Annotated in this window: 199 protein-coding genes, 1 tRNA gene, 1 pseudogene and 1 riboswitch (2 of these 202 only partly in view); of the genes and pseudogenes, 101 read left to right on the forward strand and 100 right to left on the reverse strand. The window is 56.6% G+C overall.

Features of this window, described 5'->3' with window-relative positions:
• Together ugpA and ugpB are read right to left on the reverse strand one after the other, a co-directional pair.
• Positions 1-633 carry the 5' portion of a sn-glycerol-3-phosphate ABC transporter permease UgpA gene (gene ugpA / locus CPH17_RS13880; protein WP_027337571.1) on the reverse strand. Its footprint begins 252 nt before the window's first position, so only the first 633 of its 885 coding nucleotides appear in the window; the start codon lies at positions 631-633; its stop codon lies beyond the left edge, outside the window.
• 67 nt (positions 634-700) lie between these two features.
• Entirely contained in the window at positions 701-2026 is a 1326-nt protein-coding gene (gene ugpB, locus CPH17_RS13885; RefSeq protein WP_096299928.1) for a sn-glycerol-3-phosphate ABC transporter substrate-binding protein UgpB, read from the reverse strand.
• A 202-nt stretch (positions 2027-2228) separates the two neighbouring features.
• On the opposite strand from ugpB, the gene argE reads away from it, so the two are divergent.
• Positions 2229-3407 (forward strand): acetylornithine deacetylase, encoded by a 1179-nt coding sequence (gene argE, locus CPH17_RS13890; RefSeq protein ID WP_096299930.1) that lies wholly within the window; start codon positions 2229-2231, stop codon positions 3405-3407.
• Between the two features lie 46 nt (positions 3408-3453).
• On the opposite strand, the gene CPH17_RS13895 is transcribed toward argE, so the two are convergent.
• The gene (locus CPH17_RS13895; RefSeq protein WP_027337574.1) at positions 3454-3765 is read right to left on the reverse strand and encodes a hypothetical protein; all 312 of its coding nucleotides are present in this window, start codon (positions 3763-3765) and stop codon (positions 3454-3456) included.
• Between the two features lie 451 nt (positions 3766-4216).
• On the opposite strand from CPH17_RS13895, the gene CPH17_RS13900 reads away from it, so the two are divergent.
• The 9 genes from CPH17_RS13900 to CPH17_RS13940 all read left to right on the forward strand — a co-directional run bounded on the left by CPH17_RS13900 (position 4217) and on the right by CPH17_RS13940 (position 16694).
• Positions 4217-4711 carry a PAS domain-containing protein gene (locus CPH17_RS13900; RefSeq protein WP_096299932.1) on the forward strand — a complete coding sequence of 165 codons (495 nt, stop codon included), beginning with the start codon at positions 4217-4219 and terminating at the stop codon, positions 4709-4711.
• 250 nt (positions 4712-4961) lie between these two features.
• Positions 4962-8993 carry a sensor domain-containing phosphodiesterase gene (locus CPH17_RS13905; protein ID WP_231898033.1) on the forward strand — a complete coding sequence of 1344 codons (4032 nt, stop codon included), beginning with the start codon at positions 4962-4964 and terminating at the stop codon, positions 8991-8993.
• A gap of 1 nt (position 8994) precedes the next feature.
• The gene (locus tag CPH17_RS13910; protein ID WP_074397772.1) at positions 8995-9285 is read left to right on the forward strand and encodes a GIY-YIG nuclease family protein; all 291 of its coding nucleotides are present in this window, start codon (positions 8995-8997) and stop codon (positions 9283-9285) included.
• A gap of 58 nt (positions 9286-9343) precedes the next feature.
• Entirely contained in the window at positions 9344-10381 is a 1038-nt protein-coding gene (locus tag CPH17_RS13915; RefSeq protein ID WP_074397771.1) for a histone deacetylase family protein, read from the forward strand.
• 72 nt (positions 10382-10453) lie between these two features.
• The gene (locus CPH17_RS13920) at positions 10454-10789 is read left to right on the forward strand and encodes a hypothetical protein (RefSeq protein ID WP_074397770.1); all 336 of its coding nucleotides are present in this window, start codon (positions 10454-10456) and stop codon (positions 10787-10789) included.
• Between the two features lie 54 nt (positions 10790-10843).
• Positions 10844-12535 carry a VRR-NUC domain-containing protein gene (locus CPH17_RS13925; RefSeq protein WP_096299934.1) on the forward strand — a complete coding sequence of 564 codons (1692 nt, stop codon included), beginning with the start codon at positions 10844-10846 and terminating at the stop codon, positions 12533-12535.
• Complete coding sequence (locus tag CPH17_RS13930) at positions 12532-14826, forward strand: ATP-dependent DNA helicase (RefSeq protein WP_096299936.1); 2295 nt, start codon at positions 12532-12534, stop codon at positions 14824-14826. Before CPH17_RS13925 ends, CPH17_RS13930 begins: the two co-directional genes overlap by 4 nt.
• 21 nt (positions 14827-14847) lie before the next feature.
• The gene (locus CPH17_RS13935; RefSeq protein WP_096299938.1) at positions 14848-15630 is read left to right on the forward strand and encodes a sulfite exporter TauE/SafE family protein; all 783 of its coding nucleotides are present in this window, start codon (positions 14848-14850) and stop codon (positions 15628-15630) included.
• Between the two features lie 119 nt (positions 15631-15749).
• Positions 15750-16694, forward strand: coding sequence for a GGDEF domain-containing protein (locus CPH17_RS13940; RefSeq protein WP_096299940.1), 945 nt, complete (start codon positions 15750-15752; stop codon positions 16692-16694).
• Positions 16695-16833: 139 nt separating this feature from the next.
• Here CPH17_RS13940 and CPH17_RS13945 read toward each other — a convergent pair.
• Both CPH17_RS13945 and ispB read right to left on the reverse strand, forming a co-directional pair.
• Positions 16834-16910: transfer RNA gene (locus CPH17_RS13945), tRNA-Pro, on the reverse strand.
• An 86-nt stretch (positions 16911-16996) separates the two neighbouring features.
• Entirely contained in the window at positions 16997-18001 is a 1005-nt protein-coding gene (gene ispB, locus CPH17_RS13950) for an octaprenyl diphosphate synthase (RefSeq protein ID WP_096299942.1), read from the reverse strand.
• Positions 18002-18314: 313 nt separating this feature from the next.
• Between ispB and rplU the strand changes: the two genes are divergently transcribed.
• The 4 genes from rplU (at position 18315) to proB (ending at position 21488) form a co-directional block, all read left to right on the forward strand.
• Positions 18315-18626: a 50S ribosomal protein L21 gene (gene rplU, locus CPH17_RS13955; RefSeq protein WP_074397739.1), complete on the forward strand. Its 312-nt coding sequence runs from the start codon at positions 18315-18317 to the stop codon at positions 18624-18626.
• A 31-nt stretch (positions 18627-18657) separates the two neighbouring features.
• Complete coding sequence (rpmA, locus tag CPH17_RS13960) at positions 18658-18915, forward strand: 50S ribosomal protein L27 (RefSeq protein ID WP_074397738.1); 258 nt, start codon at positions 18658-18660, stop codon at positions 18913-18915.
• A gap of 189 nt (positions 18916-19104) precedes the next feature.
• Positions 19105-20292 (forward strand): Obg family GTPase CgtA, encoded by a 1188-nt coding sequence (cgtA, locus tag CPH17_RS13965; protein WP_074397737.1) that lies wholly within the window; start codon positions 19105-19107, stop codon positions 20290-20292.
• 56 nt (positions 20293-20348) lie between these two features.
• A complete protein-coding gene (proB, locus tag CPH17_RS13970; protein ID WP_096299944.1) occupies positions 20349-21488 on the forward strand; it encodes a glutamate 5-kinase in 1140 nt (379 codons plus the stop codon).
• On the opposite strand, the gene CPH17_RS13975 is transcribed toward proB, so the two are convergent.
• Complete coding sequence (locus CPH17_RS13975; RefSeq protein WP_096299946.1) at positions 21485-22471, reverse strand: DUF1853 family protein; 987 nt, start codon at positions 22469-22471, stop codon at positions 21485-21487. The genes proB and CPH17_RS13975 overlap by 4 nt on opposite strands.
• Before the next feature lie 226 nt (positions 22472-22697).
• Here CPH17_RS13975 and CPH17_RS13980 point away from each other — a divergent pair, with 226 nt between their 5' ends.
• From CPH17_RS13980 to CPH17_RS14010, 7 genes are all read left to right on the forward strand, one after another.
• Entirely contained in the window at positions 22698-24455 is a 1758-nt protein-coding gene (locus tag CPH17_RS13980) for a bifunctional diguanylate cyclase/phosphodiesterase (RefSeq protein WP_096299948.1), read from the forward strand.
• 111 nt (positions 24456-24566) lie between these two features.
• Entirely contained in the window at positions 24567-25532 is a 966-nt protein-coding gene (gene phnD / locus CPH17_RS13985; protein ID WP_096299950.1) for a phosphate/phosphite/phosphonate ABC transporter substrate-binding protein, read from the forward strand.
• 77 nt (positions 25533-25609) lie between these two features.
• The gene (gene phnC / locus CPH17_RS13990; protein WP_096299952.1) at positions 25610-26455 is read left to right on the forward strand and encodes a phosphonate ABC transporter ATP-binding protein; all 846 of its coding nucleotides are present in this window, start codon (positions 25610-25612) and stop codon (positions 26453-26455) included.
• Positions 26452-27288: a phosphonate ABC transporter, permease protein PhnE gene (gene phnE / locus CPH17_RS13995; protein WP_096299954.1), complete on the forward strand. Its 837-nt coding sequence runs from the start codon at positions 26452-26454 to the stop codon at positions 27286-27288. Before phnC ends, phnE (CPH17_RS13995) begins: the two co-directional genes overlap by 4 nt.
• Positions 27289-27304: 16 nt before the next feature.
• The gene (gene phnE / locus CPH17_RS14000; RefSeq protein ID WP_096299956.1) at positions 27305-28120 is read left to right on the forward strand and encodes a phosphonate ABC transporter, permease protein PhnE; all 816 of its coding nucleotides are present in this window, start codon (positions 27305-27307) and stop codon (positions 28118-28120) included.
• A 67-nt stretch (positions 28121-28187) separates the two neighbouring features.
• Positions 28188-28667, forward strand: a complete 480-nt coding sequence (locus CPH17_RS14005) for a C40 family peptidase (protein ID WP_096299958.1) — start codon at positions 28188-28190, stop codon at positions 28665-28667.
• Between the two features lie 433 nt (positions 28668-29100).
• Complete coding sequence (locus CPH17_RS14010; protein WP_441316753.1) at positions 29101-30882, forward strand: putative bifunctional diguanylate cyclase/phosphodiesterase; 1782 nt, start codon at positions 29101-29103, stop codon at positions 30880-30882.
• Positions 30883-30919: 37 nt separating this feature from the next.
• On the opposite strand, the gene CPH17_RS14015 is transcribed toward CPH17_RS14010, so the two are convergent.
• Positions 30920-31555, reverse strand: a complete 636-nt coding sequence (locus tag CPH17_RS14015) for a putative metalloprotease CJM1_0395 family protein (RefSeq protein ID WP_074397727.1) — start codon at positions 31553-31555, stop codon at positions 30920-30922.
• A gap of 110 nt (positions 31556-31665) precedes the next feature.
• Here CPH17_RS14015 and CPH17_RS14020 point away from each other — a divergent pair, with 110 nt between their 5' ends.
• The 5 genes from CPH17_RS14020 (at position 31666) to CPH17_RS14040 (ending at position 36415) form a co-directional block, all read left to right on the forward strand.
• Positions 31666-31893: a DUF2835 family protein gene (locus tag CPH17_RS14020; protein ID WP_074397726.1), complete on the forward strand. Its 228-nt coding sequence runs from the start codon at positions 31666-31668 to the stop codon at positions 31891-31893.
• A gap of 6 nt (positions 31894-31899) precedes the next feature.
• A complete protein-coding gene (locus tag CPH17_RS14025; RefSeq protein ID WP_074397725.1) occupies positions 31900-32283 on the forward strand; it encodes a hypothetical protein in 384 nt (127 codons plus the stop codon).
• 152 nt (positions 32284-32435) lie between these two features.
• Entirely contained in the window at positions 32436-33011 is a 576-nt protein-coding gene (locus CPH17_RS14030; RefSeq protein ID WP_074397724.1) for an antibiotic biosynthesis monooxygenase, read from the forward strand.
• A gap of 138 nt (positions 33012-33149) precedes the next feature.
• Positions 33150-33821 (forward strand): glutathione S-transferase, encoded by a 672-nt coding sequence (locus CPH17_RS14035; RefSeq protein WP_096299962.1) that lies wholly within the window; start codon positions 33150-33152, stop codon positions 33819-33821.
• A 23-nt stretch (positions 33822-33844) separates the two neighbouring features.
• Positions 33845-36415 carry an EAL domain-containing protein gene (locus CPH17_RS14040; protein WP_231898034.1) on the forward strand — a complete coding sequence of 857 codons (2571 nt, stop codon included), beginning with the start codon at positions 33845-33847 and terminating at the stop codon, positions 36413-36415.
• 71 nt (positions 36416-36486) lie between these two features.
• Here CPH17_RS14040 and nhaD read toward each other — a convergent pair whose 3' ends face one another.
• Positions 36487-37962 carry a sodium:proton antiporter NhaD gene (nhaD, locus tag CPH17_RS14045; protein ID WP_074397722.1) on the reverse strand — a complete coding sequence of 492 codons (1476 nt, stop codon included), beginning with the start codon at positions 37960-37962 and terminating at the stop codon, positions 36487-36489.
• Between the two features lie 180 nt (positions 37963-38142).
• Entirely contained in the window at positions 38143-39108 is a 966-nt protein-coding gene (locus CPH17_RS14050; RefSeq protein ID WP_096299964.1) for a calcium/sodium antiporter, read from the reverse strand.
• 289 nt (positions 39109-39397) lie between these two features.
• Here CPH17_RS14050 and CPH17_RS14055 point away from each other — a divergent pair, with 289 nt between their 5' ends.
• The 5 genes from CPH17_RS14055 (at position 39398) to CPH17_RS14075 (ending at position 43148) form a co-directional block, all read left to right on the forward strand.
• The gene (locus tag CPH17_RS14055) at positions 39398-40096 is read left to right on the forward strand and encodes a metal-binding protein ZinT (RefSeq protein WP_074397720.1); all 699 of its coding nucleotides are present in this window, start codon (positions 39398-39400) and stop codon (positions 40094-40096) included.
• Between the two features lie 118 nt (positions 40097-40214).
• Positions 40215-40658, forward strand: coding sequence for a lysozyme inhibitor LprI family protein (locus CPH17_RS14060; protein ID WP_231898035.1), 444 nt, complete (start codon positions 40215-40217; stop codon positions 40656-40658).
• A gap of 252 nt (positions 40659-40910) precedes the next feature.
• Entirely contained in the window at positions 40911-42203 is a 1293-nt protein-coding gene (locus CPH17_RS14065; protein WP_096299966.1) for a tyrosine-type recombinase/integrase, read from the forward strand.
• Positions 42204-42304: 101 nt separating this feature from the next.
• The gene (locus tag CPH17_RS14070; protein WP_096299969.1) at positions 42305-42799 is read left to right on the forward strand and encodes an exonuclease domain-containing protein; all 495 of its coding nucleotides are present in this window, start codon (positions 42305-42307) and stop codon (positions 42797-42799) included.
• 124 nt (positions 42800-42923) lie between these two features.
• Positions 42924-43148, forward strand: a complete 225-nt coding sequence (locus CPH17_RS14075) for a hypothetical protein (RefSeq protein WP_096299971.1) — start codon at positions 42924-42926, stop codon at positions 43146-43148.
• A 49-nt stretch (positions 43149-43197) separates the two neighbouring features.
• Here the strand turns inward: CPH17_RS14075 and CPH17_RS14080 are convergent, their stop codons facing one another.
• Both CPH17_RS14080 and CPH17_RS14085 read right to left on the reverse strand, forming a co-directional pair.
• Entirely contained in the window at positions 43198-43554 is a 357-nt protein-coding gene (locus tag CPH17_RS14080; protein WP_157742962.1) for a hypothetical protein, read from the reverse strand.
• A 4-nt stretch (positions 43555-43558) separates the two neighbouring features.
• Entirely contained in the window at positions 43559-44521 is a 963-nt protein-coding gene (locus CPH17_RS14085) for an integrase domain-containing protein (RefSeq protein WP_096299975.1), read from the reverse strand.
• Between the two features lie 221 nt (positions 44522-44742).
• Between CPH17_RS14085 and CPH17_RS14090 the strand changes: the two genes are divergently transcribed.
• Genes CPH17_RS14090 through tnpC form a run of 3 tightly spaced genes read left to right on the forward strand, consistent with a single transcriptional unit; the run spans position 44743 to position 46950 of the window.
• Positions 44743-44955 (forward strand): hypothetical protein, encoded by a 213-nt coding sequence (locus tag CPH17_RS14090; protein WP_074394775.1) that lies wholly within the window; start codon positions 44743-44745, stop codon positions 44953-44955.
• Positions 44952-45308, forward strand: coding sequence for an IS66 family insertion sequence element accessory protein TnpB (gene tnpB, locus CPH17_RS14095; protein WP_074394776.1), 357 nt, complete (start codon positions 44952-44954; stop codon positions 45306-45308). The genes CPH17_RS14090 and tnpB overlap by 4 nt, the downstream gene beginning before the upstream one ends.
• Before the next feature lie 43 nt (positions 45309-45351).
• Entirely contained in the window at positions 45352-46950 is a 1599-nt protein-coding gene (gene tnpC, locus CPH17_RS14100; protein WP_074394777.1) for an IS66 family transposase, read from the forward strand.
• A 288-nt stretch (positions 46951-47238) separates the two neighbouring features.
• Here tnpC and CPH17_RS14110 read toward each other — a convergent pair whose 3' ends face one another.
• The 3 genes and pseudogenes from CPH17_RS14110 to CPH17_RS14120 all read right to left on the reverse strand — a co-directional run bounded on the left by CPH17_RS14110 (position 47239) and on the right by CPH17_RS14120 (position 49422).
• On the reverse strand, positions 47239-48282 hold the full coding sequence (locus CPH17_RS14110) for an IS3 family transposase (protein WP_074394834.1): 1044 nt from the start codon (positions 48280-48282) through the stop codon (positions 47239-47241).
• A pseudogene (locus CPH17_RS20295) lies at positions 48210-48359 on the reverse strand (transposase); the annotation flags it as partial. The pseudogene CPH17_RS20295 and the gene CPH17_RS14110, both read right to left, overlap by 73 nt.
• Positions 48360-48675: 316 nt before the next feature.
• Entirely contained in the window at positions 48676-49422 is a 747-nt protein-coding gene (locus CPH17_RS14120) for a DUF2971 domain-containing protein (protein WP_096299980.1), read from the reverse strand.
• Positions 49423-50180: 758 nt separating this feature from the next.
• Between CPH17_RS14120 and CPH17_RS14125 the strand changes: the two genes are divergently transcribed.
• Positions 50181-51737 (forward strand): Na+/H+ antiporter NhaC family protein, encoded by a 1557-nt coding sequence (locus CPH17_RS14125; protein ID WP_096299982.1) that lies wholly within the window; start codon positions 50181-50183, stop codon positions 51735-51737.
• 99 nt (positions 51738-51836) lie between these two features.
• On the opposite strand, the gene CPH17_RS14130 is transcribed toward CPH17_RS14125, so the two are convergent.
• Complete coding sequence (locus CPH17_RS14130; protein ID WP_096299984.1) at positions 51837-52313, reverse strand: LabA-like NYN domain-containing protein; 477 nt, start codon at positions 52311-52313, stop codon at positions 51837-51839.
• Between the two features lie 226 nt (positions 52314-52539).
• Complete coding sequence (locus CPH17_RS14135; RefSeq protein ID WP_096299986.1) at positions 52540-54162, reverse strand: BCCT family transporter; 1623 nt, start codon at positions 54160-54162, stop codon at positions 52540-52542.
• A 305-nt stretch (positions 54163-54467) separates the two neighbouring features.
• On the opposite strand from CPH17_RS14135, the gene CPH17_RS14140 reads away from it, so the two are divergent.
• Positions 54468-55439, forward strand: coding sequence for an AraC family transcriptional regulator (locus CPH17_RS14140; RefSeq protein WP_231898036.1), 972 nt, complete (start codon positions 54468-54470; stop codon positions 55437-55439).
• 107 nt (positions 55440-55546) lie between these two features.
• Here the strand turns inward: CPH17_RS14140 and CPH17_RS14145 are convergent, their stop codons facing one another.
• The 4 genes from CPH17_RS14145 to CPH17_RS14160 form a co-directional block, all read right to left on the reverse strand.
• Positions 55547-55894, reverse strand: coding sequence for a hypothetical protein (locus CPH17_RS14145; protein ID WP_074394885.1), 348 nt, complete (start codon positions 55892-55894; stop codon positions 55547-55549).
• Positions 55895-56229: 335 nt separating this feature from the next.
• Positions 56230-57723, reverse strand: coding sequence for a tripartite tricarboxylate transporter permease (locus tag CPH17_RS14150; RefSeq protein ID WP_074394886.1), 1494 nt, complete (start codon positions 57721-57723; stop codon positions 56230-56232).
• 12 nt (positions 57724-57735) lie between these two features.
• A complete protein-coding gene (locus tag CPH17_RS14155) occupies positions 57736-58185 on the reverse strand; it encodes a tripartite tricarboxylate transporter TctB family protein (RefSeq protein WP_074394887.1) in 450 nt (149 codons plus the stop codon).
• Positions 58182-59174 carry a Bug family tripartite tricarboxylate transporter substrate binding protein gene (locus tag CPH17_RS14160; protein WP_096299988.1) on the reverse strand — a complete coding sequence of 331 codons (993 nt, stop codon included), beginning with the start codon at positions 59172-59174 and terminating at the stop codon, positions 58182-58184. The genes CPH17_RS14155 and CPH17_RS14160 overlap by 4 nt, the downstream gene beginning before the upstream one ends.
• Before the next feature lie 138 nt (positions 59175-59312).
• Between CPH17_RS14160 and CPH17_RS14165 the strand changes: the two genes are divergently transcribed.
• From CPH17_RS14165 to CPH17_RS14175, 3 genes are read left to right on the forward strand one after another with little or no spacing between them, the layout of a single operon-like run.
• Entirely contained in the window at positions 59313-59981 is a 669-nt protein-coding gene (locus tag CPH17_RS14165; RefSeq protein ID WP_096299990.1) for a response regulator, read from the forward strand.
• Positions 59978-61375: a sensor histidine kinase gene (locus CPH17_RS14170; protein WP_096299992.1), complete on the forward strand. Its 1398-nt coding sequence runs from the start codon at positions 59978-59980 to the stop codon at positions 61373-61375. The genes CPH17_RS14165 and CPH17_RS14170 overlap by 4 nt, the downstream gene beginning before the upstream one ends.
• Positions 61375-62418 (forward strand): ABC transporter substrate-binding protein, encoded by a 1044-nt coding sequence (locus CPH17_RS14175; RefSeq protein WP_096299994.1) that lies wholly within the window; start codon positions 61375-61377, stop codon positions 62416-62418. The genes CPH17_RS14170 and CPH17_RS14175 overlap by 1 nt, the downstream gene beginning before the upstream one ends.
• A 429-nt stretch (positions 62419-62847) precedes the next feature.
• Here CPH17_RS14175 and CPH17_RS14180 read toward each other — a convergent pair whose 3' ends face one another.
• From CPH17_RS14180 to CPH17_RS14200, 5 genes are all read right to left on the reverse strand, one after another.
• Positions 62848-63567: an LrgB family protein gene (locus CPH17_RS14180; RefSeq protein WP_074394891.1), complete on the reverse strand. Its 720-nt coding sequence runs from the start codon at positions 63565-63567 to the stop codon at positions 62848-62850.
• 3 nt (positions 63568-63570) lie between these two features.
• Positions 63571-63924, reverse strand: coding sequence for a CidA/LrgA family protein (locus CPH17_RS14185; RefSeq protein WP_074394892.1), 354 nt, complete (start codon positions 63922-63924; stop codon positions 63571-63573).
• 203 nt (positions 63925-64127) lie between these two features.
• Positions 64128-65435 carry an ATP-grasp domain-containing protein gene (locus tag CPH17_RS14190; RefSeq protein ID WP_096299996.1) on the reverse strand — a complete coding sequence of 436 codons (1308 nt, stop codon included), beginning with the start codon at positions 65433-65435 and terminating at the stop codon, positions 64128-64130.
• A 507-nt stretch (positions 65436-65942) separates the two neighbouring features.
• Positions 65943-67283 carry an HlyD family type I secretion periplasmic adaptor subunit gene (locus CPH17_RS14195; protein ID WP_096299998.1) on the reverse strand — a complete coding sequence of 447 codons (1341 nt, stop codon included), beginning with the start codon at positions 67281-67283 and terminating at the stop codon, positions 65943-65945.
• Complete coding sequence (locus tag CPH17_RS14200; protein ID WP_096300000.1) at positions 67280-69049, reverse strand: type I secretion system permease/ATPase; 1770 nt, start codon at positions 69047-69049, stop codon at positions 67280-67282. Before CPH17_RS14200 ends, CPH17_RS14195 begins: the two co-directional genes overlap by 4 nt.
• Positions 69050-69692: 643 nt before the next feature.
• On the opposite strand from CPH17_RS14200, the gene CPH17_RS14205 reads away from it, so the two are divergent.
• Positions 69693-84713, forward strand: coding sequence for a carbohydrate-binding protein (locus tag CPH17_RS14205; RefSeq protein WP_157742963.1), 15021 nt, complete (start codon positions 69693-69695; stop codon positions 84711-84713).
• 303 nt (positions 84714-85016) lie between these two features.
• Here the strand turns inward: CPH17_RS14205 and CPH17_RS14210 are convergent, their stop codons facing one another.
• The gene (locus CPH17_RS14210; RefSeq protein ID WP_074394897.1) at positions 85017-85400 is read right to left on the reverse strand and encodes a histone-like nucleoid-structuring protein, MvaT/MvaU family; all 384 of its coding nucleotides are present in this window, start codon (positions 85398-85400) and stop codon (positions 85017-85019) included.
• A gap of 479 nt (positions 85401-85879) precedes the next feature.
• On the opposite strand from CPH17_RS14210, the gene CPH17_RS14215 reads away from it, so the two are divergent.
• Together CPH17_RS14215 and CPH17_RS14220 are read left to right on the forward strand one after the other, a co-directional pair.
• On the forward strand, positions 85880-86821 hold the full coding sequence (locus CPH17_RS14215) for a cobyrinic acid a,c-diamide synthase (RefSeq protein WP_096300004.1): 942 nt from the start codon (positions 85880-85882) through the stop codon (positions 86819-86821).
• Between the two features lie 48 nt (positions 86822-86869).
• Positions 86870-88114: a toxic anion resistance protein gene (locus CPH17_RS14220; RefSeq protein WP_096300006.1), complete on the forward strand. Its 1245-nt coding sequence runs from the start codon at positions 86870-86872 to the stop codon at positions 88112-88114.
• Positions 88115-88123: 9 nt separating this feature from the next.
• Here CPH17_RS14220 and CPH17_RS14225 read toward each other — a convergent pair whose 3' ends face one another.
• The 21 genes from CPH17_RS14225 to CPH17_RS14325 all read right to left on the reverse strand — a co-directional run bounded on the left by CPH17_RS14225 (position 88124) and on the right by CPH17_RS14325 (position 105861).
• Positions 88124-88411: a conserved coiled coil protein gene (locus CPH17_RS14225; protein ID WP_074394900.1), complete on the reverse strand. Its 288-nt coding sequence runs from the start codon at positions 88409-88411 to the stop codon at positions 88124-88126.
• Positions 88412-88492: 81 nt separating this feature from the next.
• Complete coding sequence (arfB, locus tag CPH17_RS14230) at positions 88493-88906, reverse strand: alternative ribosome rescue aminoacyl-tRNA hydrolase ArfB (RefSeq protein ID WP_096300008.1); 414 nt, start codon at positions 88904-88906, stop codon at positions 88493-88495.
• A gap of 99 nt (positions 88907-89005) precedes the next feature.
• On the reverse strand, positions 89006-89605 hold the full coding sequence (locus tag CPH17_RS14235; RefSeq protein WP_096300011.1) for a 4'-phosphopantetheinyl transferase superfamily protein: 600 nt from the start codon (positions 89603-89605) through the stop codon (positions 89006-89008).
• The gene (locus tag CPH17_RS14240; RefSeq protein WP_096300013.1) at positions 89605-90864 is read right to left on the reverse strand and encodes a beta-ketoacyl-ACP synthase; all 1260 of its coding nucleotides are present in this window, start codon (positions 90862-90864) and stop codon (positions 89605-89607) included. The genes CPH17_RS14235 and CPH17_RS14240 overlap by 1 nt, the downstream gene beginning before the upstream one ends.
• Positions 90864-91589 carry a 3-oxoacyl-ACP reductase FabG gene (fabG, locus tag CPH17_RS14245; RefSeq protein WP_096300015.1) on the reverse strand — a complete coding sequence of 242 codons (726 nt, stop codon included), beginning with the start codon at positions 91587-91589 and terminating at the stop codon, positions 90864-90866. The genes CPH17_RS14240 and fabG overlap by 1 nt, the downstream gene beginning before the upstream one ends.
• Complete coding sequence (locus CPH17_RS14250; RefSeq protein ID WP_096300017.1) at positions 91586-92080, reverse strand: ApeP family dehydratase; 495 nt, start codon at positions 92078-92080, stop codon at positions 91586-91588. Before CPH17_RS14250 ends, fabG begins: the two co-directional genes overlap by 4 nt.
• Entirely contained in the window at positions 92073-93266 is a 1194-nt protein-coding gene (locus tag CPH17_RS14255; RefSeq protein ID WP_096300019.1) for a beta-ketoacyl-[acyl-carrier-protein] synthase family protein, read from the reverse strand. The genes CPH17_RS14250 and CPH17_RS14255 overlap by 8 nt, the downstream gene beginning before the upstream one ends.
• Entirely contained in the window at positions 93251-93817 is a 567-nt protein-coding gene (locus CPH17_RS14260) for a DUF3261 domain-containing protein (protein ID WP_096300021.1), read from the reverse strand. The genes CPH17_RS14255 and CPH17_RS14260 overlap by 16 nt, the downstream gene beginning before the upstream one ends.
• A 3-nt stretch (positions 93818-93820) precedes the next feature.
• Entirely contained in the window at positions 93821-95080 is a 1260-nt protein-coding gene (locus tag CPH17_RS14265; protein ID WP_172898700.1) for an NAD(P)/FAD-dependent oxidoreductase, read from the reverse strand.
• 23 nt (positions 95081-95103) lie between these two features.
• On the reverse strand, positions 95104-97413 hold the full coding sequence (locus CPH17_RS14270) for an MMPL family transporter (protein ID WP_231898037.1): 2310 nt from the start codon (positions 97411-97413) through the stop codon (positions 95104-95106).
• Positions 97410-97985: a LolA family protein gene (locus CPH17_RS14275; RefSeq protein ID WP_231898038.1), complete on the reverse strand. Its 576-nt coding sequence runs from the start codon at positions 97983-97985 to the stop codon at positions 97410-97412. The genes CPH17_RS14270 and CPH17_RS14275 overlap by 4 nt, the downstream gene beginning before the upstream one ends.
• Positions 97982-98422: an acyl-CoA thioesterase gene (locus CPH17_RS14280; RefSeq protein ID WP_074394910.1), complete on the reverse strand. Its 441-nt coding sequence runs from the start codon at positions 98420-98422 to the stop codon at positions 97982-97984. Before CPH17_RS14280 ends, CPH17_RS14275 begins: the two co-directional genes overlap by 4 nt.
• Positions 98412-99983 (reverse strand): HAL/PAL/TAL family ammonia-lyase, encoded by a 1572-nt coding sequence (locus tag CPH17_RS14285; RefSeq protein ID WP_096300025.1) that lies wholly within the window; start codon positions 99981-99983, stop codon positions 98412-98414. The genes CPH17_RS14280 and CPH17_RS14285 overlap by 11 nt, the downstream gene beginning before the upstream one ends.
• Complete coding sequence (locus CPH17_RS14290) at positions 99967-100908, reverse strand: LpxL/LpxP family acyltransferase (RefSeq protein WP_096300027.1); 942 nt, start codon at positions 100906-100908, stop codon at positions 99967-99969. The genes CPH17_RS14285 and CPH17_RS14290 overlap by 17 nt, the downstream gene beginning before the upstream one ends.
• Positions 100905-101675 (reverse strand): glycosyltransferase family 2 protein, encoded by a 771-nt coding sequence (locus CPH17_RS14295; protein ID WP_096300029.1) that lies wholly within the window; start codon positions 101673-101675, stop codon positions 100905-100907. The genes CPH17_RS14290 and CPH17_RS14295 overlap by 4 nt, the downstream gene beginning before the upstream one ends.
• Complete coding sequence (locus CPH17_RS14300) at positions 101668-103371, reverse strand: AMP-binding protein (RefSeq protein ID WP_096300031.1); 1704 nt, start codon at positions 103369-103371, stop codon at positions 101668-101670. The genes CPH17_RS14295 and CPH17_RS14300 overlap by 8 nt, the downstream gene beginning before the upstream one ends.
• Complete coding sequence (locus tag CPH17_RS14305) at positions 103368-103904, reverse strand: hypothetical protein (RefSeq protein WP_096300033.1); 537 nt, start codon at positions 103902-103904, stop codon at positions 103368-103370. Before CPH17_RS14305 ends, CPH17_RS14300 begins: the two co-directional genes overlap by 4 nt.
• A gap of 3 nt (positions 103905-103907) precedes the next feature.
• Entirely contained in the window at positions 103908-104174 is a 267-nt protein-coding gene (locus CPH17_RS14310) for an acyl carrier protein (protein ID WP_231896493.1), read from the reverse strand.
• Entirely contained in the window at positions 104164-104433 is a 270-nt protein-coding gene (locus CPH17_RS14315) for a phosphopantetheine-binding protein (protein WP_074398372.1), read from the reverse strand. Before CPH17_RS14315 ends, CPH17_RS14310 begins: the two co-directional genes overlap by 11 nt.
• A complete protein-coding gene (locus tag CPH17_RS14320) occupies positions 104405-105193 on the reverse strand; it encodes a lysophospholipid acyltransferase family protein (protein ID WP_096300036.1) in 789 nt (262 codons plus the stop codon). The genes CPH17_RS14315 and CPH17_RS14320 overlap by 29 nt, the downstream gene beginning before the upstream one ends.
• On the reverse strand, positions 105190-105861 hold the full coding sequence (locus tag CPH17_RS14325; protein WP_096300038.1) for a beta-ketoacyl synthase chain length factor: 672 nt from the start codon (positions 105859-105861) through the stop codon (positions 105190-105192). The genes CPH17_RS14320 and CPH17_RS14325 overlap by 4 nt, the downstream gene beginning before the upstream one ends.
• A gap of 225 nt (positions 105862-106086) precedes the next feature.
• Between CPH17_RS14325 and CPH17_RS14330 the strand changes: the two genes are divergently transcribed.
• The gene (locus CPH17_RS14330) at positions 106087-106608 is read left to right on the forward strand and encodes a DUF4410 domain-containing protein (protein WP_074394918.1); all 522 of its coding nucleotides are present in this window, start codon (positions 106087-106089) and stop codon (positions 106606-106608) included.
• Positions 106609-106878: 270 nt separating this feature from the next.
• On the opposite strand, the gene CPH17_RS14335 is transcribed toward CPH17_RS14330, so the two are convergent.
• Entirely contained in the window at positions 106879-107787 is a 909-nt protein-coding gene (locus tag CPH17_RS14335) for a LysR substrate-binding domain-containing protein (RefSeq protein ID WP_096300040.1), read from the reverse strand.
• A gap of 177 nt (positions 107788-107964) precedes the next feature.
• On the opposite strand from CPH17_RS14335, the gene CPH17_RS14340 reads away from it, so the two are divergent.
• From CPH17_RS14340 to CPH17_RS14370, 7 genes are all read left to right on the forward strand, one after another.
• Complete coding sequence (locus tag CPH17_RS14340) at positions 107965-108765, forward strand: citryl-CoA lyase (RefSeq protein WP_096300042.1); 801 nt, start codon at positions 107965-107967, stop codon at positions 108763-108765.
• Between the two features lie 11 nt (positions 108766-108776).
• Positions 108777-109919: a CaiB/BaiF CoA transferase family protein gene (locus CPH17_RS14345; RefSeq protein ID WP_074394921.1), complete on the forward strand. Its 1143-nt coding sequence runs from the start codon at positions 108777-108779 to the stop codon at positions 109917-109919.
• A gap of 93 nt (positions 109920-110012) precedes the next feature.
• The gene (locus CPH17_RS14350; RefSeq protein WP_074394922.1) at positions 110013-110954 is read left to right on the forward strand and encodes a dioxygenase family protein; all 942 of its coding nucleotides are present in this window, start codon (positions 110013-110015) and stop codon (positions 110952-110954) included.
• Positions 110955-111018: 64 nt separating this feature from the next.
• Positions 111019-112128: a C4-dicarboxylate TRAP transporter substrate-binding protein gene (locus tag CPH17_RS14355; RefSeq protein WP_096300044.1), complete on the forward strand. Its 1110-nt coding sequence runs from the start codon at positions 111019-111021 to the stop codon at positions 112126-112128.
• Between the two features lie 81 nt (positions 112129-112209).
• Positions 112210-112788 carry a TRAP transporter small permease subunit gene (locus CPH17_RS14360; RefSeq protein WP_096300046.1) on the forward strand — a complete coding sequence of 193 codons (579 nt, stop codon included), beginning with the start codon at positions 112210-112212 and terminating at the stop codon, positions 112786-112788.
• Positions 112788-114110, forward strand: coding sequence for a TRAP transporter large permease (locus CPH17_RS14365; RefSeq protein WP_074394924.1), 1323 nt, complete (start codon positions 112788-112790; stop codon positions 114108-114110). Before CPH17_RS14360 ends, CPH17_RS14365 begins: the two co-directional genes overlap by 1 nt.
• Before the next feature lie 36 nt (positions 114111-114146).
• Entirely contained in the window at positions 114147-114746 is a 600-nt protein-coding gene (locus CPH17_RS14370) for a malonic semialdehyde reductase (protein WP_074394925.1), read from the forward strand.
• Between the two features lie 135 nt (positions 114747-114881).
• Here CPH17_RS14370 and CPH17_RS14375 read toward each other — a convergent pair whose 3' ends face one another.
• Positions 114882-115403 (reverse strand): DUF805 domain-containing protein, encoded by a 522-nt coding sequence (locus tag CPH17_RS14375; RefSeq protein WP_074394926.1) that lies wholly within the window; start codon positions 115401-115403, stop codon positions 114882-114884.
• Positions 115404-115879: 476 nt separating this feature from the next.
• Between CPH17_RS14375 and nfsA the strand changes: the two genes are divergently transcribed.
• On the forward strand, positions 115880-116611 hold the full coding sequence (gene nfsA, locus CPH17_RS14380) for an oxygen-insensitive NADPH nitroreductase (RefSeq protein WP_096300048.1): 732 nt from the start codon (positions 115880-115882) through the stop codon (positions 116609-116611).
• A 145-nt stretch (positions 116612-116756) separates the two neighbouring features.
• Here the strand turns inward: nfsA and CPH17_RS14385 are convergent, their stop codons facing one another.
• Positions 116757-117320 carry a flavin reductase family protein gene (locus CPH17_RS14385; RefSeq protein ID WP_096300050.1) on the reverse strand — a complete coding sequence of 188 codons (564 nt, stop codon included), beginning with the start codon at positions 117318-117320 and terminating at the stop codon, positions 116757-116759.
• Positions 117321-117343: 23 nt separating this feature from the next.
• Positions 117344-117964: a LysE family translocator gene (locus CPH17_RS14390; protein WP_096300052.1), complete on the reverse strand. Its 621-nt coding sequence runs from the start codon at positions 117962-117964 to the stop codon at positions 117344-117346.
• Between the two features lie 215 nt (positions 117965-118179).
• Here CPH17_RS14390 and dksA point away from each other — a divergent pair, with 215 nt between their 5' ends.
• The 4 genes from dksA (at position 118180) to CPH17_RS14410 (ending at position 120449) form a co-directional block, all read left to right on the forward strand.
• On the forward strand, positions 118180-118644 hold the full coding sequence (gene dksA / locus CPH17_RS14395) for an RNA polymerase-binding protein DksA (RefSeq protein ID WP_096300054.1): 465 nt from the start codon (positions 118180-118182) through the stop codon (positions 118642-118644).
• Positions 118645-118649: 5 nt separating this feature from the next.
• Entirely contained in the window at positions 118650-118937 is a 288-nt protein-coding gene (locus tag CPH17_RS20300) for a hypothetical protein (protein WP_231898124.1), read from the forward strand.
• A 211-nt stretch (positions 118938-119148) separates the two neighbouring features.
• Positions 119149-119613, forward strand: coding sequence for a DUF2243 domain-containing protein (locus CPH17_RS14405; RefSeq protein WP_074394945.1), 465 nt, complete (start codon positions 119149-119151; stop codon positions 119611-119613).
• The gene (locus CPH17_RS14410) at positions 119610-120449 is read left to right on the forward strand and encodes a cytochrome c oxidase assembly protein (protein ID WP_231896494.1); all 840 of its coding nucleotides are present in this window, start codon (positions 119610-119612) and stop codon (positions 120447-120449) included. The genes CPH17_RS14405 and CPH17_RS14410 overlap by 4 nt, the downstream gene beginning before the upstream one ends.
• On the opposite strand, the gene speB is transcribed toward CPH17_RS14410, so the two are convergent.
• The gene (gene speB, locus CPH17_RS14415; protein ID WP_096300056.1) at positions 120393-121304 is read right to left on the reverse strand and encodes an agmatinase; all 912 of its coding nucleotides are present in this window, start codon (positions 121302-121304) and stop codon (positions 120393-120395) included. The genes CPH17_RS14410 and speB overlap by 57 nt on opposite strands.
• 135 nt (positions 121305-121439) lie before the next feature.
• Here speB and CPH17_RS14420 point away from each other — a divergent pair, with 135 nt between their 5' ends.
• From CPH17_RS14420 to katG, 6 genes are all read left to right on the forward strand, one after another.
• Positions 121440-122384 carry a LysR family transcriptional regulator gene (locus CPH17_RS14420; RefSeq protein ID WP_074394947.1) on the forward strand — a complete coding sequence of 315 codons (945 nt, stop codon included), beginning with the start codon at positions 121440-121442 and terminating at the stop codon, positions 122382-122384.
• Between the two features lie 138 nt (positions 122385-122522).
• A complete protein-coding gene (locus CPH17_RS14425; RefSeq protein WP_096300058.1) occupies positions 122523-124094 on the forward strand; it encodes a Re/Si-specific NAD(P)(+) transhydrogenase subunit alpha in 1572 nt (523 codons plus the stop codon).
• Positions 124095-124110: 16 nt separating this feature from the next.
• Entirely contained in the window at positions 124111-125553 is a 1443-nt protein-coding gene (locus tag CPH17_RS14430) for an NAD(P)(+) transhydrogenase (Re/Si-specific) subunit beta (RefSeq protein WP_096300060.1), read from the forward strand.
• A gap of 152 nt (positions 125554-125705) precedes the next feature.
• Entirely contained in the window at positions 125706-127463 is a 1758-nt protein-coding gene (locus CPH17_RS14435) for an ABC transporter transmembrane domain-containing protein (protein ID WP_096300062.1), read from the forward strand.
• A gap of 78 nt (positions 127464-127541) precedes the next feature.
• Positions 127542-128552, forward strand: a complete 1011-nt coding sequence (locus tag CPH17_RS14440) for an aldo/keto reductase (RefSeq protein WP_096300064.1) — start codon at positions 127542-127544, stop codon at positions 128550-128552.
• A 316-nt stretch (positions 128553-128868) separates the two neighbouring features.
• The gene (gene katG / locus CPH17_RS14445; RefSeq protein WP_096300066.1) at positions 128869-131025 is read left to right on the forward strand and encodes a catalase/peroxidase HPI; all 2157 of its coding nucleotides are present in this window, start codon (positions 128869-128871) and stop codon (positions 131023-131025) included.
• 77 nt (positions 131026-131102) lie between these two features.
• Here katG and CPH17_RS14450 read toward each other — a convergent pair whose 3' ends face one another.
• Positions 131103-131555, reverse strand: a complete 453-nt coding sequence (locus tag CPH17_RS14450) for an Rrf2 family transcriptional regulator (RefSeq protein ID WP_074394953.1) — start codon at positions 131553-131555, stop codon at positions 131103-131105.
• Positions 131556-131763: 208 nt separating this feature from the next.
• On the opposite strand from CPH17_RS14450, the gene hmpA reads away from it, so the two are divergent.
• On the forward strand, positions 131764-132942 hold the full coding sequence (hmpA, locus tag CPH17_RS14455) for an NO-inducible flavohemoprotein (protein ID WP_074394954.1): 1179 nt from the start codon (positions 131764-131766) through the stop codon (positions 132940-132942).
• Here the strand turns inward: hmpA and CPH17_RS14460 are convergent.
• From CPH17_RS14460 to CPH17_RS14470, 3 genes are read right to left on the reverse strand one after another with little or no spacing between them, the layout of a single operon-like run.
• Entirely contained in the window at positions 132939-133874 is a 936-nt protein-coding gene (locus tag CPH17_RS14460; protein WP_231898039.1) for a biotin-dependent carboxyltransferase family protein, read from the reverse strand. The genes hmpA and CPH17_RS14460 overlap by 4 nt on opposite strands.
• Entirely contained in the window at positions 133871-134548 is a 678-nt protein-coding gene (gene pxpB / locus CPH17_RS14465) for a 5-oxoprolinase subunit PxpB (RefSeq protein WP_074398378.1), read from the reverse strand. Before pxpB ends, CPH17_RS14460 begins: the two co-directional genes overlap by 4 nt.
• A 38-nt stretch (positions 134549-134586) precedes the next feature.
• Positions 134587-135339 (reverse strand): 5-oxoprolinase subunit PxpA, encoded by a 753-nt coding sequence (locus CPH17_RS14470; protein ID WP_074394955.1) that lies wholly within the window; start codon positions 135337-135339, stop codon positions 134587-134589.
• 278 nt (positions 135340-135617) lie between these two features.
• On the opposite strand from CPH17_RS14470, the gene CPH17_RS14475 reads away from it, so the two are divergent.
• From CPH17_RS14475 to CPH17_RS14485, 3 genes are all read left to right on the forward strand, one after another.
• Complete coding sequence (locus tag CPH17_RS14475; protein ID WP_096300069.1) at positions 135618-136601, forward strand: TRAP transporter substrate-binding protein; 984 nt, start codon at positions 135618-135620, stop codon at positions 136599-136601.
• 63 nt (positions 136602-136664) lie between these two features.
• Positions 136665-137228, forward strand: coding sequence for a TRAP transporter small permease (locus CPH17_RS14480; RefSeq protein WP_074394956.1), 564 nt, complete (start codon positions 136665-136667; stop codon positions 137226-137228).
• Positions 137229-137252: 24 nt separating this feature from the next.
• Positions 137253-138557: a TRAP transporter large permease gene (locus CPH17_RS14485; protein ID WP_074394957.1), complete on the forward strand. Its 1305-nt coding sequence runs from the start codon at positions 137253-137255 to the stop codon at positions 138555-138557.
• Positions 138558-138571: 14 nt separating this feature from the next.
• Here CPH17_RS14485 and CPH17_RS14490 read toward each other — a convergent pair whose 3' ends face one another.
• Positions 138572-140104, reverse strand: coding sequence for a sensor domain-containing diguanylate cyclase (locus CPH17_RS14490; protein ID WP_074394958.1), 1533 nt, complete (start codon positions 140102-140104; stop codon positions 138572-138574).
• Between the two features lie 180 nt (positions 140105-140284).
• On the opposite strand from CPH17_RS14490, the gene CPH17_RS14495 reads away from it, so the two are divergent.
• Positions 140285-142963, forward strand: coding sequence for an EAL domain-containing protein (locus CPH17_RS14495; protein WP_096300071.1), 2679 nt, complete (start codon positions 140285-140287; stop codon positions 142961-142963).
• Here the strand turns inward: CPH17_RS14495 and CPH17_RS14500 are convergent.
• The 4 genes from CPH17_RS14500 to CPH17_RS14515 all read right to left on the reverse strand — a co-directional run bounded on the left by CPH17_RS14500 (position 142960) and on the right by CPH17_RS14515 (position 146519).
• Entirely contained in the window at positions 142960-143706 is a 747-nt protein-coding gene (locus CPH17_RS14500) for a sulfite exporter TauE/SafE family protein (RefSeq protein ID WP_074394960.1), read from the reverse strand. The genes CPH17_RS14495 and CPH17_RS14500 overlap by 4 nt on opposite strands.
• 100 nt (positions 143707-143806) lie before the next feature.
• Positions 143807-144610 carry a 5-deoxy-glucuronate isomerase gene (gene iolB, locus CPH17_RS14505; protein WP_074394961.1) on the reverse strand — a complete coding sequence of 268 codons (804 nt, stop codon included), beginning with the start codon at positions 144608-144610 and terminating at the stop codon, positions 143807-143809.
• 11 nt (positions 144611-144621) lie between these two features.
• Positions 144622-145629 carry an inositol 2-dehydrogenase gene (gene iolG / locus CPH17_RS14510; protein ID WP_074394962.1) on the reverse strand — a complete coding sequence of 336 codons (1008 nt, stop codon included), beginning with the start codon at positions 145627-145629 and terminating at the stop codon, positions 144622-144624.
• Between the two features lie 32 nt (positions 145630-145661).
• Positions 145662-146519: a MurR/RpiR family transcriptional regulator gene (locus CPH17_RS14515; protein WP_074394963.1), complete on the reverse strand. Its 858-nt coding sequence runs from the start codon at positions 146517-146519 to the stop codon at positions 145662-145664.
• A gap of 208 nt (positions 146520-146727) precedes the next feature.
• On the opposite strand from CPH17_RS14515, the gene CPH17_RS14520 reads away from it, so the two are divergent.
• From CPH17_RS14520 to CPH17_RS14550, 7 genes are all read left to right on the forward strand, one after another.
• Positions 146728-147657 (forward strand): sugar ABC transporter substrate-binding protein, encoded by a 930-nt coding sequence (locus tag CPH17_RS14520; RefSeq protein ID WP_074394964.1) that lies wholly within the window; start codon positions 146728-146730, stop codon positions 147655-147657.
• A gap of 49 nt (positions 147658-147706) precedes the next feature.
• Positions 147707-148843 (forward strand): ABC transporter permease, encoded by a 1137-nt coding sequence (locus CPH17_RS14525; protein ID WP_074394965.1) that lies wholly within the window; start codon positions 147707-147709, stop codon positions 148841-148843.
• Between the two features lies 1 nt (position 148844).
• On the forward strand, positions 148845-149741 hold the full coding sequence (locus CPH17_RS14530) for an ATP-binding cassette domain-containing protein (protein WP_074394966.1): 897 nt from the start codon (positions 148845-148847) through the stop codon (positions 149739-149741).
• Positions 149742-149770: 29 nt separating this feature from the next.
• Positions 149771-151729, forward strand: a complete 1959-nt coding sequence (locus CPH17_RS14535) for a bifunctional 5-dehydro-2-deoxygluconokinase/5-dehydro-2-deoxyphosphogluconate aldolase (protein ID WP_096300073.1) — start codon at positions 149771-149773, stop codon at positions 151727-151729.
• Between the two features lies 1 nt (position 151730).
• Positions 151731-153578, forward strand: coding sequence for a 3D-(3,5/4)-trihydroxycyclohexane-1,2-dione acylhydrolase (decyclizing) (gene iolD / locus CPH17_RS14540; protein WP_096300075.1), 1848 nt, complete (start codon positions 151731-151733; stop codon positions 153576-153578).
• 31 nt (positions 153579-153609) lie between these two features.
• Positions 153610-154512 (forward strand): myo-inosose-2 dehydratase, encoded by a 903-nt coding sequence (iolE, locus tag CPH17_RS14545; protein ID WP_096300077.1) that lies wholly within the window; start codon positions 153610-153612, stop codon positions 154510-154512.
• Positions 154513-154664: 152 nt separating this feature from the next.
• Positions 154665-155786 carry a Gfo/Idh/MocA family protein gene (locus CPH17_RS14550; protein ID WP_096300079.1) on the forward strand — a complete coding sequence of 374 codons (1122 nt, stop codon included), beginning with the start codon at positions 154665-154667 and terminating at the stop codon, positions 155784-155786.
• A 67-nt stretch (positions 155787-155853) separates the two neighbouring features.
• On the opposite strand, the gene mgtE is transcribed toward CPH17_RS14550, so the two are convergent.
• The 3 genes from mgtE to CPH17_RS14565 all read right to left on the reverse strand — a co-directional run bounded on the left by mgtE (position 155854) and on the right by CPH17_RS14565 (position 158851).
• Positions 155854-157209 (reverse strand): magnesium transporter, encoded by a 1356-nt coding sequence (gene mgtE / locus CPH17_RS14555; RefSeq protein WP_096300081.1) that lies wholly within the window; start codon positions 157207-157209, stop codon positions 155854-155856.
• Positions 157210-157366: 157 nt separating this feature from the next.
• On the reverse strand, positions 157367-157705 hold the full coding sequence (locus CPH17_RS14560; RefSeq protein ID WP_096300083.1) for a DUF6482 family protein: 339 nt from the start codon (positions 157703-157705) through the stop codon (positions 157367-157369).
• Positions 157706-157834: 129 nt separating this feature from the next.
• The gene (locus CPH17_RS14565) at positions 157835-158851 is read right to left on the reverse strand and encodes a 1-aminocyclopropane-1-carboxylate deaminase (RefSeq protein ID WP_096300085.1); all 1017 of its coding nucleotides are present in this window, start codon (positions 158849-158851) and stop codon (positions 157835-157837) included.
• Positions 158852-159084: 233 nt separating this feature from the next.
• Here CPH17_RS14565 and CPH17_RS14570 point away from each other — a divergent pair, with 233 nt between their 5' ends.
• The gene (locus tag CPH17_RS14570) at positions 159085-159594 is read left to right on the forward strand and encodes an Lrp/AsnC family transcriptional regulator (RefSeq protein WP_096300087.1); all 510 of its coding nucleotides are present in this window, start codon (positions 159085-159087) and stop codon (positions 159592-159594) included.
• A gap of 43 nt (positions 159595-159637) precedes the next feature.
• On the opposite strand, the gene CPH17_RS14575 is transcribed toward CPH17_RS14570, so the two are convergent.
• A complete protein-coding gene (locus CPH17_RS14575; protein ID WP_096300089.1) occupies positions 159638-161023 on the reverse strand; it encodes an aminotransferase-like domain-containing protein in 1386 nt (461 codons plus the stop codon).
• A gap of 398 nt (positions 161024-161421) precedes the next feature.
• Between CPH17_RS14575 and CPH17_RS14585 the strand changes: the two genes are divergently transcribed.
• Positions 161422-162783, forward strand: a complete 1362-nt coding sequence (locus tag CPH17_RS14585; protein ID WP_096300093.1) for a tripartite tricarboxylate transporter permease — start codon at positions 161422-161424, stop codon at positions 162781-162783.
• 56 nt (positions 162784-162839) lie between these two features.
• Positions 162840-164105 (forward strand): hydroxymethylglutaryl-CoA reductase, degradative, encoded by a 1266-nt coding sequence (locus CPH17_RS14590; protein ID WP_096300095.1) that lies wholly within the window; start codon positions 162840-162842, stop codon positions 164103-164105.
• Positions 164106-164141: 36 nt separating this feature from the next.
• Here the strand turns inward: CPH17_RS14590 and CPH17_RS14595 are convergent, their stop codons facing one another.
• The gene (locus CPH17_RS14595) at positions 164142-164522 is read right to left on the reverse strand and encodes a YbaN family protein (protein WP_035581196.1); all 381 of its coding nucleotides are present in this window, start codon (positions 164520-164522) and stop codon (positions 164142-164144) included.
• Positions 164523-164715: 193 nt separating this feature from the next.
• On the opposite strand from CPH17_RS14595, the gene CPH17_RS14600 reads away from it, so the two are divergent.
• Positions 164716-166851 (forward strand): PhoX family protein, encoded by a 2136-nt coding sequence (locus tag CPH17_RS14600; protein WP_096300097.1) that lies wholly within the window; start codon positions 164716-164718, stop codon positions 166849-166851.
• A 76-nt stretch (positions 166852-166927) separates the two neighbouring features.
• On the opposite strand, the gene CPH17_RS14605 is transcribed toward CPH17_RS14600, so the two are convergent.
• On the reverse strand, positions 166928-167263 hold the full coding sequence (locus CPH17_RS14605; RefSeq protein WP_074394976.1) for a hypothetical protein: 336 nt from the start codon (positions 167261-167263) through the stop codon (positions 166928-166930).
• Positions 167264-167436: 173 nt separating this feature from the next.
• Here CPH17_RS14605 and CPH17_RS14610 point away from each other — a divergent pair, with 173 nt between their 5' ends.
• Positions 167437-168330, forward strand: coding sequence for a LysR substrate-binding domain-containing protein (locus CPH17_RS14610; protein ID WP_074394977.1), 894 nt, complete (start codon positions 167437-167439; stop codon positions 168328-168330).
• 16 nt (positions 168331-168346) lie between these two features.
• Here CPH17_RS14610 and CPH17_RS14615 read toward each other — a convergent pair whose 3' ends face one another.
• The 3 genes from CPH17_RS14615 to gabT form a co-directional block, all read right to left on the reverse strand.
• Complete coding sequence (locus tag CPH17_RS14615; protein WP_074394978.1) at positions 168347-168835, reverse strand: Lrp/AsnC family transcriptional regulator; 489 nt, start codon at positions 168833-168835, stop codon at positions 168347-168349.
• A gap of 75 nt (positions 168836-168910) precedes the next feature.
• Positions 168911-169555 carry a hypothetical protein gene (locus CPH17_RS14620; protein WP_074394979.1) on the reverse strand — a complete coding sequence of 215 codons (645 nt, stop codon included), beginning with the start codon at positions 169553-169555 and terminating at the stop codon, positions 168911-168913.
• Between the two features lie 31 nt (positions 169556-169586).
• Positions 169587-170879 carry a 4-aminobutyrate--2-oxoglutarate transaminase gene (gabT, locus tag CPH17_RS14625; protein ID WP_074394980.1) on the reverse strand — a complete coding sequence of 431 codons (1293 nt, stop codon included), beginning with the start codon at positions 170877-170879 and terminating at the stop codon, positions 169587-169589.
• 340 nt (positions 170880-171219) lie between these two features.
• On the opposite strand from gabT, the gene CPH17_RS14630 reads away from it, so the two are divergent.
• Positions 171220-172146, forward strand: coding sequence for a 2-hydroxyacid dehydrogenase (locus CPH17_RS14630; RefSeq protein ID WP_074394981.1), 927 nt, complete (start codon positions 171220-171222; stop codon positions 172144-172146).
• 72 nt (positions 172147-172218) lie between these two features.
• On the opposite strand, the gene CPH17_RS14635 is transcribed toward CPH17_RS14630, so the two are convergent.
• The 9 genes from CPH17_RS14635 to CPH17_RS14675 all read right to left on the reverse strand — a co-directional run bounded on the left by CPH17_RS14635 (position 172219) and on the right by CPH17_RS14675 (position 184142).
• Positions 172219-173679, reverse strand: a complete 1461-nt coding sequence (locus CPH17_RS14635) for an NAD-dependent succinate-semialdehyde dehydrogenase (protein WP_096300963.1) — start codon at positions 173677-173679, stop codon at positions 172219-172221.
• A gap of 32 nt (positions 173680-173711) precedes the next feature.
• Complete coding sequence (locus CPH17_RS14640) at positions 173712-175370, reverse strand: ABC transporter ATP-binding protein (protein WP_074394982.1); 1659 nt, start codon at positions 175368-175370, stop codon at positions 173712-173714.
• A gap of 4 nt (positions 175371-175374) precedes the next feature.
• The gene (locus CPH17_RS14645; protein ID WP_082934171.1) at positions 175375-176283 is read right to left on the reverse strand and encodes an ABC transporter permease; all 909 of its coding nucleotides are present in this window, start codon (positions 176281-176283) and stop codon (positions 175375-175377) included.
• Entirely contained in the window at positions 176280-177236 is a 957-nt protein-coding gene (locus CPH17_RS14650; RefSeq protein WP_074394983.1) for an ABC transporter permease, read from the reverse strand. The genes CPH17_RS14645 and CPH17_RS14650 overlap by 4 nt, the downstream gene beginning before the upstream one ends.
• Positions 177237-177338: 102 nt before the next feature.
• The gene (locus CPH17_RS14655; RefSeq protein WP_074394984.1) at positions 177339-178979 is read right to left on the reverse strand and encodes an ABC transporter substrate-binding protein; all 1641 of its coding nucleotides are present in this window, start codon (positions 178977-178979) and stop codon (positions 177339-177341) included.
• Between the two features lie 160 nt (positions 178980-179139).
• The gene (locus tag CPH17_RS14660; RefSeq protein WP_096300099.1) at positions 179140-180414 is read right to left on the reverse strand and encodes an NAD(P)/FAD-dependent oxidoreductase; all 1275 of its coding nucleotides are present in this window, start codon (positions 180412-180414) and stop codon (positions 179140-179142) included.
• 34 nt (positions 180415-180448) lie between these two features.
• Positions 180449-181123, reverse strand: a complete 675-nt coding sequence (locus CPH17_RS14665; RefSeq protein WP_096300101.1) for a haloacid dehalogenase type II — start codon at positions 181121-181123, stop codon at positions 180449-180451.
• A gap of 159 nt (positions 181124-181282) precedes the next feature.
• Positions 181283-182614, reverse strand: a complete 1332-nt coding sequence (locus CPH17_RS14670) for an NAD(P)/FAD-dependent oxidoreductase (RefSeq protein ID WP_096300104.1) — start codon at positions 182612-182614, stop codon at positions 181283-181285.
• Positions 182615-182666: 52 nt separating this feature from the next.
• Complete coding sequence (locus CPH17_RS14675) at positions 182667-184142, reverse strand: aldehyde dehydrogenase family protein (protein ID WP_096300106.1); 1476 nt, start codon at positions 184140-184142, stop codon at positions 182667-182669.
• A gap of 265 nt (positions 184143-184407) precedes the next feature.
• On the opposite strand from CPH17_RS14675, the gene CPH17_RS14680 reads away from it, so the two are divergent.
• The 5 genes from CPH17_RS14680 to CPH17_RS14700 all read left to right on the forward strand — a co-directional run bounded on the left by CPH17_RS14680 (position 184408) and on the right by CPH17_RS14700 (position 189884).
• On the forward strand, positions 184408-185277 hold the full coding sequence (locus CPH17_RS14680; RefSeq protein WP_082934172.1) for a GNAT family N-acetyltransferase: 870 nt from the start codon (positions 184408-184410) through the stop codon (positions 185275-185277).
• Between the two features lie 14 nt (positions 185278-185291).
• Entirely contained in the window at positions 185292-186587 is a 1296-nt protein-coding gene (locus CPH17_RS14685) for an amidohydrolase (RefSeq protein ID WP_074394990.1), read from the forward strand.
• 199 nt (positions 186588-186786) lie between these two features.
• A complete protein-coding gene (locus CPH17_RS14690) occupies positions 186787-187758 on the forward strand; it encodes an aldehyde dehydrogenase family protein (protein WP_231898040.1) in 972 nt (323 codons plus the stop codon).
• A gap of 31 nt (positions 187759-187789) precedes the next feature.
• Positions 187790-188665, forward strand: a complete 876-nt coding sequence (locus tag CPH17_RS14695) for an NAD(P)-dependent oxidoreductase (protein ID WP_074394991.1) — start codon at positions 187790-187792, stop codon at positions 188663-188665.
• 280 nt (positions 188666-188945) lie between these two features.
• Complete coding sequence (locus CPH17_RS14700; RefSeq protein ID WP_074394992.1) at positions 188946-189884, forward strand: GGDEF domain-containing protein; 939 nt, start codon at positions 188946-188948, stop codon at positions 189882-189884.
• On the opposite strand, the gene CPH17_RS14705 is transcribed toward CPH17_RS14700, so the two are convergent.
• Positions 189881-190642 (reverse strand): SDR family NAD(P)-dependent oxidoreductase, encoded by a 762-nt coding sequence (locus CPH17_RS14705; RefSeq protein WP_096300108.1) that lies wholly within the window; start codon positions 190640-190642, stop codon positions 189881-189883. The genes CPH17_RS14700 and CPH17_RS14705 overlap by 4 nt on opposite strands.
• Positions 190643-190840: 198 nt before the next feature.
• Here CPH17_RS14705 and CPH17_RS14710 point away from each other — a divergent pair, with 198 nt between their 5' ends.
• Entirely contained in the window at positions 190841-192187 is a 1347-nt protein-coding gene (locus CPH17_RS14710; protein WP_074394994.1) for an aspartate aminotransferase family protein, read from the forward strand.
• On the opposite strand, the gene pdxR is transcribed toward CPH17_RS14710, so the two are convergent.
• The gene (pdxR, locus tag CPH17_RS14715; protein WP_096300110.1) at positions 192184-193665 is read right to left on the reverse strand and encodes a MocR-like pyridoxine biosynthesis transcription factor PdxR; all 1482 of its coding nucleotides are present in this window, start codon (positions 193663-193665) and stop codon (positions 192184-192186) included. The two genes, CPH17_RS14710 and pdxR, sit on opposite strands and share 4 nt — an antisense overlap.
• A gap of 248 nt (positions 193666-193913) precedes the next feature.
• Here pdxR and CPH17_RS14720 point away from each other — a divergent pair, with 248 nt between their 5' ends.
• The 4 genes from CPH17_RS14720 (at position 193914) to CPH17_RS14735 (ending at position 196928) form a co-directional block, all read left to right on the forward strand.
• Positions 193914-194771 carry a transporter substrate-binding domain-containing protein gene (locus CPH17_RS14720; protein ID WP_074394996.1) on the forward strand — a complete coding sequence of 286 codons (858 nt, stop codon included), beginning with the start codon at positions 193914-193916 and terminating at the stop codon, positions 194769-194771.
• A 76-nt stretch (positions 194772-194847) separates the two neighbouring features.
• A complete protein-coding gene (locus tag CPH17_RS14725; RefSeq protein ID WP_074394997.1) occupies positions 194848-195489 on the forward strand; it encodes an amino acid ABC transporter permease in 642 nt (213 codons plus the stop codon).
• Positions 195490-195502: 13 nt separating this feature from the next.
• On the forward strand, positions 195503-196168 hold the full coding sequence (locus CPH17_RS14730) for an amino acid ABC transporter permease (protein WP_074394998.1): 666 nt from the start codon (positions 195503-195505) through the stop codon (positions 196166-196168).
• On the forward strand, positions 196161-196928 hold the full coding sequence (locus CPH17_RS14735; protein WP_074394999.1) for an amino acid ABC transporter ATP-binding protein: 768 nt from the start codon (positions 196161-196163) through the stop codon (positions 196926-196928). Before CPH17_RS14730 ends, CPH17_RS14735 begins: the two co-directional genes overlap by 8 nt.
• A 24-nt stretch (positions 196929-196952) precedes the next feature.
• On the opposite strand, the gene CPH17_RS14740 is transcribed toward CPH17_RS14735, so the two are convergent.
• From CPH17_RS14740 to CPH17_RS14770, 7 genes are all read right to left on the reverse strand, one after another.
• Positions 196953-197714 carry a M15 family metallopeptidase gene (locus CPH17_RS14740; RefSeq protein WP_197668822.1) on the reverse strand — a complete coding sequence of 254 codons (762 nt, stop codon included), beginning with the start codon at positions 197712-197714 and terminating at the stop codon, positions 196953-196955.
• Between the two features lie 4 nt (positions 197715-197718).
• Positions 197719-198996, reverse strand: coding sequence for a TRAP transporter large permease (locus CPH17_RS14745; RefSeq protein ID WP_074395000.1), 1278 nt, complete (start codon positions 198994-198996; stop codon positions 197719-197721).
• A gap of 42 nt (positions 198997-199038) precedes the next feature.
• Positions 199039-199530 carry a TRAP transporter small permease gene (locus CPH17_RS14750; protein WP_074398383.1) on the reverse strand — a complete coding sequence of 164 codons (492 nt, stop codon included), beginning with the start codon at positions 199528-199530 and terminating at the stop codon, positions 199039-199041.
• A gap of 80 nt (positions 199531-199610) precedes the next feature.
• On the reverse strand, positions 199611-200660 hold the full coding sequence (gene dctP, locus CPH17_RS14755) for a TRAP transporter substrate-binding protein DctP (protein ID WP_096300112.1): 1050 nt from the start codon (positions 200658-200660) through the stop codon (positions 199611-199613).
• A 126-nt stretch (positions 200661-200786) separates the two neighbouring features.
• Positions 200787-201713 carry a LysR family transcriptional regulator gene (locus tag CPH17_RS14760; protein WP_096300114.1) on the reverse strand — a complete coding sequence of 309 codons (927 nt, stop codon included), beginning with the start codon at positions 201711-201713 and terminating at the stop codon, positions 200787-200789.
• 73 nt (positions 201714-201786) lie between these two features.
• Positions 201787-203046 (reverse strand): D-amino acid dehydrogenase, encoded by a 1260-nt coding sequence (locus tag CPH17_RS14765; RefSeq protein ID WP_074395003.1) that lies wholly within the window; start codon positions 203044-203046, stop codon positions 201787-201789.
• A 167-nt stretch (positions 203047-203213) separates the two neighbouring features.
• Positions 203214-203315: riboswitch (glycine riboswitch) on the reverse strand.
• 90 nt (positions 203316-203405) lie between these two features.
• The gene (locus CPH17_RS14770) at positions 203406-205076 is read right to left on the reverse strand and encodes an isovaleryl-CoA dehydrogenase (protein WP_074395004.1); all 1671 of its coding nucleotides are present in this window, start codon (positions 205074-205076) and stop codon (positions 203406-203408) included.
• Between the two features lie 176 nt (positions 205077-205252).
• Here CPH17_RS14770 and CPH17_RS14775 point away from each other — a divergent pair, with 176 nt between their 5' ends.
• On the forward strand, positions 205253-205546 hold the full coding sequence (locus tag CPH17_RS14775) for a hypothetical protein (protein WP_074395005.1): 294 nt from the start codon (positions 205253-205255) through the stop codon (positions 205544-205546).
• Positions 205547-205681: 135 nt separating this feature from the next.
• Positions 205682-206209, forward strand: coding sequence for an HPP family protein (locus tag CPH17_RS14780; protein WP_074395006.1), 528 nt, complete (start codon positions 205682-205684; stop codon positions 206207-206209).
• Here the strand turns inward: CPH17_RS14780 and CPH17_RS14785 are convergent.
• The gene (locus CPH17_RS14785; RefSeq protein WP_074395007.1) at positions 206200-206784 is read right to left on the reverse strand and encodes a gamma-glutamylcyclotransferase; all 585 of its coding nucleotides are present in this window, start codon (positions 206782-206784) and stop codon (positions 206200-206202) included. The genes CPH17_RS14780 and CPH17_RS14785 overlap by 10 nt on opposite strands.
• 136 nt (positions 206785-206920) lie before the next feature.
• On the opposite strand from CPH17_RS14785, the gene CPH17_RS14790 reads away from it, so the two are divergent.
• Positions 206921-207775 carry a sirohydrochlorin chelatase gene (locus CPH17_RS14790; protein WP_074395008.1) on the forward strand — a complete coding sequence of 285 codons (855 nt, stop codon included), beginning with the start codon at positions 206921-206923 and terminating at the stop codon, positions 207773-207775.
• Between the two features lie 96 nt (positions 207776-207871).
• Positions 207872-209458, forward strand: a complete 1587-nt coding sequence (locus CPH17_RS14795; RefSeq protein ID WP_096300116.1) for an ABC-F family ATPase — start codon at positions 207872-207874, stop codon at positions 209456-209458.
• 15 nt (positions 209459-209473) lie between these two features.
• Here the strand turns inward: CPH17_RS14795 and CPH17_RS14800 are convergent, their stop codons facing one another.
• Together CPH17_RS14800 and CPH17_RS14805 are read right to left on the reverse strand one after the other, a co-directional pair.
• Positions 209474-210076, reverse strand: a complete 603-nt coding sequence (locus tag CPH17_RS14800; protein ID WP_074395010.1) for a cell division protein ZipA C-terminal FtsZ-binding domain-containing protein — start codon at positions 210074-210076, stop codon at positions 209474-209476.
• A gap of 38 nt (positions 210077-210114) precedes the next feature.
• Complete coding sequence (locus CPH17_RS14805; protein ID WP_074395011.1) at positions 210115-210576, reverse strand: TspO/MBR family protein; 462 nt, start codon at positions 210574-210576, stop codon at positions 210115-210117.
• A 167-nt stretch (positions 210577-210743) separates the two neighbouring features.
• On the opposite strand from CPH17_RS14805, the gene CPH17_RS14810 reads away from it, so the two are divergent.
• Positions 210744-211604 carry a helix-turn-helix transcriptional regulator gene (locus CPH17_RS14810; protein ID WP_074398384.1) on the forward strand — a complete coding sequence of 287 codons (861 nt, stop codon included), beginning with the start codon at positions 210744-210746 and terminating at the stop codon, positions 211602-211604.
• 274 nt (positions 211605-211878) lie between these two features.
• On the forward strand, positions 211879-212853 hold the full coding sequence (locus CPH17_RS14815) for a Bug family tripartite tricarboxylate transporter substrate binding protein (protein WP_074395012.1): 975 nt from the start codon (positions 211879-211881) through the stop codon (positions 212851-212853).
• A gap of 80 nt (positions 212854-212933) precedes the next feature.
• Here CPH17_RS14815 and CPH17_RS14820 read toward each other — a convergent pair whose 3' ends face one another.
• Positions 212934-214433: an aldehyde dehydrogenase gene (locus tag CPH17_RS14820; protein ID WP_074395013.1), complete on the reverse strand. Its 1500-nt coding sequence runs from the start codon at positions 214431-214433 to the stop codon at positions 212934-212936.
• Positions 214430-215677, reverse strand: a complete 1248-nt coding sequence (locus tag CPH17_RS14825) for a M20 family metallo-hydrolase (RefSeq protein ID WP_074395014.1) — start codon at positions 215675-215677, stop codon at positions 214430-214432. Before CPH17_RS14825 ends, CPH17_RS14820 begins: the two co-directional genes overlap by 4 nt.
• A gap of 160 nt (positions 215678-215837) precedes the next feature.
• Here CPH17_RS14825 and CPH17_RS14830 point away from each other — a divergent pair, with 160 nt between their 5' ends.
• The 3 genes from CPH17_RS14830 (at position 215838) to aguA (ending at position 219785) form a co-directional block, all read left to right on the forward strand.
• Positions 215838-217238 carry an aminotransferase gene (locus CPH17_RS14830; RefSeq protein WP_074398385.1) on the forward strand — a complete coding sequence of 467 codons (1401 nt, stop codon included), beginning with the start codon at positions 215838-215840 and terminating at the stop codon, positions 217236-217238.
• 73 nt (positions 217239-217311) lie between these two features.
• Positions 217312-218658, forward strand: a complete 1347-nt coding sequence (locus CPH17_RS14835) for a Na+/H+ antiporter NhaC family protein (protein ID WP_074395015.1) — start codon at positions 217312-217314, stop codon at positions 218656-218658.
• Positions 218655-219785 carry an agmatine deiminase gene (gene aguA, locus CPH17_RS14840; protein WP_074395016.1) on the forward strand — a complete coding sequence of 377 codons (1131 nt, stop codon included), beginning with the start codon at positions 218655-218657 and terminating at the stop codon, positions 219783-219785. Before CPH17_RS14835 ends, aguA begins: the two co-directional genes overlap by 4 nt.
• 70 nt (positions 219786-219855) lie before the next feature.
• On the opposite strand, the gene CPH17_RS14845 is transcribed toward aguA, so the two are convergent.
• Positions 219856-220974 carry an alkene reductase gene (locus CPH17_RS14845; RefSeq protein ID WP_074395017.1) on the reverse strand — a complete coding sequence of 373 codons (1119 nt, stop codon included), beginning with the start codon at positions 220972-220974 and terminating at the stop codon, positions 219856-219858.
• 155 nt (positions 220975-221129) lie between these two features.
• On the opposite strand from CPH17_RS14845, the gene CPH17_RS14850 reads away from it, so the two are divergent.
• The gene (locus CPH17_RS14850; RefSeq protein ID WP_074395018.1) at positions 221130-221885 is read left to right on the forward strand and encodes a FadR/GntR family transcriptional regulator; all 756 of its coding nucleotides are present in this window, start codon (positions 221130-221132) and stop codon (positions 221883-221885) included.
• Here CPH17_RS14850 and CPH17_RS14855 read toward each other — a convergent pair.
• The 5 genes from CPH17_RS14855 to CPH17_RS14875 form a co-directional block, all read right to left on the reverse strand.
• Positions 221882-223150 carry an allantoate amidohydrolase gene (locus CPH17_RS14855; RefSeq protein ID WP_096300118.1) on the reverse strand — a complete coding sequence of 423 codons (1269 nt, stop codon included), beginning with the start codon at positions 223148-223150 and terminating at the stop codon, positions 221882-221884. The two genes, CPH17_RS14850 and CPH17_RS14855, sit on opposite strands and share 4 nt — an antisense overlap.
• A 21-nt stretch (positions 223151-223171) precedes the next feature.
• Positions 223172-223873, reverse strand: coding sequence for a DUF1028 domain-containing protein (locus CPH17_RS14860; RefSeq protein WP_096300120.1), 702 nt, complete (start codon positions 223871-223873; stop codon positions 223172-223174).
• Between the two features lie 11 nt (positions 223874-223884).
• Positions 223885-225279 carry a YfcC family protein gene (locus CPH17_RS14865; RefSeq protein WP_096300122.1) on the reverse strand — a complete coding sequence of 465 codons (1395 nt, stop codon included), beginning with the start codon at positions 225277-225279 and terminating at the stop codon, positions 223885-223887.
• Positions 225280-225454: 175 nt separating this feature from the next.
• Positions 225455-225826 carry a hypothetical protein gene (locus CPH17_RS14870; protein ID WP_074395022.1) on the reverse strand — a complete coding sequence of 124 codons (372 nt, stop codon included), beginning with the start codon at positions 225824-225826 and terminating at the stop codon, positions 225455-225457.
• 118 nt (positions 225827-225944) lie between these two features.
• Positions 225945-227141 carry a M24 family metallopeptidase gene (locus tag CPH17_RS14875; protein WP_074395023.1) on the reverse strand — a complete coding sequence of 399 codons (1197 nt, stop codon included), beginning with the start codon at positions 227139-227141 and terminating at the stop codon, positions 225945-225947.
• Between the two features lie 454 nt (positions 227142-227595).
• Between CPH17_RS14875 and CPH17_RS14880 the strand changes: the two genes are divergently transcribed.
• Complete coding sequence (locus CPH17_RS14880; RefSeq protein ID WP_074395024.1) at positions 227596-228888, forward strand: NAD(P)/FAD-dependent oxidoreductase; 1293 nt, start codon at positions 227596-227598, stop codon at positions 228886-228888.
• Between the two features lie 138 nt (positions 228889-229026).
• Here CPH17_RS14880 and CPH17_RS14885 read toward each other — a convergent pair whose 3' ends face one another.
• A complete protein-coding gene (locus CPH17_RS14885) occupies positions 229027-230415 on the reverse strand; it encodes a glutamine synthetase family protein (protein WP_074395025.1) in 1389 nt (462 codons plus the stop codon).
• 265 nt (positions 230416-230680) lie between these two features.
• Here CPH17_RS14885 and CPH17_RS14890 point away from each other — a divergent pair, with 265 nt between their 5' ends.
• Positions 230681-230686 carry the start of a gamma-glutamyl-gamma-aminobutyrate hydrolase family protein gene (locus CPH17_RS14890; RefSeq protein WP_074395026.1) on the forward strand. It continues 801 nt past the right edge of the window, so 6 of the gene's 807 nt are visible here — the first part of the coding sequence; its start codon is at positions 230681-230683; its stop codon lies off the right edge, out of view.

A 230686-nucleotide genomic window follows, 5' to 3' on the forward strand; every position in this document is an offset into this window, starting at 1 on the left:
CAGCAGCGGGAATACCACGGTCCAGAAACGCTTCAAGGGACTGGCCCCGTCAATCGCCGCCGCTTCAATCAGCGACTGTGGAATCGACTGCAGACCGGCGAGGAAAAACAGGAAGTTATAGGAAATTTGCTTCCAGGCGGCGGCGAAGATAACCAGCATCATGGCGTCGTTGCCTGACGTGCGGTGGTTCCAGCGGTAGCCGACCATATCCAGCAGGTAGGGCACGATGCCTATCGAGGGGTTAAAGATAAACCACCACAACACCCCGGCAATCGCGGGGGCGATCGCATAGGGCCATACCAGCAGTGTGGTGTAGGTGCTTCGCGAGCGAATCATGCGGTTGACCGTCGTGGCCATCAGCAGCGCCAGCCCCATCGATATCAGCGTGGTGCCCACCGCAAAGACGGCGGTCACTGAGAGCGAATTAAGGTAATCGCCATCGCGGAACAGCCGGGCAAAATTTTCAAGGCCTACAAACGTGGTCTTGATGCCAAAGGCATCTTCGCGAAGTAGCGACTGATAAAGCGCTTGACCCGCTGGCCAGATAAAAAAGATCAGCGTGATAATGACCTGGGGGGCGAGCAGGGCGTAAGGCAACCAATGGCCCGGAAAAGTCATGCGTTTGGTTTGCATGGGCAGCTCACATCAAACAACGCATCGCCGCCCGCAGTTTCTGCAGGCGGCGATGTTGGCGTTGGCGTTACTGGTTGGAAGACTCGAAGTCGCGCAGTAAATCGTTACCCCGGCGAACGGCGTCATCAACAGCTTCTTGCCCATCTTTGTCGCCGGACAGCACCGCTTCAAGCTCTTCTGATACCCGGTCACGGATCTGCACAAAGTTGCCAAAGCGCAGGCCTTTGGAATTTTCCGTGGGCTCGTTGAGGGTCATCTGCTTAAGCGAAATATCGCTGCCGGGGTTTTCCTCGTAATAGCCCTCATCTTTGCTCAAGTCCCAGGCGGCCTGGGTAATCGGCAGATACCCGGTGCGCTGGTGCCAATCGGCCTGGACCTCGGGCTGCGAGAGGTATTCGAAGAACGCGGCAATCGCGGCGTATTCTTCATCGCTGTGGCCTTGCAGTGCCCACAGGGTGGCCCCGCCGATAATCGAGTTCTGTGGCGCGCCGTCAACATCATCGTAGTAGAGCTGCATACCATAACCGACGTCGAATTCGGCGTTGGCCATTACATCCGCACGCGAGGATGACGAGCCAAAGAACACGGCGCACTCGCCGGAATAGAACAGCGGTTCGGCGTCATCGCCAGCGCCTGGTCCACCCCAGCGGAAGATATTGTCATCTTCCCAGGTTTTAAGGTTGTCCCAGTGGCGGGCGACGGTTTCATTGTTGAAGTTGAGCTCGGTGTCGAGCCCGCCAAAACCGTTTTCCTTGGTGCCAAGCGGCAGGTTGTGCATGGCCGAGAAGTTTTCAAGCATCACCCAGCTAGGCCAGGAAGTGGTAAACCCACATTCGGCCGCATCGGATTCAAGAATCTGTTCCGCTGCCGTTTCCATTTCCTGCCAGGTTTCCGGTGGCTGGTCGGGGTCTAGGCCTGCTTCCTCGAACACCTCACGGTTGTAGTACATGATGGGCGTTGAGGAATTAAACGGGAACGACAGCATGTTGCCGTTGGTGTCGGTGTAGTAGCCGACCACGGCGGGTAAGAACGCTTCGCGGTCGAAGGGACGCCCATGCTCTTCCATCAACTCGTGAACCGGGTAGATAGCTCCTTCCGCGCTCATCATGGTGCCGGTACCCACTTCGAATACCTGCAAAATATGCGGTTGTTCGTTGGCGCGGAATGCGGCGATGGCACCCGTCATGGTTTCCGAGTAGTTACCGCGATAGCTGGGGTTAATGCGGTACTCGTCCTGGGATTCGTTAAAGTCCTCGGTAATCTCTTCGAGAATTTCACCGAGCTGGCCGCCCATCGCGTGCCACCAGCTAATTTCAGTAGCGGCGTTGGCAGACAAACTTAGGCTAGCAGTGGCTACACCCACGGCGAGGCTTTGCAGCGTAAAGCGTGGCATGACATCTCCTTGTGGGCCTGAATGCAATCAGGCAGGGCAATGCATTGTTGAAATTTTTGGTCACATTGACTGTAGAAAGTGTAGATGACGTTTGCGTGAACGCCACATGAACGCTTGATGACGGTGAGTAGAGGGTGAGTAGGCGGCTCAGGGCGAGGGTGATAGGCTGGAGGACAAGCTAAATAATCACAGGAAGAGCGCGATGAGCGACGCAGAGCGACTGTTAGCAAAGCTGGTAGCGTTTGATACCACCTCGAGTGAATCCAACCTGGCGTTGGTCGGCTACGTGGAAGACTATCTGGCGACGTACGGGGTCGAGGCCGAGCGGGTGATGAGTCCGTGTGGCCAAAAAGCCAACCTGATCGCCCGCATCGGCCCCGAGGCGCCGGGCGGCGTCATGCTATCGGGGCACACCGACGTGGTGCCGGTGGCGGGGCAGCCGTGGTCGAGCGATCCTTTCACCCTGCGCGATGGCGGTGATGGGCGGCTTTATGGACGCGGCACCTGCGACATGAAAGGTTTTTTGGCCTGCGTCCTGGCCAAAGTGCCCGAATGGGTCAAGGCGCCGCTCAAGCAGCCGATTTATCTGGGGTTTTCCTACGATGAAGAAATCGGCTGTGTGGGGGCGCCGAGCCTGATCGAGCGCTTCTACACGCATTACTCCACCACGGCCCACGTGATTGTCGGCGAGCCGACCAGCATGCAGCCGGTCGTCGCGCAAAAGGGCGCCACCAACCTGCGCACCACAGTGATTGGCCGCGAAGCCCACAGCAGTCAGGTCAATCAGGGAACGTCGGCAATTCATGTGGCCGCGCGTCTGGTGACCTTTATCGAAGACACCATGGCGGCGCTGGTCGAGGAAGGCCGGGTCGATGAAGCGTTCAACGTGCCGCATACCAGCCTGCACGTGGGCAAGATCAAGGGCGGTACTGCGATCAATATCATGGCGCGAGAATGCCAGTTCGAGTGGGAGATCCGCCATTTGCCCACCGACACTTTCGATGAGATCTACGCCCGCTTTGATGCCTTTTGCAAGCAGCTAAGCGCTGAGCTGCAGGCCAAGGGCAAGACCGTCGAGATGACCACCGAGCCGTTGAACGTCACGGTGCCCGGGCTGGCAGATCGGGATAATGATCGGGTGCTGCGCCTGGCCAAAGACCATTTGCCAGCAGGGTGCTGCGACCACGCTGTGGCCTATGCGACCGAGGCAGGGCAGTTTCAGGGGCAGGGCTTGCAGACGCTGATCCTGGGGCCGGGCAGCATTGCCCAGGCGCATCAGCCGGATGAGTACGTTGAACGCCGCCAGCTCGAGGATTGCCTGGCGTTTTTAACTGACATGAGCGTTGCGTTGGAACAGCCCGCAGAACGTCATGGCGAGTAATGAGGGTCCCACCCCGCATAGCGCCGGGTGGGACGAGGTTACCCTGTCAATGCTGATGATCTTCTACATAGAGCTCAGCCTTGGCATGGCGCATTACATCTTCACAGGCTTGCTGCTGCGCAAGTTGCGTCAGCAAGCGCTGGGTCACTTCAAAGCCTTTACCTAAGCAGGTATCAACTTCATGCGAACTAATCGTTGGCGTCACGCGATAATCGATTTTTATCGTGCGACCGCCGCCTTCTAGCCGATCCGCGAACCCCCTGAGACGCCACGCGATTCTCTCTTTCCAGCTAGCTGATTCTTCCGCGCCTTCGTTTACGCTAAACGTGCACTGCCATTCCGGTTTGTAGACCTTCATAGGGAGAACCTCCACTGCAATTTGGAAAGAATGATCGATCGTGATTCGTACTCCGTCTGTCTGATGTTGTTGCAAGACCACTATACCGAACTTGTGGTGTAACTCGAAACAAAACCGCAATAAGCGTCGAGACGCAACGGCCTGTATAGCGTAGGCTGTTACCAAGCGCGGCTTAGTGCCGCCATTCTTTAGTATGGCTGGCTTCTCATTATATTTAATTAAAACAACTGACTTAGTGCCTCAAGAGGTACCAAATGGGAACATCATCGACCATCATCGACCATCATTGAGCGATTTAACATTACGCAGCGCGGGCATCACAATGCATCGACGACGCTGCTCCGGGGCATTACCCGCCTGACTCACCCAGAACTTCTGGGGCGCACACTGAGTAATATTGCCGCTGTTACCCATTCAATAATTAAGGCACCTCAATGAGCCGTGTTGATTTATGCCCGCCACTAACCCACCAGGCTTAACCGCTCGCGAAAGCTGGTGGGAACACTCGCCCACCGGTCAGCTAGTGGTCGATGCCCAGGGGCTTATCTATGCCTGTAACACCCAGTTAGCCGAATGGATGGGGCAGCCTGCCTCCGAACTTATAGGCCATCCGGCCAGCACTCTTCTTGACCCTGCCTCGCGTGCCGTTTACCTGGGGCTGTTTGCGTTTCGCATGGCCACTATGGGACGCGTTGATGAAGTACATTTAGTTCTGCGTTCATCCCGCCATGAGGATATTCCGGTGCTGTGTTGCGCTGTAAGACTAATCGTTGATGACGAGCGCCTCACGCAAATCTCGCTGCTGCCGATAAAACGTAAGAACCGTCTGGAAAGCGAACTGATTCATGCTCGTCAGGCAGCGGAGAAAGCCGCTGAAGAGAGAGCACAAGCGCTGGCAGAGCTGGAACAGGCGATGCAGAAGTTGAATGACGTAAAAGACCATTAGAACTAACAGAACGGTCGTCCCTGGGATACCTGCCAATAAACAGAATGGTCGAAACCACCCATTATCGGTATGTTGCCAGTAGATGAAATGGCGCTAAGCAAGATGAGGAAATTTAATGGGCGCGCCAGGCGTGACGTGGAAGCGCGGATGGTTGGGAACTTGGCGTTGGCGCGGCATTTGAGAGAGGAATTCACTGTATGGCCGTCCTCCACCGATAACCGATGCGTTGGCGTTTACCCGTTAGAGATTGATGACAATAAAGCAGGAAGAGGACGTTACCGTGCCAATCAATGCGCGCGATCTTGCGTTAGACACGCTGCTGTTAATGACCGTCGCTACGCTGCTGCTAATGGGCTTGGTCGGCAGCCTCTTTGGCTTGTCCGAATCCCACTCGCTGTTTGCTGTCTCACTGGTGCCCGATGCGGCGCTCGCCACCTGCCTGGCGAGCGTAGGTGTACTGGCTATCCTGCAAGGCTGGCGGCGCACGCGCTGGCTGTGCGCGTTGGCGTTAGTAGGGCTATCGTTGTACACCCTCGGCCACAACCTGCTTTCACCCACGGCAAGCTCCTCATGGTTAACCGGTCAGGAGCGAATGACCAGTATTGGCGCACTGCTGTTGCTGGCGGTGGGGCTGGCGCTGTGGTGCGGCCAGTCGACCCCCAGACGCCGGTTATTGTGGCTGTTCTGTGGGCTTGGCCAGTGGCTATTTGGCGGCCTGCTGTTGGTCAGGCTGTGGGTGGGGGTCGAGTTGGATCACCCGATGTTTGCGTCGTCCCCGGTGGCAGTGGTGGTGTTCACGCTGTTGTTGGGAACCGCCATGGTGGCGTCTTGCCTGCGCCGCTCCCCCGGGCCGCTCAAACTGACCCGCACGACTGCGCTTGCGTGTTTGGCCGGGGTGGCCGCCAGCGCAGCGGCCTGGGGGTTACTCAGCCTGCAGCAGTTCAACGATACGCAGCAGCAGGCCAGCTACCTGCTAGACAATGTGCAGTTGAACGCCGAAAAGGCGGTCAATTCTCGACTGCAACTGTTGCAGCGCATGGCCGAACGCATCGACGCCGCACCGGACGGCTTCGATCGTGAGCTGCTGACCCTGGACGGGGAAAGCTATCTGCGTGATACCCCCAGCCTGCAGGCGATTGCCCTGGTCGATGAGCGCTTGAGCCCTATCTGGTTCCATTCCCGCACACCCAGAAGCGAAGCGTGGCTCCGGCAGCAGCTCGACAAGCCGTCGGTGCCGGAGTGGTTATCGGTGCCCTTTGAACGGCCCTGGGTGGTGATCTCTGACCCTTACATGCCGAGCCTTGCGTTTGTGGCGATGCCGCTCGCCCAGCGCGATCAACGGCTTGTGGCGAGCCTCGACCTGGCCGTGCTGCTCGACTACGACTTGCGCCTTGAACTGGGACCCTTTCAGGCTAACATAAGCCGCAGCGGAACCCCTCTGCTGATGCTGCAGCCGCCTGGCGCACATACCGAGCGAGAGATACACCCAGGACGGGTTTTGGCGAAGCGCAATGCGGGTCTGCCCGGGGGGGTTAGCCTGCGTCTTGAGGCGTTATCGGGCAGTCATTACAACTGGTATCTGGCCGGTTTTGCACCCGTGGTGGTCGCCATGGTGGGGCTGATGCTAAGCGGCTTATTAGCGTTTTGCATTGGCTTAGTGGGTGCCAGTATCGCCCGGGCGAAAGAACTGGCGGAGGCGCGTCAAAACCTTGAAGACCAGCAGCACATCCAGCGCATGATCGCCCAGCAGGCGCCCCTGGAGGATATCCTAGAAAACCTTTGCCGGCTGCTTGAGCGCCAGCTGCCCGGCGCGCTGTGTTCGATCATGCTGGCGAATAACGCCAAGACACACTTAACTCTGGCGACGGGGTCACGCCTGCCCACGGCGTTCCGGGAGGCAATTCAGCAGGTGGGGATTGGCCCGGCCATAGGGGCGTGTGGCACGGCGGCCTATCAACGTTGCCAAGTGATTTGCGAGTCTATCCAAAGCGATTCGCGCTGGAAGGGGTACCACGATGTTACCCGAAGGGCCGGTCTGGCCGCGTGCTGGTCAATCCCGGTGATAGGCAGCAACGGCCAGTTGCTGGGCACATTCGCCACCTATTACGGCCAGCCACGGGTGCCCAACGAACGTGACGCTCTACTGACCGAGAAAGCGGCCGGCCTGATGGCTCTGGCGGTCGAACGCTTCCAGGTGCGGCGCTCGCTTGAGGAAAGCGAGCAGCGTTACCGCTCGTTGTTCACCCACCATCCTGATGCGGTCTTTTCGCTTGATGAGCAGGGGCATTTTGTCAGCGCGAACGCCACTTGCGCGTCGATTAGCGGCTATTCCGTTGACGAGATTGTGGGTAGTCACTTCCACCTTTTTATTTATGAATCCGATATCGAGGCAGTTAATCAGCGTTATCAATCGGTGATGCAGGGCGACATTATCCGGTATGAGCTAGTTATCCGTGACCGCGCCGGTGAGCCGCACATCATGGACCTGATCAATCTACCTATCGTCATCGACGGCGAAATTCAGGGTCTTTATGGGATTGCCCAGGAGGTTACCGATAAACGTAAGCAAGAGTCTCGACTGCGTACCCTTGAGCGCAGCGTAGAAGCAAGCGTTAACGGTGTGGTGATTGCCGATGCCACGCAGCCTGGCTTGCCGATTGTCTATGCCAATCAGGCCTTTACCATCATGACAGGCTATGAGCAGGCGGAAATAATAGGCCGCAACTGCCGTTTCCTGCAGGGCGAGGGCACTGACCCAGATATCGTTGAGAAAATCCGTCAGCAGTTAAGCGAGCAGCGCGATGTTCACGTGACGCTGCGCAATTACCGCAAAGACGGCAGCCTGTTCTGGAATGATCTTTACATCGCCCCGGTACGCAACCCAGATGGGCAACTGACCCATTTCGTGGGCGTTCAGCACGATATCACCAAACATAAGGCCTTCGAGGCACGGCTGGCTTATCACGCGACGCACGATGACTTAACGCGGCTGCCCAATCGCTCGTGTTTTGAAGACACGCTAAGCGACGCCTTTGCAACGGCAAGGCATCAGCATCATGAGGTCGCTGTGTTGTTTGTCGATCTGGATGACTTCAAGCCGATCAACGACAATCTGGGTCACGCCGTTGGTGACAGAGTGCTGGAAGAAGTCGCTCAGCGATTACTCGGCGCGGTGGGCAAGCAGCACCTAGTCGCTCGCTTGGGCGGCGACGAGTTCGTCATTCTGCACCCCTGCGTCAACGACGCAACCGAAGTGGTGAATGTGGCCGAAGGACTGCTGGCGGCTCTGTCACTTCCGTACTGTATCGAGGGGCAAGAGCTATACTTGACCGCGAGCGTGGGAATCGCCATCAGCCAGGACGCTTTATCAGAGCCGAAAACGCTGATTCAGCAAGCGGATATGGCGATGTATAAAGCCAAACAGCAGGGGCGCAATGCCTACCAATGGTTCACAGCGGCGTTTAACGATAGCGCCAGCGAGCGCTTGATATTGCGCAACGAGCTGCAAGAGGCTATCGAGCGTCATGAGTTTGAGCTGTATTATCAGCCGCTGCTTAACCGCCATGGTCGGCTGATCGGCGTAGAGGCTTTGCTGCGCTGGCCGCATCCGACTAAGGGCTTTATCTCGCCGGCGCGTTTTATTCCGCTGGCGGAAGCCACCGGGCAGATTATACCGATCAGCGAATGGGTGTTTGATCGTGCCTGCCGCGATATGCAAAGCCTGTCGCAACAAGGCCGCGGAAATCTAGCGGTGGCCGTTAATGTATCGCCCTTGCAGTTTCAGCGATCAAGTTTTCTGACCACGCTGCGCCAGACATTACTGACCACCGGCTTGCCCTCTCAGCAGCTGGCGCTGGAGCTCACCGAAGGCATTCTCATGGAGAATACCGAGGCCACGATCGACACCTTGCATGCGTTGCGCGATATGGATATCGGGATCTCCATCGACGATTTTGGCACCGGCTTTTCAAGCCTTAGCTACTTAAAGCACTTGCCGATCAGCACGGTAAAAATCGACCGCAGCTTTATTCACGAGTTGAGCCATAGCGACAGCGACGCCGCGATTGTCAAAGGGATTATTTCCATGGCGCACCACCTAGGCTTGAACGTGGTTGCCGAAGGCGTTGAAACCGCTGAGCAGCATCAGCAATTGCTAGACTATCACTGCGATGCGTTCCAGGGCTTTGGGTTGGCTAAGCCCATGCCGTTGGATAGATTAGTCACATTCATGGATTCACTCAACGAGCAGACGGGAGCTAGCGGTGACCCCGCCAGTCGATAGCATGTCCGCCGAGCAGGGCGAATGGTACCTGTATTTACTCGAATGCCAGCGGGGCACCTACGCGGGTATTACCAATGATCTGGCGAAGCGCTACCGCGCCCACGCCACAGGTAAAGGTGCGCGCTTTACTCGGGCCAATCCACCAGTGGCCTTGCTGGGTGCGCAGCCATTTCCTGACCGGTCAAGCGCCAGCCGCGCTGAGTACCAACTCAAGCGTCAGTCGGCGCAGCAAAAGCGTGCCTGGGCATCGGCATGGCCCTGCCCCTTGTCCGAGTCAGCAAACGTGCCATGATAGCGAGCCTAGCGCCACTAAGTGGAACTAACGGCGTTTGTCATTTGCAGGAGGCCACATGCACATCTTCCATTCTGACAAGACTCGTCTGCGCCAAGCCCGTACGGAGCTGCATGACGGCGCACTGGTCGCGCCCTTTGAGTGCCCTGAGCGCGTTGATCTTGTATTGAAACAAATCCAGCAGTCGGCGGTGGGCGACCTGCACGAGCCACGCGCTTATGGTCTGGAACCGGTGTTGGCGGTGCACGATGAGGGCTACGTCAACTTCCTGGCTGACTGCTGGCATGAGTGGGTGGCGGCCGGGCACGAAGGTGAGGCAATTCCCAATATCTGGCCTGCGCGCACGATGCGCGGGGACCGTATTCCCCACGCCGTGAGCGCTAAGTTAGGCTATTACGCCCTGGCGGCGGAAACCTCGATCACCGAGGGCACCTTTGAAGCCGCCATGGCGAGTAAAGATGTCGCACTAGGCGCTTTAGAGCAAACGCTTGAGACCGGCGAGCCAAGTTTTGGCCTGTGCCGGCCGCCGGGCCACCATGCCGCCTATGATCAGTTTGGCGGTTACTGCTTTTTTAATAACGCTGCCGTCGCTGCAGAGCGAGCGCTCGCTTCAGGCAAGCGCCGCGTGGCGATTTTAGACGTTGATTTCCATCATGGTAACGGTACCCAGCAAATTTTCTATGAACGCGATGATGTATTGTTTATCTCGCTACACGGCGACCCTGACGTCACTTTTCCTTACTACCTCGGTTACGCGGATGAAACGGGAAAGGGCAACGGGGAAGGCTTTAACGTCAACTACCCGTTGCCGCCAGGCACCAGCGTGGATACGTGGATGGCAACGCTGGATAATGCCTTAGCCAAGATTAAGGAAACCCAATGCGACATGCTGATCGTGTCGCTGGGTGTAGATATCTTTGAAGGCGACCCCATCAGCGCCTTTACCTTTAAAAGCGACGACTTTAGCCAGTTAGGTCAACGGCTTGCAACGGCCAGCCTGCCGACCGTATTGCTTATGGAAGGCGGCTATGCAGTGGATGACATTGGTGTCAATGTCGTCAATGTGCTACAAGGCTTTAAGCAGGGTATAAGTTAAGAAGTAGACAGATGACATCCGAAGACAATTCGGGCAGGCTATTGCCCTTTATATAGGGCAGGGAGTACGCGTGTGGCCGTTTACGGCGGTATTCAAGCACATGAATTGGAGCGTTGGTTAAATGCTTTGACCAACGCTGCTTACGATAGACGCTGTCCGCTTTCCAAAGTGCACGGCGGCGATGGGCGTGCACGGACGGCTCGCCAGAGTTTATTGCTCCTTGCCAACGACTATCGCGGCGGCCAGCTCACCCGCGAAGAGTGTGCCGCTGAGCTTGGACGCTGGTGCGCAAGCTATCTCAGTGAGGCGGAGTGGTACGTGCTGGTTGGCACGCGCCAAGCGCCTTCCCAGCCCCAGAATGAAGAAGAACGAAGCCTCACGGTACTCAAGCAGCACCGGGTAGGGTAAACACCCCTGCTATTCCTCATGACGGCGAAACCGCTGCACTGTTACAATGGATAAATGAACAGTGCTTTCGCGACACCTACCGCCTCGCTAGACGACCCCTTCTATTACCTGACGAACTTCCGTTTCGTTTTGGCCTGGGTGGGGGAGCGCCACGCTGACCTGCTGGCGGCTGATGAGCACAATTTCCTAGACCAGTTCGCTACTTTGCCACGCGCCTCCCAGGCGCTACTGGTGCGCATGGTGATGCGCAAAGGCGAGCTATTTCGCCTTAGCAAGCTCAGCTATGCCGAAATCGGTGACAGCGCCGACGCGATGGCGCCCTTGATCGCGCTGGGTTGGGTCGATGATGACCCGGCGTTGAGTATCGATGAGCTTTTTAATCAGCTACGCCTCGCCGAGCTGCGCCACGTATTGGCGGAAGAAATACGCACCGCTGGGTTAGTCGCTTCCAGCAGTAAAACGGCGCTACAGGCGGCGATGGCGAGCCGATTCCCGCAAGCCGCCCCGCTAAACAGCTGGTGGCCCAATGCGACCGACTCTGTCATGCGTCTCAGCGTAATGAACATCTGCGACCGCTTACGGCTGATGTTCTTTGGCAACCTGCGCCAAGACTGGGCTGAGTTTGTGCTGACCGAACTTGGCTTACAGCGTTTTGAGACTGTGCCTTTCACGCCCGAGTCCCGCGCTTTTCAATCGCGGCATGAGGTCGATACCTACTTAGCGCTCCATTATCTGCGCCAACGGCTGGACGCCGGCGAACGGCCCGCCGACCTCTATCAGGAACTGCCGCCGACATCGGAGAACCGTTGGCTGGCCGCCCGCCGGGCGCGATTATTGCTGCAGCTGGGCCGCGCAGCCGAGCGCAACGAAGACGTGGCGTTAGCGCTGGTGATGTATGGCGATTCAGGCAGTGGTGAAGCGCGCATTCGTCAGCTGCGTGTGTTGGAACGATTAGGCGAACACCAGACGGCCTTTGAACTGGCGACCCAGGCGTTGAATGAAAGCCCCAATGAAAGCGAACACCAGGCGCTGGCCCGGTTGCTGCCCCGATTGCGGCGGAAGCTTAAGTTGCCCCCCAGCCCGAGCGTATCCGACCCCGCCCATGAGCACTGGCAGGCGGCATTGACAGGCCCGCAAAGCGTCGAACGCGCTGTGGTTGAGGCGTACAGCAAGCCGCAGGAGCCAGTCTATTACGTGGAAAACAGCCTGATCACCGGGCTGTTTGGGCTGCTCTGCTGGCCGGCGATTTTCGCGCCATTACCTGGGGCTTTCTTTCACCCTTTTCACAACGGCCCGGCGGACTTGTATCGCGACGATTTCGTGGCGCGGCGGCGGCATGTCTTTGATGCTTGTCTGGGGTGCTTGGAAGACGGCAGCTATTGTGAAGCGATTCGGGCGACCTGGCGGGAGAAACAGGGGCTGGCCTCCCCCTTTGTCCATTGGCCAATTGTCGATGAGCCGCTGGTTGAGCTGGCGCTCGAGTGTATCCCCGCTGAGCATTTACGGGCCTGTTTCGAACGGCTGCTGGGTGATTTGAAAGCCAACCGGGCCGGGCTACCGGATCTGGTTCAGTTTCTGCCCGATGCGCCCACGGGCACGCCGCGCTACCGGATGATCGAAGTCAAAGGCCCCGGCGACCGGCTGCAGGATAACCAACGTCGCTGGCTGAGTTTTTTTCACCGCCATGAGATGCCCGTCGCGGTATGTTATGTACGCTGGACAGATGGCGACGAGCGTGAAGTATGAGATCGGCGTATCGGATCGCCGTGCGGGCGCTATGCGATTTCACCGCCCGTGAAGGCGACCTTGACCACCGCTTTACTCCTGCGCCAAGTGCTCAGGAAGGTATTGAGGGGCATACCCTCGTTGCCAGTCGCCGCGGGCCAGATTACCTTGCCGAACTGCCCCTGTCGGGTACCTTCGAAGGGCTTACCGTAACGGGGCGTGCCGATGGTTTTGACCCCGCGGCCAACCGCCTGGAAGAAGTCAAAACCCACCGCGGCAGCCTGGAGCGCATGGCCGATAACCAGCGCGCGCTGCATTGGGCGCAGGTAAAAGTCTACGGTGCGCTGCTATGTGCAGAGCGCGGCTTGGAGAAAGTCACCTTAACGCTGGTTTACTTGGACATCGCCAGCGGTAAAGAGACGCTTCTCAGCCGTGAGGCCAGCGCCGACGAACTGCAGGCGTTCTTTGCCGACCAGTGCCAACGCTTTCTTGCCTGGGCAGAGCAAGAGGCCGACCATCGCCAACGCCGTGATAGCGCCCTGCAAAGCTCGCGCTTTCCCCATGCTGCGTTTCGTCCCGGCCAGCGCGAACTCGCTGAAGACGTTTACAAAGCCACCAGCACCGGGCGCTGCCTGCTCGCGCAAGCACCCACAGGCATTGGCAAAACCATGGCGACGCTGTTCCCCATGCTCACGGCTATGCCACGCCAGCCGCTTGATCGTATCGCCTTTCTGACCATGAAGACGCCCGGCCGCCGTTTGGCGTTGGATGCGCTTGCCACGCTGCGCTCTAGCCAGAGCGAGGAACCCCAGCCGTTGAGGGTGCTGGAACTAGTGGCGCGAGAGAAGGCTTGCGAGTACCCCGACCGCGCCTGCCACGGCGAGTCGTGCCCGCTGGCCGCCGGTTTTTATGACCGCTTGCCTGCCGCCCGCCAAGCGGCAGTAGAACAGGCGTGGTTGGATCGCGGGGCGCTGCGCGAGGTGGCCCTTGAACATGATGTGTGCCCGTATTACCTGGGCCAAGAGCTGGCGCGCTGGGCAGACGTGATCGTCGGCGACGTTAACCACTGGTTCGACAGCCACGCGCTGCTGCATGGCCTGGCACAAGCCAACGACTGGCGAACGGGCGTGTTGGTCGATGAAGCGCATAACCTGGTCGAGCGCGCTCGGGGCATGTACAGCGCCGAACTTGATCAGCAGCGTTTCAACCGGACTCGCCGCGCGGCTCCCAAAGCGCTTACGAGGCCCCTGGGGCGCTTGGCTCGCCAGTGGCAGGCCGTGTTCAAAGACGCAGGGTTGGAAGAAAACGGCGAGCCGGGTAAACCAGGCTATCGGCTGCTGCCGACGTTACCCGATAAACTGGTGGCTGCCGCTCAGCAAGTAGGCGCTGCGATTACCGACCACCTGGGTGAACATCCCGAGGATGCGACGCTTGAACTTCAGGAGCTGCTGTTCGAGTCGCTGGCATTTTGCCGCTTGGCAGAGCGGTTTGGCGAGCACTCGCTGTGTGATCTTACTCGCCAGGGTCGCGGGCGGGCAGTGCTGGGTCTCCGCAACCTGATCCCCGCCGATTTTCTGGCCGCGCGATTTAGCGCCGCCCACTCAGTGGTGCTTTTTTCGGCAACGCTAACGCCTGCCCACTATTACCGGGATCTGTTGGGCTTGCCGGAAAACACGGTATGGCGTGAGGTGGCATCCCCCTTTGCTGCCCGCCAGTTGGAGGTGCGTATACGGCGCGATATTTCCACACGCTTTCGTGATCGGGACGCCTCCATCAAGCCGATAGTGGCGGCCATGGCACAGCAGTATCAATGCAGGCCAGGCCACTATTTAGCGTTTTTCAGCAGCTTTGCTTACCTGGAGGCAGCGCTGGCGAGATTCCGCGAGGCGCACCCTGACATCCCCGTTTTCGGCCAAACCCGTGGGATGCCTGAGGCGCAGCGCGAGGATTTTCTAGCTCGCTTTATGCCCGGTGGAAAAGGCATCGGCTTTGCGGTGTTGGGCGGCGCCTTCGCCGAGGGCATCGACTTGCCCGGCGATCGGTTGATCGGCGCCTTTATTGCTACCCTGGGTCTGCCGCCATTTAACGATTTCAACGAGGCGCTTAAAGCGCGTTTGACTGCACGCTTTGGTCAAGGCGACGACTACACCTACCGCATTCCAGGCATGATTAAAGTCGTGCAGGCCGCAGGCCGGGTGATTCGCAGCCCAGACGATGAAGGCGTTGTGGTATTAATGGATGATCGCTTTGCCCAGGCCAGCGTTCGTGCGCTATTGCCAAGCTGGTGGTCGCTGGGCAATCCCAACCCATAATTTAGGACCCTAACGCGAGCCATGACAGATCTACTCTGGTACCAGTATGCGCTGATCGGGCTGATTTTTGCCTGGAGCGGCTTTGTACGCACCAGCCTGGGCTTTGGCGGTGCCGTGCTGGCGTTGCCTTTTCTGCTTTTGGTGACCAATCAGCCTCTGGTCTTCCTGCCGATCATTGCCATTCACCTGCTGATTTTCTCCAGTTGGATCGCCTGGCGCGGGCACCGCCAAGTGCAGCAAGCGGGGGTGGGCACCACATCTCCAGAGAGCAATATTGATTGGGGCTATCTAGCCAAGGCCTTGAAAATCATGATTATCCCCAAGCTGATTGGGGTGGTGGGGCTGCTGACACTGCCCGCTAACGTGATGACCAGCATCATTTTTGGCATTGTGATCATCTACGCCATTGGCTATGTGTTGAATAAGCCGTTCAAGAGTAAGAACAAGTACGTGGATTATGTGCTGCTGGCGCTGGGGGGCTACGTCAGCGGTACTTCGCTGATTGGCGCGCCGCTGATTGTGGCGGTGTTTGCCACTCATGTGGCCAAGGAGCAGCTGCGCGATACCCTGTTTGTGCTGTGGTTTATCCTGGTGGTGATCAAAATGGTGTCGTTCGTCATTGCCGGTGTCGACCTTCAACTGATCCATCAGTTGTGGCTGCTGCCCTGTGCCTTTATTGGCCACTTGGTCGGCGAGAAAGCCCACCGCTATATGCTTAAAGCGGATACCGGTCTGTTCTTTCGTGTGCTGGGGGCGGTGCTAATTCTGGTTAGCGTGGTGGGGTTACTCCATCCACCTGGGTAGCCGGGGCGACGCCAGCATCAAAAATTTTATAATGTGCACTTATGGTTAATTGAATAGGCTAGCTGACGTCTATCTGTTATAGCTAGCAATCTGACCGAATAGCAGCAGAGGTCGTTATCGTGACGTTTTCGTCGAATGATCGTTCAGACCAGCTAGCGCATGTTTTGCCGGTAACAGCCCGCCTGTTTGATAATAGCGGCGCCGCAATTTCCCTGTTCGATGACAAAGACCGGTTGCTTTATGGTAACGCCCAATATTACGAACTGATCTGCCATCCTTTGGGTACGCACCCTGCCTGGCCGGATATTGTGCGTGACAACTATGCCAAGAGTCAGGGGCTGATTGCCGAGACAGATGATATTGAATTGTGGATTCGGGCGGCGCTAGCAAAGCGTCGCAAGCAAACCTACCGTCAGTTTGAAGTTGACGCGTGGGATGGCCGATGGCTGTTGATGACGGAAACACTGATCCCTGATGTAGGCCTGCTAGGCATCGGTGTGGATGTCACTCAGGCCAAGAACATGACGACTGAGTTAAAGCAGGAATACCAGAATGCACTGGTCGAGGCAGAAACCGACCTGCTAACTAATATGGGCAATCGTCGGGCTTTGGAGCGCTTGCGTAAGATTCTGGCGAGTAAGGGATGCCGTTATCAAGTGACGGCATTGATGATTGATATCGACCAGTTCAAACCCTACAACGATACGCTGGGGCATTTGCAGGGTGACCTTTGTTTGCAGCAGGTAGCCAGGTTAATTCAGAGCGGTCTTCGAGTGAGTGAGGCCTACCCGGTAAGGCTCGGTGGTGACGAATTTCTGGTACTGATGCTGGGTGCCCCCATGTCATTAGCTCAGCGGGTGGCCCAAAGAATCAAAAACATCGTGCGTAACAGTGCCATTCCCCATCCCGCAACAGCCTCTGGTCTGGTTACCTTAAGCATGGGCCTTGCCAGCCGCGAAATTGCAGATTCGGAAAGTTTTTCATCGCTGCTCAAGGATGCCGACGATGCGCTTTATCAAGCGAAACGCGGCGGGCGAGACCGTATCAATAAAACGCCACTTTGAACTTCTGACGAGACTCGTCATAGGTATTCTCTTTCTCTCATTAATGATTATGATTGCTGTCAGAGGGCTAGCTGAATTTCCAGCCAATAAAAAACGGCCACCTGCTCAATGAGCTAAGTGGCCGTTTTCATAAAATTCTTGGTCGGAATAGCAGGATTCGAACCTACGACCTCTGCCTCCCGAAGGCAGCGCTCTACCAAGCTGAGCTATATTCCGAGGCGTTGCCGGTGGTGCGACAACGGAGGGAAATCATACGTAGCCAGGCGTTTTTTTTCAAGCCTTGGTCGCGGCGAAAAGCAGATTTATGTTTGCCGGTCGACCGCCAGGCGAGCGAGCTCAGCCATTGTATCTCGGTAGGGGCTGGGGGGAAGTGCGTCAAGCTGGGCAAGCGCTTTATCGGCCATTTCGTCGGCCCGCGCACGGGTGTAGTCCAGCGCACCTGTCGCGCGCACAATGTCCAATACTGCGTCCAACTGCTCAAGGCCGCCCTGTCGGATAACCTGACGAATCAGCTTGGCCTGCTCGGGCGTGCCTTGTTCCATGGCGTGGATCAGCGGTAGCGTCGGCTTGCCTTCCGCCAGATCGTCACCGACGTTCTTGCCCATGGCCTCGGCGTCGCCCTGGTAATCCAGTAGATCGTCAATCAACTGGAACGCCAGACCTAGGTAGCGGCCGTAATATCGCAGCGCCTGTTCCTGTTCGTGGGGAGCCTCGGCCAGCACCGCGCCGCTGTGGGAGGCAGCTTCGAACAGCATGGCCGTCTTGCCAAGAATCGTCTCGAAGTAGTCGTCTTCGGAAATGCTGGGGTTGCCGATATTGGTCAACTGCTGCACTTCGCCTTCGGCGATAACACAGGTGGCGCCGGACAGGATCGCCATGATGCGCATCGAGCCCACGTCGACCATCATTTGAAACGAGCGCGCGTAGAGAAAGTCGCCCACCAGCACCGACGGCGCATTTCCCCAAGCATCGTTGGCGGTTTTCTTGCCCCGGCGCATATGCGATTCATCCACCACGTCGTCGTGCAGCAGCGTCGAGGTATGCATAAACTCGATCAGCGTGGCCAGCGGGATATGCTTGTCACCGGTGTAACCCATCGAACGCGCAGCCAGCAACGCGAGTAGCGGCCGCAGGCGTTTGCCGCCGCTTTCGGTGATGTATTGACCAATGGTTTCGACCAGCGGCACTTTGGAGTTGAGCTGGGCGACAATGGTCCGGTTAACGGCCTCGAAGTCTTCCGCTACCACGGCGTGCAGCGGTGAAGGCATAGAGCTGGCAGACTGGGCTGATGAGACGTTAGCGGTCATGGAATGTTCGTCGCGGCAGATGGAGGCGGCATAGGCCGCGCAAGATTGAGGTCATGCTATGGGGCTGTCCGTTAGGCGTCAAGGCGCCTGCGAGTGTGTGATACCCTATCATCTGAAATGGCGCAATAGGTCTTGTGGCAAAACGTAATCATCGTTATAATCCGCGACCCACTCATCATGCTCCCTGTCAGATGGCTGCCAAAAGGGGCGCCACTCGCCGCAGGTCGACAAGAGCACGACTCGAAAGAGCGTAAAGCGATGAGCGGCCGTTTACAGTTAATCAAAACGGCAATATTGACGTCTGGAGAGAGACATGTACGCAGTTATTAAAAGCGGTGGCAAGCAGTACCGCGTTCAGGAAGGCCAGACCCTCAAGCTTGAGAAGATCGAAGTCGCTACCGGCGAAACGATTGAGTTTGACGAAGTGCTGCTGGTGGCCGACGGTGACGACGTAAACGTTGGCGCACCGCTAATTGGCGGTGCGAAAGTGTCTGCCGAAGTGGTTTCCCATGGCCGTGGTGATAAAGTGACGATCATTAAATTCCGTCGCCGTAAGCACAGCATGAAGCGCCAGGGCCACCGCCAGTGGTTTACTGAAGTCAAAATTACTGGAATTTCCGCGTAAGCGGCCAATTCCCCTTAAGGAGGATTTTGCAATGGCACATAAAAAGGCAGCCGGCTCCACGCGTAACGGTCGCGATTCCGAGTCCAAACGCTTAGGTGTGAAACTCTTTGGCGGTCAGGCAGCGAGCGCAGGTAGCATCATCGTTCGTCAGCGCGGCACGCGTTTTCACGCTGGTACTGGCGTAGGCCTGGGTCGTGATCACACGCTCTTCGCGCTGAACGAAGGCTTTGTGAAGTTTGAGACCAAAGGTCCGAAAAACCGCAAGTTTGTTAGTATCGTTTCTGCCTAAACGATTAGCGTTGCGCTCGTAACTGCGAGACAAAGTTGCGAGAAAAAGCCCCGCCATGGCGGGGCTTTTTTGTCGGTTAAACCTCTTTTCCAATACGCATTTTTACTATTCTTTGCCAGTATGCTGGTGGGAATAAAGGATTGGAAAAAGTAGTGCATATTAGGGCGGCGGAAGCGGCCGGGAGAAACAATGCAGTTCGTCGATGAAGCCTCGATCATTGTTGAGGCGGGAAAAGGCGGCAATGGCTGTCTCAGCTTTCGCCGCGAAAAATACGTGCCCAAAGGCGGCCCTGATGGTGGCGACGGCGGCCACGGCGGCAGCGTTTACCTGATTGGTGACGATGCGCTGAATACGCTCATCGACTTCAAGTACCAGCGTTTCTATAAAGCCGAAAACGGGCAGGGCGGCATGGGTCGCCAAATGAGTGGCAAAGCCGGGGAAGACCTGCATGTGAAAGTGCCGGTAGGTACCACGGTGATCGACGAGGATACCCTTGAAGTGATTGCCGATGTAACGGACATCGGTCAGGTTGTGCTGGTGGCCGAAGGTGGCCGCCGCGGGCTGGGTAATATTCATTTCAAGTCGTCCACCAACCGCGCGCCGCGGCGTACCACGCCGGGCACCGAAGGCGATCGTCGCAACCTGCGCTTTGAAATGAAAGTCATGGCAGACGTCGGGTTGCTGGGCATGCCCAACGCGGGCAAGTCGACGCTGATTCGCTCGGTATCGGCGGCCAAGCCCAAAGTGGCCAACTATCCCTTCACCACGCTGGTGCCCAACCTGGGCGTGGTCAAGCTCGGCATGCACGAGCACTTTGTGATGGCCGACGTGCCGGGGCTCATTGAAGGCGCCTCCGACGGCGCGGGCTTAGGGCTGCGTTTTTTGAAGCACCTGACCCGTACGCGGCTGCTATTTCATGTGGTTGATGTGGCGCCATTCGACGAGTCGGACCCGGTGGAGGCGGCGAAGGCGATTGTTCACGAGCTAGGTCAGTTTTCACCGGCGCTTTCCGAGCGCCCCCGTTGGCTGGTATTGAACAAGTTTGATCTTCTGCATGAAGAAGAGCGTGAAGAACGCGCTCAAGCGATTATTCAAGCGCTTAACTGGGAAGGCCCGGTGTTCCGTATTTCGGCGATCAGCAGCGACGGTACCGACAAGCTGGTGCAGGCGGCCTATCGTTGGCTCACCGAGCAGCAACGCCTGGAGCACGAAGACGAAGAAGCCCATGCCCGCGAGCAGGAAATGCGCCGGCGCATGGAGGAAGAGTCGGTCGCCCGCACCGAAGCGCGTCTGGGCCGTCGCCGCAAGCGCGATGATGAGGATGACGACGACTTCGACGATGATGATTATGACGTTGACGTCGAGTATGCCCCTTAAGGGCTAGCAGTTGGCGGCATGTCCAGGGTGGATAACGTTCAGGGGAGAAAGACGGCGTGGCAAGCAACGAGTCGGAGCTGGACAGAGCGGCGTTGAGCAGGGCTCGGCGCGTCGTAGTTAAATTGGGTAGCGCATTGCTGACCAACGACGGCCGTGGCCTGGACGAAGTGGCCATCGGCCGCTGGGTCGATCAAGTTGCCGCGTTGCACCAGCGTGGCATTGAAGTGGTGCTGGTGTCATCAGGCGCCGTCGCGGCGGGGATGGTGCGTCTTGGCTGGCAGGCACGCCCCAGTGCCGTGCACGAGCTTCAAGCCGCCGCCGCCGTGGGCCAAAACGGCTTGACCCAGTGCTACGAGCAGCACTTTGCGCGCCACGACATGCTCACCGCGCAGATTTTGCTGACCCACGATGACCTCTCCAACCGCAAACGCTACCTGAATGCGCTTTCCGCCCTGCGCACCCTGGTCGAAATGCGGGTGGTGCCGGTGATCAATGAAAACGACACCGTGGTCACCGATGAGATTCGCTTTGGCGATAACGACACGCTGGGCGCGCTGGTCGCCAATTTGCTTGAAGCTGACGCGCTACTGTTGCTGACCGACCAGGAAGGCTTGTTCGATGCCGACCCTCGCCACCACCCAAACGCGCAGCTGATTGGTGAGGCCCGGGCCGATGACCCGCGGTTGGCCGCTGTGGCCGGGAGCGGCGGCTCGCTCGGCCGGGGCGGCATGACCACCAAGGTACGCGCCGCTCAACTGGCTGCCCGTTCCGGTGCGGTAACGGTGATCGCCAGTGGCCGTCAACCAGATGTCATTACGCGGGTGATGGCCGGCGAGGCGTTAGGAACGTTGTTACGCCCAGAGCAGGCTCCCATCGCCGCTCGTAAGCGCTGGCTGGCGGGGCAGCTCCAGGTGCGCGGCACATTGATGCTCGACCCAGGGGCGGTGAAAGTCCTGCGCGACAAGGGATCGAGCCTGCTGGCCGTTGGCGTGCGAACCGTTCAGGGAAGCTTTAAGCGTGGCGATATGGTGGCGTGTGTCGACGAGCAGGGGATAACCGTGGCGAAAGGATTGGTCAACTATGGTTCCGAGGAAGCCCGTCAGTTAGCGGGGCAACCGAGCCATCAAATCGAAGCCATCCTCGGCTATGTAGAAGCCCACGAGCTGATTCACCGCGATAATCTAGTGGTGGTTTAACGCCCCGTCGGCGGTAAAGGTATCTGGCGCGGCCAATTATCGGGCACGATAAACAGCCGCTCGGTACGTTGCTCCAGCGGCATATACAGCATTATTTGCTGCGGCCGATACTCGGCCATCGCTAATAATGGCCTCAATGAAACAGAGGCTGGTGTGAAGGCATCAAACGCTGGCGGCGCCAACCAATGTGGCTTTTCTAGCCAAGCCACAAGAAAGCTCACCGGCAGCGTCGCGACAAAGGCTGGCCAATCGCCAACATGGCACCAGCGTCCACGCCGGTGCGTAGCGGTGGCTCCCTCTGGCGGCGGCATTGAGGCGTTCCATGGATAAAACAGCACGCCCGGCATGGCCAGCCGCTGGGTTAACTGTGACGCCAGAAGGCTGGCGGAAGACCCAATATCACGCGGCGCTAACCAGTGATTGAGCGTGCCCAGCCCAGCCAGCGTCGTCGACAGCGGCAACTGATGGCGCTGTAAATGACCGCATTTGAGCGCCAGGCTGTCTAGCCCGCCTGGGCCGATCCAACGGCTCTGGCTGGTTTCCTCTCCCGGCCCTTCGGGCAATCCCAGATAAAACTTGATCGCCACTTCCAAATGTACCGGTGCCGGGTGATTGCACCTGCGGTAGAGCATATCCAGCTCGCCCAAGGTGATCCGTTGGCGGGTAATGCTCACGTTACGGGCGAGCAAGCGCGTGTTGGGCGCACGATCCAGCAACCAGTGCCATAACTGCTCGTGATAGTGCCCCATGCGGCTAGTCCGGCGGCCATTTCGCGCCAGATCAGGTATTGCCAAGCCATCTAGCCAAGTCTCCAGCGAGTCGCTTAGGCCTAGCTCAGCCAGGCTAGGGCGGCCCGCATGTGGAAAAGGCGGCGCTAGTTCGACCACATCAGGGGTAACCACTAGCCAGGCCAGGTCGCGTAATATCGCCCCCTGCCGTGACGAGGTCACGCCTTCCAACTGCTGCGGTTTGATGGCTTGCATGACAACTCCTGATGGAAAGGGGCGGCGCGCGTCATTTGTGAAATACGGTAGCTTGTTGTGACGCTAACGTGTAGCGGTCGCGCTGAAATGCGCGCCAGGAGCATGCTTTTCTCAGCGGCTATTTAAGCACGTCATCATGTTGTCACTTTATTGACTCACGATTGTAGCCTCGGGAAAGGGATAACACTGGGGATATCCGACCGCTGATTAAAGTGACCAATAGGCAATGACCGTACAAGAAGCTCAATGGCTAGACCGCATTATCAGCACAGAAGACCTGCATGTATTGTTCCAGCCGATTGTTGATGCTAGCCAGCAGGCGATTTACGGCTACGAAGCGCTAATTCGTGGGCCTAACACCTCACCTTTGTATTCACCGCTGCGTTTGTTCGAGGTGGCGACCCAGACAGGGCAGTTGGTCGAGTTGGATTTACTCTGTCGACGTTTGGCGATTCGACGCTTCGCGAAGCTTGAACTGCCCGGCCTTTTATTTCTCAACGTGATGCCACTCACCATTGTCGAGCGTGATTTTAAAGAAGGCCTGACACTGGGGTTTATTCGCGAAAGCGGTTTACCTGCCGAGCGGGTGGTGATTGAGCTCACTGAGCACGTGCCGATTCATGACTACGACCTGATGCGCCAAGCCGTGGCTCACTACCGCGATATGGGCTTTCAGGTGGCGCTTGACGACCTTGGTGCGGGGCACTCCAGTTTGCGCCACTGGTCAGAACTGCGTCCGGATTTCGTCAAACTGGACCGCCACTTCATCTCGGGAATTGATCAGGAGCCAGCCAAGCGCGAATTTTTACGCTCTATTCTGGACGTCGCACGCAGTCTGGATTGCCAATTGATCGCTGAAGGTGTTGAAACCGCTGCAGAACACCTTTGCTTATGGGAGCTTGATCGCGGTCTTGCTCTGCTACAAGGTTTCTATTTTGCCCGCCCGAGCCAGCATCCGCCTTTGCAGCTCAACATGTTGCTACCCGCGGCCACCCAATTAAAAAGCCCAGCTGGCCGCACCGCGCGCTCTATTTACCGCATTACCGAAGCAGTGAAACCTGATTGCGCAGTGCCACTGGTCGCCGAGCGGTTTCGCCAATACCCTGGCTTGCGCTGTATTGCGGTAGTCGATAATGGTAAACCCGTTGCGGTAGTGCGCCGTAACGCATTTTTAACCCTTTTTACCAATCCGTACAGCCATGCCCTATATGCCAAACGTGCGGTATTGGATGTTGCAGACTCACGCATGCTGGTGGCCGAGGCTGATATGCTGCTGGAGAATTTGAGTCAGCAATTGACAGACAGTCACGATATTGAGCAGGAAGATTTTGTCATCGTATGCAGGGACGGTCACTATCTGGGCATGGGTAATATCGTTGACCTATTGCGCGAGATTACCGCGATTCAGGTGCGACAAGCGCGCCATGCCAATCCCCTGACCGGCTTGCCGGGCAATATTGTGATCAATGAAACGCTTGCTGCCTACCTAATCGCAGAGCAGGGCTTTGCCGCCGCCTACGTTGATTTAGATAACTTTAAAGCCTTTAACGATGCTTACGGCTATGCCAGGGGCGACCATGTGATTATTTCGTTATCACGGTTGCTGCAGGCCCAAGTAGAGAGCGTAGGCGGCTTCATTGGCCATGTAGGTGGTGATGACTTCATGATGTTACTGCCGCTAGCTCATTGGGAAAACGTCTGTGATCAAATCCTGTATTCGTTCGAGCTAATAGCGCCAGGCTTCTATGAAGAAACTGATCGTGAAAAGGGAGGGATCCAAATTGAGAACCGACAGAATAAAGTAGCCTTTTTTCCTTTCGTTAGCGTGTCGATTGCGGTGAAACCTATTCCCGATGGTGCGAGCTACAAGGCGCTGGATATCGCCGCGGAACTTTCTGAGCTGAAGCATCAAGCTAAAAAAATGCCGGGTAACAGCCTGTTTGTCGAGCGTCGCGGCAACAACGTCGCTGGCGTCAAAAAATAGTGTCATTTTAAGTACGTCAAAACGTCACCAATAGGTCATCTAACAGCCCCGTGGTTGTCATCTGACGTTGTCAGGATTAGCGCTATCTTCTAACAACGCTTTAGGTGACCCATGCAGACATTATCGCTCCCTCGTACGCTTCTCAGCGCCGCTGTCGCCAGTGCCTTTACTTTTACAGCAATCGCGGCGCAGGCCGACCTTTCCAGTCGCTATAGTGATTCAGACGGCGATTTGATTGCCGATACACCGAGTAATGAAGCGGACCAAGTTGATCCCGATACGCTGGTATTTGCCTACACGCCGGTTGAAGACCCGGCTGTTTATGCGGATGTATGGTCTGATTTCCTTGATCACCTGAGCGAAGCAACGGGCAAAGACGTTCAGTTCTTCCCGGTGCAATCCAACTCTGCTCAACAGGAAGCCTTGCGCGCGGGCCGTTTGCACGTTGCCGGTTTTAACACCGGCGGTGTTCCAGTGGCGGTTAACTGCGGTGGTTTCCGTCCGTTTGCCATGATGGCCGCCGAGGACGGCAGCTTTGGCTACGAAATGGAGATTATCACCTACCCAGGCAGCGGCATTAAGTCAGTTGAAGACCTGCAGGGCCGCCAGTTGGCGTTTACCTCAGAGACTTCTAACTCTGGCTTCCGCGCACCTTCCGCCCTGCTGCGCTCTGAGTACGGCATGGAAGCGGACGAAGACTTTGAAACAGCGTTCTCCGGCTCTCACGATAACTCCGTTTTAGGCGTGGTCAACGAAGACTATGAAGCCGCTGCCATCGCCAACTCAGTGGCACGCCGCATGCTGGCGCGTGATGTCGTGTCAGAGGGCGATTACGAAGTGATCTATACCTCCGATACCTTCCCGACCACCGCCTACGGTACGGCCCACAATCTGGATCCGGAGCTCGCGGAAGACATTCAGGACGCGTTCTTTAGCTACGACTGGGAAGGCACAGCGTTAGAGGAAGAGTTCTCCAACTCCGGTGAAGCGCAGTTTATCCCAATCACCTATGAGGAAAACTGGGAAGTGATTCGCACCATCGCCGACGCCAACGAAGTGACCTACGACTGCGACTAATCAGTCGGTAAAAACATAGTGATTCGGCCAGGAGGGCTCACCTTCTGGCCGTTATGTTATGCACATGAGGTAGCACAATGTTGACACTAAGCGGCGTAGCCAAGCGCTACCCCACTGGGGACCGGGCGCTAACAGATATTGACTTAACGCTGCCCAAGGGCCAGGTCATGGCGCTGATTGGGCCGTCCGGAGCCGGTAAAAGCACGCTAATTCGCTGTGTGAATCGGTTAGTTGAGCCGACTCAGGGCAGCATTCGGCTGGAAGATACCGAACTCACCCAGCTATCGGGCCATAAGCTACGTCAGGCGCGGCGTTCCATGGGCATGATTTTCCAAGAGTATGCTTTGGTTGACCGCCTCACCGTAATGGAAAACGTGCTGTCCGGTCAGCTTGGTTATGTTGGTTTTTGGCGTAGTTTTTTGCGTCGTTACCCCCAGGAAGCGGTCGTTGAAGCCTTTCGTTTGTTGGAGCGAGTTGGCCTGCCCCAGGCGATTGATAAGCGCGCTGATGCGCTGTCGGGTGGGCAGCGCCAGCGGGTGGGCATTGCCCGGGCGCTATTGCAAAGTCCTAAGCTGTTATTGGTGGATGAACCCACCGCTAGCCTCGACCCGAAAACCTCCCGCCAAATAATGCGATTGATTCGTGAATTGTGTGCCGAGCGTGAGCTTGCCGCCATCATTAACATTCATGACGTCGCGCTGGCTAAGCAGTTTGCCGATCGCATCGTCGGCCTGCGGGCGGGCGAAATTGTATTTGATGGACACCCTGGTGAACTGACCAGCGATATTCTCACGACCATTTACGGTGAAGAGGACTGGGACACCACGTCTGAACCCATGGATGACGAAGCTACTGGCGCGCCGCCGCTCAACCCGGCTCACGAACGCGCCATGCCGTCTCTTGCGGTGGGGAATGCACTATGAACGAGCAGGCTGAAGGGTTCGCCCAGGTGCGTCAGCAAGCGGCCCGAGCTGGCCAATGGCGGCGTCTGCCACTGATTGATAGTCCTCGCATGCGTTGGGGCATTGCCTTTGGGACGGTGGTATACCTTGTTTTGGCGCTGGCCTCGGTAGAGGTGGATTGGTCACGCGTTGCCGAAGGGGCGGGGAGAGCTGTCAATTTTTTGGGCGCTTTTGTGCAGCCTGATTTTATCAGTCGCTGGGACGATATCGTCGCAGGGTTGATGGAAAGCCTGACCATGACATTCACGTCCACCGTACTGGGAATTCTATTGGCGGTTCCGGTGGGGCTTGGTGCGGCGCGCAATATTGCACCGCTACCGATTTACTTTATGTGCCGTTCGATTATTGCCGTGTCGCGTACCTTTCAAGAGGTCATCATCGCGATCCTGTTTGTGGTGATGTTCGGCTTCGGGCCGCTGGCGGGGATGATCACCCTGGCGTTTGCCACGATTGGCTTCATGGCCAAGCTGTTGGCGGAAGATATTGAGGATTTGGATTGGCGGCAGGTGGAAGCCGTTCGGGCGACCGGTGCCAGCTGGTGGCAAACCATGAATCACGCCGTTCAGCCGCAAGTTATGCCGCGTTTGATTGGGCTGTCCATGTACCGCCTGGATATTAACTTCCGCGAGTCGTCGGTGATCGGCATCGTTGGGGCGGGTGGTATTGGCGCGACGTTAAACACCTCGCTCAGCCGTTATGAGTACGATACCGCCGCGGCGATTTTGTTGATCGTTATCGCCATTGTGCTGCTATGCGAATACAGCTCTAGCCATGTCCGCCGTTGGACCCAGTAACCCCTGGAGAATTGATATGCCTGTTTTAACAACTTCCCAGGGCCAGCCGGTATGGCGGCGGCGTACGACGCGGGCGCAGTGGCTGCACTACCTGGCGTGGCTAGCAGGCCTTAGCCTTTTTCTCGTCTGCTGGAAGGTGATTTCCGACAATACCATGTGGGTGTTTGTCGCCGATGCAGGCCGGCAGGGTGGCGACCTTATCAGCCGCATGGTACCGCCGGAGTGGGGCTACGCTAATGTGTTGTGGAAGCCCATGTGGGATACCATAAATATCGCTACCCTGGGCACGTTGCTCGGCATTGTAATGGCGTTTCCAGTGGCGTTTTTAGCGGCCCGTAACACCACGCCACATCCCTTGGTGCGCAGCGTCGCGCTGCTGGTGATTGTGTCATCGCGCTCTATCAACTCGCTGATTTGGGCCATGCTGCTCGTGACGATTTTAGGTCCGGGCGTGCTGGCGGGGATTATCGCCATTGCGCTTCGCTCCATCGGTTTTGTGGGTAAGCTGCTCTACGAAGCGATTGAAGAGATTCACCCAACGCCAGTAGAGGCCATCAGCGCCACCGGTGCCAGCCGTATGCAAGTGATGAGCTACGGCGTATTGCCGCAAGTGATGCCAGCGTTTGCGGGGATTAGCGTGTATCGCTGGGATATTAATATCCGTGAATCGACGGTGCTTGGCTTGGTGGGCGCTGGCGGGATCGGCCTGCAGTTGAATTCTTCAATCAACAGCCTTGCGTGGGATCAGGTGAGTGTCATTTTCATTATGATTTTCGCCACTGTGCTGGTCTCGGAATGGGTTTCTGCGCGGGTTCGTCACGCAATCATATAATCCACTTGGCAGCGTCTCGGCGTATGCGCCATGCTAAAGGCGAATCGGCCAATCAGAGACGCATGCCATGCCCTTCATACGCGGGTTACCCATCGTAAGTTTGTTAACCCTGCTGATCTTGGCAGGCTGTGCCAGCCGCGACACCGCATTGAACGAACGCCTGGACGATGCCCAGGGTTTATCCATGGAGCGCGCGCTAATTCTGTCCCATGCCCAACAGGCGCTAGGCACGCCCTACCGGCTAGGCGGTAACACGGGCGACGGCCTTGACTGCTCTGGGCTGGTTGAGATGGTCTATCAAGCCGCGGGCATTAATGTGCCCCGTACCGCCGACCAACAGTTTCGCCAATTGCCTAGCGTCGATGCACCTCGCCCCGGCGATGTGTTGTTTTTTGGCTCACGCCAGAAAGCCACCCACGTGGGCATTTACCGCGGTAACGGCCAAATGATCCATGCCCCCGGCAACGGTCGAGAAGTGGTCAGCGTACCTCTGGATATCGACTACTGGCAGCAGCGGTTTTTGGGCGCTGCCAGCCCCGCGCCTTGATGTCTTTCCATGATTGAGCTGGTGTAAAACCACGCTGTCTGCTTTTGGCGCTCAGTGCGAGTGCTACGCCACATGCCCCCGTCTCCCTAAAGTTGCCGCTAAGTTGGCCGATAATAGAATACAAAATAATTTTCCATTTAACGCTTTCCCATGGTTGGCACAGTGGGGACGTTGGAGATTGGGCGATACCTGCCTGTTCTAAATGATGATTAATTTATTACTAATGCATTAGGGCGCCAGCAAGCGTACTGTTTTATAGTGTGCCGCTAATGGCGGCTAATATGCTGACGTAAAATATTTAATTGACGAAACTTTAGGATGCAAGCGCGTTAAATGGGAAGTATTGATTTCAAGATTGCATCGTATCTGCCTGCGGGTGGTAATGCGGCGATTGCCCCTGTCATTACTTAATTAACGAGGAGAGCAAGGACGTATGAGCCAGTCTTTTACGACAATAAAGGCGCAGTCTTTGCCTCAATCGCATGCATCGTCTTTAACGCCTAACGACCCCGCGACTATGCCAGCACGGTTACCCGCTCATGCGGCGTTCTTGCATGCCAACGAGGCGATTATCATTACCGACGCGGATAACTGTGTAATCGATGTTAACCCTGCCTTTTGCGAGCTAACCGGCTCTACGCTAGCGTCCGTAAAGGGCAAGACCCCCGAGGCATTCAGTATCCTGCCGCTGGACGATAGCCGCACGACCCGCCTGATGCGCGAGGAACTGCAGCTCCGCGACCGTAGTAAAAGCCAGGTGAGTTACTGCAGCCACGACGGTCAGTTCTATCCCGGTATGATGTCGATTAACCGGGTGCGCGACGCTCAGGGTAACGTGGACCATCATGTCATTGTGTTGGCCGATTTATCGACTATTCCTGCCCATGCGCGGCATCTTAACCGGGAAGTGTACTTTGATGCTCTGACCGGCTTACCCAATCTCCAGCTGCTGACCCAGCTCATACAAGAGTCTATGCAGCACGCTGATAGCACGCAGACGCCGCTGGCGGTGTGTTCGCTGGATATCGACTTCTTCAAATCGATCAACGATCGCTTGGGTTCGGGTGTGGGCGATACGCTGCTATCGACGTTTGCACAGCGGATTAGCCACCTGCTGTTTGGCGACGATGTACTGGCCCGGGTAGGCGGTGATGAGTTTGTGCTGCTGCTCCACCACGGTGTGGATGAGGCTTTTTTTGAAAAACTGTTGGCTTCCATTAGACGGCCGCTGTTCATTGAGGGGCACACGGCTCACTTGACGGCCAGCTTAGGGGTAACGTTTTACCCTAACGATCCTGCTCAGGGTGATGGTTTGCTGCGTCATGCTAATCAAGCCATGTACCGGGCAAAGCAGCGCGGGCGTGACACTTTTCACGTCTTCGACCCCCAGCATGATCGCTTGCTGCAGGTACGCCACGAGCAACGCCAGCGCTTTGTGGATGCGTTGGCGAACGATGAACTGAGACTTCACTACCAGCCCCAGGTAGATATGCGGACTGGTCAGGTAGTGGGCGTTGAAGCACTTATTCGCTGGCAGCACCCCGAGCAGGGGCTGCTGGCACCGGGGCAGTTCTTGCCGACTATCGAAGCGACACCGCTTGAGGTTGATCTTGGCGAATGGGTGTTGGAACACGCCATGCGCCAACTAGTGCAGTGGCAAGCGGAAGATATCTCACTGCCCGTCAACGTCAATATTAGCCCTGCGCACTTGCTATTGAGTAACTTCAGCGAGCGGTTGGGTGAGTTATTGGCGCGTTACCCCAGTGTGTCGCCGGCCATGCTCAAGCTTGAGGTGCTGGAAAGCGCGGCAATGCACGATATTCAAGCGGCGTTAAATACCATGGCGAAATGCCAGGCATTGGGGGTCAGCTTTGCGATTGACGATTTTGGCACCGGGTTTTCCTCGCTAACACATTTACGCCAGTTGCCGGTGAACTTGATTAAAATTGACCAAAGCTTTGTCCGCGACATGCTAAGCGATGCTGATGACATGGCGATTGTAGAGAGCGTGATTTATATGGCGAACCGTTTTCAGCGGCCGATGCTTGCTGAAGGGGTCGAGACGCTGGCGCATGCAAAAGCGCTGATTGCGCTGGGCTGTGAGTTAGCGCAAGGCTACGGTATTGCACGGCCAATGCCCGCCGATGAACTACCGCTGTGGCTGGCTGCATGGCCAGAGCGAGAGGATTGGACTGCCCTAGGCAGAGCCCACTAACGTTGGTTCAATAAGCACTGGATCCGTTGTTAGTGGATCAGGCAGCACGAGGTGCGCTGGGGTTGGGAGCCGAAGTAGACTCGGTGCCTTCATCGCTAGATGGAATGCCTCCTTCTGCGCCTGCCCGTGCCTGGTCCATTTCGCTGCGCTGCATGGCGGCGTCTAGTTTCGCTTCAAGCAAATACTGCCTCGCTTGGGCGGCGACTTGATAGTCTTTGGGTGAAGGGTCAGCGGGAGCCAACGCAGCGGCGATCACGGTTTGCATTTTCTCGATCGTGGCATCGGGGTCGTTGGGAACCGGGCCGTAATCAATCGAGACTTCGCCGGCAACGGCATAGCGCTGGCCATCGGGGCCTACCTCGTAATCGTAGCTAGCCCCGCCGGCATACGCCCCGCCGACGGTCTGGTGGGCCATTTCATGTTGCCTGACCTCGCGGTCGGTTTGTTTGAGTTGGTTTAGCTGCTCAATTTCCTCAGGGGCGAGGGGGCTGCCGTCCGCACTTTTCGGACCGACGGCAGATTCGTCACGGGTCGCATCTTGAGCAGCCGTTTCCTGCTCAACGTCGTCGTTGGCCGCTTTAGGCGATGAGGTCGTTACCTGGGCAGCCCCTGCATTAAACGTGGGCGATGCCCATGCAGAGAGAGAAGCCGCACCGATCACGGCGATTGTCATGGCAAGTGTCCCATGCGATCAAAGGAATGACGTTAAGTATTAGCGAGGCGGGCCAGTCGCGCAAGCTGTCGCTCAATGGATGGGGCGCAAAGAGGTGGGGATAGAAGGGGATGCAGACGATTGATGTGGTGATTAATCTCTCTTATGAGACATGCTTGGCGCACTACGAGGGGCGCATTGCCCAGGTGTATACTCATAGCCTGGATGGTCGTCGGGTGGTGTTTCCGGCAGAAGCGCTGCGCCATGTGATGACCCACGACGGCGTTTATGGTATCTACCGATTAAAGTTTTCTGAAGCAGGCCGATTTGTCAGTATTCATCCGCTTGGTATTTGTTGAGCCTATATGTCCCACTCTAAATCTGACGTGTCGCTATATGAAGTCGTTTATGAGGTAATTCCGAACCTCAATATCGCTGAAAAGCTGGTTAACAATACCTTGAAAAGTTTGAGGGAGGAGGCCTCCAACCCTTTGGATATGCTGCGACGTAAAGAGCAGCAAGAAGCCCTCGGCCTGGAAATCCACCATGTGCGGATGAACCTTGAGCATTTATTGGAGCGCTACCGTGATGAAGTGGCCGAACTGGTTCGTACTGAAGGTCGTGAAAAAGGCCCCATCGTGACACCGGACCCCTTTGAAGCGCAGGCAATCCGCAGCGCCGTTGATATTTATCAACACGTCCGCGCGTATCAGCGTGGCGAGCGGCGTCATCCCCTGCCAGGCCGTTGATCATTACAGTTTAAATGCTCTGCACCATGAAAAGATGATCCGGCAAGACTTGAGTTATAATAGTGGCTTCACTGCTACCTCCTGGCTTACCCGCTGGGATGTTGGCAGCCTGCCTACCCGGCAACGGCTGCTGAGCCAACAGGAGATATACCATGTCTGCCTCACCGGTCACCTTAATGGTGGCGCGACGCGTTGCTGAAAAACGCTACCCACATTTTACCCGCTGGCTGAACGAAGGCCGTCATTTGGCCGCAGACTTTCCCGGTTACTTGGGGTCCGGCGTGTTGGCGCCTCCTGCCGACGACGATGAGTACCAAATTATCTTTCGCTTCAGCAGCGCTGACACGCTGGCTGCCTGGGAACATTCAGCTTCTCGGCATGCTTGGCTTGCCCGTGGTAAGGGCTTGTTTGATGCCCCGCATGAGCATCGCGCTACTGGCCTAGATGCCTGGTTCCAAACGCATTCGCCCGTACCGCCCCGCTGGAAGCAAGCGGTGGCGGTATGGCTGGCGTTTTTTCCTGTTTCGCTGATTTTTCAGTGGATATTCGGCAGCACCTTGGCCCACTGGCCAATGCTGCCTCGTGTCTTGGTCAGCACCTTGATGCTGACACCGGTCATGGTGTTTGTGTTTATCCCCCTCTCGATGCGGCTATTGGCACCTTGGTTACAGGGTAAACGGTCACCATTGGGTGCTCTTATAGGGCGCAGTGTCGAACGACGCACCTAGGGTGAAGTTAGCGTTGGTAGCGGGGTAATGGGGCGTTTTCTTGTTTATCGCCAACGCTGCTATGCTGAACGGGCACACAGTGAACGGAAGACTGGCGTCAGCGCAATGTTGGCGTGCCCAACTGCCCATGGAGTGCCTATGATTCACGTCCATCATCTCGAAAAATCTCGTTCGCACCGTATCTTATGGCTTCTCGAAACCCTGGAGCTTGAATACGAGATTATCGTTTATCAACGTGACGGTGCCACTCAGCAAGCCCCTGCGGCACTCAAAAAGATACACCCGTTAGGTAAGTCGCCGGTGATCACCGATGGGGAACTGACGATTGCTGAGTCCGGCGCGATTATTGAGTATTTACTGCAGCGTTATGGCCATGATCGCTGCCAGCCAGATAGCGATAACACCAATGACTGGATAGATTATCGGTACTGGCTGCATTACGCCGAGGGGTCTTTGATGCCGCTGCTGGTCATGCAACTGGTGTTTGGTCAACTGCCTAAACGCTCGCCTTGGTTCGTCAAACCGATTGCCAAAGGCATTACTCAAACTGTTAACAGCACCTTCTTGCACCCGCAAATTAATCAGCACCTGCGTTTTATCGATGATTACCTGGCGTCCCACGAACACTTTTCAGGCCCCTGGCCCAGCGGCGCAGATGTACAGATGAGTTTCCCTCTCCAGGCGGTAGCGGCGACGCATTCATTGATGGCTTACCCCTCGATTGCCCGTTTCGTTGAGCGAGTTGAGTCTGATCCTGCTTGGCAGCGCGTCGTGGAGCGCGCAGGCCAACTGACCATGCCCGGTGCGTAACCGATATCATGGCGGCGTTGGTAATGACCAACCTCGAGCATAACCTGCGCCAGGCTAGGCAGCGGCGTGTTTGCCGTGGTGTCCTGGTGCTCGGTAGCTTGTTGATAACGCCTGCGCTAATGGCAGATGAACCCCTGCGCGTAGGCGTTTATGACAATCCCCCTAAACTGTTCCTCACCGACCAACAGCGGTTAGACGGCATTTTTGGCGATTTACTATGGGCCATTGCCGAGCGCGAGGTCTGGCAAATCGAGCCGGTTGTGTGTGAGTGGCAACGCTGCCTGGATCTGCTTGAACACGGCGATATTGACCTGTTGCCTGATGTGGCATGGAACAAGGCGCGTGCCGAGCGGTTTACGTTTCACAGCGAACCGGTATTGCATAGCTGGTCCCAGCTTTACCAGCGTAAAGGCGTCACGATTGACGCCATGGTCGACTTGGCGCAAAAACGCGTAGCAGTGGTTGAGGACTCCATCCAGCAACGCTATCTCGTCGATATTACCCAGCGCTTTGATATACCGGTTGATTGGGTCCGCGTCGATAGCTTTGAAGAAGGCTTTGCGCGGGTTGTAGGAGGAGAGGCCGACGCGGCAGCGGCCAGTCACCAGTTTGGCGAGTGGCGTGCGCAAAAGGCAGGCCTGAAGAGTTCTCCCGTGGTCTTTCAGCCCGTCGAGCTTTATTACGCCGCCTCGCCGTCGCTGCCTCAAGAAGTACTTACCCGCATCGATGAGTACTTAATGCGCTGGAAAGCGAAAAGTGATTCGATTTACTTTGACTCGCTACGCGCTTGGCAGGCAGCGGGCCCCACCCCGCCTGCTACGCCTAGCTGGCTGCGCTGGGGGATAGCGGGGCTTTTGGGATCGCTGGCGCTGGTGGTAGGCGTGAGCTTGCTGATGAGGCGACGTATTGCAAAGCAGCGGGTGCGCTTGGCAACCAACGAGGCCATGCTGTCGACCATTTTGGATAGCGTGGATGCTTATATCTATATCAAGTCGCCCGATCTGACGTATCAGTACGTCAATCAGCGCATTTGTGAGCTATTTGGCCACCCCGCACAAGCCGTGATAGGCGAGCGTGACGAGACTTTTTTTGACGCCGCTACGGCCGCTGAAATCGCTCGGGTAGATCGGCGCGTGCTGGCCTCGGGTGAAAAAGTCACCATTGAGGAGAGTAATGTTTTAAAGCACGACGATCGGGTGAGAACATTTTTATCGATCAAAATGCCGCTTGCCTTTACACCAGGCGAGCCTCCTTCGCTTTGCGGGATCTCGACTGAGCTGACCGAGTATTTGGAAATGCAGTCCCGAACGCACTATCTCGCATTCTACGATGCGTTGACCGGTCTGCCGAACCGTCGCCTACTTATGGAATCCCTGGCGACTACCATCAAGGAAGATACGCAGGGCAATCAATACGGTGCGCTATTAGTGGTGGATCTTGACCACTTTAGGTTGGTTAACGATTTACAAGGTCATGCGAGTGGCGACCAGCTATTGATCAGCGTGGCCGAACAGCTTCGCCAAGCGCTGGATAATGACGCTATCCTGGCACGTTTTAGCAGTGATGAATTTGTCGTGCTTATCAACCACTTGGGTGAGCATCAGGAAAAGGCCGCTGCCAAGGCTGAGCGCATCGCCCGACAGTTGATGACGACAATTCATCAGTTACGCAATAGCCGTTCATTACCGATTAGTGCCAGCGTGGGGCTGGCGCTATTTAATGGCGATTCGAGCCCACTGGATCAGGTGCTGCAGCAGGCAAATATGGCACTTCAGCAGGCCAAGGCCGCTGGCGGGCATGAGCTGCGTTTTTTCAACCCTAGCATGCAAACCAGCGTACTGGAGCGTGCAAACCTGGAAGCCGACCTCCACCATGCCTTAGCCCGACGTGAGCTAGAGCTGCATTATCAAATTCAAGTGAATCAAAAAGGCGTGACCATTGGGGTGGAGGGGCTGCTGCGTTGGTACCACCCGGAGCGCGGTTGGGTCTCGCCTGCTGAGTTTATTCCGCTGGCAGAAGAGAGCGGGCTGATTATTCCGATTGGCAACTGGGTATTGACACAAGCCTGCCAGCAATTGGCCATGTGGGCGCGGCAAACCGCCTACGCGCCGCTGACTATCTCGGTTAACGTCAGTTCAGTGCAGTTTCAGCAGCCCGACTTCATTCGCCGTGTGGAAACTCTGCTCAAGCAAACTCAGGCGCCGGCTAGCCAGCTGGTGCTAGAAGTCACCGAAAGCCTGCTGATGCGCGAGCCGACCCGCGTGCGCCATACCATGCTCAGGTTGCGTGAGCGGGGGATTCGCTTTGCGTTGGATGATTTCGGCACCGGGTATTCCTCATTAAACTACCTAAAGCGGTTACCCCTTGATGAACTCAAGATCGACCAGTCGTTTGTCCGTGAGTTATTAACCGATAAAGCCGATGCCGCGATTGTCGATACGATTATTCTGCTGGCCGTTAGTTTAGGGCTGGAGGTGGTGGCCGAGGGCGTGGAAACCCAGGCTCAGTTAGATTGGTTAAAAGGTCACGGCTGCTATCGCTATCAAGGCTATTTTCTTGGCCGCCCTAAGCCCATTGATCATTTATTCGAATAAAAAAGCCCTGCCATCGTGAATGGCAGGGCATCTTATCTATCAATACGTGTTGTTAATACATCGTGTTGGCGTTAGCCAAATAAGGCAAAGCTCTCGGCGTTAAGCCACATGTGCACCAAGATACTGGCGACGTAGCCTAGTAAAATCACCGGCGACCACTTCAAGTGTCCAATAAAGGTATAAGCGCCACGCGCTTGCCCCATGACCGCCACGCCCGCGGCGGAGCCAATCGACAACAAACTGCCGCCTACCCCAGCGGTTAGCGTGATCAGCAGCCAGTGACCTTGCGACATATCAGGTTCCATGGTGAGCACGGCAAACATGACGGGAATATTATCGATGACGGCGGAGACCACGCCGAGCACAATATTGGCCGCCGTTGGGTTCCAGCCGAGATACAGGGCTTCCGAGAGCAAGCCGAGATAGCCCATAAAGCCCAACCCGCCTACACACATCACAACGCCGTAGAAGAACAGCAAGGTATCCCACTCGGCGCGCGCCACGCGGTTAAAAACATCGAAGGGTACCACGCTACCCAACTGTTCAAGCTTCTTGTTGTCGCCGCGGCGGCTGTAGCGTTCACGCTTGCGCTCCAATGAACGCGGCAGGCTGCGGCGAAGGTAGTAACCAAAAAATTGCAGATAGCCCAGGCCGGTCATCATGCCAAGTACCGGGGGGAGGTGCAGTAACGTATGGCACAGCACCGCGGTGGTAATCGTCAGCAGAAAAAGCGCCACGATGCGCCTTGCGCCGCGTTTCATCCATACATCTTCTTGCAGGCTTTCGGGTTTTTTGTTGGGGATGAAAAAGCTCATGACGATCGCTGGGATTAAGAAATTCACCAGCGACGGTAAAAACAGAATAGAGAAGTCTTGGAATGGCACAATGCCCGCCTGCCAAACCATCAGCGTGGTAATGTCGCCGAAGGGGCTAAAGGCACCGCCCGCATTGGCCGCCACCACGATGTTAATACACGCCATATTGATGAAGCGCTTATCGCCCTCGGCGACTTTGGTGACGACCGCACACATCAGTAGTGCCGTGGTCAGGTTATCGGCAATCGGTGACAGCATGAACGCCAAACCGCCGGTTAACCAGAAAAGCGCGCGGTAATTAAACCCCATGCGCAGCATCCACGAACGCAGTGCATCAAATACCCGGCGCTCTTCCAGGGCGTTGATATACGTCATGGCCACCAGCAGGAACAGCATCAGCTCGGTGAACTCCAGAAGCGTCATGCGGAAGGCTTGTTCAGAGGCCTCCGACATGCCGTTTTGGACATACACCCAGCCGATGAGGCTCCAGATGATACCAGCCGCGACCAGCACCGGTTTGGACTTGCGCATGTGGATTTTTTCTTCGGCCATGACCAACGCATAGGCCATGGTAAAAATAGCAAGTGCGAAAAAACCCACTGCCGATTGGGTTAAATCGAGTTCACCCGTTACGGCGAATACCCCGGGGCTAAACAGCAGCAATAACGCTGCCAACAAAAAAAGCCAGCGACGATCGAATCGAGGCTGGCAAGGAGGTCGAAAAAAAGGCATGACGATGCATTTCCTTTCGTTAGGTTTATAGGAAGGATTTAAAAGCCGCGTCAGTCTATCAGTCCGTATTGCGATGCAATACGTAATAAAAACGAATGAATGTAGCGGTTCTTAACCGTTACAGCTCATTTTTTAGCAAATTAATCGTTTAGGTAATAGTAACTTGGAAAATTTTCAGGCCTAGGTTGCATTAATGACGCTAAAACTTAGGGCTAAGTAAACGATATAGCCTGCTAATAAAAAAGCGCCCTCAACACGTGATAACCGCATACCGGTATACAGGAAAAGCATTAGGATGCCGGCTGCTCCGAGCATGACCCACTGGTCAAAAGCACCAACCCGGGCAGCAATGGGCAGCGGTTGTAGAAACGCCGACACACCCAAGATGCCGAGAATATTGAAGATATTACTGCCCAGAATATTTCCCACGGCGACATCGGCGTGTCGACGCAGGGCGGCAATAATGGAAACGGCCATTTCCGGTAGCGATGTGCCCACAGCCACGATAGTTAGGCCAATCACTGCTTCTGAAATGCCCATGGCTTGGGCTAAACCAATGGCACCATAAAGTAACAACTGGGAGCCCCCAATCAGTAAACCAAGACCGAGGACGAGGGCGACGATAATGGTTAGGCCGGTTTTGGGAAGCTTCGTCATTTCATCGGCTTCCGAGGCGTGCATTTCAGCAGCGGGTATGGTCTGTTGGCGTTCACTAAGGTACGCCCAAACGAGATAACCGACCAAACCGGCTATAAAAAGGCCAGCATCCAGTCGTCCCAGGGCTCCCCCCCACGCCAAGCCGATAAATAGCAAGCTGGCTGCCACCATGACGACGCCATCACGGCGCAGCGCCTGGGGTTGAACGGTCATTGGGCAGATAATTGCGCACAACCCCAGAATCAATAGGATATTGCCGATATTGCTGCCCACGATATTACCCACTGCAATATCCGGCTGCTGGTTGATCGCTGCGTCTATCGAGACCACCAGTTCTGGGGCCGACGTGCCAAAGCCCACCACGACTAATCCCGTCAATAGGGGGGAGACACCCGCCCGCCGCGCGCCCGCGACAGCACCGCGTATTAACGCTTCGCCGCCCAGTGTTAAAAAGCCAATGCCTGCTAATAGGCTCAAGGCGTACAGCATGCTGAATTTTCCTTTTCAATGTTGGCCCGTAAACGAGCTGGCTTAGGCGATAACATAGCGGAGAGTAGCGGCTTCTGCCTAATGGTTTCGCGTGCTGGCGATTCGATAATCGTGTTGAGCAGAAAAAGCTCTGCGGTACGCTAAGCGCTACCAAGTCGAAGACGGTAATGGAAGCGTCGTGAGGCAGTTATCGCCATCGCATAGCGGAGAGTTGACAATAGTTATGTTATAACTTAACTTATTTTTTGAAAGTCTTAATCTTGTGATTTGCCAAAGGAAATACATCAAAATGACGTATCGTCAAAAAGTCACTGCGCTTGCGTTAAGCGCTTTACTGATTTCAGGTATACAAAGTGTGCATGCTGATGATCATGCTCACGACCACGACCACGACCACGACCACGACCACGACCACGACCACGACCACGACCACGACCATAGCCATGACCATGATAGCGATATCTACGCAGGCTACTTTGACGATGAACAAGTGAAGGATCGTCCACTCTCAGACTGGGAAGGTGATTGGCAGTCGGTATACCCCTACCTGGAAGACGGTACGCTTGACGAGGTTTTTGAGCATAAAGCATCTGAGGGCGACAAAACCGCCGAGGAATACAAAGCATATTACGATACGGGTTATCAAACGGATGTGGAGCGTATCGTTATCGAAGGGCAAAACGTCACCTTCTATGAAGACGGCGAGCAACGTACGGGGGAGTATCAATTCGATGGCTATGAGATATTAACCTACGAAGCTGGTAACCGTGGGGTACGCTATATCTTTGAGCTTGAAGAAGCCGCTGATGAGCTTCCTCAATACATCCAGTTTAGTGACCATAGTATCTATCCCACTGATGCGTCACATTTTCACCTCTATTGGGGCGATGACCGCGAAGCCCTACTGGAAGAAGTTACTAACTGGCCGACGTATTATCCCTCGGCGCTGGATGGTGATGAAATCGTCGATGAGATGATCGCCCACTAAACAGCCTCCTGAGCGGAAAACGCTGATGAGTGTGCTCGAGTAACGACGACAAAGCGCTGGCAGAGATGCCAGCGCTTTGCTTATATGGGTAAGACCCAATGCGTTGAAGAGTCGATCCATGACCCCCTATTTGCCTTTACTGATCACAATGGCCCCACTTGCTACGCGCTTTTGCAAACGCTTGCTGAGCATCGGACTTTTGGTCTCAAGCAGCGTGGTGACCGCAGACGCGGGGTGCGATAACGAGAGTACACAACTAGCGCTAACGGAATGTTCCGCGCAGGCATATCAATCGGCCGATGATGAGCTTAACGAAGCGTATCAAGCCCTTGTTAGCAAGCTGGAGAAAAATCCAGCGACTCTTGAAAAGCTGCGCGATGCCCAACGGGCCTGGATCAGCTTTCGAGACGCTGAATGCGCGCTCGAGAGCGGCGGCGTAGAAGGCGGCAGCGCACAACCCATGGTACGTAACGGCTGCCTTGCAACGCTGACACAGCAGCGCACGGCAAGGCTGCGCGAGCATGCAAATTGTGAAGAGGGGAATCTGAGCTGCCCGCGTTAATGGTACAGATTGATTTGATGTAAGGGCTACAATAACAAAAAAAGCACCCGTAGGTGCTTGATTTTCTTGATAAGGTGGTGGAGGCGGCGTCCACCGTTTAGGTGTATCAAAGCACATCATGCCGATGCTTTAACCTATTGAACTCCTTGTTTTTTATACTTTACGTCGTCTTATTCTATATCAGGAAATATCACCCAATGGTATTATTTTGGATGGTATAGTGGATGGCAAGGTGGATGGGAGGGAAAGTTCGTGCCAATAGTAGCAAAAGAGTTAAGCGCCGCTGAGGTGAGACGTATTGAAGAGCCAGGTACATATGCCGTGGGGGGATGCGCTGGTTTGCTGCTTAAAGTGTCTAGTAGTGGAGGGCGTTCATGGATACTTCGCACACGTGTTGGCAACCGCCGACGTGATTTTGGACTAGGAGGTTTTCCGACCACCTCTCTGGGTGATGCGAGAATCAAGGCACGTGAGTTACGCGAAAAGCTGGCGCAAGGAATTGATCCAATAGCTGAGCGTCAAGCTGTAAGGTCTGCTCATATTGCTGCCCAAGTTAAGCAACTGACATTTCGCGAGGCGGCAGAACGGTACCACGTCACCAAGGAAAAAGAGTTTGATAACGCTAAGCATCGTAAGGACTGGATTGGCTCGCTTAAGCGCTATGCCTTTGTTCATTTCGGTGATGTGCCAGTAAGAGATATTGAACTGCCCCACATCTTGAAAGCGCTAGAACCAATCTGGGAAAAGAAAACTGAAACAGCTACCCGCGTTCGGCAGCGCGTAGAGGGAACTCTGGCATGGGCAACTGTGCGGGGATACCGTCAAGGTGATAATCCTGCACGCTGGAAAGGAAATCTTGATGCTGTACTGGCTAAGCCTAGCAAGTTGGGTAAGGGTAAAAAGCACTTCCCGGCACTGCCCTGGCAGCGGGTCCCCGAGTTCATGAAAGACCTGCGCACCCGAGAGGGCATGGGCGCCAAAGCGTTGGAATTCGCTATTTTAACCGCTGCACGTTCGGGCGAGATACGCTTTGCCAATTGGAAAGAAATAGATCTCAGTGCCAAAGTTTGGACTATACCGGCAAATCGTATGAAGGGAAAAAAGCCTCATCGTGTCCCACTATCACCCACCGCTATTTTTCTGCTGGAGTCTCTTCCCAGAATGGAGAATCAGGCTTTGATATTTCCGGGCGTTCGTGGCGGAGTAATGAGTGATAGAAGTATTTTGTCCACAATAGGTCGTATGAATGCCACCAAAAATAAGAATGGTGACGGACACTACATTGATACTACTGATGGCCGACCAGTAGTACCGCATGGTTTTAGAAGTTCATTCAAGGATTGGGCGCGCAATAGCTCTAGTTTTCCAGATGAGGTGAGTGAGTTAGCGCTTGCTCACGTAAATAGTGACGCCACTCGGGCGGCATATGCTCGCGACGAATTATTGCCTCAACGTACAGAACTAATGCTGACATGGGCGGATTTCTGTGCAGGATCAACTGGAGCAAGCGCAGTTGGAACTCAAAATCCTGAAAGGATATTGTGACTTATAGTTGCATACCGTTTGTTATGAACAGGGGGTAGAGCAACTGCTGTGGTCAATAGGGTGCAGCCGGTTTTTTTGATGGGCATTTTGGATAAGAAAAAATGAATATAGGAGTGGCATTGCGGACTTTTGTAGACATTGAGGCATCAGGTCTTGATCAGATAAACAGCTATCCAATTGAGGTTGGTTGGTCAGATACGTTGGGCAATCAGGATGGTTTTCTAATTAAGCCATTAGTAAATTGGAGTTATTGGGATCCAAATGCACAGCTGATACATAGTATTTCGCGAGAGGAGCTACTATCAGATGGCTTATCTGTGAAAGAGGCAGCAATGCGTCTAAACTCATCGCTTGGGGGCGAAATAGTTTACTGTGACGCGCTAGATTTTGACGGCTTCTGGTTAAAGAGACTATTTGAGGCCGCTGAAATGGAAATGACATTTACTTTAGTCGATGTTTTTAATCTGTATAGTGAAATGTCTAAAGAAGAGTTCCTACTTATGCAAAGGTATTTAAACGATAGCCCGGTACCGCATCGTGCGCTTGCTGATGCAGAACGCTATTCGGCAGCATTTAGAAAAGCGGTTAATCAATAGTCCATTTTAGTTGATAGTAACAAAAGTAAACAAAAAGGTGGCTGTTTACTCTCTTGCAGCTTTTTAATCTTGGGATACGTTGTACTTACCTCAATGAGAGGTTCATTCATAAGGATACATAAGTATGACTATTCGTGAGCTTTACGATGCGCTTCAGGGCGGTGATTTGTCAGTAGTTTCAGAAGTTGCCGATGTTTTGGGTGAGCTTGCTGATGTAATCGATATGTTGAAAGAAGCTAATTGGCTTGAACAGCGAGAAGCTATTGAACATGTTAAACAGCTAGATTTCTGTAATTACTATAGTTCTGAAGTCAAGTTTCCAGCAGAAAGCTATCATATGTGGTTTTAAATAATAGTTTGGCACATTACCGGTCGATTTCAGACGGTAATGTGCCAATTTATTGATAGTATTTTTTACTCTTTACTACTCGACTAGTTCTTGGCCTCCCACCTGCACCTTTTGCTTTGAGCTTCAACTCGCCGATCCAGTGGTCACTTCGTCCAAGTGCTTCTATCAACAGTTTTAACGAGCTCAAGTAATCATTTCGAGTTGTGGTTTTATAGTTCTTTTCTTCCAGCCAGTGACTGATTAGCCACTTTGCATGTTTGAGTTTTATTTTTTCCGGCCTGTTAATCTCTGGAAACCTTTCTTGAATTGCAGCAGCGAGTTTTTCAATACGATTAAGATGCCGGGTAGGGTGTGGTGCCTTCATGCCATTAAACTTGATGCGAGAAAAAATTGGTTTTAGATCCATGTAATTATCCCACGTAAGCTCGCGATACATGCCGACGGTTATGCCCCAGCATCCTTGAGACTAAATCAAGTGCTTTTAGATGTGCGATTAAATCAAGAGGTTTTCGCTTAACAGGAGCTAGCTGTTTGGCATTCTCTTCATAAATCGCAACGGCAAATGCTGCGCGCATTTCTCGATAAGTGATCAGACCATGCAACTGAATGATGGGTCGTCCTGGGTTGATAACTCGGCATACGAAACCAAGATAAGTTTCATCTTGCTTAAGCATATTTTTGCTTCCCTTAGGAGAGTGGGCGCGCGCGTATTCCAATGCGTTCCACTGATCTTGTTCCACAGGAATACAACGATCATCACACCGTCGCCCGCCTTTCGTGCCCTCTAAAATTCGGCACTTTCCTTGATTTCGGGCTTCATGAAAAAGCCTATCTAGGTTAGCTAATGACGCTTCGCGCACGCGCATTCCAAATGCTCTTGCAAGTAGCAATACAGCTGCCGCTCTTGGGTTTTGTGCTTGCTCCAGAGCGTGTGCTGCTTGTTCTACATCCTCATTACGCTCTCCGTGAGGTGTATTCTGTCGAGTATGGGTTCTTCGGCCTACTAGTTTGGAAGGTGAGACATACAACTTTCGGTCATGTCGCAGACAGCGCATAACAGTATTTACAGTCGAGAGCAGATTTTGGGCATACGAAACAGAGTATGCTCCGTCTTGAACGGACTCTAGCAAATGCTCTCCATACGACAGAATATGTGCTGCTGCAATCAATCGAGCGTCTTTTATTTCATAGTGTTCTTTTATCCAGCGCACGAAATTCGCAAACCGAGCATGATGACTATGCTTAGTTTGATAGTGATCAGTGCTTCCATAATGATCATGTAGTGCTGACAGAGCGGCATAACCCAACCGTCGTCCGTAACCGTAGTTGCGTTTTCGTTCACACCACCCGCTATGACACTTTCCTGATGCCATTTATCTGTCCTCAAAGTTTTCTTCTAAACCTAAATGTTAAATGCAGCTATACGTGGCTGGGTCTGCGACTGATGGGCAGATCCACCCCCCACGCTTGACGATCTACCCGTCATCGCAGTCAGTGTTTACTCCTGTTGGTATGTAAGCGATCCAATAAACCCATCTACCTAATCTCGTGAGGGCTGATCACACTGGTGATCTCTTTGGTTTTGGAGATCGTCATGACCTGTGAACTCAACCCCACTCAGGCCTTTTGGTTGGGCCATCTCTATCATGCCTCAGCGCTGAATATGCCGTTAAGTGATTACGCCGACTCACAAGCGTTACCCCTCACCGACCTGCTGACATGGGAGAAGCGGTTAAGCGTGCAAGGCTTGCCGGTGCCACCACGCTGCCGTCCCGCGCGGTTTTTGTCGGTGGAGGTGGTGACATGATCCGCCCTGGTACCGACCTGACGGTTTATTTATGCCGCGAACCCGTGGATATGCGCAAGCAAATCGATGGGTTGGCCTTGCTGGTCCAGGAGGCCATGGACTTGAACCCGTTCGATCAGGCGCTGTTTGTGTTCGGCAACCGCCAACGCGATAAGGTGAAGCTGCTATTCTGGGAACGTAACGGCTTTGTGGTGTGGTACAAGCGCCTGGAGCGCGAGCGATTTAAATGGCCAACGCATCTGGAAGGCGACACGGTGACGCTGACCGGTCAGGAACTGAACTGGCTGCTGGATGGCGTTAACCTTAAGGCCATGCAACCTCATAAAGCGTTGTATTTTCAGCAGGTTGGTTAGTTTTTTCTCCTGTCTCAGCGGTGTTTTTGGTATACTCGGTAGTATGCAAAACGCCGATTCTTCCTCGCCAACGATCTCCCAGCTTGAGCGCAAGCTGGCCGCTGCTGACGCTGAAAATGCGCGGCTATTGGCGTTGATGGAGAAAAAAGAAGCCCAGTGGGAAGCCACCAAACAATCGCTGTTTGAACAGTTCCGGCTGGCCCTGGAGCGTCAGTTCGGTCCTTCCACCGAGAAGTATCAGGTGGATCAAAAGGACCTGCTGATCAACGAAGCCGAAGTGGCGGTTGACGAGGAAGACGGCGACACCGACGCAGCGGACAACGAGGCGGTTAATGACACCGTGGCCGAGCCCACGGCGCCGGCGAAGAAACGCCGCTCTCGGGGTGGCCGGGTAGCGTTGCCGCCCGAGCTTCCACGGGTTGAGGTGGTGCATGATCTCCCTGAAGAGGCACGTCACTGTCAGGATGATGGCACCGCGCTCACGGTCATCGGCGAAGAAGTGAGCGAGGAACTGCACGTCGTGCCCGCCTGGGTGGAGGTGATCCGTCATGTGCGACGTAAGTATGCGTGCCGAACCTGCGAAGACGGCGTCAAGACTGCCCCGGCGCCCGCTAAGTTACTGCCGAAAAGCAATGCCAGCGCCACGCTGCTGGCCTATGTCGCCACCGCCAAGTACCAAGACGCCTTGCCGCTGTATCGGCAAAGCCAGATTTTTGCCCGCCATGGGGCGGAGATCCCCCGCAATACGCTGGCCCGGTGGATGGTGCAGGCCGGTGAACGCATCGCCCCGCTGATCGAGACGCTACGCCGACACCTGCTCCGTTCCCTGCTGATCCATATGGATGAAACGACGCTCCAGGTGAACCAAGAAGCGGATCGCAAAGCCAGTGCCACCTCTTACATGTGGGTGCAGCGCGGGGGGCCGCCAGGCCAACAGGTGGTCTTGTTCGATTATGACGCCAGCCGTGCCGGGCGAGTGCCTGTGCGCCTGTTGGGTGACTATGCAGGTCGCTTGGTCACCGATGGCTACGAAGGCTACGCCGAGGTGGTGCGTCGCAATGGGATCACCCAGGCGGGCTGTTGGGCACATGCACGGCGCAAGTTCGTCGAGGCGCAAAAAGTGCAGCCCAAAGGCAAAACCGGCAAAGCGGACTGGGCGCTGAACCAGATCCGTAAGCTGTACGGCGTGGAAAAACAGGCCAAAGCACTTGAGCCCGAAGCACGCCACAGGCTGCGTGAGCAGAAGAGCCAACCCTTAATCGCTCAACTGCGCACCTGGCTCGACAAGTCACTGGCGCAGGTGCTGCCTAAAAGTGCGCTGGGAAAAGCCCTGCACTACCTGGATCATCAGTGGCCGCGCCTGACCCGGTTCCTCGATGATGGCCTGATCCCGCTGGACAACAACCCGGCCGAAAATGCCATCCGCCCGTTCGTCGTCGGCCGCAAAAACTGGCTGTTCAGCCATACGCAGAGCGGCGCTCACGCCAGTGCGGCGATCTACAGCCTGATCGAAACCGCGAAAGCCAATGGCCTCTCGCCCTACGACTACTTACAACACGTCTTCAAGACACTGCCCACCCTCAACGATGATGAACTGACGACGCTGCTGCCCTGGCAGTGGAAAGAGACCTTACCGGTCTAAGCGAAGCTTGCATAGATGGGGTTTATGGCGCGCTTACGATGCAAGTGACTCAGCATACTCCGCGAGCCGGTCTGTCCGCCCCTCCCAGAGTATTCTCTGTTCCGACAGCCACTTTTCAGCAGCCGTTAGCTGGATAGGCTCAATATGGCATGTACGAGTACGCCCCGCCTTCTCAGAGCTGATGAGCCCGCTCTTTTCAAGCACCTTGATGTGCTTCATGAAAGAGGGGAGGCCCATAGAAAATGGTTCAGACAGCTCTTTTACAGTAGCCGCGACGTCACCCCATCTTCAGTAGCACCCGGGTTTAGAGTCAGAAATAACTTTATCGTGTTTTACCACCAGTTGCTCGGCATAGGCTGACGGTGTCAGCCCTCCAAGACTCTTCTTCGGTCTTTCTTCGTTGTACTCCCGCCGCCATGCCTCGATGACAGCCTGGGCGTGTTGAAGGCTGGTGAACCAATGCTCATTTAGGCATTCATCTCGAAAGCGCCCATTGAACGATTCGATGTAGGCGTTTTGGTTGGGTTTTCCAGGTTCGATTAAAAACAGGGCAACGCCACGTAGATGCGCCCATGACAGCATGGCGCGCCCACAGAACTCCTTTCCATTATCCGTACGAATGGCGCTCGGTAGGCCACGTTGTAGGGCCAGGTGATCCAGAATACGTGTTAAAAACAGTCCGCTAATGGCACGTTCAGGCACGATCGCCACGGCTTCATGGGTGGCGTCATCGACAACCGTGAGGCTCTTTATCACTCGTCCGTCTGCCGTCCGGTCAAACACAAAATCCATTGACCAGACCTGATTGGCAGCCCCAGGGCGACCAAGTGGCTTTCGCTCAGACATGGGAACCTTCTTGCGCTTGCGACGCTTCACCTGCAAGCGAGCTTCCGCATACAGACGCTCAACACGCTTGTGATTGACCGGTTCTCCGGCCTGACGCAGCTTCAGGTAGATCATGCCAGCGCCATAGCGGCGATGCCGGTGTGCCAAGGCAACAATGCGTTCACGCAATGTCTCATTGCGGTCAGGGGCCGGCTGGTAGCGCAATGCACTGGCACTCATACGAATGACACGGAGCGCTCTGCGCTCACTCAGGCCACGTGACACCATAAAGCGCACCACGTCTCGGCGTGCCGGGGCGCTCACCACTTTTTTCTCAGCGCCTCGCGAGTGACCTCCATTTCCAGTAGCGACTCTGCGAGCAGCTTTTTCAAGCGTCCATTTTCGGCTTCGAGTTCTTTGAGTCGCTTGGCATCGGGGACGCTCATGCCGCCAAACTTGCTCCGCCATAGATAGTAACTGGCTTCTGAGAAACCGTGCCGACGGCATAGCTCTTTGATGGGCAGCCCCGCTTCGGCTTCGCCCAGGAAACCAATGATCTGTTCTTCGCTGAAACGCTTCTTCATGTCCAATCTCCTTACCCATAGGATCGGACTCTAAAGTGTAGCGCTACTCAATCAGGGGGTGATGTCGGCCGGGCCACTGATAAGTCGCTGGATAACTGAGCGCCTTGTCGGATCAGACAAAGCGTGAAATGCCTCATCAAGAGATGCTGTATAGTTTTCCATGTGGAGAACTATAGCCAATAGCATTCCATCTGGCAAACTATTTATCAGGTGGAGTTAACAAACTGTAAGGGACACACAACGCCCGCAATAAGCGGCGCGCGGAACGAGCGTCCGGCGACCACAGGGAGCGTACTTAATTGCTTGGTTAGGCCAGTTACAGTCCAAAAGGAAAAACCATATTCTCTGGTGGTGCATACAACAACGATCTTAGTATTCTGCCTTTGAAATTAGTCTTGGACTGTATGTCAGCTTTCACTTTTCTAAATTCCGAGCAGTCAAGCCGCGGGTCGATCATTATCTGATCAATCAAAGAGTGTGGATCAATGTCGTATTCATAGATGCTCCCAGACTTTCCGTTTTCTTTCTCAAAATATAAAAGACGCACTTCATTCTCGTGTTTAAATGCCGGCCGTTTTATCAGAAGCGTTTTTGCTAGCTCATATGCCTCAGGGTTGATTTTTCCTTTGAAAACAGTATTCGCAAAATCCATCATTCTTTTGTTATTTAGATATTTCACTTTACCGATAAAGCACTGAACGTTCTGCCAAGGCTGTAGCCCGACGGCCAAACTATTTGCTAGCTTTGGAATGGTTGTTCTGATTCTTACCCCGCTTGATTCTGGAGAGTAGATTCTCCACATAGCATCAGATGCCTTATGGCGAGTCCAGCATTGACCATAAAAATCGTCCCTAAACCCAAAATCGGCAATTTCCCCATCAGATAGCCTGGCTTTAGACTTTAGGATGAAGTTCTCAAATGGGTCTTCCCATTTCCTCGGGCTGACTAATACATTTTTCTTATTTGAAAAAAGCTCAATCAAGCGTTCAATCGAAATAATTCTATAGATGTATTGATCCTTTACATTCAGATCAATATTAATGTAGTTATTCGTTTTTAACATGAGGATCCCATGGGCCTAACAGGTATTAAACCGCGCGTTCTATGATTGGATGAAGGTGCTGGCACTTTTGTCCGACAAAAAACAGCCAGCTAAGTCATCCCAAGCCTATGATCTTTTTGGTTATTAATTTTCATTAGGCTGTATATCCAAAATTCGTGCGCCTGCAGCCCTTCCCGATACGTCTGCTCTGCTTCAACCATGTCACCAGCACAGGCTGGGCTAGGGTTACTCAATTAGCGCGCCTAGTAATAGGTCCATTCTCGCGAGCCTAACAGTTGCCGCATCCTGTAAAGCAGTCTCTTTCTTTAAGCTTCGTTTCGCAACCGTTGTCGAAAGGGTAGTGATGAAAATCACTGCTGTCTTGTCGACTAGCCTCAACGCCTCCTCCACCCTGCGCTTATGACGCCATGCGCAAGAACGCCCTAAGGAGATCTGCGTCGCTGCATCGGCTCTGCCGACCACGCCCTTGTCTGTTTCCACGCAAAGATGTGATAGCCGGTTTACACTGACACAAACGACCGTATTATACGCCGAGCCGTGTTCCTTAATTATCTTAAGGGGTGTACTGGGGGCTGCTCGTTGTTCTGGGGGCATTGGCTTACCGGTAGGGCTTCAGTTGGCTATGGCCGGGTTCGCCATAACACACTGGCTGGCGTGGCCACGGCGGTTGAACGCGGAATGAGAGCCGCCCATTCATGGTTAGGTGTGCCTTTATGTTCCTGGTAAGACCGATAACAATTCAATGATGGAGACGATTTATGTCCTTTGGTCTGTTTTCCCTGTTTCCTCCGTTGCTGGCGATTGTGCTCGCACTCGTAACCCGCAACGTGATTCCTGCGTTATTTTGCGGGGTATGGCTGGGGGCGACGATGCTCAGCGGTGGCAACCCGGCGGCTGGGCTCTACGATAGCTTTGCGGAGTTCATCATTCCGAGTGTGGGCGATGAGTGGAGTGCCACCGTCCTCATATACTGCGGTTTATTTGGGATATTGATCACCGTACTACAGCGAACCGGTGGTGCTCACGCCATCGCCCGGGCGATTAGCGCCAAAGTGGCCTCACCGCGTGGTGCTCAAGGGGCTACCATGGGGTTCGGGGTGCTGATTTTCTTCGAGGACTACTTCAATGCCCTAACGGTAGGGAGTGTCATGCGTCCGATCACCGATCGCATGCGTGTCTCACGCGAGAAACTCGCCTACATTGTCGATTCGACCTCGGCACCGATGTGCCTTTTGGGGCCCGTCTCCACGTGGGTCGTCTTCGTGATGGGGCTGATTGGCACTCAACTTGGCGAAATGGATATAACGGGTTCTGAATACCTGATTTACCTTTCGTCGATTCCACTCAATTTTTATGCCTGGCTGGCGCTGCTTTTGATTCTCGTGATTGTCGTCACCCAATGGGACTTCGGCCCCATGGCGCGTGCCGAAGAGCGTGCCCGGACCAGTGGTAAGCTGATGGCAGATAGTGCTCAGCCGCCCTCCGATCGTGAAGCGACCGAAATGCAGGTGGTGTCTGAGGAGCGCTCGCGCAAACGCAACATGATTGTGCCGATCGTGGTGCTAATAGGGATGATTCCGCCGCTGTTCATGTGGACCGGTAATTTTCCCGAGAATGATGTGGTCACGGCGATGGGGGAGGCCAATGGTGGCCAATCAATCCTGATCGCGACCTTCTTGGCAGTGAGCGTAGCGCTGGGCATGGGCCTACAACAGCGATTATTCGATTTTCGCGAATCGATGGACCTGGTGGTCACCGGGATCAAAAGCATGACGCTGGTTTACATCATCCTCACCCTGGCTTGGTCAATCGGTAGCGTGACCTCGGAGTTGGGCACCGCGGATTATCTCGTCACGTTGGCCGAGGCCAGCATTGCGCCGAGCATGATTCCGGTACTGCTTTTCTTGATTGGCTCGCTCGTCGCGTTTACCACCGGGACCTCTTATGGCACCTTCGCGATCATGATCCCTATCGCCATGCCAGTGGCTGTTGCAATGGATATGTCACTATCGTTGGCCATCGCCGCAGTGCTTAGTGGCGGCATCTTCGGCGATCATTGCTCGCCAATTTCGGACACTACTATTCTCTCATCGGCGGGTTCTTCTTGTGATCACATCGATCATGTGCGGACCCAGTTACCCTATGCGCTAAGTGCGGGAGCAGCGGGTATTATGGCTTTCTTCGTCGCCGGTTTGACAGAATCAGCCTGGATCGGCGGCCTTAGCGGGGTGGTTTCGCTATTGGTGGTGGTGTGCGTGCTGCGATGGGCATGGGGCACGAAAGCGTATGCGGAGGTTGAGTCGGCTAGTCGATAACCCTGCATAAAAGCCAGCGCCATCATGGTGGCGCTGGCAATTGTTTTGGGGAGCGGATATTTGACTCTTGCAGCCGGTAGAAGTGCTGAACTCTGCCTTCTAGTCCAACAGAAGCTCTTTCTCGATAGCGAAAAACTCGCTGGCCTCATTCATGAGCGACGTTGCTGTAAATTTAGGAACGCCATAAACTTCAACTTTTTTTCCATATTTAACACGAATCTTGTTTGCTAATAAGTCAAAGTCTCCATCGCCTGAGACCAGTACGATAACATCTGCCTGTTCAGCATATTCCATTGCATCAATAGCGATGCCAACATCCCAATCACCTTTTGCAGAGCCATCCGAGCGTTGAATAAAAGGCTTTAGCTTTACGTCAAAACCAATGGCACGAAGTATGGTTTGAAACTCGCGTTGCTTTTTATCGCCTTTGTCTATTGCGTAACAAAAAGCTTTTATAACGTCTCGGTTAGCGGTGACTTTGGCCCAAAACTTATTGTAGTCAAAGTTTCTACCGTATGCTTCTCGCACTGTGTAATAAACATTTTGAACATCAATAAATATCGCAACTTTTACCATGAAATATTACCTTTATTCTTTTAGTTGTGGGGGCTAGCAAACACGCCACCGGTGGTTGACATGATACGCCACCGTGCCACGCTTTGCGCCGGATAGAGCTCGCAAGCGTCATGATCCTCAGGCCCATCAGACCTCGGCTCTCTCGATGTGGAGGCGGCTGCAGGGCATTACACAAAACAGGCCTGCGAGAAGTCGCAGGCCTGTTTTGCGTTTGCTTGCCGCTCGCCTAACTATCCTGTGTCAACTCCTCTGGCTTGGGTGGGCTACCCACTTTGACTTCGCTGAATTCCTCATGGGACAGGCCGCGGTACAAGGCGAACATCATGATAAACACCAGAATAAACATCGGCAGGCCGACAACGGTGATCACCTCCTGCAAGGCAGTAAGCCCGGCATCACCGGCAAGCACAATGAGCATGGCCGCCAGCATGCCTTCAGAGACGCCCCAGAACACCCGCTGATGCCAGGGGCCTGGATCCTCACTGCCGGTGCATAGCATATCGACTACCAGGGACGCGGAGTCCGATGACGTGGCAAAAAAGATAGCGACAATAACGACCGCCAACCCCTGAACCAGTGTAGCTCCCGGGAAGCTCTCAAAAAATGTGAACATAGCCAGGGGTATGCTTTCGCCGACGGCATCGGACAATATGCCCGCCTGACTCCCCATTGCTTCGCGGGCCTCTGACCCGATACCGTCAATCTCCATGGCAGACCAGCCAAAGATCGCAAACCAGACCAGCGTAAAGATGGAGGGAGCGAACAGCACACCAAAGACGAATTCACGGATAGTCCGCCCCCGGGAAATCCGCGCCACGAAAATCCCGATAAATGGCGACCAGGTGACCGTCCAGGCCCAATAGAACACTGTCCAGCTACCCTGCCACCCCCAGGTGCCGCCTTCGCTGGAATAGCTGGCCAGCGTGTCATTCCAGAAAGCCATTGGCAGCAGATTTGTTATATATAGGCCAAAGGTTTCGACGACGGCCCGAAAAAGGAAAACGGTCGACCCGGTAAAAAGCACAAATATCATCAAGCCGACGGCCATCGCGATATTGATGTTGGAAAGTCGTTTTACGCCTGAGTCCAACCCCGCCACGATCGACCCGACAGCGACGGCCGTCAGGACGGTGATAATGATCACCTTGGTAATCACGGCATCCGGAACACCAAACAATTCCGTTAACCCCGCATTGATCTGTTGGGTGCCCAGGCCGACGGAAACTCCCACGCCAAACAGGGTGCCGAGAATGGCAAAGATATCGAGGGATTTACCCAGGGGGCCGTATATACGATCGCCTATCAGCGGGTAGAATACCGAGCTGAATCGCATTGGCAGTTTATATCGATAAATAAAGTACGCAAAAGCTAGCCCCGGCATGGCGAAAATCGCCCAGGTATGTAGCCCCAGGTGATAGATCGAAAAACTCATGGCATCGTCGGCAGCTTCCACAGAGAAAGGGTCGACGCCGGCCCTAGGTGGGGTGGCAAAGTGTGAAATAGGCTCGGCTACGCCCCAGAACATCAACACCGTGCCGATGCCGCCAGCGAACAGCATGGTGAACCAGGAAATGTTGCCATAAGCAGGCTTCGCATCATTGCCACCCAGGCGGATTGCTCCGAAACGGCTGATTGCCACCCACAGCAGGAAGGCCACCCAGCTTGTCACCCCTAAAATAAAGAACCAGCCAAGGTTGGTAACGATCCATTCCCGCCCCGCGCCAAAGGCTGCGCCTATTGGCTCTGGCGCAATCAAAAGCACCACTAGAAAAAGGATCATGATCCCTGCAGACGTGAAAAAAATGATGGGGTCCGTCTTTAGGCCCAGTTTTCTCGCAAGTGCATCCATTACCACTTCTCCCCAAGTCTTTGTCTTTCCGTCACCATAGGGGGTATTCGACGATCACGCCAAGTGACTAGCAAACGTCACCGCCGGTTTTCTCAACGGTAATAGTGTAGAGCTCAACTAATTTTTGGTTGTCACTCTGAGGTATTCCTCGCGCTCTGGTCACGGCGGAGTTACCCCCTGAACCGCCAGTGGCATGGGTTTGCGTTATTATGTCGCCTTTTTTGCCTGATCCTGTGAATTTTTTGTTCGCAGGCTAATATTTTGCTGGTCTTGGTATACTGTCTCCACGCATATGGAGGTCAGTCATGAATAACGTCGCCTATCCCCACTCTCTAGCCGGTCCAGCGCAGTCAATTGCCGAGCCTATGTGCCAGCAACTCGCCGATCTGGTCTCGGCCAGAATGAGCAATGAGGGTCTGAATGAAACGGATATTCCGGGATTAAGCCTGTTTCGCGTAGACGCGCCTACCAGCTGTATGTCTGCAGTCTACGAGCCGTCTCTCTGCGTCATCGCCCAGGGGCGTGAGGTGGTGCAACTGGGGGATCGGGAAATCGTCTACGATGCGCTCAGCTATATGGTTTCCAGCGTCGACCTGCCGGTTAACAGGTTTGTGGTAGACGCTTCGCCTGAGAATCCGTTTCTAGCCATTAAGATCAATATCGACCCCGCCGAAGTCGCCGAATTGGTGCTGCAGTTGGGCGATTCCCCCCATGCCAGCGAACCCACTGATGCCCCTTATTCAGGCTGTGGTATGTGTGTTGCCCAGGTCGACCTGGGGATTCTGGATGCCATGACCCGGCTGGTTCGGCTACTCGACTCGCCCACGGATGTTCCCGTGCTGGCGCCTTTGATTCGCCGTGAGATCATTTACCGCGCCTTGGTGGGGGAGATGGGCCCACGCATGCGCGAGTTCGCCTCCGCCGACAGCCAGTCAAACCGCATTTTCCAGGTGATTTCGGTACTCAAGGACCGTTTTGCTGAGCCGCTGCGGGTGCGGCAACTGGCGGACGATGTGAATATGAGTGAATCTGCGCTCTATCACAGCTTCAAGCAGGCCACCTGCATGTCGCCGTTACAATTTCAGAAGAAGCTGCGGCTGCACGAAGCGCGCTTATTGATGCTTAGAGAGGGGCTAGAAGCCTCCACGGCCAGCTATCGTGTCGGTTACGAAAGCCCATCGCAATTTAGCCGCGAATACAGCCGCATGTTTGGCGCACCGCCGCGGAGTGATATTGCCAAGTTACGTGGTGAAACCCGCATAAGCGTGCCCGCTTAGGTTGCCTTTTCAGTAGTGATGTATCGCTATGTTGCCAAGGCATGAAAACGGGCCACCCGCTTGGGTGGCCCGTGATGTCTGCGCCGCTCTGGATGCGCGTCGGCGCTTTAGCCGCGTGTACCACGCGTCAGGTTCTCAGCATGCTCGGTATGCGATACCTGTTGTGACATGGCCTGATTGTCCTCGACTTCAACACGCTCACTGAACATTCCTTCCTGTGTGCCGCCGACTAAAGGGCTGCCGACGTCGAAGGTAGTGCGGTAGTGAGTGCCTTGGTTGTCGAAGGCTTGGCCATCATCTGCCAGTTGGTTGATGCCTTCCCGTGTGCCGACTTGGGCCGGGCTGCCAGTGTCGAAGCGTGCCTGGGTTGGCTCTGCGGCTGTGGCTTGAGCGGCCATGCCCAGAACCAGGGCGCCAGCGGTGAGGGTCTGCATAATGATAGTGGCGTATTTCATGGAATGATTTCCTCTCGTTGAATGATATAGCCGCAAAATCCAGGGGTGTTGGCTGCATGCCTGTTCGCATCGATCCAGTGGAACAGGGCACGATAGATACCCGGTTGGCGGCATATTGGCCGTTACGACCATGAGAGAAATGATAGTGATGTTAGACTGCTAACAATAGGCGTATTTCTCGCTGAAGATTGCCTAATTCTGTAAATTTCATCTATCAATGCAGTTATTCAAGATATACCACTGCATTTTATAGCGTATGCAGATGATTGTGATAGCGCTGGTCTATGGCTGTAAAGCCACCCCTTACTGAAACCCAGCGCTTCTCGTTGTTGGTGTTAGCGTCTGGCCGCGAGTAGTTTTGGTACTAACCAGGGCAGTACTAGCAATAAGGCAGCGGCAACCCACAGCCCCAGTGAAATGCCTGACTGCCATAGAATCCCGACTTCGCCACCGCTAATGGACAGAGCACGGCGGAGGTTCTGCTCCATCAAGCCCCCCAGCACGTAGCCGAGAATCACTGGCGCCAGAGAGAATCCCATCTTGCGCAGGAGATAACCAAACACACCGATGACAAGCATCAGGTAGATAGCAAAAAGATCGGAGTGCAACTGATAGACGCCAACGAACGCCAGAATAGCAATGGCGGGTACCAGTACCCAGCGCGGAATGGTCAGCACGCGAGCAAATACGCCAGCCAGTGGCAGATTGAGGATCAGTAACACTACGTTGCCAATGTAAAGTGAGGCGATCAGGCCGCCCGCCACTTCAGGCTGCTCGGTAAACATCATTGGCCCGGGAGTGATGTTGTAAAGCATCAGCGCCCCAAGCAATACGGCCGTGGTGCCAGAGCCCGGTATGCCAAGCGTCAGCATAGGCACGAAGGAGCCGACTGCAGCGGCGTTATTGGCCGACTCTGGTGCTGCCAATCCGCGCATGTCGCCCTTGCCAAAGGTGTTGTCCTTGTCGGAAAGGCGCTTCTCGGTGGTGTAGGAGACGGCACCAGCCACCGACGCACCGGTTCCAGGTAGAACGCCAATGATAAAGCCGAGCAACCCCGAGCGACCGATAGCGCCTTTACACGCCAACACCTCTTTGAGGGTGACAAACACGCGACCCAGAGGCGGGAGCTTGCCGTCGTCCTCCGAGCGGTGGGCATGTTCAAGCATCAGCAGAATTTCGCTGATGGCAAACAGTCCGATGATCATCACCACAAAGTCGATGCCATCGTAGAGCTCTGGCAAACCGAAGGTGTAGCGCAACACGCCGCTACCGGAGTCAACCCCTACGGTGCCAATGATCACGCCAAGCACCGCGCCAATGGCGGTCTTGATGGGATCTTTGCCCATCATCACTGACATGGAGGAGAAAGCGAAGATCATGAGCGCAAAAAATTCTGCCGGGCCGAACATCACTGCGACTTCTGCCAGTAGCGGCGCAAAGAGTGTCAGGCCAATAATGGCAATGGTAGCGCCAATGAATGAACTGACGGCCGAAAGGCCTAGAGCGGGGCCTGCGAGCCCTTGCTGTGCCAGTGGGTAGCCATCCAGGGTGGTCATGACAGCGCCGGCATCACCGGGCACATTGAGCAGGATGCTCGACATGCGCCCGCCGTATTCAGCGCCGGTATAGACGGCGGCCAGCAGGATCAGCGATGACTCAGCTGGCAAGCCAAGGGTGTAGGCCAGCGGCATTAGAATGGCGATGCCGTTGATCGGGCCAATGCCTGGCAAGGCGCCAAACAGGGTGCCCAGCAGGGCGCCAAGAAAGGCCAGGCCCAGGTTGAGAGGGGTTAGAGCAACCCCGAAGCCGTCGATCAGGAAATCGAACATCTCAGCGATCCTTTAGATGAAGCTGGCGAACAAGTAGCCAGAAGGCAGACTGATGCCAAGGGCGGCGGTGAACAGAAAATAGCCGACAATCGACATGACAATGCCGGTGATCAGGGCTTTGCCCCAGGTCGCATCGAACAGTCGCGCCAGGGCTGTTATCACCAACAGCGATGAGGCGATAAACCCCAGTTGTGTGAACAAGACGGCGTAGGCCAACAGCAAGACCAGCACCAGTATCAACCTGAGCGCCAGTGCCTTGTGCGGCCAACTGCCGTTATCGCCGGGTCTGAAAATCAGCACCAATGATAGTAGTATCAGCAAAATCGACAGCCCCAGCGGAAAGGCCTTGGGGCCCACGGGTTCGGAGCTGAAGGGCATTTCCATTTGGGCGGCCTGGACGGCGATAAACGCCGCCAGACCGATCAGGGCTATGCCCATTACGCGGTCGGCGGCGATTCTCATTGCGTTAGCCCCACTTCTTCAGCCAATCCTTTAAACTCGGCAACCTGCTCCTGGACGTAGCTGTCAAAATCTTCGCCGAAGCGTGACATCGGGAACAGGCCGCGCGCCTCACGCAGCTCGGCAAAGACAGGATCTTCTGCCATCGCCTGCATGCGCTCGATCCAGGCCTCATAGGCTTCATCGCTGACGTCTGGGCCCATGTAATAGCCACGCCAGATCGGCCATTCCACGTCATAGCCTTGCTCGGCCGCCGTGGGGATCTCGGCGTAGGGACCGCCCATCCGCTCTTCGGAAAGCGACGCCAACACGCGGATCTTGCCGCTCTCAAGCTGTGACTTAAGCTCCGAGAGGTCGCCGGTGAACACCTGGATATGGTCGCCCAGCAATGCCGCCAGAGCCTCACCGCCACCCTCGAAGGCCACATAACGAAGATCCTTCGGTGACATATCTCCGGACTTGGCGATCAACGCCGCTTTCATCCAGTCTTGGCTGCCGACCGTTCCGCCTGCGCCGAAGGCAATCTCGTTGGGATTTTCTTGTAGATCGGTCATCAGCTCGTCAAGGTTTTCCCAGGGAGCATCAGCACTGACGACAATAGCGCCATAGTCGACGCCGATCGCGCCCAGCCAGCGCACTTCGTCAGCGTCATACTCACCAAACTTGCCCAGTGCCAGGTTCACAGCGGCACCAGTGCTGGCGGCAACGATCAGGCTAGGATCATCGGTGCGTACTCCGTTGACGTGGTTATAGGCCACCGCACCGATGCCGCCTGGCATATAGCTGACCATCATCGGTTTGCTTATCAGGCCAGTATCCTGAAGGCCATTGGCCGCCAGTCGGCACGTCAAATCGTAGCCACCACCGGGTTTAGCAGGTGCGATGCACTCGGTGGACTCTGGGATCGACTGCGCGTAGGCGTGGCCGAAAAACAAAGCACTTCCGATCACTGCAAGGCCAGAGGTGCGGCGAAGGATTGGGTTGATCTTCATGGCGATCTCCTGTTCTCTTGTTTTAGTCGGGGCGGGAAAGACCCAAGCCCGGTCATGCCAGATGACCGTCGCCATGTTAGGTAGTTAACCTTTCACCAACCTGTCATCTCACTAATACCGCTCTGAGACTTTAGTCATATGCGCCTAATCATTGTTGAAGACGATCCGATGATCGCCCGCTCTTTGGACAATGCGCTTGCTCGGCTGAGTAATACGGTTGATATCTTCTCGCTTGCCAGCGAGGCGCGTGCGGCGTTGCGGAATGACACTTTCGATCTTATTTTGCTTGATCTGGGCTTGCCCGATGGCGACGGCCTTGAATTACTGGGTGAGTTACGTGATCGCAACGACAGAACACCTGTGCTGATTCTCACGGCCCGGGACGGCATCGATGACCGAGTCCGTGGTCTTGACCTGGGCGCGGACGACTACCTTGCCAAACCGTTCTCGGTTGCAGAGCTTGAAGCCCGAGTGCGTGCCTTGCTGCGACGCAGCCAGCAGCGTAGTGATAACCGATTGAAATATGGACCTTTGTGCCTGGATACAACTGCCGGCGCCGCGACACTCGATGGCACAATACTTGAACTACCCCGCCGTGAGTTGCGCTTGCTTGAAGGGCTGCTGTTACACGCGGGCAATATTGCTCCACGCGAGATGCTGGAAGGGCGAGTGTTTAGCTACGGTGACGTTGGCCCCAACGCACTGGAAGTTTACGTGAGCCGCCTACGCAAGCGACTTCAAGGGAGCTGCCTGCGTATCCGAACATTTCGTGGCCTGGGCTATCGCCTTGAGGATACGCAAAGGTGATTCACGTTAAAGGCACGCTAAAAGCGCGTCTGGCTATCTTGCTAATGGTCATGGTCTCGGGCCTTGGTACGCTACTGTTGATAGAGGCTTATTATTCAACCCAGCGCGCGGCTGAGCGTGCTTACGATAGTCAGCTTGAAGCGGCGGCACTGACCACCGCCGAGTCGGTTCAATGGGAAGGTAGCGACCCTGTTGTAAGGATTCCTCCCGCCGCCCTGCAAATTCTGGCCACCTCTCATCAGGAGCGGGTCTTCTACGCCGTGCTCGACCATAACGGACGACGAATCTCGGCCAACCTCGATATCCCTATACCCAAGGCAGGGCGAGACAGGGCGGCCATCGAGCCAACCTGGCTCGATCTGACGCAGGCAGGGACGCGCTGGAGGTTGCATGGTAGAGAATACGACTCGGCGGGATGGGACATTCAAGATCCGGTGCAGATCTGGGTGGGGCATACGGTCAGTGGGCGCCAGGCACTGGCAAAAGAGCTGTTCGATCGAGCGGTCATTCGTTTTATCGCCATGGTGCTGCTGGCAGGCATCCTGATGCTGTTGGCGATGCGAGTGGCATTGAAACCGATGCGCAAGCTGCGTCATCAATTGCGGCGCCGCAAGGCCGATGACATACGGCCCCTCAATGCCGACGTTCCGGAAGAATTACGTGAAATGGTCGAAACGCTCGATACCCTGTTTACCCGCCAGCGCGAAAGCCGCGACAACCTGCTACGTTTCACGGCTGACGCCAGCCATCAGCTCAAGACCCCACTAGCGGGCTTGCAGAGTACCAGCGAGCTGGCCTTGCACAGCCGTGAGCCTGGTGAGTGGTATCGAGCTCTGTCGGACGTCCACGACGGTGCAAAGCGCACCAGTCGCCTTGCCAGCCAGCTGTTGAGCCTTGCGCGCCTGCGCCATATTGAAGAGGCTGACGAGCTCATGCCGCTCGACCTGAAAACCACGCTACATGACACCGTGCTTGAATGGGCGCAACGTGAAGTGGCGATGAACCATGATCTGGGGCTGGACGAGCTGCCTGCCGGGCCTGTCATGGTTCGGGCGCAAGCGTGGGCGCTCCGTGAGCTGCTGGGCAACTTGATCGATAACGCAGTTCGCTATACCCCTTCAGGTAGCGTCATTACCCTGGGACTAAAGAACATCGACAATCACATCATGCTTTATATCGAGGATAACGGTCCTGGGGTGGATCCCGAGGTTCGCAATCGGATGTTTCAACCCTTCGAACGCGGCGGGCGTCAGGATACGCAAGGGTCAGGCCTCGGTCTGGCCATTGTTGATTCCATTGCGCAACGCCATGCGGCCGAACTGCGGGTCAAAGAAAGACAGCCTCATGGGCTTCGGTTTGAGCTGCATTTTCTAGCCATAAGAGAGGAAACCTGATGCACCGCCTATGGCTGATGACGGCCCTGTTGGTTGTCTGTTTTTCATCCTCTCAGCGTTTGCAAGCGATGCCCCTGGTGGTAGAAGCCGCTTTGGACCGGCAGGTAGTAGCGCCTCTGTTGGAGGCTTTCGAACAATCCCACCCCGATATCGAACTCACCTACCGTGACCGCTCGACATTGCAAGTCAATGACTTGATAGAGACAGCGGACCCGCCTCCCGACGTAGTGATCAGTTCCGCCATGCCCTGGCAGATGAATCGGGTGAACCAGGGTTATGCGCAACCACTGGACTCTGCCCAGGCCAGTGAATGGCCTGACTGGGCAAAATGGCGTAATGAGCTGTTTGGTTTCACCTTTGAGCCGATCGTCATGGCTTACCGGCTTGATTTAACGCGCCACATCCTGCCACCGCAAACCCATGCGGATCTTCACACGCTGCTAAGCGAACAGCGTGAGACGTTACAGGGTAAGGTAACCACTTACTCTCCGTCAGAGAGCGGGATTGGCTACACCCTGTTCCAACAGGATGCCCGTTATACAGACAGGTTTTGGGACCTGGTGACGGTATTGGGGGATGCTGACGCCCAGCTCGAATCCAATACTCGCGCGATGCTTGAAGGGCTTACAGAAGGGCGTTACTGGCTGGGTTACAACCTGTTGGGTTCCTACGCCATGGTGTGGGCACAGGAACATCCCGAGGTGATTGTGCAGGTGCCTCAGGACTATGCCTTGGTGATGATGCGGACAGGGTTTATCCATCGTGATGCCCCGCATCCGCGGGCAGCGCAAACCTTTATGAACTTTCTACTCAGCCGCGATGGCCAGCGTGTCCTGGCGTCGCAAACACCGCTTTTCAGCGTGCGGCCCGATGTTGTTGGTCCCTACACCGCTCAACGCTTACGCGATCAAGTTGGCGACCGCCTCTATCCCATTACACTCAACGCATCGGTGCTTGCCTTTGTTGATGCGCTACGTCGCGATGCGTTTATGGCGCGGTGGCAACGAGAGTTCAGTCGCTATCAAAGCGGTAACGATGAGTGATGGCTGCACCAGATTTTACCCTTAACGATGATGACCGAAATTGACTCATGTCAGCACGGGTTTGGTCACCACGGCAACAAGTTCTTCTTGGCCGTTGAGCGTATGCCAAGAGCGGCATAAGATAGTTCACGCTGGCTGAATCACTATACTAAAAAAATATATGGCGTTAATGGGTAGATATAATGTTAAGCAATTTTTGGTAAAACTAATTGAGCAGCAATTCCTTATCGATATTTATAGAATCACTGGCTTCGTTGATAAGTGATGCTGCTGTAAACTTAGGGGTGCTATAAGCTTTAACGCTTTTACCATGTTTAGTGCGAATTTTATTGACGAGTAAGTCAAAACCCCCCATCGCCTGTTACTAGCACTATAATGTCTGCTGGTTTCTTTTTGCATAAAATATAACTTGTGTTCCGTGAGTCGTATTCAATTCAAGCCGAGTAATTGACTGACAAGCGGAATCAACACGGAGCTGAATATCCCCGTCATGCCCATCGCCAAGCCGGCAAAAGCGCCTGCGAGGGTGCTGCGTTGCATGGCATAGGCCGTTCCGAACCCGTGTGCGGCCAGGCCCAGAGCGAAGCCGCTTGAGGTATGTGAACGCACCTTGAGAACACGAAATACCAGTGGGGCTAACAGGCAGCCCATCATGCCGGTGGTCAATGATAAACCGGCGGATAGTGATGGGAACCCGCCTATCTGTTCCGAGATGCCAATGGCGATGGGAGACGTGACTGATTTAGGGGCCATTGATAGCAACAGCGCATCGCTGGCACCAAAAAGCTGGCCAATCAACACAGTGGTCACGACGGCCGTCAGGCTGCCGCTTAGGCAAACTACCAGCAATGGCAGCAGCATTTGGCGAATACGTGCACGGTGATCATAAAGGGGCACGGCCAGAGCGACGGTGGCGGGACCCAGCAGGAAATGAATAAACTGCGCCCCTTCAAAGTAGGTGTCGTAGTCGGTGCCGCTAAGGGTCAGCAGCAAGATGATCATCAACATAGCAACCAGCACAGGATGTAGCAGCGCCGTGCCACCTGCCTTATGATTAAGCGCACTGGCTACCAGATAAGCCCCCAGAGTAATCACAATCCAGAATAGTGGCCGAGCGTTGAAGTAAACCCAAAAACTGGTGAGCTCCATCGCTTATTCCTTATGCTTGTATTGACGTGTTTCCCACGCCTGCAGCATCCAGCCGGTTAGCGACAGGGTAATAAGGGTGCTCAGTAGCAGCGACACCAGGATCGTAAGCCACTGCTGGGCGAGTGTCTCTGCAAATAGCATCAAGCCTACGCCCGCTGGCACAAACAGCAGCGATAAATGCCGAACTAAGCCCTCGGCGGGTAAGCGTAGGCCATCGGGCACGCGGCCAAAGAGCATCAGCCCAATCAGTAGGAGCATCATTCCCGCCACCGGGCCTGGAATTGGCCAGCCGAACCATACCATTAGCCATTCGCCAATTAATTGGCAAATCAGCAGTATCAAAAAACCCTGAACCATATTGCGTTACCTCGCCAGTTGTTTCGGAAAGGGGTGAGCGGTGTATATCCATATGGCGAGCTCACCACGTTACGGATATTTTTGATACATGCTATGGGATTACTGGCAAAAAAAAGTAGGGCGCGCCTATCAACATCAGGAATTTGAGTATTCCGGAGACTGATAGACGCGCCCATCGTGCTACGTTTTGCGTTTCAGGAGCGCTAGACGTAGAAGTCTAGGTCTTCCTGCGCTTTCAGCAGATCGCGCATCTTGATGGGGTCGTCGCCAAAGAAGAAGACAAGGCCCCAGTGCGTCCCGAAGGCCGAGCGGTCAGGAACGGTTTCTTCCGTCGGTGCGACCAGCTCGTGTGACTCGAAGTAGGGGTGGTCAACACATTCTTTGGGCATTTCCAGTTTGCTGACCACACGGCGCCTTGGATATACACCGAAGCAACCCGCGTAGCCTTTCGCGTCGACCACTTCGCGGGGGAAGAACGCATCGACTTCTTCAGTGGTGCTTTTGGGGTCGAACACCAACATGGATGCCTGGTAGGCGTTGAATCCGTAGGCTTTCTCGATTAGCTCAAACGCCTTGAACCCAGGCGGGCGGTAGGCAACCTCGCCAAAGTACATCTCGCCGTCTGCCGTCACGAAGTACTCGGGATGAATTAGGCCGAACTGGATGTCGAACGTTTTGATCAACAACTCGATCTGTTTGGTAATCGCGTTGCGCCAGCTCTCGAGCTGCTCGGTCGCGGGGACGAATACCGAATAGCCTAGGGTGACGTATTCCGAAATGTTGAGGAACTTGATTTTGCCATTGTGGATCCAGGCTTCAACGGCAAACTCCCAGCCGCTCAAGTGGCTTTCCATCAGCAGCGGGTATTCCTCATCTGGAATATGGTCAATTTCATCTATGGTGCGGATCATGCGGTGTCCAAGGCAGCCCGCTTTGTCGAATGCCTTGACGTGAATCGGGTCGTCCGGGTCTCCGTCGAGCTTGAGCAGCGTTTGGTTAACGCGCTTCATGAAGCGAACGATGTCTTCTTTCTCGTGCGCCTCCTCGAAAATCCCCACGCGAATACCGCCAAGCTGTGCACGGCGCTTCATAAGCGCTTTGTCACGGAATAGGATGGACTGCCCGAACATGCGAGGGCTGTCGAGAAGGACGGAATTAATTGCACCAGACCACTCGACGGTTTCTTCGAACAGGGGGATGGCCACGTCTACGCCTTCGGCCTTGAGCCGCTCGGCGATTTCCATAGACCGATCATTCAAGCGGATAAAATCCCACGAAATGAAAGGTATGTTGTTGGCGGCACAGAAGTCCTCCGCCCATTCTGGAGCAACTACCACATAGCGGCGATCAAATTTTTGTGCCGCTTTGATCGCATTAACGCTCCAGCCAAGTAGGGCGATATATCCCTTGTTCGGATCCTTTGGGGTCTCGGTTCCCTTAACCGAGTCCATTTCTGGATCGCGCCAAGCGGCTACTGCTTCGGGTAATTGCTTTTCTGATGTTCTCGACATTCGATGTTCTCCTTTGCTGGGTGACCCAGACAGGCCGCGCCGACATTAGAGCGCACTGGGTGAAAAAGCCGCAGCCAGTGTTGTGTAGAGATGATCGAACATGCCAGCACTAGGGAAGTTTTTAAGCGTATTACTTCCTTCAAGCTAGTCGATTTCTTTACAAATGGCAATCGAGTTGTAGGGTTTTTGATGAAAGGTTGTAGAGGTTTTACTGCTGCGATTCACTTCGTAAGCTGTACGAATCAGGAGTACGAGAATTCAATATTTGCCTGAAGGTCTGCGTTGGGACGCTGTCATCTAAAGTACACCAACCATGCTTTATGGGAGCCACATCTTTATATGCTTTTTGCTAGGTCGGAAGGCTGAAAATGGGCGTACGTGTTTGCCTTATTTATGGGGTAGCTGGATGTGTTATTAAGGCGTTTAATAATTGAATTAAAAGCTAAAAAGGATATTGAGCCGTTAGCCCAATATCCCAATCACGGCCTTTAAACGAGTTCTTCTTCCTCAATCTTCACGTATGGCACGGGCCAGCATGTCGGTGATGGGTTTGGCCATGTAGCTGGAGAAGCTTCTTTCGCCTGTACGCAACATCACTTCGGCGGGCATACCGGCAAGCAGCTTCATGGTCTCGGTCATATCTTCTTCGCCTTCGGTGGTGACGCGCAGACGTACCTTGTAGTAGCGGGCCCGGGTCGCTTCGTCCTCAAAGCTATTGGCGCTTACGTGGATGACTTCGCCGTCGATGACGTTTGAAAGACGCTGGTTGAAAGCGCTGAAACGGATCTCGGCGGGCTGACCCATGTAGAGGTGGTCAATATCATGGTCCGGTACCTTGGCTTCGACGATGAACCCCACATCGGTTGGCACGATATCCAGCAGGGGGTCACCCGAACGGATAACGCCGCCCAGCGTATGCACTTTCAGGCCCACTACTGTGCCTGAAACCGGTGCTAGCACTTCGGTGCGGTTCACCTTGTCCATCAGGGCAGTGAGCCGCTCTTCGGCGTCGGCCACTTCGGCCTGGGTCTGGCGTAGAGCCTCGCCCACTTGCTGCTGAAACTCCTGCAGGCGAACCTGCTTTTGCAGCGCGTTTTCACTGATTTGTGAATGCAGCCGGGCAACTTCTGAGGCGTGCTGGGCATTGACGCTCTGGTATTCGAGGCTTTCTCGCTCCAGTTCGTGCATCCGCTGGCTGCTGATCATGCCATTTTGAAACAGTTTGCGGTGATTGGCGGCGTCGCCTTCGAGCGAGCTGATGCGCCGCTGATTGATGCTCTGCGTATTGATCAGGCCTTCAATCTGCTCGTTCATTTGCACAATCTGCTCGTCAAGAGACGCCAGCGTACTGGTGAGCGACTCACGCCGGGAGTCGAATAAGCGGCGCTGGACATCAAGCACCTCCTTCACTCGGGGATGCTCCGAGGCGGTAAGCTCCTCGGGAAAGCTTAGCGTCTCGGCGTTGCTCAGCTCAGCCAAAAGCCGTACCTCGGTGGCGCGGCTGATAAGGTAGTCAGAGCGGGTGACCTGCAGTTGGGAGCGTGCCTGGGTGTCGTCCAGTACCATCAGCACATCCCCGGTTTCAACATGGTCGCCATCTTCAACCTCAATATGTTTGATGATTCCGCCTTCCAGGTGCTGAACCGTTTTGGTAAAACTTTCTACCGACACAGAACCTGGCGCCACAACGGAAACCGCCAGATTGGCGAACACGGACCAACTGCCAAACCCCCCAACGGCGATGATCAAAATGGCGATGCCCAGTCGGCGGTAGCGCGTATCTTCGAGCGGTAATTCATCGCTTTTTGCGGGTGCGATGCCGGGCCCTTGAGGCTTCTGCATACTCATGACGGGGTCTCCTCGCCGCCATGGCGGCCTCGTGCGCTAGGTTTTAGTGGCGCGACGCGCTGGGACGGCACAGGGCGGCCGCCATCTGCCGTCATGCGTGTAACGGGCGCTATTCTGGTGGGTGGTTTGAGCGAGGCGATCTGGCCTTCTTTCAACACCAGTACCCGATCGACATTTCTCAGTAGGAGCGAGCGGTGAGTAATGATCAATGCCGTGGTGCCTTCCTGGCGTAGCCGAACCAAGCAGTGGGCAAGGGCCTGCTCACCGGCATCGTCCAGATTGGCATCGGGCTCGTCCATGACGACCAACACGGGCTTGCCATACAGCGCGCGTGCCATGCCGATACGCTGGCGCTGGCCTGCGGAGAGGGCGTTTCCTCCGTGGGAGAGCCAGGTGTCATAGCCGTTGGGTTGTTCAAGAATCATGTCATGCACGCCAGCTCTCTGTGCCGCCAGTACCACCGCTTGGGGGTCGACTTCGTCAAAGCGGGCGATATTTTCCGAGATCGTGCCATCGAACAGCTCGATATCCTGGGGCAGGTAACCGATGTGGGGGCCCAGCGCGATACGATTCCACTGGGTAATGTCGGCACCGTCCAGGCGCACACAGCCGAACTGGCTTGGCCAGATGCCTAGCGCCACGCGGGCCAGGGTCGACTTGCCGGAGGCGCTGGGCCCCACGATGGCGATGTGTTCGCCCTTGGCGATGGTCAGGTTGATATCGCGCAGGGTCGCCAGTTTCTGTCCAGGTGGTGCCGCCGTCACCCCCTCAAGCGTGAGGCGTCCTTTAGGGTTGGGAAGTGGCATGCGCGGCTCTTCAGCAGGAATCGCCGTCAGCAGCTCTTCGAGACGCGCCTTGGCGGTGCGAGCTCCAGAGAACCCCTTCCAGCCGTTAATCATCTGATCAATAGGGGCCAAGGCGCGTCCCATCAGAATGGAACCCGCGATCATCATGCCGGGCGTCAGGTCGCCCGCCAGTACCAGATACGCCCCTAGGCCGAGAATCAGCGACTGGAACATCAGCCTGAGCACCTTGGAGGTATTGGTGATCAGCCCGGCCCTGTCGCTGGCTTTGGATTGCAGGACCAGGTATTCGCGATGGCGCACGCTCCAGCGGCCCATAATGCCCGGCAACATGCCCATGGCGTGGAGCACCTCGGCGTTTCTCAGGTTGCTGTTGGCCAGGTCCTGGGACATCACATGCTGGCTGTTGGCGTCATTCAGCAGCGCTTTGGTGGTGACCTCGTTGATGATGGCAAGTGTCGCCAGGATGATGCCCGCCCCCAAGGCGAACAGCCCAAACCAAGGGTGGAACAACGCCAGCACGCCGATATAAATCGGCACCCAAGGCGCATCGAAGAAAGCAAACAGGCCGTTGCCAGAAAGAAACTGGCGCAGTGTCGTCAGGTCATTCAGCGGCTGGGCCGAGGGCTTGCCGGGCATCATCAGCGAGCGTTTGAACATCGCCGAATAAAGTCGCTGGCTGATCTGCACATCGAGTTTATTGCCGATCCTTACGAGGATGCGTGACCGCATCAGCTCAAGCCCCCCCATCACCACAAACAGGAAAACCACGACCAGGGTCAGCATCAGCAGCGTTTCCTGACTGCGCGTGGTGATGACCCGATCATAGACCTGCAACATGTAAAGCGGTGGCACGAGCATCAGCAGATTAATAAACAAACTGAATAGACCAACATAAAGGAAGCTGCGTTTGCAGGTGCTAAGCACTTTCTGCAAGTCCGACCCTTCGTGCGAATTCAACATGGCTGAGCTCCAGAGCATTGTTGGGTGGTGCTTAAGGCCCAGCTATCACGCTACCGACAAGAGGGGTCTTGCCATCAATGATGCGGGTCACCATGAGAGGACTTATCGCCTAATGGCCAGCTACCTGCCGCGAGGCGATGCCGCTCTTTTGTAATCATTATGTAAATAATATGTTAGTTAGCGTATCAGGTTCTTTTTGAAGGCAGAGGATCAATTTTTTAGTTTTGTTTGAGTTAATCACTCGTGCGCAAATTTGGATTAACCAACACTTACCGTGAGTCGGCAACGTTATTTTTCTAACGAAAACCACCGATTTTTTATGTCACGTTTAGCGGTCTCAATATTGTCGAAATCGGCACTATTTATTTTAAGTGTATGTTTTTAATTGCTTTTATGCTTCTATATTTTTGACAAATTGTAACAATTGGATACATTCTGGTGCTCTTGGTCTTATCTTGCCACCCAGGAAAGCTCGATTAGACTCACCAAGTGTCGCTCCGATTTGCCAGCGGTTATAGGGCTATATGCTGCCACTGGCGGAAGGGATCATTGTAACAAGCGCTGTAACAAAAGCTTGGTGGGTGCTCACAGGCGCACATTCTGGTGTGTTTGAAGAATTCTAATGAAAACCGTGAGGTGGACCATGTTTTCGATGTCATTTGTTTCCGGTCAGGCGAAGTCTCTACTGGGTGCCGTTCATGAAGGCGGACGTTGGGGTAGAGATACCTTCCAAGGCCATCACCTGCACGTGGAGCCTCACCCCTCTCCTTGGGAATCGTCTATCAAAGCGATGCGCATGGCATGGGAAGACGCTCGCAATGAAGTGTCAGTATTCGAGAGTTTTGAGCGGCCCTTTGTCTTCGAGAACCTGCCCACGCCAGCGCTGGGACGGCTGAAAATGCGCCTGGAAGCCATGGACGAATGGGGCCAGGTACTACCCCATTCGAATATGAGCATTGACCTGGATGTGGTGCCAGAAAGTGAGGGTATCGTGGAAGCCGCATCCGAACCATTCGCCGCCACGCTCGCGGAGGAGCCCCTCCTCGCGCAGGCTGACGAAGGCGTTTTTGCCCAGGCGATACTGGTGGACAGCTTCACGCCGATACGTATCCAGGCAGAAGATGACGACGCCAGCGATGGCACCTCGGCAGTGATTTCGGGCTCTGGCATCAACGTCGTCGATGATCCCGACAGCCAACCCAATGCCGTCAACGCCGACGGTCAAGCCTACGTCGATTACGGCGATGGTGTTAACGGCGGTGAGACGCTGACCTTCACCTTCAGCGTTGAAGAGGCGGGCGAGTACGAGCTGGCGCTGGGCTATGCGCTTAGCCAGAATGACGATGGTACGGATCGAAACCGCCCCCTGCGGCTGGACGTCAACGACGAGTTAGTGGATCGCATGTTCGATCTGCCCAGCACCACCCTGACCAACGACTCAACCGACTTTAGCGAATTTGGCGAACGCACCATCCGCGTGCAGCTAGAGGCGGGCGAGAACACGGTAACCTTTACCTCCAACGGTGCCAGCGGCCCCAACATCGACTATCTGGAAGTGCGCGCGCCCGACCCGGATGTTTACGTGGTTCAGGCGGAAGATCTCGTGCTGTCGCCTGTGGCTGACAACAAAGACGGTGAAACCAACCGTGTGGTCACCGTCGACAACATCGCCGACTTTACCACTGGTAATGAAACCTTCCGTGTGGGGGCCGAGGGCGCAAGCTATCTCGATTGGGCGTTCGGCAATGCCGATGCCTACGGCGAGTTCACTCTGGATGTCGCCACCGCCGGTACCTACAACGTCACCGTGACCTATGCCTCTGCAGGTAATCCGCGTCCGTTGGACCTATCCCTGGTCGATGGCGAAGCGCTTAGCTCACTTGGAACCTTTAATTTTGCGGCGACAAGTGAGCCCGTTTACTACCCAGACGACGTGAACGACGATGTGCCCACGGCCAACCAGCCAGCTGTACCCGGCGGTAACAACACGCGGCAGAGCGAGTGGGAAGGCTGGTCCACCGAGACCATTGAAATTTCCCTTGCCGCAGGCAGCAACACCCTGCGATTAGGCGGTGCCGCCAACGGCCCCAATATCGACAAGATCGAAGTGGCGTTACTTGAGGCCGACCCGGTCGATCCTACCGGGCCGGTGATTGATCCGGTCGTCGTTCAGGCCGAAGACGCCGAATTGGGTGTCGATAACGACGCCGGCACCCTGGTACGCGACGTCGAGAACCCCGAGAGTGGTGCAAGTTTCCAAGGCCTTCGTGCCGACTATTCCGGTACCGGCTATGTCGACTACGGCAGCGTGCCTGGCGATAGCCTGACCTTCACGGTCAACGTGGCAGAAGCAGGCGACTACGACCTGAACTTCCGCTATGCCACCAATGATGCCAGGCCGATGGATTTTTCGGTGAATGGCGCGGCTACAAGCTCGCTTGCTTTCCTGTCAACCGACCCTGACGGCGAAGGCGCGGAGGAAGGCTTCGACCACTGGGGATACGAGACCCTGACCGCATCGCTGGTTGCCGGTGAGAATACACTCGTGATGAGCATCCCCGCTGGAGCGAACAAGGGGCCCAACCTCGACCGCATTGAAGTCACCACCGCGGGTACCGGTCCAGTGGGCGATGTCCAGGCGGATGCCGATGAGACACCGTTGGCTTTCAGCGCCGACAACCTCTTGATTAACGGCGCCAACGCCAATGCGGCCGGGTTTAGCGTGACGGGGCTTGATGATGACATCGTATCTGTCGGGGTGAGCTTCGATGAGGGCGTCACCGTCGAAGACGTCACGCCAGACGCCGACGGCAACTTCACCCTGGATCTCTCAGGGCAAGACGACGGTGATCTCACCGCCACACTGATCGCCATGGACGCCTTTGGCAACCGCGCTGAGCAGTCACTTGATCTCACCCTGGATACCACGGCCGACGAGGGCGACGATCTGGCACTGGAAGGTCCTGCCGCCGAGATCGAACCCGATGACAGCGACACGGTGGTGTTTAGTGTTGCGGGCGTCGACGCCGACTCTACGCTTGAAGTCAGCTTCGATGGCGGCGCCACTCGCCAGACGGCCACCAGCGATGGCGATACCCTTTCCGTGGATCTATCGGGGCAGAGCCCAGGCGAGGTGACGGTAACGCTTATCGTCACAGACGCCGCCGGTAACGAAGCAAGCGTAGCAGACACCGTGACACTGGCTGGAGCGACCGACCCGGAACCGGTGGCGATCGATGTCATCTTCGACGACGCTATCATCAGCGCCTACAACGACACCCAGGACAATCCGGCAAGCGGCACGGGCGCTGTGGTGGAAGACGACGGTGCCACGCTCACGCTGAATGACAACGTCTGGAAACGCGCCGAGCTGCCGAGCAGCTACACCATTACCGGGCAAACGTTGCTGACGCTGGACGTGGCTATCTCGGAATCGCCGGTACCGGAAATCGTCGCGATCGGGTTCGATGCCGACGACAACCCCTTCAACGGCGGCAATAGCGTCTATCAGCTCGGCGGCACCCAGACCCAGGGCGGGTTTGTCGACCTGCGCGGCCAGGGCGTCGACAATGAGGACGGCACTTTCCGCTTCACCATTGATCTGTCGGCGCATGCCGGCACCACCATCGACTCGCTGGTGTTCGTCAACGACGATGACCTGGGCGCCAAGGGCAGCACGAGCTTCAGCGGCGTGAGCCTTTCCGAAGATGAGGTAGTGGACACCAACAACGCGCCGCGCGTAGTCGGCGGCGGCATTGCGGACCTCACGCTGGATGAAGGCTCAAATATCGAGGTCGACCTGCCCTTCGTCGATGACGATGGCGACGCGCTTAGCTTCAGCTTCGTGGTCACCGACGGCGACGGCCAGCCGGTCACCGTGGACGGCCTGAGCGTCGCCGACCAGGTGCTCAGCGGCAGCCTCGAAGGACTCGCCCCCGGCGACTACACCATTTCGGTGACCGCCGATGACGGCACTACCAGCACCTCGACCGACTTCGCACTGACGGTCGAGAACGTCAATGACGCGCCGGTGGCCGAACCGGTGGCACTGGAGCCTTACTTTGGCGAAGTCGGTGAGAGCTTTATCCAGATTCCGCTCGCGGACTTTGAGTCACTGTTTTCCGACCCCGATGGCGACAGCCTGACGCTCTCCGCCGAGGATCTGCCCGCCGGGCTTGAGGTAGTGGATGGCGTTATTCAGGGCACGCCGAGCCAAGGCGGCACCTTTGATGTAGTGATTCGCGCCACCGATCCGGCTGGCCTTTCCGACACCCAAACGCTGAGCTTCGTGATCGAAGGCACGCAAGTGGGTGATGCCATTACCATCGAGGCGGAAAACTTCACCGATCTCGATGCGTCCAACCTGATCGTGACCGGCAGCGCAAGCGCCTCCAACGAACAGCTGATCCGGCTGACCAGTAACGAACCCGCGACTATCGGTACCGACCTGGCAGCCGGTGGCGTAGAGCCCGGTTGGTACGTGGCCCGGCTGTATGTGTTCGATGAAAACGATGGTGAAGGCTCATTGACGCTGACCATCGGCGATACCGTGCTTGAAGCGCGCAATACCGCAAGCGACAGCCTGAGCTCCGATGTGGTGCTCAGCGACGACTTTGGCACCATCGTGGGCGAAGGCCCCCGTGGTAATGCGGGTCAGAGCGGTAACCGCAAGGAAATTGCCTTCGAAACGCCTTTCGAGGTGACCGCCGGTGACCTGGCGAGCCTTGAGCTGCGCGGTGCTGACGGTGAGCTGATGCGCATCGACTCCTTGGTGTTTGAACGCATTGAGGAGCCGACCAACACCGCCCCAACGCTTGAAGGCTTGGCGAGCGACCTCAGCGTCGACGAGAACAGTTCAGCCGTGGCCAGTCTGGTGATCGACGATGCCGATGGTGACAACCTGACCATCACGCTGTCCGGTGCCGATGCGGCGCTATTTACTTACGATGAGGTGAGCGGGGAGCTTGCGTTCGTCAACCCGCCGGACGCCGAACTGGCTGCCGACAGCAATGAAGACGGCGTGTATGAACTGACGGTCACCGTCTCCGACGGTGAAGACAGCGTCTCGCAGGACACCCTGATTACGGTGGCGGACCTCAACGAGAGTATCGTCATCGATCAGACGGCGTATTCGATTGATGAGAACCTGACCGAGATCGGCGCGATTCCGGTGGTCGACGAAGATGGTGCTACGACAGGCCTGAGCGCACCGGTGTTCGCTATTACCGGCGGCGCCGATGCACCGCTGTTTACCATCGACGAGACGACCGGCGTACTGAGTTTCACCAGCGCCCGCGACTTCGAGCTTCCGGTGGATGACGATGAAGATGGCGTTTACGAAGTCGAGGTCACGGTAACCGATGGCGATCTGAGCGACGTTCAGACCCTGGAAGTCACCGTTGATGATGTCGACGAAGCGCCCTTCACGCCGCTCAGCCTGCAAGTGCAGGACGGCACGGTGACCAGCTTCGATGACGACGCCAACGAAACGGATACCACCATTCGCAATGCGGATAATCCCGAAGATAATCCAGATTTAGAGAACGGCCTGCGCCCGGACTTTTCCGGCACCGGCTATCTGGACTTCGGCGATACCGCTGGTGACAACGTCACCTGGCAGGTCGAGGTGGCACAAGCGGGCGAGTATGACATTAGCGTGCGCTATGCCACCAACTCCGATCGTCCGCTGGATCTGGTCATCAATGGCGGTGCGCCGGTCGTGCTCGACATGCTGGCGACCGACCCAGACGGCACCGGGCCGGAGGAAGGTTTCGACAATTGGCTGTTCGAGACCGTCACCGTGACCCTGGAAGCGGGTACCAACAGCATCGAACTGGCGATTCCGGAAGGCGCGACCACCGGCCCCAATATCGACCGTATCGAAATCACCGAGGGCGGCAGCGGACCGATCCCCGTCGATGACAGCGCGGATGAAGATGGCAACCTGACCCTGACCGCTGCAGCCGATACCCTGGAACCCGATCAGCTTGATGCAGCGCTGTTCAATGTGAGCGGTGCCGATGACGACATTGTTAGCTATGAAGTCAGCTTCGACGGCGGCACCACGCGTACGGAAGTAACGCCTGAGGCCAATGGCGATATCACGGTGGATCTAAGCGGCCAAAGCGGTGACGTTACCGTGACGCTGATCGTCACCGATGCGGTAGGCAACGAGGCCGAGGCCAGCGATAGCGTGACCATCGATGACGGCAGCGTGGTCGTGGAGCCCATCACTCTGCAAGGAGAGGAGGCGAGCGTCACCGATGTCGGTGGCACCGGCCAGGGGGCCGTCACGCGTGTGGTGGATGCTGATAATCCCGATGACTTTGAAAACTTCCGCGAAGGCGCGGTGGGTGACGCCTATCTGGACTTCGGTACCGATGCCGGTGATCAGATCACGTTCAATATCGACGCACCCGCAGCGGGTACCTACACGGCGACGATTCGTTACGCTAACGGCGCCGCCACCCCTCGGCCGCTCGACCTGACGGTCAATGGCAGTGCGCAACCGCAGGTGCCTTTTGCCAACGCGCCGGACGATGGCGTCAACGACCCCTGGGATGAATGGTTGGAGCAGGAGGTACAGGTCACCTTCGAAGAGGGCGCCAATACCTTCACGCTGACCATCCCCACGGTGGCTAACGGTGGTACGAACAACGGCCCCAACATCGATCAGGTCGTGTTCAGCTTCGATGATGGTGATACGACCCCAGCGCCGTTCACCTTCGAGATTCAGGGCGAGGCGTTGTCGATCGACGATGATGAGCCTACTCCCGATACCGTGGTGCGTGACGCCAGCAATCCTGAAACTAACGAAGCGGCGGGCCCCGATGGGCTATGGGATGGCTATACCGGCAGCGGCTATCTCGATATGGGGGGCGAAGTGGGTGATGCGGCCTTCTTTGACGTGGAGGTCGAGGAAGCCGGTACCTATACCCTGAGCGTACGCTACACCAATGGTGATGGAAGTGGCGCAAATCGGCCCATGGATATACTGGTGGGCGGCGAGTCGCAGGGTGAGATTGCCTTCCCCGTTACCGGTGAAGGGAATGACGGCTGGCTGAACTGGCAAGAGGCTACGATCGAGGTTGAACTTGAGGCCGGCAGCAATACCATTCGCCTGGAAAACCTGACCACCAACGGCCCTAACATCGATAGCCTAAGCGTGACTCGCGACGGTGTCGAACCGCCTGAAGTAGTGGAGCCGGGCGAGCGTTTCTCGGTCAAGATCAACTTCCAGCCCGAGGGCGTGGCGGTGCCGGAAGGCTATATTGCCGATAACGGCAAAGCCTTTGGTACCCAGTCGGTAACCATCGATGGCCAGACCTACCAGTACGGCTGGGTCACCGAAGAATCGATCTACGACGACGAACCCGGCACGACGCCGCTGGATATCAGCGAGCTGACCAGCGTCGCGGTCAATGACCGTACCGATGATATCGCCGGTCTCGACCCGCGTCAGGGCACCTATGCCCACTTCGATCAGCCCGGAAGCGAGTACGTACGCGCCGGCTGGGAAATTGAGCTGGAAGACGGCTACTACGAGGTCACCATCTCGATTGGCGACACCTCCGGGCCTTATGACAGCCGTAACGTGCTGAATGCGGAAGGCGAGCTGTTCAACGACCCCTTCACCCCGTTCCGGCCAGACGACTTCCCGGCGGATGGCAATCCGGGCAACGACACAGAAGGCGCACGTTCTGATCTGGTGACGCGCATCGTGCAGGTGACTGATGGTCGGCTGACGCTCGACTCGATGGGACTCGACAACGAGAACACCGAGATCCAGTACATCGAGATCCAGTCGCTTCCCGACCTGACCCCGGATGATGATCGTGAAGCGCCGCAGGACTACGCCTTCTTCACCGACGCCCGCGCGATTGCTGGCGTCGGGGAAAACGAAGTGGAGGTTGACCTCGACGCAGAAGACGGTGCTATTCCCACGGGCGTTGACCCGACCTCGGACATCTTCGTGGGAATTTCGGTGGTCGACGGGCGTGGCGGCGCCTTGCTGGAAAGCCTGAACGACGGCTCGGTGAAGCTGTTCGAAACGGTTACCGGCGAGGAAGTCTCGTTCAACGTCAATACCACCGGGGGCTTTGACTCGCTGACCATTTCGCCGAGCCAGATGCTCAAGCCGTTTACCAGCTATACCCTGGTGATCGACGGCTTCCGTGACCGCGGCCCTAACGATGATAATGATGCCCCGACCCGCGAGTTCCAGAAGTACACCAACACCTTCGTTACCGGTGAAGAGCCGGAGGTGGTCGCTCGCGACGTAGCGTTCAACGATGTGGTCGAGCTCAACGGTGAAGCGGACAATGCCTTCGGCTTCACGTCGCTTGAGATGAGCCCCGACGGCGCCTTCATGTACATCGCGACCATCGGCGGTGATCTGTTGCGCTACAACGTCGATCCGGTCGACGGCTCGCTATCCAACCGCCAGGACCTGAGCCTGCCGAACGATTACTTCGACCAGCCCGGGGAGAGTCAGCAACGTGGCATCATCGGCCTGGTGGTGGATCCCACCGACCCGAACGTGCTGTGGATCACCGATAACTACCCGATCCCGCTCAATGGACGCGATAACGGCGTGCCGGAATTCAGTGGCCGCATTACCAAGATCACGCTGGACGGCGGTAGTGATTTTTCCGGTACCGCCGAGCCCTACATCACCGGGCTGCCGCGCTCCAACGGCGACCACGTGACCAATAGCCTCGAGTTCCGCGCCAATCCGGACTATGACGCGGCGACCAACCCTGATGTGCCGACGCATCTGCTGTATCTGATTCAGGGCTCCAACTCGGCCATGGGTGAGCCGGATAGCGCCTGGGGCAATCGTCCCGAGCGTCTGCTGAATGCCGCGGTGATGGAGATTGACCCGACCCGCGACGCGCCTCCCGGGGGCTTTGATGTCTCCACCGAGCCGGTGCCCGACAACGGCCAGAACACCCGCTTCGATGACCCGGACGGCCATCCCAAGGATGACCCCATCCCCATGGGCAACGGCGAATTCCTGGTGTTCGATGAACGCGGTGTGGCGACGGTGCAGGACGCCGACGGCAACGTGCTCCAGAGCTACTACGACCCCTACGCCGAAGACGCGGTGCTGACCATCTTTGCCACCGGGGCGCGCAACGCCTACGACCTGGTGTGGCACTCCAACGGCTTCCTGTATGTGCCGACCAACGGATCGGCGGCGGGCGGCAACGTGCCGGACGATCCCTCAACACCTGAAGATGAACGTTTCCTGAACGTTGAGAAGCAGGACGACTATCTGTTCAAGATGGTTGAAGGGGGATACTACGGACACCCCAACCCGCTTCGGGATGAGTACATCATGAACGGCGGTAACCCGACCGGGGGCAGCGATCCGAATCAGGTGGATCGCTATCCGACGGGTACCAACCCCGAGGGCAACTATGATATTTCCGGGGTCTACTCGCTGGGTGAGAACCGCTCGCCCAACGGGGCGGTGGAGTACACCAGCGATGTGTTCGGCGGCAACTTGCAGGGCAATGTGCTGTTCACCGAGTACTCCGGCGGTGATGACGTGCGCAGCATTACGCTCGACGCCAACGGCAACGTGATCGGTGACGATGTACTGCGCGATCCCGACGGCAATGTCATTACCTACGTTGATCCGTTGGATATTATCGAGAACCCGGTCACCGGCCAGCTTTATGTGCTGACCCTGAATCGCGGCAACGGCCAGAGCCAGATTATCCGCCTCGATCCGGCGCCAGGTGGCGTAGTGGATCCTGTGGATCCCGATCCCGGCGACGATCTGGTATCGCTGCTGGTCATCCAGGCGGAAGATAACACTCCCAACGATGGCACGTCGGTGACTATCGCCGATGGCGCGGGTGCGGAAATCCAGATACGTGACATCGACAACCCCGAAACCACCGAGGGTTTGCCTAACGGTCTGCGCCCCGGTGCCTTTGGACTGGATGGCAACACCGATGGTGATGACGGTGTGCCTGGCGGCTATGCCGACTACGGCAGCACCAATGCCGACTTCATGACCTTCGGTTTTAATCTGGCCGCAGACGATGCGGGCGATTCGGTTCTGCGTATCCGCTACGCCAACGGTGGCGAGACTAACCGACCGCTTGAAGTGTTCGTCAACAACCAGAGCGTTGGCGTCTATAACTTCGGCCCTGCACCGGCTGGCATCGTCGATACGGACGAGCGCTGGGCCGAGTGGATGACGCAGGATATCGAAGCGGCCCTGGTCGTCGGTGAAAACACCGTGCGCCTGCAGGCCACGAACAATACCGGCCCCAACATCGACCAGCTTGAAGTATTGCAGTCGCCGCCTGACAGCACCTCGGGCTTCACCGATTACGAAGCTGAAGATGCCTCGCTTGACGGCCCGGTGGTCGTGCCAGAGAGCGTCGACGATCGCAATGCGTCCGGTGAGGGCTTTGTCGACTTCGATGGCGCGGGTGATCAGACCATCACCTGGACCGTCGAGGTCGATGAGACCGGCAATTACGAGGTTGGCTTCCGCTATGCTCTGGCGGCAAGCAAGGCCGACCGCCCGATGGAAGTGACCGTCAACGGCGTTAGCCTGGGGCAGCTCAATTTCCCAGGCCAGAGTAATGAAGCGGAAAGCAACTGGTTCTTCCAGGAGCTGCTGGTCAACCTGCAAGCAGGCAGCAACACCATCAGCGTAACGGCACCGGAGGCCAACGGCCCCAATGTCGACCTGTTGCGAGTGCCTGACGCTCCGGCCGATAACTTCATGCCGGTGTATGCCGATGTATCCGATGGCGCGCGCATTGAGCTTGAGAGCGGTGATAGTGCAAGGACCATCAACGACCTGACGGCCGACTTCTACTTTACCGTGGATGCCGACGGTCTCTATCGCCTGGATCTGGCGGCCAACGCCGGTGCCAGCGATGGTCAGGGCTTGACCCTAACCCTCAACGGCCAGCCAGTGGACGTATTGTCCTATCCGGGTGAGGGCGATGCCGGGGAAGAAGGCACCTATGTCGAACTGGAAGCCGGTGTGGAATATAACCTGCGTGTTGTCTCCAGCGCCGACGGTGCCGATGAGCTGGACTACCTCGACGTCACACCGCTAACCGGGGATGAAGGGGCTGACATCGGCGTACAGAGCGGTGATGCCGCCTACTACTCCGACCGACTGCACTTCAGCTACCTGGAGAACAACAGCGCCTCGGCGGACGATCGTGATTTCAAGGAGAGTGCTACCGTCACGATCTCCAACACGGGCACCAGCGAGCTTGCGATTCTCGATGCCGATATTGATGGCCCCTTCGTACTGGAGGACCCGAGCGCCTTTGACGGCCTGACGCTCGCCGCCGGCGAGTCGCTTGAAGTCACGGTGCTGTTCGACCGTGACAGCTATACGGCGCCCACCAACGACGCTGGCGACGGGGTGTTCGAAGGACGCATTCGCCTGGTGACCAACGATGCCGATTCGCCGATTGCCGAAATCCATATGGCCGGCTTCTGGCAGGCACGGGACGAGGGCGGCTGGGAACCCAACGTTAATGAAGTGTGGGAGGTGTTCGGCTTCGGTAACCGTATCGACGGCCTGACCACCGTGGGAGGCGGGGAGAATTCAGTATTGAATGATTTCGACCTCTATCGTCCCGTTAACGACGACGAGGTGTTGTCGCGCTACTGGACGCTGGCTGATGGTGCCGGAGAGGCGAAGATCACCCAACTGGCGGCCTACCATGGCCCCAGCGGGGCAACGCTGGGTATCCATAATCCAGGCAACAAGGGTCAGGACATCATCTTCAGCGATCATGCAGGAGACAATAACCAGACCCTTCTGCCGATAAAAGGAAATGGTGATTTTGCCACCGCGAGCTTCTCGCTTGCCGATATTCCTAGCAGTTGGGCTGGCGAAGGTGTGTTTGGCATCGAGGTGGCGAACCTGTCCACCGACCCTTCGCTTAACCCCGAGGGAGGCGGCACGCCGCCTGCCGATGCTGATGGCATCGAGCGCGGCTATACGGTGCGCATGTTCCGGGCACTCGATGCCGAGGGCAACGTGATTCCCAATACCTACCTGGGCATCATGGATTACACCGGCATCAACTACGACTACAACGACAACATGTTCCTCATTGAGGGCGTGTCGCCCGTCGCCGGGGGGGATCTTACAGTGATCAATAACGACGGCATCCCGTCCAACGATCGCCTGGTAATGTCGCGCATTGAGAACCCCGCCAACGCCGCGCAAGAAGTGCACGACGAGGTGACCATCACGCTCAGAAACGATGGTTTCGAGACGCTGGATATCAATAGCGTCGAGGTCAGTGATACCACCTTGTTCGAACTCACCGAGGCCTTCGCGGCGGTCAGCCTGGAACCGGGCGAATCCATCGACGTCACCGTGCGCTTCATCGCCGATGATCCTAACGACGCCAGTCTGTATGAGGCGAGCCTGGTCATCAACTCAAGCGATTCGGACGAGGGCGAGAAGGTTATCCAACTGGCCGGTCTGGCCCAGAACCAGTCCGAGAGCGGGCAGGAACCGCTGGTTCAGGAAATCATCAACGCCTTTGGCTACACCACCAACGTGGCCGAAGGGCAGATGAACCAGGGCGGGCTGGTGGAAGCCAACGGCGACGAGATTCTGTCACCGTACTTCCAGCGTGCCGACGGCAGTTCGCCAATCAAGATCACCCAGTTGGCGGCTTATCACACCCAGGGCGACGTGGCCCGCCTGTTCATCCACGATGTGGATAGCCGCAATCTCGATGAGATTCTGGCCCACGACGAGGCCGATGGTCAGACGCTACTGCCACGCACGCTCAACGACGGGGATCTGCTGACCACGACCACGCTTGATCGCGACGCGCCGTTTGGTTTCTTCGCCGAGATTTCGGGTCGTCAGGGCTATATTTCCTGGTCGGATCCGGATGCCAATCTGTATGAGGACACCGTCGATGAGATAGGTAACCCCGGCACCAACCTCAACTGGGACGAGAACGACGGCCACCTGATTCGCGTCTATGTGGCCAAGGACGCCGATGGCAACGTGATCCCGGACACCTATATCGTGATCCAGGACTACGCGGGGGTGAACTACGACTACAACGACAATATCTTCCTGGTCGAGAACGTTCAGACCTACGACCCCACTGGGGCGGAAGATGCCGATGGCAACGGCCGGGTGGACTTGTACGACGACGATGACGGCGACGGCGTGCCGAACTTCCTCGACGACCCGGACCCGGTCGATCAAACTGCCTTTAATGACAGTGAAACAGCCTGGGCGGTGGGCAGCGATGGCTTTACGCTGGAAGCCAAACTGTTCGATAACGGCGGCCAGGGGGTGGCGTATAACGACACTACCACGGCGCACCAGGGAGCAGCTTTCCGTTCTGACGAGGCGGTGGATATCTCCAACGGCACCGAGGCGCTGGGCTACATCGCCGATGGTGAGTGGGTCGAGTACACCCTCAACGTCGAGACGGCGGGCACCTATACGCTTAGCTTCTCGACCTCCGCGACCACCGATGGCAAGTCCATCACCGCGGCCTTTGAGCAGGGGGGCGGCTTCTATACCCCGGCGCAGGTGCAAGACTTGCCCAACACCGGCAGCTTCACCAGCTTCCAGACCGTCGGTCCGCTGACCTTTGAACTGGAAGAGGGCGAGCAGGTGCTGCGGCTGACCTTTAACGGCGGCCAATTGGATCTGGCCTCGTTCACGCTGGACTTTGAAGCACCGGTGGACGATGGTCAGAGCGCCTATAACGACAGCCAAACCGCCTGGGAGGTGGGCGCTGAGGGGCTGAATCTGGAAGCGCGTTTCTATGACAACGGCGGCCAGGGCGTTGCCTACAACGACACCACCGCGGCCCACCAGGGTGATGCCTTCCGCGCCGACGAAGCGGTGGATATCTCCACGCCCTCGCAGGCGATCGGCTTCATCGAGGACGGCGAGTGGGTGGAATACACCATCAACGTGGCGGAAGACGGCGTCTACGACCTCGACTTCCTGACCTCGATGGATTCCACAAACCCGGCGGCACGCTCGATTACCGCGAGCTTCGCCAAGGGCGATACGCCCTACGTGACGGCATCGCCGGTCGGCGTGTCGCAAACAGGAAGCTGGACCACCTTCACCCAGACCGATACCACCCAGGTAGCGCTCGAAGCGGGTGAGCAGGTGCTACGGCTGACCTTCAATGGCGGCCCCATGGATCTGGCCTCGTTCAACCTGGTGCCCGTTGAGCCAACGCCGGTCAACCAGGCGCCAGAGGTGGAGGCCGGTATCAATGACATCACGATGGTGGAAGGCGAAGCGATTGACTTCAGTCTGCCTGACGATGCGTTTGCCGATGCAGATGGCGACAGCTTGACCTATACCGCCAGCGGCCTGCCCAGCGGAATCTCGATGTCGACGGAAGGCGTGTTCTCCGGTACGGCGACCAGCGTGGGAAGCTTTGACGTTATCGTGACGGCTTCGGATGGCCAGGACAGCGTTCAAACGGCGTTCACGCTAGCGGTGGAGGAAGCACCGGTCGACGATACACAGCAGGCCTTCACGGATAGCGGTGATCCCTGGCAGGTGGGTAGTAACTTCACGCTGGACGCGGTCAACTACGACGAAGGCGGGCAGGACGTGGCCTATAACGATGCCGATGCCGAGCAGATTGGCTCGGACTTCCGCCCGGGAGATGGCGTGGATATCGTCGGTGACGGCGACGCCATCGGCTGGGTGGACGAGGGCGAATGGGTGGAATACACCCTCAACGTCCAGCAGGCAGGGGTCTATGACCTGTCGTTCCTGTCGGCCCTTGGCGATGGTAGCGGTGCGCAGCGCAGCATCACGGCGACCTTTACCAAAGGCGACGGCTCACCCTACGCATCGACCGACCCGGTGGTGATAGCGCCGACCGGTGGCTGGGGCGACTTCCAGCCCACCGATGCCACCCAGGTGGCGTTGGAGGCCGGTGAGCAGGTGCTGCGGCTGACCTTCAACGGCGGCTCGCAGGATCTGGCTTCGTTCAGTCTGGCGCGTGATGGGCAGCAAGCCTTTAACGCGGGGGGAACCCCCTGGCTGGTGGATGCTGAGGACGGCTTGGCGCTTGATGCGGTCAACTACGATGAAGGCGGCCAGGACGTTGCCTATAACGATGCCGATGCCGCTCAGATTGGTACGGACTTCCGCCCGGGTGAAGGCGTGGATATCGTTGGGCAGGGCGAAGCAATCGGCTGGGTAGATGACGGAGAATGGGTGGAATACACCATCGACGTCGAACAGGCTGGCAGCCACACCCTGTCGTTTGTTACCTCCAACCCTAACAACGGGCGCAGTATTACCGCATCGGTTGAGCAGGATGGCGTGACCTACGATCAAGCAAGTGGCTCAGTGCCGAACTCCGGCGCCTGGGGTAACTTCGTCGATGGGCCCTCGGTGACACTCGATCTGGAGGAAGGGGTTCAGGTACTACGCCTCACCTTCAACGGAGGCTCTCAGGACTTGGCCTCGTTCCAACTCAGTCGCGATGCGGATATCAATGCAGCCAGTGCCTCTAACATGGATATGATGATGGCCATGTCCACTGATGCTGATGGCGTTTCTTCCAACGAAGAAGAGCTGGTCGCATTGAGTGATGATGTCAGCATCAGTGGGGTGCAGGAGGGTGACCAGGGCGCCTTGATGTAAGGTTTGCTCAAGGTCTAGCACCCGCTTAGCGGTACTGATGATGTAGACCGCGTTAATAAAGCCTGCGAGATATCGCAGGCTTTTTTTTGCGTTTGTGACCCTGAAAACTTCGTTCTCCCAAGGTCATGATTTTTTATCTATTGGTTTCGATTAGGCGGTATATACGCAATTCGCGTTCCTGCTGCCTTTCCCAATATGCTCGCTTGGAGTCGTTAGCGACCATAGCGTAAGGTATTTTGTTCGTCCAATAGCAGAGTAAGTACGCAAAGCGATGAGCTTCTTTAGAGAGTCATCAATCGCGGCTTATGCCTGCTCCTGCACGACCCAACTGACAACTTCTTCATTGCCATATTTAGCTTTCCACTCCTGAATGACCTTGTGGTTTCCACCACGTGTCTCGACCACTTGGCCCGTGTGTGGGTTTTTGTAAACCTTTAAAGCACGTTTTTTACGAGTGCCCGTGCTGCTGTCCTTAGACCCTTTGGTTGATGTGCTGGTGTATGTAGGGTCCAGCATTTCACACACATCACGTGCCGCTTTGCCATGCTCCGCCATAAGGGCTTGCAGTTTCTCTTTGAATTCAAGCTCTTTCTTGAGTTCGCTGTTACTTTCAAGCGCTTGCAGCTCTTCTTGCAGTTGCTTTAGCAGCTGCTCTTTTTTGATGTAATCATTCAATACTGACGCCATCTCAGTTTCCCCATGTTTTTAATTTAAGTAATGTCCACTATTTTCATTATACACGCCAACATTTAATTGTTTAAATTTCAATCTAAAAATGGTGGTATGTGGCATATTGATTTATATCGCTATATTGCGCAACCGCACTTTTAATTTTTGATATAAAATGATCCGGTAAAGCCTATATTTTGTTCGCCAAGACGGCGTTGGATAAAACCCTGTCAGTCCTTTTTCATGATGATTTATGCGGCGAGGTGGGGAGTCCGTTAGCTTATAGGTAACGTCGCTACGTTTAGCGCTCTTAGACTCCAAGGCGATCATTGTTTGAAGGAACGCTAGCGGGCTCAAGGAGACCCAGAAGGCTTTCTTTTCAGCGACAATCTCAGACCACTTCGAGGATGGTTGAAAGGCTGCAACGCACATGGCTGGTGCTTATCGCCCCGGCTCGGTTACTCTACACATTCAATCCATGAAGGATAGTCGCATTAATGTTGGGTTTCCTGCAGGGATTTTCCTACGGTCTTTTCATGACCTGCCTGCCCTGGCTAATGGTCGGGCTCTTCAATCCTGCCCTGGCGCTTCCGCTGGCGGCTCCCGGCCGCCTGCAGGTGATCCTCCGCTATTGTCTGGTAGTGCCTTTTATCAGCATGTTGCTTTGGCTGACGTCTCTGTGGGGTGGTTTCAGCCCCAGCCTGCTTGGCTGGCTTGCTGGCATTGTCGCCATTCCGGTGGCGCTACCCGTCGAGCGAACGCTGCGTGGCTGGTTGGCCCGCCGCCGTGAGCGTCGACTTGAGGTTCAACGAGCGGCCGAGGCGCGTCAGCGCCGGGCTCAGGAAGAGCGCAAGGCCTATGAGGAGGGAGTGTCGGTGCTTGATCCGGCGCGGCCGCCTGAGGGAGCCGACGACCTTGTGTTGGCTATGTGCCGAGCGAAGCAGAGCCTGTTGGACGTTAACCGCCCCGACCTGGCAATTCTGGCGGATCGCCTCTACAGCCGCTACCGTCATGTGATGGATGTGCTGAGCGGTCGTTTCCACAGTGGCGAGCTGGCGTTCGAGCGTTCGCGCGGCCTGGTGACTCAGGTGTGTCTTGGCGCGGTGGATACGCTGACGACTATGGCGTCCCAAGCACGCGGCGTCGTTCGGGTGGACGGTGATTACGTGCGGCGACGTCTGGAACGGGGGGGCATGCGGCTGAGCGAGGAGGAGCGCGCCGCCCTGGTGCGCCGCCTGGATCTGCTGGTGGAGACCGAGCACCGGCTGAATGAACGCTCAGCCCGTATCGAATCGGCGCTGACCGTGCTCGATGATACCGCCGTTTCCCTGGCACGTATCGAGACGGCGCGCCCCCAGGCGTCGGTGACCACCGAGAAGGCGCTGGAGGATTTGCGCCGCTTTGTCGAAGGTGCCGACCGTTACGCTCGTAAGGATTAAGCCGGTGGGCACTGATGCTGCACGGCTTTCACGACCCAGGAGATGCCCATGACCCAGCAACCGGATGACAAACCTCGCCTCTCCCTGCCGCCGGTGGACGAGATCGCCAGTCAGCTGGGGGTTAGCCAGTCCGATTCGGCCGACCCCGATGACCTCGACCTCGACCCTGAGCTTGAGGCGATGGCTGACCGCTTTGTCGACGAGGTGCTCGCCGCGGATGGCGACGAGTCGTTGGTGCGCCAGCGCCGTGCCGTGGACGAGATGGGGCTTGAGCTACAGCAGCAGGCCGCCCATCGCAGTGCCATGCTACAGACGCCGCTGCGTAAGCTAGCCCACCAGGGCGACGAAGGTGGGCCGGTCGCCCAGGCGCTGGTTAGCCTGCGCGGACGCATGGAAGGGCTTGATCCTGCTCGCCATCGTCTAGCGCCGAGTGCGTTGGATCGCGTTTTGGCGATGATTCCCGGTATCGACAGCCGCGTGCAGCGCTACTTCCGCAAGTTCGAGAATGCTCAACAGGCGCTGGACGCCATCATTGAAGAGCTGGAAGGCGGGCGTGACATGCTGCATCGAGACAACCTCACCCTGAGCGATGACCAGCAAGCCCTAAATGAAATCCTAAGCGAGCTCAACCGCCAAGTCGCGCTAGGTCGCTTGATTGATCGTCGCTTGAAGGACGATATTGCCGCGCGAGATACCGATGACCCGCGGCGTCACTTTATCGAAGAAGAGCTGCTTTTTCCCCTTCGTCAGCGCATCGTCGATCTTCAGCAGCAACTGGCGGTGAGCCAGCAAGGCGTGCTGGCGCTGGAGGTGATCATCCGCAACAACCGCGAATTAATGCGCGGCGTGGACAGAGCCATAAACGTCACCGTTTCGGCCCTCACCGTGGCGGTCACCGTGGCCATGGCGATGGCCAATCAGCGTCTGGTACTGGATCGCATCGAAGCCCTCAATTCCACCACCTCGCAGATGATCGGCGGGACTGCCAAGGCCCTTCGCCAGCAGGGCGTGGACATCCAAAAGCGGGCCTCTTCGGCGATGCTCGACATGCAAGTGCTCGAAGAGGCCTTCAGCGAGGTCATGGGCGCGATTGATGATCTCTCAAACTATCGTCAGGAGGCTCTGCCCCGGCTGGATGAGCAGATCAATCGCCTGGCGACCTTGTCTCGCCAGGGCAATGCGTCCATCGAGCGCCTCCGCGAGGGTAGTGAGGTGCAACTGCAGAACAATGACGTTGATACGCCAGCGTCAGGCAATCACGGCCCAACGGATACACCAGAATCAACCAGGTAACGCGCGGTGTTACTTGAAATGGGAGGAGGCGTCCCTGAACGCCTTGCGCATCAACTCCCAGGCGTCATCCATACCCTGGCGGACGGTGTCCCAGGCTGCTTCGCTGGCATGCTGGAGTTCATCGAGCCTTTGTTGCGTTTCCGCCTGGCGTTTCTTGAGCCGCTCTATGTCCTCCTGGTACTTGACCCTGGCCTCGTCACTGGCCTGGCGGGCCTTGGCGGCTAGCCTGTCGATCTCAGCATTCCACTCGTCTAACCGGGCTTTCATTTCCTCAACGAACTCGTCGCGTTGACTCATGATGACACCTCCCATTGCGGTAGCGGGCAGGTCACAAGCCGGCATTTAATGGCATCGATGATGCTTATGCCACTCTGAGCCTTATCGTGTGACCTTGCCGCGCAGGTTTTTGGTTTTGCCTTTGCGGGTTTTCGCATCCACGCGCTTGCGTTTGGCGGAGCGGGTGGGCTTGGTTGGTTTGCGTGTCTTCTGTTGCTTGACCGCTTCGCGAATCAGCTCGCGCAGCCGTGCTAGGGCATCCTCGCGGTTGTGCTCCTGGGTGCGAAAGCGCTGGGCCTTGATGATGACCACGCCCTCTTGTGTGATGCGCTGGTCGGTCAGCGCCAGCAGGCGCTCTTTGTAAAAGGGCGGTAGGGTCGAGCGCTGAATATCGAAACGCAGGTGAATAGCCGAGGCCACCTTGTTGACGTTTTGGCCGCCAGCACCCTGCGCGCGGATAGGGTTCAGCTCAATCTCCCAGTCGGCCAGTTCCACCGTGTTGGAAATATGCAGCATAGGGCTCCTTAACGTGTGGGCAGCAACGCGATGCTTTGTAATGGAGGCATTGATCGCGTTAGCACTAGTATAAGTCTATCGTCTGAAGCGCATGCGTGCTTACGAACGTTTTAACTCGAACTTTTTAAAGGGTAATTCTGGCAAGCAATCAATATGCAGGTTGAAGGCATGGCTGGCAACGCTAATGGTCCAGCCCTGCGACTGCCAAATCCATGCATGAGCGTTTCCATGAGGAGCAAGTCGTGCGAGCCGGGTCGAAAGTAGGCTGGAAGGTGGTTCATGACTAACGCTATCTAACTTGTAGAGGGCTTCATACAACGTCCAGGCGCGGTAGAAGGCAGCCAGCGGGTCTTTCGCTTTTAGAATAGCGCGTTTTACGTCGGGCTCAGGCAGTAGTTCAACAAGAGACGACAGACGTGCAGCATGGCGGGCTCGGGTGTGCTCTATATCGATGCCCACGGGGACATTCGACATGCCCGCCAGTACCCGCTTATCGCTATGGCTAAGACTGGCCTGGTAAGGGGCCTTTAGGGCGGGGTGCCTCGGCACCCCGCTGCCTCTAGGCGACCAGTCGGCAAGAGGACACTCAATCCCTTTCCGCTTGGCAAGTACACTCAGTAGTTCCCGGCCTCGCTGTGAGAGCGCGGCGCCAACGTGTGCTGCACTCACTTGCGCAATGATAAGGTCGAGGCGTGGCATTAAGGCCAGCGACGGAAGATCAACGAGGTGTTGATACCACCGAACGCAAAGTTGTTGCTCATGACATACTCACAGTCGATGTGGCGTGCTTCACCGCGCAGGTAATCGAGCTCTGCGCAGGCGTCATCGGGCTGGTCGAGGTTGGTGGTGGCATGGAACCAGCCTTCGCGCATCATCTCGATCGCCACCCAGGCTTCCAGTGCACCACAGGCTCCCAGTGTATGGCCGGTAAAACTTTTGAAGGCGCTGATCGGCATGTTGGGGCCGAACACGGCATGGGTGGCGTGGCTTTCGGCAATATCGCCACGATCGGTGGCGGTGCCGTGGGCGCTGACATAGCCAATTTGCCCGGTGTCTAGTCCAGCGTCGTCAAGCGCTTGGCGGATGGCGCGCTCCATCATGCCTGCATCGGGCTGAGTGACATGCCGACCATCGCTGTTGGTGCCGAAGCCGACCAGCTCGGCGTAGATGTTGGCACCACGTGCCTCGGCGTGTTCGAGTTCCTCAAGGATCAGGGTACCTGCCCCTTCGCCGATCACCAGGCCATCGCGCTCGGCATCGAAGGGGCGAGGCGAGGTATGTGGGGCATCGTTACGGGTGCTGGTGGCGAACAGCGTATCGAAGACGGCCGCTTCAGATGCCGACAGCTCCTCACAGCCCCCGGCAATCATCGCGGTCTGGCGGCCGAAGCGAATGGCTTCGTAGGCGTAACCGATGCCCTGGCTGCCCGATGTACAGGCGCTGGAGGTGGTATGGATACGGCCCCGCACGCCAAGGAATACCCCGATATTAACCGGCGCAGTATGCGCCATCATGCGAATATAGGAATTGGCATTAAGCCCATCGGTCGACTTGTTGATCAGCATGTTGCCGAAATCGGCCACTGCATCGGGTTCACCTGCCGAGGCCCCGTAGGCGATGCCCATGTCGCCGCTGCCCACTAGCGGGGTGTCGAGCAGCCCCGCATCCGCCAGCGCCAGTTCGCTGGCGCGGGTGGCCATTTGGGCGCCGCGGCCCATGCTGCGCAGCGCGCGCCGGTGATAGTGGTCGGGCAACGTAAAATCACTCACAGGCGCGCCAAGACGCGTATTGAGGCCTTCGTAGCTGGACCAGTCCGCCATGTGTTGAATGCCGCTTTCCAGGCGTTCCAAGCGGGCCCGAATGCTCGGCCAGTCATTGCCGATCGGTGAGAAACCGGCTATCCCGGTCACCACCACTCGTCGACCCAGCCCATCCTGGCGTAGTGCAGTGTTTGGCATCAGCACATTCCTCCATTAACGGCGAACACTTGCCGGGTGATATAGCTGGCATCGGATGAGCACAAAAAGCCTACCGTGGCGGCGACTTCTTCGCTGGTCCCGGTGCGGCGCATGGGGATCAGCTTGAGCGCCTCCTCGGTCGCCAGTTCGTCGGTCATGTCGGTGTCGATCAACCCGGGCGCAACGCAGTTGACGGTAATTTTCCGCTTGGCCAACTCCACCGCCAGGGCCTTCATCGCCCCGATCAGTCCCGCCTTGGCAGCGCTGTAGTTGACCTGGCCGCGGTTGCCCATCAACCCTGACACCGACGACATCACCACAATGCGGCCCGCTTTGCGGCGGCGAATCATCGGCATGACTAACGGTTTGATGACGTTGTAAAAGCCATCGAGATTGGTGTGGATGACGCTGTCCCAGTCTTCGTCAGACAGTGCAGGGAAGGCGCCGTCGGCGGTAATTCCGGCATTGCAAACGGCGCCGTAATAGGCCCCGTGCGCTTCGATGTCGTTTTCAATGGCCTCGCGTGCCGCTTCGCGGTCGGCGACATCAAAGCACAGGATGCGGGCATCGCGCCCCAGAGCACGGATGTCATCGGCGACCGCCTCGGCGGCGTCTTTGCGCTGGCGGCAGTGCAGCACAATATCGAAGCCATCCCGCGCCAGGCGCAGGGCGATGGCACGACCGATGCCGCGGCTCGAACCGGTGATCAAAATGGTATCGGTCATGGGTGGCTCCCTGGTTGTATAGCCTCCAGCGCCTGTGTTGATTCGGGCTGAAAGACGTTGAGCGTGGAGGTGGCGAGCCGCTGGTTTTCGCTGTCCAACAGCTGTCCGCTAAAAGCGCCGAGTCCGTTGTCGGCGCGAAAGTCGAGGGTGACCTCAATACGTATCGGCTGGTCGAACGCGAACTGCGGGGTTAGGCATTGATAGCGCCGGGTGCCGAGCAAAAAACCAATACCTGGCTTGTCACCGCCTGTTATCGCCTGTACGCCCGCCCAGGCGGCAACCGCCTGGGCGAGCCATTCAAGCCCTACCCAGCCCGGAATGCCCAGGGAGGTGGCGAACAGGTCGTCGCGCCGTGGCGTGACCCTGGCATGCAGGTATTCATCGCCCACATCGAGCAGGGTATCGAGCAGGCACATGCCATGACGATGCGGTACGTAGGGCGCGATATCGCAAGGGAGATCCGGTTTTTTTACGGCCGGTGAATCAGTCATCAACACGTTCCAACAGCAAGGCAATATTGTTGCCACCGAACGCGAAGGCGTTGCTGAGTGCGCGGCGGCAGTCGCGTTTCTCGGCGGCGGCATAGGTAAGTGGCGACAGTGCCGGGTCCAGTTGGCCATCGTGCACGTGGGGCGGTAAACGGCCGCCATCCAGGGTCAGCCAGCAGAAGGCGGCTTCCAGCGCGCCGCATGCGCCCAGGGTGTGGCCGGTCAAGGCCTTGGTCGAACTGCAGGGCAGCGTATCGTCGAAGACATGGCTGACGGCCAAGGCTTCCATGCTGTCGTTCTGGCGGGTGGCGGTACCGTGCAGGTTGAGATAGTCGATGTCTGAGGCACCCAGCCGTGCCATGGTCAGCGCGGCCTGCATGGCCGCGGTAGCCCCCGTTCCGTCCGGATGGGGTGAGGAAATATGATAGCCATCGCTGGACTCACCATAGCCGCTGAGCTGGATGCCTCCGGTTTCACCGGTAACCAGAAACAACGCCGCCGCTTCGCCGAGGTTAATACCGCAACGATTGATCGAGAAGGGCTGGCAGGGACTATCGCTGAGCGCTTCAAGCGAGGCGAAACCGTTCACAGTTAGGCTGCAAAGGCTATCGGCACCCCCTGCGATGACGGCATCGCAGGCTCCGGTTGCCAGCAAGCGTTTGGCACTGGCCAGTGCCCGGGCACTGGAGGTACAAGCGGTGGATAGCGTATAGGCCGGGCCATCGAGGCCAAGCCACTCGGCAACGAAACATGCCGACGAGCCGATTTCATGGCGCTGATAACGAAAATCTTCGGGCCAATCGCCTTGCTGTTGGCGCTTGGCCAAGGCGATTTCGGTTTCGCCGATACCCGAGGTGCTGGTGCCCAACACGACGCCAATCCGAGCCCCAGGATGCCGCTGACGAAACGCATCGAGGGTCGGCGCGAGCTGCTTCACGGCGGCGGCCAGCAACTGGTTATTCCGCGAGCGGTGCGGCATCGGCAGGCTCTCGGTATCGGGCAAGGCAGAGGTCACCCTGCCAAGCGGCAAGGGGCGACCAGGGGTGAAGGTGTCGTCGAGCACCAGACCGCGACGGCCATTGAACAGCGCATCGGCGATGGTCGCCAAATCGTCGCCCAACGGGCAGACCAGCGCTGGCGGCAACAGGCGGCAAGGCTGTGCCTGGAGTGGGGTCAATTGGCTGGGCATGGGGCGTCCATCGGGTCGGCATCGTCAGCAAGGGGCGCGATGTATAAGCGGTAATCGGCTTCCAGATCCTCAATAAGCCGACATTCCGTGTCGCCAGTGATGCGCGCGATGAGGCGATCCCGGTAGCGGACGGTTCGCTCGCCGCGTTCTTGCTCCAGCGACCAGGGTTCCTCCTCGAAGGCTTGGGATAGGGCCGATGCGGGCCATAGGCTCCAGCTCAAGCGACTAGCAAGCCACTCGGCAGTAAACGGCGGGTCGAACGACTTGTCGGAGAGAAAGCGGCTGCCAGTGTCATCATGCACTAACGTCAATAAGCGCTGGCCTTGGGGGCTGAGCAGTGCCAGGCGCACCGATTGACCGTCCTGGCGCAAGGCGCCAATCAGCACTTGCCGCTCACCGTCATGTTCGAATGTCAGCTTTTGTTTCTGAGACTCCCGCTCCGGCAGCCTTTCAAGCGCAGGAATAGGCGCATTCGACGGTCGCCCAGCGCAGCCGATAAGAAGAAAAAGGGCTGCTATCAATAGCATGAAACGAGGTAAAAAATATCGCATCACTCAAACCTCGCTGATGTCAGGAAAGGTGTTGTCGGTACAGGCCTTGGCCAGCGTATTGAGCCGTCGGCGGCTAGCGGCGACCAAGGGATTATTGATGTCCCATGCATAGCCCGCAAGCACTGAGCTGATCATCGAGCGAATGCGGGGTGTTTGCGTCTCGTTGAAGATGATGCGCGGCAGGCGTCCATCGTACCAAGCGTCGACAAACTCACGAAAGGTGGCGATGCCGCGTCGCAGCGGTTGTTCGAACTCGCTATCCCAATCGATGCTTTCACCGGCAAGCTGACGTTCGACCAACGGGGCGGCACGCACGGCCGAGTCCAGCGCAATCGTCACGCCTGAGGAGAATACCGGGTCAAGGAACTCACCGGCATTACCCAGCAGGGCAAAGCCCGGGCCGTGTAACCGCTCAACATCACTGGAATAACCCTCCAGACGGCCGACGTCGCGGATGGCGTGGGCGTTGGCCAGTAGCTTGGCAAGCCGAGGTTCTGCATTGATAAAGTGCCACAGCCGCTGGCTATCGTCGACGCCCGCGGCGTTGAGTGTGGCGCTATCGCCCACCACGCCGATGGAGGCGCGGCCATCGCGGAAAGGAATCAGCCAGTACCAGATGCCCGGATGCTCAGGGTGCACGCCGATCAGAATCTTCTCGCGGTCGTGATCCGGGCAGTCGATACGATCCTCGACGTGCGTAAACAAGGCGCAGCGCGACGCCAGTGACGAGGGGCGGGCAAGCCCGGTCAGTTTTGCAAGCACGCGCCCATAGCCGCTGGCATCCAGTACGAAGCGTGCATTGAGCGTGCGATGCTCACCGCTGGCATCGACCAATGTGAGGCTTGGCCGGTCATGATCGGCGGTGAAGGCATCGACGCGTGTCTCGAACTCCACCTCGGCGCCGGCTTGGCGTGCGCCTTCGATCAGCCGCTGGTCGAAATCGCTGCGCTCGACCTGCCAGGTAGTACCGGGGCCGGGGCTGAATTTGTCGCGAAAATCGACTGCGGAATAGCGGTCTCGCCAGGTAAAGGCGGCGCCATTCTTGACTTGAAAGTCACCTGCCTGCGCGGCGTCGAGCAGGCCGCAGGCGTCGAGATGCGCCATGCATTGCGGCAGCAGGCTTTCGCCAATCGAGAAACGTGGAAACAGGCTGCGCTCGATAACCCGAACGCGTAGACCTCGCCGGGCGAGCCATGCGGCCGCGGCAGCACCCGAAGGGCCCGCGCCAATAATCGCTACATCAGTGGTTTCCTGCAGTTCCATAGCGTTTGTGTCTCCTGATGCCGTCATGGCTGATGGGGTTGGGAAATAGCGCGACGCGTCTTGGCCCTGGCGAACGGCACCAGTGCCCACACCGCGGCGAGGCCGACAAGGCAGGTGAGGCCCAAATAATGCAATGCCGGTGTGGCGCTGAACGATAGCAAGCCAAAGGCCAGCAAGCTGGAGGCGCAGGACAGGCTGATGGCGAGCCACACCGCGGGACTATCAGGGTGCTCGGTACTGAAAATGCCCGCGTCGAGCCCAATGCCCAGTACCAGTAACAACCCTAGCAGGTGGAATAGCGTCAGGCCGATGTTGAGTGCGCTGAATAGCGCCAGGGTTGCCAACACGGCCCCCAAGGGTGGCAGTAACACACGCCAGGCCCGCCCGCGATAGCGCCAGCCAAACACCAGCGCTAAACCCAGCGCAGCAATGCCCAAGTACAGGGCAATTTGCTCACGCAGTCGCGACAGGGTGTCTGTGAGCGTGGCCACTCGATCCTGGTAGTAGATATGATCTGGTGCGGCGAGATCATCAAGCGCTTGCTGGGCATGCTCATTGGCGCCGCCCAGCGTCACCAGGGCGGCCAATTGAGGGTGCGTGTTCTCCGCCGTGGCGGTCTCGCCCATCCACAGTGTGCTATCGGCACGGCCTGCCGGCATCTTAAGCCACGCTTCTATTGTCAGCAGCGACACGCTGCGTAGCGGTTGTTGAGCCTCTTCGAGAAGCGTGTCGGGAAGCCCGGCCTCGGCTACCCAGTCCGGCAGGGCATCGCTATAGGCTTGGCGCACGTGTTCCAGGTTGGCCTGCTGCGTCGCCGGTGACGGCACTGCTTGAGCGAGGTGGCGGTAGTGCGCCAGATGGCCTTCGGCCTGTAGATCCGCCAGCGAGGCTTCAAGGGCCTCCAGGCGTTCCAGCAGCAAGGCTTCATGTTCTGCCGTGACGATCAGATAGCGACTGTCGGCAGAGCGCTCCATTAGCGTCTGTACGCGTTGCTGCTCGGCAATCAGCGAGTCGGGCGAGGGGTTCAATTGGCGCAGGTCGTCGTTGGCGGTTAGCCGCGTGACGATCAACACCATCGCGAATAGGCCGAGCAACCCCAGCAGACCCCAGCGGTAGGGCGCGTGAGGCGGCAGCCGCACGCGGTTCAGTTGGGTGGCGATGCGTTGCGTCGCAATGTGGGGGCGTGGGGACCACCAGGGTAACCATAAGCGCACCGTCAACCAGGCGCCGACCAACCCTAGCGCGGCGAAGGTGGCCATTTGGCGCAAGCCTGGCATCGGCGTGATGAGTTGAATAAGGTAAGCCGCCAAACTGGAAACTAAGCCTAATAGCAGCCCCGGCCAGAGGTAAGCCAGCCCACGCTCGGGCGCCAGCTGTCGAGCGCATTGCAGGTGCAGCGCATAGTCGACCGCGACGCCGATCAAGCTGGCGCCAAATGCCAGCGTTAGCAGATGCAGCGTGCCGAACAACCACCAGGTGACAGGCAGCGCAAACAACACGCCGCAGCTGATCGGCAATAATAGGCTGACCAGTATCGAGCCACGCCGAAACGTCGCCCATAGCAGCAACCCGATGCCCAGCAGTGAGCCAAGCCCAATGGTCGAGATTTCGCGTTTGGCCTGCGCCGCCCCGGCCGCGGCATGGAAGACCAGGCCACTGCGCAACATCTCAGCCTCGGGATGCGCCGTCTGGAAGTCCGACAACGCCGTAGACAGGCGTTGCTGCAGATCCATATCGTAGGGGCTTGCCGACAGCTGGCCGCTGACGATAAACCAGCGCGTGCCTTGCTCGTTCACGCTGGGCAGGCCATCGCGTAGCCGAATGGGACTGTCGAGCCGCTGTTCAAGCCAGGCATCGAGCAGGCCGAAAGGGTCGCGTCTGGGTTCGACCTCGCTACCCAGCGAATGCAGCCGTGTCAGGCCACGCTGTACCCAGGCATCGTTATCAGCTTCGGCGAGGGAGTCGGTCAGCAGGCGATAGCGATAAGGCGATAAATCATTTGCGGGGTTCTCGAAGCCGTCAACGTCGAAGTCGCTGACGCTACCGGATGCCTCCAGTCGTTCCTTTAGGTCGGCTACCAAGCGTTCGGGCGAATCCCCCTTCACCAGCAGTACAAAGCGGTTTTCGACGACGTGGCTGAGGCTTTGTTCGGCTTGCTCGATCAAGGCTGTCTGATGGCTGTCGGGCAGCAGTGCGGTAATTCGTGTATCAAGCGGCGCGCCCTTGCTCAGCAAGCTGGCCAGTAACAGGGCGCAGCCCAGCAGCAGTCCGGCCCAGCCCCAGGCCGCGAGGCGCTCGCGATGGGTGGGGCTAGGCGGTTGGACATGGTTCACGGCGATGAATCACCGTCGTCGAGGTCATCGCAAGAAGCGGCCGTCAGGGTCAGATCGAGCCGGTCATCGTTGGTGAACTCAAGGGCGACTTTCTCTACGCGTTGGTCGCCGCTCACCACCAGTTGATTAAGCCGTTCGCTGACGCTTGATTGATTGGGCGTCAGCGTGGCCTGCCAGTTGTCCAACTCGCCGCTGAGTTCGATGGTGAAATGCTCCTCCAGGGCCTGCCAATGGCCTCCAAGAAGCCCGCTAAACACCGGGGCGATGACCTGAAATCCCGCGGGCAAGTCGTCGTTGTCTTCACTCAGCACAACACGTTCCTGCACCGGCGAGGTCGTCTCCCAGACGAGACCCTCGTCGCGTTGCTCAAAATGGCCTCGGCTATCCAGCTGTGTCTCAAGATCGGCCAGGTGGCGGGTTTGCTCGAAGCGGCCGCACTGCGGCGCGTGCTTGGCTAAGCGGTCGGCAAGGGCGTCGCCATCGGGCGCTGCCCAGGTGGTCGGGCTGAGCATCAGGCTCAGCACGGTCACTGTTACCGTGATAGCGGGGTACCAGAAAAGTCGCTGTCTCATGTGTTGGCCTCCTGCCAGGCGATCAGCCGCTCAACTAACGCGGGTGGCGACGCCAGGCGCATTTCATGGTCGTCGAGGCCTACCGCCACCTGCACGCTCCAGGCGCGTGTCAGGCGTTTGCGCGTTTCGGCATCGCGAATGGTGTAATCAATCTTGAGCCGATGCTCCCATTCACTCATGCGTGCCTCAATGGCGATACGTTGGGCAAACAGGGCCGGACCCGCATAGCGCAGGCGCAGGTCGATTACCGGCCAGGCGAATCCCGAGGCCTGCATTTGGGGGTAGTTATAGTCGATAGCATCCAGCAGTTCGCAACGGGCGATTTCCAGATACCGCACATAGTGGCCATGCCAGGCCACCTGCATCATGTCGACATCGTGGAAGGGAATCACCAGCTCGGTCTCGCCCCGTGGCAACGGGCGGTCGTCAGGTGTCATACAAGCTCCAGCGGCGTTGGCGAATCAGGTCACATAGACTGCGCAGTTCGGCTTCCAGAGCACGGTCCTCTTCCAGCACCGGGAAGACGGACCGGCACTCATCCACAAAGTCAGCCAGGCGCGTAGGGGGCGGCGTGGCGTCGTCGAGGTGGCTGCGCAGTTCAACGGCCTGGCAGGTGGCGTGCAGGGTGGCGGCGGCGACCTGCTCCACGAGGGTCAGGATACGCAGTGCATCGCGGGCGGCAATGGTGCCCATGCTAACCTTGTCCTGGTTGTGGCATTCGGTAGAGCGCGAAAACACGCTGGCCGGCATGGTCAGCTTGAGCGCCTCGGCCGTCCACGCTGACGCGCCGATCTGTACCGCCTTGTAGCCGTGGTTGAGACTAGCCCGCTCAGGCGCCGCGCCACTCAGGTTGCTGGGTAGGCCGTGATTGAAACGAGTGTCGACCAGCTGCGCCAGTTGGCGATCGAGCAGGTCGGCCAGGTTGGCACAGGCCTGCTTGAGGCTGTCCATGACAAACGCCACATGCCCCCCATAAAAGTGGCCGCCGTGCATGACCTTGCCGTGCTCGGCGTCGATTAACGGGTTGTCGTTGGCGCTGTTGAGTTCGGTCTCGAGGAACTGGCGCCACCAGGGCAGCGAGTCTTCCACGACGCCGATCACATGCGGGGCGCAGCGCGTCGAGTAACGATCCTGCAGGCGCGGGGAATTGCGCGGCGTGTCGGGCGCGTGAAGGTCGTCCCGCAAGCGCTCGGCGACCCGGTTCTGGCCGGGGTGCGGCTTGGCGGCGAACAGGTCGGCGTCAAAATGGTAAGGGTTGCCGTCCAGCGCGTAGACCGATAAGCCGGTGATGCGCGTAGAGAGCTGGGTCAGATAGCTTGCCCGTGCGAACGCGAACACGCCCAGCGCCGTCATCACCGCCGTGCCGTTCATCAGCGCCAGGCCTTCCTTGGGCTTGAGACGATACGGGGTGAGGCCATGCGCTGCGAACACCTCCGCCGTGGCGCGGCGTTGCCCACGCTCGAAGACGTCGCGTTCGCCGCACAGTACGGCGGCCAGGTACGACAACGGCGTCAGGTCACCGCTGGCGCCCACCGACCCCTCTTCGGGAATAACGGGTACGACATCGTGTTCCAGTAACCAGACCAGGCGTTCGAGCAGTTCGACGCTGACCCCTGACACGCCGCGACACAGCGACACCAGGCGTACCATGACCACGGCCCGCGAGGCTTCCACCGAGAGCACATCGCCCAGGCCGCAGCCATGGAAGGTATATAGCTGGCGGGGCAGTTGTTCCAGGTCGGCGGCGGAGACGTCGCGGGTGCAGGAGTCGCCATAGCCGGTAGTGACGCCGTAAACCGTGCCCTCTTCTTCGAGCAGGCGCTCGAGAAACGCATTGCCGCGGGCGATGCGCTCATGGAACGCGGGTGCTGTCGACAGCACGACGCGGCGTCGGCCTTCGGCGACCGCCAACACTTCCTCGAGCGTGACGATTGAGCCATCCAGGGTAAGGGGCGCGCTGACCTTGGCGTCAGCAGCCGGGTCATGGTGCGTCGTCATGGGGGTAGTCAATGTCGTTGATCCAGAAGGGGTAGAAATTGAACCATTGCAGCGGGTGACGCCGCACGCGCTCAGCCAGTTGGTCGGCATAACGTTGCATCGCGTCGGCAATCCAGGCTTCACGCTGCCGACGTGGCAACTGCTGGGTGTCGTCGATGGCATCGAAATCGATCCGGAAGCGGCCATCCTCACGTACACAGGCCAACGCATACAGGGGGCAGCGGAGCAGCGCCGCCAGCCAGAAGGGGCCTTCGGGAAACAGGGCGGCATCCCCCAGGAAGTTAACACGCTGAGTGCGTTCTCCCGACAGCGGGAGACGGTCGGCGGCAATCACCACATATCCGCCGGCATTGATGTGTTCGGCCAGGGACTGGGCGGTCGCGGGGGTAATTTCGCTGACTTCCATTATATGCGGGCGTGGTCGGCCCGTGACGCGCTCTAGCAGCGCATTGAATTTGCGGGCGTTGCGGGTATGCATCATCACCCTCAGCTTAAGTGCTTGGTGTCGCTCAGCAAGCGCGTTAACCACGTCGAGATTGCCATGATGCGCGACGAGAATCAGGCCGCCGCGCCCGCCAGCGATGGCCGTCACAAAATGCTCGATACCCTTGCCGGCCAGCTTGTCATCGGGGATATCTCCGCTCCACGCGGCGACCTTGTCCATCAAAGTATCGCCGAAGGCCAGGAAATGTCGATAGCTTTGCCACCGCCTTGCGAGTGGACGTTTCGCGAGGCTTGGAGTGAGGCGCTGCAGGTAGGCCTGGGAGGCACGCCTTGCCGTACCGTGCATCACGAAATACCAGAGTATGACCGGCCACAGCACGATCCGGAACGGCCAGCGCCCCAGGTAACGCTGTATTGCCACCATCAGGGTCATGCCAATAACACTGCCACGCTCGCCGATGCTTGCCCAATGGTGGTTCATGGGCGCACCTTGCTCGACGGTTGTCGAAAGCGCCGGGCGAGCAGGCGGGGAAGGCGCCCCAGCATGCCGAAGAATAATCGGGTATGCATGGCGGCGATCTGGCGGTTGTCGCGCCACAGGGCGTAATGGCTCACGCCATCGTCGGGGTATTGCACCCGCACAGGTTGGTTGGAGACAGCGCCACCTGCCCAGTGCCAGCGCACCAGTACTTCGGTGTCAAAGGTCATGCGGTCGCCACAGGCGTGGCGTTCCAGCAGGTGATTGAGCGGCGCAACCGGGTAAAGCCTGACGCCGCACATGGAATCGCGGATATCCAAGGACAAGGTGTTGATCCATACCCACACGTGCGTTGCATAGCGGCCGTAGAAGCGTATTTTTGGCACGCTGGCATCGTAACGAGGGTAGCCGATCACCAGCGTCTCGGGCGACGTGTCCAGTTCAGCGAGAAATGCAGGCAAGTCGTCGCTGGCATGTTGGCCGTCGGCATCCACCTGCAGGGCATGGGTGAAGCCCAGTTGCTGGGCGTGTGCCAGTCCGGCACGCACCGCCGCGCCCTTGCCCTGATTATAGGCAAGCCGCAGCAGGTGGTGGCCCTGTTCCGCGAGGCGGTCGAGTTCGGCGGCACACTCGGCATCACAGCCATCATCGACCAGCAGCAGCGGTATCCCCAGCGCAGCGAGTTTTTCGCACACCGGCCCGACCGTGGCGGGGTGGTTATAGACGGGAATGAGAACGCAGGGGGAGTACTTGGTACAGTATTCAGCCATGTTGCTCTCCCTCCTGGATATGCATGCGAACCTGTCCGCTACAATGCCGTCCTTCGTGTGAATCAATACAGAAAGCCAAGCCGTCGTCCCGGCGTGTCAGTTTCAGCGTGAAACGGGCTCCAGGGCGTAATACTCGCTGGAATTTCAAGCGTTCGATACCCTGAAACTCGCCGAGCTGTCCGAAGCGTTCACCGGCGAAATTAATCGCCCACTGTACCATGACCACCCCTGGCACCAGCGGATACTCATCGAAGTGGCCTTCGAGAAAAATCAAACGCTCCGGCACTTCCAGGGTTAGGGTGCAGGTGTCGGGGTCCGGGCGATCATCGCCTAGCCAGCGTGGCGATTTGGGGTCATCAAGGTCAGCGAATAGCTGGTTGATCAGCGAGCGGTCGAGCTTGCTCTGCGTATTACACGGCAGGGCATCGACGAAGCGCCAGTAGCGAGGGATGGTGACCCGCTCCAGGTGATGCGATAAATGCGTTCGTAGGCGCTGAATCAGTGCATGGCGGTCAGTGTGTTGGTGCGGAATCACCGCGCTGGGCAGCACGGCCACGACGCCTAGCCGACCGTCACTCCGGCCAAGATCGATACAACGTGCGTCGCTGATTTCCGGCGCGGTGGCGAGGATACGCTCGATATGCGACAAGGAAACCCGCTTGCCCGCTATTTTTACCACGCGATCCGCGCGGCCCAGCAGCTCGAAGCCATTGCGCACGGGTGTCACTCGGTCTGGCTGTTGCCACCAGCGTTGAGGGTCCTCAAGAAAGGGCGAACGCAGCGCTAAGTACTCATCCTCACACGCTACCTGCACACCGGGTAGGGGTTGCCAGGCAGCGCTTGAGGTTTGGCGACGCTGAGCGATCCCGCCTGTTTCAGTACTGCCATAGATTTCAATCACCGGAGCATGCAGTAACGTTTCGCTGCGCTGGGCATGCGCTGAAGCCAGCGGCGCGCCCGAGGAAAACAGGCGTAGGGGGCGAGGAAGGTCGCGCCACGGCAGGTGCTCCGGCAAACGCGTCAATTGAGCGGGGGAGCTTACAACCACCGGCGCAAGGCCGGCATCGCCAGCGTCCTTCAGCCGCGCGGCCAGCGTCTCAGGGTAACAGCACGCGTCGCCACAAAAGGCAGCGCTGGCGCATAGAGGATGCAGCACGCCGGTCAGCAACCCATAAATATGCTGGTGACTGACCTGAGAAATGACGCAACAATCAGCCAGCGGCCACAGCTGCGCATGGGCCGCTAATTCTGCTTCGAGCTGGTCAAACCGTTTGGTGAGACGCACAGGCGCGCCCGTCGAGCCTGAAGTATGCAGGACAACCGCCGTCGCTGTTGAACGAAGCGACGCCGGTTGAGGAAGCGACTCACCCACAGCATGTTCGACTCGGTTGCCGGGAGCGTCGGGCAACGTGCCGTTAACTTCCTGAGCAATGCGTGCCAGTGTTGCGGGACGATCATCGGCGGGCAGGACCGCCACACGACCGCTCTCCCACAGGGCAATCAAGGCTGCGCAAAATTCCCCAGGGTGAGGTTGATAGAGTAACCATTCACCGCCAGGTTGGTCGGCCAGCCAGTGATGCCAGGCATCGATTCGCGGCGCGAGCGAAAGCGGGTCGACCCAGTGCTGAGGGAGGATGCGGTGGTGGCGCGCGAGTTTCCGACGCCAGGGTAGCTGGGTGAGCGGCACGAATGTCACGACAGGCTTCTCCGCAAACGGTGGCGCAACAGCCATTCTCCGGCGAACATAAGCGCGATCAGCCCATAGCTGATGACGCCGTTGTACAGCGTCCAGGTGGCCAGGTCGGCATATAAAGCGGTCCAGGCGGCGATGCTGCCGTTGAGCACAAAAAAACCGCACCACGCCCAGGTGACGCGGCGGGTATAGGCAACGCCGGCCGTCGGCAGGTCGGGCTCTTTCAGTCGCGCCAGGCGCTCGACAATCGGCATGCCCCGCCACAGGCTGGAGAGAAAAACGGCCAGCATCAGGGCGTTGATGGCGACAGGGTAGGCACGCATGCCCAGGTCGGCGTAGCCTAATCCACCGAGCACAAGCATCAATACCGCTACCATGATCGCCAGATAGCGAGCCTGCGACATCCGCCAGGCGAGTAGCGCTGCCCCGGCGACCAGCAGTGGCCAGCTACCTACATGGCCATGCAGCACAAAGACCAGTACCGGCCAGGCCACTGCCAGCAGTACGCTGAGTGTGTTGATTCCTTGCCTTGGCATATCTCAGCGTTGCATCAGGCGTTCGACGGCATTGACCACGTCATCGATGGTGCGCACCGATTTGAAGTCGTCGGGGTTGATGCGTCGGCCGGTGAATTGCTTGAGCTCGACGACCAGGTCCACAGCATCGATGCTGTCGATATCCAGGTCTTCATAGAGGCGTGCCTGGGGTTTGATATCGTGAGAATCGAGCTCAAATAACTCGATCAGCGTCTTGCTCACGTGAGTAAAGATTTTCGTACGCTCAGTGGCAGCAACATCAGTCGACACGGCGGGCCTCCACGAGTGCCTGCAGGGCATTCAGGTTGGCGAAGTGCTGGCGTGTTTCCTCGGCTTCGGCATCTAGCTTGATACCGTAGCGCTTCTGCAGTGCCAAACCAAGCTCCAGGGCATCGATGGAATCGAGTCCTAGCCCGTCGCCAAATAAAGGGGCTTCAGGGTCGATATCGTCTGGCGCAATATCCTCAAGCTCCAGCGTGTCGATGATCATGCGCTTGAGTTCAAGCGTCAGGTCGGAGGGTTCGCTCATCATGTAAGTGTTCCAATTCCCTATTGAAGTGATCGCTTAGCCGACGTGTCAGTTGTCTGGCGAGCTGCCCGGTCGGCTGCTGATTGTCTGTATTGACGGGCAGATCGTGAAGCACACGCAGATCCATCTGCACCTTGCGGATAGGAATCCGGTACCAAGGCTCCCCTTTGGTCAGCGTGGTCGGCGTGCATTGTATCAGTACCGGTGTGATATCCGTGCCCGAGCGCAGGGCAATATTGGCGCCCCCGCGACGAAACTTGATCGGCCGCTGGGGGGCGGTTCGCGTGCCTTCGGGAAACAGAATCAAGGAATTGCCTTTTGCCAGGCTCGCCTTGGCTGCCTCGAGCACCGCTTCAGGGTCGGCATTGGTAATATAGCCCGCCGCCAGGATGGGGCCGCAGGTGAACGGGTTGTTGGCCAGCTTGCCCTTGACGATACAGTCAGCATTGGGGACATAGGCCAACAGAAACACCACATCGATCAGCGAAGGGTGGTTGGCCAGTACTAGCAACCCAGGGCGCTGCAAACGCTCCATATGTTCGAAACGATAATCCAGTACGCCGAGTTTCTGCATGAGCGTGGCGAATAAGCGGAAACAGCGCTGGATCAACCGGCGTGCAATTCGCTGACGACGTTCGCTATTGCGAATACACAGTCGGATAAGGGGGGCGACCACTAAACCAATGACCAGGCCACCGATACCGAACATCAAAAACGAGATCGCCGTCCCTAACCCACGGCGCCACTGATCAAGCGTCATCCTGCCTCCAGTCGCCAGCGCAGCAAACCGTCAAGAAATGGGGTGTCGGCATTCAACCAGGCGATCACATCAGCCGGGGTGGGGCGTGAGGGCGATGAAATTGGCTGAGACACTAGCTTGGTGCCCGGGCCAAATGATAGCCGCATACCCACCGCGCTAGGTAAGCCGGGGTCCTCGGCATACCCCTGATAGGGGGCAGGCAGGGGCCCCTCAGAGAAAACGATTACGACCGCCGGGTATCCTTCAACGAGATAGCCGTTTGCCTCACAAAGCAGCGCGTCGAATTCATTGCCGCAGGCACCCAGGGCTTGCAAGGGGAGGTGGTGTCGATTGGCGATCGAGTGCACGCCCAAGACGGCATTGTGAACAGACATCGAAAAGCGGGTTGGGGAGATCGGCTCTCCCTGCGTGATCGATTCCAGCATTTGTAGCGTATGTGACGCATCACCATGGCGTGAGGCATGAATCAGTGGGCACGCACTTTCGGAGTCTAGCAGACTCAAAATGCCACACGTCGCGCGGCCGACTTCGTCCAAGCGACGACGCAGCATCGGCGGAAGCGGGGAAGCGCTGACGTTAGACGAGAGGTCGTGCTGACGGCGTATTGCAACGCTTGGCTGAGCCGCGCTCCACGCCTGCCAGTCCTCAAGGTGAAAGGCTGCGGGCATATCGCTGTCTTTGCATAAGGATGGCCGACAAGGTTAACTTGCCGATGCTGTTGGCTCAAGTTGTTTAGGGCTTGCTGTGCTCTTTATATGATGTCAATAAGGAGTGGCTAATAAAAAAATTTAAAAATAGCTAAAGAAAATATTTAAGCTTCCGATAATAACAAATTCCTTGAGGAGTCTAATAATTCCTAGGGTATTAATTAAAAGAAAAGGGAGCTAAGAGAAATGATGAGATATTTGCTGATTGCCGTTGTTGTGCTGCTTGTTTCGGGCTGCGGATCAGCCCAAGTGAGGACAGACCAAGCGGCTGCGCCACTCGATAGATATACGCAATTTCATGTGGACAACGTCGACGTCAGTTCGACCGAGAAAGGTGAGAAATTTGCCACGCTTAATGAGGAGTTTGATGAGTATGCGACCAGTCGCCTACTTGGAGTGATCAAGGAAGCTGGACGCTTCCAGCTCGCCACTGACGAGCAAGTATCAGAGGTAAGTACGATAGTCGCAGAGGCAAATATCGATGTCACTTATGGAAGCAGAGCAAAGCGGTATTGGGTAGGATTTGGCGCTGGGAAAGGAACCGTGCGCTCTACGCTTGTGCTACGTGATGCAGTCAGCGAAGAGACGTTGTTACAGTTATCCAGCGATAGTGATTTAACCGTGGGGGCATTTGGTGGGAGCATGGATGCAACCATTCGGGATAATATTGATGAATTGATGGCCGAACTTAAGCAACAGCTATTATAGTTTCACGCCTAAATGTATCTTTTGGTCTTTGGTAATAAGTCTAGGCCAGCCGGTAAAGTGCTTTAGGCGATTACGCGTAGCGAGTCTATTATTTCGCTGGGTTGAAGCAATCGTTTTTTTAAGACTAAGAAAATTTTGAGGCCTTTTAGTGCTTCAGTGCTTCAGTGCTTCAGTGCTTCAGTGCTTCAGTGCTTCAGTGCTTATGTTTCTGTCGAAAAATAAGTGAAAGCGATGAGCACACAGCCTTGATTGAGTCGCCAAAAATCTTCGCTAGGGTGAGGTGTGGCTGATGATATGGATTCCCTGATTGACGACTTGTCGAATCGTGTCTGCCATAAAGCGGCTGACGGCTGAACGCTCGGTTTGCTGCGACCAGAGCAAGCCCGGCGTGCGTACTGGGGTGGGGCTTTCAATCGGAATAGCACTGACACCAGATTCACCGCTCAAGGCGTTTTCGGACACAATGCTGCATAAATCAGTGCGTCGTACCAGCTCGATCATGGGCGAGATAGCATTGAGCTCAGCCACAATTTGGGGCTGAGCGCCAGCCGCCTCGAAGCACTCATTAAGCATCTGGCGCGTCGAAAAGTGTGGCGCCAGCAGCGTCATACGCTGGCCGTTGAGTTCTACCATACGCAATCGCTTGCGTTTGGCAAGCGGGTGGTGGCTCGCGACGATTAGCTTGAGCTCTTCGTTATAGAGTGGCTCAAAACGAAGGCCGCGAGATACCGCTGGCCGGTATGAGATGCCCATATCTAAGCTTCCCCTGACTAGCCCCTCGCTGATCTGATCGCCGGAAAGTTCTTCCACGACCACTTTGACGTGCGGAAACCGCTGTATGAATACGGAAAGACACAGCGGGATAAGCTGTACGTTAAAACTGTGAGTCGCGGCGATGCGTAGCTCGCCGTGCAACTCTTCTGGGGCTGCCTTCATGGCGCCAAGCGTCTGATCGACCTGCCTCACAATCGGAGCCACATGCTTCTGAAAGCTCAGGCCTGCTTCAGTAATCACCACTTTTTTGCCGACTCGGGCAAACAGCGGCTGCCCTAGCTCTTCTTCTAACTGGCGGATTTGATGCGACAGCGTGGACTGGGTCACGTGCACGCGCTTGGCCGCGCTGGTGAAGTTAAGGGTCTCGGCAATGGCCAAGAAGTAGCGCATATGACGCAGTTCCATAAGCCAACCTCTACTATCGATGGATTAACGATCGATGGTATCTCTTATTTCTATAGAAATTAATCATTTTTATTCATTGTTACGTCCTCCTATATTCAGTGCTATTAAGCGTTATACACCCACGAACGCAAGCGCCATCGGCGCCTTACCTGTTCGTCTACATTCGCGGAGCGAGACATGAAGATAGGGCGCGAGACAATTCCAAAAACCGCCATAAGCACGTCGAACGCTGACACCATCGTGGTGCGGGGCAAAGACCTCAGCCAGGAGTTAATAGGCCAGACAACGTTTACCGACTACTTTTTAATGCTTTTGGATGGCCAGCCCGCGAGTGAGACACGGCGTCGCGTGCTGGATGCGACCCTGGTGGCGATTGCGGAACACGGGCTGGTGCCTAGCGTACAGGCGAGCCGCATGACGTATGCCGCGTCACCGGAAGCGCTACAAGGCGCTGTGGCGGCGGGGTTACTGGGCTGTGGTTCGGTGATTTTAGGCGCGTCCCAAGCCGCGGGGGAGCTATTTGATCGCATTGGGCAAGTAGCTGACGGCGGTAAGTCGCTTGAGCAAGCGGTGCACGATGTGATCACTGATCTGCGCGCCAAGCGGGAGCCGATCCCCGGTTATGGCCACCCGCTACACAAAGAACGCGACCCACGCGTGGATGCGCTGTTTAACGTGGCTCGCGAGGCAGGTGCAGACCTACGCTATGTGGCTATCGCCGAAGCCGTTGAAAACGCCATTCCCGAGATCGTTGGCAAAACACTGAAGCTGAATGTCTCGGCGGCGATCCCTGCGGTGTTGCTGGGTGCAGGTTTCCCACTCAAAGCGCTGAGAGGTGTGCCGTTATTGGCCCGCACCGCTGGCCTTATCGCCCATCTGCTGGAAGAGTCCGAACAGCCGTGTGGCTTTGCGCTCTCCTACCAAGCGGCCCAACAGGTCGAATACACCGGTGAAGTTCCGCCGGGTTTCAAGCGCTAGGAGAGTAGCTCATGAGCAAAGTACTCGACGGTATTACGGTTATTGAGCAGGGCACGTTCATTACTGGGCCTGCGGCTGGAATGTTGTTGGCCGATCTAGGCGCCAACGTGATCAAGGTGGAAATGCCGGGTAAGGGCGATCCCTTCCGGGCGTTTAAGGGCGGGCTATACAGTCCGCACTACCAGACTTACAACCGAAACAAACGCAGCATTGCGCTGAATACGAAAGAGCCCGAAGATCTCGAAACGTTTGACGCACTGATTCGTGATGCTGACGTTTATATCCAGAATTTCCGCCCCGGCACCGCGGAGCGGCTGGGAGCCGGTGAGAGTCGCTTAAGGACCATGAACCCAGGGCTTATTTATTGTGCCATTAGTGGTTTTGGGCAAGACGGCCCCTATGCGGCGCGCCCCAGCTACGACACGGTGGCCCAGGCGGCGAGTGGTTTTTTGAAGCTCTTGATTAACCCAGCAAACCCACGGGTCGTGGGGCCCGCGATGGCCGATGCGATGTCGGGCTTCTATGCCGCCTATGGCATTCTTGGTGCACTGGTGGAGCGTGGCCGCACTGGTAAAGGTCGCCGGGTAGACGTCTCAATGCTTGAGGCGATGTGCCACTTTAACCTTGATGCTTTTACCCATTACCTATCTGAAAACGAGGTGATGGGGCCTTACAGCCGTCCTCAGGTGTCTCAGTCCTACGTAATGGAGTGCGCCGACGGTAAATGGGTGGCGCTGCATATGTCCTCCCCCGAGAAGTTTTGGCAGGGCTTGGCGAACGCCATGGAGTATCCGGAGCTGCTGCAGGATGGACGCTTTGCGACACGCGAAGGGCGCATCGATAACCAGGAACAGATGATCGAGGTGCTCAAACAAGTATTCAAGCGCCATGACCGGACCACCTGGTGCCAACGCTTGGAAGCCGAGGATGTGCCCCACGCGCCGATGTACGACACCGATGAAGTGCTGGAAGACCCGCAGGTGAAGCACCTGCAACTGGAGGTGAGTACCCAGCACCCCACGATAGGCACTTTCCGAACGGTTCGATCGCCAGTGTCTTACGACGGTGTCAGGCCGCTAGAGGTGAGCGCGCCCCCTATTTTGAACGAGCATCATGATGAAATCATTCAAGAGCTGAAATTGCGCAAGCGCTGAATGAACCGTATCGCCGCGTTTAAGTGACAACTAATAACAAATCATCGTCAGTGGAGTGTCTAGCTGACACAACACTCCATAGGAGCGTTAATCATGTTCGACCTGCCCAGGAAAGAAGACATCGTCAACCATGGCATTCCCTCCACGCCAGACGACATTACCGATATTGTCATTAAGGCATTTAGTCATACTCAAGATGACCGATTGAGGGAAATTCTTACGAGTTTGGTTAAGCACCTGCATGCGTTCGGGCGCGAGGTGAAGCTGACCGAGGAGGAGTTCACCGCCGCTATTAATGCCGTTACGCGCTTGGGCCATCTCACCAAAGATCGCCATAACGAGACCATGGTGATGTCGGATGCCCTGGGGTTCTCCACGCTGGTGATGATTATGAATCAAGACCGGACTGACGAGCAGATCTCTCCCGCGCTGCTGGGTCCGTTCTATACCCGCAAAGATCCGGAGTATCCGCTGGGGACCAATATTGCCCGCGATAAGCCCCGTGAGAACGACATTCCTCTATTTGTCTCGGGGCAGGTTAAAAGCCGCGATGGGCAACCGCTAGCCAATGCGCTTGTGGAAGTGTGGCAGGCTTCGCCGGAAGGGTTGTACGAAAATCAGGACGACCGTCAGCCACATATGAATCTGCGTGGCAAATTTCACACTGATGATAACGGCCACTATCACTTCCGCACGCTAAGGCCCGCCAGCTACCCCATTCCTACCCATGGCCTAGTGGGTGACATGCTACAAGCGCAGGGTCGTCACCCGTTTCGGGCGGCGCATATTCACTTCTGCGTTTCTGCAGAAGGCCACCAGACATTGGTGACGCAGATTTTCCCCAAAGATGACTTATTCATCGAGTCTGACTGTGTGTTTGGGGTGACCAGCGCCGATTTAGCCATGGATTTTCCTATGCATAACGATGGCAACGCCCCTGACGCTGATGTGATGGGCCCTTACAGCACACTCACCGCTGATTTTGACCTGTCGCCCGGCGAGTCACGCCTACCAGAATCCCCCATTGGTTCTTAAACCGATGAGCTGACCGATCTAACCGATGGACGCACAACAATAACGTCAACAAAAGAGTCATAACATGAAACTAATTACTACCATCGCCAAGCCTCGCCCTGCCATGACATTGAGCGCGTTAGCCTTATCCATGGCTATCGCACCCTCGCCAGTGAATGCCCAGGAAGTGATCAACCTAACCGTTGGCTCAAGCCATCCGACAACGATTCCTTGGGTGGGTATGATTCCGGATGTGTTCATTAAAAAGGTGAACGAGGTCTTGGAAGAAGAAGGCGAGTACCAAGTCAATTGGACCGAAGCCTACGCCGGCCAGCTTTATGGCACCAACGCCACGCTTACTTCTATTCAAGACGGCATTGCCGATATTGGTTGGGTGTTCAGCTATCTGGAAGGGTCACGGATGCCACTATCGCAGATCAGCGCCTATACCCCGTTCACCACCAGCGACCCGGAGCTGATGCTTGAAGTGATGAACGATCTGGTGCGCTCGGAGCCCGCATTTCGGGCAGAGTGGGAAGACCATGACTTGGTCTTCTTGGGCGCTACCGCCTCGGATACCTACGATATTTATACCGACTTCCCCGTTGAGAGCCTCGACGACCTGGATGGTGCGCGGATTTCCGCCCCTGGTGTGTTGGGTGTGTGGTTAGAGCCGGTTGGCTCGGTGCCGGTAGACGGTACCTTGGCCAGTTACTACACGGATATTCAGACTGGGGTCTCCCAAGGAGTGGTGGGGCTAGCCACCGGTAACCTGTCCGCGCGTGTTTATGAGGTGGCGCCTTACATTACCCAGGCAAATCTCGGCGTGGTGTTTTCGGGTGGCTTGGCCATCAACCAGTTCACCTGGGATGGTTTACCCGAGCCTGTGCAAGACGCGCTAATGCAAGCGGGTGAAACCTATACCCTGGCGCACGGCCGCGATTTAGCCGAGCGCTACGAAAGCTCACTTGAACGTATGGTCGAGCTGGGGGCCGAGCAAAGCACACCGGTACAAATCAATACGCTTTCCGACGAGGAGCGACAGGAGTGGATTGACGGTATGCCGGATTTGGCAAACCAGTGGATCGAGCGAAACGAAGAGCGCGGCTTACCCGCCAGAGAGCTACTCGAAACGTACATGGACGCCATGCGTGAGCGCGGACATGAGCCTGAACGGGCTTGGGACCAGGAATAACACCTGACCGGTCTTGTGATTCAACTCAATGTCAGGATTCTGCCCGTTAGCAGGCGGGCAGAATGCCAGGAGTAGCGGGCAATGTCTTTTTCTCTGAAGACTCTAATTCTGGGGCGCAGGTGGGGCCACGGCCAGCACAATAGCCTGTTTGGTTATCTAGTGGACGGTCTCAATGCCATCGGTTCCCTACTGATCTTCGCCATTATGGCGATGATTGTTATCGATGTACTGTCGCGAAACCTCTTCAACCTCCCGATTGCTGGGGTGGCCGAACTGGTCGCGGCCTCCATCGTGATGATCGTGTTTCTACAATTGCCGGGTACCCTGAGACACAACCGCATGGCCCAGGCAGATATCTTTATCGCCGGTTTTACGGAAAAGCATCCTCGCCTCGGCCACCTGGTGCAGTGTGTGTTCTTTTTGGCGGGGGCCTACATGCTCTATATCGTCTTTACCGGCACGTTGCCCACCTTCCTACGCGCTTGGGAGCGCAACCAGTTCATGGGCGTGGAGGGGGTGTTCACCTTTCCGGTTTGGCCCATCCGTTTTGTCATCATTAGCTGCGCTGCGATCACCGTCGCTCAGTACCTGCTGCTGTCACTTCAGTCTTTGTGGCTGGCCTGGCGTGGGCAAGTCAGTCTGACTGAGGAGGTCAAGTAATGACAGGTCTTGAAATCGGCATGATCGCCGTTGTACTCATGCTGGCACTCATCTACTTTGGCATGCACATTAGCATCGCACTGATGCTGGTCTCGTTTTTGGCAATTTCTGCCTTGCGCAACCCGGAACTGGCGACACGCATGGTGGCTGCCGCCGCCAACGATTCGCTGGGAAGCTACCTCTACGGGGTGGTGCCTTTGTTTGTCTTGATGGGGCTGCTGGTGGTGATATCCGGTGTGGGCCGGGACACATTTGATGTCTTCCAGTGGTTTACCCGCAAAATACGCGGCGGCTTAGGCATTGCCACCGTGGGCGCCAATGGTATTTTTGCCTCGATCACTGGGATTAGTGTGGCGTCGGCGGCGGTGTTCACTAAGGTGGCCGTGCCGGAAATGCGCCGCCATGGCTACACGTCCAAGTTTTCGGTGGGCGTTGTGGCCGGCAGTTCTGTACTGGGCATGCTCATTCCCCCCTCGTTACTAATGATTGTTTATGGCGTACTTGCCGAGCAGTCTGTCGGGCGGATGTTTATTGCCGGTATTATTCCCGGCATTTTGTTGGCGGTGTCATTTTGTCTGGTCATTTTACTGCTTGCTTACTTCCGGCCAAGTTTTATGCTGCAGCCGCAGGGGGCGGTGGAAGATACCGTGGTAATGGATGAAACACCGCTGTCGCTGTTTCTTAAGCTCGTGCCTATTTTCGCGCTGATGCTGCTGGTACTGGGTGGGCTTTATTCAGGGTTCTTTACCCCGACAGAAGCGGGTGGGGTAGGTGCCTTTGGCGCGCTGTTGTTGGCGCTGCTCAAGCGGCGTCTGAGTCCATCAAAGTTTTATCAAGTCCTCGGCGAAACGGGCTATGTGGCCGTCTCGATACTGTTTTTGATTCTTGCAGCGTCGCTCTACAGCCGGATGCTCTCTCTGACCGGGTTACCGTTAGCGATTGCCCAGTGGGTAACAGCGATGGAGCTCACGGCCTACCATTTCCTATTCCTCTACCTGCTCGTTGTTATCCTTATGGGCTGTATTATCGATTCAGTTTCGATCATGTTGATCGTACTGCCCATCGTACTGCCCATCGCCCAGTTTTTCGGTATGGACTTGATCTGGTTTGGGGTCCTTACAGTCGTCGCGGTAGAGATAGGTTTGATTACACCGCCGTTCGGTATATCGGTTTATACGGTAAAAGCCGCGCTTGATGACCGTACAGTGCCTGTAAAGGAAATATTTAAAGGCGTCGTGCCTTTCTTTGCGGCAATGATGTTTGTGTTGTTGATCCTGGCACTGTTCCCAGTGCTATCCACCTACTTAGCGTATCGCTACTAAGCTCACCGAGCCCAAGTAAGAGAAAGGAGAATCATAATGACACCAGGTGTACTGGGTAGCCCAGCGCTGAAACAGTTGTTTATTGACGCTCGAACACACGCATACTGGCAGCAACGGTCAGTTAGTGACGATACGCTGCGTGAGCTGTATGACGTAATGAAAATGGCGCCGACGAGTGTGAATTGCAGCCCATTACGTATCCTCTTTCTGCGCACCCGGCAGGCTAAAGAGAAGCTGCTGCCGGCCCTGAAAGAGGGCAATCATCGTAAAGTGGAGGAGGCCCCGGTAACGGCAATACTGGCCTATGACAGGCGTTTTCATGAACACTTGCCAGCATTGTTTCCCCATGCAGATGCCAAAGCGTGGTTTGTCGGTAATGAGCCCTATCGTGAAGAGACCGCTTTTCGTAACAGTAGCCTACAAGGCGGCTATTTCATTCTCGCCGCGCGTGCCCTGGGGCTGGATGTTGGCCCTTTGTCAGGCTTTGATAACGACAAGGTAGATGATCTTTTTTTCGCCGATGATGGCACCCACTACCGCAGCAACTTTCTGTGCAACCTGGGGTACGGTGACGATACGAAACTGCACCCTCGTAGCCCCAGGTTGGCATTCGAACAAGCTTGCCAACTGCTGTAGTGGTCCATCCATCAAAAATGGGCGGCCAGGTAAATAGGTAGCGAGTAATGGGCCTTAACAATGGTCGTCAGTGATGACGTTATTCGTTACTCCTCAGCTTATTATCGGGGAGCTAACGAACTCCAGTTAACTGGCTTACGGGTAGTAAGAAGGTGTTGACTGGAGAGATGAAAAACCAATTATCATGATAGAGGTAAAGATGATTGTGATGAGCACTATGCCTACTTTAACATTATCGCTGGGTGCAGGAGGCTGTTGTCCGTAGCTATTGTCACCTTTCGTTCCAGGGGCAAACAAGAGAACTAACATTAATATAATATTGGCAATAGGAAAAAAGGCTGCCAAGACCCACCAGCCAGTGGCATCAAGATCATTTAGACGCCTAATGGGAATAATGAAGTTCATCACCAGGGCGACTCCGCCTATTAAGAACGTTATAAAGGTCATTAATATGGTGATGCCGTCGCGATGAAGTATCAGACCAGTGCTGATGGTGAGTAGAATTGCCAAGGCGGGCAGTAAGTTAATGAGGTTGAAAAACAGCAAAAAGTGCAGTCGCCCTATTCTGCCGCTACCTGCGAACAATTTTGGGGTAGTTTCTTTTTCTGAGCTAACCTCTTCCTGTGAAGAAGTGTTTTCGAGAGTTGACTCGTTCATTTCAGGTTCTCTTGATTTCTAAAATCGTGTGTGCCCCGTCGCCTTCAGTTAAACCCGTAACGTATAGCGAAGGCGTTATTGTGCGGACCACCCGTGGCCGCTACTTAAAGCCAGTTCTTTGCTTTTTCTTTATTTCCTAAAGAGCCGATGGCGCTAGCAGTTTAGTCTTTGATGCGTTCTAGGCTGCTAACGTTGTTAAATGCAATGATAGGAAGTGTTTATAAATTCTTAGGGTGGCTGCGAAAAAGCGAAAGCTACCATACGGAAAAAATACAGATTAGGGAACGCCTAACGTTAAAGAGACAGAAAACTCGTACGCAATGTAAGAAATATCTTACATTTTTAGGAGTGATGTAGATAAATGCATGGTTTATTTTTTCGTGATAGAACGGCGCTAGACGCTACTATGTGCAGTGACTTAAGTACGTAATAGGTTATGCCTTTATAGTGTGTGTTTTTTAGAAACGGAGAAGCCGATGAACGACGTTATCAAGCTGCTAACCTCACACCGCTCGATCCGCAAATTTGAGCAGCGGGAAATGCCGGAGGGACTGCTTGTCGAATTAATCCGCGCGGGGCAAGCGGCTGCCACCTCTAGCCATATTCAGGCCTACAGTGTGATGCGTGTCACCGACATGGCTATCCGGGATCAGTTGGTTGAGCTAACCGGCGGACAGGGCTATGTGGCAAGCTGCAGTGAGTTTTTGGTGTTTTGTGCCGATATGAAGCGCCCGCTTGAGGCTGCTGAGCGCACCGGTGAAGACGTCGTGAGCGGCATGACTGAGCAGTTGCTGGTCGCCACGGTGGATGTATCGCTGGTGGCACAAAACGTGGCCATCGCAGCGGAGTCGGAAGGGCTTGGCATCTGCTATATCGGTGGGATACGCAATAATCCCCAGGCCGTCAGTGACCTGTTGGACCTGCCGACGCATGTCTACCCGGTATTTGGCATGTGCATCGGCTATCCCGCTCATGACCCCGATGTTAAGCCCCGTCTGCCGGTTGAAGCGGTGCTCAAGGAAAATCATTACCGCGACGACGCTGAGCCGGTGGCAGCCTTCGACCAAACCATGCAGGCTTACTATCAGGCCCGTAAAGGCGGCAATAAAGATACGGACTGGTCGCACAACCTAACGCCGTTGTTCACGCAGAAGCTGCGCCCGCACATGCGTGAATTTCTGATCGAGAAAGGGTTTAAGATGAAGTGAGGGCACACCTGCTGACGGTAAGCCAAGGTAGTTGCTTCTCTCTGCCAACCCGCAATTGGACGGTTGCTTAGCCAGCAATTAGACGGTGTGATAGCCCGCAATTGGACGCTGCGCAGAGGCAAGCTATGGGCACGGCTTATCTACCTTAGACAAGCATCGACGGTTTGAACAATGCAGTACGGTCGATGGTGTTGCCTGACAGCAGGAACTCCCCCATGCCCCGGTAATGCAGTGATTCTTCATTATCTGCCGAGGGAGCCGCATGGGCTTTAACGACCTCAAAGATAAACAGGTTGTAGGGTTCAATCATGGCGTCATCGTAAAGCCTGCACTCGAAAGACGCATAGCACTCTTCGATCAGTGGCGCACCGACCTTGGAGGCTTTGCCAGGGGTAAGGTCAAACGCTTTGAACTTGTCGACTTCGCTACCGGAGCAGTTGCCGATACTCACCACCCTATCGACAAGTGACGCGGCAGGAATATTGATGACACATTCCCCGCTATTACGCACAAGCTCGTGGGAGTGATTTCCGGCCGCGATAACGCACCCGATTAGCGAGGGCGAAAACGCCATGACCGTATGCCACCCCATGGTCATGATGTTGGTTTGCTGTCGCCATTGCGATGAGACCAGCACAATCGGGCCAGGCTCAAGAAAGTGCCTGACGTTCGAGACAGGAAAATCGTCCTTCATAATCGGTTGTGGCATAAACGACCTCCGATTAGATGGGGTTAGGCAGTCGGGCGGCGCATCAAGGTCATCAATACCCCGGCACCGATTAAGCTACCTGCGCCGCAGCGATGAAGCAGTCGCCGAAACTTAGCGGTCATTAGTTGCCGACTGGTCGTCGACAGCAGCATGTAACCTAGATCTGAAATGACCCCCATCACCAGAAAGGTGGTAAACAGAATCGCCAGCTGGGGCGCCAACGGCTGGGTCTGGTTAATAAACTGCGGCATGAAGGCCATAAAGAACAGAATGCTTTTGGGGTTTAAGAGTGTCACCCAAAAGGCCTTTGCAGTGCCTTGCTTGATGTTTGCCCCAGAGGCTTCCAGATCATTCAATTGGCCGGATTCATGCCACATCTTAATGCCGAGATAAAGTAGATAGAGAATCCCTAGCCATTTAACAATGGCGAATAGCTCCGCCGACGCCATTAGCAGGGCGCCAACGCCTGCAAACGAAAGTGACATCGCCACCAAGTCGCCCAAGAAAAAGCCGGGCAGCATTGCCAAAGCTGCCCTGCGACCCTGGTTGATGCCGGTCATTACCAGCAAAGCAACGGCGGGGCCGGGAGATGCGATCACCAAAAACGAAGCCAACACAAACGATAACCAAAGCTCAATCGACATAGCGTGAACCCTTCTGACCTTCAATCATTAACGGTAGCCCTCACTATAGTTTTCCTGCGATAGCGATGTCACCTGAATGCTATCACTCAAGTATGATCGCGAGCGCAATGCAGCCAGCCCATCGGCGTTTGGTGGCGGGCTATATCGCCCGGTGTTATTTGCTCGCGGGTATTTTATGTTACGTTATAACATTTACTTCAGGGCGAGATTAATCTATGCACGACCAAGGCATAAAAGCCAAAGAACAGAGTGTTGCTGCTGATAAAGCGTGGGCAGAGAAGCTACTGGCGATGCCTGCCAGTGACTATATGAACGCCGAGCAGTTGGCATTTTTCCGCCAGCGGCTGCTCGACGAACGCGCCGAAATAGAGGCGCACTTAAAGGAGATGAAGGACGTTATCGCCTCCCACGAGCGCGATAGCGATGAATCGGATCAGGCCTCGTTTGAGGAGGAGCTGCGCTTGGCATTGCGGCAAGCGGATCGCGAGAGCCGCTTGCTTAACAATATTGAGTCAGCCTTAAAGCGCATTGAGAACGGCGACTATGGCTACTGCGAAGAGACCGGCGAGCCTATTGGCCTAGCCCGGCTAATGTTTAGGCCCACTGCGAAGCTCTGTATTGAGGCGAAAGAGCGCCAGGAACAACAGGAACACCATTATCGCAAAGCACGCTGGGAGTAGCCGTTATGAGGGCGGCCATTAATACCGGTCAACTTACCGACCGGGATATCCCACTCGCGTTACATGACTTGCAGCATCTTTTTCCTCCCCCAGCGCCGCTGCCAGCCAACAGTGTCAGTGAGCGAATATCACGCTTTGTGTTTATTACCCACAACGTTGCGCCCGAAAGCGTGGCCGAGCTCTACAGCTTTTTCCACTCATCCCAAGAGTTAACCGGGTTCCAGCTCAAGGTGGTGCATGCCGAGAGCCTGCACGCCCACAATGCAGTGGCGTGCAGCGAGTGGAATTGGTGAACGTGCATGGGCTTGCTTGGCGCACGGGCGGCTGAACGATTGTTGGCCTTCCGTGCAGCGCTTGTTGAGGATCAATAACGAAACGCACCCAGGAAGCCACTAGCCATTGTCCTCCAACATGGCACCAACCAATTTCTCAGGCGGCATTTTTTGCGTTTGGCATATCGCTTACCTAGTCTGAAGAAGAATATTCAACAGCAGGGATGCGGCAATGAATGTTTCCAACTTCTTTTCACAATCAGATGCTCGCCGTTCGCTATGGGCCGCCGCGCTAGCAGGTGCGGGCATTATGGCGGGTGTTGACGAAATCGTCTTTCACCAGTTGCTTCAGTGGCATCATTTTTTCGACCGCTCGACCCCCATGATAGGCATCGTCTCGGATGGCTTATTACATGCAGCCGAGCTGCTGGCCATTGTGATAGGTGTCATTTTATTAATCGATCTCTCCCAACGAAAGCGCCTGGCCAAGGCGTGGGCCTGGTCCGGGTTCTTTTTAGGCATGGGGGGCTTTCAGCTGTTTGATGGCATTGTTAGCCATAAGATTTTGCGCATTCACCAAATCCGCTACGGGGTGGACCCGCTGCTCTATGACCTTACCTGGAACGCCGCCGCCGTGGTGCTATTGCTGATCGGTGGGTGGCTCTATCATCGCGCCAAGCGCAGGAACCCCGTATGAACATGCCGGCCCCGGCAGACGTGGGCTGGCTTTTAGCGTGGGCGCCGCTAATTGTCGTCGTGCTGTTGACGTGGGGGTACTTGGCAGCTGCCTATGCGCAGCGTTCTACGGCAGCGGGGTGGAGCGGCTGGCGTTGCGGCTTTTTCATCATAGGAAGTCTGCTGTTGGCGATTGCCCTGATGCCTCCGATGATGGACTGGGCTCACCACGACTTGCGTGGCCATATGGCAGCACACTTGTTGATTGGCATGGTGGCCCCTCTGGCGTGGGTGTTGGCGGCGCCTGTGTCGTTATTGCTGCGCAGCCTGCCGCAAGCGGGAGGGCGCAGGCTTGTTGACGTATTGCATAGCAGGCCATTGCAGGTGGTGACGCATCCAGTAAGCGCGCTGTTCCTCAATATCGGCGGTATGTACGCCCTCTATTTAACGCCGCTTTATGCCGCCTCGTTACATAGTCCGTTGCTGCACTATTGGCTGCACGTGCATTTTTTGCTGGCGGGGTATCTATTCTGCTGGGCTATCCTGGCAGGGCCAGATGTCTCACCCCACCGCTTGAGCCTTCGCTTTCGGTTGGTGGTGCTGTTTATATCCATCGCCGCCCATAGCCTGTTAGGTAAGCTGATGTACGGCTATGGCTGGCCACGGGGAACCGCTCATGGGCAAGAAAACATTCAGGCCGCCGCGCAGTGGATGTATTACGGCGGCGACCTGGCAGAAATGCTACTGGCAATGGTGCTGTTGAGCGTTTGGTTACGTCAATCACCCAGGCATCGTGAGAGGTTATTGGCCAGCGACTCGCTTAGAAGCCGCCAGCACATACAAAAACTCAAGCCCTAGCGTTGCAGCGGCAAGCGAGGTGATCTCGCCGTGGTCGTAGGCGGGGTTCACTTCCACCACATCCATTCCTATCAAGTCCATACCCACCATGCCGCGAATCACTTTCAGCATAAAATCGGTCGACATGCCGCCGCAGACCGGCGTGCCCGTACCGGGCGCATAGGCGGGGTCAAGGCCGTCGATGTCCAGGCTCACGTAGACCGGGTGGTGGCCCACGCGAGCGCGAATGCGCTCCAGCACTGCCGCGGCACCGTGTTCGTTGACCCAGTCGGCCTCTAGCACCTCAAAAGGGTGGTTGTGGCGGTCGTAGCTTGTGCGTATGCCAATTTGCAGCGAGTGCTCAGGCACCAGCAGGCCTTCTTTTAAGGCATGGTGGAAAATGGTGCCGTGGTCAAAGCGCGTGCCGTGCTCGTAAGTATCGGTATGGGCATCAAGGTGTATTAGGGCCAGCGGGCCATGTTCACGGGCATGCGCGCGTAGCAGCGGCAGGGTGATGTAATGGTCACCGCCCAGCGTCAGCATCTTTTTGCCCGCCTTTAGCCAGCGCATGGCGTGGGTTTCCAGGTTATCGACCAGACTTTCGGGCTCGCCATAGGCATAGTCAACATTACCTGCATCGCACACGTTTAAGCGATCTGGCAGGGCGAAATCCCACGGCCAGCGTTTGCCTTCCCAAATCAGGTTGGCGGTACTTTGGCGAATAGCATTCGGCCCCATGCGGGTACCCGCCCGGCCCGAGCAGGCTAGGTCAAACGGCACGCCGCTAACCACTACCTCGGCGTCGGTGGTCTGCGGGTCGGTGGCCTTGGGCACGCCCATAAAGGTCGAGATAACGTCACCGAACAAGCTCGGCATAAGGGGCGATGTGGACACCGAAAGCGTCTCCTAAGCGATTAACTAACCAACAGGCGCTGACAATAACGGAGTGTTCGTAATCGATGAAATGAATGTTTAGAATGAATTCATTCTTTATATGAATGGTAAGTCGCCATGCGCACGCTTCGTCACTTTGACCTTAATCTGCTGTTGGTGTTTGAGACGCTGATGCGTGAGCGTCATGTCACCCGGGCGGCAGAAAAGCTACATTTAAGCCAGCCAGCCATCAGCCACGCGTTGAAGCGGCTACGCGAGGCACTGGACGACCCGCTGCTGGTGCGCACTGAAAACGGCTTACAGCCAACGCCCAGGGCGCAGGCGCTTTTGCCGGTGGTGCAACAGGCACTTGCCGCGCTGCAGAAAGGTTTGGCACCGCCTGCAATCTTCTCACCAAGCGCCACTACCCGGCGCTTTACCCTGGCTACCACCGATTATTTTGAAGAGGTCATGTACCCGGAATTTCTTCGCCAACTGCTTAACATCGCCCCAGGGGTTCGCTTTGCCATCGAGCTGATTACTCCTGAGGTGATTAGCGATGCCTTGGAGCAGCGTCAAGTGGATATGGTGGTTGGGTTGGATAGCCAGCACAGCTTGCCCAGCGGGGTGATACAAACGCCGTGGATGAAAGAAGCGCTGGTATGCCTGGCGGCTACCCATAACGACCGCGTCGGCGATACGCTGGCGTTGGAGCAGTTTGCCCGCCAGCCCCATGTGGAGCTCGCGGATATTAGTGGAATGCTGCCAAGCAATATCGACAGCTGTCTGGCGCGGCATGGCTTACAGCGGCGCGTGATGTCCAAAAACCTGAACTACATTGCCGGTGCCAGGGTGGTGGCGCTGACGGATGCCATTATGACGTTGCCGCGCCAAATGGCCGAGCGCTTTAGTGCTATGCTGCCGGTTCGATTGGTTTCGCCGCCAAGCGAGTTACCCGCGTTGAACATGACGCTGATCCAGCACGGGCTATATGCTAACGACCCTGACATTGTATGGTTAGAGCAGCAGTTGGTCGCGTTTGCCGAGACGTTTACTCAGGCAACGGTTGAATCAAAGGTTTAATCGCCGCGGGTGGTTTCGCCTTAAGATTTACATGTGTCCGAGCGTTAGGCGGTGACGCCCGCCCTATGAATTGTTAGCGTTATTGATTGCCAGCGGCCATATCGACGTTTTATCGAGCCTCAACAAAGGAGAATAAAAGTGAAAATTGGCGCACCGAAGGAAAGTGCCCGGGGGGAGGCGCGCGTCGCGCTCACCCCCGAGAGCGCCCAACATATCCAAAAGCTGGGCCACGAATGCCTGATTGAAGCCGGTGCCGGTGAGGCAGCGGGCTTTAATGATGACGCTTATCGCAACGCGGGTGTCAGCGTGGTAGACAGCGCCGAGGCGCTGTGGCGCGACGCCGAGGTGGTCATTAAAGTCCGCGAGCCTTCCGACGCAGAAGTAACGTTACTGCGCGAAGGACAAACGCTGATTGCCTTCTTCTGGCCCGCACAAAACGAGGCGTTGCTGGAAGCCTGCAAGGCCCAGGGCGCCACCGTGGTGGCGATGGATATGGTGCCGCGCATTTCCCGGGCACAGAAGATGGACGCGCTGTCGTCCATGGCCAATATCGCGGGCTACCGCGCGGTCATTGAAGCGGGCAACAACTTTGGCCGTTTCTTCACCGGGCAGGTAACGGCGGCCGGCAAGGTACCGCCCGCCAAGGTGCTGGTGGTCGGGGCTGGCGTGGCTGGCCTGGCGGCGATTGGTACGGCGACCAGCCTGGGCGCGGTTGTGCGCGCCTTCGATGTGCGCCCCGAAGTCTCCGAACAGATCGAATCCATGGGCGCCGAGTTCCTGTTCCTCGAGTTTGACGAGACCCAGGATGGCGCCGAGAGCGGTGGCTATGCGGCGCCCTCGAGCCCCGAGTTCCGAGAGAAGCAGCTTGCCTGTTTCCGCGAGCAAGCACCGGATGTTGATATTGTCATCACCACCGCGCTGATTCCCGGCAAGCCCGCCCCCAAGCTGTGGCTTGAGGATATGGTCGCGGCGATGAAGCCCGGCTCGGTGATTATCGACCTGGCGGCCGAGAAAGGCGGCAACTGCGACCTGACCAAGCCCGACGAGCGGGTAGTGACGGATAACGGCGTGGTGGTGGTTGGCTACACCGATTTCCCCTCGCGCATGGCGACTCAGTCGTCGCTGCTTTATGCCACCAACATCCGCCACATGTTGACCGATCTAACGCCTGAAAAAGACGGTGTGATCAACCACAACATGGACGACGACGTGATCCGCGGCGCGACAGTGACCCACCAGGGCGAAGTGACCTTCCCGCCACCGCCGCCCAAGGTGAAAGCGATTGGCGCGGCCAAGCCGAAGAAGAAAGAGAAGGAGCCCACGCCGGAAGAGAAAAAAGCCGCCGAACATGCGGCGTTCAAGGCGCAAACCAAGCGACAAGTTGGCTTGCTGGCTATCGGCGGTGCGCTAATGTTGCTGCTCGGCCAAGTGGCGCCGACCTCATTTATGCAGCATTTTATTGTGTTCGTGCTGGCCTGTTTCATTGGCTTCCAGGTGATCTGGAATGTCAGCCACTCGCTGCATACTCCGTTGATGGCAGTGACCAATGCCATTTCGGGCATCATTATTCTTGGCGCTATTTTGCAGATCGGCACGAGTAGCGTGATCGTGGGCATATTAGCCGCGATATCAGTGCTGATTGCGTCCATCAATATTGTCGGTGGCTTCCTGGTGACACGCCGGATGCTCGCCATGTTCCAAAAATCCTAAGCAGCGGAGAAACGATATGTTAGGTCAAGGATTCGTATCTGCTGCGGCGATCGCGGCGAGCGTTTTATTCATCCTCTCGTTAGGGGGGTTAAGTAACCAGGAAAAAGCCAAGCGAGCGGTGTGGTACGGCATCGTCGGTATGGCGGTCGCGGTATTCTTTACCGCCTTGGGTCCGGGGATTGGTGGCTACTGGTGGCTGATCCCGATGATGATCATCGGCGCCGGCATCGGTGTTTACGTGGCGGGCAAGGTCGAGATGACCGAGATGCCCCAGCTGGTGGCCGCACTGCATAGTTTTGTCGGCCTGGCAGCGGTATTTGTCGCCTGGAGCGCGGACCTGGAGCGCCGCCGGGTAATGGCAGCGCAGGCCGCTGATGCCTCCATGGACCAGTTTTCCGCCTTTGCAGCATTAGTTGCCACGAAAGCGCCTGATGAGCTGATGTTCCTGCAAATCGAGGTGGTGTTCGCCATCTTTATCGGTGCGGTCACATTCACTGGCTCGGTGATTGCCTTCGGTAAACTGGCAGGCAAGGTCGATGGCAAACCCCGCCAGCTGCCAGGTGGGCATATGCTCAATGCCGGGGCGGCCGCAGTGTCGCTACTGCTGGCGATTCTGTACCTCAACGGCGCGGGCTTCTGGACGCTGATCCTGCTGGCGGCGCTTTCGTTCTTTATCGGCTACCACCTGATCATGGGCATCGGCGGGGCGGATATGCCGGTCGTGGTCTCCATGCTCAACAGCTATTCCGGCTGGGCGGCGGCGGCCGTCGGCTTTACGCTGTCGAACGACCTGCTGATCGTCACCGGCGCCCTGGTCGGCTCTTCCGGTGCGATTCTGTCGTACATTATGTGCAAGGCGATGAACCGCAACTTTATCAACGTCATTCTGGGCGGCTTTGGCGGCAGCCAAGGGCCAGCGGCGGAGATTGAAGGCGAGCAGGTGGCGATTGATGCCGGTGGCGTTGCCAGCGCGCTTAACGACGCCGACAGCGTGATTATCGTGCCGGGCTATGGCATGGCGGTGGCTCAGGCGCAAAGCGCGGTGAGCGACCTGGTTCGCAAGCTGCGCGCGGCCGGTAAAGAGGTGCGTTTTGGTATCCACCCAGTGGCGGGGCGTTTGCCGGGGCATATGAATGTGCTGCTGGCCGAGGCCAAGGTGCCCTACGATATCGTGCTGGAAATGGACGAAATCAACGACGATTTCGCTTCGACCGATGTGGTGATCGTGATTGGCTCCAACGACATCGTCAATCCGGCCGCCGAGGAAGACCCCAACAGCCCGATCGCTGGCATGCCGGTGTTGAAGGTCTGGGAAGCCAAGCAGGTATTTATCTGCAAGCGCGGCCAGGGGACCGGCTACTCGGGTATCGAGAACCCGCTGTTCTTCAAGGAAAACAGCCGCATGTTCTACGGCGATGCCCGCGACAGCCTCAATACGCTGTTGCCGTTGGTTGAGTAGCCTTTAGCGACTCATGCAACGATTGAACTGTTAAGTACTGAGCCCGCGAGCGATCGCGGGCTTTTTTTATCATTACTATCCAACCGATGGCTGCATGCAACCCGCTTGCCTGCTATGTTCACTAACCGCTTCTTCTGCTGAATGTACCCACCATGACCCAACGCCCTAATCCCCGTGTATTGCTGCGCTTGCTGGGTCTGCTGCGCCCTTATCGTCTGCGCCTGGCGTTGGCTGGTCTGGCGCTGTTATTGGCGTCGGGCAGCGTGTTGTTGCTGGGCAATGGGCTACGACTGGTCATCGACCGCGGTTTTCTGGCGGCGGATGATCAGGCGCTGGCCCAGACACTTGGTTTGATGCTGGCCGTGGTAACGGTGCTGGCGATGGCCTCCGCGTTGCGTTATTACCAGGTCACCTGGATTGGCGAGCGCCTGGCGGCCGACCTGCGTCAGCGCGTGTTTGACCACTTACTCAGCCTGGAGCCGAGCTTTTTCGAGAGCGCCAGTGATGGTCGTGCCGCCGGGGAAATCGCTTCGCGTCTAACCGCAGATACGAGTGTGTTGCAGAGCCTGTTTGGCTCCTCGGTATCGTTGGCCCTGCGCAATGTGGTGATGCTTATCGGTGCGGTGGTGTTAATGCTGATCACTCAACCGTGGCTGTCGGCGATGGTGCTGGTGGGTATCCCGGCCACGCTGCTGCCGATCGTATGGTATGGCCGCCGGGTGCGGCGACTTTCACGCACCAGTCAGGACCGGGTCGCCGAGCTTGGCCGCTATGCCGAAGAGGCGCTAAGCGGTATCCAAACCCTCCAGGCGTTTACCCACGAAGCGGAGGATAAAACCCATTACGGTCAGCGCGTGGAGCAGGCGTTTGGCAGCGCCGTGGAGCGTACCCAGCAGCGCGCCTGGCTGACCGGTATCGCTATGCTGGTGGTGTTTGCCGCCGTAGGGATAATGCTCTGGCAGGGTGGTCAGGCGGTGTTGGCCGGCACCATGAGCGCGGGTGAACTTTCGGCGTTTATTTTTTATGCGGTATTAGCGGCAGGGGCCATTGCCACGCTGGCAGAAGTGGCGGGGGATGTGCAGCGCGCGGCAGGCGCGGCGGAGCGGCTGCTGGAACTGCTCGATACCCAGCCCGCTATCCAGTCGCCCGCAAACCCGCATGCCCTGCCTAACCCGCCGCGTGGCGAGATTACGCTGAAAAATATTAGCTTCACCTACCCCGGCCGGGAAACACCAGCGCTTGAAGGCTTTGATCTGCATATTCAGCCGGGGGAACGGGTGGCCGTGGTAGGGCCTTCAGGGGCGGGCAAGAGCACGCTCTTGGCACTGCTGTTGCGCTTTTATGACCCATGCCACGGGCGTATTACGCTTGATGGCATGGACATCCGCACCCTGGACCTTGCCGCTCTACGCGGCACTATGGGGCTGGTGGCCCAAGAGCCGGTGCTGTTCAGCGGCTCGGTGGCTGACAATCTACGCTATGGTGACCCTGACGCGACAAGCGAAAGGCTGCGAATTGCCGCTCAGGATGCCAGCGCCCTGGATTTCATCGACGCGCTTCCCCAGGGCTTTGATACCCCGCTTGGCCCGGGTGGCGTGCAGCTTTCCGGCGGTCAGCGCCAGCGCCTCGCCATTGCCCGCGCACTGCTCAAAGACCCCGCCGTGCTGTTGCTGGATGAAGCCACCAGTGCTTTGGATGCGGAGAGTGAGCGTCTGGTGCAACAGGCGCTGGACCGGTTGATGGTCGGGCGCACCAGTATCGTGATTGCCCACCGGCTGGCCACGGTAATCGCCGCCGACCGCCTGTTGGTGCTCGACGGCGGCCGGTTAGTGGCGGCGGGGACGCACAGTGAACTGATCAACTCCAGTGCGCTTTATCGCCATCTCGCAGCGTTGCAGTTTGGCGGTTAAACGTTATAAAACGGTGGATAGATCAATCATCGTCGTTACTCAGTAGCGCCTCAAAGTTGCTCAAGCCGGAGAATGTCCATGTCGAGCTTTTTTCACCGCCTCAGCGCCGTTAACGCCCCGTCTATTGGCCTTGGCTGCATGAATCTTTCCCACGGTTACGGCCAGCAAGTGCCCGAGCAGGAGGCGCTGCGCACTCTTGATGCGGCGTTCGATATGGGCTATCGCCACTTTGATACCGCAACGCTATACGGCGCCACCGCCAACGAAACCCTGCTCGGCCGCGCGCTGAAGGGCAAGCGTGCGCAGGTACTACTGGCCAGCAAGTGCGGCATGGCGATTGATTCGGCTTCGGGGAAACGGGTGATTGACGGGCACCCTGACACGCTGCGCCGCCAGTGCGATGCCAGTCTCAAACGTCTGCAAACCGACCATATCGACGTGTATTACTTACACCGGTTCGACCGACAAGTGCCTATCGAGGAGAGCGTAGGCGCCCTCGCTCGGCTGGTCGATGAGGGTAAGATTGGCAGCATTGGACTATCGGAGATTTCCGCGGCTACCTTGCGTCGAGCACGCCAGGAAGCCCCGATTGGCGCTGTTCAGCCGGAGTACTCGCTGTGGACGCGCAACCCCGAAATTGCCCTGCTCGACGCCTGCCGCGAGGCGGGGACGGCACTGGTGGCATTTAGCCCGCTCGGACGCGGTTTTTTAGCCGGGGCGGTTACCGATCCCAGCCGTTTGCCGGAGGGCGATATGCGCCGCCACATGCCGCGCTTCAGCGCGGAAAATTTTGCCCATAATCGGGCGCTGCTCGAAGGTGTGTCACGCCTAGCCGAGTCGTTGGGCGTCACGTCTGCGCAACTGGCGTTGGCATGGGTAAAAGCCCAAGGCGACGATGTAATACCCATTCCTGGCTCGACATCGCTTGACCATATTCGCGAAAATCTGGCGTCCGAGACACTGTCTCTGGAGGCTAACACCTGCCAACAGCTGACCGCCATGTTGACGCCCGGGCAAGTGGCTGGCGGTCGTTACAGTGACACACAGCAGGCCGATATCGACACGGAAGAATTCCCTATCACTGTGTAAAACCAGGCTGTGCAGCGTTGCTGCTATGGCTACCATCGCTGCGTAGACAGGGGTAGGTCAGTGGTGTACAAGAATTGGTACGGTTACGTTAGAACGCGCTCTTTTAAACCGGTTTCCAAACTGATTTACGGCAAAATAAATACTATAGCTCCAGGCTATTAAAGCAGTCGTTAAATGCAAATTGTGACTATGGTGTTAGTGCTTTAAAACAGTACCAGGAAAAACGAGGTGCGCGCGGGGCCATGTAGGCTAGCGAGCACCCACTGATGGTCGTCTTGGTACTTACCAAGTACGAAAGCAATAAGGGGAGAAAAAAATGAGCGGCAAATGTCCGGTAATGCACGGTGGGAATACCTCCACAGGCACCTCCAACAAGGACTGGTGGCCCGAAGGTCTTAACCTGGATATTCTCCACCAGCAAGATCGCAAATCGAACCCGATGGACCCTGACTTCAACTATCGGGAAGAAGTCAGAAAACTTGACTTCGATGCGCTCAAGCAAGAAGTGCATGCGCTGATGACTGATAGCCAGTCTTGGTGGCCAGCCGACTGGGGCCACTACGGCGGCTTGATGATTCGTATGGCATGGCACTCTGCAGGCACCTACCGTATTGCTGACGGTCGTGGTGGCGGTGGCACCGGCAGCCAGCGTTTTGCCCCGCTTAATTCTTGGCCTGATAACGTTAGCCTGGACAAGGCGCGTCGTTTACTGTGGCCGATCAAGAAAAAATATGGCAATAAGATCAGCTGGGCCGATCTGATGATCCTGGCCGGCACGGTTGCCTATGAATCTATGGGTCTGCCGTCCTACGGCTTCTCTTTCGGTCGTGAAGATATCTGGGAGCCGGAAAAAGACATCTACTGGGGCGATGAAAAAGAGTGGTTGGCGCCCTCCGACGAACGTTACGACGACGTCAACAACCCAGAAACCATGGAAAACCCGCTGGCCGCAGTACAGATGGGGCTTATCTACGTTAACCCCGAAGGTGTCAACGGCCAGCCTGACCCCCTAAAAACCGGTCAGCAGATCCGTGAAACTTTCGCCCGCATGGCGATGAATGACGAAGAAACCGCCGCACTGACGGCCGGTGGCCACACCGTCGGTAAGTGTCACGGTAACGGTGATGCGGCGGCGCTAGATGCGGAACCGGAAGCCTCTGACGTTGAGAATCAAGGCCTGGGTTGGGGCAACCCGACCATGGGTGGCAAGGCGAGCAACGCTGTTACGTCAGGCATCGAAGGTGCCTGGACAACTCACCCGACCAAGTTTGACATGGGCTACTTCGACCTGCTGTTCGGCTACGAGTGGGAACTGAGCAAAAGCCCTGCCGGTGCCCATCAGTGGGAGCCGGTAAACATCAAGGAAGAAGACAAGCCGGTCGACGCCAGCGACCCGTCAATTCGTCATAATCCGATCATGACCGATGCGGACATGGCGATGAAGATGGACCCGACCTACCGGGCCATCTGTGAAAAGTTCATGGCCGATCCGGAATACTTTAAAAAGACCTTCGCCAAGGCGTGGTTCAAGCTAACCCACCGCGATCTGGGACCCAAGTCGCGCTACATTGGCCCGGAAGTGCCTGACGAAGATCTGATCTGGCAGGATCCCATTCCGGCCGGTAACACCGACTACTCTATCGAGAAGGTCAAAAAGCAGATTGCCGAAAGTGGCTTGAGCATCAGTGACATGATCACCACCGCTTGGGACAGCGCGCGGACCTATCGTGGTTCTGACATGCGTGGCGGTGCCAACGGTGCGCGTATCCGTCTTGCGCCGCAAAAAGACTGGGCGGGCAACGAGCCCGAGCGTCTGGCCAAGGTACTGGCGGTGTACGAAAAAATCTCTGCTGCGTCAGGTGCCAGCATTGCCGATGTGATCGTACTAGGTGGTAGCGTGGGTATTGAGAAAGCGGCTAAAGCCGCTGGCTACGATGTTCTCGTGCCTTTCACCCCGGGTCGTGGTGACGCCACTGACGAGATGACCGACGCTGATTCCTTCGCGCCGCTTGAGCCGCTGGCAGATGGTTTCCGTAACTGGCAGAAGAAAGATTACGTGGTGAAGCCGGAAGAAATGCTGCTTGATCGCGCTCAGTTGATGGGGCTGACCGGTCCGGAACTGACCGTGCTGGTCGGCGGTATGCGCGTCCTGGGCACCAACCATGGTGGCACCAAGCACGGCGTCTTTACCGACCGCGAAGGCCAGTTGACCAACGATTTCTTCGTCAACCTGACCGATATGGGGTATGCCTGGAAGCCAGCGGGCAACAACACTTACGAAATCCGTGATCGCCAAACGGACGCCGTCAAGTGGACTGCCTCGCGCGTTGACCTGGTGTTCGGGTCCAACTCGCTGCTGCGCTCCTACGCGGAAGTCTACGCCCAGGACGATAACGAAGAGAAGTTCGTTAAAGACTTCGTCGCTGCCTGGACCAAAGTAATGAACGCGGACCGCTTTGACCTCATCGTCTAAGTGACCCCGTGATCGATAAGGGCGCTGCCATCAGGCAGCGCCCTTTTTTATCGCTGCGTTTTGTCGCTCAGGGCTGGCTAGGCCGTTATGTCCAGCGCAGGGATGCGCAGCAGCTGGCGTAGCTGAGGCAGTCGCTCTTCCAGCAAGTCTGCCAGGGTGTAGCGGTCCAGCACTGCAAAAAATGCCTCAAGGGCATCGTTGAGCACCGGCGGTAAGCGGCAGGCGGGGGTGATCACGCAGGCGTTTTTATCGCGAAAGCATTCCACCAGGCCAAATTCGGGTTCGGTATCGCGCACCAGCGCGCCCAGCCGGATAGTGGCCGGGTCGCGCTTCAGCCACAGGCCGCCGTTTTTGCCGCGCAGGGCGGTGAGATAGCCTTTTTGATTGAGCTCCTGGACGATCTTCATCACGTGATGGCGCGAGACGTTATAGGTCGAGGCGATTTCGTCGATCGTCGCGCGCTCCTCGCCTTTCACCGCCAGGTACAGCAGCACGCGAATGGAGTAATCGGTAAAACTGGTCAGGTGCATAAGCAGTCCGCGCGGGTCGAATGGCTCAAACCATCATTGTACGGTGAATCGGGACCAAGGCGAAGCGCGTCCAGGACGTGTTTCAACGCGGGGGAGTCGAGCGCTGTGGCAGATTGTCGCTATGGATTGGCGGGCATATTTAAAGATGTATTATGGATACTACTTTAATAAAAAGACACGTCGTATCACCCAATCCGCGAGGCTCACCATGCTGACTCAAGACCAAGAAGCGTTAATTGCCGCCACCGCTCCCGTCGTGGCGGAACACTTGAATACCATCACCCAGCGTTTTTACCCGCTGATGTTTGAGCGCTACCCGAGTGTGAAGCCGCTGTTCAATCAGGTTCACCAGCAAAACGGCGCGCAACCAAGGGCGTTGGCAGGCGCTGTATTGGCTTACGTGGGGATTCGTCAGGACCCGGCCAAAGCGCGCCAAACACTCGAAACGGTCGTCAATAAGCACGTGTCGCTGGGCATCGAGCCCTATCAATACCCGATTGTCGGTGAGTGTCTGATGATGGCGATAGGCGAGGTATTGGGCGACGCCGTCACCCCTGAAATCGCCGATGCATGGAGCGCGCTGTACCAGGAATTAGCCGACCTGCTGATCGATCTGGAAGAAAAACGCTACCAGGAATTTGAACAACGTGAGGGTGGCTGGCGGGGCACGCGGCGCTTCCATGTGGCGGATAGTCAGCAGGAAAGCGCGGTAATTCGCTCGTTTATCCTGGAGCCCGAAGACGGCGGTCCGGTGGCTGAGCATGCCCCTGGCCAGTATATCGGCGTCAAGGTGACTATCGATGGCGAGCCGGTACATCGCCACTACAGTTTATCAGCAACGCCCAACGGTCGGGCCTATCGGCTGTCTATCAAGCGCGAAAGCGACGGTCGCGTCAGCCGATACTTCCACGACCAGTTAGCCAATGGTGGGGTGGTTGAGCTGCTTCCCCCGGCGGGCGAGATGACGCTGGTACCCGGCGACGCCCCGCTGATGTTGATCAGCGGCGGTGTGGGCCAGACCCCACTGTTGCCGATGGCCAAACAAGCACTTGGTCAAGGGCGCCGGGTGGTTTATCTGCACGCGGCACAAACCCCTGAGTATTGGGCCTTTGCCGATGAGCTACGCGCGCTTGAAAAGGCTTACCCAGAACAGTTCAAACTGGTCACCGTGTTTGAACAAAGCGCTGAGGGCGATCATCAAGGGCGCATTAATCAGGCGCTATTGGCCGACTATTTACCCGAAGGCGCGCACTGCTACTTCGTTGGTCCCCACGGCATGATGGAAGTCGTCGAGCAGTCGCTCAAGCAACTGGGCGTGGCGGAATCGCACCGCCATTACGAACACTTCGGTCCTGCCATGCCCCTTAACGCGGTTAACGCTGCCTAAGCAGTAGCCCACTGGGCGTGTTGCCGACGGTAGTCGGCCTGGGCGTGGCTGGCGCTGACCGGCATCAGCCACACCTCGGTGCCGGGCAGGCATTGCGCCAGCGCCGCGCAGGCGCTCGGCGTCAATGCCCCCAGGCGCGGGTAGCCGCCAATGGTCTGGCGGTCGTTCATCAATACAATGGGCTGGCCGTCGGGGGGTACCTGCACCGCCCCCAGCGGTATGCCTTCCGAAACGATGCCGGTCAGGGTTCCGCTGAGTACCGGACCGGTTAACCGTACGCCCATGCGGTCGGCGCGGTTATCCACCTGCCAGGGCGTGTTGAACGCCTGATAAAGGCTGCGGCCGGAAAAGCTCGACGCCTGGGACCCCAGGACCATGGGCAGGCGACAGCCTGACGTCGGCATCACCGGCCCAACCCCATCAGGCAGCGTGCGCGAGGAATGGTCGTTGCCCTGCCAGGTTAAACGCTCGCCCGCCTTGAGTGGCTGTCCGTCTTCGTTGAGGCCGCCCAGTTGCTCGCGCGCGGTGCAGGCGCGACTGCCCAGTACCTCGGGTGCGTTGAGCCCCCCGGGAAACGCCAAATAGGCACGCAGGCCATGGCGAGGCTGCTGAAATACCAATTGCTGACCTGAGCGCAGGGTAAAGCTGGCGTTCGGCGCCAGCGGTTGGCCGTCCACCGTCGCGGCTAAATCAGCGCCGGTCAGCGCCAGCGTAATTTCGCCGTGGGCTTTTAGTGTCAGGCCTCCGCCCATGACGATTTCCAGCGCCGCGCTGTTCAGCGGGTTGCCCAATAGCCAGTTGGCCCAGTAAAACGCGATCCAGTCGGCGGCGCCGCCTTGAGTCACGCCCAAATGGCTGACGCCGAAGCGACCGGCATCCTGAATCAGCGCCAGCGGGCCTGCTTGTTTGACCTCCAACATGGCTTGGCTCACGGGCGTTCCTCCATGGGCGTGGTATCGCCGCCCTGGTCCTCGAACTCGGCGCGGGAAATCGACCGAAAGCGCACGCTATCGCCGGGGCGCAATAACGGCTCGCCGCGTTTGGCGTGTTCAAATAGTGGTACGGCGGTGCGCCCCAGCAGGTTCCAGCCGCCGGGCGAGGGCAGCGGATAAATAGCGGTTTGGCGATCGGCGATGCCCACACTACCTGCAGCCACGTGACGCCTCGGGGTCGTCAGGCGCGGGGTGGCGATGGCGTCATCCACCAACCCCATGAACCCGTATCCCGGCGCAAACCCCAGCGCAAACACGCAGTACTCATCCTGGCAGTGCTGGTCGATAAGCTCGGCAATGCTCATTCCCGCCCGCTTGGCCACCCGCGCAAGGTCGGGCCCGACGCTCTCGTCATACCACACGGGAATTTCATGGCGTTGGCCTTGCCGGGTATCGGCGGGCGACAGGTCGGCCAGAGCGTCTCGAGCGCGTGCCAGGGCTTCCGCGTGGCTGAGCTGGCGGCAGTCGTAGTGCAGCAATAGCGTGGTGTAGGACGGCAGCAGGTCGACCAGCGTCTCGCCAAAGGCATCGCGCAGCGCATGGTCGGCGGCCAGAATCCAGGCCATGTTGGTGACGTCGATGGTATCGAACAGCCTCACCATCAAGGCTTCCATGCCAGCGGTTTCAATGCATCGTTTTTCAATACGTCGTTTCACGCCGACTCCAGGTCGTTGAACGCCTCGCGAATGGCGCGCACTGCGGCCACCGATTCAGGGTTGTCGCCGTGCACGCAGAGCGTGTCGCAGGGCAAGGCTAGCGAGGTGCTGTCGCGGGCGGTGAGCGGCTCGCCCTTGGCCAGCATGACGGCCTGGTCAACGATGGTGGTCTGGTCGTGGTGGACGGCGTCGGGAAGCCGCCGCGAGGCCAGGTGGCCGTTGGCTTCGTAGGAGCGGTCGGCAAAGGTTTCAAACCAGATGGTGAGGCCCAGCTTGTCGGCCAGTTCGCGATGCGGTTCAGGGTTGGCGGTGGCCATCACCATCAGCGGCAGACGGGCGTCGAAGGCGCGCACCGCGCGCATCACCCCTTCGAGCAGCGCCGGGTTGGCGGCCATATCGTTGTACATGGCACCGTGGGGTTTGACATAGCTGAGCTGGGTGCCCTCCGCCTGGCAGATACCCGCCAGGGCGCCCATTTGATAGAGCACCATATCCTCGACTTCGCCGGGCGAACAGGCCATGGAGCGGCGGCCGAATCCCATCAAATCCGGGTAGCCCGGGTGCGCGCCGATACGCACCTTGTGCTTGGCCGCCAGCCTGACCGTTCGGCGCATGACGTGCGGGTCGGAGGCATGGTAGCCGCAGGCGATGTTGGCGCAATCGACATGGGGCATGACCTCGTCGTCCAGGCCGATCGACCAGTTGCCAAAACTCTCGCCCATATCGCAGTTGAGTAGCGGAAGGGTCATGGGGCCTCCTGTTGTTATTCACGCGCCTGTCGAGCGACGAATTAGCGCGTCATCGAATCTCTATTCACTATATGGACGGGGTGCCGTCCCTGCCAGGCGTTTTGGGCGTCGCCAAGGGTATCGTGCTGTTATGCCGTGGAAAAAGGGTTGACGCACAAGCACTGTAAGATTATCAACGACACTACGCTATAGCTTAAAGGTGATGAAAAAGCACCGCCTACGTCAAGCTCGCAATAACATGACGCAACATCACAATATCGATAAGAGGGCTTTTGATTATGCGTACGTCCATTGCAACACCACTTATTTTAGCCACAGCGTGCAGCCTCGCCGCGTCTGCCCAGGCCGCCGAATGGACAATGGCAACGCCTTATGGCGACGCCAGTTTCCATACTAAAAACACCAAACAATTTGCCGAAGATGTCGCCGAGGCAACCGATGATGAGTTGACCATCAACGTGCAAAGCGGGGGCTCCCTTGTGTCCCACGGTGAGATCAAGCCATCGGTGCGCCGCGGTACCATCGATGCGGGGGAAGTGTTTCTCTCGGTACTCTCCAATGACGACCCGATTTTTGAGGTCGATACCCTGCCTGGCGTTGCAGGTGGCTACGATGAGGCTTACGCGCTTTGGGAAGCGACCAAACCAATGATTACCGAGCTATTCGAGGAAGAAGGTTTGATTCCGCTTTACGCGGTTGCCTGGCCTGCCCAGGGCATATACACCGACGAGGAATTGAGCGATCCGGAGCAGTTCGACGGTTTGCGCGTGCGTGCGCCCAACATCAATACCCAACGGTTTATCGAAAACCTGGGTGGCAGCCCTACCGAAACGGAAGAGTCGGACATTCCTACGGCGTTTAGCACTGGCCGTGTAGATGCCATGATTACCTCAAGCTCCACGGGCAACTCAATGTCGGCCTGGGACTATGTCTCGCATTACACCGATGCCAACCTGTGGCTGCCGAAAAATATCGTGTTTATCAGCCAGCGCAGCTTTGATGCATTGGATGAAGATACCCAGGAAGCGCTGTTAGAGGCGGCTGAGAAAGCTGAAGAACGTGGCTGGGAAATGAGTCGTGAAGACAACGAAGCCAGTCTTGCCAAGCTTGAAGAAGAAGGCATTACCGTTGCTGAGCCCAACGACGCCGTCTCTGAGGCGTTGCAGGAAGCAGGCGATGAGCTGTTCGCTGATTGGGAATCGCGCGCCGATGACCAAGCCAAGGAAGCGCTTGAGTCTTACCGTGACCAGCTCGACGATTGAGGCACCCATCAAGCGGTGCAGGGGGCTACCCTTGCACCGCTTTGCGCGTAAGAGGCCGAAGCCATGACATTCAAATTCGATAAGCTCTATCGGCTGGGCGCTTGGGGGGCTGCGCTTTGCATGATAGCGATTTGCGCGCTGATAGCGTTTCAGGTGTTTTTTCGCATGGTCGATGCACTGTTAGTGATGGCGGGTATCGCACGGCTAAACATTAGCATTACTGGCGTCTCTGAAATGGCGTCTTACCTGCTGGTGGGCGCTACCTTCTTGGGGTTGGCGTATACCTTCGTTCACCATGCGCATATACGCATGACACTGCTGATTTCACGTTTGCCCTCGGTGTTACGGGTGTGGTTCGAGGTATTTGGCTTGATCGTTGCCATTACGCTAAGCCTATTGCTTTGCTACGGACTGATTGCGTTGGCCCGCGAGAGCCTGGCGTATAACGATGTCTCCTCTGGTTTTATGTCGATTCCATTGTGGATCCCGCAAACCGTGCTAGCCACCAGCGTTGCCTTGCTGTGTCTGGCGTTGATTGAGGCGCTGCTGATGGCGTTGCGCATTGCGGCCCAGGATCCTTCGCGTTTTCGCGAGGTAATGGCCCGCGATGAACGCGACGAACCCTGATCCTCATTTTGTTGGAGACACCTCGTGCTATTACTTAGCGTAGTCACCGTTTTAACCCTGCTTGTGCTGTTGGGCAGCGGCGTGTGGATCGCCTTTGCGCTGATTGGCACCGCCTGGATGGCGCTGGCCATGTTCAGCACTTTTGACCCAGGCTCCGTGTTGGCATCGGATTTTTGGGGGGCCAGCTATGGCTGGGACTTAACCGCGTTGCCAATGTTTATCTGGATGGGGGAGATACTGTTCCGCTCGGGGCTTGCCGATAACATGTTTCGTGGGCTTTCGCCCTGGCTAAACCGTTTCCCCGGACGTTTGCTACACACCAATATTATCGGCAGCGGTATGTTCGCAGCGGTTTGCGGTTCGTCGGCGGCCACCTGTGCCACCGTAGGCAAGATGACCCTGCCGGAGCTTGAGCGGCGCGGCTACGACAGCAACATGGCGATTGGCACCCTGGCGAGCGCCTCGACGCTTGGGCTGCTGATTCCGCCGTCTATCGTGCTCATCGTCTACGGCGTGGTGACCGAGCAATCTATCTCACGACTTTTCATGGCGGGGATTGGCCCGGGTATCATGATCCTGGCGCTGTTCATGGGGTATCTGGTGCTGTGGTCACTGCTCAAGGGAAATCGCGAGGGACTCACCGGCGAAGACGAATCGAGCATGAGCTTTGCCGAAAAGCTGCGTAACACCTGGTCGTTGATACCCATCCTGCTGTTGATAGGTGGGATTATCGTATCGATTTACGGCGGGCTGGCGTCGCCCACCGAGGCGGCGGCAGTCGGCGTGGTGTTGTCGATGCTGATCGCTCGCTGGAACGGACATTTCAACCGCGATATCTTTCAAGACTCACTTTTTGCGGCGGTACGCACGGCGTGTATGATCGCCTTCATCATTGCCGGGGCGTCGTTTCTTACCTCGGCCATGGGCTTTACCCAGGTGCCGATGAAACTGGCGCAAGCGATTGGCGAAATGGGGCTTTCACCTACCATGCTGCTGGTGGCGTTAACCTTGCTGCTGCTGGTGATGGGCTGCTTTTTGGACGGCATTTCACTGATTTTGCTAGTGACGGCGATCATAATGCCGCTGGTGGAAACCGCCGGTTTTGACCTGATCTGGTTTGGCATTTACTTGGTGATCGTGGTCGAAATGTCGCAGATTACTCCGCCCGTGGGTTTCAATCTGTTTGTGATACAGGGCCTCACCGGCAAGGATATTTTGACCATCACCAAAGCCACGCTGCCGTTCTTTCTGCTAATGCTGGTGGCGATTGCCTTGATGCACGCTTTTCCAAACATTGCGCTTTACCTTCCCTACGCAATGAATCGGTAAGCTGGGCGTCTTGCTTACTGATGTCCGTAAATGGAAATGCCGCTGCGCCCGGTGTGCTTGATGAAGTACATGCTTTGGTCGGCGGCATCGATAAGTTCTCGGCCGGTTTCAAAACCGCCGTCGCTCAGGCAGGCAATGCCAATCGACACAGACACGAAAAGCGGCGTGCCCTCGATTGTTTCCATCGGTGTTTCTTTCAGGCGCTTGGCAATGCGCTTGGCGAAGCGGTACGCCCCTTTGGCGAACTCATCGGGAAGAATAATCAAAAACTCTTCGCCGCCGTAGCGGCCGGCTAAATCGCCTTCGCGGACCAGCGAGCCCAACACTTGGCCAAAGCGCTCCAATACGCGGTCGCCGGTTTGATGACCAAAGCGGTCGTTGAGTTTTTTGAAGTGGTCGAGATCGATAAAGACCACCGACATGGTGCGGTCTTGCTCCCGACAAAGCTCAAAACGCCGATTTAACTGCTCCTCCAGCCAAGCCCGGTTGGCAAGCCCGGTGAGCGTATCACGCCGGCTACGCTCCTCCAGTTCGGTTTGGCGCTGGCGCAGGCACTCCAGTTCTTCCTGCTGGGCGTCTAAACGCGCATTGAGTGCAAGTGTTTGTTGGAAGAGCAACTGCTGCGCTTGAATAATCAACGCTTCGTTGTCGTGCGCTGACGGCATCGTGAGCTCGAACAGGTCTGCCAGTGTTGGCAGCTGACGTTGTACGTTGTTCAATAAATCTTTCAGCGAGATATTGGGTGTGGTGCCCAAAGACTTAAGTTGCCGTATGAGCGTAACAAGGGCCTGGCTTGGATTATCCGATAGCCAGGCATCGGCGATCGGGCCCGAGAGGCGTAAGCAGAGCAGGTATGTATCCGTTTGCGCGGTAATCTCATGGTGACTGTCACTGATCGCTTGGGCCAGTGAAACAGGTACGCCCCATTTAGCCGCGAGCCAGCCCCCTACGGAGGGGTGGTCACAGCCAAAACGTGTGCGCTCGCCTTGGCTGATCTGCGCGTGAGAACGGGGGATGCTATCGTACAGTTCATGAGCATCCTTGGGGTAAACCGCTAATAACGCCAGCATGCCGATGTCTTGGAGTAGCGCGGCGGTAAATACAAAGCTTGCGCGGTCGGGACACAGCTGCTCGGCGAGATAGCGTGCCGCAATGGCGGAGACGATGGAGCGCCCCCAAATACGCTGAATGTGATCATCTGCACGTCGGTCGCGCCAAAGGCTAAAACTCATCACCGCGGCGAGTGTGGCGTCCAGGCCCAGCCGAGACGTCGCCTCAAGACACGAATGCGCTTCTGTATGGTGACGCGCATAAAACGCACTATTGGCAAGAGAAATCAGCCGCAGCGTCAACGCCGGGTCTTGCTCAATGGCATGGCCGTAATCGTTCAAGGTGGCATCGGGGCATCCGGCGACTTCTAATACGCGAATCGCAACCGTCGGTAGTGTTGGCAGCTTAGTGCATTGCGTCAAGTCACTCTGCAAAAAATCAGGCAGGGCGGGTGTAGCCAGCTGCTCTGTGTTATCACTAATGATAATGCCCGTCATATTGGCTCCTCTTATGTTACTAGCTTAGAGCCCCGGCTATTATTTTTCACCTTATATTGTTAGAAGGTTGGCTAATACCTTGGACGGATACAGCGATTCTCAAGTAATCGTTTAGTAGGAGTGCTTCACCGTCAAGGCACTTCAAGATAAGCTGAGTTAAACAGGGCAGTGAGTAACGCAATGCACACGGGGATCGAAGCGGCGGATATCTTTCGGCAGTTGGCTGAAGGCATGGGGCAGACGGGCACGCCCCAGTTTTATCCAACGCTGGTGGAGCGGCTGTCCAATCTGCTGGGCGTTGACCATGTATTTGTCGCCAGCGTCAGCGAAGAGAACTGTGCGCAAACGTTGGCGGTTTGGTCAAATGGCCGTCATCTACCCAATATTACCTATTCTCTGGCCGGCACTCCCTGCGAGAGCGTGGTGGGGCACGCGCCTTGTCTTTACTCTTGCGGCGTGCAACGCCGCTTTCCACACGACCATTTACTTGAAGAGCTTGGGGCCGAGAGCTATATGGGCATGCCGTTATTCGCCAGCGACGGCACGCCCATTGGCTTACTGGCGCTGCTTAAAAATTCGCCCATGTCACTGGATGGCCTAGCCAGCGAAGTGCTGAGTATCGTGGCGGCTCAAGCCGGTGCGGAGCTGGGGCGTCAGCAGGCGGAGGCGGCGCTTAAGAACAGCGAGGCAGCGGCTCTGGAAAGCGAGCGGCGTTTGGATACGCTCCTCAATCATCTTCCGGGCATGGCGTATCGCTGTCGAAACGATGACGACTGGACGATGGAGTTGGTCAGTCAGGGTGCTTATTCACTCACCGGTTACCACCCACATGAACTGGTAGGCAACCAGCTCATCAGCTTCGCCGAACTGACACATGCCCAGGATGCATCGCGAGTGTTTCATGAGGTGCAGAAGGCCATTGATGATAAACGCCCTTACCAAGTGATTTATCGACTTCATCATCGCGATGGCCGTTTACGCTGGATGTGGGAGCAAGGCCAAGCGGTGTTTGATGAGGCAGGCGACGTTGCTTGCCTGGAAGGGTTTATCTCCGATGTTACCGATAATCACGAGGCACAGCGCGTTCAACAAGCGGTAATGCAGGTAGCCTCAACGGTTACTTCCCGCGTGGGTGATGATTACTTTCAGCAGTTAATCGGTACCCTGGTGGAGCTGTTGGATGCCGATGGTGGCTTTATTGCGGTGCTCAATCGGCCTTCCCACGAGGCCACCGAGCGTTCCCGTTTGGCGGCCACTGTCAGTACGGTGAGCGTCATCGCTGACGGTGAGCCTCTCAGCAATCAGACCTTTGTGTTGAGTGGGTCGCCCAGCGAACAAGTGGTCAGCGAACGCGAGGCCGTGGCCCACAGTGGTCAATACAAGCCGATTCCGGGAAAAGCGATTCAAGCACAGGCCTGGATAGGCCGCCGCTTGGACAACGCCGATGGCGAAGCAATTGGGGTGATGATGGTGTTCTACCGCGAGCCGCTCAACACCAACGCTTTTGCGACCTCTGTACTGCGCATTTTATCAACCGGGGCCTCGGCTGAGTTGGAACGCCGACGTGACCAGCGCCGCATGTACCAGCTGGCTTATATTGATGGCACTACGGGACTTGCGAACCGTGTGCGCTTTATGGAAGTTCAAGCCAATATGCTGCGCGAGGCCGCCCAAAAGCATCACTCGCTACGCTTGATCCTGCTCGATATTCGCCGCTTTAAAGAAATCAATGATACTCACGGTCATCAGGTGGGTGACCAATTGTTGGCCACCATCGCAGGCCGTTTGCAGCATGCCATTCCAGAAGGCAGCACCTTGGCACGCTTATCCGGTGATGAATTTGCGATACTCGTGACCAACCCTAGCGAAGCGCAATTGACCGCTACGTTGGACGGCCTATGCGACGCGGTAGGTAAAACCATTCGGCTGGAGCACAATGCCTTCAACCTGGAAGTGAGTATCGGTTTTGCTTGCTACCCAACCGATGCTTCGGTGGCCGGTGAGCTATTCAAAGCTGCCAGTATTGCCTTGCATCACGCTAAGCGCGATGGCGGCGTATGCCCCTTTAGCCATGACATGATGCGTCTTCAGCGGCGTCGCCAGAAAATGGCAGAGCGTTTGCATCAAGCCGTGGTTGATAATCGCCTGTCACTTTGTTATCAGCCACAAGTGAATCTCGAGACCGGCCAACTGACCGGTGCTGAGGCGCTGTGCCGATGGTACGAACCTGGTTGGGGCTGGATCAGCCCCGGTGAGTTTATTCCTCTAGCGGAGGAGCGAGGGCTGATTCGGGTGTTAGGCGATTGGGTGCTAGCGGAAGCCTCAAGGCAATTGGGCGTATGGCGGGCTCAGGGAAAGACCTTGCCAGGGCGGCTTTCGATTAACATCGCCGCCCAGCAGTTTGCCGACCCGCAGTTGGCTTCGCATATCGCCGACATCACCCAAGACGTGCCCGCATCGGCATTGGCGTTGGAGCTTACCGAAAGTGACTTTATGCGTGACCCCGACCAAGCGGTCGCGATTACCCAGGCGATGCGTGCAGCGGGATATGCGCTGTATATTGATGACTTTGGCACGGGATATTCATCGCTCTCTTATCTGCGACGTTTCGCACCCGACGCGCTTAAAATCGATATCTCGTTCGTACGCGACATGCTCGACAATCAGCATGATCGCGCTATCGTGCAGACCATTATTGCCATGGCCAAAGCGCTTGAAATGAAAACCTTGGCTGAAGGGGTGGAGCATCAGGAGCAGGCCACACTGCTGGCCGATATGGGTTGCCTTGAAGCGCAGGGGTTTTTATTTGGTCGCCCCCAGCCAGCCGATGAATTTGCCGCCGAGTGGTTAGCTCGCTAGCCGCTTAGTGCCTGCCAAATCAGATTAAAGCCGACCAAAAACATGGCCAGAATCACCAGGCGGTAAAACAGCGCTTCGTTGACGCGGCTTTGTAGCCAAAGGCCGTTGCGTACGCCGATCCAGGCGATGGGTACCAGCACTAGCGAGGCCCAGGCGCTGGTCACGTTAATCTCGCCAAGCCACATGTACGGCGCCAGCTTGATCACGTTGACCACGGCAAAGGTGACGGCGCAGGTGGCGATAAAGGTTTCTTTCGACAGCTTACGCGGCAGCAGGTACACGTTCAGCGGCGGTGCCCCCGCATGGGCCATGAAGCTGGTAAACCCGCAGACGCTCGCCGCAGGCAACGCCCAGCGGGCGGAAATCGGCTTCTTGGCGACGGGTTTCAGCAGCATATAGGTGGCGAATAGCAAGGTGATCACGCCGAGCGTCAGGCGCAAGCCCTGTTCGCTCAGGCTGTCGAACAGCAGCGTCCCTACCGCCACGCCGATAAACAGCCCCGGCACAAAGCGCCATACCTCGGCCACCGCCTGCCTGCCCCACCACGCCTTCACCGCAAACACATCCATTACCAGTAACAGCGGTAATAAAAGGCCCGCCGCCTGCGCCGGGCTGATCGCCAGCGCCATCAACGGCACCGACAGCGTGCCGAAACCACCCGCAAAGCCGCCTTTGGAAACGCCGGTGAGGTAGACCGAAAACACAATCAGTAGCCAGGCGATGAGGGAGTAGTCGGGGAGCATAGGTCTCTCTCGATTTTAGCGGTCAATAAAAAGCCCCGCATTAAGCGGGGCACGACAGCATAGCACTAGATAAATGTTAGCGGGCAAATGGTGTGGCGGTTTAAGACTGCATCAACCACTCGTGGTCGGGGTCATTATGAAACTTCCACACGCGTTTAGGGCCCGCCATCACGTTCAAGTAATAAAGCGAGTAGCCGTGAGCCGCGCCCACTGGGTGGTAGCCTTTGGGCACCAGCACACAGCAGCCGTTTTCGACCGCCATGGTCTCATCAAGGCTGCGGTCATCGGTGTAGACACGCTGAAAGGCAAAACCCTGAGCGGGGTTAATACGGTGGTAGTAGGTTTCTTCCAGCAGCGACTCATGGGGTAAGTTATCCACATCGTGTTTGTGGGGCGGATAACTCGACCAGTTACCCGCGGGTGTGAATACTTCCACCACCAGCAGGCTATCGGCGGGCTCGGTTTCCGGCAAAATATCGTGCACATGGCGGGTGTTGGTGCCCTGGCCACGGGTGCTCTGCTTGATGTTGTCAGGCGCGATCAGCCTGGGGGCGTGATTGCCATGCCCAGGGGCGGCGCACACCGCTAGCTCTAGATCCGTTGTCGCTTCCACCGCGTAGCTAACCCCATTGGGCAGATAAACCGCGTAGGGCGGGATTTGCTCAAAGATATCCATGCGCTCGCCGATATCTTCAAAGCGGTGCTCGCCGCAGGTCACCGTGGCGAGCCCGGTGAGCAGCACCAGACAGACTTCATGGTTATCGCTGCTGGCCTCCAGGCGCTGACCTTTGGCGAGTGTGTGCACCCGGAAGCCAACGTGCGTCCAGCCAGCAGACTTCGGGGTAACGTCGATCACGGTGCCTTGGGCATCTGGGGCGGTGGGGTGAACCAGTAGTGAAGCCATAGGTTGCTCCTTTATTTATCAAGGTCGGCATCAGCCTGAAGCAGGATTTTGCGGCCTCCGCGCATCGAACGTTCTGCTGCGTCGGCGAGGCGCAATGCTTCCAAGCCATCCTGGGCGCCTGCAAGAGGGGCACGCTTTTCGCGCCAAGCATCGACAAAGTCGCCAATCTCTAATCGATAAGCCTCGGCGTAGCGTTCTAAGAAAAACCACTTGGGTTTCTCTTCCACTTGGCCTGCTTCACCAGTGAAGCGTAGACGGGTGTCGCTTTCGTTTTGTGCTTGGAGCATGCCTTGGCTACCAAAGGCTTCGATGCGTTGATCGTAGCCGTAGCAGGCGCGCCGTGAGTTGCTGATTTGGCAGAGCTTGCCACTGGCGGTGGTGAGCGTGACCATGGCGGTATCTATATCCCCCGCTTCGCCAATGGCTGGGTCGATAATGCTACTGCCGACGGCAAAAACACTCTCGATGGGTTCATCAAGTAGCCAGCGCGCCATGTCCAGATCGTGGATCATCATGTCCCGGAACAGGCCGCCGGACTCAGCCACATACTCGGCAGGCGGGGGAGAGGGGTCGCGGCTAATAATTGTCAGCGTTTCAAGTGCGCCAATACGCCCTTCGGTAATCGCTTTTTTCAGTGCTGCAAACTGAGGATCGTGGCGGCGGTTAAAGCCTAGTGCACAGGTCACAGGATGCTCACTGAGTACCTGCAGAGCATCTCGCGTACGCGCTAAATCCAGGGCGATGGGTTTTTCGCACAGTACGGCTTTGCCAGAACGGGCGGCACGTTCCAGATACTCCGCATGAGTAGGCGTGCTGGAGGCAATCAGGACGGCATCAATGGTGTCGTCTGAAAATATCTCATCAACGGAAACCGCATTGCTACCGTACTGTTCGGCCAGAGCTTCCGCGGCGGGCTGGTGAAAATCGGCCACGGCGGCCAGCGTAACGTTCGGGTGTGAGTGAATGGCCTGGGCATGCACCTTGCCGATGCGGCCAGCGCCGATAAGCGCGAGTTTCATAAGCTCTCCTGCGTTGTTGTTAGTGTTGGCGTCTAGGCCTTGCGCTGTTTTTCCTGTCCTTTATCACGTGTTTTGTCCTGCCTCACGCCCAAACCAATCGCTAAGGCTTGTGTTAGGCAAAGCGAAGCGGTCAAACCACGAAAACTCTTTACCTCGGCTTCATTAACCACGAAGACCACATTGGCGAAGCGAGCGAGCGGGCTAAGGTTGGAATCGGTAATTACCACTATAGGTAGCCCGCGCTGTTGGGCGTCTTCACAGGCTTTTTGGCTCTCTTCGGCGTAGGGCGAAAAGCTAATCGTCAAAAGGGCATCATGTTGACTCATGGCACGCAGTTGCTCGCCGTACATGCCTCCCAAGCCGCTGACGAGTAAGGCGGGTTTGTCCACATGGGCCAGGGCATAGGTCATATAGCTCGCCACCACAAAGCTGCGTCTAGCGCCCATCACGTGAATAGCCTGGGCTTTTTCAAAGATATCCAGCGCTTTCTCTAAATTTGCCGGGTCGATACGGCTAGGTAGTTGCTCCAGTACGGCCCGGTTGGCGTCGGCAAACTCCCACAGGAGCTGAGTACTGTCTGGAGTTTCTCCGGTAGCGCTACGGACTGCGCGAATACGTTCGGTGTAGTTGGGTAGCTCGTCCACCAGGCGGCTGCGAAACAGCTGCTGCATTTCAGAAAAACCGTTAAAGCCCAGGCTATTGGCCAAGCGAATCAGGGTGGAGGGCGTGACCTCCGCCTGCTGGGCAATTTTCGCTACGGTGGCCAGCGCAACTTCCTGTGGGTGGTCGAGCATGAAGCGCGCGGTTTGCTGCAGCCGCTTACTTAGCGTGGCGTACTCGGCCGTGATCAGCGTTTCAAGCTCGCTGTAGCTTTGGGGCGGTTGTGGCATAGAAAAATTCCTCGGCGGTTAGGCATCCATCGCGCCGCAAAGTGGCAAGTTGCTCTGCAGTCTAGTTGATTGAAATAAATATTCCATTTATACCAAAGTATAGAATAAATAATTTGCTGGTTTTGGTTTTTAGAATCTATATTCCATAGTGCAAAAGCACTCCACGTCTCACAACAACCAACAAAGACAACGTAAGAGGACATCAACAATGGCACGCTTATCAACATGGTTACTCACTGCCGCCGCCGCTAGTTTCATCAGCACCACCTACGCTGATGAAAGCCGGTTTGTCATGGTGACGCATGGCATTCCTTCGGATCCTTTCTGGTCGGTGGTGAAAAATGGTGCGGAAGATGCCGCTGATTTGGTAGGTGCGCGTCTGGAATATCGCGCGCCTTCCTCTTTTGACATGGCCAAAATGCAGCAGCTTGTCGATGCAGCGATTGCGTCAGACCCCGATGGACTGATTGTGTCGTTTACGGATGAAGACGCACTGGGCGATGTGATACAGGAAGCCTCCGACAGCGGTATTCCCGTGATTACCATTAACTCGGGCGGCGATGTGTCGGGAGACTACGGTGCTCGCTTACATATAGGCCAGAGTGAATACGAAGCCGGCAAGCAAGCCGCAGAACGCATGCAGGAAAAGGGCGTCGAGAAGGGGCTTTGCATCAATCACGAGCAAGGTAATCAGGGACTTGACCAGCGCTGTGATGGGTTCATTGAAGGCTTTGATGGCAATGCTGAGCAGCTCGCCACCAGTCATGACCCGACCGAAATTCGCAACGCTATCATCGCCTACCTAAATGACAACGATGATATTCGCGGTCTGCTCACGCTTGGCTCTTTAGCAGCGGAACCCATGATTCGTGCCATGCGAGAGCAAGGTGCTACCGACATGTTCACGTTAGGCACCTTTGATTTGTCGCCCGGTATTCTAGAAGCGCTGGAGCAAGAGGAACTCGATTTTGCGATCGACCAGCAACAGTACATGCAGGGTTACCTGCCGGTTATGTTCCTCGACCAATACGTCAAAAATGGTTTGCTACCCGCTGGGGATGTGGCGACCGGTCCTGGCTTCGTGACGTCAGATAATGCGGCGCAAGTAATGGAGCTGAGCGAACAAGGTATCCGTTAAGCACCCGACAATGAACAGGCTTGGCTCAGCCAAGCCTGAGGAGCGAATCATGACTGCTACCCCTTCAGCCGATCAAACCCCGCCAGCGCAAACTATAGAAAGCAGCGATGAGCGGATTCAACGTATTCCTATGTGGAAGAAAGCGCTCAGTCGTCCGGAATTAGGTGCGCTTGCCGGCACGGTATTGGTACTGGCCTTTTTTATTGTCGCCTCCCGGGGTACCGGCATGTTTACCCCTTCAGGCGTTCTCAACTTTCTTGAAGTGTCCGCTCAGTTGGGGATTATCGCGACCGCTGCGGCGTTATTGATGATAGGCGGTGAATTCGACCTGTCGATTGGCTCAATGATTGGTTTGGCAGGGATCCTTATTGCCATTCCCGCCGTTGAATACGGCTGGCCACTCTGGTCGGCGATTATGCTTGCCCTCTCGTGCGCCGCCTTGGTTGGCTGGTTCAATGGGTACCTGGTTAACCGCACTGGATTGCCATCTTTTATTGTCACGCTTGGGTTTCTTTTTATCCTTCGTGGCTTGGCAATTGGTATTAGCCGTTTGCTGACAGGCCGCACTCAAGTGGGCGGAATTCAAGACCACGCTGAAGGAGACTGGCTGGCAACCCTCTTTACCGGTGAGGTGGGTAATGGACTTTTTGTGTGGCTCGCTGACCAGGGGCTGATGGCGACAAATTTCGCTGGCAACCCCGTTGTTTCCGGTATTCCTGTCTCCATTGTGTGGTGGCTGGGTTTGACCGCGGTAGCGACATGGGTACTGCTTTGCACGCCCTATGGGAATTGGATTTTTGCCAGCGGCGGTGATGCCAATGCGGCTCGCAACTCCGGTGTGCCCGTGCACCGCGTCAAAATCTCGTTATTCATGTTCACTGCTCTGTGCGCAACGATCTTTGCCTGCCTGCAAGTGATGGATACGGGCTCAGCTGATACCAGCCGTGGTCTGCTTAAAGAGCTGGAGGCAATTATTGCGGTTGTCATCGGTGGGGCTTTGTTGACTGGCGGCTATGGGTCGGCCATTGGGGCCGCGCTGGGGGCATTGATCTTTGGCATGGTGCAAATGGGGATCTTCTACACCGGAGTGAATACCGACTGGTTTGAGGTTTTTTTAGGCGTAATGCTGCTGGTTGCCGTGTTGTTTAACAACTTTATGCGCAAAAAGGCGATGGAGGCCAAATAATATGACATCTCTCACGCCCATGATCGAAATGCGCAATGTCAGTAAGCACTTTGGCAGCGTCATCGCGTTAAGCGATATCTCTATGCAGGTTTATGCAGGCCAGGTGATGTGCCTGCTTGGGGATAACGGTGCGGGTAAGTCGACGCTGATTAAAACGCTGTCTGGCGTCCATCGCCCTACCCACGGTGAGTTGCTACTGGATGGTAAGACCGTTTACTTCAAATCTCCTGCCTACGCCTTGGATGCGGGCATCGCCACGGTCTTCCAAGACCTGGCAATGATTCCCCTGATGTCGATTACCCGTAACTTCTTTATGGGCCGCGAGCCAACGGTGGGCTGGGGGCCGTTCAAGCGTATCAATTGGAAATACGCTGACCAGATTGCCAAAGCGGAAATGGCAAAAATCGGTATTGATGTGCGTGACCCAAGCCAGCCGGTGGGCACACTTTCCGGCGGTGAGCGCCAATGCGTGGCGATTGCCAGAGCCGTTTATTTCGGCGCCAAAGTGTTGATTCTGGATGAGCCAACGTCAGCACTTGGGGTCAAGCAAGCCTCCGTGGTCTTACGCTATATCGCCAAAGCGCGTGCCGATGGTCTGGCGGTGATCTTTATTACCCACAATGTTCACCATGCCTTCCCGGTGGCTGATGCGTTCACCCTGCTGTCGCGCGGCGGCAGCTTGGGCTCATTCAGCAAAGAAGACGTCTCACGCGAGGAAATACTTAACATGATGGCCGGAGGCGCAGAGCTGGAGAGCCTGGATGCCGAGCTCGCAGAGTTTCAACGCAGTGATCGCGAGAAAAAAGCCAATAGCGCTGCTGCCGATCAACCCACGCCAAAGACCGCTGGCGGGATTGTCGATGAGCCTGCCGAAAAACGTTTAGCAGGCGGATATTAAGTATAAGAAAGTGACGTGGGGAGAATTTCATGCGGAATAACAGTATGCAACACCGGCCGCTGGACCTGATCTGCCTGGGGCGGGTGGCGGTCGATCTTTACGCCGAGCAGATAGGCAGCCGTTTGGAAGACGTAGCGAGCTTTGCCAAGTACCTGGGCGGCAGTTCCGGCAACATGGCCTACGGTACCGCGCGGCTTGGGCTGAAATCCGCCATGCTCTCGCGGGTGGGCAATGAACAGATGGGCAACTTCGTGCGCGAAGAGCTGGAGCGGGTGGGGGTGGATACCTCCGCGCTACAAACCGATCCTGAGCGCCATACCGGCCTGGTGCTGCTGGCGTTAAAAGACCGCGAAAGCTTTCCGCTGCTGTTTTACCGTCGCGACTGCGCCGATATGGCCATCGACGCTGACGCCATCGACCCTGAATTTATCGCCCGGGCAAAAGCGCTGGCGATTACCGGCACGCATCTTTCCACCGATACCACCCGCCGAGCCTGCCGCAAAGCGCTGGACGCCGCTGCCAAACATGGCGTGAAGCGGGTGCTGGATATCGACTACCGCCCCGTGCTTTGGGGGCTGACCAACCCCGGCGATGGTGAAACCCGCTTTATCGCCGATGACAAAGTGACCACTGATCTGCAGCGCTGGCTACCTGATTTCGACCTGATTGTAGGCACCGAAGAGGAATTTCATATTGCCGGCGGCAGTACGGACACCTTAACGGCCCTGCGTGCAGTGCGAGAGATTAGCGAGGCCACCTTGGTATGCAAGCTGGGGCCCATGGGCTGTGTGGTGTTTGAAGGGGCAATTCCCTCACGCATTGAAGACGGGATTTTAGTCAAGGGTGTCCAGGTCGAAGTGCTCAATGTGCTGGGCGCCGGGGATGCCTTTATGAGTGGTCTGCTACGTGGCTGGTTACGCAATGAGCCCTGGCAAACCAGCGCAGACTATGCCAACGCCTGTGGCGCGCTGGTGGTCTCCCGCCACGGCTGTGCGCCGGCCATGCCCACCGAAGACGAGTTATTTGATTACTTGGTGCGCCGCGACGACGTAAGCCGGCCGGATATCGATCAGCGCTTAAACCACTTACACCGCGTCACCACCCGAGTGCCTGCTCACTGGCCCGAAGTGTTGGGACTGGCGTTTGACCACCGCCGTCAGCTCACCGATATGGCCCGCGAAGAGTATGCCGACAGCGCGCGGCTGCCAGCACTCAAAAAACTCCTGGTCATCGCCGCCGAAGAGGGCGCCAGGCTGGGCGGTATTGCCACTCCTGCGATTCTGGTGGACGACGTGCTGGGTCAGGAAGCGCTCAATCAAGCCAGCGGCAAAGGCTGGTGGATCGGTCGACCGGTGGAGCTTCCGGGATCACGCCCGCTGCGTTTCCAGCATGGCGATGATTTAGGCGCTTGCCTACGCCACTGGCCCAGAGAACAGATCATTAAATGCCTGGTGTTCTACCACCCTGACGATGAACTCTCGCTGCGTCTGGAGCAGGAAGAACGGCTGCGCCAGCTTTACCAGGCGGCCTGTGCCTATGGACTGGAGCTGCTGATTGAAGTCATTCCCCCCGCAAGTATGCCCAGCGACGACACCACGCTGCCGCGCAGCCTGCAGCGGCTCTACAACCTGGGCATTCGCCCCGATTGGTGGAAGCTCCCCGCCCTGTCAGATGCTGCCTGGCAGGCGGTGGGCGAGACCATTGAACGCGAGGATGCCTACTGCCGTGGGGTGGTACTGCTCGGACTGGACGCACCTATGGACGATATGAAGCGCGGCTTCGAAGCAGCGGCCAAGCACTCATGCTGTAAAGGGTTCACCGTTGGACGCACGCTATTTGCCAACGCCAGCCGCGATTGGCTGGCGGGGCGTATCAATGATGCCAGCTTGGTAGAGAGGGTAGCCCAAAACTATGCCGAGCTAATACAAGCGTGGCGGCAATTAAGGCAGGCGCAGCCGCAAACCCTGGCCCACACGGAGGAGGCGTAAGATGACTACTATTCGACTCACCATGGCCCAGGCGCTGGTCAAGTACCTTGCCGCGCAACGTATCGAGCTAGATGGTCAAGAGGTGGCGCTTTTCGAAGGCGTGTTTGCGATTTTTGGTCACGGCAATGTGGCCGGGATGGGTGAAGCGCTCTATCACGTACAAGACACGCTGCCGACCTTCCGCGCCCATAACGAACAGTCCATGGCCCACGCGGCGATTGCTTTTGCCAAAGCCAATGGCCGTAAGCGCCTAATGGCGGCAACCAGTTCGATTGGCCCAGGGGCGACCAATATGGTCACCGCCGCGGCACTTGCCCATGCCAACCGGCTGCCGGTCTTGCTGCTGCCGGGGGACACCTTTGCCACCCGCGAACCCGATCCGGTACTGCAGCAGGTGGAGCATTTCGGTGACCCGACCATTACCGTCAACGACTGTTTTCGCCCGGTATCGCGCTACTTCGACCGTATTAACCGCCCGGAACAGCTGCTGACCAGCTTGCCTCAAGCGATTGCCACTCTGCTTGACCCCGAGCACTGCGGCCCCGCGACGTTGGCACTACCTCAGGATGTTCAAACCTTTGCCTACGATTATCCAGTGGCCTTTTTTGCCCCCAAGGTGCATCGCATTCGCCGCCCGCCGCCGGATGCTTATGAAATTAGTCAAGCAGTCGCTGCACTCAAGCAGGCCAAGCGCCCGCTGATCATTGCCGGTGGCGGTGTGCACTACGCCGCTGCCTGCGAAGATTTGGCCGAGTTTGCCAAAGCACGCGGCATCCCGGTCGCCGAAACCCAGGCGGGGAAAGGCGCGCTGGCGGATAGCCACCCCTGCGCGGTGGGTGCCATTGGGGTGACCGGCAGCGCAGCTGCTAACCAGTTGGCGGAGCAGGCCGATGTCATTTTGGCAGTGGGCACGCGGCTGCAGGACTTTACCACCGGCTCCCGGGCGCTGTTTGAAAGCAGCAATAAAACACTGATTGCCCTCAACGTTGGCCGCTTCGACAGCCTCAAGCATCAAGCGCTGCCGCTAAGCTGCGATGCCTTGATCGGGCTGGGTCAACTCGATGCAGCGCTGGGCGAATGGCGCGGCAGTGATGAGTGGCGCGAACAGACCGGAACGCTCAAGCGCGAATGGGCCGAGGCAGTAAATCGCATAACCGCCGATCAAGGGCTGGCGCTGCCCACTGATGCCCAGGTGATCGGTGCCGTCAATCGCCAGGCTGGCAACGATACCACCGTGGTATGCGCGGCCGGTGGATTGCCCGGCGAGCTGCATAAGCTCTGGCAATGCTCCGGCCCCGGCAGCTATCACGTCGAGTACGGTTTCTCCTGCATGGGCTATGAAATAGCGGGCGGGCTGGGCGTCAAGATGGCCAAACCTGATCGGGAAGTGGTGGTGATGGTCGGCGACGGCAGTTACCTGATGCACAACTCCGAGCTGGCGACCTCGGTGATGCTGGGCCACAAACTGATAGTGGTGGTGTTGGATAACCGCGGCTACGGCTGTATCAACCGTTTGCAACAGGCCACCGGCGGCGTGGGGTTCAACAACCTGCTGCAAGATTGCCGCACTGTGGAGACGGGCGCTCCCAAAACCGATTTTGCCGCCCATGCCAAAGCGTTGGGCTGTGAGGCTGAGTCAGTGGCCGGTATTGCCGAACTTGAAAAAGCGCTGGTGCGCGCTCGCCGCGCCACCAAGACTTATGTGATTGCTCTGGATACTGACCCATTACCCAGCACTCAGGAAGGCGGTGCCTGGTGGGACGTCGCCGTGCCCGAAGTTTCCGAGCGGGAAGCCGTCAATAAAGCCTATCAAGGGTACCGCGAAGCTAAACAGCGCCAACGCCATTAACACCAATAAACATCATCACAAGGAATACGCTATGCCAACGGTCACTTTAGGCATCAATCCGCTCACCTGGACGAACGACGACTTGCCGAGCCTGGGCGGCGCAACACCGCTGGAAACCTGCTTGCAAGAGGGGCGCGAAGCGGGTTTTAGCGGCTTTGAATTAGGTAACAAATTCCCCCGCACGCCCGACGCCTTGAATCAGGTGCTGAGCGCCCACGACCTGACGCTTGTGTCGGGCTGGTACTCCGCGCGCCTGCTTGAACGCAGTCCCGAGGAAGAGATTGACGCCGTTCAGGATCATATGAACCTGCTCAAGCAGTGCGGTGCCAAGGTGATGGTGCTGTGTGAAGTTACCCACTGTGTACACGGCGATCAGGAGCGCCCGCTCTCCCAGAGTCCGCATCTCTCCGAGCAAGAGTGGCAGCGACTGCTGAATGGCCTGGAGGTAGTGGGCGACTACCTGAAATCCCACGACATACAGTTGGTGTATCACCACCACCTGGGCACGGTGATCGAAAGCCAGGCCGACGTTGAACGCTTGATGGGCAACACCGGCGAAGGCGTGGGGCTGCTGCTTGATTTTGGTCATTTGCGCGGTGCGGGCGGCGACCCGCTCGCCATCGCCAAACGCTACAGTGGGCGCATCCATCATGTGCACTGCAAAGACCTGCGCTTCCCAGTGCTGGATTCGGTGCGTAACCGCGACAAAAGCTTTTTAAACGGCGTGTTAGACGGCCTGTTTACGGTGCCGGGAGATGGCAATGTGGATTTCCTACCTGCCTTAACCCACCTGTGCGAAAAGGGCTACAAGGGCTGGTTGGTGGTGGAAGCCGAGCAAGACCCGGAAGTAGCCCACCCGCTGACTTACGCCCGCCTGGGCTATCGCAATTTGCGTCGGCTTGCTGAGCAGGCGGGTTTTGACGTTGCCAGCTAAACATCGCCAGCGTCGCTGAAGCCCTCGCATATCCTGGTTCAGTGCAAGGCACATCTACGCGTCGTTGAGAAGGTGTCGAGCGGGGGGGGAGTCGCCAGTCAGCGACAGAGGGCGTTTGTGAATTATCGACTTTGTCCATTGGAATCATGACAATGAAAACCCTCAAGATTGGCCTAATCGGCACCGGCTTTATGGGCAAAGCCCACGCCATTGCCTTTAATGCGGCGTCCAGTGTTTTTGAGCTGCCCGCTAAACCGGTGTGCGAACTGTTGGCGGATGCCGACCTCGCCACTGCAGAAAGCCGGGCGCGTGCCTGGGGGTTTGCCCGAGCCACCGACGATTGGCGCGCCCTGGTGACAGACAGTGACGTGGACGTGGTGGATATCTGCGCACCTAATTTCCTGCACAAAGAGATGGCGCTGGCCGCCATTGCCGCGGGCAAGCATGTTTACGCTGAAAAGCCGCTGGCGCTAAGTAGCACCGATGCCGAAGAGATGGTCGCCGCGGCTGAAAAGGCGGGCGTCAAAACCCTGGTAGGCTTTAACTACATTCGCAATTCCTCTACCCAATTGGCCCGCCAGATTGTTGCCAGCGGTGAAATTGGCGAGCTGATTCATTTTCGTGGACGGCACAACGAGGATTACCTGCTCGACCCGCAAAAGCCCCACGACTGGCATACCAAGCGGGCGACCGCTGGCGCCGGTGCGTTAGGTGATGTGGGCTCGCATATTCTCAATATGGCCGAGTTTTTAACCGGGCAGCGCATTACCGAGGTATGCGGCCAACTACAGACCGTTATCCCCACTCGGTCCAAGGCCGATGGCAGCGGTATGGCTGCGGTAGAGAACGATGATCAGGCCCAGGCCATGCTGCGTTTTGACCAGGGGTTAATCGGCAATATCGAGACGTCTCGGGTGGCCGCTGGCCGCAAAATGGGCTTGGCCTATACGTTAACGGGCACCAAAGGCGCCATAGTGTTTGATCAGGAGCGCATGAGCGAGCTGCAGCTTTATCGCCATGGCGACGCCCACGGCAGGCGCGGCTTCACCACCCTGTTAGCGGGCCCCGAACACCCCGACTATGCGGCGTTCAGCCCCGCGCCGGGTCATGGCTTGGGCTATAACGATCAGAAAATTATCGAGGTGCGTGATCTGGTCGAGGGCATTATTAACCACCGCCCCCTCTATCCCGATTTTCGCGAAGCGGCTCGGGTCAATCGGCTGATCGATGCTATCGAAAGGTCAGATCAGGCGGGGCAGTGGTTACGGGTGTAGTCGTTGCTACGATCCAAGCGCTGGGTTCTGCTTTGGGAAGGCCCAGCGCCTGCCTGGAAGGGAAAACTCATAATATAATCAGCGTCGCGAGCCCCAGGAACGACAAAAATCCCACCACATCGGTGACGGTAGTTAGAATCACCGCGCCGGATAAAGCGGGATCAATCTGCAGCTTTTTCAATACCAATGGAATTAGCACTCCAGAGACATTGGCCAGGCTCATATTGATAAAGATAGCCAGGGTAATGACCAGCGTAATCATGGCATCGCCAAACCACATATGGGCAATTAAACCAACCACTAGCGCCCAAACCAAGCCGTTGGTCATGCCCACCCACAGCTCTTTGTTATAAAGCCATCTTATATTGTTACCCGCGAGCTGCCCTAGAGCCAAACCGCGTATGACGACGGTGAGGGTTTGGCTACCGGCAATACCCCCCATGCTGGCAACTACCGGCATTAAAATCGCCAGCGCCACAATTTGATCTAAGGCCGCTTCAAACCGTCCAATCACGAAAGCCGCTAAGAAAGCCGTTAACAGATTAATACCAAGCCAAATGCCGCGGCTTTTAGCACTGCGCATGATAGGGGTAAACACTTCTTCTTCATCGCTGACGCCGGACATATGTTTAAACGTCATATCAGCATCATCTTGGGTGATTTCTAATACGTCGGCGGAGTTGAGCTGACCAACCAATAACCCCTCGCTATCGCATACGGGTACAAAGTGAAGTTCTTTAGAGCGTAATAACGAGGCGGCGTCGCTGACTTTCATTTGATCATTTAGGGTGAAGAAATCATCCATATAATCATCAACTACGGCATCTTGCGGTTGCTTGATTAAATCCATCAGGCTCAAGGTGCCGAGTAAGCGTTTATCCTTATCCGTAATCATGATCTGCTGTGACTCATCATCTAGCAGATGATGAATGCGGATATAGCGCTGTACGGCTTCTAACGAGACGCCCTGTTTCACATTGACCGTTTCAGGGTCCATGTAACGCCCAACTACATCATCTTCATAGGCATGCAGATTCTCGACCTGGGCACGAATTTCTTGATCCAGGCTGGCGTAAACGCTGGTTTTTATGGCCTCGTCAGCAACATCCAGTACTTCAGCTACTTCCTGGGCGTCCAGGCCCTTGACGATCTGCTCCACATCGCTGGCCGATAAGTCTTCGATGTAGTCAGCCCGGATGTCTTCATCGACTTCGGCCAATACTTCGCCGATGAGCTCTTCTGGAATGTACTCCCATAGAAGATCGCGGGTTTTTGCGGGAAAAGACTCGAGTGTGCGCGCAATGGCCAGGGTGTCCAGCTCTGCGAATAGCGCTTTCAGGGCGTGGGTATCTTCTTCGTCTAACCGCTTTTGAAGATACAGCAGTTGCTCTTCATTATTGATGTATTTTTCATCATCGAGCATAGAGTCCATCCTTTGGGAAACTGGTTTTCAACACAGACACTTGAAAGCTCTTGATGGCACTGTATCAATGTTATAGACAGGCGTGGCTGAACGCCATAGAGGCTTTTCATGCGCGGGTTATTGCCGTTAGCTGGAAGCGCATACTCGTTGCCAGCGCTTACCCCTGCGTTGCAAATGCCACCCGTACGCCGTAGGCCATGCGCTGTTTAGTGGACACGGGTGGAATATCGGTGCCCACCATTTCATCGGCGGCATCGGCCCAGGTCAGCGTGCCATGAGTGAATCCCAGCGGTGCCAGTGCGCGACTGACCCACTGTGTGCCCGTAAAGCGTTGGGTTTCGCCATGCTTGTCAGTGAGCAAACTGACGGCGTTATCCTGATGCAGGCGCACGATATACCACCCCATATCCAACCCATGTAGTTCAACGTCGGGGAGCGGGGCGGGTAATTGGGCCAGTTCGTCAAGGGTGACACGTGCGGGGAGAGTGGAAGGCATGGCGTATCCTCATCAGTGAATAGGCTATACACCAAGACTAAAGGTTGTACTTTATTTGTACAGAAGTAGCCGCCTGATCGGCGTTATTTAGGCGCTCAATCAGACGGGACGAGGTAGGCGTTTTACGCCTTAGCCATTACGAAACAGGAAGCTGTAGGCGTTTAGTGCAGGTACGCCGCCCAGGTGGACGTACAGCACTTTGGAGCCCGCTGGGAACTCACCGTTGCGCACCATATCGATCATGCCGTGCATGGATTTGCCTTCGTAAACCGGGTCGGTGAGTACGCCTTCCAGGCGGGCGCACAGGCGAATAGCCTCTAATGTGCCTTCATTGGGTAGGCCATATTCCGGGCCGCCATAGCGGGTATCCAAAATGACATCGTCATCGGTAATGCCGCCTTCCAGCTCTACCAGTTCAGCGGTGTTGCGGGCGATACGCAGGATCTGTTCGCGGGTTTGCTCAGGCTTGGCAGAGGCGTCAATGCCAATCACTCGCTGGGCACGGCCATCGGCGGCAAAGCCCACCACCATCCCCGCCTGAGTGCTGCCGGTGACCGAGCACACCACGATATAGTCGAATTTGAAGCCCAGCTCTTTCTCCTGCTGGCGAACCTCTTTGGCAAAGCCTACAAAACCTAAGCCGCCGTTCGGGTGTTCGGAGCAGCCAGCGGGGATCGGGAAAGGCTTGCCGCCCCGCTGGCGAACATCTTCCATCGCCTGCTCCCAGCTGGGGCGAATGCCGATATCGAACCCCGCGTCGTCCAAGCGCACGTCGGCGCCCATGATGCGCGACATCTCGATATTGCCTACCCGGTCATACACTGCGTCGGAATAGTTGACCCAGTTCTCCTGTACCAGCACGCACTGCATGCCCAAATGAGCGGCCACGGCGGCCACCTGGCGGGTCTGGTTGGACTGAATGCCGCCAATCGATACCAGCGTATCGCAGCCCTGTTCCAGCGCTTCGGGAATCAAGTACTCCAGCTTGCGGGTTTTGTTACCGCCAAAGGCTAGACCGCTGTTGCAGTCTTCGCGCTTGGCGTAGAGCTCCACGTCACCCCCTAGATGTTCACTCAGTCGTTTGAGCGGTGTGATGGGGGAGGGGCCGAAGGTGAGCGAGTAGCGTGGAAAGCGATCTAGGTTCATAGCAGGCTCCTGCATATAAGCGTTTCAGTGCGAAATAGAAAGCTCGCTTGGCGAGGGTTTAGATGAAAGATTTAGGTAAAAGCTTCGTGTGAACAGTTGGCGGGCTCTGCTATTTATACTAAGTGTTAGCTGATATTTTTGTGTTGCAAAATAAGAGGTTTTAAAGCAATAAGAATTGGCATCAAGTGGTTTATATGGTTTTAAATGGTGTATAAAGGCTAATAAGGTAAATAATGGTGCGCTCAAAAAATTTCCGTTCAGGCGCTGTACCTGATGATCAGGCGGCTGAATTAGATCGAACAGACCGGCGTATTCTTAAACTGCTGCAAGACGACGCTACGCTCTCCAATGTGGCGTTGGCGGAGCAGGTGAGCCTGAGCCCTGCGGCGTGCTTACGCAGGGTGGAAAAGCTCAAACGGGACGGGGTGATCAGCCGGGTGGTGGCTCACTTAGACCCGGAGCAGCTACAGGCAGGCATGGTGGTGCTGATTGGCGTGGTGCTGGATCGTTCGACGCCGGAATCCTTCGCCGCCTTTGAAGAGGCGGCCCAGAAGGTATCCGGCTGCATGGAGTGTCACGTGGTAACGGGGGAGTTTGACTACTTTATGCTGGTGCGCACCCGGGACAGCCAAAGCTTCAACAGACTACACGCCGAACAACTGCTCTACCTGCCCGGCGTGCGTCAGATCCGCTCGTTTATGGGGCTGCGTCAGGTGGTCTCGACCCATAAGGTGTTGGTTTAGCTGAGAATCCATGAGAAAGAAATGTTTGGAGAGAGGTGCAAGGCTAAGTAAGGGGCTGCCCATTGAGTGCTTTGCTAATAAACTCCAGAAACCGGTGATCGTTGGCATGAGCAATATTGATACGCATTGAGTTGGCATCGGTACTGTCGGGACGCAGTGAAAAAATAGCGCCTGGGGCAATGAAAATGCCTTTTGCAGAGGCGCGTTTAGCCAACTCAGTGGTGTTGATATGGGGTGGCAATTTGGCCCATAAATAGTAGCCGCCGCCGGATCCAATGACATCATTAATGCCTATTTGCCCCAACACTCTTATCGCCGTAGCGCTTGCCTTAGCCACCCTCTCACGCAACTGTGCGAGGTGGCGGCGATAGCGGCCTCTGGCTAGCAGCTCATGTACGATCATTTCATTGAAGGTCGAAGTGTTGACGACAGTCAGCATCTTGATATCGACCAGTGCGCGAATGATGGATCTGCCGCCTGCAATATAGCCACAACGCAGGCCGGTGGAGAGCGTTTTTGAAAAAGTGCCCACATAAATAACCCTTTCTAATCCATCAAGCGCAGCAAGATGGGCGCTACCTTTGGGCAGGATGTCAGCGAAAACATCGTCTTCCACTAGGGTTACTCCATAGTGATCGGCGAGCTTTAGCAAGCGATGCATATTGCTTAGCGACATGGTACTGCCGGTAGGGTTGTGGGCATTGGGTTGTAAGAAAAAAAGCCTGGGCCGGTACTGCTTGGCTTTTCTCTCAAACTCTTCTAAATCGGGGCCATCGATCGTGCGTGGAACACCCACCAGCTTCGCTTTAGCGAGACGAAGTTTTCCAAACAGTGGGTAGTAGCCTGGCGTTTCAACCAGAACACTCTCTCCTGCGGCTACGAAGTGGCGAATAATTAAGTCAAAGGCATGATTAGCACCGAAAGTCATCATGACTTGATCCGGTGATGCATGGATGGAACGCCCAACCAGTGCCATCGCTAGGCTCTCGCGCAGCGGGGAGTAGCCTTGAGGCATGCCGTATTCGACGTCGCTCATTTCATCAGATAAGCCACTTCTTCGTCGTATTAAACGCGTCAGCTCAGTGCCACCCATCCAGCTTGCGGGCGCTCGGCCGTCGCCCACGCGTACTGCAAAATTCCCGACTAACTGCTCCCGCAGGAGTGACACGCTGTCCACCGCCTCGGAAAGGTCGTGCGTAGGCTCATCAATAGGCGTTGGCCGGGGGCGCGAAACAAAAAAGCCTGCGCCCTGTCGAGCGCTCAAATGACCAAGTGCAACTAATTGGTCGTAAGCATCAACCACGGTATTTTTCGATACGCCAAATTGTTGAGCGGCTTCTCTGATGGAAGCCACTCGGGTACCAGGCGAGAGGCGCCCCTCGTCAATGGCTTTTAGCAAAGCGGTTGCGACCTGACGAGATTTCGACATGAATATCTCTCAATGGCGGTGAAACTGTACCTGTTATTTTATAGGTACAGTACTTCATACAATTTGTATCACTGTACCTTACTCAGTGCCTTGTCTTTCCACAAGCTAGGGCCAGCCTACTTGGGTATACAACACTAATAATGATCTCCGCGGAGAATAGGCATGCCAAATAAAACAACTTCTTACCTAACGGTTTGGGACGATACGGTGACCGGCAGAGACCTGCTGCTCGCCCTAGTAATTTCCACTCCTCTCACACTAGGTGGTTTCATTCTGACCCCTGGGCCGGCGCCAATGCCTTTAATAGTGGGGTTATGCGGCGCACTGCTGGGGTTTGCTATTAATACGGTTTGTTTGCGCCCGAAAAGACGCCTCGACACTGATGGGGAGGTGTAGCAATGGACGCTGTATTACTTCTGCAGATGTTAATGGCTGCCTTAATCGGTGTTGTGGTTTATACCGCGATTGGGGTGGCGCCAGGTACCGATGAGACCGCCGTACTTGCACCGGTGACGCTTGCGTTGGTCGTGGCCGGTATTCCCTTGCCAGTGGTATTGGCTTTCTTTATGGCTGCCATCGTCGCCAAAAAACTTACCGACTCGATACCCGTTTCGGTCGCGGGGATACCCGGTGGGGTGATGTCGGCCCCCATGGTTGAGCACGCAATGATACTGAAGCGTGAAGGCCACGCCACAATGGCCATTCGCAAAATGGCGTCGGGTTCGGTTATTGGCACCCTCGTTGCTATTCCCGTGAGCTTGCTACTGGCTTTCCTGCTAACCCCCCTGGCGGATGTGCTAAGCCAGTACGCTAGCCAAATATTTTTTGTCGGCGCGATATTCCTGGCGTTAATGAGCCGCGAAAAAGTGATCAGCTTAATCAGTATCGTGATTTTGGCTGCGCTGATACAGGCACTGCGCCACTTCTACTGGGGAATGGGGGTGATCCCTGAAGGTCAGGTGGTCTTCATTTCGTTCTTCCTGGGTATCACGATAGGGCCGATGATCTTCAGTTTGGCCCAGTTAACCGTGGGCGAAGAGCGGCGAAAAATGGCTACCGGTGAACCTAAAACAATCAAAATCTACGCTGCAGATGATAGCGATGATAAGAGCCGCTTCCCCAACCCTTTTCGTATTTTGACGCGCCAAGAAGCTGTTTCTGCAACCGCCAGCTCGGTGCTCGGCTCGGTTACCTTCTTTATGAGCCCGGTAGGGATCACTATTTTCCTGGGTGAAGTGATGTCGAGTTGGGTAAAAGGCACAGTAGAGAAAGCCAGTCGTGCCCTCTCTTCAATGGATGCGGTGACTAATGCTGCTTATATCGCAGGCATTTTGATCCCCCTGGCAGCACTGGGCATTCCGATGAGCCCCATGGCAATTGGGCCAGGTAACGCCTTCTTTAATGCGCCGCCAGTACTTACGTTGGAACAGAATGCCCACCACTTAATGAGCTTTGGTGAAATCGCTGTTGCCAGCATTTTGGGCGCTGGAGTGGCGCTGTTGATTACGTATCCCATCGCCGTTCGTTATGCCCGCCACATTTGCGTGTTTGTTTTCCAGCGTATTCCTCATGAGGCCTTCCTGGCGATGTTCTTCTCGTTGGTCGTGCTGTTGGCTTATATGGATGCGGGTGTGATGGGCATTTTAGGTGTCGCGGTGTTAGCACTTTTGGCGGGGCTATTAAACCGCTGGGGCGTGAATTATGGGGTGCAGTTTATGACCCTTTATGCCGCCCCTTGGCTAATGGGCTGGTTGGCTTGAACACTCCCTTTTTAAGTGACGCTACACCAATAGTTTATTCATTGTAGGTAACAGTTATGACAATAAATTCATCGCGGATTCCAGGGTTTTACCAACTGTCACTACGCGAGCGACTGCGTAAGGTTGCTGATATGAGTGGGCTTGATGCAGCTGGGGAGGCTCATTTGGCAGACACCGGCAATCTGCCAGCCGAGACGGCAGATTGCATGATCGAGAATGTGATTGGCACGTTGAATCTGCCGATTGGCGTTGCGACTAATTTAATTATTGATGGTGAGGAGCCGTTGGTTCCCATGGCGACGGAAGAGTCATCGGTGGTCGCTGCCGTATGTAATGCTGCACGGCAGTGTCGAGATGCTGGCGGCTTTTATACCGATACCTCTAGCCCCATTATGATCGCTCAGGTGCAACTACTGGGCGTCGCAAATCCTGATTTTGCCCGGCTGCGTTTATTAGAAGCCCGCGACGAGATTAAGCGTATTTGTGACGCGACAGATCCCGTGCTGTTAGAGCACGGCGGTGGTTTCCAGGATATAGAGGTGCGCGTACTTGAGGATATGGTCATTGTGCATCTGCTGGTGGATGTGCGTGATGCCATGGGTGCCAATGCGGTGAACTCGATGGCTGAAGCGGTAGCCCCGTCGTTAGCAGCGTGGTCGGGAGGTGAGAGTCGTTTGCGCATTTTGTCCAACCTGGCTGACCGTCGTTTGGCAAGAGTCAGAGCGACCTGGCATCTTGACCAAATAGGCGGGGAGTCGGTGCGCGACGGTATATTGGCGGCTTACCGTTTTGCGGACTTGGATCCTTACCGTGCAGCTACCCATAACAAAGGGGTAATGAACGGGGTGAGTGCGGTGGTGTTAGCGACGGGAAATGATACCCGGGCGGTAGAAGCGGGTGCTCATGCCTATGCTGCACGTACCGGGCGCTATCGGTCACTTACCCATTGGGAAGCGGATCATGATGGAAACCTAACCGGCACCCTTGAGATGCCCATGCCAGTGGGATTAATCGGCGGCGCTACGCGAGCGCACCCAACCGCACGGCGGTGCCTTGAAATTTTAGGCGTCAGTAGCGCTGATCGTTTAGCCCGTATCATTGTTGCGGTTGGGCTAGCGCAGAACTTTGCCGCATTAAAAGCGTTGGCCACCACCGGTATTCAAAAAGGGCATATGGCGCTACATGCTAAAAATATCGCCCTAATGGCAGGAGCGGAAGGGGCGGAAGTGGCGTTGGTCGCCGACGAATTAGTGAAGCAAGGGAGTGTGCGGGTTGATATAGCGCAGGCGGCGCTGGCCAAGCTACGGTCTAAACCCGAATAAAGCGGCTTGAATATGCAGTGTGAGAACGCCTGAACGCTACTCTGCAGAGGAAGAAGAAGGCTCTGGCCGGGTAGCCAGCCACAGGGCAATCAGCACCAGTAGGGCGATCACTCCCCAGCGTTGCCAGCCGGGGCCGAGTGACCAGCCGGTGATCAGCGCACTCAATGCGATCATGCTAACGGCCGCCAGCTTGGCGCGGCGGGGGATGGCGCGCTCCTGCTCCCAGGTAACCAGCAGTGGCCCGACATAGTGGCGGGAGCGGATCCAGGCCTCAAAGCGCGGCGAGCCTTTGGAGGCGCAGTAAACCGCCATCAGCATAAACACAGTGGTGGGCAGCAGAGGCAGAAAAATGCCCAGTACACCGATGCTAAAACTTACTCCTGCCAGCACCACCCACATGAGGCGGATCAGTCTCATTCTTGCTTACAATAGGCACGCTTACATAAAGCCAGCGTGCTGAGTATTAAAGAAGTATGGACTTATATCAATGATTCGCCACATAAGCAGTATTCATCTAAATGTAGGCACTTCGCCATCGTGCTGTCATTTAGCTTCTTTAGTGTCTCCTAACGTTTAATCGTTGGCTTACAAACGATCAGGGGAGACCAGAATGAGCAAGGAAATCGAAGATCATCGTCTGTTTAATCAGAGTGGTAATGAGCCATTTGCTGACATACTGGCACAGCATGTGTCGCGGCGTGATGTCATGCGCGGCGGCCTGAGCGTGGCGGCTGCCTCAATGCTTAGTTTTGGCGGTGCTGCTCAAGCGCTTGCCTCTAACGGATCACAAAAAACACCGCTGACGCTTGCCTTTGAGGCGGTCCGGGGTTCGCATACCGATGCCGTCGTGGTGCCTGACGGCTACGTGGCTCAGGTATTAGTGCCATGGGGCACGCCGCTAAATCAAAATGACTCGTGGCAGCCTGACCAGCCAATGACCCCTGAGCGTCAAGCGGCGAGCGTGGGCATGCACCACGACGGCATGGCCGGTTTTGCCCTGGATGCCGATAACGCCTCGCGCCGTTTTGTGCTGGCGCTCAATAACGAATACATCGATCAAACCGCGCTGTGGGCCCCTCAGGGCGGTCCCACTAACGCTGATGAGGGTGAGCGCCCGGCGGAAGAGTCGCGCACTGAGATCAACGCGCACGGTGTCACCATTGTAGAGGTTGAAAAAGACGCCAATGGGCAATGGTCGCATGTACCGGGCTCCCGCTATAACCGCCGCTTTACCAGCGCAACGGAAATGGATCTGGCGGGCCCTGTGGCGGGCAGCGACTACGTTAAAACGCGCTTCTCTCCGGCGGGCACCCAAACCCGCGGTACCAACAATAACTGCGGTAACGGCGTCACCCCCTGGGGCACCTACATTGCCTGTGAAGAGAACTGGCCTAACGTCTTCGTCAACACTGGCGAGCGCTTCCAGGACGACGCCCGGATTGGCATTCCCACTGAGCGTGGCCGTTACGCCTGGGAAACGTCGGCAGGCGATGCCTCAGAAGAAAACGACGAGTTTGCCCGTTTTAACATCACGCCACGCGGCGAGCGCGCCGAGGATGATTATCGTAACGAAGCGCGCACCTTCGGTTATCAGGTCGAGATCGACCCCTATAGCGATGCCCGCGCCGTCAAGCGCACGGCACTGGGCCGGTTCCGCCATGAAGGGTGCTGGTTAGGCAAGCTGGAAGCTGGCCAGCCAATCGTTTATTACTCCGGTCACGATGCCCGCAACGAGTACGTATATAAATACGTGTCCGACGCCGCCTGGGATCCTGCCGATGCCAACCGGCCGGGCGAGGCGTACGACCGTCTTTCCATTGGCCATAAATATCTCGATAACGGCACCCTGTACGTAGCCCGCTTTCATGCCGACGGCAGCGGTGAGTGGCTGCCGCTGACGCCCGAGGCTGAGACCCGGGATGGCCGTACATTGGCGGCGGCGCTGGGCCTGGAAGAGAACGATTTAGCCGGTGTGATTATCAATACCTGCGATGCGGCGGACCTGCTGGGGGCCACGCCGATGGATCGGCCCGAATGGGCCTCTGTTGACCCTGCATCGGGCGAGGTGTATCTCACTCTGACGAATAACTCACAGCGCATCGCTGAAGATTCACAGCCAACCTATACCAACGACGGTGAGCGCTTGGAGCAGGTGGGGGTAGGTTATGACTTGGCACCCACTAACGCGGCTAATCCACGTGCCAATAACGAGGCTGGTCACATTATTCGCTGGCGCGAAAGTCGCCTGCCAGATGCGTTCCGCTGGGAAATATTTGTATTTGGCGCGGCGGAAGATGATGCCGATAACCCCTCAGGACTGAATGAAATGAATCAATTTGCCAGCCCCGATGGTCTTTGGTTCGACGAACGTGGCGAGGGGCAAGGCATTCTATGGATTCAGACCGATAATGGCTATGAAGGGGTAGCGGAGTACACCAACGACCAACTGCTCGCCGTTGTGCCAAGGGCATTGGACGATATTAGCGGTACGGGGCCGGTGGTCAACAGCAGCAACCAGCAGCAGCTAAAGCGCTTTGCGGTCGGGCCAAACGGCTGCGAAGTCACCGGTATTTTTGCCACGCCGGATAAAACCGCGCTGTTTATCAACATTCAACACCCAAGTAACTGGCCAGCGGATGGCAATGAACTCGTGCAAGATGCCACCGTTGCCGCCAGCGGCGACGTTCGCCCACGGGCATCGACCGTGGTGATTCAAAAGCGCGATGGTGGGCCGGTAGGCGTTTAGTCCCCAAGCTGAAACACGCCTTGGCAAGACCATAACAAGCGTCGAACCTCTCCCAGGTTCGACGCTTTTTTCAATGCTAGCTTGGCGGCACATGACATTGTTTCTGTCGCGCCTCTAACGCCTGAATGGCATCGACCTTTAGTGGCAGTTGGTTGGCCCAGAGAATATCGCCTCGGGAGTGGCCAATATCCCGCAGTACGAGGTCGTCGTAATCTAATAGCGGCAATATATGGCGACGATACAACCGCCGTCGAAGGTAGCGCCACCAGCGCATATCCAGCGCTCGAATTATCCGCATCGAGGGCATGGCAGGCGTGTAAAACTGCAATTGCGGGGGCTTGGGCGGCGGCGCCAACTGGCTGGCTTTTTCCCATGCCTGATGGGCATGTTGGGTAGGGGCTTCACACTTCATCGCGCACCTCCTTTTTCACTCCTGCGGTTGGCTAAACGGGCCCACTCGGCAGGTGTGTTATGTGATTAATAAGTGGAGGGTCGCGACCTCTGTTACCAGCTTGGCGTGCTGACTTGGATCAATCAAACGAAAAGATCTACACTGTGTGTTAAGTTTTTCTGAAAGGTGGCGTGATGAATCAACTCTCTACCATAGCTCCCAGCCGGACGGCCTTGCCGCTACTGGATAGCGAGGTGCTGCGCACCTTTGTGACGATTGCGGAGAGCGGCAGTTTTACCCGCGCCGCCCAGCAGTTATTTCGCACCCCTTCCGCCCTGAGCATGCAGATCAAACGCCTGGAAGAGACCCTCGGCCAGACGCTGTTTGTCCGCGAGGCGCGGCATGTCCGCCTGACGGCCGAGGGGGAAGTACTGCTGGGCTATGGACGGCGGCTACTTAAACTCAATGCGGAAGCCGTGACCCAGTTTTTAGCCCCTACCATCGAAGGGCGCGTGGGGCTGGGGATAACGGACGACGTGGTGGGACGTATTTTGCCGACGGTACTGGCCCAGTTTGCCCGATCGCACCCGGCGGTGCAGGTCGATGTCGAGGTGGGGCGCAGCAAAGATCTGCTCGCCAGGTTGGATGAGGGCGAGCTTGATCTCGCCCTGGTGATGGCTGGAGGGCCTGGTCAGGCGGCGCGGGGAGAAATCGTCCACAGCGAACCGCTGGTATGGGCGGGTCGTGAAGACGGCGTTGCCGTGCAGCGAACGCCACTGCCGGTAACTCTGGCCCAGCAGGGGTGTGCGTGGCGTCGAATTACCCTCAATGCTCTTGATCAAGCGGGGATTGCTTACCGCATTGCTTACTCCTGCGACCACTGTGCCGGGCAGGAGGCCGCTATGCTGGCCGATTTGGCCGTGACGGCTTTCCCCAAAAGCCTGGTCCGCCCGCCGCTCAAACGCCTGCACAACGAATCGCTGCCGCCGCTAGGTGATTACCAAGTGGCACTGGTAAAGCGTGCAGGCAGTGGTGATGCCAGCGAGGTATTGGCTGATCGGGTGGTGGAGGCGTTTCGGGAGGGGTGAAGGTAATGCGCTAAGGTTAACCCTCCATTAAAGTGCGAAGCGGAAGCTGCTCTTTATTGATTGGCGTCTTGATAACGATATAGCTGAAATATTTTTCGATACCGATTTCGTCCTCGATCAGTGCCTCCATGACGCGCTGATAATGGGCAATGCTGCGCGTTATAAAGCGCAGCAAATAGTCATAGCCGCCGCTAATAAGGTGGCACTCCATGACTTCATCGACCTGGCGAATTTTCTGTTCGAAGCGCAGAAAATCTTCCCGGTGGTGGTCCGTCAGGGTGATCTCAGTAAAGACGGTGACGCTCTCCATCATTTTTGCAAGGTTGAGTCGAGCTTGAAACGAAGTGATATAGCCAGCGGCTTCTAATCGTTTGACGCGCTGTAGACAGGGACTGGGCGATAGCCCGACAGCATCGGCCAAATGGACGTTAGTCATCCGTCCATCCGCTTGAAGCTGAACGAGAATATTAATGTCGATACGATCAAGACGGACGCTGGCCACCATGCAAAGTCCTCTACATTATTAGGGTTGCTAGGGGGGCGGTAAATACGCCCCATTAGTTTGAACTAATACCTTTGTCTAAAGCAATTCGCCGCGTAGAGCAAGCTGATGCTGATAAATAAAATCGCTTAGCGAGATACATGACGGCGTTTGCGGCTGGTCCGCTTTGGCACTGCGCGTGATACGGCAGTGCCCGCCTCGGCTATTAGCAGATGCAGGGCCCGCGGTTAAGAGCAGGACGTGGCTATCCGCCTCCATCTCCCGAAGCTTGGCGCGCGCGCCCACAAAGCTGCCGGTGGTGAACCGCTCGTTAACTGAAAGGCCGATGCGCTGGTTAAACGCGAAGAACTCCTGCTCATTGAGGGACGTCACCACTCTGAGCTGATAGAACTTGCGCAGATAGTGGATCGCCCCAGGGGCATCTTCATAAAGGGATCCAAAGCCAAGTGAGCTGGCGAATTCGATCCCTTCCTGCCAATCCACCTCCAGCCCCCAGCGGTTGGCCAGGGCGCGATAGACCGTGCAGTGAGCCGAAACGGCGCCCATCTGCTCATCCGTGAGTTCATGCAACGCCTGCACATAGTCTGCTAATACCTGCTCCACTGGGGGAGGAGCAGGTAGCATCGCCAACAGTGGCGATAGACCGCGAATAATGTCTCTGTCTCGATCGATCAGAACGCCATGGGCATCCATGCATAGCGTCGTATAGTCGGTCAATTGCATGACGTCCTGCTCTCCTGGCATTGGCGATGAATTAGTGCGTGGTGTTCGATAATGCGTTGTCTAACATCCCTACTGCTTCGTCGACTTGTTCGTCGCTGGTATTCAGCGGCGCCAGGAAGCGAATGACATTGCGATGAACACCACACTTGATCACCAGCAAACCCGTTGCACGGCAGTGATCGATGACCTGTTGCACCAGGGCGGCGTCTTCAGGTGTGGCCCGCGGGCCCTTGAGAAGCTCGATGGCAAGCATTGGGCCTTGTCCGCGGACGTCGGCAATCAAAGGATGCTTGGCTTGCAGCTGGCGCAATCCTGTTTCCAGGCGTTTGCCCATGGCGATGCCACGTTCAATCAGTTGCTCATCGGCAAAAATATCCAGCACCGCCAGTGCCGCCGCACAGCTCAGCGCGCTGCCGCCATAGGTGCCGCCGAGCCCACCCGGCGCGGGTGCTTGCATCATCTCGGTACGCCCAACCACGCCTGAAATCGGCAAGCCTCCGCCCAGGCTCTTCGCGACAGTGACCAGGTCTGGCTGGATATGGCTGTGTTCAAAGCCAAACATCCTGCCCGTGCGCCCGAAGCCGGTTTGAATTTCATCGGCGATGAGCACAATGCCGTGGCGTTCCGTCAAGGCGCGCAGTGCCTGCATAAACTCGACCGGCGCAGGCAGGAAGCCACCATCACCCTGTACCGGCTCGATCAGGATAGCGGCGACCTGCTCGGGGACGACTTCCGTGGCGAAAAGGGTGTCCAACTCCGCAAGCACATCCTCACTGCTGACGCCACGCAGCGCATCCGGGTAGCTCACGTGGTGGATAGCGGGGGCAAAGGGGCCAAAATTCTGCTGATAGGGCTGGCTCATACCCGTGAGCGTGGTGCCCAGGAGCGTGCGCCCATGAAAGCCACCGCGAAAGGCGATCACGTTGGGGCGCCCTGTATGGGAGCGGGCAATTTTGATGGCGTTTTCCACCGCTTCAGCACCGGAGGTAAAGAGCACGCTTTGGTAGTCCTGTGTGCCGCCGACCAGCTTGGCCAGCTGGCTAGCCAGTTCTATATAGCCAGGGTAGGCAGCCACCTGGAAACTCATATGGGAAATACGTTCCACCTGGGCCTGAACCGCTGCCACCACCCGTGGGTGATTGTGGCCGACATTGAGCACGCCGATACCCCCCACAAAATCCAAATAGCGCTTGCCGTCGACGTCATAGACGTCGCTGCCGCAGGCATGGGAAATGACGATAGGGTGGGCGTTCACCACACCGCGGGGAATGCACTGCTCGCGCTGGCTTAGCATGGCGTAGGAAGGGTGGGCGGCGGTATTCATCTGCGGGCTCCTTAAACATATTCATGGTTATAGTCACGATGTTCATGTTGTGGTGTGTTGGCGCCGCCTTTAGATAGAACGAGAGAGCGAACGCCAATACCCATACGTTCTTGAGCTTACCGTTGTTAGCAAGCTAGATGCGCTTGGCATGGCCTCGGTAACCGCGTAATCCTTCGTATTTACTGGCTTGTGCAGCATGATTCACTGTATGGGGGAGCGCAGTGTAATCTGCCACTTAAACGTGGATTTAGGCCCATGGCTTCGCTTCACCACTGTCAAAACGGTATCCGCTGCCTCTCAAACCACCGTAGGATGACGTTTTAGCTAAGGAGACGCTGCGATGGCACTGCTGTATAAATCTGACCCGGTGCGCGGCGCCCGGTGGAAGGAACTGTTTGCCCAACACGCGCCGGATATTGAGTTCCGCCAATGGCCCGATATCGGCGACCCTCATGAGATCCGCTATTTGTTGGCGTGGACGCCCCCGGAAAACATCATGGCGTGCCTGCCCTCCCTTGAAGTGCTGTTTGCCACCTCTGCGGGAGTCGATCAGTTTGATTTTGACGCCCTGCCTCCAGAGCTGCCGGTGGTGCGGATGCTCGACCCCGCCATTGAGCGCGGCATGATTGAGTACGCTACCTTTGCAACGCTGTGGCTGCACCGCCGCATGGGCGACTATGTGCGCCAGCAGCGCGAGGGGAAATGGCAGGCGCATATGCTTGTGCCGACTGAAAAACGACGCATCGGTATCCTCGGCTTGGGCCAGCTTGGCTGCGCCATCGCCACCCATCTGGCAGGTTACGGTTTTGACGTGCGCGGCTGGTCGCGTTCGCCAAAGCAGGTGGCGAATGTTCACTGCCACAGCGGCCAGGCAGCGCTGGATGGGTTCCTGGCTGAAAGCGATATTGTGATCTGCGTGTTACCGCTGACCGACGCTACGCGCGGTATTCTCAATAGCGACCTTTTTGCGCGTATGCCCGAAGGCGCGGCCTTGATCAACATTGGCCGGGGCGAGCACCTGGTTGATCACGACCTGACGCAAGCCCTCGACGACGGGCATCTGAGCGCGGCGGTATTAGATGTGTTAAGCGAAGAGCCGCCCGCCGATGACCACCCCTTCTGGCAAGACGAGCGGATTTTGCTGACCCCCCACGTAGCCGCGATGACGCAGCCGGATAGCGCTTTCCCGATCCTGCTGGACAACCTGCGTCGTTATCAACGCGGTGAGCCAATGATTGGCCGTGTCGACCTGCAGCGTGGTTACTAGCATAGCGTTTCCCCACTCGCTCGCTGTGTATCGGCGAGCGAGTGGGGTATGTTGGCGTTCGTTAAGTACGTGTTAGTTCAGTCCGCCCATATGAAACGCTTTCTCTTCCAGGTACTCATCCAGCCCCTGGCTGGCACCTTCACGGCCCAGGCCTGACTGTTTCATGCCACCAAACGGCGCGACTTCCATTGAAATAGAACCAGTGTTAAGGCCGACCATGCCGAATTCCAGCGCTTCACCGACCCGCCAGGCCCGGCGCACGCTCTCGGTGAAGAAGTAGGCGGCGAGCCCAAAGGGCGTAGCGTTGGCAATACGAATAGCCTCTTCTTCGTTGTCAAATTGCATAATGGGGGCGACGGGGCCAAAGGTCTCTTCCTGGGTGACCAGCATGGCTTCGGTTACCTTGGTGAGCAGTACCGGCGCCACAAAGCGATCCTGACCACTGGGCACCTCACCGACCACCCGTTCAGCACCATGGGATAAGGCGTCATCGAGATGGCGGGCGACTTTGCTCACCGCCTGGTCGTTGATGAGGGGGCCGATCGTGGTGCCTTCCTTCATGCCGTCGCCACAGCGCAACGCCTCGATTTCGGTCGCCAAGCGGGCCACAAAGCGGTCATGAATGCCGGATTGAACCAGAATACGGTTGGCGCAGACGCAGGTCTGGCCCGCGTTGCGGAACTTGCTCGCCATGGCGCCGGCCACCGCCAGTTCCAGGTCAGCATCGTCAAACACGATCAGCGGGGCATTGCCGCCCAACTCCAGGCTGAGGCGCTTGATATCGTCGGCACTCTGGCGCATCAGCAGGCTACCCACCCGGGTCGAGCCGGTGAAGGAGAGCTTGCGCACGGTGGGATTGGAAGTCAGTTCGCCGCCAATGCCTTCGGGCAACCCGGTGACAATATTCACCACGCCTGGGGGAAAACCAGCACGCTCCGCGAGCACTGCCAAGGCCAATGCTGAAAGCGGCGTCAGCTCCGACGGTTTGATCACAATCGGGCAGCCGGCCGCTAACGCGGGCGCGCACTTGCGGGTAATCATGGCGATGGGGAAGTTCCAGGGGGTAATCGCACCGCACACGCCCACCGGCTGTTTGAGGACCACAATGCGGCGATCCGCGCTGGGCGAGGGGATGGTCTCGCCATAGGCGCGGCGTGCCTCTTCCGCAAACCATTTGATAAAACTTGCGCCGTACTTAACCTCCCCTTGTGATTCGGCCAGCGGCTTGCCCTGTTCCAGGGTCATCAATACCGCCAAGTCCTCACTGTTTTCCAGTATCAGCGCATGCCAGCGCTCCAGCAGTGCTGCGCGCGCTGCCGCTGTTTGCGCACGCCAGTCGGGCCAGGCCGCTTCGGCGGCCTCTATCGCACGGCGGGTTTCGCTGGCACCCATGCTGGGTACGCTAGCCAGTGCTTCGCCGCTGGCGGGGTTGGTGACGGTCAGCGTGGCCGCATCGTCGGCGTCGCACCATTGTGCGTTGATAAAGGCCTGCTCGCGGAGCAGTTGAGAGTCGCTGAGGGGCAAAGACGGCATGCTTTTCTCCTGGTCATCAATAGGGTTAGTGGTTAAACGGGCGCGGTTGACGGCTGCGTATGGGTCGACCATTGGCACCCTTCCAGCCAGCCCGGCTGTAGCTCTGGCACCGAGCCAATCAGCTTGCGGGTGTAGGCGTGCTGTGGCTGGTTGAGCACCGTGCTGCAGGGGCCGAACTCCACACACTCCCCCTGGTAAAGCACCATGACGTCGTCGCACAGCGAGCGTACCGTCGAGATATCGTGGCTAATAAACAGGTAGGCAACGCCAAGCTCACGGCGCAGTTCAGCCAGCAGCTCGAGAATGGCGGCGCCTACCACGGTATCTAACGCCGAGGTCACTTCATCGCAGAGAATCAGGTCGGGTTCTGCGGCTAGCGCCCGGGCGAGATTGACGCGCTGCTTCTGGCCGCCTGACAACTCACTGGGCTTGCGGTCGAGCAGGGAGGGCGACAGTTTGACCAAGTCCATCAGTTCCTCGACCCGACGCTGTCGGGCATCGCGGCTCATCTGAAAATAAGTTTCCAGTGGCCGGTTGAGCAGCCGCCTCACCGAGTGGGCGGGGTTGAGCGCATTGTCGGCGCTCTGGAAGACGATCTGGATACGCCGAAACTGGTCGGGGGTGCGTCCGCGCAGCGTCGGCGGTAGCTCACGGCAATTGAACTGAACTTCACCCCGTGACGGCGCCACCAGGCCAGCAACTGCCCTGGCAAGCGTCGATTTGCCCGACCCGGATTCACCAATCACGCCTAGCGCCTGGCCGCGATCGATGCGCAGTTGGATATGATCCAGCACGACATTTTTCGGGAGCCCACTGCGATCACAGCGCCCGTAGCCCACTTGAAGATCATCAATGCGCAACAGTTCGTCGCCGCCGGACGGCAGGCTGGGGGGCATGTGGGCCTCGGGACGCGCCGCCGCCAATAAGCTGCGCGTGTAGGCATGGCCCGGATTGTCCAGGATTTGCCCAATGGGCCCTTGCTCCTGCTCCTCCCCGGCCTGTAGCACCAGCACGTGATCGGCAATCTGCGCCACCACGGCGAGGTCATGAGAGACATACAGCGCCGTGGTACCCCGCTCGCGCATCACGCGCTTGAAGGCCCGCAGCACATCCACCTGGGTGGTCACATCCAGTGCGGTGGTTGGCTCGTCCAGAATTACCAGCGCGGGGTCGGTGATCAGGGCCATGGCGGCCATAAGCCGCTGTAGCTGGCCCCCGGAAACCTGATGAGGGTAACGGATGCCGATATTTTCCGGGTCGGGCAGGGCCAGCTCGCCAAACAGCTGAATGGCTTTCTGCTGCGCTTGTTGACGATCCATCACGCCGTGAATGAGCGCGCCTTCGATGACCTGGTCCATCAGGCGGCGCGAGGGGTTGAAGGCGGCCGCGGCGCTTTGGGCAATGTAGGTCACCCGGTGGCCGCGCAGCGCGCGGGTCTCCACGGCCGAGAGCGACAGGATATCGGTCTCGCCCAGCTGCACGCTGCCGCCGGCGATCCGGCAGCCGCGCCGGGCATAGCCCATCATGGCCAGGGCAATGGTGGTCTTGCCCGAACCGGACTCACCGATTAGCGACATCACTTCGCCTGGCTTGAGCGTGAAATTGATCTGGCTGACGATCGTGCGCTCATCCTCACCAGGCGGGGTCGCACAGATATCAAGATCGCGTACGATCAGCGATTCACCTTGCATGGCGTCACTCCTTCTGGTTTTCGCGGCTGTTCGAGAGGCTGTCGATCAACAGGTTGGCGCCGACGGTTAATGAGCCAATCGCGAGGGCTGGGGCAATCACGGCCAATGCGCCTTCGCTAAGCCCACCGATGTTTTCACGCACCAGGGAGCCCAGGTCGGCGACGGGAGGCTGGACACCCAGCCCCAAGAAGCTCATGCCGCTGAGCAGCAGTACGATGAACACAAAGCGCATGCCCATATCGGTGAGCACGGGCTGGATCATGTTGGGAAAAATTTCCACGGCGGCGATGTACAGCCGTCCCTCTCCCCGGGTACGGGCGACTTGAACGTACTCCAGGGTGGAGAGGTTCTTGGCCAGGCTATGGGCAATACGAAACGAGCCCGGCGCGTAGCTGAGCACTGCCGCCAAAATCAGCAGTGGGATAGAGGTGCCAAAGGCGGAGACCATCACCAGGGCCATCATTTTGCTGGGGATCGAGATCAGCGTATCGAATATCCGCCGAACGCTCTCCTCGAGCCAGCGGGGCAGGAGCACCGTCAACATGCCAAAGCCCGCGCCAACCAGAGTTGACAGTAACGCGGCCACCAGCGCCAGCCCCACGGTATAGCGTGCCCCGGTGAGCATGCGGCTGAGCATATCGCGGCCCATGTAGTCGGTGCCCAGCAGGTGGGCCGTGGTCGCGCCGCCATAAATCTCATCAGAGACAAAGGCGCCCATGGGATACGGTGCCAACAGTGGCCCAAACAGAGCGACGAGCAGCCAGAAGCTGAATAGGCTGAGACCAATCCAGCGGGTGAGCTGCCACCCTGAACGATTGCGCTGTTTGGGTACCGCTATCGGCAGGCGGCTTCTTGGCGAGACATAGGGATGACGGTTGCCCTTGGCAGCGGGCATTGTCTTGGTATCGTTCATCGGTTTCGCAGCCTCGGGTTGGAGAGAATCGCGCACAGGTCAGCCAACATGACCAGCAGCAGATAAGTGCCGCAAAAGATCATGGCGCAGGCCTGTACCAGGGCGAGATCGCGATTGGAAACCGCATCGACCATCAAACTGGCGATGCCTGGATAGTTGAAGATGGTTTCGACGATGATCACCCCGCCCAGTAGGTAGGAGAGGCTAAGTGCCACCGCATTGGCAATCGGGCCAACGGCATTAGGCAACGCATGGCGGAGTACACGCCGCATGGGTGGAACGCCCTTGAGCCGCGCCATCTCCACATAAGCGCTGTCGAGCTGATCGATCAAGGCCGCCCGTGTCATACGTGCCATTTGAGCAATCAACACGCTGCACAGGGTGAGCACCGGCATGGCGTAAACTTTCATGAAGGCGCCCAAACTGTCGACGGTAGACGTGTAGGAGAGCGCCGGTAGCCAGCCGAGCTGCACGGCGAAAATCAGCACCGCCAGGGTGGCGACCAGAAACTCGGGCACCGCCACCATCGACAAGGTGATCAGGTTCAGGGTGCGGTCGAGCACGCCACCCCGGCGCATGGCAGCGGTAATGCCCATAATGATCGCCACGGGGACGGAAATTACGGTGGTAATGGCGGCTAACAACAGCGAATTGGGGAGCCGGTCACTGATCAGTTTAATGACCTCTGTATCATTACTGGCAGAGCGCCCCAGGTCCCCGGTGACAAAGCCACTCAGCCATTGCCAGTAACGCAGCAAGGGCGGTTGATTGAGACCTAATTGGGCGCGCAGCGCCTCCACCTGTTCCGGCGTGGCAAACTGCCCCAGTATCTGTTGGGCGGTATCCCCTGGCAGCAGCGAGGTGATTGCAAAGATCACCAGCGATACCATCAGCAGGGTAATAAGACTGGAGGCCAGGCGACCTAGCACCAGTCCAAAGAGAGAGTCGCGCATCGTTCTTCTCCGGCGCAAGAGCCATGTTCGTCATCACCAAGCGTCGTTAGGCGCTTTTGTGATGATGCCCATGGCTCGTGATGACAGTAGGGAGAGCAGGGATCAGCCTTTCCACCAGATATGTTCGGCGAACATATAGCCCATAAAACTGCCCAGGGGCACGGTGCGGTCCATGCCACCAATGCGTGCATCAAAGCTTTCGACATTGCTCAGGAAGACGGGAATGCCGATGCCGCCCTCTTCATGGATCATGGTCTGCATGTCGGCGTACATCTGCTTACGGGTGCCCTCATCGGGTTCACCTCGTGAGGCAATCAATAGCTGATCGAACTGCTCGTTCTGCCAACCGGCTTCGTTCCAGGAAGCACTCGAGAGGAAAAACTGGGAGAGCAAAATATTCGCCGTTGGGCGCGGGTTGATATTGCCGAACCCCAGCGGATGCTTCATCCAGTGATTGGACCAGTAGCCGTCGGAGGGAACCCGTTTGATATCAAGGTTGAGCCCTGCCTGAGAGGCGGATTGCTGAAGCAGCACCGCCATATCTTCCGACGAGGAAGCTGCAGGCGACGCCACCAGTGGCACGGTTGCGCCAGACAGTCCTGCCTTGGCAAGCAAGGAGGAGGCGCGATCCGGGTCGTACTCACGCTGGGGCAGCCCATCGAAGTAATAAGGAGAGCTCGAGATAATCGGCTGGTCGTTGGCGATCTCGCCATAACCGCGCAGGGCGACGCGCTTGATCTGCTCGCGATCGAAGAGATACTTCATCGCCTCGCGGAATTCCGGGCGACTGGTGGGCTCTTTGTCGAAGCGCATCACCAGGTCGGTGTAGTTACCGGCGTTCGTCGCTTTCACCTGGTAACCGTCCTTGGTCTTCATGCGCTCTGCAGAGGTACCGCTCACCTCATTGATCATATGCACATCGCCCGAGAGCAGCGCATTGACCCTTGAGGATTCGTCGCTGATCCCCACCATCTCGATGGCATCCAGATAGGGATAGCCATCGCGCCAGTAGTTCTCATTGCGAACGCCTATTGAACGAACGCCGGGGGTAAACTCCTGGCACTTAAAGGCGCCGGTACCCACACCTTTAGAGAAGTCGGTCGTGCCGTCTGCCACAATCACCAGGTGCGAAACGGCCAGGATGGAGGGCAATTCGATATTGGGAGAGGAAAGATTGAATTCGACGCGGTGATCATCCAGGGCCTTGATACTTTCGATTTGCTCGACCATGGAGGCAACTTTGGAACCTGTTTCGGGATCCTTATGTCGCATAATCGAAAAAATCACATCCTGGGGCGTCAGTGGTTTGCCATCGTGGAAGGTGACGCCACGACGCAGGGTAAATATCCAGTGGCTGCCGTTGTCGGTATTTTCAAACGACTCGGCCAGGCAGGGCTGGGGTGTCAGATCCTCATCGTACTGGGTCAGGCCGTTATAAAACATGTAGGCGCGCGCATAGTCGATGGCCGTCGCCCCCAAGGCAGGATCCAGCGTATCTTTCGTGGACGCCGAGTGCGCCGCAACCCGAATACGGCCGCCGTACTGGGGCTTCGCGCTTTCGCTATCCGCCGCCCAGGCTGAAGAGAAACCGGGAAAAGCACCAGACGCGGCGGCAAAGACGCCCGCCGCGCCAATGACCTTCATGGCGTCGCGTCGAGACAGCCCGCGCTGCATGGCGTTGTAAACCTGCATGCTTTGCTCGGGAGAAACAAACAGATCATTGGGTTTTTTATCGCGTGTCATAAGCCTTCTCCTTACTGCGATTAAATATTGTTGTGAGTCTGGCAGCGCGTGCTTGGCTGTTTTTTTAATGGCCTTGTTCTTAATAGCCCTGTTTTTATAGTTGCTGTTTTATCGCTCTCTTGGTGAGTTTGGGAAGCAGTGTGAGTGCTGTGGTGATGGCTCAATGCAATCGGTCCTGTAGTCGGTACCAACTGCCCACCAGGGGTAAAAACCACGGTTTGCCAAAATGACCGGGGATAGCTGGCCATTTGGTATCCTGCCAAGGATGGTGTTGGCGGTTGCCAAGCATCACCTCGGCTAACACATGCCCCATATGCACCGACATCTGTACCCCATGGCCGCTATAGCCCATGGCGTAGTACATGCCGTTGTGCTGTCCTGCATGGGGCAGCCGGTCTTTGCTCATATCGACCAGCCCGCCCCAGCAGTAGTCGAGCCGGATCCCTTTTAGTTGGGGAAAGGCCTCTTCCAGGCCGCGGCGCAGTATCTCGCCGCTCTTGGCATCCGATTGACTGCCGGACATGGCAAAGCGTGCCCGTCCGCCAAACAGCAGCCGATTATCGGCAGTAAGCCGGAAGTAGTGACCGACGATGCGGCTGGTGACATAGGAACGCCGCTGGGGTAACAGCTGGGCACATTGGGCGGCTGAAAGCGGTTCGGTGACGACGATGAAGCTGCCCACCGGCACCAGGCGGCGGCGAAACCAACTGAGTGGGCCTGTCTGCGAAGCACCGGTGGCCAGCAGCACGTTTTCGGCGCGAATATCGCCACTGGGTGTGCCTAGCCGGTACGTGGACTTCTCGCGGGTGACGCAGGTCATCGGCGTACGTTCAAAAATATGCGCGCCATGCCTGGCTGCCGCGTCGGCCAGGCCGACGCCGAAGCGCCCCATATGCATCTGGCCGCCGTTACGCTGCAGCAGCCCGCCATGGTAGAGCTTTGAATCCACCTCCTCGCGAACGGCGGCGGCGGAGAGCATCTCTACGTCGCTATCCACGTCACGGCGAATGGCGTCGCAGGTGCGCGCGAGCTTGTCGTAGTGCTCCGGTTTAGCCGCCAGCTTCAGCTTGCCGTGGCGCAGGTAGTCGCAGTCGATCGCCTCTTCGCCAATCACACGCTCGACGCTGGAGACCGCCTCGGCGTAGGTGGTGTAGTAGGCAATCGCGCGCTCGCGGCCAAGCTGCTCGACCAGGCTGGCGTAGTCTTGGGCCACGCCGGTGTTGCACTGGCCGCCGTTGCGCCCCGAGGCTTCACCAATGATTTGGCCCGCCTCCAGGAGCGCCACGCGGGACCCACCCCGGGCCAGCGTGCGGGCAGCCGACAGCCCGGTAAAGCCACCGCCCACCACCGCCACGTCGTAGTGCTCTTGGGTGAGTGCCTGCTGGCCCCCGGTAAAGGGCGGCGCTGTGGACAGCCAATAGGAGTTGAGTTGCATGGGCGGCTCCTGCACGGTGGGCGAAACAGTCAGCTTAAAGACCGACTAACGCGGGCAAGTCGCGAATATCGTTAATCTTGGTCGCCCCGTAGCCGTCGCAGTAGGGCTCGTGGTTGCGTGCCACAAACGCCTTGTTCTTGATGCCCATCAGGTGAGCTGAAATAAGGTCATAGCGGAAGCTTGATGAGACGTGGAGCAGCTCTTCGGGGTGGCAGTCCAGGCTGTCGATCATGGCTTCGAAGGCGGCTAAACGTGGCTTGTAGACTTTGAACGTATCGGCGGTGAAGACCTTGTGAAAGGGCACCTCAAGCTTCTGCACGTTCGACATGATTTGGCTGTCATCGGCGTTGGAATAAATCACCAGGGGGATTTTGTCGGCAATTTTCGAAAGCCCCTCAATCACGTCCGGGTGTGGGCCCCAGGTAGGGACGGCGTTGTAATAAAGCATGCCTTCGTTGTCGCGGTATTCGATGCCCCAGCGTTTGCAGGTGCGCTCCAGCGCCGCACAGAGGGTTTCTGCGTAGGGTTTCCACTCGCCAAGGACTTCGTCGAAACGGTAGGCGCCAAAGTCTTTCACGAAGCGCTCCATGCGGTCGGCATCGGGGATGCGATCGGCAAAAATTTCGCGCGTCATACGCCCCATCTGGAAGTTGGTGAGTGTGCCGTAACAATCAAAGGTGATGTATTTAGGACGCATAATCTCGCTCATTTTGTTTGATCCTCGTTTGTCGTGATTGGAGAGTCTTTGGTGCAGCCACTCATGTCATTACAGCATTCTTGAGCAGGCGCCAGACGCTGAAAGTACGCGCCCGGCTAACACAAACCGTCTTTTTTTGGGATGGATGCAGCATAGAATGCGGCAGGCCGCTCACATCATTTCTGGCTGGCGGATACGGCTGCCATCGGAGAAGCGGTTGATGTGGTAAGGGGTGGGGTCGACCACGGGAGTGGCATTGGTCGCCAAATCCGCCGCCAGTTTTCCCGCACCAGGGCCAATGCCGAAGCCGTGGCCGCTACAGCCAGCGGCGACGATAAAGCCAGGGATGCTCTCAACCGGGGAAATGATGGGTATCATATCCGGGGTGGTATCGATCATCCCGGCCCAGGCGCGGGCAATATGGATACCTTTCAGTTCGGGGTACTCTGCCTTCAGTTCTGCCAGGGCGGCACGTGCCTGGGGAAGATCCGGGGTGGGGTCAAGCACGCGCTGGCGCTCAAATGGCGATACCTGATCAAACTGCCAACTGCCTGCCGCTTCAGGCCCGTTGAAGAAAGACGCGCCAATGCGTATCTGCAGCTTCTTGGCTAATTTGCTGCGGTAGGCGGCGTAGAATTTGCTCGCATAGCGAAGCCCCTGGGGGCTGATTTCCACCCGGCCAAGGCCTGGCAGCGCCAAGGTGTAGCTGCCATCCAGGCGGCGGCGCAGCGCGACCTTAGGGGTGATCAGACAGCCCGGTGTGACCTCCGGCGCGGCGGTGGTTTGCAGCGCGGTGCCCATGATATTGGCCGAAGGTAGCTCAACGCCGTGGCGACGGCAGAAGCGAGAACTCCAGGCCCCGCCTGCACAGATGACCGTCGAGGCTTTGATCAATCCGTGCTCCGTCCAAACGCCGCTCACACGCCCGTCATGCAGATCCAGGCCGCGCACGGCACAGTTTTGGTGAAGGTAGGCGCCGTGTTCACGGGCCCCAGTGGCAATGGCGGAGCATGCCATCGAAGGTTCGGCCTGGGCATCGCTGGGCGACCAAACGCCGCCAATACACGATGAGGTGGTGCCGGAGGCACGCTTGCGGGCTTCTTCGGCGCTCAACATATGGCTGGTAAAGCCTCGTTCCCGGGCCTGTTGCCCCCAGGCTTCCCACTTTGCAAGGGTCGCTTGGCTATCCGTGGTGTAAACGATACCGTTGCGCCGAAACCCCACGTCGCGGCCGATCTCTTGAGAGAACGCCTCCCAGCGATCGAGGCTATACATGGCCAGCGGCAGTTCGAACATGTCGCGATTCTGCTGGCGCACCCAGCCCCAGTTGCGGCTTGACTGCTCAGCGCCGATAAGCCCCTTCTCCAGCAGCGCCACCGAGACCCCTTGGCTAGCCAACTCATAGGCGGCGGTCGTCCCCACGATGCCGCCACCGATTACCACCACATCCACCTGCTCGGGAAGGGCCGGGCTGTCGTGTACGGCGTCCACGTTGATAAACATGCTTGCTACCTCTACTTGGTAGATAAAATCACTATCCAATACGCTGGATTACTCACTGGTCGAGATCGATCAGCACGCTTTTATGCTGCAGGCAGGCGTCAAAGGCCGCGCGGCCCAGGTCGCGGCCCACCCCTGAACGTTTGTAGCCGCCAGTGGGCAGAATGTAATCGTTACTGCGACCGTAGCGGTTAACCCATACCGTGCCCGCCGAGAGGCTTCTTACCGTGCGCAGCGCACGCCCCAGGTCAGCGGTATGAATGCCCGCCGCCAGGCCGTAGACATCGTGTTCGGCCAGCGCTAAGGCCTCTTCTTCACCCTCGAAGGTTTGGATAGTTAACACCGGGCCGAAGATTTCTTCCTCCACGGCGGGATTGTGGCGGTCATTCGTATGCAGCAGGGTGGGCTGGTAAAAGTGGCCGCCATCATTGCGTTCAAAGCGCTCTCCACCACTCAGTAGCTCAGCGCCCGCCTCGCGGGAGCGCGCCACGATGGATTCAATGCGCTCCAATTGGATAGCGGAAATAATCGGCGAAAACCAACCGCCAGCCTGCCAGGTGTGGCCAGGGGTAAGGGTTTTGAACAGACCGCTAAGCCGCTCAACCATGGGCTCAAGCAACTCCCGTTGGATCAATAGCCGCGAGCCTGCAACGCACACTTGCCCGGCGTTGCCGGTAATCGCGGCGGCCAGGGTTTTGGCGGTGCGATCAATATCCGGGATATCGGCAAACACCAGCTGCGGGCTCTTGCCACCCAGCTCCAGAGTGACCGGCTTGGGCCCGGTTTCGGCACAGGCGCCCATGATGGTGCGCCCGGTCACCGTTGAGCCGGTGAAGGTGACCTTGGCCACAGAGGGGTGACGACAGAGCGCGTCGCCAGTTAACGGCCCGTTGCCCTGGATAACGTTGAGCACCCCTGGTGGCATGCCCGCCTCAATGGCTAGCTCGGCCAGCCGCACGGCGGTGAAAGGCGTCATCTCGGAGGGTTTGAGCACCACCGTGTTGCCTGCGGCCAGCGCGGGGGCGACTTTCCAGCAGGTCATGCTGAGGGGAAAGTTCCAGGGCGCGATCGCGCCAACGACGCCCAACGGCTCGGCAATCTGCATACCCAGGTGGTCGTGGGCGGTCGCCGCGACCTCGCCGCCGTGCTTGTCGGCGAATTCCGCAAAGAAGCGAATACCCTCGGCGGTGTAGGGCACATCCCAGGCCCGGGTCTGATCGATCGGCCGGGTGGAACCAAGTGATTCCAGCGGGGCGAGATAGTCAATATCGGCTTCAATCAGGTCTGCCCAGCGGCGCATAACCCGTGCCCGCTCCCGCGGCGCGCAGCGTGACCAGTCACCGCGCATAAACGCCTGTTGGGCGCTGGCGACGGCATCATCGACGCGACTGGCATCGGCCAGGGGCAGCTCGGCATAGACGGCCCCGTCGGAGGGACGGGATACACTGAGCGCGCTTGGGTCAGTTACGCGCTGACCCTGAATAAAGTGCGCACAGGGCAAGGCAATGCGGGCAGGATCGAAACTTGGCATGTTAGTCCTTGATTAGAGATATTTAATAATAAGGAATGGTGACGGCATCCAATGGGTGTCTTGCTTGCCTACCATCCTAGGTCGGATGCCCCAGCATGGGGTGCTGAGTACAGGGGGCTTGGGCGCAGGTGATGCGCTCCCCTATAGCCGCGACGGTTAAATCTGCTGAATTGCGCCAAGTGCCCGTTTACGGCGTGGCATCGCGCCGCCCTGAGTGCCAAAGTAGCAGCAAACCAAACAACCCCAGCGCAAGGAAAATCGTGCGATGACTCACTCCCCTTCGACGACTGCTTCAGCTAGTGCTCCCGCCCGCTTTGAGCGTGAGGGCTTAACGTGGCGACCCATGACCGTTAACGATCTTGAGGCGGCGCATCGCCTGTCCCATAAACTTGGCTGGCCCCACCGCGTCGACGATTGGCGCCAGATGCTTGAGGTGGGAGAAGGCGTTGTCCTGGAAAGCGTCGGCGGTGAACTGGTGGGCACTGGGCTCTGCTTCAATCAAGGGGCCGTGGCCACCCTGGGGCTGGTGGTGATTAGCGACGATTGGCAGGGCCTCGGGCTCGGGCGCGAGATGATGGTACGGCTGATGGCGCTGGCGGGCCCACGAACGCTGCTATTAGTGGCCACGAAAGCGGGCCAGCCCCTGTACCAAAAACTGGGCTTTGAACCGTGCAATCGCATCTGCCAATACCAAGGAGTGGTCACCGGCGCACCGCCTGCGCCGCGTGAGCCGGGTTTACGTCCGATGGAGGCAATCGATCAGGCGATACTGATCGCGCTCTCACCCGACAGCCCGGCTCATGCGGTGGCCGTTCAATCGGCTAATAGAGGGGTGGTGATTGAAAAGGCAGGTGTCATTGAAGGGTTTGCGCTAAAGCGTACCTATGGGCGCGGCGAGCATATTGGCCCCATTCTGGCGCGCAGTGCCGAACAGGCGCAGGCGCTGGTGTTGGCGCTGCTGACGGATGCTGAGGGTGATTTTATACGCATTGATTTAGTCGATCCCAACGACGATAGCTGGCTGACGGCGTTAGGACTCACCTGTGTCGATCAAATCACCCGCATGCGCTGTGGCGAGGCTGTCGAGGAGGGGCCGTTAACGCGCTTTGGCATGCTGACTCAGGCGCTGGGCTAACTCGGAGGCAGCTTATGAACGCGAATATCATGGATGCCGCGAATGCCCTCGCTCCTCAGCTCTCTGCCCTGCGGCGTGACTTTCACCGCTATCCCGAGCAGGGGTGGATGGAGTTCCGCACCGCCAGCCTTGTGGCTGAACGGCTTAGCCAGTTGGGGTTCAGCGTTCAACTGGGAAAAGCAGTGGTGAGTGAGTGCACGCGCATGGGCGTGCCAGATGCTCAAACGCTGGACGAAGCCTTGGCACGTGCACGTACTCAGGGTGCCGTTGAGCGCTGGCTGCCTGCCCTGGAAGGGGGCTTTACCGGCGTTGTGGGTACGCTGGATACGCAGCGCCTGGGGCCAACCCAGGCGTTCCGTTTCGACCTTGATGCCCTGCCAATCGTTGAGTCCAGCGAGGGTGATCACCGTCCTTACCAAGCGGGCTTCCACTCGCTCAATCAAGGCTCCATGCACGCCTGCGGCCATGATGGCCATACCACCATCGGGTTGGGCATGGCGGAACTGCTGAGCCAGTTTTCCAGCCAGCTGTGCGGCAAAATAAAATTGATTTTCCAGCCAGCCGAAGAGGGCGTGCGGGGCGCCCAGTCGATGGTCGAAGCGGGTGTCGTCGATGACGTTGATAGATTGGTCGCCACGCATCTGGGCCTTGGGCACCCCAGCGGCCATGTAATTTGCGCCGCCGATGGCTTTCTGGCCACCACCAAGCTGGATGTGCGCTTTTCAGGCAAGGCGGCCCATGCCGGCGGTCAGCCAGAAGTTGGCCAGAATGCCTTGCTGGCGGCCGCCCAGGCGACCCTTGGTTTGCACGCCATCGCCCCCCATAGCCAAGGCGCTGCGCGGATTAATGTGGGTCAACTGCATGCCGGGAGTGGGCGCAATATCATTGCCGATAGCGCGCTGTTAAGGCTGGAGACCCGTGGTGCTACGGAAGACATCAACCACTATATGGAAAACCGTGCGTTTGAGGTGCTTAAAGGCGCTGCTGCCATGCAGGGCGTTGATGTCTCGATTGAGCGCGTTGGCGCTGCCAGTGCCTGCGCCGCCAGCCCTGCTTTGGTAGATAAAATTGCCGCTTGTCTTGGCGGTTACCCTGGCATCACCCAGTTAGTGAAGCACGATGTAACGGCCTCGGGCTCAGAAGATGCCACCTCACTAATGGCCAGGGTGATGGAGCACGGTGGCCAGGCGAGTTACATGATTTTTGGTGCGGATCTTGCGGCTGGCCATCACCACGCCTGCTTTGACTTTGATGAGGCAGTGATGCCACTGGCAGTCGGCGCGTTGATGCAGGTAGCGCTTACCTCATGATACGCGACGCAGAAGCGCTGATGGATATGACGCTGGTTTTGTAACTCATCAGCCATGGTGATGGCGTAAACCTATAAGGCAATACGGCTGTTTCGATTGCTATCGGGTGAGTCGCGTATCGGCGCAAGCCGGAATTTCCCCGTGCGCTTACCCGGCGCTATCTTGGCGCCTGATTACAAAACTAAGTACTGCCGCCGATTTGGAGCGTAAAACCCACATCGTGCTGGCGGCGGGCAACACCGTAGTGCTCAAGCCAGCGGAAGACGCCTGTTTGAGTGTGCTACGCTTGGCGGAGTTGGCAGTGAGCCATGGCTTGCCAGTTGGGGCCCTCAATGTAGTACCAGGGCTTGGCTCCGAGGCGGGTGCTGCGCTTGCCGCCCATCCTGACATTGATCATCTCTCCTTTACCGGCTCGCCTGAGACTGGCACGCATGTCTCCCAGGCGGCTGCGCAACACCATGTCCCGGTTACCCTGGAGCTAGGCGGTAAATCGCCCCAATTAGTGTTTGCCGATGCAGACCTTGACGCAGCGCTTCCAGCAGTAGTGCGCGGCATTATTCAAAATGCCGGGCAGACCTGTTCGGCAGGCAGTCGCTTACTGGTTCAGCGTGAAATTGCCGATAGTGTGGTAGCAAATCTTTGTGAGCGTTTTGCTACCTTGCGTTGTGACGCGGGTGAAGCAGATGCTGACTGTGGGCCGCTGATCAGTGCGCGCCAAAAAGCCAAATTGGAAGCACGTTTGGTGGCGGCTGAGGCGGATGGTATTTGCGTGGCGGCAAAAGGCAAGTTAGCCCCAGGCGCGTGTTCCGGAGGCCATTTCGTGCTTCCGCAACTACTGACAGACATCCCTGAGGGACACGAAGTGCTCCAAGAGGAGTTGTTTGGCCCTGTGTTGGTGGTGCAGGTATTTGAGGATGAAGCGGAAGCGTTGGCACTGGCCAACGCCACCGATTTTGGTCTATGTGCAGGCATTTGGACGCGTGATGGCGGTCGCCAGCTACGCTTATCCAAAGGCATCCGTAGTGGTCAGGTATTCATTAATAATTACGGCGCTGCCGGGGGCGTCGAGCTGCCCTTTGGGGGCGTTGGCCGTTCCGGACATGGCCGTGAAAAAGGCTTTGAAGGACTGCGTAGCTATACACGTATTAAGACCGTCGCAATCAAGCATTAACGGATGCGTCACCTAACCTAAGGAGATAACAATGAAGACAGCACGCCAAGTCGGCATCGTCGGTGTGGGTTTAATGGGCCACGGAATTGCCGCGAGTTTGCTACGCGCCGGCCATCAGGTCAGCTTTCTAGAACACCCAGGCAACCAGCCGGTAGATGACTTATTGGCCGCGGGTGCCACGGCGCTGCGTTCGGGCCGGGAAGTGGCTCAGCGCGCGGAGGTGGTGATTTTGTGTGTCACAGGGTCGCCCCAGGTAGAAGCAGTGTTGTTTGAACCCAACGGCGTACTAGAGGGATTAACGTCCGGCAGCGTGGTGGTGGACTGCTCCACCGCCTTACCTAGTTCCACTGAAAAAGTCGCTGCCCGAGTTGCTGGCGCGGGTGGGCGCTTTATGGATGCCGCCATGACACGCACCCCAAAAGAAGCCGCAGAAGGTCGGCTCAACTTGATTGTGGGTGCGCCGCAAGCGCTGTTTGATGAAACGCTACCGCTGTTGCAAGGCTTTGCCGAAAACATTGCCCATGCGGGCGAAGTAGGCGCAGGGCATACGCTCAAACTGCTGCATAACTTCGTTTCACTGGGTTTTTCCGCCGTACTGGCCGAGGCCACCGCTGCTTCTCGCAAAGCGGGCATCAGCGATACTGCCCTGTTAGAAGTGCTGGGGGCAGGAGGCGGTGGTGGGGTGATACTAGAACGGCTGCGCCCCTATATCGCTGAAAATGACCCTTCTGGGTTTCGGTTTACCGTTGCCAATGCCAGTAAAGACCTCGGCTACTACCAGACCATGACCAGCGAGTTGGGTGTGGAGCAAGGCGTTGCGGGCGCAGTGCATGCCCTGTATTCCTCAATCGACGATAGCGCGCTCGCAGTGCCAGAGGTCATAGGCGTGCTTGAAAAACGTCGCTAAAAATAGCGGTTGCAGATGTAAAGCTTAGCAACTATTCCTGATGAGGCGATCAGCGCGAAAGGAGGGCAATTGGCATTTAATTGGCGCCCCATAGCCTGCGTTATGTTAATGAAGTGTAATTGGTTATATTTTTAGGTAACTGTAGCCAGTGCTAGACAGTAAGGTTTGCGCTGACATAGGCGTGTGGCGCATAGCTGAACCCGTAGTGCCGATGCCTGTCAATGTTCGCATGAACAACGGCAACGAGTGCACTTCTATTTCACAGGGACGAGTTAAAAGTATGTATCAGCACCATCCGCTACCAGGGCCACGGTCTGACGGCGAACAGCCAGATCATGCGGTAGCCATCCTGAGCGTAGAAGGACACTCGCCAGGGGTTCGCATTGTGGATGTGAATACTGACTATCAGCGCTTGTGGGGCGGCACCCGAGAAGAGTGGTTGGGGGCTGTTCCTATCGTGGTCCAGCAACAGGCAGTCAATCAGCAAATTTTTACGCAACTGCATGATGCGCTGAACCTGTTGAGCCAAGACAGCCGTAATACCTTTGAAGGGTTGGGAGGACGTGAAGTCAGTCGCCGCCATGACGGTTCTCGCATGCATATAGAGTGGCGGATTTCCGCCATGGGGGCTAACCACCATGGCCCCATGACGCTGGTGCTGACCCAGCGTGATGTAACCGAGCAAATGGAGAATGAGGCACAGCTCGAGCAGCTAGCGACTACCGATATGTTAACCGGACTTGTTAACAGAGCGCGGTTCGATGCAGTTCTGAAAAACGAGCTGAATCGACAACATCGCTACGCACGCCCCCTCTCTCTGATCATGCTAGACATCGATTTCTTCAAAGACATCAATGATAGTCACGGTCACGATGCAGGTGATCAGGTATTGGTTAACCTGGCTGTTTTACTTGAAAGCAATTTACGCCGTGCGGATTGCTGCGCTCGTTGGGGTGGAGAGGAGTTTATGCTTTTGGCACCTGAAACATCGCTTGAACAGGCTGTTCAACTCGCCAATAAAATTAGAGTGGCCATCAAAACGGCGAGCTTCCCCATTCCGGGAAGCGTTACCGCCAGCTTTGGCGTTGTCGAAGTGCATCCTCAAGAATCAGTCAAAAGCGTGATGAAGCGAGTGGATAACGCCCTTTATCTTGCCAAAGAGAAAGGGCGTGATCAGGTCTCACCCATTGAGGTGTTGACGTCCGCTAAGCAAGCCTAGGTAGGGTCGCGATCAATCGCAAACGGTGCCCAGGCTTGGCGCACAGGCATAATCTCCAAACGATTAATATTAATGTGCGCGGGAAGCGTGGCGAGGTAGTAAAGCTGCTCGGCAATATCCTCTGCCTGTAGCGGTGTGGTGCCCCGATACAGCGCGTCGGAGGCGGCTTGGTCGCCTTTAGTCCGCACCAGTGTGAACTCGGTTTCGGCCATCCCAGGGGCCAGGTCGGTCACGCGTACCCCAGTGCCCTGCAGATCACAACGCAGGTTATAGCTGAACTGCTGCACAAAGGCTTTAGACGCCCCATACACATGCCCGCCTGGATACGGCCACTGCCCCGCTACCGAACCCAAATTGAGGATACTGGCGCCTTTTCCCGTATCCATCAGATGAGGTAATGCTGCGTGGGTCACGTTGACCAAACCGGTGATATTGGTGTCGATCATGGTGTGCCAGTCTTTGAGTGCCACCTTTTGCGATGGCTCCGGCGCTAGCGCCAATCCCGCGTTGTTAATCAAACAGGTTAACGGTAGAAAATCGCCTGGCAAATTGGCGATGGCGTCTGTGACGGCGTCGCTGTCACGCACATCCAGCGACATGGTCAGCACACTTACCTGCGGCGAGAGTTCGGTTTCTAGTTCGGCAAGCCGTTCTTCTCGGCGTCCCGTCAGAATCAACGACCAACCGGCTTTGGCAAAGCGGCGCGCAGCGGCTTTACCAAAACCCGATGTGGCGCCGGTTATCAATACGCTAGGCATGGTGCTTCTCCTTACTCATCAAATAAAAGATCAACTCAACTCTATAGTGTGTGAAGCAACGCGCTTAGAGCCAGATCATTCGATCGACTGTGACATTGGCTGTCCTAGAGACCCGATGTGGTTGGCCCTATAGCAGCGCGGGTGATGTCGCTAGTCTTTCATTAGATGATTGTTGGGTAAATTAATTGGGAGCTTGCTATGAATGCCGATATTGCCACGTCTCGCCTATCGAACCGTGAGGTGGATAATACCTATGTGCACGGTTTGGACCGTCAATATGTCTTCCACTCCTGGTCCCAGCAAGGCAGCCTGGACCCCATGGTTGTAGCAGGCGCGTCCGGGTGCCGCGTTTGGGATTATGCTGGAAACACCTACCTGGATTTCAGCAGTCAACTGGTGAACACCAATATTGGCCATCAACATCCCAAAGTGGTCAGTGCCATCCAAGCCCAGGCAGCCGAGCTTTGTACCATCGCCCCGGCCCATGCCAACCTGGCCCGCAGCGAGGCCGCAAAACGAATTATCGGCAAAGCGCCCGATGGGTTTCGCAAGGTGTTTTTCACCAACGCGGGGGCCGACGCCAACGAAAATGCCATTCGCATGGCACGCCTTTACACGGGGCGCAGCAAAATACTTTCGGCGTATCGTTCGTATCACGGCAATACCGGCGCCTCAATTGCCGCCACTGGCGACTGGCGGCGTGTGCCCAACGAGTATGCCAGCGGGCATGTGCATTTCTTCAATCCCTACCTCTATCGCAGCGAGTTTTGGGCGCGGGATGACGATGAGGAATGCGCGCGTGCTCTTCAGCATCTTCGCCGGGTGATTGAATGCGAAGGGCCCAAGGCGGTGGCCGCGATCCTGCTGGAAACCATTCCCGGTACTGCCGGGGTGCTGCTACCTCCACACGCGTACCTTAAAGGTGTCCGCGAACTCGCTGACGAATTCGGCATCGTGCTGATTCTGGACGAAGTCATGGCCGGGTTTGGGCGTACGGGCCGCTGGTTTGCCTTTGAGCACTACGCGGTCGTACCCGACCTGATTGTATTCGCCAAAGGGGTCAATTCTGGCTACGTGCCTGCCGGTGGGGTGATTATTTCAGACCCTATCTCGGCCTACTTCGATGACCACTTTTTTGTCGGCGGTCTGACCTACTCAGGCCACCCCCTGGCAATGGCCGCCATCGTGGCGACGCTGGATGCGATGGAGGAAGAAGGCATCGTGGAAAACGCCGACACCATCGGCAACGGCTGCCTGGCCGAGGGGTTGCAGCAGCTTGCCGAACGTCATGCGGTCATTGGCGACTGGCGGGGTATTGGGGTGTTTCATGCGCTGGAACTGGTCAGCGACCCAGTGCGCAAGACGCCTCTGCCGGGAGCGGAAGTGTTGACGCTCAAGCAGCAATTGATGGAGCAGGGGCTGCTGGTGTTTAGCGTGGAGAACCGCATTCATGTGGTGCCGCCCTGCAACGTGACAAAGGCCGAGGTAACCGAAGGCTTAGCGATTTTGGACAAGGTGTTAACCGATTACAGGGTCGCTTATTAAGTGGTTGACGCGCGATCGTAAGCAAGCCCTAAGGTTTCGATGCCTGGGGCAATGCGTTCACGTGCGATAGCCCCAAAGCCCAAGCGGAAAAAGTGGCGGGGAGGCGCGGTGTCAAAAAAGTGCTGAAAGCCGGGTTCAATCAGCACGCCGCGTTGCGCGGCATGCCAAGCCAAGCGTTGCGTATCGATGCCTGGCTCGGCTTGCATCCAAAACGCACTGGAACGCGGGCTGCTAATGCATTGGCAACCGGGTAACGCCTGGTCGATGGCCAGACGCATCGCGTCGCGTCGCTGGTCAATTTCTTGGGTATGTTGCTTCAGGTAACGCTCGTAATACCCCTGGGCAATAAATTGTGCCAACTGATGCTGAAGGGCGGCCGGTGGATGGCGATACATCAAGCGGCGCAGTGCCCGCAGCTCGTCAATTAATTCGGCGTCGGCCACAATGTAGCCCATGCGTAATCCAGGTGAGAGCGCCTTGGATAAGCTGCCCATGTAGATAATACGGGCGCTTTGGGCGCTGGCTTTGAGCGCGGGCAGGGCGAACTGGTCGCCATGAATTTCAGCGTCGTAATCATCTTCAATCACGATTTGATCGCGGTGGGGGATCTGGGCGAGCAAGGCATCCCGTCGTGCCCGACTCATGGTCACACCGGTCGGCACCTGATGGCTCGGCATAACGTAGAGATAGTCACAGTGCTGCGAACCCTGAAGGTACATGCCTTCGCTGTCCAGCGGTTGCAACTGCACGCTGGCCCCCCGCTGGGCAAACACATTCATGGCTTCACGGTAGCCGGGCGATTCCAAGGCAACGCGCGTGCCCCGGTGGCAGAGCAACTGGGCGATCAAGAAGAGCGCATTCTGGGTGCCCATGGTAATCAGGATATCGTCCGCGCGGGCAAAAATACCGCGTCGTGTTAAAACACGCTTACGTAACTGTTCAATCAGTAAAGGATCGTCCTGGTCAATGCGATCACACAGCCAGGGTTTATCCCGCCGGGAGTTTAATAGTCGTCGAGATACATCACGCCACTGGGTTAACGGAAACAAGTCTGTGTCGAGCTGCCCATAAATAAACGGGTAGGGGTAATCCGACCAATTGCCCGGTTTTAAGATCCCTTGATAATTCGTAGGGCGTTGAATAATGCGTTTGTGCCAGCTTGGTGCACGTTGTGGCGAGGTGGTAGGGGCAGTGAAAGCCGGCAACGCCGCCTGCTGGGAGGCATCGCCATAGTCGGGGTGTAAGTAGTAGCCACTGCGGGGTCGACTGATCAGGTAGCCGTCTTCGACGAGGTTTTCGTAAACAATCGCGACGGTATTGCGTGAAATGCCCAGTTGCTGTGACAGCTTGCGACAAGACGGTAACGCCTCGCATGAGGGTAAGCTGCCGACGCGAATCGCTTCCAGCAGTGACTCGCGCAGCTGCTCCTGCAGGCAAATGGGTGCTGCCGGGTCAATATCAAGACACAGTGCCGTCATCTTATGCTCCCCCTTCTTTTCATTGACTGACTCATCCACCCGCTTAGTAACCTTAAGCAGCTTTCGTGCCAACCGGCCAAAACCAAACTGTCCCTTGAATTTCAGGTAACTGGCTCTAGGAGACGGCCATCTAAAAAAACTAGGGTGATGTGACGTTCAGCGTTTTGCCGAAGTGGCCGGTCACTCACCGGGCTGGCCGTCGTAACTATTTGGGCATACTGGATAAAAGTCACCTGAGGAGTCTTGCAATGAGCAACGTCAAAGTAGTTCCCAGCTTGATGATGGCCGGCATAGTGTCGCTTGGTGTAGCAACAAATACGCACGCGGCCGACCTTCCGGAAATCGAAGAACGTGGCTATATGAACGTGGCCACGGAGGATAATTACGCGCCGTTTAACTTTATGGACGGTGACGATCCCGATGGCTTTATCGAAGATGTATTGGCCGAGTTGGAGGACTACGCCGACTTTGAAATTCGCCAGGAGATTTTGCCCTGGACGGGACTCCTTGCCTCGGTGACGTCGGGCAAATACGACATGGCACTGACCGGCGCGTCGGTGACAGATGAACGCATGCGGGTGTTCAACTACGCCCCGCCGTTTGCCTCTGCTCAACACTATTACATCAAGCGAGCAGGCGATGACCGGATCAACAGCGTTGAGGACCTAAGCGGCATGACCCTGGGCGTGCAAGCCGGCAGTGCGCTGCTTTCGCGTCTGCCTGAGCTCGAAGAGATGCTGGCGGAAAGTGGCGGCGAATTAGGTGAGGTGGTTGAGTATGAAGCCTACCCTGAGATTTACGCCGACCTCGCCAATGAACGCGTTGACTACGTGATCAACTCCATCGTGCCGGTCAACGATGTGGTCCGTGAACGTCCGGATGAGTTCGAAGCCGGCCAAGCCGTCTCAGGTCCAGGGTTCGTCGCTTGGCCAATGCCCAAGGACAGCCCTGAACTGCTCGAATATATGACCGAGTTTATGGACCACCTGCGCGATTCGGGCCGCCTAGCCGAACTTCAGGAGAAGTGGTTTGGCGAGTCGTTTGATGACTTGCCTGAAGAGCCGATTACCACCGTGGATGAGTTTCACGAAATGGCGGGCATGTAAGCCATCCTGTGCAGCAGCCGCTTACCGGGACGACGGAACGCGGCTGCTTTTTTTATCCAGTGAGTAAAGGTGACGCATGGACAGTAGCGCATGGGGGCTTCTGGCATATGGTGCATGGACAACCGCCTGGATCTCAGGCGTTGCCATTGCCATAGGGGTGTTGCTTGGGTTGATAGTGGCGTTGTTACGCGTTGCGCGTATCCCGGTATTGCACCAGCTATTAGGTATGTATATCAGTGTGGCGCGCGCGACCCCTCTGGTGACACTGGTGCTGTTTATTTTCCTCACTGCACCCACCATGGGGTTGGATATTCACCGCAACGTGGCGGGCATTATTGCGCTGACCCTCAATACCACCGCCTTTAACGCCGAAATTTGGCGCTCTGCATTCAACAACTTCTCTAAAGATCAGCGCGAGGCAGCCCTCGCGATTGGCATGACGCCTTGGGTGTATTTTCGTCGCATCATGTTGCCGCAAATCACCCTTACCAGCCTGCCAGGGCTGGTTAACGAAATGTCGTTTCTTATCAAAGGCAGCCCGGCCGTCGCCGTTATCGGCGTGGTGGATTTAACGCGGGTGACCAACCGCATTTCGGCCGTTACCTATGAGCCACTTCCGCCGATTTTAGCCGCCGCCGCCATGTACATGGTGCTGATCAGCCTATTGGTATGGCTGCAACGCCTGGCTGAGCGCAAAGCCAACCGATTGGCCGTCTAAAGGGGAAGTCGTCATGAGTAATTGGGAAATATTGTGGTCGTCGCGGGATGTGTTTTTACAAGGGTTTTATAACACTCTACAGCTGTTTGGCATATCAGCGGTGCTGGCCTTTTTACTCGGCAGTGTGATGGTGTTTTTACTGGAAGGCTCCCGGCCGCGGCTAAAAATCCCGCTGCGAATTTTCATCGATGGGATGCGCATGCTGCCGTTTTTGATACTGGCCTATCTATTGTATTACGGGCTGCCCAGTGTGGGGATTCGCATGAGCGCTTGGTACGCCGGGTTAACCGCCCTGGTGCTCTATCACGGCGCTTATTTTGCGGAAATACTGCGCGGCTGCCGTACAACGTTTCCACAGGGGCAAGTGGAGGCCGCCACGGCACAGGGGTTCTCCCTGCCAACCATGTTTCTTCGCATTATTTGGCCGCAGCTCATCCTAAAAACCCGCGGGTTGATGGGCAACCAACTTATTATTCTGCTCAAAGATACCGCCTTTCTAGTGATCATTACCGTGCGCGAACTCACTGCCGCGGCGAACAGCTTATCAAGCACTTACTTCATTCCCATGGAAGCCTTTATCGTCGTGATCGGCTTTTACTGGCTGATCAGCATTGGGCTGGAGCAGTTTATCAAATTGATTGGCCGTTACGGTGCCAAACGAGGATTCGAAAATGCCTGAGACAGCCGCTGTGAGTATCCGCAAACTTTCCAAAAGCTTTGATGGCACCGAAGTGCTACGGGATGTCTCGCTGGAGGTTCAGCCGGGCGAGGTCGTCAGTATTTTGGGTTCATCGGGCTCTGGTAAATCCACCCTGTTACGCTGCATTAACTGGCTCGAACACCCCGACCGCGGCGATATACATATTGCCGGTGATCGTATTGGCGTGAGCGACACCGGCAAACTGATGTCGCGCCGTGAGCTGGCGGGCATGCGCGCGCGCTTAGGCATGGTGTTCCAGGGGTTTAATTTGTGGCCTCACCTGAGTGTAATGCGCAATGTCACCGAGGCCCCTATTCATGTGCAGGGCTTGAGTAAAGCCGAGGCTGACAAGAGAGCGCTGGCGCTACTTGAAAAAGTCGGCATGGTCGATAAACGCGAACAATACCCCTACACGTTGTCGGGCGGGCAAAAACAGCGCGTGGCGATTGCCCGGGCGCTGGCCATGCAGCCGAAAGTGATGCTGTTTGACGAGCCCACCTCGGCGCTTGACCCTGAGCTCGTTGGCGAAGTGTTGGGGGTGATCAAAGACCTCTCAAAAGAGGGCTACACCATGGTACTGGTGACCCATGAAATGGAATTCGCCCGTGCCGTTTCCGATCAGGTGGTCTTTCTCGATAAAGGTATCATTATCGAGAAATCCCACCCCAGCGAGTTTTTCGTTAACCCCAAAACCGAACGGGTAAGGCGCTTTTTAGAACTGGAAGCGCCTGTGGTTTAAGCCGATTAGTGTGGGCTAAAGCCATCAACTTAGCTGCCTGCGCCAGCGATTCTCGATGGTGTCCAGCTCAGCAGCCCCGTAATGCGCATGATCATAAGGTCCGTAATACGCCCACAATTGATCGCCATAATCAAAGTGCCACCACTCGCTAGGCAGATTGGTGAAGCCTTGCTGATGCATGATGTGATACAGCAAGCGGCGGTGGTCCCGGGCCTTGCGTTGTGGCGGCGTTAGCGTTTCCAGATGTTCGAAATAGTCGCTATGCGATGCCGGTAGCGCCTCATCAAATAGCGTACCCATATCCAACGGTAGGCCATCGGCGTCGCACAGCGTGACATCTACAGCGCCCCCGGTGAGGTGTGGGCTGGGGGCAAACGGATCACGGCTGGGTACCGAGACAAATTCCCTTGTACGTTCCAGCAGCTCCGCTTCGCCGAGATTTGGCTGGTGATGGTGAATAGCCTCATGCAGGGTGTCGAACAGGTATTGCTGCACTCGCCATGGCCGCCAGCCGTCCAGCACGATTAACCCAATACCGTCGGGTAAGCTGCGAGCGGCTGTGAGCAGTGCCCGATAGACACCTTCGCGGACGAAACACTCTGGCACCGCACCCGGAATGCCCAGTCGGGCATAGGCCGGAAAAACGCTGATCGGTGTGGGGGCAAGGCTCATGGGTACCAAGCGCTCACCGTTATCGGTAATGGGCACGCGGCGCAGCCCTTCCCAGCAGGGTGCTGGGTGGCTGGGTATAGGCGGCAATGCCTTTAAAAGTGTGTTCAAAGGCATTGTCTTATCCAAGCAGGGTAGGCAACCACAGCGCCAGCGGTGGAAAGAGGATTAATAAAATAAGTACCGCAACCGCTGTCAGCACAAAAGGCCAAATGGTTCTAAACAGCGACACAATTTCAAGGCGGCTAACCGCTGCAGCGACAAAGACGCAAGCGCCTAGGGGGGGAGTAATCAAGGCAATGGTAATGTTCAACGTGATGATGACACCCAGATGGACCGGGTCGATACCTGCCATCGTGGCCACCGGTGCGAAGATAGGCGTGAGTAGCATCAACGCCGATACCTCCTCCATAAACATCCCAGTGACAAAAGTGATAGCGCTGAGCAGTAATAAAATGACGACGCCATTATCCACATAGGGTGATAAAAGTGACACAAATTGCTCTGGGACCTGGGCGTAGGAGAGCAACCAGCTAATCGTGGCTGAGGCCGCCATGATCAGAAAAATCGCCGAGGTCAGGCGCGCCGTATCCACAATGGCTTTCCAGCATTCCTTGAGTCGCAACCCGCCCAGCACGAAACCACATAGGGCGACATACAGCGCTGTTAGCGCTCCCGATTCCGTGGGCGTCACAAAGCCCATTACAATGCCAGCTACGATAATAAAGGGAGCGATAAGCGCTGGCAGAGCCGTCACGAACGCTACACCCAGCTGGCCCAAAGAGGGTAATTGGCCACTTTTGGGTAATCGGTGACGCCAGGCATACCAGGCGTTCATCCCCATAAAGGCGACACCCAACAACAGTCCAGGCACGACGCCCGCCAAAAACAAATCTCCTACGGATGTGTTAGTTAATGAGGCGTAGAGAATCATAAAGATACTGGGCGGAATAATCGGGCCGATCAGCGAGCTGCCTGCGGTTAAGCCTGCGGCAAAGGCCCTTGAGTAGCCTTCTTTCTCCATAGCGGGTACTAAAAGCGACCCCAGTGCTGAGGTGTCGGCCACGGCAGAGCCATTAACGCCTGCGAAAAACACGCTTGAGACCACATTGACATGGCCCATGCCACCTCGTAAGTGCCCGACTATCAGGCGTGCTAGACCCATCAAGCGTTCCGTCAAACCGCTGACGTTCATCAGGTTGCCGGCAAGGATAAATAACGGAATAGCCATCAGTGAGAAAGCATTGATACCACCGAAGAATTGCTGCGGCATCATGCGTGGAATCATCGATAAGTCGACAAATAAAAAGCCTACTAATGCAGTGGTTAACAACGCAATAAACAGCGGAAGCCCAAGCAATACGTGGCCAAGGAAAACGGCCAGCATGGTCAAAGTCATAGGGAGTCCTCAACGGTCTTCATAGGGAGTCCTCAACGGTTTTCATAGAGAGTCCTCAACGGTCTTAAGAGGGGTCGGACCATAGAGAAGGGCATGCCAAGCCAGCAGTAAGAAGCCAATAGGTAATGAAAGCATTGGCACCGTACGGCTAATGCCCAGCCCAGATGTCGTGAACGCGCTGACCGATAGTGCATAGCGATAGCTGACCCATGCGCCGCCAGCTGCAATCAATAGGGTGAGTAGCCATTGGTACACATTAAGTAAACGAGCGAAGGGTGCAGGCAGCAGTTTTTCCAGCAGCCCCACGCGCATATGCCCACCCTCCGACCAGACTGCCCCAGCCGCAAGCATCACAGTGGCAATGATCAAAAAACGGGACAGTTCATCTGTCCAGATAGGCGCACCACCGGCAACATAGCGGGCAAAAACGCCAAAAAGAATGGCTGCCACATTAAGAGATAGCAGGACTCCAGCCAGCGTAAGGGTGATCGGGCGACTGATCGCCAGTAGTCGAGAGCGGAGCGTAGTAAGCATGACAATCCCATTAAGCATAAGCATGGAAAATAGGGGCCAGGAGAGTTTCAGCCCCTATATGGCAAAATGGATGAGGGCCTTTAGTCGAGCAGATCGCTCATACCCGCATCTTCCAGCGCCATATCGATCCAGCGTTGCTCGATATCACGCTCTTCGAGCCATTCAAGATACGCAGGCTGACCGATTTCGCGGAAAGCGGTGAGCTCCTCTTCAGAAGGGCGAATCACTTCCATACCTTGTTCTTCCAGGTAGGCGATACGTGAATCGACCTGATTTTCGTTATGCTCTCGGGCGTTTTGGTTAGCTTCGGCAACGGCTTCTTGAAAGACATCACGAAGCTCGTCATCCCAGCCGGCGATCATGTCACTGTTGCCGACTAGAAACTGATTGGAGTACTGGATATTGGCAAGCGTAAGGTAGTCCTGCACTTCGTGAAGGCTTTCCATAATGATATACATCGGCGGGTTCATCTGGCCGTCAGCCACCTCAGTGCGCAGTGCCATGTAGGTTTCTGTCCAGGGAATCGGCGTGCCGGAAGCACCGAAGGCCTCATAGAGCGCAACCTGACTGGGGTCCATGGCCCGGAAGCGGAGACCTTCAAAGTCATCAGGATGACTGATGGGCGTTTCGTCATTGGTAAAGGCTAAAAAGCCCCCTTCTTCAACGACTGCCAGCATATCGATACCGGCACGCTCCTTCAGTGCCTCACTAACTTCCTGCCAGTACTCCCCTTCGTCGAAGAAGGTACGGGCCGCCGCAAAATCGTCGAACAGAAACGGAATGGCGCTGACAAAAATCTCATCGACGAGAGGCGAGACACCCGCAAAAGACGCCACGTTGAGCATCGGCGTGCTCATGGTCTGCTCCATTCGTTCTTCTTCTTCGCCCAGCGAGCTATTGGGATATAGCTCTAATTGAATCTGGTTGTCGGTTTTTTCTTCAACCAGCTCTTTAAGGTTAGTGGCAAAGACATGTACGGCATTCTTCTCGGGGTCGGGGGCGCCGTTATAACCCAAATTTATCGTGGTCTCGGCGACGGCATGGCCAGCCATCAGGGCAGAGCCGATCAGACAGGCCGAGATGAGTCGCTTGGGTGAAAAGTGTTGAGTCAATTCCGGGTGAGTAAACATAGTCAGTCTCCTGGTTTGTTGTCGTGAGCTGTAGGGTGCTGAGTGAGCGCTATTAGATTTATAAGTGTTGCCTACAGGAAGACTATGTATTGAGGCGTTGACTATGCAAGGCCTTGAGTGTTGACTTCATCGCAACAGTCGTGGTGCATCTGCCGAGAAAAAGCGCATGCCTTTGTGTAAATGATCGATACAGGCCTTTGAAGCCACCGGAAGTTCTTGCCCCTTCAAGCTAACGATTTGCGCGCGGGTTCCGTTCATAATTGGGTAGCGCATAGGTAGCGTACAAATTTCGCCGCGCTGTATTTCGTCGATGACGGTGATTTCCGGCATGAACGTAACGCCAATTCCCGAGCGCACAAAATTCTTTAAAACGGAAACAGAGTTGGTATGTAGGCGTGCTTCAAGATGAATACGCTCCTGATGGGCCACCATATTGACCATTTGCCGCATACCGAAAGGATTGTCCATTAACGCCAATGGCCAATCTTTTAGATCATGCAGTGTCACGGAGCGGTCCAGCTCACTTAGTGGGTGATTGGGAGGCACAATGACATCGAGCGGTTGGCGCGTTTCCACATGGCAGTAAAGTTGCGGGTCTACCGGCGGTGCATAAAGTAGCGCTATATCCACTTCGCGATCTTTGAGCAGCGACATTGCTTCATTAACACCTGCCATGCGGATTTCTACCTTAATACCCTCAAACGCTGACATAAAAGTGCCTAACGGTGCGGTGATCAGGTCTGCGATAAACCCTTCTCCTACGGCGATGCGAACCTCCCCTTTTGTCAGGCTTTGCAGGGCTGTGAGTTGGGAGAGCACGGCTTCTTCAGAAGCTCGCTGGGCGTGAAAGTGATGCACGAGTAACTGACCCGCCGGGGTTGCACGCATGCCTCGCCCATGCCGTTCACATAGCTGGGTATCTAACTCCTCTTCGAGTGCCTTTAATTGTCGGCTAACGGCGGAAGCATCGACATTTAAGTGAGCCGCGGCGCGCCTGAGCGAGCCGTGGCGAATGACTTCATTTAGGTAAGTTAATGCACGCTGATTAAGCATAAATACACCTGACATAGGGTGCCGTACATATTAACGGATGACCGCCTGGCAAGCGCAGCTGATGTAGGTGAGGCTATGCGAGAGGTTGCGAAACTCGCTCGCTTTGTGAGTTTTTCGCCTCCACCGCATCCGCTAGCATGTCGGCGGTGATGGCGGAGAGCGTCCAGCCCAGGTGGCCGTGGCCAGTGTTGTAGAACACCGTGGGTAGTTTACCGGGGCCGACCTTGGGTAGCATGTTGGGGAGCATCGGGCGCAGGCCTGCCCAGGGCACCACGCGGCGGGTGCTGACGCCGGGGAAGCATTCTTCGACCCAGCGGATCAGCGGCCGAATGCGGTTATCGCGGATATCGCGATTAAAGCCGTTGAACTCGGCGGTACCCGCGATACGAAATCGCTCGTCGCCCAGGCGGCTGGTGACCAGCTTGGTTTCGTCATCCAGCAGGCTGACGGTGGGGGCGGCTTGCTGGGAGGCGGCGTCGTCGAGCTGCACGGTAATCGAGTAGCCTTTGACCGGGTAGATGTTGACGCGGTCGCCGAGCTTGGCGGCCAGTGCCCGGCTGCCTACCCCCGCACACACCACCACGCGATCAAAGGTTTCGCGCACTGGTTCGCCAGCCTCGCCTTCAAGATTGGCGGTGATCCAGACGTGCTGTTGATCGGCGCCGACATCCTGCACGCTGTGGCCATATTTGAACTTTACACCGCGTTTTTCCGCTGCCTGTGCCAAGCCGTGGGTGAACTTGTGAATGTCGCCGGTGGCGTCGCTTTCGGTGAAGAAGCCGCCATAATAGTTGCCCGCCAGGGTCGGTTCGATGGCACGCATTTCCTCGGGCGTCACCGCTTGGCGCTCCAGGCCGCCTTTGCTAAGTAGCCTGGAGACCTTGGCGGCGTGATCATAGCCCGCTTTATCGCGGTAGATGTGCAGAATGCCTTTTTGCTTTAAATCAAAATCGATCTGCTCGTCTTTCGCCCACTGAAACAGATGCTCGCGGGCCGCAATGGCCAGCCGCGTGGTTTCGGTGGTGTTGTCAGCATACTTGGGAATCGAGGCGATGAACTCGCCAAACCAGCTCAGCTTGTGCCAGCTTGGGCGGGGATTGACCAGCAACGGGGCGTCGTTTCTGAGCATCCAGCGCAGACCCTTTATCACGGTCGGCCAGTGGTTCCAAACTTCCGCGTTTGAGGCTGAAAGCTGGCCGCCGTTGGCAAAGGAGGTTTCCATTGCGGCGTAGCGATGTTTTTCGAACACGGTAACGTCATAGCCACGTTTTGCTAGGGCGTAGGCGCTGGTAATGCCGGTGATACCACCACCAATAACGGCAATGCGTTGCATAGTACTCTCCAAGTTTCATGAGCGTCGGGGAATCCCACCTAACGGCGTAATGGCTGCTGGGCGTACCCCTTCCGTCATGGAACCTGAGAGATTCGCGTGCCCGGTGGGGCGCGCTTGCTCCTTCGGTGGGCTGAGTGACGCAGTCATCAGCCGCTCTTCGGAAAGTGATGGTGATAGCGGTCCGGTTGCCTGAGAGTTTCCGGGGCAGTTGCTCCTTCGGCGCTGGCGTCATCCTTGTGGGATGCGCCAAGCTCTCCCGCTACTACCGAGTCTTATATCTTGTATAGAGCGTTATGTTTTAACGCTACCAGCTTGCTGATGAAAGTCGACCATGGTCGTGAACGCTTATTCCGCGAGGCTCATTCCAAGGGCTGGGCACGCTCGATGATCGCCGCGCAATCAAGCCCAGTGGGCAGCGTGCCGGTACTTAGGCCGCTGCGCTCAGTCAGCCGACCGGCACAGAACGCATCGGCCACGAAAGCGGGGGCGTGCTGCACCAGCAGGGCGCCCTGTATTGCCAGGGCCATGCCGTCCGCCAACTGACGGGCGCGGTACTGGAGTGCTTGGGTATCCTGCATTGAACGCTGTAATTGGTGAATAAAGCGGTCAAGATGTGCATCAGCGCCTTGCGCTTTGGCAAGTTCGGCGAAGTAGGCGTCAAGCACTTCGGGCTGCTTTTCAATCGCCCGCAGGATATCCAAACACTGCACATTGCCACTGCCTTCCCAAATAGCGTTGATGGGCGATTCGCGGAACAGGCGCGGCATCATGTGGGTTTCCATCACGCCGCTCCCGCCAATCACCTCCATTGCCTCGTAGGCGTGGTGGGGCGTGCGTTTGCAGATCCAGTACTTGCCGACCGGCGTAGCAATGCGTGCAAGCAAACGCTCGTGCTCGTTATCCTGGTGGTCCATGGCTCGCGCCATACGCAGCATCAGGGTGGTGGCGGCTTCGCTCTCGATGGCCAGGTCGGCGAGCACGTTTTGCATCAGTGGCTGCTTGCTCAAGTAGGCCCCGAAGGCCTGCCGATGGCTGGCGTGATGAATCGCCTGGGCGGTGGCCTGGCGCATACCGGCAGCGGAGCCGATCATGCAGTCGTAGCGGGTCATGGCGACCATCTCGATGATGGTGCGCACGCCGCGGCCTTCATCGCCGACCATCCAGGCAAAGGCGCCGCGCAGTTCCGTCTCGCTGGACGCATTCGCCACGTTGCCCATCTTACGTTTTAGCTGCTGGATGTGGAGCGGGTTTTTGCTGCCGTCGGGCCGCCAGCGCGGCAGCAGAAAACAGCTCAAGCCGCCAGGCGCCTGGGCGAGCACCAGAAAGGCATCGCACATGGGCGCTGAGACAAACCACTTATGGCCTACCAGCTCATAGGCTTCGCCGGGCCCTCCTTGATCAATGGGATAGGCGCGGGTGGTGTTAATGCGCACATCGGAGCCGCCCTGCTTTTCAGTCATCGCCATGCCCAGGGTGACGCCCTGTTTCTCGAAATAGGGCACGTTGCGCGGGTCGTAGTGCGGCGCGGTGATTTTATCGCCCCAGCTCTCAAGCAGACTTGGCTGATGGCGAAGTGCTGGCAGGGCGGCAAACGTCATGGTGATCGGGCAGCCATGGGCCGCTTCCACCTGAGTGTGCAGATAGTAGTTGGCGGCGCGTGTAACGTGTGCACCAGGCCCCGAGTTTCGCCAGGGGCTGGCGTGCAGGCCGTGCTCCACCGCTGTTTGCATAAGCTGATGATAGGCAGGATGAAACTCAATCAGGTCGACTCGGTGGCCTTGCCGATCGTGGGTCATCAACTGGGGCGCAAAGCGATTGGCGTCGAACCCCAGCGCGATGGCTTCAGAGGAGCCCGCCCACTGACCAAACGCCCGGAGTGCGCTGTCGTTCGTGCCGCCTTCGCGGTTGACGCCTTCTTGAAGCGCTTGGTCGGCGGTGTAGCTATTATAGTTTTCGAGCGGTGGCGGTTGGTTTTCCACCCGATGGGTACTCGCTTGGAGCTGATCGGCGAGGGGGAAATGCGGCGACATGAGGCCACCTCTTATTGTTTTTGATTGAATAATAAATTGAATTTTTTAAACGACTGTTTGATCACTTTAGCGCTACGTGTTGATTATGCAAGCAGCGTCGTTTTGGACCCCCGCTTTGCGCCAGCGCGCGACTTCACCGACAATAGGGCCAGTCCCTTAAAACATGGATATAAGACATGCAAGCAAATGGATTTTTTGATGATGTTGGCGAAACGATCGGTGAAGTGATTCGCGGCGTCGTTGAGTTTTTGCTCGGTATTTTTACCAATTTCTTTGGCGCGTTCGATGAGTTTATCGACGGCCTGACGCGCTCGCTGGGTATCAGCGACTCATTTTTTAGCATCGTGGTACTGGTCATTGGGTTATTAATTCTTTGGGGCGGGCTGCGGGCTTTTTTTCGCGGCTCAATCATTGGCGGCATCATTCGCACCCTGCTGGGGCTGTTTATTCTTGCCTGGTTGATGATGTAGAGGGCGCTTCTTGGCGCTCAAAATGATCAATTATTTTGCCCTTGAAACAGTTTCATCAGTGGCATGACGGATTGTCATTTGCTTATTTGGTGCGTTTTGTCATGATTTGCACTTATTTTGTGCAAAGCGAGTGCAATGAAAACTTATCTTGGCAAGATGCGGGGGCAGCCAGTTAAGCGCACCCGGGTAGGCTGGCAGGATGCTTTTTGGTCATGGACAGGGGCCTTTACCGGTATGGCAGTGATTTGCTGGTTAAGCTCGGCGTGGCTGTCACAACAACTGCTTATCGTAGGCTCCTTCGGCGCAACCTCGGTGCTCATTTATGCGGCACCTGAAAGCCCTTTTGCCCAGCCCAGCCATGTGCTTTTTGGCAGCATGCTATCGGCAGGTATTGGCGTTGCTTGCTATCAACTGCTGGGGGCAACACCGATGTCAATGGCCCTGGCCGTATCACTTTCGGTGCTGGGTATGCAGCTAACCCACACGGTTCACCCACCGGGAGCGGCGGCGGCTCTGATTGCGGTAGGCGGGGGGGCCAGCGTTCATCAATTGGGGTGGTGGTATCCACTGATCCCGATTGGGGGTGGCTGCGTCATCATGTTGATCGTGGCCATCTTGGTCAATAATTTAGCGCGCCATCGCCGCTACCCGCGTTATTGGTAACCTGGAAGGCGGTCCAATTGCTGCTCTAGTGCGAAAATATGCGCATCATCAACGCCTAGCTCGCGCAGAGCGCTGGCCAGATTCAATAGGTACTCGCGATTGGGGCCGCTGGGTCCGTGGGCTTGATTAATTTGGCGAGCCATATCGGCAAGTGGTGCCTCGCCAAGAAATGCCGGGTTGTCTTCACTGGCCAGATAAATAAGCCCTTCGCTTTGGCCCGCTGTGCCGCCATTTTCATTAAGAAAGGTAAGTGGGACCTTTTCCCGCAAGTAGCCGTTTTTTTCCCGTACATCCAGTGGGGCAAGCACGTCTGAGGTAATGCGGTACGCCATGCCGTGGCACACTGCCCCTTGTGCGCGGATCAGTGTGGCGACTCGGCCGGGTGCGTCTGGTGTGCCGCGGTGGTCGTGGGAACCTTGCCAAAAGCGCCGCGCCCAGCCAGTAATAAAGGCAGGGCGGCGTTCTAAATAGGCAAAATCCGCCTTCCAAATCAGTGAGCCATAGCCGAATAGCCATATATCGGCATGGCCCTCAAAGAAGTTTCTTTGCTGGTTAAGGGCAGTGGTATCAAGCATGGTTATCAAGCAACATATCGTCATCAAATAGCATCGTGGGCTACACCCTTTGTAAAACAGCTATCTTACCATGTCACTGGTGATTGCTTACCTGACAGCTCACACGGCTCATCAACCCCAGCGAGTGGAGGCAAGCATGCGCGCGATATTTCTGGTGGATAACGGCTCGCTACGAGCGCAGGCGACGCTGAACTTACGTCGCGTGGCGGCTTCGCTTAGCGAGCTTATTGGCGAAACCGTGCAGGCGGCATCGCTGCTGCACTCCAACAAGATTCCAGCGGACGAGATCGATGGTATCCCTGCTACAACGCTTGGCCCCGCCGCTGAGCGCAGTGCCGAGCAGGGGGCAACGGAGATTATCGTACTGCCGTTCTTTTTCGGCCCTAGCAAAGCCCTCACCGGCTACCTGCCTGAACGCATGGCCACGCTTCAAGAACGCTTTCCCCATGTAAAAGTGCGTGTCGCCCAGCCCTTGGTGGATGAGTTCGGTGGTAATGACCTGCGTTTAGCCCATCTGCTGGCCGATAACGTGCGCGACCATCTTCGGCCGGACACCAAGCCTCACGTGGCGCTGGTGGATCACGGCAGCCCGATTCCCGAAGTCACTGCCGTACGAAACCGCCTGGCGGGGCAACTTAGCGTGCTGCTTGGCGATGACGCCGCCTGTGTTGCCGCTGCCTCCATGGAGCGCCGCGAGGGCGATGAGTACCGCTTTAATGAACCACTGCTGGAAAACTTGCTGGCGCTACCCGAGTTCAGCTCAGGCCCGGTTATCTTGGCGATGCTGTTTCTTTCGCCGGGGCGCCACGCCGGGGAGGGCGGTGATATTGCGGAAATATGCGCCGCCGCTGAACAGCAGCATCCAGGCCTTTCCGTTACCACCACCAAGCTGGTGGGGGAGCACCAAGGAATCGTCGATATTTTGCACTCTCGGTTGCGCCAAGCGCTTGATGATGAACGCTTTCTACTCGATATCCCGGCCATCGCTTGATATGACTAAAGTCTGATGGGTGAATACCCGTCCAATAGCGCGTAGAATCGCGAGCCTTTCTATTACTGTCAATGACACGCTAACCGGGCTCCTTTTGTGATCGCAACCGCCAATATCACCATGCAGTTTGGGGCTAAGCCCCTGTTTGAAAATGTCTCCGTGAAATTCAATAACGGCAACCGTTACGGCCTGATCGGTGCGAACGGCTGCGGCAAATCCACCTTTATGAAAATTCTCGGTGGTGATTTGGAGCCCTCTTCCGGTCAGGTGATGCTGGATAGCAGTACACGGTTGGGTAAGCTGCGTCAGGATCAGTTTGCGTTTGAAAATGAGCGGGTGATCGATACCGTGATCATGGGCAATGTCGAGCTGTGGACGGTCGCGGCCGAGCGCGAGCGTATCTACTCCCTGGCAGAGATGAGCGAAGAGGACGGCATGGCCGTCGCCGACCTGGAAGTCCGCTTTGCCGAGTTGGATGGCTACACCGCCGAAGCCCGTGCGGGGGAGCTGCTGCTAGGCTTGGGTATTCCCATTGAGCAACACACCGGACCAATGAGTGAGGTATCACCCGGCTGGAAGCTGCGCGTGCTGCTCGCTCAGGCGCTGTTTTCAGATCCGGATGTCCTGCTGCTCGACGAGCCTACCAACCATCTGGATATCAACACTATCCGCTGGTTGGAAGATATTCTTAAAGCGCGCAGCAGCACCATGGTGATCATCTCCCACGATCGCCACTTCCTGAACAGCGTCTGCACCCATATGGCGGATCTGGATTACGGCGAAATTACCCTGTTCCCGGGTAACTACGATGATTACATGACGGCCGCCACCGCGGTTCGTGAGCGTCAGCACTCGGATAACGCCAAGAAAAAAGCCCAGATTGCCGAACTGCAGCAGTTCGTGAGCCGCTTCTCGGCCAACGCCTCGAAGGCCAAGCAGGCTACCTCACGGGCGCGTCAAATCGACAAAATCAAGCTGGAAGATATCAAGCCGTCCAGTCGGGTTAGTCCGTTTATCCGCTTCGACCAGAACAAAAAGATTCACCGTAACGCGGTGAATGTGGACGGCATTACCAAGGGCTATGACGGCCCGCCGTTGTTCGAACGTCTCTCCATGACCGTAGAAGCCGGTGAGCGGATTGCCATTATCGGCCCCAACGGCATTGGTAAAACCACGCTGCTGAAAACCCTGGCGGGCGAGTTACGCCCGGATGCTGGCGAAGTGAAGTGGACGGAAGCCGCTGAGGTGGGTGTGTTTGCTCAGGATCACTCCGACGATTTCGCCGTAGATGCCACCCTGTTTGAGTGGATGGGCCAGTGGACACAAGGCGGTGAGCAGGTGGTGCGCGGTGCGCTCGGGCGAATGTTGTTTTCCAGCGATGACATCGATAAATCGGTCAAGGTGATTTCCGGTGGCGAGCAGGGGCGCATGCTGTTCGGTAAGTTAATCCTTACTCAGCCTAATGTGCTGCTGATGGATGAACCCACCAACCACCTGGATATGGAGTCCATCGAAGCCCTGAACCTAGCCCTTGAAAACTACCCGGGTACGCTGCTGTTTGTCAGCCATGACCGTGAGTTCGTCTCTTCGTTGGCCACGCGCATTATTGATATGCAGCCGGAAGGCATCGTCGACTTCAGCGGCAGCTACGACGATTATCTGCGCAGCCAGGGCGTTGCCTAATCCGCTCAGCCGTTGTTAGCCAATAATGCGCTCAAAGGTGATGTCGGTGGCAGGCTCGCGATCGGCATCCAGCATATCGCCGGTAAACAAGGTCTGCATCTCTTTGGCCAGCGCCACATAGACGTGCATCTGCTGATTGCGGCGTTTACGCAGCGGTGGCTTCACCAATAGGCTGATGCCCTTGATGGGATCGTGAGTTTCATCGCGCAGCAGGTCGGGCATTTCACCAGGTGGAAACGCGTTGGCGATGGTAACCGGGTTAGAGGGCTGTTCACCGGCAATGTGGAAGACTTTCTTGATCGGGTCGAAGGTGGCGTTCTTTTCACGCAGCCAAGCGGCAAGACGCTGGTCGGTTTGTTCGTCAGGGTGGGAAAAAATCACGAACAGGGAGTGCTGGGTCACTTTGCTGGTGCGCTTGGCAGAGGCGGTGGAAGGTGGTTCTGCAGCGGGGGGCGGAGAGGTGGCCGTTGTACTGGCGCGTTCCATTGTCGGCTCGGCGGCGTCTGCCGGTCGTTGACGACGCTGTCGCCGCATCACATAAATGAACAGCGCCAAGGCGATTAGCGCTAATACGATAGAGCCGAATGCCAATAAGGTGACTAACGGTGTTGTCTCCATTGTGTTGTTATCCTTCGTCTTGTCGCGCCAATCGCGCGTTAATTCTGCCGCCAAATGGAGGCATTAAGCACTAGCGCAAGGGCCACCCAAAGCGCGTAGGGCACCATTAACCACGCCGCCAAGCTGCTCACTTTAGCAAACACAATAACCGCCAGCACAATCAATATCAGTAGCAATACAATGTCGCCAAGCGCTGCAGCGATTTGTTTGCGACCAAAAAACAGCCACGACCAAGCGGCGTTAGCCAGCAACTGAAGAGCGTAAATAGTTAGGCTGGCAGTACGCCAAGCCGAGTCGTCTGCCATGTAGATTCGCCATGCGGCAATCGCCATCAAAAGGTAAAGGATGCCCCAGGCGATGGGGAAGGCGGTATCGGGCGGTGTCCAGGTGGGTTTGTTGAGCTCGCGATACCAGCCATCGGGCCTAAAGCGTGCCCCGGTAGTGGCGGCAAGGCCAACCAGCGCCACCGATACCAGCAAAGCCAACAGCGAATCGAGCATTCATCACCTGTCTGTTCAAACGAAATAATCAATAGCTTAGCAGCGATTGTTGGCGAGGCATATATACCAGCCCAGTTTGAAGTATGAGTTGTTGAGCAGCATTAATTGAGTTTACCGTGTTCACAAGCCAGTATCGTTTTATAAAACAACCTGACGAAGCCCTTATCATGAAATACTGCTCATCAGCTGATGATATCGACAGTGCCTTTCTTGCTAACACAGGCAGTGCTGCTTGGCACCGGCACCTGGCAAGTTTGGTGCGTACAGCAGGGCAGCGCGATTTCCCAGCGCGGTTAGAGCAAGTACTTAGAGCGGTAACTGGGTTCGACACGATTCTGGTCACTACCTACAAAGGGCGTCACAGGCCGCTTCTGATTCATGATGATTACCCATCAGAAAATCGCCCCCAAGCGATAGATCGCTACCTCAGCGGGGCGTATTTATTGGATCCTTTCTTTACCGCTATAAGTGGTGGCCTGGATAGCGGTGTGCACCGATTGCGGGAGCTAGCCCCTGATCGTTTTGAGTCCAGTGACTACTATGCCCACTATTATCGCGGGTTAGGGTTGGCGGATGAGGTGGGCCTCTTCGCACGTGTGGGGGATGATGTCTTGATGGTGGTATCGCTGGGCTTTCAGACAGGAGCGCCCTTGAAGAGACGTGCGTTGCAGGTACTGAAGAATGTGGAGCCGATGATCGAAACGTTGTTAATGGAGTATTGGAAGTGGCAGGGCGTCCATTTCCAGTCGACATTGGAAAAGTATGCTCCGGTGGAAGCAGCCTTCGCAAGCTTTGGTCGTGAGGTTTTAACGGCACGTGAACAAGAGATCGTTCGTCTGTTACTCGCTGGTCACTCTACCAAATCGGCGGCCCGGGAGCTGGATATCAGCGATGGTACTGTGAAGGTACACCGCAAACATATTTATCAGCGCCTGGATGTCTCCAGTCAATCCCAGTTGTTTCAGCTCTTTCTTGATCATATTTCCCTCGTCTCGCTGCAAATTAATGCGAGAAGCGACAGAAACTGAGTATGTCGAACGGCATATGAGGAGACTGTTTGTGTGGCCAAAACCGATTAATGGCTGCCCCCATCTACCCGGCAACTGAAGAAACGTTTTCTGCGCCTCCTGATCGCTGCAATTGTTTGATGTCACGGCTGAGTGTTCAGTTTACGTATACCCCAATGAGGGTATTTTTTTTAATTTCTTATGTTGCTAGTTTTCTTATTAAATAACGATAACGATTTTCTAAAGTGTAACGGCGTCAGCACACAATAACTAACTAATTAATAAGGTGATGACCATGTTGGATAAAAAAGTAACGCGCTTTATCTCTGCTATCGTAATCGCTTCGAGCACAGTGGCATTAAACGCTTCAGCGTCAGATTATCCTCAACAAGATATCCGTATGGTGATCCCCTATGGCCCTGGAGGGGCAACCGACGCCATATTTCGTTTAGTCTCGAAAGAAGCAGAAAAGCATTTAGGCGTGTCGGTGATACCTGTCAATATGGCAGGCGCTGGGGCAACGACCGGTTCACGTCATGTCAAAGAAGCGCAGCCGGATGGCTATACGCTTCTGGGGAGTCACGATACGATCGCGCTTTCACGCCTCGCAGGCACAGTCGATTACTCTTACGATGCATTCGAGCCCGTGGCATTACTGACCCAAACAATTGTCATTCCGATGACATATGCCGACCATCCTGTGGACGATATGGCTGAAATGGCCAGCTATATCTCAGAGCATCCGGGTGAGGTCACCTTTGGAATGACACCCTCTTCAGTGGATCACTTCTATTGGGTGCAGCTTTTTGATGCGATTGGCGTCAACCCAGAAGATGTGCGATTTGTTGCGTATCAGGATACAAACGAGCAGATTGCGGCGTTAATGGCGCAAGAAATAGATTTCGTTAACGCTGACATGCCTTCAAGCCGTGCCTTTTTTGAGAGTGGTAAATTTCGACCTTTAGGCGTGTCTCATGAGGAACGCCTTCAAGGGTTAGAGGATGTGGCGACCTTAAGAGAGCAGCAGGTGGACTTGGTCAGTGCTACCAATCGAGGCATTTTCGCTCCTAAAGGTACTCCCACGCATATTTTAGAGGCTTTGGCAGATGCTTATTCTAAAGCGCTTGAAAATGAAAAAATTAGAAATCGAATAGAGAATGAGTTTGGCTCGGTCGTTCATTTTTTGCCAACCGATGAATACCAGCACTTCTTAGATGAAAATGAAGCTGCGTTAACGCAGGCTGCAGAAAGTATCGATTTCAATAACTAAGCGCTAAGTATCAATATCGCCCTGTATGGCTTTTTAAATCAGCCTACAGGGCGATTGTATTTATCCGCAGTCGTTTTAGATCAAGCGTTGATGGACATCCAGATAGTCTTGATGTTCATATATTCGTCAATGGAGTGCAGTGATTTATCCCGCCCATTTCCAGACTGCTTCACCCCACCGAACGGTACGGTCATATCCGGGCCTGCCCAGTTATTAACGTAGACTTGCCCAGACTGCAACTTGCGTGAAACACGCATGATGCGATCAATATCCTGGCTCCAGACGGCGGCAGCCAAGCCGTATTCGCTGTCGTTGGCAAGGGCCAATGCCTCTTCTTCGGTATCGAAGCCAAAAACCGACAGCACTGGCCCGAAGATCTCCTCGCGACCTATGGTCATGGCCGGGGTGACATCGTCAAATACGGTGGGAGGAATAAAGAGCCCGGCGCTATCTAATGGCTGTCCGCCGGTACGCAGCGTGGCACCCTCTTCTTGCCCCTGGCGGATATAATCAAGCACTCGCTGGTATTGAGTGTCATCTACCATCGCCCCCATAAAGCTTTGCGGGTCGAGTGGGTCGCCTGGTTGCATGGCAGCTGCAGCGCCCACCACCTTCTCAACGAAGGCATCGCGAATGCGGTTTTCCACCAACAGCCGTGAGCCAGCGATACAGACTTCACCTTGGTTATGAAAAATCGCAGCGGCTGCGTGCTGGGCTGCGGCGTCTAGATTGTTGCAGTCGGCAAAGATGATGTTGGGGCTTTTGCCGCCGCACTCCAGATAAACGCGTTTCAAATTGGACTGGCCCGCGTACTGCATGAGCTGTTTGCCCACTTGGGTGGAGCCGGTAAAGGCGAGGCAGTCGACCTCCATCGACAGGGCCAGCGCTTTACCTACGGTATGGCCATAGCCGGGGAGTACTTGGAATACCCCGGCGGGTAGGCCCGCTTGTTGGCTTAGTTGAGCAAGGCGTAGCGCCGATAATGGCGATTTTTCTGAGGGTTTGAGAATAACGCTGTTACCGGCCGCCAATGCCGGTGCAATCTTCCAGGCGGTCATCATGAGCGGGAAGTTCCAGGGGACGATGGAGACCACCACCCCGAGCGGCTCGCGCACAATCAAGCCGAGGTGATGGTCTCCCGTCGGAGCCACCTCACCGTAAAGCTTATCGATACTTTCGGCGGTATAGCGCAAGCAGCCGATGGCGCCGTCAATATCCCCCAGCGCACTGGTAATCGGTTTCCCCATATCCAGAGTGTCCAGCAGGGCAAGTTCGTGTCTATGGGCCTGCATTAACGCCGCTAGGTCAAGCAGCGTGGCTTTGCGCTGACCTGGGGCGCGTCGCGACCACTCTCCCCGATCAAAGGCCTGCCGAGCTGCGCGGGTAGCGAGCTCGGCATCAGCGTCATCACAGCTGGCGACCCTGGCTAACACCTCGCCGGTGGCTGGGTTCACCGTGGATAGGGTGGCGCCGCGCTGCGCATCGACAAAGGTGTCGTTGATATAGGCGCGGGTTTCAAAGGAGAGTGTGTCTGCCAGTGATTGCCACTCGGACTGGTTCGTTGGGACAGTTGTACTCATTGGGTAACCTCAAGGTCGTTAGCGTTATGCAGTAGCGCGTCGCAAAGCACTTGGGTGCCAAGTGCACACTGCTCCGGCGTTGAGTACTCGGCTTCGTTATGGCTAATGCCATCGCGACAGGGAATAAAGATCATCGCGGTGGGTGCCACCCGTGCCACATACACCGCATCGTGGCCCGCACCACTGAGCATTCGGCGGTAAGCAATGCCGCGTGCCTTTGTGGCCTGTTCGATGGACGCAATACACTGCTCGTTAAAGGCCTCCACCGGGGAGTTCCAGAGGCGTTGCGGTGTTACTACGACACCAAAGGTCTCTACCAAGGCATCCAGCTCGCTATAGAAGCGGGCCTCCAGCGCGTCTAGCCGATCATCGTGCATATGACGAAGGTCGACAGTCATGGTGACCTGGGCAGGAATCACGTTGCGGGAAGGCGTATCGATCTCCAGGCAGCCAAAGGTCACCTTGCTGTCACCGCTGGTGTCGGTGGCGGCGATGGCGTATAGCCGATCAATGAGCCGGGCGGCAGCGGCCAGGGCGTCGTGACGATATGCCATGGGAGTGGTGCCCGCATGAGCAGCGTTGCCTTCAATCGTTAGGTCAAACCAGCGCATCCCTTGCACTCCGGTGACCACACCGATATCTAAGCCCTCCTCTTCAAGCACCGGCCCCTGTTCGATATGCAGTTCCAGAAAACTGGCTAACCGAGGCTCGCCAATAGGCAGGCTGCCCTTCATGCCTGTCTCATCAAGGGCCTGTCCAAAACTGATCCCTTGTTCGTCCTGGCGAGCGAGGGTCTCCTCCACAGTAAACACCCCCGCATAGGTGCCGGAAGCCACCATCGCGGGGGCAAAACGACTGCCTTCCTCGTTCGTCCAAACGATCAGTTCCAGAGGTCGTTCGGTAACGATTTGGTGATCGTGCAGGGTGCGAAACACTTCCAGACCTGCGAGAACCCCCAGTACGCCGTCGAAACGCCCCCCTTTCGGCTGGGTATCCAGGTGGCTGCCGACAGCGGCAGGCGCCAGATCGTCACGTGTGCCGGGGCGACGAAAAAAAAGATTACCCACTGCATCACTGCGAACGTGGCAGCCAATATCGGCGCACCACTCGATTAACTGCTGCCGACCGGCAGTATCTTCGGGTGTTAGTGCCAAGCGGTTGCTGCCGCCATTGGGGGTTGCGCCGATCTCTGCCATGGCCATTAAACTTGACCACAATCGCCGACCATCGATGGACACTTGCATGGCGTGTCTCCTGTTGTGTTTGTTGGGTTAAGGATATCCACCATAGGAGGCCTTCCGCGCAGCCGATATACCCCAATGGGGATATATTCCCGACACTGTTTTCCCCGCTAGCCTGTGAAGCCACCTCTACAACGGCTTCCTAATAAGCGAGGGCATAATGATGACTCAGCAGCAGGCGCACGCCTCTTACGATGCGCAAGATCTTTGGCACAAAGATAAAAATCACTTTATTCACCCCTTCACCGACTTCAGCTTGTTCCACGAAAAAGGCTGTGACGTGATTACCGACAGTGATGGTATCTATGTCGAGGATGTACACGGCAACCGCTTTATCGATGGGATTGCGGGCCTGTGGTGTGTCAATGTGGGCCACGGCCGTGCCGAAATTGGCCAGGCGATGGCCGAGCAAGCCACGCGCATGGCCTACTTTTCTACTTTTAATAATCTCTCCAATGCCCCGGCCACCGAGCTGGCTGCCAAGCTCGCCGAGCTTGCGCCTGCCCACTTGAACCATGTGTTTTATAGCTGCGGCGGGTCAACGGCAAACGATGCCACCATCCGGCTTGTGCATTACTACTTCAATCGTTTGGGCAAGCCTTCAAAAAAGCGCATCTTGTCGCGCACCAATGCCTACCACGGCACCACCTACATGGCGGCGAGCCTGACCGGTATCGCCAGCAATAACTGGCAGTTCGATACGCTTGATCTGGTGACACATTTGAGCGAAGCCAACTGCTATCGCCGTCCAGAGGGGATGAATGAGGCCGAGTACTGTGATCATCTGGTCGATGAACTCGAGCAAACCATTGACCGGCTAGGGGCAGATAACATAGCCGCCTTCATTGCAGAGCCCATTATGGGAGCAGGCGGCGTATTGGTTGCACCGCAGGGCTACCACTCCCGCATGCAGGCCATATGCCGTGCCAACGATATTCTGTTTATTGCCGATGAAGTGGTGACGGGCTTTGGTCGTTTAGGGCACTTCTTTGCCTCAGAAGCCGTGTTTGAAACCCAGCCCGATATTATCAATGTGGCGAAAGGGCTTTCATCTGGCTATGCCCCGCTGGGTGCAACGCTGATATCTGACAACCTTTATGCCGTACTAAGTACTCCTCAAGGCCCAGGCGGAGTGTTGAGCACTGGCTTTACCTACTCTGGGCATCCCGTTAGCTGTGCTGCAGCGTTAAAAAATATCGAAATCATTGAACGTGAAGGCATTTGTGAAAATGTTCTAGAGGTTGGCCCCTATCTTGAGTCACAGCTCAAAACCCTCGCCTCTCATGAAACGGTCGGCGATATACGCGGCAGTCATTTCATGATGGCGATTGAAAATGTGGCAGATAAAACGACCAAGGCGTTGCTCCCTGTTGAAGCACGCGTGGGTGACCGCGTGGCGGCTGAAGCACAGAAGCGGGGTTTGATTATTCGACCCGTCGGCCATCTCAATATCATTTCTCCGCCCTTGATCTGGACGCGTCAAGTCGTGGACGAAGCTGTAGCGATTCTTGATGACGCTTTTGCCGCCACCACGCGCTCACTTAAAGCGGATGGTTACCTATAAACACTGCTATGAGAGGCGGGCGCTAGTGCCCGTCTTGAGTAGTGATCTACGACAATGATAAAGGGGAATAACAATGGAAGAGTATGGAGTTTTAAGCCTGATACCTACGTTAGTGGTTTTAGTCATGGCGATTATTACCCGGCGCACGATTGAGTCACTTCTGGCAGGCGCGCTGGTAGGCTTATTGATGTTTGAACCTCTCAATGTCATTACCCAAGGGTCGGATATACTGCTATCGGTATTGGGTAATGACACGGTGACGTGGATTATCCTTGTGTGTGGGCTATTTGGTAGCTTGATTGCCTTGCTGGTAAAAACGGGCGGCGTGTTAAGTTTTGGTGATGCGGTTACCCGACGCATCCATACCCGCCGACAAAGCTTGTTAGCGACGTGGGGGCTGGGGCTAATCATTTTTGTCGATGACTATCTCAATGCGCTGACCATTAGCGCTTCCATGAAGAAAGTGACAGATCGCTTTAACATATCCCGTGAGAAGTTAGCGTATATCGTTGACTCCACGGCAGCGCCGATCTGTATTCTCGTACCGTTTTCCACCTGGGCTGTGTTCTTTGCAGGTTTGCTGGAAGAGAACAATGCTGCTGGTAACGGCATGGGGCTATACATTCAAGCGATACCTTTTATGTTTTACGCTTGGATAGCGGCGGCGCTTGTGCCCCTGGTGGCACTGGGCATTATCCCCAACCTTGGCCCAATGCGAGCAGCTGAGGCTCGCGCTGAAGCTGGCCAGCCACAACCAGATGGCACTGACGACAGCGCGCTGGAAATAGAAGATACAGACAAAAAACGCCCTCATCTGCTCAATTTTCTGCTTCCTATTGCGACGCTGATTTTCTTCACCTGGTATTTTGAGATTGATGTGCTGCGCGGCGTTATTGTGGCGCTTGCTGTGACGCTAGTGCTTATCGCGGTGCAGCGACTGTTAAGCTTTCACGATACGTTTGACACCGCGCTTGATGGCTTCAAAGCCATGATTATGCCACTTGGCACGCTGGTGGCTGGGTTTGTGCTTAAGGAGGTGAACGACCTGCTTGGCTTAACCAACTATGTGATCGAGAGTGTTCAGCCGTTAATGACCGCAGGTATGCTACCGGCGGTTGTCTTCGTCACCATGGCCTTTCTCGCTTTTGCGACCGCCTCCTTCTGGGGACTGTTTGCTGTGGCGATGCCTATCGTATTACCGCTTGCCAGTAGTATGGATGCGCATATGCCGCTCGTAGTGGGGGCTTTGATCTCAGCCAGTGCCTTTGGCAGCCACGCCTGCTTTTACGGCGATTCTACCGTCCTTTCTGCCCAAGGGGCCGGGTGTACGCCAATGGCCCATGCGTTAACGCAACTGCCCTATGTCTTAATAGCCGCTGCCGTGGCAACGGGCTTCTTTATACTGGCGGGGCATATATGAAGCACTCGACGTCCTTACCTATAACTACCACCGGCTCTCTGGCGAGCGAGCCAACACCCAGAGCGTTGGGCTTTTCGATGCCGGCGGAGTTTGCCCCCCATGCTGCCTGCTGGATGCTGTGGCCTCAGCGCCCAGATACATGGCGCTATGGCGCAAAACCTGCCCAGCAAGCCTTTGTCGATGTAGCACAAGCGATTGCAGAGAGTGAGACGGTCTTTGTGGGTGTCAATGATGAGCAGTATGAAAATGCCCGCAACCAGTTGCCTGCGCATATTCGGGTGGTTGAGTTGTCCAGCAATGATGCCTGGATGCGCGATGTCGGGCCCACCTTTATTACCCACCCCGATGGGCGACTCGCCATGGTGGACTGGGAGTTCAATGCCTGGGGCGGGTTGAAGGAGGGGCTCTATTTCCCATGGGACAAAGACAAGCGGGTTCGTTGTAAAATCAGTGAGATGCTGGGTATTCAACGCTTCGAGGCCCCGCTCGTATTAGAAGGAGGAGCCATTCATGTGGATGGTGAAGGTACGCTTATCACCACGGAAGAGTGCTTGCTGAATCCTAATCGTAATCCGGAGATGAGCCGCGCCACTATCGAATACTGGCTGCAGGAGTATTTAGGCGTCAGTCACATCATCTGGTTACCGCGTGGCTGTTATCTCGACGAGACCGATGGCCACGTGGACAACCTGTGCTGCTTTATTGCGCCTGGCCATGTGGCGCTAACGTGGTGTGAGGATGAGCAAGATCCCCAGGGCGCTATTTGTCGGGAAGCATTGCGTGTGCTGGAAAACGCCACGGATGCTCAAGGCAGGCGGCTCACTATCCATAAACTGCCCCAGCCAGGCCCGCTATATATTGCCGACGATGAAGCCAGTGGAATTGATCGCCTGAACAGCTCGCATCCCCGGTTACCTGGGGATCGCATGGCGGGTTCTTACGTCAATTTTTATATTAGTAACTCGGTCATTGTAATGCCTTTGCTGGATCCTCGTTACGATGGACAGGCTAAAGGCATTCTATCCCGGTTATTTCCCACGAAAAGGGTGATCGGCGTTAGGGCAAGGGAAATACTGCTTGGTGGCGGGAACATTCACTGCATCACTCAGCAGCAACCACGCGTGTAGCGTTTCGCAGGGAAAACGCCCTGTTCAGCCACAGGCTGAACAGGGCGCGGGGGAAAGCTACCTTTGGCTGTTACTGGATGCGGTCGTAACCGTTATCCATAAACGGATAGTCGGTGTAGCCTTTTTCGTCGCCGCCGTAGAACGTCTCGTGGTCGGGCTCGGCGAGCGGCGCATTGACCCGGAAACGCTCGGGCAAGTCCGGGTTGGCGATGTAAGGACGCCCAAAGGCCACCGTGTCGGTGGTGTTTTCGCGGATGCGTGTTTCCGCATGGTCGGCGTCATAGTTGCCGCAGTACATCAGGCTACCGCTAAAGCGCTCACGCATCTGCTCACGGAATCCGTCAGGGAAAGTGATATCACCACCGGCCCAGTTGGGCTCGTTCAGGTGCAGATAGGCGAGGCCGCGCTTGGAGAGTTGCTCGGCCATATAGAACGCCATGGCTTCAGGCTCATCGTCGGTCAAGCCGAACAGTTCGATAAACGGCGTCATGCGAATGCCGACCCGGTCAGCGCCGTAGACGTCGATTACGGCATCGACCACTTCCAGCGGGAAGCGCGCGCGGTTTTCCAGCGACCCGCCGTACTGGTCGGTACGCTGGTTGGTGCCCGTAGCCAGGAACTGGTTCAGCAGGTAGGCGTTGGCCGCGTGGACCTCGACCATGTCAAAGCCTGCCCGTTTGGCGCGAATAGCCGCCTGGCGGTAGTCGTCAACGATGCCGGGAATCTCGTCGGTTTCCAACGCGCGCGGTGTACTGGTGGCGTGCTGACCGGCGGTGCCGTCTTCAAACTCAACGAAACACTGGGCGCCTTCGCCTTTCAGCGCGCTGGGCGCGACCGGCTGCTGGCCGTTGGGTTGAACCATTTCGTGGGAAACACGCCCAACGTGCCACAGTTGCAATGCCATTCGCCCGCCTTTGGCATGCACTGCATCGACTACGTTTTTCCAGCCAGCTTCCTGCTCGTCGGTCCAGATGCCGGGTGTATACACATAGCCACGGGCGGTGGGGGAAATATTGGTGGCTTCGCTGATAATCAATCCGGCCCCGGCGCGCTGGCCGTAATAAGCTTCCTGCATTTTGCCAGGCACGCTGTCAGGCGTGCGAGCACGGGTCAGCGGTGCCATGATCACCCGGTTGGGGATTGATACGCTGCCTAGTTGCGTCGGGGCAAAAAGCGTTTCGTAAGCCATTAAACAAACTCCTTTCGAGTTCTTAGATGAACAATAGCGCACAGAATAGACCAGTTTACTAGTGAGTGCCAATATCGTGCGGATTTTCGTCTGCGGCCCTAACGCTGACGAGTTCTGCTACGCTAGCGGCATTACTAATGGATAGACGTTATCGCATGACGAAAAAAGTATCCCAGCGCCGCCCTCATCAGGTGGCAGAAACCATTAAGTGCTGGATTGTTGACCGCCATTTGAAACCTGGCGATCGGCTTCCCAGTGAAGCGGAGCTGATGGCAACGCTCAACGTATCGAAGGGGACCGTGCGCGAGAGTACGCGTGTCTTGGAAGCACAGGGATTGGTGGAAACGCGCACCGGGCCTGGTGGCGGTGCCTTTGTGCGTGCGATGAGCGACGCGAAAGCCGTATCGCTTTTAAGTAATTATTTATTTTTCAAAGATATTTCGATTCAGGATATCTATCAGATTCGTTTGGCGCTGGAGCCTGAACTAGCCGCCTCGTTAGCAGGCAAGGTCAGCCAAAGTGATATTGCTCGGTTGCGGGAGAGCTTGCACAGTTACGCACAGCCTAGTGACGATAGCGACACCGAACGGCAGCAGCACCTCGACTCGCTTAACTTTCATTTGATGCTTGCCGAGCTGGCGGGCGGCAATCAATTGCTGACCTTTATTATTCGCTTCACGATCCAGGTGCTTTCCGACCTGACGATTTACCGCCGTTTATATGACCCGGTTACCCACGATTTAGGGCAAACGGGGTGCCGCTACCATGCGGCAATACTTGATGCCATTGAGCTAGGTGATGCGGACAGTGCCTTTGCCATCATGCGCGAGCATATGTTGGACGCTCAGCGGGTAATGAACCAGCAAGAAGCCCAGGTAAGGCGAGCTTTCCTGCCGGAGTTATTGGCCTAACGGCATTTCGCGGGATCAAGCTGCTGCAAAAAGGCCATCATGACCCGCACCGCTGCTTCGCCATCGTCAGCGGAAATGCTCTCGTCGGGGTGGTGGCTCAAGCCCTCTTTGCAGCGTACGAACAGCATGCCGATATCGGTGACATCCTGCATGGCCAAGCCATCATGACCGGCGCCGCTAAACATCCGCTCAGTGGGTTGCTGAACGTTGGCGCAGGCTTGCTCTAGACCCTGCATAATCCATTCGGCACATCGCGCACCGTCTGCGCGGTAGGAGTTGTCCATGGAGAGTGACAGCCCACGACGTTCGGCAATCTCTTTGAGTGCGACCTGAACCGCCTCGCGTCCCTGCTGCCGCGTTTCTGACTGTGGAGAGCGTAGCTCAATCGTAAAGGTGACCGATGCGGGTATTACATTAACGGCATTGGGGCGTACATCCAATTGCCCAACGACGCCAACTAGCGCCTGCGTAGTTTGCAGCACGTTATCGACAGCTAGCACCATTTCTGCGGCACCCACCAACGCATCATGGCGGCCAGGCATCGGTGTGGTCCCCGCATGACCGGCCTTTCCACTAACCGTCACTTGATGGCGCTCAATACCAGTGAGAGCGGTGACAATCCCCACTGCATGATCGCGCTGCTCCAAGCGGGGGCCTTGTTCGATATGTACTTCCACAAACCCCAGCGTGTTGGCAGGCTTGCGGGCCAATGCAGGAATGCCATCTGGCTCTGTGCCAAAGCTACGCAGTGCCTCTTTTAAAGTGATGCCTTGTGCATCGCGTGCCTCAAGCTGCTGTGGGTCAACCGTGCCCGCGAGAGCGCGGCTGCCAACCAGGGTGGTAGGAAAGCGCACGCCTTCTTCATCACCAAAAGCGACCACTTCCACCCCATAAGGTAGCGTAATGCCTTCGTGGCGCAGCGCTTCTAACGCGATCAGCGGGACTGCTATGCCGAGCATGCCGTCGTACTTGCCACCCTCAACCACTGAGTCCTGGTGAGAGCCCATGATTAACGTGGGCTTGCCAGCTTGAGCATTGGGGCAGCGGCCTACCAAGTTGCCTGCCGCATCGAGCTCGGGTGTCAGGCCTGCGCGTTGCATCCACTGTTCAATCAACGGCAGTACTTGGCGATGTTCGGGCGAGCAAAACAGCCGTGTGACGCCAGGGCCGGGCTGAGAGTAGCGCGCCGCTTCGTCCAGACAACTTAATAGATAGTGACCTATCTGTCCTTCAGAAAAGGTTGTAGGTGGGGCTTGGTGAGACATAAGAACTCCATCAATGAGCCATCAGCGCAGCGGTAGCTGCTGCCAAAACGCTTGAAAGTCGTCCGCCCTGAAACGCGCTTCAAGCGCCCGCAGTGCCTCAATAACGTCGTCGGCCCAATCCACCCTAAGGTCGATAGGAGGCTGAGCAAAGGACTCGATACGCAGTGCGGCTGAGCGTGTCCCACGGGCATCGCCGCCCGCATTGAGAGCGGCCTCCAACGCGTCCAGTAAGTGGCTGAGCAGCCGTTGGTCGTGATCGTGGGGGTATCGAGGGTGAGCGCCATCTTGCAGGACAGCGGTGCTGTTGAGCGTGCTGATTTGAATAAAGTGCTTGGCCAACATTGTGACTACATCGGTGCTACGCAGCATGTTGCCTGCTGCTGCGACACTTGGGTAGAGGTTGGCAGCTACACTGGGCAGGTTGGCGGAACCAGTATGTACATTAGCTCGTCCTTGAGCGTCCATCACCAGGCACTGACGATTCTCTGAGCGGCCATCAGTCTGAATTGCCACTTGCAACGCCTCGGAAGCGGAAGCGCCTTGGCTCAAGGTCTCGAATACCCGTGCAGGGTACCAGGGGTTGGTGTAGCGCCCCTGGGTAACGCACGCCCCAATGCCGCGCCAGCAATGATGCACATAGCCACCCACCGCCACGCCACCGGTTGCGGTGAGCGTGGCCACGGTGCCCGTTTCAGGATGAACGTGAACCAGTGAAAGCGTCATAAGGTCGCTGATCAGTAGCCTGCGTAGTGGCCAATGATCAAGCCTACCCAGGCCAGTAAATAGACCACGACCATAAAGGGCAGAATGGCTTTCAGCCACTGCGCATAAGAAACACGACCAAGGGCCAGCATTGCCAGGGTGCCGCCTGAGGTAGGCACAATCAGGTTGGTCAAGCCGTCGCCCACCTGGAAAGCCGTGATCATTAACTGACGGCTCATGCCGACCAGGTCGGCGACAGGAATCAGAATCGGCATGGTAACCAACGCCTGCCCGGAACCCGAGGGTATGAACAGGTTGATAACGCCCTGGACGACACTGGCACCAATCGCCGAGAACAGCGGGGGAATGTTGTCGATCAAGGCGCTCAGCGAATTAACGATGGTGTCAATAATCACCGCCTGCTCCAGGATAACCTGAATAGAGGCCGCGACCCCGATCACCAGCGCGCCGGCGGTGACACTCGCCGCGCCTTCCATCATCTGTTTAACAATACTGTTGGCCGAAAGGCCGTTGAGCGCACCGATGATGATCGCCAGTAATAGAAAAGTGGCGGCGATCTCATTGATATACCAGCCGCGCGTAAAGACGCCGATAAGCATTGCGCCCAAGCCGCCAACAAAGACCGCGATGGTCAAAAGATTGCGCTTGGTCAGGCGGTATTCGCTTAGGGGCTTGCTTAACGACTCGGCGTTGTCAGGCTCTTCAAAGTCCATCTTGATGACACGTTTGCAGATATACAGCGATAGCAGGGCGAGCGATGAAACCACCATCAAGGTACGCAGCCAGGCGCCCGAAAACGTGGGTAGCTCGGCAATACCTTGCGCCACGCCAACGGTGTATGGGTTGATCGGCGACAGCGCAAAGCCGATACCGATGCCGCCAACCGCCATTGTGGTTCCTACCAAGCTAGAGCATCCAATAGCACTGGCAATAAGCACTGCAATGGGGACGAGGGCGATATTATTCTCAAATCCCACCGCGACACCGAAAAAGCCGTAAATGAAGGTGCCAACGGTAATGATCATATTGCGGCGCTCAATCCCGACGCGATGAACCGCGACGCCGATGGCGTTTTCGAGCGCACCGGTTTTCTGCAGGATATGAAACAGGCCGCCGGCGATAAAGACAATAAATAGGTATTGCGAGGCGGAGATGAGGCCTTCCGGTATCGCCACAAAAATATTGAAGGGCGACAAGGCGGCAACGTCGTTTAAGTACCTAAAGGAGTCAGCGATGACGACGGTTTGTCCGTCCTGTGTCGTTCGCTCAAACTCACCGGCAGGAATAATGAAGGTCAGCAGATAAGTTGCGACCAAAATCATAAAGATCAGCACCATTGGATCGGGGACCGTTTGGTACCATTTTTTGCTCGGACGGGCTGCCGCCGCCGTGTTGTGTTCTGTCATGAGAGACCCCTTGCGTAGTGTGTGTCGCAGCGTGGTGCTCGTTGGTGGCACCTTACATTCAATTTATCATGATAAATTCAGGGGTCAAGAAAACGACAATACGCAAGCACACCTGCTACCTAACCAGTAAATGGTCAGTAGGCAGTGCCTGTAGGTGAGTGATGACGTGTAATGTTTATCCCCGTTGCCAAGGCCAGCGGCGCTTAGGCGGGGTGTCGATCTGCTGTAGCGCGCTGGATAGCGGCAGCATAAGGGCGGCTAACTGACGGTGGCAGATGGCGCTGCTGAGTACGCCGGGGCACTGCTTAAGCAGCAGCTCGCACTGCTGGGAGGCGATGAACAACTGCTCGGTGACGGCGGGAGAAAATATCGGCTTGGCCTGCTGGCAGCAGTGGGTCAGCTCCCGCGATAACATCGTGAGCATGCTGGTATCCAGCCAGCAGGGCAGAGGATCGTCTAAGCGACCGGCAATCGAGTGCTGGATAGCTTCAAACGAGGTGCGTAAGAACATTATGGTATGGCGAAGCTGACGCTGTTCGCTGTTCATGTGATTAATCCAGCATCGTCGTCGATGGCCAAATACAAAAGAGAGTATTTCTCATTTTCATCTGTGTGACGATAGCGCCAGTCCATCAGGCTGTCAATACTGCGGCTATAAGAGGCTGTTATCTGGTCGTGCTGGGCGCCTGAAATAGCTGCCAGTCGTTACCTGTTAGTGGCTTGGCACCTTGCGCGGTCACCACCACTGTATCGCTCAGCCCAACGCCCCACTGCCCCGGCGACCGCAGGCATAGCGGCAGGTGAAACACCATATTGGCTTCAAATTCACGCAACTGCCCTTGGGCGATATAGCCGGTCCCCTCGACCCAGCTGGGGGGAAACTGCGCGCCCACCGCGTAGCCAAATACGCCGGAGAAAAACAGCCGGTCACGTTGCGGCGCGAGCAGTGCATCAGCGGCCCTGGCGGCCTCATCAAAGGTGTTACCTGGGCGCATGGCATTGCACAGCGTTTCAAACATCGAGCGGCACAGATCGCGAGTGGCAGAAAGGGCCGGGCTGGGTGCGCCGGTAACGGCGGTGCGCATCATAGGGGCGGTATAGCGCTGATAGGCGGCGCCGAATTCCAAAAAAACCGGCTCATTAGGCTGTATTACGTGACGCTTGTGGTTGACGTGAATGATCCCAATGCGATGCCCACTAGTAACAATCGGCTGAAGGCTCATAAATTCACTGCCGTTTTCCAACAACGCTTTGGCCCCCACGGCAGCAATATCGTTATCGGTCATGCCAGGGCGAATTATCTGGATGGCGGCGTCCAACCCAGCGGCGGTAATGCGCGCGCTTTCTTGCAGCATGTCGAGCTCGGCGGCGCTTTTAACGATCCGAATGGTATCCAGCAAATCGCCAGCCTCGCAGAAGCGCTCTCGACCAACGCTATTGGCCAGGGCCTCCATAACACCCACGCGTAATCCACTGCTCCAGCCATCAATGCCGATGCGGGGGCAGCTGGCGAGCAGGTCTGCCAGCGGGGTGATAATTTCATCCACGTTTTCCCAGCGATAACCAATAATCTCGTCCACCCGAGCCGTAACAACGGCAGCTCCCGTTTCAATCGACGCCACTTGCAGTACTAAGCGCTCTGGTGTGCACACTAGGCACGCATGCACCGAGACCTCGAAGGTGTGGTAGCCGGTGAGGTAATTAATATCGGCTGGATCGGTGAGCAGCAAGGCGTCAAGGCCGCGCTCGGCCATCGCTTGGCGAACTGTATCCAGGCGCGCTTGGTATTCCGAATGAGAAAAAGGCAGCTCGCTCTGAGCGAGAGTCTCGGCAAGGGCTTCGCGGTAGTGGTGGTAATCCATAGCGACCTCCAGGAGTAGGTAAGGTCAGTATAGGCAGCTAAGAGCTTAACGCTTTCCATGTCATCAACGCTAACCATGCCTTTAGTACGGATGTTAAAGAGGAATCATTGCCTCATCTGGAGGTTTTCAGTTTGGGGAAAGCGTGCAAGCGGGATTTCGTTGGTGCGCGCCTCCCTTGTTAAGTAGTGACTGCTGACTGAGCGGGCTTTGCAAATAGGCTGTTACGAAGTATTGGGTTGAGCATAGTTGACATGATTGAGGGGGTTGTTGGGAGCAAAATATTTGCGCCTAGAAGCAAGTGTGAGATAGACACAATTTTTAATTTGTTGAATTTAATGTGACATAAAAATTCATATTGTTGGTTTTTTTCAGCCTAAAGCAGTGCTTGTTGCCCTTTTTTAGGCTGTTATGTACCATGATGTGGTTAAAATAATCAACAACTGGAGGGCGATAGATGCAATCTCAAACTTCTTCTGGGCATGTCTCATCTTACTATGCGGCGTCTGCCAACGTTTCGCCGGAACGGTCTGTGCTAGAAGGTGATGTGGAGAGTGATGTCTGTGTAGTGGGAGCTGGATTTACCGGTATCTCAGCGGCGCTACATCTGGCCGAGCGTGGTTACCGTGTGGTGGTGCTGGAAAGCGTGGCGATTGGCTTCGGAGCATCTGGACGTAACGGCGGGCAGATCGTTAACAGCTATAGCCGTGATATGGATATTATTGAGAAACAGAATGGCGCTGAAACCGCTCGCGCGCTGGGCGCTATGGCGTTTGAGGGTAACCAGATTATCCGGCAACGCATTGAGAAGTATCAGATCGATTGTGACCTGAAAGAGGGTAACCTTTTTGCTGCCTGTAACAAGAAGCAGTGGGAAGGTCTCAAGGAACAAAAGACCTTATGGGAGCGCTACGGCCATCAGGAACTGGAACTGCTGGACGGCGATGAGGTCAGGCGAGAGATAGGCAGCGAACGCTACGTGGGCGCATTGATGGATCACTCTGGTGGTCATCTACATCCCCTCAATCTGGTGCTGGGGCAGGCAGCAGCATTAGAGGCGCTGGGTGGGAGGATTTTTGAGCATTCGCCCGTGACGCGAGTGGAACACGGTGAGCCGGTAACGCTGCATACCCCGAAGGGGCGAGTGACTGCTCAGCGGGTGGTCATGGCTGGCAATGCCTATTTGCAAGGGTTGCTACCCAAGCTGGAAAGTAAAGCGATGCCGTGTGGAACCCAGATCATTACCACTGAGCCACTGCCGGCAGAGTTAGCAGCGCGATTACTGCCTAACGATAAAGCGGTAGAAGATTGCAATTATCTATTGGATTATTACCGCCTGACTGCTGATAACCGCTTGCTGTATGGCGGGGGTGTGAATTATGGCGGGCAAGCATCAGCCAGTATTGAAGCGGCCATCCGGCCGAAAATGCTAACCACCTTTCCTGAGCTGAGCGATGTCCGCGTTGATTACGCCTGGAGCGGTAACTTTCTGCTGACGCTCAACCGTTTGCCGCAGTTCGGACGTATTAATAGCAATGTCTACTATGCGCAGGGGTACTCTGGTCATGGTGTAACGTGCTCGCATCTGGCGGGAAAGCTGGTGGCAGAAACCATTAGCGGTGAGGAAGCGCGTTTTGAATCCTTTGCACAGGTCTCTCATCTGCCAATGCCTGGCGGGCGCCTGTTGCGTGTGCCGCTTTCCGCCATAGGGGCGTGGTTTTACGCCATGCGTGACCGGCTTGCAGTGTGAGCGGGTTCGATTACTTCTACAGCAACGTCTTGCAGCACTGGTGGTTGGTTTAATTTTAGTATTCACCTAGCGTTTGTGCACAGCCCTCTCCCACATTCCTGTGGGAGAGGGAGGGGCTGTTGATTGGTAATCGCCAATCTAGACTTGCCGCAGGTACCAGTCGTATTCCATCGCACTGACTTCGCGCATGGTTTCGGCACGCTCTGATTGGCGGTTGGCAATGAACACGTGAATGAAGTCTTCGCCAAGTTGTTCGCCGAGTACGCGGTTGTTGCCAAGCAGGTGTAGCGCTTGGGTCCAACTGTTAGTTAACTGAGGCGCGATTTGGTCATAGGCGTTGCCGATGATGGGCGCAGCGGGGGTGAGCTGCTGGTCCATTCCATGGTGGATTGACGCCAGCACGGTGGCTAGTAGCAGATAGGGGTTGACGTCAGCGCCGGCCACGCGGTGCTCGATGCGTCGCGCTTCTTTTGGTCCGGCGGGTATGCGTATCGCCACGGAGCGGTTGTCGTATCCCCAGGTGGGTGCCATTGGCACATAAAGCCCTTCCTGAAAACGGCGGAAGGAATTTAGGTTTGGCGCCAGTAGCGCCATGGAGTCCGGCATCAGCCCCAGCAGCCCCCCTACGGCGTGTTGTAGCGCTTTGCTTTCCAGTGGGTCATCGCCGTTTTCGGCAAAGATATTTTGCCCGTTGCTATCCACTATGCTTGCATGAACATGGGTGCCGCTACCTGCTTCCTGACCATAGGGCTTGGCCATGAAGGTGGCTTCAAAACCGTGGCGTAGCGCCACGCCCTTTATCAGTCGCTTGAGTAGTACCGTATTGTCACAGGCGCGCAAAGCATCATCGTCGTGAACCAAGTTGGCTTCAAATTGCCCTGGTGCGCACTCCTTCAACACCGTGTCCAGCGGCAGGTCTTGTGCCTGAGCGGCACTCTGCAAATCATTGATAAATTCAGCGTACTCGTCCAGCTCCAGCACTGAGTAGAGTTGGCTTTGCGTGGCCCGTTCGCCACTGCAGGGAGATTGCGGTGGCTGAATCAGATTCCCTCCATCGCGCAGACGATCGACCAGGTAAAACTCCAATTCAAGGGCGACTACTGGTGTTAAGCCACGGTCAGAGAACTGCTTAAGAAGGCGGCGCAAAATCTGGCGCGGATCGGCAAAGAACGGCGTGCCATCCATTTCCTCCATGGTCATCAATAGCTGACCGTAGTGGTTTTTATTCAGCCAAGGTGCCGGGTTGAGCGTGCCGGGAATGGCGCGGCATAAACGATCACCATCGCCGCTGGAAAGCCCTAGTCCGGTTTCCTCCACGGTATTGCCGTTGATATCCAGCGCAAATACGGATGCAGGCAGGAAAATGCCTGTTTTGAAGACTTTAGAAAGGTTGTCTCTAGGGATCCGTTTGCCACGGATAACGCCATTAAGGTCACTGATCAAAAGGTCAATACTGGTAATGTCAGGATAGCGCTCAAGGAAATCCTGGGGTTCGTTGTGAGCGTTTGTAGGACTGGCAGAGGACATACAATATACCTTGTTTTTATGCCGTTTTGGTTGCGTTCTGATAACGATATCCTTGCTCTGGCGACCTCGTGTGTCAAATATTTAATAACAAAAAGCCTAGTTTTTGTTCGAGTAAAAATAAGTGCGTTTGTTTTTGTATTTATAAATCATACTATTAGATATTTTTTTGCAAAAAAGTTGTCTTCCCTATTGGAAAATAAAATAGACCGCGCTATGTTGAGGTGAGTGTTGATTAAAGCATAACAACTGACAAAGTGTATTAACCATGGAA

Source organism: Halomonas sp. hl-4 (assembly GCF_900215475.1).
In the GTDB taxonomy this organism is placed as follows: domain Bacteria; phylum Pseudomonadota; class Gammaproteobacteria; order Pseudomonadales; family Halomonadaceae; genus Vreelandella.

What these genes read in the sequence shown, in the direction of transcription:
- ugpB (WP_096299928.1), bottom strand. Translation starts at nt 2,026, where the DNA reads ATGCCACGCTTTACGCTGCAAAGCCTCGCCGTGGGTGTAGCCACTGCT.
- argE (WP_096299930.1), top strand. Translation starts at nt 2,229, where the DNA reads ATGAGCGACGCAGAGCGACTGTTAGCAAAGCTGGTAGCGTTTGATACC.
- CPH17_RS13895 (WP_027337574.1), bottom strand. Translation starts at nt 3,765, where the DNA reads ATGAAGGTCTACAAACCGGAATGGCAGTGCACGTTTAGCGTAAACGAA.
- CPH17_RS13900 (WP_096299932.1), top strand. Translation starts at nt 4,217, where the DNA reads ATGCCCGCCACTAACCCACCAGGCTTAACCGCTCGCGAAAGCTGGTGG.
- CPH17_RS13905 (WP_231898033.1), top strand. Translation starts at nt 4,962, where the DNA reads ATGACAATAAAGCAGGAAGAGGACGTTACCGTGCCAATCAATGCGCGC.
- CPH17_RS13910 (WP_074397772.1), top strand. Translation starts at nt 8,995, where the DNA reads ATGTCCGCCGAGCAGGGCGAATGGTACCTGTATTTACTCGAATGCCAG.
- CPH17_RS13915 (WP_074397771.1), top strand. Translation starts at nt 9,344, where the DNA reads ATGCACATCTTCCATTCTGACAAGACTCGTCTGCGCCAAGCCCGTACG.
- CPH17_RS13925 (WP_096299934.1), top strand. Translation starts at nt 10,844, where the DNA reads ATGAACAGTGCTTTCGCGACACCTACCGCCTCGCTAGACGACCCCTTC.
- CPH17_RS13930 (WP_096299936.1), top strand. Translation starts at nt 12,532, where the DNA reads ATGAGATCGGCGTATCGGATCGCCGTGCGGGCGCTATGCGATTTCACC.
- CPH17_RS13935 (WP_096299938.1), top strand. Translation starts at nt 14,848, where the DNA reads ATGACAGATCTACTCTGGTACCAGTATGCGCTGATCGGGCTGATTTTT.
- ispB (WP_096299942.1), bottom strand. Translation starts at nt 18,001, where the DNA reads ATGACCGCTAACGTCTCATCAGCCCAGTCTGCCAGCTCTATGCCTTCA.
- rplU (WP_074397739.1), top strand. Translation starts at nt 18,315, where the DNA reads ATGTACGCAGTTATTAAAAGCGGTGGCAAGCAGTACCGCGTTCAGGAA.
- rpmA (WP_074397738.1), top strand. Translation starts at nt 18,658, where the DNA reads ATGGCACATAAAAAGGCAGCCGGCTCCACGCGTAACGGTCGCGATTCC.
- cgtA (WP_074397737.1), top strand. Translation starts at nt 19,105, where the DNA reads ATGCAGTTCGTCGATGAAGCCTCGATCATTGTTGAGGCGGGAAAAGGC.
- CPH17_RS13975 (WP_096299946.1), bottom strand. Translation starts at nt 22,471, where the DNA reads ATGCAAGCCATCAAACCGCAGCAGTTGGAAGGCGTGACCTCGTCACGG.
- CPH17_RS13980 (WP_096299948.1), top strand. Translation starts at nt 22,698, where the DNA reads ATGACCGTACAAGAAGCTCAATGGCTAGACCGCATTATCAGCACAGAA.
- phnD (WP_096299950.1), top strand. Translation starts at nt 24,567, where the DNA reads ATGCAGACATTATCGCTCCCTCGTACGCTTCTCAGCGCCGCTGTCGCC.
- phnC (WP_096299952.1), top strand. Translation starts at nt 25,610, where the DNA reads ATGTTGACACTAAGCGGCGTAGCCAAGCGCTACCCCACTGGGGACCGG.
- phnE (WP_096299954.1), top strand. Translation starts at nt 26,452, where the DNA reads ATGAACGAGCAGGCTGAAGGGTTCGCCCAGGTGCGTCAGCAAGCGGCC.
- phnE (WP_096299956.1), top strand. Translation starts at nt 27,305, where the DNA reads ATGCCTGTTTTAACAACTTCCCAGGGCCAGCCGGTATGGCGGCGGCGT.
- CPH17_RS14005 (WP_096299958.1), top strand. Translation starts at nt 28,188, where the DNA reads ATGCCCTTCATACGCGGGTTACCCATCGTAAGTTTGTTAACCCTGCTG.
- CPH17_RS14010 (WP_441316753.1), top strand. Translation starts at nt 29,101, where the DNA reads ATGAGCCAGTCTTTTACGACAATAAAGGCGCAGTCTTTGCCTCAATCG.
- CPH17_RS14015 (WP_074397727.1), bottom strand. Translation starts at nt 31,555, where the DNA reads ATGACAATCGCCGTGATCGGTGCGGCTTCTCTCTCTGCATGGGCATCG.
- CPH17_RS14020 (WP_074397726.1), top strand. Translation starts at nt 31,666, where the DNA reads ATGCAGACGATTGATGTGGTGATTAATCTCTCTTATGAGACATGCTTG.
- CPH17_RS14025 (WP_074397725.1), top strand. Translation starts at nt 31,900, where the DNA reads ATGTCCCACTCTAAATCTGACGTGTCGCTATATGAAGTCGTTTATGAG.
- CPH17_RS14030 (WP_074397724.1), top strand. Translation starts at nt 32,436, where the DNA reads ATGTCTGCCTCACCGGTCACCTTAATGGTGGCGCGACGCGTTGCTGAA.
- CPH17_RS14035 (WP_096299962.1), top strand. Translation starts at nt 33,150, where the DNA reads ATGATTCACGTCCATCATCTCGAAAAATCTCGTTCGCACCGTATCTTA.
- CPH17_RS14040 (WP_231898034.1), top strand. Translation starts at nt 33,845, where the DNA reads ATGACCAACCTCGAGCATAACCTGCGCCAGGCTAGGCAGCGGCGTGTT.
- nhaD (WP_074397722.1), bottom strand. Translation starts at nt 37,962, where the DNA reads ATGCCTTTTTTTCGACCTCCTTGCCAGCCTCGATTCGATCGTCGCTGG.
- CPH17_RS14050 (WP_096299964.1), bottom strand. Translation starts at nt 39,108, where the DNA reads ATGCTGTACGCCTTGAGCCTATTAGCAGGCATTGGCTTTTTAACACTG.
- CPH17_RS14055 (WP_074397720.1), top strand. Translation starts at nt 39,398, where the DNA reads ATGACGTATCGTCAAAAAGTCACTGCGCTTGCGTTAAGCGCTTTACTG.
- CPH17_RS14060 (WP_231898035.1), top strand. Translation starts at nt 40,215, where the DNA reads ATGACCCCCTATTTGCCTTTACTGATCACAATGGCCCCACTTGCTACG.
- CPH17_RS14070 (WP_096299969.1), top strand. Translation starts at nt 42,305, where the DNA reads ATGAATATAGGAGTGGCATTGCGGACTTTTGTAGACATTGAGGCATCA.
- CPH17_RS14075 (WP_096299971.1), top strand. Translation starts at nt 42,924, where the DNA reads ATGACTATTCGTGAGCTTTACGATGCGCTTCAGGGCGGTGATTTGTCA.
- CPH17_RS14080 (WP_157742962.1), bottom strand. Translation starts at nt 43,554, where the DNA reads ATGGATCTAAAACCAATTTTTTCTCGCATCAAGTTTAATGGCATGAAG.
- CPH17_RS14085 (WP_096299975.1), bottom strand. Translation starts at nt 44,521, where the DNA reads ATGGCATCAGGAAAGTGTCATAGCGGGTGGTGTGAACGAAAACGCAAC.
- CPH17_RS14090 (WP_074394775.1), top strand. Translation starts at nt 44,743, where the DNA reads ATGACCTGTGAACTCAACCCCACTCAGGCCTTTTGGTTGGGCCATCTC.
- tnpB (WP_074394776.1), top strand. Translation starts at nt 44,952, where the DNA reads ATGATCCGCCCTGGTACCGACCTGACGGTTTATTTATGCCGCGAACCC.
- tnpC (WP_074394777.1), top strand. Translation starts at nt 45,352, where the DNA reads ATGCAAAACGCCGATTCTTCCTCGCCAACGATCTCCCAGCTTGAGCGC.
- CPH17_RS14110 (WP_074394834.1), bottom strand. Translation starts at nt 48,282, where the DNA reads ATGCCGTCGGCACGGTTTCTCAGAAGCCAGTTACTATCTATGGCGGAG.
- CPH17_RS14120 (WP_096299980.1), bottom strand. Translation starts at nt 49,422, where the DNA reads ATGTTAAAAACGAATAACTACATTAATATTGATCTGAATGTAAAGGAT.
- CPH17_RS14125 (WP_096299982.1), top strand. Translation starts at nt 50,181, where the DNA reads ATGTCCTTTGGTCTGTTTTCCCTGTTTCCTCCGTTGCTGGCGATTGTG.
- CPH17_RS14130 (WP_096299984.1), bottom strand. Translation starts at nt 52,313, where the DNA reads ATGGTAAAAGTTGCGATATTTATTGATGTTCAAAATGTTTATTACACA.
- CPH17_RS14135 (WP_096299986.1), bottom strand. Translation starts at nt 54,162, where the DNA reads ATGGATGCACTTGCGAGAAAACTGGGCCTAAAGACGGACCCCATCATT.
- CPH17_RS14140 (WP_231898036.1), top strand. Translation starts at nt 54,468, where the DNA reads ATGAATAACGTCGCCTATCCCCACTCTCTAGCCGGTCCAGCGCAGTCA.
- CPH17_RS14145 (WP_074394885.1), bottom strand. Translation starts at nt 55,894, where the DNA reads ATGAAATACGCCACTATCATTATGCAGACCCTCACCGCTGGCGCCCTG.
- CPH17_RS14150 (WP_074394886.1), bottom strand. Translation starts at nt 57,723, where the DNA reads ATGTTCGATTTCCTGATCGACGGCTTCGGGGTTGCTCTAACCCCTCTC.
- CPH17_RS14155 (WP_074394887.1), bottom strand. Translation starts at nt 58,185, where the DNA reads ATGAGAATCGCCGCCGACCGCGTAATGGGCATAGCCCTGATCGGTCTG.
- CPH17_RS14160 (WP_096299988.1), bottom strand. Translation starts at nt 59,174, where the DNA reads ATGAAGATCAACCCAATCCTTCGCCGCACCTCTGGCCTTGCAGTGATC.
- CPH17_RS14165 (WP_096299990.1), top strand. Translation starts at nt 59,313, where the DNA reads ATGCGCCTAATCATTGTTGAAGACGATCCGATGATCGCCCGCTCTTTG.
- CPH17_RS14175 (WP_096299994.1), top strand. Translation starts at nt 61,375, where the DNA reads ATGCACCGCCTATGGCTGATGACGGCCCTGTTGGTTGTCTGTTTTTCA.
- CPH17_RS14180 (WP_074394891.1), bottom strand. Translation starts at nt 63,567, where the DNA reads ATGGAGCTCACCAGTTTTTGGGTTTACTTCAACGCTCGGCCACTATTC.
- CPH17_RS14185 (WP_074394892.1), bottom strand. Translation starts at nt 63,924, where the DNA reads ATGGTTCAGGGTTTTTTGATACTGCTGATTTGCCAATTAATTGGCGAA.
- CPH17_RS14190 (WP_096299996.1), bottom strand. Translation starts at nt 65,435, where the DNA reads ATGTCGAGAACATCAGAAAAGCAATTACCCGAAGCAGTAGCCGCTTGG.
- CPH17_RS14195 (WP_096299998.1), bottom strand. Translation starts at nt 67,283, where the DNA reads ATGAGTATGCAGAAGCCTCAAGGGCCCGGCATCGCACCCGCAAAAAGC.
- CPH17_RS14200 (WP_096300000.1), bottom strand. Translation starts at nt 69,049, where the DNA reads ATGTTGAATTCGCACGAAGGGTCGGACTTGCAGAAAGTGCTTAGCACC.
- CPH17_RS14205 (WP_157742963.1), top strand. Translation starts at nt 69,693, where the DNA reads ATGTTTTCGATGTCATTTGTTTCCGGTCAGGCGAAGTCTCTACTGGGT.
- CPH17_RS14210 (WP_074394897.1), bottom strand. Translation starts at nt 85,400, where the DNA reads ATGGCGTCAGTATTGAATGATTACATCAAAAAAGAGCAGCTGCTAAAG.
- CPH17_RS14215 (WP_096300004.1), top strand. Translation starts at nt 85,880, where the DNA reads ATGTTGGGTTTCCTGCAGGGATTTTCCTACGGTCTTTTCATGACCTGC.
- CPH17_RS14220 (WP_096300006.1), top strand. Translation starts at nt 86,870, where the DNA reads ATGACCCAGCAACCGGATGACAAACCTCGCCTCTCCCTGCCGCCGGTG.
- CPH17_RS14225 (WP_074394900.1), bottom strand. Translation starts at nt 88,411, where the DNA reads ATGAGTCAACGCGACGAGTTCGTTGAGGAAATGAAAGCCCGGTTAGAC.
- arfB (WP_096300008.1), bottom strand. Translation starts at nt 88,906, where the DNA reads ATGCTGCATATTTCCAACACGGTGGAACTGGCCGACTGGGAGATTGAG.
- CPH17_RS14235 (WP_096300011.1), bottom strand. Translation starts at nt 89,605, where the DNA reads ATGCCACGCCTCGACCTTATCATTGCGCAAGTGAGTGCAGCACACGTT.
- CPH17_RS14240 (WP_096300013.1), bottom strand. Translation starts at nt 90,864, where the DNA reads ATGCCAAACACTGCACTACGCCAGGATGGGCTGGGTCGACGAGTGGTG.
- fabG (WP_096300015.1), bottom strand. Translation starts at nt 91,589, where the DNA reads ATGACCGATACCATTTTGATCACCGGTTCGAGCCGCGGCATCGGTCGT.
- CPH17_RS14250 (WP_096300017.1), bottom strand. Translation starts at nt 92,080, where the DNA reads ATGACTGATTCACCGGCCGTAAAAAAACCGGATCTCCCTTGCGATATC.
- CPH17_RS14255 (WP_096300019.1), bottom strand. Translation starts at nt 93,266, where the DNA reads ATGCCCAGCCAATTGACCCCACTCCAGGCACAGCCTTGCCGCCTGTTG.
- CPH17_RS14260 (WP_096300021.1), bottom strand. Translation starts at nt 93,817, where the DNA reads ATGCGATATTTTTTACCTCGTTTCATGCTATTGATAGCAGCCCTTTTT.
- CPH17_RS14265 (WP_172898700.1), bottom strand. Translation starts at nt 95,080, where the DNA reads ATGGAACTGCAGGAAACCACTGATGTAGCGATTATTGGCGCGGGCCCT.
- CPH17_RS14275 (WP_231898038.1), bottom strand. Translation starts at nt 97,985, where the DNA reads ATGAGACAGCGACTTTTCTGGTACCCCGCTATCACGGTAACAGTGACC.
- CPH17_RS14280 (WP_074394910.1), bottom strand. Translation starts at nt 98,422, where the DNA reads ATGACACCTGACGACCGCCCGTTGCCACGGGGCGAGACCGAGCTGGTG.
- CPH17_RS14285 (WP_096300025.1), bottom strand. Translation starts at nt 99,983, where the DNA reads ATGACGACGCACCATGACCCGGCTGCTGACGCCAAGGTCAGCGCGCCC.
- CPH17_RS14290 (WP_096300027.1), bottom strand. Translation starts at nt 100,908, where the DNA reads ATGAACCACCATTGGGCAAGCATCGGCGAGCGTGGCAGTGTTATTGGC.
- CPH17_RS14295 (WP_096300029.1), bottom strand. Translation starts at nt 101,675, where the DNA reads ATGGCTGAATACTGTACCAAGTACTCCCCCTGCGTTCTCATTCCCGTC.
- CPH17_RS14305 (WP_096300033.1), bottom strand. Translation starts at nt 103,904, where the DNA reads ATGCCAAGGCAAGGAATCAACACACTCAGCGTACTGCTGGCAGTGGCC.
- CPH17_RS14315 (WP_074398372.1), bottom strand. Translation starts at nt 104,433, where the DNA reads ATGAGCGAACCCTCCGACCTGACGCTTGAACTCAAGCGCATGATCATC.
- CPH17_RS14320 (WP_096300036.1), bottom strand. Translation starts at nt 105,193, where the DNA reads ATGACGCTTGATCAGTGGCGCCGTGGGTTAGGGACGGCGATCTCGTTT.
- CPH17_RS14325 (WP_096300038.1), bottom strand. Translation starts at nt 105,861, where the DNA reads ATGCCCGCAGCCTTTCACCTTGAGGACTGGCAGGCGTGGAGCGCGGCT.
- CPH17_RS14330 (WP_074394918.1), top strand. Translation starts at nt 106,087, where the DNA reads ATGATGAGATATTTGCTGATTGCCGTTGTTGTGCTGCTTGTTTCGGGC.
- CPH17_RS14335 (WP_096300040.1), bottom strand. Translation starts at nt 107,787, where the DNA reads ATGGAACTGCGTCATATGCGCTACTTCTTGGCCATTGCCGAGACCCTT.
- CPH17_RS14340 (WP_096300042.1), top strand. Translation starts at nt 107,965, where the DNA reads ATGAAGATAGGGCGCGAGACAATTCCAAAAACCGCCATAAGCACGTCG.
- CPH17_RS14345 (WP_074394921.1), top strand. Translation starts at nt 108,777, where the DNA reads ATGAGCAAAGTACTCGACGGTATTACGGTTATTGAGCAGGGCACGTTC.
- CPH17_RS14350 (WP_074394922.1), top strand. Translation starts at nt 110,013, where the DNA reads ATGTTCGACCTGCCCAGGAAAGAAGACATCGTCAACCATGGCATTCCC.
- CPH17_RS14355 (WP_096300044.1), top strand. Translation starts at nt 111,019, where the DNA reads ATGAAACTAATTACTACCATCGCCAAGCCTCGCCCTGCCATGACATTG.
- CPH17_RS14360 (WP_096300046.1), top strand. Translation starts at nt 112,210, where the DNA reads ATGTCTTTTTCTCTGAAGACTCTAATTCTGGGGCGCAGGTGGGGCCAC.
- CPH17_RS14365 (WP_074394924.1), top strand. Translation starts at nt 112,788, where the DNA reads ATGACAGGTCTTGAAATCGGCATGATCGCCGTTGTACTCATGCTGGCA.
- CPH17_RS14370 (WP_074394925.1), top strand. Translation starts at nt 114,147, where the DNA reads ATGACACCAGGTGTACTGGGTAGCCCAGCGCTGAAACAGTTGTTTATT.
- CPH17_RS14375 (WP_074394926.1), bottom strand. Translation starts at nt 115,403, where the DNA reads ATGAACGAGTCAACTCTCGAAAACACTTCTTCACAGGAAGAGGTTAGC.
- nfsA (WP_096300048.1), top strand. Translation starts at nt 115,880, where the DNA reads ATGAACGACGTTATCAAGCTGCTAACCTCACACCGCTCGATCCGCAAA.
- CPH17_RS14385 (WP_096300050.1), bottom strand. Translation starts at nt 117,320, where the DNA reads ATGCCACAACCGATTATGAAGGACGATTTTCCTGTCTCGAACGTCAGG.
- CPH17_RS14390 (WP_096300052.1), bottom strand. Translation starts at nt 117,964, where the DNA reads ATGTCGATTGAGCTTTGGTTATCGTTTGTGTTGGCTTCGTTTTTGGTG.
- dksA (WP_096300054.1), top strand. Translation starts at nt 118,180, where the DNA reads ATGCACGACCAAGGCATAAAAGCCAAAGAACAGAGTGTTGCTGCTGAT.
- CPH17_RS20300 (WP_231898124.1), top strand. Translation starts at nt 118,650, where the DNA reads ATGAGGGCGGCCATTAATACCGGTCAACTTACCGACCGGGATATCCCA.
- CPH17_RS14405 (WP_074394945.1), top strand. Translation starts at nt 119,149, where the DNA reads ATGAATGTTTCCAACTTCTTTTCACAATCAGATGCTCGCCGTTCGCTA.
- CPH17_RS14410 (WP_231896494.1), top strand. Translation starts at nt 119,610, where the DNA reads ATGAACATGCCGGCCCCGGCAGACGTGGGCTGGCTTTTAGCGTGGGCG.
- speB (WP_096300056.1), bottom strand. Translation starts at nt 121,304, where the DNA reads ATGCCGAGCTTGTTCGGTGACGTTATCTCGACCTTTATGGGCGTGCCC.
- CPH17_RS14420 (WP_074394947.1), top strand. Translation starts at nt 121,440, where the DNA reads ATGCGCACGCTTCGTCACTTTGACCTTAATCTGCTGTTGGTGTTTGAG.
- CPH17_RS14430 (WP_096300060.1), top strand. Translation starts at nt 124,111, where the DNA reads ATGTTAGGTCAAGGATTCGTATCTGCTGCGGCGATCGCGGCGAGCGTT.
- CPH17_RS14435 (WP_096300062.1), top strand. Translation starts at nt 125,706, where the DNA reads ATGACCCAACGCCCTAATCCCCGTGTATTGCTGCGCTTGCTGGGTCTG.
- CPH17_RS14440 (WP_096300064.1), top strand. Translation starts at nt 127,542, where the DNA reads ATGTCGAGCTTTTTTCACCGCCTCAGCGCCGTTAACGCCCCGTCTATT.
- katG (WP_096300066.1), top strand. Translation starts at nt 128,869, where the DNA reads ATGAGCGGCAAATGTCCGGTAATGCACGGTGGGAATACCTCCACAGGC.
- CPH17_RS14450 (WP_074394953.1), bottom strand. Translation starts at nt 131,555, where the DNA reads ATGCACCTGACCAGTTTTACCGATTACTCCATTCGCGTGCTGCTGTAC.
- hmpA (WP_074394954.1), top strand. Translation starts at nt 131,764, where the DNA reads ATGCTGACTCAAGACCAAGAAGCGTTAATTGCCGCCACCGCTCCCGTC.
- pxpB (WP_074398378.1), bottom strand. Translation starts at nt 134,548, where the DNA reads ATGGAAGCCTTGATGGTGAGGCTGTTCGATACCATCGACGTCACCAAC.
- CPH17_RS14470 (WP_074394955.1), bottom strand. Translation starts at nt 135,339, where the DNA reads ATGACCCTTCCGCTACTCAACTGCGATATGGGCGAGAGTTTTGGCAAC.
- CPH17_RS14475 (WP_096300069.1), top strand. Translation starts at nt 135,618, where the DNA reads ATGCGTACGTCCATTGCAACACCACTTATTTTAGCCACAGCGTGCAGC.
- CPH17_RS14480 (WP_074394956.1), top strand. Translation starts at nt 136,665, where the DNA reads ATGACATTCAAATTCGATAAGCTCTATCGGCTGGGCGCTTGGGGGGCT.
- CPH17_RS14490 (WP_074394958.1), bottom strand. Translation starts at nt 140,104, where the DNA reads ATGACGGGCATTATCATTAGTGATAACACAGAGCAGCTGGCTACACCC.
- CPH17_RS14495 (WP_096300071.1), top strand. Translation starts at nt 140,285, where the DNA reads ATGCACACGGGGATCGAAGCGGCGGATATCTTTCGGCAGTTGGCTGAA.
- CPH17_RS14500 (WP_074394960.1), bottom strand. Translation starts at nt 143,706, where the DNA reads ATGCTCCCCGACTACTCCCTCATCGCCTGGCTACTGATTGTGTTTTCG.
- iolB (WP_074394961.1), bottom strand. Translation starts at nt 144,610, where the DNA reads ATGGCTTCACTACTGGTTCACCCCACCGCCCCAGATGCCCAAGGCACC.
- iolG (WP_074394962.1), bottom strand. Translation starts at nt 145,629, where the DNA reads ATGAAACTCGCGCTTATCGGCGCTGGCCGCATCGGCAAGGTGCATGCC.
- CPH17_RS14515 (WP_074394963.1), bottom strand. Translation starts at nt 146,519, where the DNA reads ATGCCACAACCGCCCCAAAGCTACAGCGAGCTTGAAACGCTGATCACG.
- CPH17_RS14520 (WP_074394964.1), top strand. Translation starts at nt 146,728, where the DNA reads ATGGCACGCTTATCAACATGGTTACTCACTGCCGCCGCCGCTAGTTTC.
- CPH17_RS14525 (WP_074394965.1), top strand. Translation starts at nt 147,707, where the DNA reads ATGACTGCTACCCCTTCAGCCGATCAAACCCCGCCAGCGCAAACTATA.
- CPH17_RS14530 (WP_074394966.1), top strand. Translation starts at nt 148,845, where the DNA reads ATGACATCTCTCACGCCCATGATCGAAATGCGCAATGTCAGTAAGCAC.
- CPH17_RS14535 (WP_096300073.1), top strand. Translation starts at nt 149,771, where the DNA reads ATGCGGAATAACAGTATGCAACACCGGCCGCTGGACCTGATCTGCCTG.
- iolD (WP_096300075.1), top strand. Translation starts at nt 151,731, where the DNA reads ATGACTACTATTCGACTCACCATGGCCCAGGCGCTGGTCAAGTACCTT.
- iolE (WP_096300077.1), top strand. Translation starts at nt 153,610, where the DNA reads ATGCCAACGGTCACTTTAGGCATCAATCCGCTCACCTGGACGAACGAC.
- CPH17_RS14550 (WP_096300079.1), top strand. Translation starts at nt 154,665, where the DNA reads ATGAAAACCCTCAAGATTGGCCTAATCGGCACCGGCTTTATGGGCAAA.
- mgtE (WP_096300081.1), bottom strand. Translation starts at nt 157,209, where the DNA reads ATGCTCGATGATGAAAAATACATCAATAATGAAGAGCAACTGCTGTAT.
- CPH17_RS14560 (WP_096300083.1), bottom strand. Translation starts at nt 157,705, where the DNA reads ATGCCTTCCACTCTCCCCGCACGTGTCACCCTTGACGAACTGGCCCAA.
- CPH17_RS14565 (WP_096300085.1), bottom strand. Translation starts at nt 158,851, where the DNA reads ATGAACCTAGATCGCTTTCCACGCTACTCGCTCACCTTCGGCCCCTCC.
- CPH17_RS14570 (WP_096300087.1), top strand. Translation starts at nt 159,085, where the DNA reads ATGGTGCGCTCAAAAAATTTCCGTTCAGGCGCTGTACCTGATGATCAG.
- CPH17_RS14575 (WP_096300089.1), bottom strand. Translation starts at nt 161,023, where the DNA reads ATGTCGAAATCTCGTCAGGTCGCAACCGCTTTGCTAAAAGCCATTGAC.
- CPH17_RS14585 (WP_096300093.1), top strand. Translation starts at nt 161,422, where the DNA reads ATGGACGCTGTATTACTTCTGCAGATGTTAATGGCTGCCTTAATCGGT.
- CPH17_RS14590 (WP_096300095.1), top strand. Translation starts at nt 162,840, where the DNA reads ATGACAATAAATTCATCGCGGATTCCAGGGTTTTACCAACTGTCACTA.
- CPH17_RS14595 (WP_035581196.1), bottom strand. Translation starts at nt 164,522, where the DNA reads ATGAGACTGATCCGCCTCATGTGGGTGGTGCTGGCAGGAGTAAGTTTT.
- CPH17_RS14600 (WP_096300097.1), top strand. Translation starts at nt 164,716, where the DNA reads ATGAGCAAGGAAATCGAAGATCATCGTCTGTTTAATCAGAGTGGTAAT.
- CPH17_RS14605 (WP_074394976.1), bottom strand. Translation starts at nt 167,263, where the DNA reads ATGAAGTGTGAAGCCCCTACCCAACATGCCCATCAGGCATGGGAAAAA.
- CPH17_RS14610 (WP_074394977.1), top strand. Translation starts at nt 167,437, where the DNA reads ATGAATCAACTCTCTACCATAGCTCCCAGCCGGACGGCCTTGCCGCTA.
- CPH17_RS14615 (WP_074394978.1), bottom strand. Translation starts at nt 168,835, where the DNA reads ATGGTGGCCAGCGTCCGTCTTGATCGTATCGACATTAATATTCTCGTT.
- CPH17_RS14620 (WP_074394979.1), bottom strand. Translation starts at nt 169,555, where the DNA reads ATGCAATTGACCGACTATACGACGCTATGCATGGATGCCCATGGCGTT.
- gabT (WP_074394980.1), bottom strand. Translation starts at nt 170,879, where the DNA reads ATGAATACCGCCGCCCACCCTTCCTACGCCATGCTAAGCCAGCGCGAG.
- CPH17_RS14630 (WP_074394981.1), top strand. Translation starts at nt 171,220, where the DNA reads ATGGCACTGCTGTATAAATCTGACCCGGTGCGCGGCGCCCGGTGGAAG.
- CPH17_RS14635 (WP_096300963.1), bottom strand. Translation starts at nt 173,679, where the DNA reads ATGCCGTCTTTGCCCCTCAGCGACTCTCAACTGCTCCGCGAGCAGGCC.
- CPH17_RS14640 (WP_074394982.1), bottom strand. Translation starts at nt 175,370, where the DNA reads ATGCAAGGTGAATCGCTGATCGTACGCGATCTTGATATCTGTGCGACC.
- CPH17_RS14645 (WP_082934171.1), bottom strand. Translation starts at nt 176,283, where the DNA reads ATGAACGATACCAAGACAATGCCCGCTGCCAAGGGCAACCGTCATCCC.
- CPH17_RS14650 (WP_074394983.1), bottom strand. Translation starts at nt 177,236, where the DNA reads ATGCGCGACTCTCTCTTTGGACTGGTGCTAGGTCGCCTGGCCTCCAGT.
- CPH17_RS14655 (WP_074394984.1), bottom strand. Translation starts at nt 178,979, where the DNA reads ATGACACGCGATAAAAAACCCAATGATCTGTTTGTTTCTCCCGAGCAA.
- CPH17_RS14660 (WP_096300099.1), bottom strand. Translation starts at nt 180,414, where the DNA reads ATGCAACTCAACTCCTATTGGCTGTCCACAGCGCCGCCCTTTACCGGG.
- CPH17_RS14665 (WP_096300101.1), bottom strand. Translation starts at nt 181,123, where the DNA reads ATGAGCGAGATTATGCGTCCTAAATACATCACCTTTGATTGTTACGGC.
- CPH17_RS14670 (WP_096300104.1), bottom strand. Translation starts at nt 182,614, where the DNA reads ATGTTTATCAACGTGGACGCCGTACACGACAGCCCGGCCCTTCCCGAG.
- CPH17_RS14675 (WP_096300106.1), bottom strand. Translation starts at nt 184,142, where the DNA reads ATGCCAAGTTTCGATCCTGCCCGCATTGCCTTGCCCTGTGCGCACTTT.
- CPH17_RS14680 (WP_082934172.1), top strand. Translation starts at nt 184,408, where the DNA reads ATGACTCACTCCCCTTCGACGACTGCTTCAGCTAGTGCTCCCGCCCGC.
- CPH17_RS14685 (WP_074394990.1), top strand. Translation starts at nt 185,292, where the DNA reads ATGAACGCGAATATCATGGATGCCGCGAATGCCCTCGCTCCTCAGCTC.
- CPH17_RS14695 (WP_074394991.1), top strand. Translation starts at nt 187,790, where the DNA reads ATGAAGACAGCACGCCAAGTCGGCATCGTCGGTGTGGGTTTAATGGGC.
- CPH17_RS14700 (WP_074394992.1), top strand. Translation starts at nt 188,946, where the DNA reads ATGTATCAGCACCATCCGCTACCAGGGCCACGGTCTGACGGCGAACAG.
- CPH17_RS14705 (WP_096300108.1), bottom strand. Translation starts at nt 190,642, where the DNA reads ATGCCTAGCGTATTGATAACCGGCGCCACATCGGGTTTTGGTAAAGCC.
- CPH17_RS14710 (WP_074394994.1), top strand. Translation starts at nt 190,841, where the DNA reads ATGAATGCCGATATTGCCACGTCTCGCCTATCGAACCGTGAGGTGGAT.
- pdxR (WP_096300110.1), bottom strand. Translation starts at nt 193,665, where the DNA reads ATGACGGCACTGTGTCTTGATATTGACCCGGCAGCACCCATTTGCCTG.
- CPH17_RS14720 (WP_074394996.1), top strand. Translation starts at nt 193,914, where the DNA reads ATGAGCAACGTCAAAGTAGTTCCCAGCTTGATGATGGCCGGCATAGTG.
- CPH17_RS14725 (WP_074394997.1), top strand. Translation starts at nt 194,848, where the DNA reads ATGGACAGTAGCGCATGGGGGCTTCTGGCATATGGTGCATGGACAACC.
- CPH17_RS14730 (WP_074394998.1), top strand. Translation starts at nt 195,503, where the DNA reads ATGAGTAATTGGGAAATATTGTGGTCGTCGCGGGATGTGTTTTTACAA.
- CPH17_RS14735 (WP_074394999.1), top strand. Translation starts at nt 196,161, where the DNA reads ATGCCTGAGACAGCCGCTGTGAGTATCCGCAAACTTTCCAAAAGCTTT.
- CPH17_RS14740 (WP_197668822.1), bottom strand. Translation starts at nt 197,714, where the DNA reads ATGCCTTTGAACACACTTTTAAAGGCATTGCCGCCTATACCCAGCCAC.
- CPH17_RS14745 (WP_074395000.1), bottom strand. Translation starts at nt 198,996, where the DNA reads ATGACTTTGACCATGCTGGCCGTTTTCCTTGGCCACGTATTGCTTGGG.
- CPH17_RS14750 (WP_074398383.1), bottom strand. Translation starts at nt 199,530, where the DNA reads ATGCTTACTACGCTCCGCTCTCGACTACTGGCGATCAGTCGCCCGATC.
- dctP (WP_096300112.1), bottom strand. Translation starts at nt 200,660, where the DNA reads ATGTTTACTCACCCGGAATTGACTCAACACTTTTCACCCAAGCGACTC.
- CPH17_RS14760 (WP_096300114.1), bottom strand. Translation starts at nt 201,713, where the DNA reads ATGCTTAATCAGCGTGCATTAACTTACCTAAATGAAGTCATTCGCCAC.
- CPH17_RS14765 (WP_074395003.1), bottom strand. Translation starts at nt 203,046, where the DNA reads ATGCAACGCATTGCCGTTATTGGTGGTGGTATCACCGGCATTACCAGC.
- CPH17_RS14770 (WP_074395004.1), bottom strand. Translation starts at nt 205,076, where the DNA reads ATGTCGCCGCATTTCCCCCTCGCCGATCAGCTCCAAGCGAGTACCCAT.
- CPH17_RS14775 (WP_074395005.1), top strand. Translation starts at nt 205,253, where the DNA reads ATGCAAGCAAATGGATTTTTTGATGATGTTGGCGAAACGATCGGTGAA.
- CPH17_RS14780 (WP_074395006.1), top strand. Translation starts at nt 205,682, where the DNA reads ATGAAAACTTATCTTGGCAAGATGCGGGGGCAGCCAGTTAAGCGCACC.
- CPH17_RS14785 (WP_074395007.1), bottom strand. Translation starts at nt 206,784, where the DNA reads ATGCTTGATACCACTGCCCTTAACCAGCAAAGAAACTTCTTTGAGGGC.
- CPH17_RS14790 (WP_074395008.1), top strand. Translation starts at nt 206,921, where the DNA reads ATGCGCGCGATATTTCTGGTGGATAACGGCTCGCTACGAGCGCAGGCG.
- CPH17_RS14800 (WP_074395010.1), bottom strand. Translation starts at nt 210,076, where the DNA reads ATGGAGACAACACCGTTAGTCACCTTATTGGCATTCGGCTCTATCGTA.
- CPH17_RS14805 (WP_074395011.1), bottom strand. Translation starts at nt 210,576, where the DNA reads ATGCTCGATTCGCTGTTGGCTTTGCTGGTATCGGTGGCGCTGGTTGGC.
- CPH17_RS14810 (WP_074398384.1), top strand. Translation starts at nt 210,744, where the DNA reads ATGAAATACTGCTCATCAGCTGATGATATCGACAGTGCCTTTCTTGCT.
- CPH17_RS14815 (WP_074395012.1), top strand. Translation starts at nt 211,879, where the DNA reads ATGTTGGATAAAAAAGTAACGCGCTTTATCTCTGCTATCGTAATCGCT.
- CPH17_RS14820 (WP_074395013.1), bottom strand. Translation starts at nt 214,433, where the DNA reads ATGAGTACAACTGTCCCAACGAACCAGTCCGAGTGGCAATCACTGGCA.
- CPH17_RS14825 (WP_074395014.1), bottom strand. Translation starts at nt 215,677, where the DNA reads ATGCAAGTGTCCATCGATGGTCGGCGATTGTGGTCAAGTTTAATGGCC.
- CPH17_RS14830 (WP_074398385.1), top strand. Translation starts at nt 215,838, where the DNA reads ATGACTCAGCAGCAGGCGCACGCCTCTTACGATGCGCAAGATCTTTGG.
- CPH17_RS14835 (WP_074395015.1), top strand. Translation starts at nt 217,312, where the DNA reads ATGGAAGAGTATGGAGTTTTAAGCCTGATACCTACGTTAGTGGTTTTA.
- aguA (WP_074395016.1), top strand. Translation starts at nt 218,655, where the DNA reads ATGAAGCACTCGACGTCCTTACCTATAACTACCACCGGCTCTCTGGCG.
- CPH17_RS14845 (WP_074395017.1), bottom strand. Translation starts at nt 220,974, where the DNA reads ATGGCTTACGAAACGCTTTTTGCCCCGACGCAACTAGGCAGCGTATCA.
- CPH17_RS14850 (WP_074395018.1), top strand. Translation starts at nt 221,130, where the DNA reads ATGACGAAAAAAGTATCCCAGCGCCGCCCTCATCAGGTGGCAGAAACC.
- CPH17_RS14855 (WP_096300118.1), bottom strand. Translation starts at nt 223,150, where the DNA reads ATGTCTCACCAAGCCCCACCTACAACCTTTTCTGAAGGACAGATAGGT.
- CPH17_RS14860 (WP_096300120.1), bottom strand. Translation starts at nt 223,873, where the DNA reads ATGACGCTTTCACTGGTTCACGTTCATCCTGAAACGGGCACCGTGGCC.
- CPH17_RS14865 (WP_096300122.1), bottom strand. Translation starts at nt 225,279, where the DNA reads ATGACAGAACACAACACGGCGGCGGCAGCCCGTCCGAGCAAAAAATGG.
- CPH17_RS14870 (WP_074395022.1), bottom strand. Translation starts at nt 225,826, where the DNA reads ATGAACAGCGAACAGCGTCAGCTTCGCCATACCATAATGTTCTTACGC.
- CPH17_RS14875 (WP_074395023.1), bottom strand. Translation starts at nt 227,141, where the DNA reads ATGGATTACCACCACTACCGCGAAGCCCTTGCCGAGACTCTCGCTCAG.
- CPH17_RS14880 (WP_074395024.1), top strand. Translation starts at nt 227,596, where the DNA reads ATGCAATCTCAAACTTCTTCTGGGCATGTCTCATCTTACTATGCGGCG.
- CPH17_RS14885 (WP_074395025.1), bottom strand. Translation starts at nt 230,415, where the DNA reads ATGTCCTCTGCCAGTCCTACAAACGCTCACAACGAACCCCAGGATTTC.